Below are 164,671 nucleotides of genomic sequence, written 5' to 3'. Positions count from 1 at the left end.
AAGCGCGTGCCGCGCTCGGAGTCAACCAGGCGGATCGTGCCATCATGCGCTTTCAGCAGGGCCAGAACGATGCCGAGACCCATGCCGGTGCCGCCGCAATCGCGGCGCGTGGTGAAGAATGGCTCAAAGATGCGCGCCCGGTTGCTGGGCGAAATGCCGGCGCCCTCGTCGCTCACCGGGACAATGGCCTTGCCGTCCGCGGTCGCGACTGCGAGGAAGGCAAAAGCCTGTCCTCGTTGGGCTCAAGGTCGGCAACATCGACAGCGGGCGCCAAACCCACGCCAAGGGCGAGAAGGACGCGTGTGATGCTGTCGCGCAGCTTTTCCGGATGTTACGGCGGCTTCTAGCGGCTACCTCCACCAAAGGATTTGGCTTTTTCAAACGGGCGCGGCTCGTTCTTCGAGGGGCTTCCATGGGATGACGTCTCACAAATGCGTTCGAAAACTCCCATGCATGAAGCGTGCCGGAAAAGAAGCCTGCCCAAGCAATGAGTTCTCGAATTCCAGCTCGTCCGGAACCCGACATTGTCGGATAACCTACGGATGCGGGCAGATGGATGCTCGCGGCAGTGACCCTTCCACACCGCAGGCCGGGCAGGGTCAGGTCAGGCATCCACGGGCTGGCCCTCCGCGGCAGCATGGTAGGCCAGATATTTTCACTGTGTCGGAATACGGTCGGCCACGTGTTTGGCATCATGCCAGACGCCCCAGAAGAAGCTGGACCCTCTTTGCGACTGCCAAGGTAAACCCAGGAATTGAGCCGGGCTGGCTCGAGACGCCACGGTGGTGCCTTGGCCGGCCCTTCTCGTCGAAGGCGTCGACCTTCAGCCAGCTGTAGTCGACAGCAAAGCCTGTCGCCCAGACGATCGCCGCTATCCCGGCCTCGGCCAGGTCGAGCCCGCGGACCGGATTGGTCCCGCATTCGGATCCTGGTCGATCCATCCAGCAGCGACATCAAGCTTGCGTCGCCGCGGGCAATGTTTTTCGCCAGATCGGGCGCGAAGCTCATCACGCCGTCCTGGTACTTGCTTGCCATGCCGAGGAGCGTAAGCCCCTGCGCGGCCAGACGACCGAAGTCGATCGTCTCGCCGCCGCGCGCGCCGCTCACCGCGACCGTGACGTGTTCGGTGCCGGGTCCCGGGGTCTCGGCGTCCCACTTGCCGAGGACGCCCAGCCACAATTAGAAGTCGCGCCCGCGATAGGCCCGCGGCGGGCGATCGTGATGGGAATCTGGAAAGGTCCGGTCGCGGCGATGATGCTGTTGGCTTCGATCACGCCGTCCGACGTCTCGACGCGGAATCCGGGCCGCCCGACATTTCTTTCCCCGAGCTTGACCTCCACGCCGCAGCATCGCGCATTGATTTGCTTTGCATAAGCGACAAAATAGTCGGCGACCTCCTCCTTTGGAGGCAAAGTCATCGGGACCGGTCCCCGGAAACTCCATGCCCGGGAACCGGTCATACCAGGCCGGGCCATTGGCAACGAGGGAGTCCCACCGCTGCGAGCGCCAGCGTTCGGCAATCCGGCCGCGTTCAAAGATTAGGTGAGGCACCCCCGCACTTGCTCAGGTGCTCGCTCATAGCCACTCCCGCTTGGCCTCCGCCAACGACAAGCGTGTCCACTTTTCAAGAGTCATATCGTCCTTTTCTTCCTACCCAGTTTTCTGCGAATGCGGCGGCGGTCTGATTCGCGATTTACTGAATGGACCCAAATGCGAAAATGAGCATTTCCTGTGCCAAGGGTTAGCCTGTCCCCAATGCTCGGAGGGATTGCCGACGATGTGCAACGGGACGGGATGTCCCGGATCAGCACCATTGGAGAAAAGTGATCGAACGGATGTCTGAATTTTTTGCCGTTCCCGCTCAAATCCTTTGTTCCTGACGTCGGCGTGCGTTGCCGACGCCATTGTCTTCGGCGATCTCTACCCAAGCAGATCCCGTGGGGGCTTCGGGAAATTCGTCTCGGTCATTGGTTTGGTTGAAAGTAGGGGCCCTGCCGGGGAGGGGCACCGGCAGGGCGCGCCGCGCCTAAGTCGGGACCCGGGGCGACCTAACAGCGATGGAGGCTTTAGAGACGTCGACACGGCCGCACAGCAGCTGGGCGCACACACGACCGCGAATTGATCCTATCCCGATGCCGCCTCTCTCACCCCCGCCTCCTCTTCGGGCTAAGGCTTGAGTTTGATGACCGGCTCCATCACTGCGAAGACCGCGTCGTCCGGTAGGTGGCACTTGATATTATGGCTACCGGGCAGCTTTCGGATGGGCGGAACCTCGCGCTCACAAATTCCTCTGGGAACCAGATGCTTGCGCGGACAGCGCGTCTGGAAGGGGCAGCCGCTCGGCGGATCCATCGCCGAGGAAATGTCGCTTCGAGCACAATGTGTTTCTTGACGACACAGGTGTCGGCAATCGGGATCGCCGACAAAAGTGCATCGTATAAGGGTGGTAGGGCGGCGACAATATCTGTTCGACGATGTGGCCGAGATACGTGACCACCACACGGTCGGCGGTTTGGCATCTCGAATGTTCAGATGATTGGCCACCCAGTGGGGCCGCCAGCAGTGCCATGCGTACTGCTCGGCGGAAAGGCGAAGTGCAGGCGAGAACATTCATCGTGCAGATCAGAGCATAATGGCAATCGATTGGAGCGATGACTCGACGAGCGATATACGGAGCCGCTTCGTCGCGTGGTGGGCTGCATCTGGGAGAATTGAGATCAAAAAATTCCTCCTACAGCTGAAACGGTTTTTTAGCGGTCAACCAGCTTCCGAAACCTTCGGCAACGAGCGCGATGTTAGCTTGGGTTCCAGTGGCATCGACCGGATCGCCGATTGCGAAGGCGACAGCCAATCTTCGACCCGGGAAAGCGATCACGGATCCTGCGGCGAGAAGGCATGGGACGAACTCTCCGGTGACAATGGCCGCGACGAACCGCGCATTTTTGGGAGGGACAATGACAAGCTCTGCGGATCCGGCGCAGATGTTCTCTACGCTGGAAGCAGCAAGCACTATCTGACCGCGGGCGTTCACTCACGGCTCCAGGATCGGATGAGCGGCTTCGACCCGAGGTTCGGGTGGAAGCCGCACATCATCGTGCTCGTCGATATCGAACGAGATACCTTCATTTTTCATAGGGTGGGGTTCTACAGAGACGGTTTTGGCCCGAACTCCGTTGACAACGCCAGCGTAGTGTCCGGCTATCCGGCGAGCTGGTTTTACAACGGCAAGCCACGTAGGGCCTTTGCCTCGGGCGCGCCGGACAGCGGCGCACCACTGCGCACCGCAACCATGCCGGCCGTGGCCGGAGACCAGAAGGTTTTGCCCTCCTGCGAGATCATTATCTTTCCCTTTAAACGAGCGTGATTCCGAAGCGTGACAATCGGTCTCGACCATTAGAGGAGCTGATCAAAAGTCGTCTTTGGCTTCCAACCGTGTTTGGTGGCCGCCTTAGCAGCCCCCGCCAATCGGCAGGTCCACCTCGGCCGGACCGAAATAGCCGCTTGTATCCGGATCAGGGCCTGTTACTCCTGCGTTAGCGGCCTACCTCGTCAATGCCTTCCCCTTCCAGACGATCTCCCTCCCAACACGCCTGAAGGCAGCCTCGACAAAGCTGCGGACCGCATGCGTCCCGCGGTCGCGAGCACAATCGTCAGCTCGTGGTGCTGCAGGATGCGCCAGGAACGCGAGCGGTTAAGTTGAGTGGTGTACCCTAGGCATCAGAACTGGGAGGACTCCGTTCCACTTTCCGCCTTGCGCATGACTGGAGAGATTTCCGGCGGGCGTCTCCTCCCGAGCAATGCTTTTCATGTTCAATGATTGTTTCGATGGAGCGCATCTACGGTATGAATGCAGGCATCACCGTTGAGCTTCGAACAGCATCGGTGCGGCTCCGCAGCCGTCATCGAGCCAAAAACAGCGGCAATGTCGGCTTCTCAAAGATCCATCTCGTCACGCCGCCAAAGAGCCGCTCACGCAGCCGACGGTTGCCATAAGCGCCCATGACTATCATGTCGGCGGACGTGTCGATTGCGTGCTGCGCAAGCACCGTGGCCGCCGGTTTGCCGGCACTTGGCAACAGGTCAACCGACACCCGAGCACCGTGCCGAGTGAGATAGGCAGCGATGTCGGCTCCAGGCTTCGCGCCGTTCCCGTTATAGTTCGCCTTCGGATCGACCAGGGCAACACGAACTTCCTCAGCAGCGCATAAGACACCCAGCGCTTCCCGAACCGCACGGGACGCCTCGACTCGCGAATCCCAACCGACCAGGACGCGCCGTGGCCACAAGGTCGCCTCAGTGCCCTTCGGCACAACGAGCACCGGCCTTCCCGTATCGAACAAGCAGCCGTTGACAACAGGAGGTCCGAGATTCTCGTCATTGAGGAGACACGGTCCGATGATCGTGAGGTCGGCGCAGAGCGCCCGCTGTCGTGCCACTTCGCCCAGGCTTGCCGGATCGCAATAGTCGGTGTCAACGTCATAGGCGAGCGACATAGCTCTCAGCAGTCTCTGGATATCTTTGGAGCGTCTTTCCATTCTGGCCACGTCCTGTGTAAATCGATCGATTTGTCGAAACCGATCATTCAATCTGGCAATTGCCTGTCCACGTCCTCCAGGCCATTCGGGGACACCATCTCCGATCGACGGATACGACATAAGCAGCATCGGAGGCGGTATAACCAGTACGGAAAGGTGCGCGCCGACTTCGGCACACAAGCCGGCGGCAATTCTGACGTCCTGATCGGAATTGTCAGCGCCGGTCGCACAGAGTACGCTTTTAAAAGCCATTTGCCTGCTTCTCCTGAGTATTCGTTTAGGGGCGTTTCAGGCCGCAAGACCGGCTCACCGCGCGAGGGAAGGGAGTGGCACTACACCCGCATTTGATTTAGTCGTCCGGCTTCTCGAGCGAGTAGCCGGCCGACCTGACGGTGCGGATGACGCTGCTGGGCGAGGTCGCCTGCAGGGCCTTTCTGATCCGGCTCATGTGGACATCGATGGTGCGTTCACCGACATGGATATTATCCGGCCAGGCTGCACGTTTCAGTTCGTCCCTGGTGAAGACTCTGCCGGGAGTTTGAATCAGCAGCCGTAGCAGGTTGAACTGGATGGGCCCGAGATGGATATCGTGGCCATTGCCACGAACCCTATGGGCGTCGACCTTCATCTCGAGGTCGCCACAGCTGAGCCAGCCGCCGTTCTCGACCCCGTTGTGCCCCAGCTTCGCCCGCAGAGAGTCGAGCAGCTTGGCCGGCGCGAACGGCCGCACAAAGAACTCGTCAATGTCTGCCGTCAAGAGATCTAGGTGCTGGTTCTCGGCGCCGGGCGCGAATAGCGCAATGATAGGCACGCCGCTGGTTCGCGGCTCCCGTTTGAGCCGAGCGCAGACTGCGGCCCCTGTTGCGTAAGCTGGCCCGCAGTCCAGCACCACTGCGTGGAACTCCCGTTCGGCGACGGCTGCAAGTGCTTCATTCATGCCGCCTGCCAACGCACTGGTAAAGCCGTCCGCCTCCAGTATGTGGCTTAGGAACAGATAGAACTCGGCATCTTGCGAACAGATCAGGACGAGTGGCTTCATCGGTGCTACTCGAAGAGCTTCATCCGACTGGACGGCGTCGGCTGCGACGGCTGGCCATCGCGGCTGCTCAAGATTGTCATGGCCCCTGTGCTCGAAACCTGCTTCATCACGCACGCGCCACCTCGGGATAGGTCTCGATGGTGGCGATTGCGTCGCCGACCAGTTTCGTGCCAGCCTGAGCGAGCTTCCGGAACGTCTCGAAGCCGAACCGGTGGACGTCGCGCAGCGTCTTCGACAGAGCGACCAACCGCCCGGCCGTGAAAAGCACGCGCCCAAATCCTTCATGGCTCAGCTCCATCATCGGCGATGCCATCAGGCCGCAGCGCTCCTCGATCGCAAGCCCAACGGCGGTGTAAAACATATCAAGCCTCCACAGCACGTCCGGATCGGGATCGCCGATGATCGGAATTGCACGGCGCTGTTCCTTAGTGATGATGAACGCGGCCAGCAGCTCGGCGTCCGCTTTGCCTTCCCACGCCCCGTAGGAATCCTGAGCACGGACTAGCCGCACGAGGCATTTGAGGAACGGGCTGGCAAGCGCCACCTCGTCCTCAGCGACAGCAGGGCTAACCGCAGGGCCAGACATTTCGCCTTCTCCTCATTTCAGTCACTCGTCCTCGAAGGACGGTTTCTTCTCCGCGACACCTGCCTCAGCCAGCACTTTGCGGAGCCAAGGGGGAGGACACGTCCTGAGCATCATCTGCGTACGCAACAGCACCTCTTGGATACTCTGAGGCTGCCGCACCTTGATCGGATGGATCTTTGCCGAAACAAGCTTGGCTGCCGAAGGTCCGCCGATCGCCAGACAAAACAGGAGGTGGCAGCCCTTCAGCGCTTCCACCTTGGGTGCGATGCGGTCATACCCCTCGGTCCGATGTTTCCCCTTTTCGTCGGAGACGTCGTCGAAGACAACGGCTTCCACGAGGTTCCATTCCTCGCGCGTCACATCGTAGATGACAAAGCGCTTGGCGGACCCGAAATGTGCATTGAGCTCCTTCATGTCCTGGGTTGCGATTGCCACGCGCAAAGCGCCTGCTTGTCGTTCACGCATCGGACCTTGAACCTCGTCAGTGACGAGTGAGAGGCGACGAACGGGGCCCACCTGGCGTTTCCCGCTTGCGGAATGGATCAAGTTCCTCAGGCGTCGGCGCATGCCGGTCGGCTTGGAACATGTTGGCAACCTCGAAAACCAGATCACGGGTCCCTTGATAGAGGATTGAGAGCTTGTGCTGGCTGCCGAGCCGGTCGAAGACGGGGAAGCCGACTCGCATGAGCGGAATGCCAAGGCGCTGCGACGCCTGGCGTCCATGTGAATGGGTGACCAGAAGATCAGCGCCGCCGGCAAGCGTTTCCAAATCGCCGAGATCGCCGATCTGAATCGACTCCGCCGGTACCTTTTCCAGAATTTTCGACATATCGGTCGTCGTGACCGCCGCCGCGATTTCGGAGCCCATGTCCACGAAGAAGGTTGCGTATTGGTAGAGTTGGTCTGGTTCAGCAGCGATCGCAATTTTCTTGCCTCCGAAATGGAAATGTCCATCGAGCAACGCATCCTGCAATTGCGCCCGCCGACGGCACACGCCTGCCGGCACAGGCTCGCCAGAAATCGTGGACAGCAGGGAAACGAACTGATCGGCGCGCTTCAATCCGGTCAGCGACTCGAACAGCACGTAAGGGACGCCGCTCACCTTGTGCAGCACCTCGGCCGGCCGGCGCATATGCTCGCCGATGGCGATGCAGTGCTCGGCCGCGCCGAACTCACGGATGTGCTCGACGCTCGTACCGCCATAGGTGGTCGGAACCCAGTGGTCTGGTACAGTACCGTCAAGCGAGCCTGAGAGGTCCGGCAAAATCACCGGCTGCAGCCCAAAGCTTTCAACCATCTCGCGCAAATGCTCGATATCAGCCACGGTGAGGTTCCAGCCGGGCAGGATTGCGATCTTCTTTGACTGGCGCGCCCGCTCGCCAGGCCGCGTAATGCCTTCGATCATCGCGGTGACAGCCTTGGCCCAGCCCTCTTCGAGGGCGCCGCGGAAATCCGGCGTGTTGGCCAGCACGATCTCCGTACCCGCGAGTTCTTCCGCCCGTTTCAGCCTGATGTCCGCGATGTCGCCTGCGGAATCCTCGCCACGGGTTTCCACCAGGGCCGTCGTGCAGACGCCGATCAGCTTTGGCTTCGTGCGATTGTTGAGATTGAGGATCGCCTCTTCCAGATTGTCCGCCCCGCCGAGGATGGTCGCCACTTCATCCATCGCGGTGGTCTGTAGGGAGATCGTTTCCTTGAAATGCCGCACTAAGAGCACGAGCGCGAAGCTGGTGCAGCCTTGGCTGCCGTGGAGCAGCGGCATTGCGCCCTCAACCCCGAGAAAGGCCAGGGCGGCACCCAGCGGCTGTGACGATTTCAGTGGGTTGACCGAAGCTGATTTGGTCTGGGAAAAAATGCGGGTCATCGGATTTCCTCAACACCAGCCGAAATAGTCCGCGTTGTGCCGGCGAATTCCTGGACAGCGCGCATGGTCGCCGTGTCATTCTTGGTGCTCGGCAATTCGTCCTTCACATCGGGCTGGCACTCCCACGGGGCCCGCTCGCGCACCTGGCACCACATCGGGTTGTGAATGGCGAGGTCGATCTGGCGTACGAGTTCCACCATGCCGTCGTAACCGGCGTAAGGGTATTGGCGCTCCTGGTTGATGTCGAGCCAGGGCGTCTTGGCCTTAAGCGCGACGAATTGCGTGCGCCCGCCCGACAGCATGATATCGGCCTTGCCTTCTGAGAGCATGGCGTAAAGGTCGCGCGCTGCCATCTGCTCGAACACGTGGTTGTCGTCCTTTAGGATCTGTTTGATGCGCTCCTTGTCTTCGACCGTGGATTTCTTGACCGAGGTGCCGACGATCTCCAAGCCGATCTCCATCAGCGCATGGAGGACCGACCAGGACTTCACGCCACCCGTGTTGAGCAGCACGCGCTTGCCTTTGAGCCGCCGCCGGTAGGCCTTGAGCTTCTTCCATGCAACCGCCTCCTGCTCAGCGATCAGCGTCTCTGTGCGGTCGAGGATCTCCCGATCGGCGCCCTTCCTCACCAGCAGCTCAGCAATTTTGCGGAGGGCTTCCGAGGTGTCCGAGATCCCGTAGAAGGAGCCCTCGAAGAAAGGGATGTCCCAGCGCTTGTCCATCTTGCGGGCTAGATTGATGAGGGCCGTCGAGCACACCACCATAGCCGCCCGGGCGCGGTGCGCGGAAGCAACGTCGAGATAGCGCGCGTCGCCCGGAATGCAGGCGCGTACCCGGATCCCGAGCCGATCAAGGAGCGGCTTTATCAGCCAGAATTCGCCGGAAAGGTTGAATTCACCAAGGATGTTGATGTCGTACGGCCCGGCGTCGTCGGGTTCCACCGTGCCGATGACATGGTCGAGCAGCGCCTCGGCGGCGAGCTTGTTGCCGAGGTTCTTGGAGCCGGCCAATCCCGGCGCATTGATCGGAACCACGGCCAAGCCGAATTTTTCGGCGGCGCGTTTACAGACTGCCTCGATATCATCGCCGATGAGCGCCGTCACGCAGGTCGAATAGACAAAGACTGCCGGCGGCGCATACGCTTCCTTGATTTCGCGGATCGCCTTGAAGAGCTTCCGCTCGCCCTGCCCCATCACCACATCGAGTTCGGTAAGGTCGGTCGTGAAGCTTGTGCGCCACAAGGTTGGCCCAGACGAAGCAGCACCTCGGTTGTCCCAGGAATTGCCCTCGCAGGCGAGCGGCGCATGGACCAGGTGCGCAACGTCAGTGATCGGCTGCAGGACGATCTTGGCCCCGTCAAACGCGCAACCGCCCGCTGCCGCTCCTGGCGTCAGCGGCCTTGTGCAGCCCTCCTTGCGCGCCTTGGCGTCCTTTCCACGGTTCTTGTCGCAGGCAGGCTCGTCGAAAACGTCCTGGATCTTGGCACTGAGCGCGGTCATCGCGTTAAGCCCCAAAGCCAATTCGGCAACGAACCGCCTGGGCGAAAAGCCGGCCGTCTTTTAGCGGGTGAGGTCATAGGAATAGTCCGTCACGCCCGTCTGGCTCGTCTCGCGATCGAGCTTGTCGAAGATCTTGTCGAGGATCGTGGTCAGCACGCGTAATCCGCCCTGGTAGCCCATGAGCGCAAAGCGATGGTGGTGGTGCCGGTCGAATATCGGAAATGTCAGCCGGATCAGCGGCGTGCCGGTGTCGCGCTCCAGATACTTGCCATAGGAATTGCCGATCAGCAGGTCCACTGGCTCGGTGAAGAGCAGAGACCGCATAGCCCAAAGGTCCTTGCCCGCCCAGACCTGAGCGTCCTTGCCGAAGGGCGAGGATGCAAGCAGTTTCTTCAACTCGGCTTCCCACGCCGAGGTGCCGTTGGTGGCGAGGCAATGTGTCGGCTCGCCGCCCGTTTCCATGACGAAGCGGGCCATGGCGTACACGAAGTCCGGGTCGCCGTAGATCGCGTATTTCTTGCCGTGCAGCCAGGACTGGCTGTCCGCCATGGCATCAATCAGTCGGCCGCGCTCCAGCCGGATTGCCTCGGGGATTTCCTTCCCGGAAAGCGCCGAGATCTTCATCAGCAATTCGTCAGTCGCCTGGACGCCGAGCGGATAATGGAAGGAAGCCGTGGCCTGCCCAACTTGCCCGCAATAGTCCAGCGTTTTTCGGGTGTTGTAGTGCTGCAGCGAAAGCGTTGCCTCAGCGTCGAGTGCCCCCCTCACCTCATCAATCTTCGTGCCGCCGTCGTACATCCGGTATTCCCCGTCCGATGGTGTATCGAACTGGTCAGACGCGTCCTGGATGAAGGTGTAGGAAACACCCATTACATCGAGCAGACGTTTGAGTTCCCTGTTGTTGCCAACGCAGAAACCGTCGAAGCCCGGAATGACGTTGATGCTTCCCTTGGTTTCCGTACGCTGCTGGCCCTTCCAGAAGTGCTCCAGAATACCCTTGAGCATGCCGTCATAGCCGTCGACATGGCTACCAACGAAGGCTGGTGTGTGGGCAAAGGGCACGTCAAAGTCGAGCGGGACTGACTTTTCCTCTTTGGCGTTCTCGATGAAGCTGTGCAGGTCGTCGCCTATGACCTCCGCCATACATGTCGTCGACACTGCGATCATCTTGGGATCGTAAAGCTGGTAGGTGTTGGCGAGCCCGTCGACCAGGTTCTTCAGGCCGCCGAACACTGCCGCGTCCTCGGTCATCGAGGAGGAAACCGCCGAAGCAGGTTCCTTGAAATGGCGCGACAGGTGCGAGCGGTAATAGGCCACGCAGCCTTGGCTGCCGTGGACGAAGGACATGGTCCGCTCGAAGCCCGCGGCCGCGAACACCGCGCCGAGCGGCTGGCAGGCCTTGGCGGGATTTATTACCAGCGCTTCCCGGGCGAGGTTCTTTTCGCGGTATTCCCAGGTCTTGGTAAATTCGCCTTGATCGGTAACGATCTGATCCGGGTGCGGACATTCGAAATTCAGCTTCTTCTCGGCGAGCATTTGCCTGTATTCCGGCTCGCGGAACAGGGGAGCGTGGTCGAGAATCTTTTCGGCCGACTGCGGCATTGGTATTCCTCTTTTTAATCTGGCCGCGCATTCGGCAGCTCAGATAGATCGAGACGTTTCCGGTAATCCCGAGGCTCACAAGCTCGCGGGGTTCATGGTCTCTCTGGGGAGACTAGGCCAGGACAGGGCGTCTATTCGGCAGCTATCGCCCGCCCACTGGGCGGGCGTTCTTTCCAAGGGGCCTGGTAGAGATCCCAGACCGGATTGTTGATGGCAAGATCCACGTCACGCGCGAAAATGGCAAAGCCGTCATAGCCGTGATAAGGTCCCGAATAGTCCCAGGAGTGCATCTGACGGAACGGAATACCCATCTTCTGCACCGGGTATTTTTCCTTGATGCCAGAGCCCACGAGGTTGGGTCGAACTCCCTCGATGAACTTCTCCAACTCGTAGCCGGTAACGTCGTCATAGATCAGCGTGCCGTTCTTTACGTAATGACCGGTGCGCTGATAGTCATCGTTGTGGCCGAACTCGTAGCCAGTGCCGACGATCACCATGCCGAGGTCCTCGTAAGCTGTGATGACGTGGCGGGGGCGCAGGCCACCGACGTATAGCATGACGGTATTGCCTTCGAGACGCGGCCGGTACTTGGAGATGACGGCGTCAACAAGCGGTCTGTACTTGGCGATCACCTTCTCGGTTTTCTCCTCGATTTCCGGCCCGAAATGCTTGGCTATGCTGCGCAGAGAGGTCTCGATCTGGGACGGTCCGAAGAAATTGTACTCCATCCAGGCGACGCCATACTTTTCCTCCATATGCCGGCAGATGTAGTTCATCGAGCGGTAGCAGTGGATGAGATTGAGCTTGGCCTTTGGCGCGCGCTCAATCTCGGCCAGTGTTGCGTCGCCCGACCAGTTGCCGACCACGCGCAATCCTATCTCCTCAAGCAAGATGCGCGAGGCCCAGGCGTCGCCGCCAATATTGTAGTCTCCGATGACGTTAACATCGTAAGCACCGGCCTCGAACTCGACGTCCTTCTTGTCGAAGACCCAGTCGCGGATCGCGTCATTGGCGATGTGGTGGCCGAGTGATTGCGAGACGCCGCGGAAGCCCTCGCAGCGCACCGGCACGATAGTCTTTTCGTACTCCTTGGCTTTCTTGCGAGAAACTGCCTCGGTGTCATCACCAATGAGACCGATCGGGCATTCGGATTGCACGGTGATGCCGTTGTTCAGCGGAAACAGCATCTCGATCTCGTCGATGATCTGTTCCAGTTTCTTGTCACCGCCGAAGACAATGTCTTTCTCCTGGAAATCGGAGGTGAACTGCATTGTCCCGAAAGTGTCGATGCCCGTTGTGCCCACATAGTAATTGCGTCGCTGTGACCAGGAATATTGGCCGCAACCGACGGGGCCGTGCGAGATATGGACCATATCCTTGACTGGGCCCCAGACCACGCCCTTTGAGCCGGCATAGGCGCAGCCGCGTATTGTCATCACACCGGGGATGGACTTGATGTTCGATTTGACGTCGCATTCGGAAAGGATCTCACTTTCCCCGCCAGCCTCACCCCCGCTCTTTGCGATGCTGAGGTGTTTTTTGCGGCGCTTCGCCGCTTTGTCGGGATATTGCGATAGCACCTCCTCGATAAGCTTCGCATGGAGAGCACCATCATTCTCGTATTCCAGGCTCATGGGACCCCTTTCAAGGTGTCTGATGACGCCCCACCGATGAGGCGCCCGTTCTTTGCAAGACGCCCAACTCGAGAGGCGACCAATATCGGTCGTTACTGGGCGGCCGTCTTGGCCGCTTCCTTGGCCTGAAGCTCAGCAAGCATCTGCTCGTCGGTTTTCATGATGCCGAAGTCGAGCAGCATGTCCTCGAGCTCCTCCATGGTGATCGGCGTCGGGATGGTGCCCTGGCCAGAATTGGCATGGATCTTCTCGGCCAGCGCGCGGTACTCTCCGGCCTGCTTGGAATCCGGCGCATACTGGATAACTGACATCTTCCTGAGCTCGGCGTGCTGGACGATGTTGTCGCGCGGCACGAAGTGGATGAGCTTGGAATTGAGCCTGGAAGCCAGGGCTTCAGCGAGGTCGAGCTCACGGTCGGTTTGACGTTCGTTGCAGATCAGGCCTCCGAGCCGCACGCCCCCCGAATGGGCATATTTCAGGATGCCCTTGGCGATGTTGTTGGCGGCATAGAGCGCCATCATCTCCCCAGACATAACGATGTAGATTTCCTGCGCCTTGCCCTCGCGGATTGGCATCGCGAAGCCGCCGCAAACCACGTCGCCGAGCACATCATAGGAGACATAGTCGACATCGTCATAGGCGCCGTTCTCTTCGAGGAAGTTGATTGATGTGATGACGCCTCGGCCGGCGCAGCCAACACCCGGCTCCGGGCCGCCGGACTCCACGCACTTGATGCCTCTGTAGCCAATCTTGAGCACGTCCTGCAGCTCGAGATCTTCCACCGAACCTTCCTGCGCCGCCAGATGCAGGACAGTATCCTGAGCCTTCGAGTTCAGGATCAGGCGGGTGGAGTCGGCTTTGGGGTCGCAGCCGACGATGAGGATTCTCTGCCCGAGGTCGACCAGGGCGGCGAGTGTGTTTTGGGAGGTGGTGGACTTGCCGATGCCGCCCTTTCCGTAAAAGGCGATCTGACGCAGACCTGACATTATAGATTTCCTTCCTTCGTTCCATCCGTCGCGGCTGGCCGCAATATGAATGCCGATGGGCAGCTTTTGCAGCCTCACACCGAAAGGGTCTCAAGACTCGTGCCAAGTAGACTTGCTGATAACGAACAGGGATTTTTTCGTTTGTGTCCCGCGAGTTAGCCTGAGCTTCAACAAGTGTTTGCTGCCAGACAAGTGATTGTCGTAACAAGCCCTGTAGCGAACCCGACAATGCCCGACACAAGGCGTCAGCTTCGAGACCGACACCTGAAGAACTCGGGCCCTCGAGCTAGAGCCGACCTTCGGCTGCATACAGGCGGCGGCAAAGCGACGGGCTTGCGCGCCGCCGCCGCGGGACATCAGACGTGCGTGCCCGGTAGCTGGTTGCGCATGGCTGGTTCGAGACTGGCCCCCGCGAAGTCGGCATGGAACATGCCTGATGCGACGACTGCCGACGATCACATCCTGGTCCGGCTCGGAGAACCGGCACTGATATTGCACGCGGCGCTGTCACAACATGTCGGGCAGCGATGAACATTCCCTTCGTGCGACGCCGCCAGCAACGGCGTGCTCCATGAATGCGGGTCGCTGCAGCGAACCCATGTTGCAGTTGCACCCAAGCTGGCGAGCTTATTCATGACCGAATCCGCGACAGGCTTCATGGAGATTTTTCTGCACGGCCCAGAAAAGCCGGATCAACGATCTCGTCCCGCATGGGGCGCGGTCATATCGCTTGCCCTGGGCACCTTTGGGTTGGTGGCGGCAGAGCTTTTGCCTGCCAGCGTACTGACGCCGCTCGCGCATGATCTGCATGTCACAGAGGGTGCGGCTGGACAGACGATGACAGCGACGGCGATTGCTGCGGCGATCTCTGCGCCGACGATCGCCTTCATAACAAAGCGCCTGGACCGCAGGATCGTCCTGTGGGCGATGATGCTGCTTCAGATCCTGTCCAACGTTCTGGCGGGTGTCGCGTGGTCGCTGCCGGTTTTCCTAGCGGCACGCGTCGTGCTCGGCATTGCGCTTGGAGGCTTCTGGTCGATTTCGGCATCGCTGGCGATTCGGCTGGTTCCAAATCATCTCCTGCCGCGCGCCCTATCAATCATCCTCACCGGCGTTTCGGTCGCTATCGTTTGCGCGCCTCCAGTCGGCGCCTATGTAGGCGACATCTGGGGATGGCGAGCCACCTTTATGATCGCCGCAGCCGTCAATGGCGTTACATTGCTGGTGCAACTCGTAACCATTCCGACGTTGCCGCCGGTTGAAATGGCTGGACTCCGCGGTCTGCTGAATGTGATCAAGAAGCCAACTATCAGGGTCGCGCTTTTGGTCGTACTGCTGGTCGCTTCTGGGCACTTCGCCAGCTTCACCTATGTCCGGGCCTACCTCGAGGAGATTCCCGCCCTCCGAATCGAGACGATCTCATTGCTGTTGCTCGTTTCCGGCGTATGCGGCTTCTTCGGCAATTTAGCCGGCGCATTCCTGGCGAAACACAGCCTCAAGGCAGTCGCGGCGCTGCCGCCCCTGCTCATGGCGATAGCCGCTGTCTCATTGCTGATGCCTGGAGCATCGGCCTCCGCCTCGGCCATTGCGGTTGCTGTATGGAGCTTTGGCTTCGGTGCGGTGCCGGTGGGGGTACAGACTTGGATGGTGCTGCGCGCCGTTCCCGAGCAGGCCGAAAGCGCCGGTGTGCTGATGACATCAACGTTCCAGATTGCCATCGCAGCCGGCGCGATCTTCGGCGGTTTGCTTGTGAACAATGTCGGCGTCGCCAGTGTGTTTGCCTACAGCGCGGTTGCCACGTTCCTCGCAGCCCTCACGGTGTTCCTATTCGGCCCGAAACGCACAACCTAACCAACCTCTGACGGGAAAGACCTTCAGCTCAGCGCTCGCGATGCAGCCGCACCAGCCGCGCGGCGCGATCCCGCCCACGACTACTTTGTCGGTTCAGGCCTTCGTCTCGCCTAGATATGACCTGGGTCGCGGCTACCACCCGATGGGGCCTGGACCAGTGCCGGGCGCCTCGCCTCGCCGGTTTCACCGTTCGCGGCTACAGGAAGTGCATCAGCGTTCGCCCGGGCGGAGTTGGTCAGGTTACGCAGCCCGGGCGAGCGCGGGTCGCGCTAGGCAGCTGATGGATGACCAGGTGCCGTTCTTGAGGCGTAGCCTCGTCGATGTCCTGAGATTGCAAGGTGTCAGCGCTAGGGCTTCACCGTCGCGGATAACTATGTCCGACAGCCTCATGGCATGGACTCTTCCCACTGGCGGAGCCGACGAGCTTGGGAGATAGGGCGTAATCTGCTCTTCAATCATCGTTTGAAGGTCAGGCATCGTATGTTCAGCAACCGCGAGCTAGCGAGACGTCAAATCATCTCTTGCAACGCCGACGTTAGGGCGCAGCCGAGGGTCTCGCTCGAATTGCGGACGTCCCACCGACAAGATCATCGACCGCAATTTGCGTGCCCGGGTGGCGCTCCGTTTGCGTTGCGCCCCTTCCCGCTAACCAGCGGCGGCTTGGCGACGTTTCGGTCGGCCTTGCGACAATTCTAGTTCCGTTTCCGACACAGAGGTTTCGATGGACACGCACGGCGAAGCCAGTTGGAACGCCAAGCATGTCATGATCGTGGCCGAGCCAAATTCGATCCTCATCGACTCGGGATCATGGCGATTGCCGAAGAGCGGCCGCCATGAATTGCTGTCACAGGCGTGCGTTCGCGTCAGTCATGCCTCTGCCAACACCGCTACTAGGAGCGCACTGTGCCCCCTCGCTGCGGTGGTGCCCGCGGCTGCGCCGTGGGCATGGGCATAGCGCTGTGTGGTGTTTGCCAGCCGGCGGAAGCGCAAATATCCGCGCTACACACCGACGGCTATGGCGCGCATCCCGCGTGGCGAAAGACGTCGTCCGAAAGGGGAGTGCAGAAGCAGCTTCATTGCAAATGGCATGTCTCTTGCTGCTCGTGCTCAGAGCCCATTGAACACGATGAAAGCGGATACCGAACCATGGCTGGCACGCGAAGCTCTAAACGATCGGCGAAGGCGGCGGTGGTTGTCCTCGCTGAAGACTGCGCATCGCCCGGTTTGGAGATCCGAACATCTGGAGCCGGGCCGTTCCCATAGACCAGAAGGGGGAAAGAATCGGGAGCCGCGTAGGGCATTGTCTCGCGCCCTGGCCTGGCAGCACCCCAGCGCGGCAATCCGATAGCCTCAGTAAAATCCAGTGCGCCAGTTTCTTCAAAAGGAGCAAGTTGATGACCGGTCAAAAGAAGGTCCCATTCGTCACGTTTCTGACGCGTGTTCGCGATGATTCAATCCAGGGGCCAAATCCGTACCGTTGGGAAGAAAAAACATCCGACGACTACTTTGCCGGCAAACGCGTCATCCTGTTCTCCCTGCCTGGCGCTTTCACCCCGACCTGCTCGACCTACCAACTGCCCAATTTCGAAGATCTCTACGAGGATTTCAAGAAAGAAGGAGTTGACGCGATCTACTGCCTCTCGGTCAACGATGCCTTTGTCATGAACGCATGGGGAAAGTCCTTGGGGCTGCAGAAGGTCGAGCTGATCCCGGACGGGTCTGGCGAGTTCACGCGCAAAATGGGCATGCTGGTTGCCAAGGACAATCTGGGCTTCGGTATGCGCTCGTGGCGCTACGCGGCTCTGCTTAATAATGGCGTGGTGGAGCAGTGGTTTGAGGAGGAAGGTTTCTCCGACAACTGCGAGACCGACCCCTATGGCGTCTCATCCCCGCAGAACGTCCTTCAATCATTGAAGGACGCTGCGTGACCTTTTGCACATCGACCATGCGCAACTGCGTTTTGGACGACACTGTGTGCAGAGCGCAAAGCTCTGGAGGCGCGCGGCCCGTGAGGTCGTTCAGTGACGCGGCTTAGAAGCGTCGACCTGTGAGAGATCTAATTAGCCACCGCCAAGAGCTTCTTTGACAGGAATACCGAACCGACCATGAAATCGTCCTTCAGCCTACTTCAGAAACAGTCTCTTGCGGCATCGCCTCAACTCATCGAGTCGATTCGCCTGTTGCAGCTGACGCATGCCGAACTGCATCAGTTCGTGGACCAGGAGCTCGAGAAAAATCCGCTTCTGGAGCATGCGCCAAACGACGAAGGGTGGTCTGGCGAGGTTGAAGGACCGAACTGGGCAAGGTCCCCGGACCTGCCCAGGCAAGGGAAATCCCAGCTCAGCACGACGAACACCACGCCGGGCGAGCGTCCTGCCTACGAGGAGTTTGTCGCCTTAGCGGAAACGTTGCACGACCATGTCGCTCGTCAGATTTCCCTCACCGCCTTCACACCGCACGAGCGGCTGATTGCTCATCAGCTTGCCGGGCATCTGGATGACACTGGCTATCTTCGGGTAAGTCCTTCGGACTTGGCTGACACCCTAAACGTCGGGCTGGCCCATGTGGAACGGGTGCTGGGCGTCTTGCAGCACCTCGATCCACCGGGAATTTTCGCACGATCGCTCAGCGAATGTCTCGAGATACAGTTGCGCGAGCGAAACCGGTTCGACCCGGCGATGGCGGTTTTGGTTGCCAACCTTGAGATGCTTGCGCGACGCGATTTTCAGACATTGAAGCAGCGTTGCGGCGTCGATGAAGAAGATCTTCTCGACATGTTGCAGGAAATCCGTGCGCTTGACCCCAAGCCTGGAAACAGATTCCAGTCGGGAACGCCGGAATGCGTGATACCGGACGTATGGGTCCTGCGCTCGCCAGGAGGTGGATGGCAGATCGAACTTGATCCGAACACGCTGCCCAAGGTGCTGATCAACCAAAGCTATGTCGCGGAGGTTTCCTGCCGAGCCGCCAAAAAATCGAAAGACATGACATTTCTCAATGAATGCTTGCAAAACGCGAACTGGTTGATCCGCAGCCTCGATCAGCGCGCCAAGACGATCCTTAAGGTTGCCACCGAAATCGTGCGCCAGCAGGATGCCTTTCTGGAATATGGCGTCGCCCACCTACGGCCCCTCAATCTTAGGACGGTCGCTGACGCGATCAACATGCATGAGTCGACTGTAAGCCGGGTGACCTCGAACAAGTACATGGTTACCCCACGCGGCGTGTTCGAACTCAAGTATTTCTTCACTGTCGCGATCGCCTCCTGTGAAGGCGGTGACGCGCACTCCGCCGAAGCTGTCCGCCATCGGATCAAAGCGATGGTCGCCGAAGAATCGCTTGATAACATGCTTTCTGACGATGACATCGCTGACCGGCTCAAGGAATGCGGCATAGATCTCGCTCGCCGCACGGTCACCAAATATCGCGAGGCGATGAACATCCCCTCCTCCATACAGCGGCGCCGGGAAAAGCGCTTGTGGCGGGACGGCGATCAAGGCCTCAAGGCCTCGTGACCAAAAGCGGCCCCTAAATCAAATGTGACGCGTTCTTCACATTCGCCCTCCTCCGGGCCGAAGCAACCGTCGAAATCGCTACATTCCCGGCAATTGGGCGCAGTGCATAGCAAAAACCCTTCGGCCTCACAGAGTTTGCGGTAAAAGTACTTCTTCCATTTCATGTTTTGGGTATTGCCGGCTGCAAGCATCGGGAAATGGGTGGCAAGCAGGCGGTTGAGCTCGGCCCGATTGAGAAGACCAAGATCCTGCCACAGATGGTCATCGCGCATGGCGCGCCGGGCGACGATCTTAGCGAAGCGCGCGCTCGCCGGGTCGCTCGGCCGGGCATGCGCCAGCAGAAGGCCGCGCAGAAGTTCTTCCTCCATGCCCCGCTCAGGATCGCTGACGTCTTCCAAGGCTAAGGCCGCCATAGCGGTTGCGGACAAACCCAGGGGCAGGACCTCGCGCAGCTCGGCAAGGGACAGCCCTGTTGACTCCGTCGCTGTCGCTTCGCCAGCCTCGACCTCCTTGAGCGCACACGAGAGAACGCAGGCAAGAACATGCTCGTCGAACCCCCTCTCCGGCTCGATGCTGGTGGGCCATTGGCCGGCGCCGACACATGCGTCTTTCTGTGCGGACATGGTCCCGTTCTCCTGGTTTGTTTTCGCGATGCAGCGGCCCTGCCGAGAGCACATGGGTCCGACTACGGGCACCGCCGGCGCGGGCTCAACCCCAATACAGCGGGCCGCGGGTCGACCGCATGACCAAGCTGGCCTTCGAAGTCACCGCGCTAAACCATGACCCATAGCGTTGTTGATGGGGGGATGATCCGGTCTCCCCCAGTTCGGTCTGGCAGCATTGTCCCTGGTCGAAATCTCTCAACTGGGTCCGTAACGCGATTGGACAGTTTCAGGATCGATGAGGGGCTCTGCCAAGCTCCAGCAAATCGATACCACCGGCGTCCTCGGTGCGCTCACGGTTTCAGACCAGAGCGTTGCCGCTCTCACGCGGGGGTTCCTGCCGGCCCATCTTTCCCTTGCAGGTGGCGCGGTGGCGTTGGAAGTTTCACAGTCCGTAGTCATACTGATGCGGTCCCAAGGTTGTGATGGCACTGTCATGAGAAGCAATGCGGCGCTCCCCGAGCGCATAGACAGGATCGTCCGGATACGGTGCTCCAATCGGCTGTCGCGTGCCGAAGCGTTCTGCCTCCAGCACCGACGATGGGATCTGCTCCTCGAGCCAGTCATAGACAACGGTCCGTTCGGCAATCCGCCACTCCCCTGCCCTCTTTTGAAATAGATCGCAGTAGCGCCCGCTTAGCAGCATCTGGCGTATTTCTCCGTCTTTGTCCGGTCCGCGTTGCAGCGCGGTGAAATAGCTCTCGACTGCGGCCTCTGCCGGGTTGATGAATTCGACAAGGATGTTCGTGATCTGATGGATGTTGCGCGGTCCGGTCTTGAAGACGCCGAGCGCAAACCGGATGAAGCCCTCTGCCGAGCCGCAATAGGCCCCGTGATTGTCATGTGCATCTGGCCAGTAGGCGCTGCGCAGTGCCGCTTCATCGGCACGGTCTATCCCGCGGCAGTACCGATAGAGGCAGTCACGGATCGCCTCACGGTCGAGCAGTTCGACGATTTTCGCTTGGCCCGTCGGGTCTGCCGCAAATTCGGTGGTTCCGACGTGTTCCGGGACCTCTGTCTTCGGTTTGAGGGTGGCCTCCGAAGCGATTAGCGCAGCGGGTGGATCGTCGATTTCCAGCGCAAGTTCGGGGCAGGATCTCACCCCATCCGACGCAAGCAGTTGCTCCGCGTCCGCAACCTCGATGTCACCGGGGAGGATGTAACCCGCCTCATCCAGCTTAAAGACTGCCGGCGCTCGCGCCGCGCATTGCGCATGTCCCTGACATCTGGCTTGGTGAACGATGATGCGCAAGGCGACCTCCAACGTCTGTGCCCCAGCTCAGGCCGGGCTAGGTTTAGCCCCACTCCAGGATCAGATTTTCAATCCCGAACAGTTGGCCGCCGTGGGTGATGGGTGCTGTTCCCTCCTTGATTCGAAAGGGCGGCAGGCGCGCCAGCCACTCCTCCAGGCCAATGACAATTTCCCGGCGCGCGAGATGTGAACCAAGGCACCGGTGGGGACCATAGCCAAAGGCGGCGTGGCGGATGCCTTCTCGGGTCAGATCGACCGTGTTGGGAGATTCGAATTCCGCCGGGTCACGATTTGCAATCATCGTGGCGCAGGAAACGAAGTCCCCCTTGCGGATCGGCGCGCCTTCGAAGTCGATATCTTTCCGTGCGACGCGGATCAAATGAACGGTCGGAAAGGCACGCAGCAGTTCTTCGGCTGCGCGCACGATCCGGTCCGGTTCGTTTCGGAGCAATTCCTGATCTTCCATTTTTCGCGCGAGATAGGCCAAGTCAAAGCCTATGGCTGTAGCGACCGTGTCGAGGCCCGCCACCAAAACGAGCACGCCAATGCCACGGACCTCCTGGTCTGTCAGCCCGCGGCCCTCGACCTGCGCCTGCACAATGAAGCTCATGAAATCGTCGACGGGCTTGTTGCGGCGCATCGCCGCCAGCTCGTCTATGAACGCTACAATCGTCCGAGCCGCCGCCGGCCGTCTGACATCATCGCCATGGAGCAGATCTTTCGCCCAGGCAACAAACGTCTCAAGACGGTGCTCCGGCAGTCCGATGAAGCGAAGGAAGATGCTGACCGCGAAAGGAAAGGCGAAATCCTTCATGACATCACAGCTTGTTCCCGACGAGGCGATCCTCGTGATAAGCGCTATCGCTCGCTCGCGGATGGCGGGCTCCAGTTCCGTTACACGCTTCGGCGAAAAGAGCGGATTGAGCAATGAGCGAAAGACTGCATGGGAAGGGGGATCGAGTTCGAGCGGGATCGTCGGCCAGTCTTCGCCCAGTGCAGATGCGAAGACGTTGCGATGACTGGAAAAGTTTTCGGTCTCCTGCAGCACCCGGCGCTGATCTGCGGCGCGAGTGATGACCCAAGCACCCTGCCCGGTACGCGTGTTCCAGGGCGAATAAAAGATTCGCGGTCCGGCATGCACGCAAGCGATTGCTGCGTGGGGGTCGCCGTTGGGCGCCGGAGACATGCCTGGCGAGGAAAAAAGGCTGAAGTCGCCCACCATTTCCGGCGGGACATGATCTGGAACCGGGTTGGTCGCCATTTGGTTCTCCTGCGTTCAGGCGTTTACGCTCGGTTGAGATCGCAAGGCTGTTCGTCACCGCTGAGCTCCGCGCGCACTGCCGACATCGCCTCCGATGACAACGTCGAGCAAATTGCGTGCCGAATAAGCGCACCATTGGCGCTGCTCATATCTCCGTTGTAGCTGCCCTTCTGAGGCTAACCTTGGTACGAATTTCGACATTCATGACTGTTCCAGACACGACAAGGTTTTGCAGGAAAAAATGCTAGCGAGGAGCCGAGTGAAGAGGCTAAGTATCGAACGAGGTCACCTGCGAGAGAGGGTGTAGCTCGGCGGTAGCGAAGCCGCTCGCGAGCGCGCCCTCCACGAGCGCTGTAGCGAGCGAGCGGCTTTGCGGTCGTCATCGATACTTCGTCGGTAAGGTCGGGTTGCTGACCCAACTAATTCGAAGGACGATCGATGACCGGCGGCATGGTGAACCTGCGCGCTCGTGGAGAAGGCTCCGGATCCCGATCTCTTGCGCGAGATGATTTGTATGCGGTCGAGCGCCTGAGCGAGTCGGAGACGGGGCCGCGATCGGCCGCGCCTATGGCAAAAAGAGGGCCCCACGTCCGCCGGCGCCGAGGCCATCAGGGCGCCCGCAAATAGCTCACTGCGGAGATCGGCAGCCCCAATTCTTCTGCGTCAGGATCACATCGGCCTGACGATGGCGATCGCCTCGTGGGGGTATCTGCTGGTAGCCGGAGAAATCCTCGACCGCACTGGTCGCATCGGCAACCTGGCCGTTGACTGCTGTGTTGCTGCTCTTGGCAAGAATCTAGCCGCGGTGAGCCGATAGCGCGAACAGGATGCGCTAAGCGTTCTTTGATAATGCGGGCTGCTTTGGGGCGTGTTCAGCTTTGCATCCGTCTCGGACGCTAGCTTTTCGAGCTTGGCATGAGACGCCGAGGGCTCTTGCCGGCGAAGGATCATTCGAGATGCCTTTGTGGAGGCCGTCCTCTGGAAACTTGACGGAGGGACCAATCGACTTCACTTCGAGCAATTCCTCCCGCCCGCTGCCGTACATCTGGGATGTTGGACAATTGACCGACAACACACCCGTCTGGGCAGCTGACGCATTTGCCTGCATTGAGCAGCTTTACCGCGGAGTTCCGGTTGCGGCTCATGGCAACGGGATCAATGATGGCGATCCTCGCCAAGCGCGATGGCCCTCGGGAATGGCGTCTCCGATCGAGGTGATCCTCGGCGGGCCGCAAAAAGGCAGCTGTCCCCTCGTTGGCCTCGGCAGGCAAAGCGGTGGTCGGCAAAATCCAGAGTAGCGGCGCATGCCGAGCGAAACGGGAATCGATATGCATCGGTCTCACCTCAAGCGGCGGTTGAACGGGGAATGCGCGGCAGGTTCTCGGCCAGTAGCCGCCAGTCGTGGCGCTCGGGTTCGCCTTCCTTGCGCGTCCCGAAGAACTGGATGATCATCTTGCCGTTGGCGCCATAGGCTTCGAGTGACGTGACGTGACCGTCCCTGGTCGGCTTGCGCACGGCCCAAACCTCACGGATGTGGTGGGCCCTGAGATGCAGGTGGAAAGTCTCGTCGAGCACATTGATGCAAGGCCCGATCTGCTTGACCGACTTGATAGGACCGGAATGAATCTGGATGCAGCCACGATTGCCGACGAAGCACATGATCGGCATCTCGTCCTCGGCCGCACGATGGAACATGGCGCCAACGGCAGCATTGTCGAGCAGCCAGGCGTAATCCTGGCCGACCATGCGCACCGCCTGGCGGCGGCTGAGGTTCAGGGCCTTGAGCATGCCGAAGAACTGGTGCACGTCGGTCAGCCGGCTCCAGTGCTCCCGCAGGTCGTCGACTGTAGCGGCTTGGTCCGGAATCTTTGCGACATTTTCGGCTGACCTCCCCTTAACCCACACGATCGGCTCCTGGTTCGGGGATTGGAGCTCGTCTGTCAGTTTTTGATACGCATAGAGGTTGGAGGACGACCTCAGATGCACCTTGTGCACTGCCTCGCCTGCGGCGTCGAAGAATTGCAGGCTGCGGTGGATCTCCCCGCCATCGCGTGTCTCGACGGCAAAGCCGTGCGCCCACACGTTCGGGAAGATGCGCAAATCAATGTCCTTGCCGAGCACCATGGCGTGATGCTTTCCGGTGAACACCTTATCGTAGATGCCTATCTTCTCATGCACGGCACTGGCATTGCGGGTCAGCGCCATCACCTCGCCGACCGCCTCGAGACCGGTCAGCATATCATTAACGCGTGGCTGGATGCGCACCGTGCCAAAACCGCAATGTGCCGCGAAAAGCTCCGCTTCCGAAATGCCCAATTGGGCGGCGAGATCGCGGTCGCGGATTGTTGGGCTGTCTTCGCGTGCCCGCCGGATTCTCTCCGGCGAAGGTTGCTCGCGCTGGTGCATGTCTTGACCCCTGGTTGCGCATCCTGTCGGTGGGGCGTCTTCGCCCCGCCAAAAAAGAGCTCAAAAGTCGTGCCAATTGCTCGAAGCGCTCGGAAACCGACTTACATGCCAGTTCACAGGGAACTTGAGCTCATCCCCCTGTGGCGGTCTCGACAAATCCGACAATACCTGTCGATTGTCCGACACCTTCGCGGTAACAGCCGAACCAGAATCGTGGCCGCGTTGGCGATGTCGCACTGTCCGGAAACGGTTTTTCCCATTGGCACGGTCCATGCACGGTGATGCCCAAACCGTCACGCACTGAGGAGAAACGAGCGATGATTACGCTCACCGACAAGGCCGTTGCCGCCGTTAAAACCGCTCTTTCCGCCGCTAGTGAGCCGGCAGAAGGCTTTCGTATTAAGGTCGAGGCCGGCGGCTGCTCCGGCTTCAAATACTCGATGGGCCTGGAGAGCGTCCCGCACGAGGGCGACGCGATCATCGAGACAGATGGGATCAAGGTGTTCGTAGACGCCGGCACCCAGCCGCATGTAGCCGGCATGGCCGTCGACTTCGTCACGGGTCTCGAAACCTCCGGCTTTGTCTTCGACAATCCGAATGCGAGCGGGAAGTGCTCCTGCGGCAAGTCCTGTAGTTGATTGCCGAAGGAAGGAGAGAGGGCGCCTGAGGTGAGCTTATCGGTGCGATGGCGGCCCAATCTGCGCCAATCTGGGGGGCACCTGCACCGCTTCTGGATCGTCTCCGCCAGCAACGGCATGCGCAAGGCTCGATGCGACCGGGTTGCGCCTCACGTCATTCGATCCATTGAGGACCATAGCCCATGAAAGTTGTCTATCTCGACAACAACGCAACGACACGGGTCGATCCCGCGGTCGTTGAAGCGATGTTGCCGTTGCTTACGGATCAATTCGGCAACCCTTCGTCGGCGCACGGTTTTGGCGCCCTTGCCGGCGCCGCGTTGAGCAACGCGCGGCGTCAGTTGCAGGCGCTGATCGGCGCGGAGTTCGACGATGAGATCACCTTCACCTCGGGTGGAACGGAAAGCGACAATGCGGCCATTCTTTCGGCGCTCGAGGTGATGCCTGACCGAACAGAGATCGTGACTTCCGCTGTCGAACATCCGGCTGTGCTGACCCTCTGCGCTCATCTTGAGGAGGCGCGCCGCGCTAAGGTGCACAGGATCCCGGTGGACCGCCATGGCCGGCTGAACGTCGACGCTTACCGGGCCGTCCTCAACCCGAACGTGGCAATCGTCTCGATCATGTGGGCCAATAACGAGACTGGTACGATCTTCCCCGTCGCCAAGCTCGCCGAATTGGCCAAGGAAGTCGGCGCGCTTTTCCACACTGATGCCGTGCAGGCAGTCGGCAAGCTCCCGATGGACCTGAAATCAACCGCCATCGACATGCTGTCGCTCTCCAGCCATAAATTTCATGGACCAAAAGGGGTAGGCGCACTTTTCGTCAAGCGCGGCGTGCCGTTCCAGTCCCTGATCAAGGGGGGTCACCAAGAGAGCGAACGGCGCGCGGGCACCGAAAACACGCCCGGCATAGTCGGGCTCGGCATGGCCGCCGAACTCGCCTTGAAATTCATGGATGACGAGACCACGCGGATAAAGTGGCTCCGCGACCGGCTGGAGAACGGGCTTGTCCAGCGTGTCCCAAACAGCTTCGTCAACGGCGATCCCCTGGAGCGCTTGCCGAACACCGCAAACATGGCCTTCGAAGGTATTGAAGGTCATGGAATCCTGCATCTCCTCGACCGCGAGGGTATCGTCTGTTCCTCCGGGTCCGCCTGCACATCGGGCTGTGCGGAGCCAAGCCATGTGCTGAAGGCGATGAAAATGCCCCATGGGGCGGTCCGCTTCTCTTTCGCGCGTGACAACGGACAAGAAGAGGTGGACCGGGTGCTAGAGGTCTTGCCTTCAATTGTGGAGAAGCTGCGCGACGCCCACAGTTCCGGGTCGAATATACGGAGCGCCGAACGCCTTCAATGCGTACCAGGTCTCAGCGGCAGATGAACCGGCGTCCATTCATGAGCAGTCGGGTCTTTCTCAAGGATACTACCCTGCGCGAGGGCGAGCAGGCACCCGGCGTTGCCTTCACGGTGGCGGAAAGCTTGCGATCGAGATCGACGCAATTTGCGCCGTGGTCGCACGGAGTGTTCCGGTGCGGTTCACGGCAGGGCGCCGGATGACCCCACGGGATTTCCATGCATCGGTCGAGAGCGGCGTCAGCGCCCTCAATCTGTCCTTGCCTGCATCGGATATCCAGCTCGCCACCAAGCTCGGGCTAGTCCGGGAAGGACCGCTAAAGCTCATCGAGCATATGGTCGGGCGCGCGGCCGCCAGCGGCTTTTTCCTCGCCCTGGGCTCTGAGGATGCTTCACATACTAACAAGGACTATCTCGCCCGCCTTATTAAGACGGCGGCGCGCGCTGGCGAAAGCCGCCTCAGCCTGGCCGATAGTGTCAGCGCCCTCGATCCCTTTTCGACTTTCGAGCTTGTCACCCCGCTCGCAGCGAAGTCTCCCGTCGACCTCGAATTCCATGCCATAACGTTTTCGGCCTCGCTACCGCCAACACGGGTGGCGGCGATCCACGCCGGCGCGCGCCATGCCTCGGTCGTCCTTGGCGTCGGCGAGCGCGCGGGCAGCGCACGCGAAGAGGTGGCCGCCGCGATGGCTGTCCTTCAGGAGGCAGATATCGAAGTCGGCTTCACCGCATTGCCCCCTTGGCGGCCGAGGAGACGTCGGTCGGGAGGCCGAGCGCCAGGTCGAGGGCCAATCCGGAGACAGTCGAGCCCATCCCGCTCGGGCCCTGCGGGGCCGTTGCGTCAGCCCACCTCGCTCGCTTCCAAGCGGGGCCGGCTGCCTCCATGGAGATCGACCAGTTGTACCGCGCCACGTCCGGCCTCGGCACCGGAGGCAGTTGTGTCGACGAGGCGATTGCCGCGCTGGCTTAGCGCATTCGTTCATCAAACCGCGGCTTTCGAGGCTGCATGTCGAATGTGCGACCAACGCACTAGAACCGTTTCCGACAAAGGGAGAACGCAATGAGTTGTTCCGCTGACAGCAGTCCCATCGACGTCACCAACATCCTCACGCGACTGAAAGGCCTGTCGTCCGCGGAGGAGTTCTTCGCTGTCCTTGGCGTCTCGTATGATCCGAAGGTGCTCAATGTCTCACGGCTGCATATCCTCAAGCGTGTGGGCCAATACCTTGCCGAGGAAGATTTCTCCGGTCTGCCCGACCAGGTGATCGCCGCGCGCATGCGCGCCATGCTGGAACGCGCCTACGAGGAGTTCGCGCTTTCCTCCCCGCTCACGCACCGGGTTTTCAAGGTGCTCAAAGATCACAATCCGAACAAACCTCACGCGCCAGGCCGCACATTCGTTCCGTTCGACTCCGTCCTGAAGCGGTTCGGCGAATAAGCGCTACTAGTTGCGACGCGACAATGTCGACAAGCCAACAATTCGGGCACCGAAACCGGGGGCCTCAGAAAAGATCAATGCAATTTACAAGGAACAGACGTTCGCAAATCACTTGGCACGAATCATGCAAACATGAACTCGCACCGCCAGCCCGCATCGGGATAACAGCGTAGAGAACGCCAATGCATATCGTCGTCAGCATCAAGCAGGTGCCGGACTCGGCACAGATACGGGTCCATCCTGTGACGAACACCATTATGCGCCAGGGTGTGCCGACCATCATCAACCCTTACGACTTGTTCGCCCTCGAAGAAGCACTCAGGCTGCGCGACGCTTATGGCGGGGAGGTCACCGTGCTCACTATGGGTCCACCTATGGCCGAGGACTCCCTGCGCAAGGCGCTCGGCTACGGCGCCGATCGCGCGGTGCTTTTGACCGACCGCTATTTTGCCGGTTCTGACACGCTGGCCACCTCCTTTGCTCTTTCCCAGGCAATCGCGAAGATCGGCGAGACGTTCGGCACGCCGGACGTGGTCTTCACGGGCAAACAGACGATCGACGGCGACACCGCCCAAGTCGGGCCCGGCATCGCCAAGCGTCTCGATCTCCTTCAACTCACCTATGTCGCGAAAATCGCCTCCATTGATCTTGCTGCAGGCGAGATCACGGTCGAGCGCCGTTGCGAGGGCGGCACCCAGAAGCTGAAGAGCAGGCTGCCTTGCCTCATCACCATGCTGGAAGGCACAAACGAGATGCGCCGGGGCTCGATCGAAGACGCGCTTTGCGCCGCGCGCAGCCAGATTGTGAAATGGAGTGCGGCCGAGGCCGGCATCGAAGATCTCACCAAATGCGGCTTGCGTGGCTCGCCGACGGTCGTCAAACGCGTTTTCGCCCCTAGCGCCCGTTCGGAAAAGGCGGAGCAAATTGAGACCGCCGAAAAGACGCTGCGCGATACCGCAGACGAACTGATTGGTGCAATCTTCACCCGCCAGCCGGCGCTGGAACCGGAACTCGCCTTCGAGGGCGCGTGACGGCAAGGAGCAGACCATATGTCGAGCACGAACTCAGACACCCCTCGCCAGCCCGCCGGCCGTGCCGGGATGAAGAAGGAGCTTCTCGAGCGTTTCAGGGACTATCGGCACGTCTGGGTTTTCATCGAGCTCGAACGCGGCCAGGTCCACCCCGTATCCTTCGAGCTGCTTGGCGAGGGCCGCAAGCTGGCGGACAAACTTGGCGTCCAGCTCGCGGGTGCTGTGCTCGGACCCCCGGGAGAAGCCACCCAGAACGCAGTCGCCGAGGCCTTCGCCTATGGCGCCGACCTCGTCTACTTCGTCGAGGCGCCGGTGCTCGCCGACTATCGTAATGAGCCTTTCACCAAGGCGATGACCGATCTGGTTTCTACTTACAAACCCGAGATCCTGCTTCTCGGTGCAACCACGCTCGGCAGGGATCTCGCCGGTTCCGTCGCAACCACCTTGCTGACAGGGCTAACGGCCGACTGCACCGAACTTGACGTGGATGCTGACGGTTCGCTCGCCGCGACTCGCCCGACTTTTGGCGGTTCGTTGCTATGCACGATCTACACGCTCAATTACAGGCCGCAGATGGCGACGGTGCGACCGAGGGTCATGCCCATGCCGCAGCGGGCCGACAGAGCGATCGGGCGTGTCATCCCGCACAAGCTGTCGCTAGCCGAGAATGAAATCGTCACCAAGGTGCTAGGATTCCTTCCGGACAGCCAGTCGGGCAACGCCAATCTCGCCTATGCGGATGTGGTGGTTGCGGGAGGGCTCGGTCTCGGCGGAGCGGAGAACCTGCAGCTTGTGAAGAGTCTCGCGCGAGTGATAGGCGCCGAATTCGGCTGTTCGCGGCCGCTGGTCCAAAAGGGCTGGATGTCGGCCGATCGGCAGATCGGCCAAACAGGCAAGACAATCCGGCCGAAGCTTTACATAGCGGCCGGTATTTCCGGCGCCATCCAGCACCGCGTTGGAGTTGAGGGAGCCGATCTCATCGTGGCCATCAACACCGACCCGAACGCGCCGATTTTCGATTTCGCTCACCTCGGGATCGTCACCGATGCGGTCCGTTTCCTGCCCGCGCTGACCGAGGCCTTCACCCGGCGGCTGTCACCGCACAGTCGCGACAAGCTTGCGAGCTAAGGGAGATGGAAATGATCAACGAAGAGTTCGACGCCATTGTCATCGGGGCCGGCATGTCCGGGAACGCAGCTGCTCACACCATGGCAAGCGACGGCTTGAAGGTACTCCAGTTGGAGCGAGGTGAATACCCGGGCTCTAAGAACGTCCAGGGCGCCATCATGTACGCGAACATGCTGGAGAAGATCGTCCCGGATTTCCGGGATGATGCACCGCTCGAGCGGCATCTGGTTGAACAGCGGCTCTGGGTGATGGACGACACCTCCCACACCGGGATTCACTATCGGTCGGACGACTTCAACGAGGTGAAGCCCAACCGCTATACGATCATTCGTGCCCAGTTCGATAAATGGTTTTCGCGCAGGGTGCGCGAGGCCGGCGCGACGGTTCTGTGCGAGACGACGGTGACGGAACTCGTCCGTGACGCCAAGGGCAAGGTGATCGGCGTCCGCACGGATCGGGCCGGCGGAGCGATCTACGCGGACGTAGTTGTTCTTGCAGAAGGTGTCTGCGGGCTGCTTGGCACGCGGGGCGGTCTTCGCAAGATGCTGAAGCCGGAAGCGGTGGCGCTCGCAGTAAAGGAGATGCATTTCCTGCCCGAAGAGGTCATTGAGCAGCGGTTCGGGGTCAAAGGGAGTGAAGGCTGCGTGATCGAGGCAGTCGGCACGATATCCCACGGCATGGCCGGGCTCGGGTTCCTCTACACCAATAAGGAATCGATCTCACTGGGCATCGGCTGCCTCGTCTCGGATTTCGCCGCGAAGATGGAGAGCCCTTACGCCCTTCTCGACGCGCTAAAAAACCATCCTTCGATCCGGCCGCTGATCGCCGGTTCGGAGGTGAAAGAATACGCGGCGCATCTCATTCCCGAAGGTGGCTACAAGGCTATTCCGCAGCTCTTTGGCGACGGTTGGGTCGTTGTCGGCGATGCCGCGCAATTGAACAACGCCGTTCACCGCGAGGGTTCGAACCTCGCCATGACCTCCGGTCGCATTGCGGCTGAGGCTATCATCCAGGTGAAGAGACGCAACGATCCAATGACCAAACGGAACCTCGCCCTTTACCAGACGATGCTGGATAAATCCTTCGTAGTCAAAGACCTGCGGAAATACAAAGACATGCCAGCTTTACTCCACACTAACGCCTGCAATTTCTTCACGACCTACCCGCGGTTGATGTCGCAAGCCGCGCAAAACTTCATGCGTGTCGACGGCACGCCAAAGATCGAAAAGGAAAAGGCTACCACGGCAGCCTTCATCAAGGCGCGCTCGCGGTTGGGGCTGGTCAGCGACGCGATCCGGCTGGCATTGGCGTGGCGGTGAGGTACTGACGACATGACGAACCCAGGGACAGAATTACGTGTCGAAGACAAGCTTTACCAGAACCGCTATCTGGTGGACTCCGGCCGTCCGCATATAAATGTGCGACCGCACAAGCAACCAAGCGCGAATCTGCTCGCGCTGACACGCGTCTGTCCAGCGAAATGCTATGAGTTGAACGACAAAGGTCAAGTTGAAATCACCGCCGATGGCTGCATGGAGTGCGGCACCTGCCGCGTTTTGTGCGAGGCCAGCGGCGAGATCGAATGGAATTATCCGCGTGGTGGCTTCGGCGTCCTCTTCAAGTTCGGATGATCGGCTTTGGCACCGTTTCGGCGGGTGTGCACCTGTGTACTCCCGAACTCGCGACAAGGCGCAATCTTGCCGGCACCATCTCGCCAAATTGCGGAGCAAGTGAACTTCCTGAACTGATGAAAAGGCGCTTGGGAGGAGCACCCTGGACCACAACCGCTGAGGTGTTTCCATGGCTCACATACGGCCGGATGATCGGGTCAACGGAGTAGGACCTCGAGACACCTTCCGCAAACCCGCCAGTGATGGGATGTTCGAAGCAGATGACTGGCTCAAGGGAATCTACGAGGTGTCGAAGGCGCTGACGGCTCCCGCCCGGCTGGAGGTTACGCTGGCCAATGTCGCGAACACTCTCCCGTCGTTTGTGCAAATGCGTCACGGAGCAATCTTTGTCCTGGACTCTGAAGGTGAGCCGGAGATCGCCGCGAGTGCCGGCAGCGGCCCATCAGGCACTCACCCCATCATACCAAAGGCGGCAATAGATCAAATCGTCGCTACGGGCACGCGGCTCGTCATCGCGGACCTCAGCACGTCCGAGTTGTTTCAGGCGGAGCTTCAAACACGTCCTGGTGTCAGTTCCCTCCCAATGGCCTTTATCGGCGTCCCGGTTAAGGCTGAGGACAGGATCCTTGGGACGTTGTCGATCGTAAGAGACAGCGCAAACGGGTCCCGCTACGATGAGGACATCTGCTTCCTGACGATGGTGGCCAACCTCGTAGGCCGCACTATTCGCCTCCATCGCGGCTTGACTAGGGATCGTGAGCGGCGCGTCGATGAGAGCTGGACAGCGGAGAATTCGTCCGATGAGGACCGGACCGACCCCGTCCCGCATGCACCCGCCAAGATGGATGGGATCATCGGGGAGAGCCCCGCACTCAAGCAGGTGCTCGAAACCGTCTCCATTGTAGCAAGGACGAATTCCACCGTGCTCCTGAGGGGCGAGAGCGGCACCGGCAAGGAGTTTTTCGCGCAAGCCATACATAGGCTCTCGCGCCGGCGGAGGAAGTCTTTCGTCAAGTTAAACTGCGCCGCACTGTCGGAAAGCGTTCTGGAGTCGGAGCTGTTCGGACATGAAAAAGGCGCCTTCACAGGGGCAATTTCCCAGCGCGCCGGCCGTTTTGAATTGGCAAACGGGGGAACGCTGCTACTCGACGAAATCGGCGAGATTTCGCCTGCCTTCCAAGCCAAGCTGTTACGTGTCTTGCAGGAAGGCGAACTGGAGCGTGTTGGCGGTACCAAGACGCTGCAGGTCGACGTGCGACTTATATGCGCCACCAACAGGGATCTCGAGTCGGCTGTCGTAAACGGGGATTTCAGGGCCGACCTTTATTATCGCATCAATGTGGTGCCAATCATCCTGCCTCCGCTCCGAGAGCGACCGGGGGATATCCCTCGTCTTGCGAGCGCCTTCCTCGAACGATTCAACAAGGAGAACCATCTCGAACTCGCCTTCGCGCCGTCGGCGCTCGAGTTTATCTCGCAATGCTACTTCCCCGGTAACGTGCGAGAATTGGAGAACTGCGTGCAAAGGACGGCCACGCTAGCGCGCTCAAGGACAATCGCTCCATCGGATTTTGCGTGCAATAATAACCAATGCCTATCTTGGCTCCTGTGGAAAAAAGCTGATTCGCTCAGCGGCAATACCGGCAACCAGCGATTTCGAAGCAATTTAATGCCCGGCGGATTGCCGATGCCGTCCGGGCGCTTCGGCGCCCCGCAGGATAACGTGCGACCCCATACTGCCGACCCTGCAAACGATCCCGCTCTCCCTGCAATAGGCCCGCGCCTGACGGAACGCGATCGGCTGATCGGCGCGATGGAGAAGGTCGGCTGGGTTCAGGCCAAGGCCGCCCGTGTCCTCGGCGTCACGCCACGACAGGTCGGATACGCTTTGCGCCGACACGGTATTGAGGTGAAGAAATTCTAGCGTTCTCATGACGTGGAGAACGAGAACACTGCGCCAGCTACGCCAAATGTGTCGGAGCCCGGGCCAAAGCTGCGCGAGCGTGTGATGTTGTCACACCCCCTTCATCATCCGCCTTTGCCGGCGTCATGCCGATCGCAAAAAGAGTCACCCCACTCTCCTGAATCGGAACCATGCAGACCCAAGCGAGCAGTGGCAACTTCACCGCGGACGAGCTCGCCGTCGCCGAGAGGGAGCGACATCCTCGTCGGAAGACCGGTCGGGAGTTGTGCCGAGGGCGATCACGGCCGAGCGGTCGACGCGGGATTTCTATCTTGAACTGATGTCCGGCCGGGTCGTCTTCCTCACCTTCTAACATAGTCCTGTTAGAAGTCCGACAAAGCTATGTCGGAGCAGCTCCATGATGTCCGACGCGCAAAGCCAATTCGTGAACTAGCGCCACCTTTTCAGTTGGCATTGCTCTTGCGCTTCGAACCGCGACGTTAACCCGTAACGGAGCCCTTCAATGGCCGCACCGGTGATTTCAGTTGAGAGCCTGACCGGCGCGAGGTTCTCCGACCAGTTGCTGGTGAGCGCGAAGTCGGATGGCTGCGCATCTTCCTCCTGCGGGTCGTCGACAAGGCCGGACGATGTGGATCCGGCCATCTGGGACAAGATCAAGGATCACCCGTGCTTTTCAGAAGAGGCGCACCACTATTTTGCGCGCATGCACGTCGCCGTCGCGCCGGCCTGCAATGTCCAGTGCAACTACTGCAATCGCAAATATGACTGCGCCAACGAAAGCCGGCCCGGGGTTGTCTCGGAAAAGCTGACGCCCGATCAGGCAGTACGCAAGGTGATCGCAGTCGCCAACGAAGTGCCGCAGCTTTCCGTGCTTGGCATCGCCGGCCCCGGCGATGCCTGTTACGACTGGGAGAAGACGAAGGCAACGTTCGAACGGGTCGTCAGAGAAATCCCCGACGTCAGGCTCTGCGTCTCTACGAACGGGCTCGCGCTGCCGGACCACGTCGACGAGCTTGCCGACATGAATGTCGACCACGTGACGATCACGATCAACATGGTCGATCCGGAAGTCGGCGCAAAGATCTATCCCTGGATCTTTTACGACCATCGCCGCTACGTCGGCATCCAAGCCGCCAGAATTCTGCACGAGCGGCAGATGCTGGGATTGGAGATGCTCAGCGCGCGCGGCATCCTCACCAAAATCAATTCGGTGATGATCCCTGGAGTGAACGACCAGCACCTGATTGAGGTGAACAAGTGGGTCAAGCAGCGCGGCGCATTCCTGCACAACGTCATGCCTCTGATTTCCGACCCGGCGCACGGCACGCACTACGGACTGACCGGGCAGCGCGGTCCAAATGCAATGGAGATGAAGGCTCTTCAGGATCGGCTTGAAGGCGGCGCCAAGTTGATGCGTCACTGCCGGCAGTGCCGGGCAGATGCCGTCGGCCTGTTGGGTGAGGATCGTGGCCAGGAATTCACACTGGACCAGATTCCCGGCGAGCTCACCTACGATGCCGGCAAGCGCGAAGCCTATCGGGAGCTGGTCACGGACGAGCGCCGTGATCGCCTGGCAGCCAGGAGCGAAGCGATCGGAATGGTCAAGACAACGAGCTCCGGCAGGTCCCTCCTCGTTGCGGTGGCGACTAAGGGCGGCGGCCGCGTCAACGAACACTTCGGCCACGCCAAGGAATTCCAGGTGTATGAAGCGTCGCCGATAGGGATCAACTTTATCGGGCACCGCAAGGTTGAGCAGTATTGCCTCGGGGGTTGGGGCGAGAAGGCCACTCTCGACGGGGTCATCGCTGCGCTGGAAGGCGTAGACGTAGTGCTTTGCGTCAAAATTGGAGATTGCCCCAAGGATCAGCTCGCGACCGCCGGTATCCGAGCAACCGACGCTTACGGCCATGATTACATCGAAACGGCAATCAGCTCGATTTACGCCGCCGAGTCCGGCGTCCAGGCACTCGCCGCGACGGCCTGAACCCACCTCATTTACTCGAATCAGGAGTCAAAATGGCTTTCAAGATCATCGCATCCCAATGTACGCAATGCGGCGCCTGCGAATTCGAATGCCCATCGGGTGCGATCAAGTTCAAAGGCGAGAGCTACGTGGTCGATCTGCAGAAGTGCACCGAATGCGAGGGAGCTTTCGACACGCAGCAATGTGCTTCGGTGTGTCCTGTGCCGAAGACCTGCGTTCCTGCCTGAGTCCACTGGGTACCCACACAACTGGCTGCCCCGGGGAATGCCTGCGCGCCTCATCAATGACACTAGCCTCAGAGAACCAAGGAACCGCCATGCGGCCCGCACGCGAACAGGAGGTCGAAATCCGCAGACCCCCCCAATTTCAGCCGGGAGAGCGGGTCCGTGCCACTCGCCACATTAAGAATGACGGCACCTATCCTGGCAGGGAGATCGGCGAAAATCTCGTGCGCAAGGGCGAAGAGGGTTATGTGCGCGACATTGGCACGTTTCTACAGCAGTTCTTCATCTACGCGGTCGAATGGATCGACCGTGGGACGGTCGTCGGCATGCGAGCGCGTGAATTGACGAGCCTCGACAAAGCCGACGCTCCCTGCAGTGCCGAAGAAAACGCCAATAAAGGAACGGCCGCATGAAAGTAATGATCCGCAGGACTGAGGCCGGGTTGTCGGCGTATGTCCCGAAAAAGGATCTCGAGGAGCCGATTATCAAGTTCGAGAACCAGGACCTGTGGGGCGGGGTCGTAACGCTCAGGAACGGCTGGCGGCTCCTCCTTCCCGATCTTCCGCCGCATACGCGTCTGCCGATCACCGTCGAGGCAAGGAAGCTTTCCGACGGGGACTGATGCCGCCCGTCAATGAGAGGCGTCAAGAGGAAACGAGCATGAACACGATCCCCACCTCGGGCCACCTAGTCGTCGTCCGGGACAGTTTTGCCCGAAAGCTGCTTGAGCTGGCCAGACGAGCGTTAGTCTCCGATCAGGTGATCCCGTATCTCGGTCCGGGTCTCCTCCGGCTCAGCTCTGCTGAGCTGCCTGTACCGTGTACCCCCGAAGCCGTTGCCGAGGCACTCAACACGCGGGTGCCAGCCCCCTCGAAGATCCGCACCAATATGTGGTCGGTCGCGCAGTTCATCGAACAACGCCGGCATCGCCGCACACTTCAAGCTTGGATGACTGATATATTTGCCGGGCCGGCGGCGCCGAGCATCCTCCACGCCTGGCTCGCAAAACTCCCGCTCTCCCTCATCATCGACAGCTGGTACGAAGGCGCCATGCGCGCGGCGCTGGCAGAGGCCGGCCGAACCGACGTCGTCGAGATACAAGGCGTTACACGGGCGAACGAAGTTGGCGACATTTGGACCAGAACTTACGACTTGTCGGGAAGGGAACTCGAGGCTGGAGCAGCGACAAAGACGGTTCTCTATGCTCCACATGGCAGTATTAGGCCGGCCGCAAATTTCCTCATCGCCGATTCCGACTATGTCGAAGCCCTGACTGAAATCGATATCCAGACGCCTATCCCTGACGTGGTCAAGGAACGACGCGTCGACCGGGGCTTTTTCTTCGTCGGCTGCCGCTTCAATGATCAGATGCTGCGCACTTACGCCAGGCAGATCATGAAGCGCTCAGAAGGCCCCCGTTACGCGATAATGGACGGGCAAACGCTGACCAGAAACGAATCCCGTTTCCTTGCGGCAAGCGGAATCACGGTGATCGACATGCCAGCGAGCGAAGCCGTGGCGCAACTCGCCGGATCAGCATCTTGAGCCGATGGTGGCCAGGATCAACTTGGAGGGACGTCTTTGATGTGAGTCGACCGGCTCGCTTCCGAAGGCGCAAAATTCAGTCGGGAGCACTCGGTGGGCAGTGATGCTGTTGGCACGACCTCTCTCAAATCGTCCGCGCATGTAAAAGCGGCCGGGTGGGGCCGGGGCTTGAGCACGCTACTGCGCATTACGCGCATGAATTTGAGGCACCCGTGGCAGGTCGCGTTAGCTATCGGTTCGACGACGGTAGCCGTAATCCTGCAGTTGCTCATTCCCCAGCTTCTCGGCCGGGCTGTCGACCAGACCCAGGTAGCCATCGGGGGCGGTGTCACGGTGACGGCTGCAGAACAAGCCCTCTGGACTCCTGCTCTCCTGCTGCTCGGCGCGAGTACGCTACGCGGCCTCTTTACGATGGCGCAAAACTACTTTGCCGAAGCCGTCGGGCACCACGTCGCGTACGAACTGCGGCTTGCTTGTTACGACAAGGTCCAGCGCCTGAGCTTTTCCTTTCACGACCGGGTGCATTCAGGCGACCTGATCACCCTCGGCATCCTCGATCTCGACGGCGTGCGGATGTATTTTTCCACCGCCCTGGTTAGGTTCTTTCTGCTCACCATGCTGATCGGGATAGGCGCCTGCATGATGATCTCAACCGACCCGGTGCTCGGTTTGATCGCGCTGAGCTTCGTGCCTTTCGTAGCCTGGCGATCGTCGGTCACCCAGCTTAAGCTACGCGCCATCTGGCTCGACCTGCAGGAGCGGCTTTCCGTCCTGGGCCGCGTGATGGAAGAAAATCTCGCGGGCATCCGCGTTGTCCGGGCGTTTTCGGCACAGGATCATGAGATGGCGAAATTCGACATCGCCTCGACAAACGCGCTCGAACTCGCGCACGAGCAGGTTGACGTGTACGTGCCCAACACGTCGGCAATGACCCTCGCCTTCTTTGTCGCCATGGGGTTGGTCCTCTGGGTCGGTTGCGACAAACTCATCGCCGGCCAGATCAGCGTTGGAACGCTCACGACGTTCCTGACGTTCATGACGATCCTGCAAATGCCCGTCCGCCAGATCGGACTGATGGTCAACGGCTTTGCCCGCGCTTACACTTGCGGTTCGCGCCTCTTCAGTCTGCTCGACCAGGACATCACGATCGGGGATGCTTCCGGTGCAAGACCGCTCGAGATCGGTGAAGGAACTCTGCGCTTCGACAATGTCTCGTTTGCATATCCCGGCACCGGAAACCGCGTCATTCTAAAGAATATTACCTTCTGCGCCCGTAGGGGCGAGACGATCGCGATCGTGGGTCCGCCGGGTTCTGGCAAGTCGACAATTGCTCACCTGATCCCCCGCTTTTACGACGTCACTGGTGGCACCATCATGCTTGACGGGCAGGACATCCGCGGGGTCACCCTCGCATCGCTTCGCAAGGCGGTCGCGGTCGTACAGCAGGATGCATTCCTGTTCACAACCACGATCGAGAACAACATCGCTTATGGCGACCCCTGGGCGAAGGAACAGCCGATCGAGCGCGCTAGCGAATCCGCCCAATTGCACAATTACATTCTCGGCCTCCCTGCTGGCTACAAGACGGTCGTCGGCGAACGTGGCGCCTCTCTCTCGGGCGGCCAGCGTCAGCGTCTCACCATAGCTCGCACGATGATGTTGCGCCCATCAATCGTCGTTTTCGACGACTCAACGGCCGCGATCGACGCCGCCACAGAGCAGCGCATCCGCGCGGCGATACGGCGTTTCGCCAAGGATAGGGTGACGATCATCATCGCCCACCGGCTGAGTTCACTCAAGCACGCCGACCGGATTCTGTTTGTCGACAACGGCGAGATCGTGGAACGCGGCACCCATCAAGAGCTTTTGGCCAAGCTAGGACGGTATAAGGCCCTTTATGATCTTCAGTTGCGCCCGGGAGATGACATTGCGACCACGTTTGGAGGCGCGCCCTGATGGCCAAGCGGCACGCCAACGAACTCGAAATCGAACCGAATGATAGCGGTAGACGCCCTCCGCGCGCGGTCGTCGGGTCCCATCGCATCGAGGAGGAGATCTTTGGCCGGGCTTTCGACAAGAACATCATTCGCCGCATATGGGCCTTCGTTCGTCCCTACCGAGCCATGGCGGTCGTCTCGCTTGCCGCATTGCTGATTTTCACTGGCACGCAGCTTCTCATCCCGCTGATCATCCGCTACGCGATCGACCACGCCATAACTCCGGCAGGCGCTGATGCCTTCGCCCTGCTTGAGGCCGCCATCGCGTTTGCGCTTGCCATTCTGGTTAATTTCGGCGCCGCCTACGCGCAAGAAACCGTGGTAGGGAAAATGGCCGAGAACGTCCTCTTCGACATCCGCCGCGCCATGTTTGCCCATCTGCAGAAGGTATCGCTCTCCTTCATGGACAAAACCGAGGTAGGACGCCTGATGTCTCGCCTTCAGGGTGACGTCAACTCTATCCACGAATTTCTCGAAAACTCGATCTACTCCGTAGGCGACATTGCGCTTCTCTTCGGCATCATCTTCGTAATGCTGTCGGTCAACTTCAACCTCGGCTTTCTGACGCTCTCGGTCTTGCCGGCCCTGTTGATTATCCGCATCGTGTGGCTGCCGCGTGCCCGCGAGGCCTTCATGGCTGCACAAGAGACCAATTCAGTCGTCAACGGCGCTTTGGCCGAAGCGATTCAAGGCGTCCGAACCGTCCAGTCCATGGACCGCCAGTACGTCAACTTCGTATTGTATGACGACAAGGCACATGCCGACCTCACGACCCACCTGACCGCTGCCAAATATGCACAGGTCATGGTCCCGATCGTCGATGGCCTCACCGGCCTCGCCATGGCTGTCGTCATTGTGGTCGGCGGCTCCATGATCATGAATGGCCGCGTCGATGTGGGCGTATTGGTTGCCTACATATTCTATATCCAACGCTTCTTTGACCCAATTCGCTCACTTACTCTGCAATATTCCGTCATGCAGCGCGCAATGGCCTCTGGCAAGCGCCTGACCGATGTGCTCGACGTCAGGATCGAGGTCCAGGACAAACCGGATGCCAGGGTCCTTGCGCCCGAAATGGACGGCTCGGTCGAGTTCAGGAGCGTCACGTTCGGGTACGATCCCAAACAGCCGGTGCTGAAAAACGTCTCTTTCCGGGTTAATCCCGGCGAGACGGTCGCCTTGGTCGGGCCGACCGGCTCTGGTAAATCGAGCGCGATGGCCCTCGTCCACCGCTTCTATGATGTTCAGCAAGGCCAAGTGCTGGTTGGCGGACATGATGTGCGCGATCTCACCCAGGAATCGCTCGGCACTCAGATCGCTATGGTGCTGCAGGAGCCGTTTCTGTTCACCGGGACGGTTTTTGAAAATATCCGCTACCACAAGACGGAAGCCACGCGGGAGAAGGTGATCGAGGCCGCCAAGGTGGTCGGCGCCCACGACTTCATCATGAGACTTTCCGACAGGTATGAAACCCAACTCGGCGAACGCGGCGGCAACCTTTCTCTCGGCCAGCGCCAGCTTGTCAGTTTCGCCCGCGCTCTCGTCGCCGACGCCAAGATCCTTGTTCTTGACGAGGCCACCGCCAACATTGACAGCTACACGGAAATGCTCATCCAGAAAGCTCTCAGAAAACTCCTGGAAGGCCGCACCGGGCTTGTCATCGCCCACCGTCTCGCCACAATCCGTGGTGCCGATCGCATCATCGTGCTTCAGAACGGCCAGGTTATTGAGACCGGCAACCATGACAAACTGATGGCTATGGGCGGGCTCTATTCCAAACTCTACAATCTGAACTACTCGTCATTCGACGACATTCCCGAAGAGGAAGCCGATCCGACCGGACAAGCCGCCTCTCGTACCTGATGCTGTGTTCAACGACTCCGGTGTACAGATCGGCGACTGGCGGCCGACGGTCGCCTATCCTCCGAACGCCCTCAAGCTGTCCGGTACGGCGGAAGCGTGGGTACGCCTTCTCTTTCAGGATGATGACGGGAATACAGCCGAGGCGTTCGGGTGGTTGACAGCTCCCCCGGTGTGCGATCCGCAGTTTGAAAGCAGGATGGACTCCGCCCTCGGGACGGTACCGCAACTCCTCGAAACCGGGTTGCTGACGCCGGCGCGGCTGGCGCGGGTCGGTTTCGGCGAGAAGAGCCACTCGATTTACGAGGCGGTCAAGCTCCTGACGGGCCTCGACGGGCGGTCGAACGATCCTGTTCGTCGAAGCGTCCAGCAGCCAGCCTGGAGGGCCGGCTCGGCTCGCTGGAAGAAGCGTTGTAGAAGGTCGCTCCGCTTGGCCATCTGGCAAAAACGCTTCGGGACGCGGCGAAGCACGCCGAGGATTGGCTTGTGATCCACACGTATCGATCGTCCGGGAAGCGATCGCCGAGGCGCTTGAGCCTCTCAAGGACCTGCGCGGCCTCGTCGCGGCAGTAACGGCCAGTTCGATCTCGGCACTGTCCGGCCGGATGAAGTCCGTCCTTGACCGTATCCAATTCAGGGAGCGGCTTTCATTTGAGGTGCCGCTCTCAGCAAGAAATCGGTTCAGGTTTCCGGGAGCTTTGACCATGGCATCCGGATCGACGCCTCGACCGTCGCCAACAGCTCCTGGCTTCGCGCCATCCTCTGGGCTTTCACGCTGGCCATGCGATAGCCGAACGGACCTCTGACGAAAAGATTGCCTACGACCATTACGGGACATTCGCACCTACTGCGAAGACCTGCTGAAATTATGCTGCGCGCGGAAGAGCCAACCGTGTGCGACATGACAATCGGCGAACTGGCAAAGCTACTAAAAGAACGGCGCGATGCCAGCGGTGACGCCCACATTGAAGACCGCCTGCTGAATAACGATTATCAATCAGTGGCTTAGCCATACTTAACTCCACCTTAATCATAAATGGCGCGTTATTACCTGAATTGCGGGGTTACAATATTTATGGGCGAACGTCATCGGGAAGAGGTTCTAAATACAGTTCTCGCAGCCTGCTTGGGGCGACGCGGTGTTGACGCTGATCCTGAGACAATTCTTCAGAAGGGCCGATCCAGGCCAGATGTGATGGCAGTAATGCGCGGGCTGCGCTGCGCTGTCGAAGGCAAAGTAGCCGACACCTCGAACGCCGACCTTATTGTTCTTGCCCAGGCTAAAAGTCGTGTGGATCAAGGCGTTGCTCATCTAGCCATCGCGGTGGTTTATCCCACGTATATACGCACTGTTCAATTCAGCCGATTGCCCCAAGAGCTTGGCTCTGCATCCCTCAAATTTTCGGTACTCACAGATGCTGACAACGCAACGTGGCATCATGGGAGCGTCAATGAAATTCTTGCCGAGTTGCGACGCGCGCACGATGTGATAGTGCGCGACGACGTGCTGCAACAGGCAGTCGATACCCTGAACGTTGGGCTAGCTGAGGTATCTAGTGCTCTACTCGATAGCGGTGCGACGTGCGACCGCTTGATTAAGTTGCTCGGGATAGGGACCAAGGGGCATGCCGAAACTACAATTTGAGTATCGTCGACGCGAGACAACCGCAAAGCTCTCGGCATTGATGCTGGCCAACGCGTTCATATTTCAGGAGCAACTGTCCGCCCTTGAGGAGAAGGTTTTGCCAATCAGGGCATTCCTGCAAAGGCGTGACTTCATAGGCGATACGGCACAGCACTGGGAGATGATAATCAGTGAAATCAACTACGTGCCAATTTTTAAAGTGGCGCGTGAAATTCTGCTGTCCATGCCGTCAAATCAAGACAGCGACGCCGCCATAAGACACTTGGCAAATCGCGCGCTTGAAATTGTATCTAAAAAGGCAGCGTTGCGGCACGACTTGATGGGTCGAATCTATCATCTCTTGCTGCTTGAAGCAAAATATCTGGGAACCTATTACACGTCGGTTCCTGCCGCTACTCTTCTGCTGAAATTAACGTTGAGCATAGACAGATGGCACGACAAAGACTGGTCTGACCCGCAGACCTTGAGGCGATTTCGCATCGCGGACTTGGCCTGTGGCACCGGCACGCTGTTAATGGCAGCTAGCCAAGCGCTCACCGACAATTTCATCAAGTTTAGAATGAGCAAGGATGAGCAAGTTAACGATGAATCGCTTCGAGATCTACATAAGCTGATTATCGAAGAAATGTTGTATGGCTATGACGTATTGCCGTCCGCCGTCCACTTAACCGCATCGACGCTGGCGATGCTCGCTCCAGAAACTTGTTTTCGCAACATGCATCTATACTCCCTTCCAATGGGCAGAATGCAAACGGGTCAGGTCTACCTTGGAAGCATCGACTACATCTCGGCAGACACAATCCGAACCCAACTCGACCTCATGACGAGCGGTGGTGGTGCTGAGCAAGTTGGCAAGGAAACCTACCAATCTTCGGCACCGCTGCCGTCATTGGATTTATGCGTAATGAACCCGCCGTTCGTTCGCAGCGTTGGTGGGAATTTGCTCTTCGGATCACTCCCGGACGAACGTGGGGAAATGCAGGGAGAACTGGCGCGGCGCGTCAAGACCTCCAAACTGGCTGCATCGTCCACAGCCGGCCTGGGCAGTGTTTTCACGGCCGTCGCCGACAAACACCTGAAAGATGGCGGAAGGATCGCCTTAGTCCTGCCTGCGGCCCTAGCAACTGGCGTCGCATGGGAAAAGACGCGCGATTTGTTCCGACACGGCTATGTGCTTGAAACAGTCGTGGCAAGCCATGACCCTACTAGGTGGAATTTTTCGGAAAATACCGACTTGAGCGAGATACTGCTGATTGCGCGCAAGCGAAATGGGCAGTCGGAATCCGACCAGATGATGGGAGGCCACACAACTCATTTTATCAATTTGTGGCAGAATCCAAAGAACAGCGCTCATGCTCTCGCCTTGGGCGAGGAAATATTGCGTGGAGCGCCAGCGCCTGTCGGCACATCGGCGAAGCCGGTCCACGGCTTGTCTGAAATTATCATTGGGGCTCAGAAATACGGCGAGACTCTTGAAATCCCATGGGGCGATGTACGGCAAGGTCCGTGGATAGGATGTTCATTCGCTCAAACAAATCTCGTCCGGACAGCATGGATGCTTCGGCAGGGCTATCTTTATCGACCGGGTCGGAATGAGTCGGTTGAGGTTCCAATGCAAGCCCTTAGGAAAATTGCCTCTCTCGGCCCAGATCGCCGTGATATTGCCGATGGCTTTACTGTTTCTAACTCTCACACATCATTTCCGGCACTGATTGGCCACAGCGGCGAATTGATCCGCACAATTGAAACCCTGCCCAACAAGTGGCTCGCGCCGCGTATCTCCCCTGCCAAAGGAAGACCAGCGCGCGATATCGGCCTTCTGTGGCCTCGCGCTGGCACTGTGATGATAGCCGAGCGTTCCAGACTGAATACTCAAAGGGCGTTGGCTGTGCGCCTACCTGAGCGCGGGCTGTCGAATGTCTGGTGGCCAGTTAGGTTACACAGTGAAGATGAGCGTGCTGAGAAGGTCATTGCGATGTGGCTCAACTCAACACTTGGGCTTCTCACCTTGGTAGCACATCGAGTTCCGACGGAAGGCTCGTGGGTACAGTTCAAAAAACCCACTATTGAGAACCTTCCAATTTTGGATGTAAGGGCTCTTTCCGAGCGACAACTCGCACAGCTGGCCGGTTCTTACGAAAAACTCGCCTCAATGGATCTAAGAACTATCCCCAATATGGCGGATGATCCGGTCCGAAAGGCGGTGGATGAGGCTTTCTCCAAGGTTTTGGGATTGCCACACCTGGACAGCCTTCGCGCTGAATTAGCTGCCGAACCTGTCATCTGCAACAGGCCGCTCGGATTTGAAGTCACCGCGCCCGCCATCGAAGATCAACTGCAATTCGAACTTATCTGATATCACCTCGCGTTCCGCGGCGAATAGCCAGCCCATGCCCAGCTCGGATTGATTGACTGGCACCGCCTTTATGTCCTGTTTATTGGCTAAGGCAAGTTCGGGCTCAATGGCACATAGGCGCATTGCCGACAGGCAGTTTAGGGGCCGTTAGCGGACTGGCAGCTTCCAGATGCAGCTCTTTTGTTGAAGACATTCAGGTCGGTGTGGGCATCGTAGTGACATGACCATAGGCGGTCGTTGGTTATCCCCAACCAACACCAGGCCGAGCGTTGGCGAAGCCGATCCTGACGCTATCGCGTCAACGTGTCCGTTGCAGGGGCAACCGTACTCGGTGGCTTGCTCAGGAACGCGTGCAGCGCCTTCAACTTGGCCAGTAGCTCATGGAATGTGATGACGATTACGTCGCGCAGGTTGTTCCGATAAAGCTCGAAGCTTTTCTTCTCGTCGTCCGTGGCGGGTTCGCAGCCGGCGATCACGATGCAGGGCACGGCGTAGGTGAAGACATCGTATGCCTTCGACGCGACCTTCTTGTTATTAATCTCGTTCTGCAGTTGATGGCGCTGGTCGAGTATCTGGGTGACGGCGCCCACTAACTCCTGCGACGGCGCGTGCACACCGCCTCGATACGTTTTTCTCTCCAGCAACGTTGTCTTCGGCGTCTTGATCTCGATCAACGCCAAGTTGCCGAACAGACCGAGCTTGATCGCGTAATCAGCCAGCTTGCCGCCGGAACCGTCGAACTTGGTGCCTCCAACCGCGACTTGGTCGCCGAAGGCCAAAGCCGGTAAGTTGAAAGCTAACTGCAGGACGAAAGCATTGCCGTTAAAGAATTCCTGCCAATGACGCTCTTGTAGACCCGCCTGACCTAGCTTCTTCTCGAACAGCTCAATCAGCTCCTCAAGGGATACCAATTCGATCTCGCGACGTAGGTCCAGGAGCTCAGCCGGTTCTTTCTCCGCGAGCGTCTTGACCGACTTCTTCACGGTGCGGGCCGCATCCTTTGCCTCTGCTTCCACCGATCGAGATCTGCCGATCAGCGTCTCGGCAAGGATGTCAGCCACCGGCTTCGCAGTCCCGTCGCCGATCGGCAGCTCGAACTCCGGATCGAGCATCAGGTTGAGCGTGGCGTCTAGGTATTCACGCTTGGCCTTGTTCGCCAAGTCGAGGGACCGCCTGTGGGTGCGGTTAATGTCGCGGCGCAATCTTTTGAAGAGTGAGTACGACATCGAAAGCGTGTCGCCCTTGCGCGACACGCCTTTGTCTTCCGAAAACCGCAACGTCGTTACGCCGGACTGCCGCTCGGCTGACTCGACGATGAACCGCATATCAAAAGCCAGCCCGAAGCCCGCGAGTGGCTCGCGGATGATGCCGTTGGGCAGCTCCTCGTAGTAGAGGTAGTCCCCATCCTCCATCGCTACCATCGGTGAGACCACACCCTCCAAAATGAGGGTCTTGAGGTGTAGGTACTTGGGCTCCAAGAAATAGGCGCCGAAGGTGGTGCCGACCGGATAAGTCGTCAGAGTCCTAGTCGACTTCTTGTACCGAGCGAGGATAATCGGCTCAGTCGGCACCTCGAAGTCCGAGTTCGCCTTCATTGCCCTCTCCAATCCGTCGCCCGTCAGCTGCAGCTCAAGTCTGTAATCACCAAAGTCGAGCGGATGGTACGCGATGCGAAGGCCCTCGTCCGCTCGATCCGGACTCAGCTTCGGGATGATGGGTCCGATACTCATGACGGTTCCTTCGGCTTTTCTTGCAGGGGCAGCTTTTGACAGGGATGTCTTATCTGCCATATCTTGATGATTAAGAGTGCTATCGCTGATGCCGAGTGGATGGCCACCTTGGCGATGCGGGCGTCGATACGACGGAAGCCCTTCTCTTTGCCATGGGCGCCACCGACGTGTGTACGCAGCGAGCCGATGCTCTCGACGGACGTCACTAAACCTGAGAGCACAGCCTTCACGTCGTTCACGATCTCGGGCGCCGCACGTTCTCTTGTAGGGTTGAGCCCCAGTGGATCCCGCACCGCCCGGTGAAGGCTCGTGATGTCCTGCTTCGCAGGGAAGTAGATCTCCAACTCGACCAAGATGGACCGGCACACGCTCTCAACAACAGCGCAGGCTGCAGTGACCGCGATCTCCGGGTCGTCGGCGGCCGCACGAAGAGCTCGATCTAGATCCCGGCTCACGGTGTCGAAGTCGATACTCGGCGGCCATGTCCGACAGCTCGCCGGTCACCGGCGCGGTCACAAGAACCTCGACCAGTCGCATAGTGCGGCCCGCCGACGCGAGCTTCAAGCCGTCGTAGAAAAGGTGCTCGTTGAGGTAATCGACTTCGGCAGCGTGCCGCTCCGGCTCCTTGATGAAGTCGCGGGGATCTGCGGCGCTTTCGATGATCCGCTTGAGCACCTCTCCGTTGCCAGTGTCGATGAAAATGGCCCAACGGATCGCTGTCTTGGTGGCCGTCACCCTGCTCTCGGCTTTCACGTCGAAGGGTACACCGAAGCGTTTGAACAAGCCTTCCAGCCGCCAGCCCTGACGATACAGGCCAATCGATGACGCATAGCCACTTGCCGAGTCGCCAGAGATGATCTCCGCGAGCGCATCTACGGATTGCTTTGGAAGGTCGATTCGCACGCACGAATTCTACACCAGTTCAGCGCGAAGACTTATAGATGCCCAACTTGCGATGATGATTAGGGGCTTTGGCGAGAGTATGAATTTGAAAACTGGTAACGTCCCCTTTTGCACGTACAGCGGGATCGGCGGCAAGGTCGGCTTTCAGGAAGTTACGAGGTGGATCTCTTCGGCCGACATTGAGGCGCCCATTTCCGGGTCGGGCATGCAGACGACTATCCGAGGCTCCTCCAGTTCCTGCGCGACGTTGACAAGGGCTTCTGGCTTTCTGCACCAGCTACAACGATGCCGTTCCGGTTCTGCCGCAAGCGGACGATCCGGTGACCATGCACTTCATCGCGCTTGACCCCTTGCCGTGGGGTGAGATCGAGCCTGGCAAATGGGCACGTATCGGCCATGTCGATAAGTCGCCGGTGGCCGGCATCACTGTGGAAGTGTTGACACGGCCTTGGGCCGCGCGGACCAATCAGCCCGAATGCAAGCCCGGCCATCTCTACAACTTCGCGCTGATGGCGCATGACGGGCGAAAGTTTGACTATGGCAGGCTTCTCGAAACCACGCGCAGGCTCCATCCGAAAGTCGTCCATATCTGCCTCGACAATTTCGAGGACTCTCTGCGCTTGACGATCCCCGCCGTTCTGGGCTCAGCTGCCATTATCGCGATAGTCGAAGAGCTGCTCGAGCGAGCACGCACACATGTCAGCCGCTCGCGCAACCCGGTCGCGCCCGATGCGGACAGCATCGCTTCGGAGTGGCCCGAGTATGTGCTGGGGCCGAAAGATCCGTTGTCCTTCCTAGGGCCCGACATGCCCTGCAGCTTCTTCAGTGTCTAATCGTTCCTCAACGTCTCTGCTGGTGGTATAGCTATAGTCCCAGCTTGCTGAAGAATATCTCGAAGATGGTGATGGCATTGCTGGCCTGGTTTTCGCCGCGAAACGCGACGCGCCTGTTGAACACAGTTATGTCCGTACGGTCACTGTTCGCTTTGTTCAGCGGCTTGTCCGACGACACATACGATGATTCAAGCTCGTCGAGAATCCAGAGATTGTGCGCATCGTAGTCGAGGTCTTCCGAGTCCTTCTTACGCCGCATGATGATGTCCTGGACATCTCCTTCCGATTTGTGTTTGCCATCGCCGTCTATCTCCAACGACTTGGAAAACAGGTCGAGCACGCATTTGCGCATCGAGACATAGTGGATGAGATCGTCCTTGCTCGTCTCCGAAATGCTTTCCATCAGCTGCGTGATTTTCTCGCTTAGCTCGCTGGGATTGTCGGATTTCAGCACCGCAGCAACCTGACTCCGCGTAGCAATCTCTTTCTCGTATTTCTTCTTTTGAAGGTGCAATTCGATATCCTGATTGGATGGGCGCATGGGCAATGCGGTGAAATCTATTTTGTTCGCGAGCGTGCGGTGCCCAGGGCGCATCAGACGAAACATAGTCCGCGATGCGCGCCTCCTTGGGCGCTTTCGCTCTGCAATCTCCGACCCGACGGCGGACCGGGCTATCTCAGCGGCCTTCTGCTCAATATCGTTCTGCGAAATCCCACTGAGCAGATCCGCATCGGTCTGGAACCGAAACTCGCCCCGTTCCAGCGACACGTTGTCGTTGAGGTAGTCTCCGAACACATAGGCTTTGATGACGAAGTTTCGGCCTTTGGATACGTCCCCATCCGGACCCGGCTCGTAGAATTCTTCGCCGAACTCGGGAATCGGGATTGCAGCGGGTTGTCAGTCACCTCGCGGCGATGCGCGACAAGGCTGACTTTGCTCTTGGCCACCCTCGGTGAATAGAACTTGAAGACGCGAACATGAAACGTCTTTTCTTCGTCATTCGCCTTGAGCGAGAACGTCCCGTTCTCAACCTTCATTTCGACAATCTGGCTGCTGTCCTTGCCCAGATAGTCGTTGAGCGACAGCGTGCCGGAGGCGTCCTTCGCCTCGCGGACGACGGAAGGGCAGGCGCAATCTTTGTCAACAAAGTAGGGAAGAAGCCGCTCCACCACCACGCGGCTGATGGTTTCGAGCCGCTTGTCCGGAGACTTCACCGACTTAATGCCGGAAATCTCGATGACGGTTCCGGTTTCCTTTGCGGTCGACTCGGCGACTTTCTCGTCAACGATGATATCCTTGTCTAGGCCCATCCTGAACGAACGGTCTTGAAATTCGCTTACAGTCGTACCGCTATACCCCCGCCAGTCGCCTGTAGCCCTTTGCTGCCAAGGCTTCCTCAAAAAAGAAGAGGCTTTCGTCCCGGGCTGTTATCCCCAGTGCTACCCAGTTGGGTAGCAAAATGGTAGCAGCGCGTTCGCCCCTTGTTCACGCGTTGGTTTCCAAACGTTTCCTGGGACACTCGGCGAATCCACGCTACACGCGCGCGACATGGATTGACGCTCTTCACGAACCGGGCAAAGCTGCGTGTTGGGGGAGCAGCGCAATGAAATCCGTACGCTCTGGAGCCTTGTTGTTGTCGATTCTGGGCATCTGGCCAGGCAGCGTTAGCATTTCCGATGCGCGTACAATTGACAACGCGAACATTGAAACGGCCGCCGAGATGAATGTCGCTGAGAATATCTGCGATATCAACTTCGAAAGTGGTCTCGGCAGCTTGGTTCACTTCGTCATGCTTGCCGCCGCGGAGCTTCGGGTGAGCCTCGATGCCGCCGCTCAAATGGCGGACGTCCGATCGCGCGAAATAATGAAGTTCATTGTGTCGAACAATCGCACGGCAGAATTTTGTCGAAAGGCGAAGAGTGGTAAGCTGTAGCCATAGCTGGCGACATTGGGGGGTCAAATGAAATGGATGCTAGCCGCCTTTGCGGTGCTTGTTCCTTCCGTGGCTTCAGCCGACGCAGTCGATAGTGCCTATTTGCTTTGCAAGATTGTCGATTCCACCGGATTTTCAACTCAACCTTGTGACGTTTCGGGATGGGGCGGGACGGTAACGGCCTATTTGGATATGGACAGTTCGAACGCTCACCAGGCGTGCGAAGCGATGGCTGCGAAGATGAACTCGTTGGGTCGCCATTTTGAAGGTCGCCAGTGGACGCTTCAGATCAAGTCTCCCTGTAGTGGCGAGAACAGTATCGCTTACTGCAACCTGCCCCAATGACGCCATGAAGGCGATCGTAGCGAATCCTTTCGCGGTGGGTTTCCTCACGTTCATAGTCTCAAGGATTGGCCTGTCTCCCTTCGTGGGTGTTCGGGCGTGCAGCGATGGTTGGCATTCGATGTCGATTGGCCGCCGCGGCGCATGCTCCTGGCATGGTGGCGTGGGAGGGCTAGACCACGGCAATTGGGTCATGCCTGCCACGATCGCGCTAGGTGTGGCGGCCGGTGTTACGTGGAACGCCCTGAGATCGAAATGGGGCGGCACAGCAGACCCAATTGAGGAATGGAGGCCGCTGCACTTGCCGTCGCCCACCGAAGCGCCGCCCGCGCCTTCGAAAATGGACGAGGTTTCGAAATTAGGGGTGCAGTCTGTCTCTCAACAAGGCGCCTGGCTGCGGTGTCCAAAGTGCTCTGCGGGAATGAAGCTGCGAATGGCTCATCAAGGAAGATTTGCCGGCCGCCAGTTCTGGGGATGCAGCCGCTTCCCGTCCTGCAGCGAGATCGTGAACATCAGCCCGGCCGTTGCAACGACGGGGACTCCGCCAACTGCGGTGCCTGGCCCAGCGTCCACCGCCATCGCGCCAGAAGAAATGGCACGACTGCGGTAACAAACGCGACGAGCGACTGAGGAGTCTGCCGCCTACATTACGGCAGAGTTGGCCAAGGCGAAGGCGAGAACGTTTAGGCAGTTCAAAACCGGTCGGGAAATATCGACCCTATCACAAGCGTCACAGATGACAGTGCCTCCTGCCCCGCCCTGTGAATTGCGGGACGTCCATCATATCCGATGGCGAGGGGCGCGGCGTGAGCGCACGCTGAAGTTCGCGATTCGGACGCATGGAGGCGGAAATGACTGAGGACGATTTCACTGTTGGCGACGAAGTAGTCCACCGAACAGGTGGAAAGAAGATGATTTATACTGGCAAGGGTATGCTTGGTGAGGCCATTTGCGAATGGTTTGATGGGCTTAGAAGGCATCAGGAAACATTCGCATTCGTCGCATTGAAGAAATTCGAAGAGCCAGCAGCATCGGTTTTGGCTGGCAGTTCGACGCGCGTATAGCTCGGGCCTGACGTAACGTTGCCCCCGATGGAAATCGACAGGATCGACAAGGATGAACTGGAGCCGGACGGCAAGAAGAAGGCTGCCCGAGCAGCGATAAATGCTCTTGCGGGCTCAATTCCCTTCGTCGGAGGCTTGATCTCCGCTGGCGTCGGCTACTGGTCTGAACAAGAGCAGGAGCAAGTCACCAACATTCTGAGGCAATGGCTCCAGATGCTTGAGGACGAGCTTCGTGACAAGGGAAAGACGATCGCGGAAATTGTGGCGCGGTTGGACATGAAGGACGAAGCTATCAAGGAGCGCATAGAGTCTCCCGAATATCAGGCGCTGATGAAAAAGGCGTTCCGCAACTGGCCGTCGATCGACACAGAATTTAAGCGCGAGCGCATCCGGAATATCTTGGCGAACTCCGCTGCGGCCAACACCACTTCCGACGACGTCATTAAATTGTTCATCGACTGGATGGACCTATACTCAGATTTCCATTTTGAAGTCATCGGAGAAATCTATCGAAACCCAGGTATCACCCGGGGTGCAATGTGGGACAATTTGGATAAGCCAGATGTCAGGGAAGACTCGGCGGAAGCCGATCTTTTCAAAATGCTCATCCGAGATCTGACGCTCGGAAGCGTGATCCGCCAGCATCGCCCTACGGACTATGATGGCAATTTTCTCAGGAAACCAACTGCCAAGCGATCTGCGCCAGGTCATGCACCGCGAACGGCGAAGTCGGCATTTGACGAAGTCGAACCTTATGAGCTCACGGATCTAGGAAAGCAGTTTGTACACTACGCCATGAACGAGATAACGGCGAAAATTGAATTTCAGGAAACTGCTGAGCCCGTTAAGCCTGAATGACGCCCCTAACCCTAGCCGAGCGTTCTCGCGGCGCCTTCACCATTCGGCTGGCCCCGCTAGGGTTGTCCAGACTGGACGCTTCACTGCGAACGCTCGACTGCAAACGTTGCCGCGTCATCTCCTTCGCCGGCCTGGAGAAATTCAACGACAGCAGAAAGAAGTTCATGGCGAGCTCAATCGTGCCGCTTTCCGTCTCCAGCTCGAGGAGCCCTATCAACGGCTCTGCCGATAGCAGTGTGGTGTCGACGGCGATGAGCTTGGCGAATCCGGATTTGCTGGGATTGCGTTTCATGGTGCCTCCCTCGCGGATCTAACCTACAGGCAATCTGTTGATTGCGCGAGCAGCCGAAAACCAAAGATCAACGGCGGCGTTGCGCTTAATCGGATCGCGCAACCAGGAGCACCAGCATGAGCGAGCCGGAACAGGATTTTGCCGAGAAGTCCGCAAGCGCATTAGAGAGATCGCCGTAAACGATCGCGACGAACGGGCAGGGCTACAGTTAGTTCGCATGGCTATCGAAATGACATGTCCCGCCGGCGAGGAAGCTGTCTTGGGTCTCTATGGTCCCTTGCCGGTTCATGAGGGTGAAGCGCTGGCTAAGGCCATAATCGAAACCGTCGATCGGTTAAGTCGTCCAACCGAGGCTACTCCTCGTCACTGAAACCCAACAGCGTTGCATGACGTATGTGGCCGTGCTCGCCACGAAGATGCTTGACGCGCAGTTTCACCCCGGGTTTGACCCATTGCGTCGCCGGCCGCTTCTCATGGCCTTGGGCGGCGGTCCGGCGTGTTCCTGGACACGCTTCCACAGTCGGTCCCGTATGTCATGGCCCAACGTGATGAAGGCAGAACCGGCATAGTTCCCGGTGCCGGGCTCGGCCAAAAGTGCGAACGCCGCTTTGCCCCGCTCACGCTCGACGCCCAGCAGCTCGAATTCGTCGACGGTGAAGCTCTTTGTGTTCAGCCAGTTCGTCGTCGGGCCGCTACGATACTTGCTGCCGCGGCGCTTCGAAACGATCCCCTCGAGGCCGGCCTTGTCGACGAGATAGTACACCGCGTCACCATCGCCAGGCATCTCCTCGCTGAACTGGATGCGGCTGCCAGTCGGGATCAATCCATGCAGGATCTCGCGCCGCTCCTCGACAGCTAGATCGCGCAGATCCTGGCCGTTGAGGTGCAGCAGATCGAAGGCGCCGAGATAGAGATCATGCTGGCGCTGCGTGATCGCTCTGCGAAGTGCGGCAAAGTCTGGCAGGCCGGCTTCGTTGGTGACGATGGTCTCGCCCTCGATGATCGCGCTGCCGAGATCGAGTTCCTTCGCGGCTTCGACCAGGTCGCGATACTTGGCCGACCAGTCGAGGCCGGTTTTGGTGTAGATGCGGACGTCAGGTCCATTGATGACGATCTGGGAGCGGTAGCCGTCGAGCTTGATCTCGTGAATCCAGTCCTCGCCACCGGGCGGCTTGGCGACCAGCTTGGGCTCCATTGGAGGAATAAACGCCAGCCTGGCCCCACTCATGCAAACCCCACGCAACCATCCTATTCAATAAGATTTGAATGTTTAGGTTCCGCTAATAAAAAGCCCACCCCGGGGAACGGGACGCGGGCTGATCGGCCATCTGATCGCACAGCAATTGTCTGCGAGAACATGCTGCGAAGACCCAAACTTTATGTCTCAAGCCTTTGTTCCAAACGCAAAAAAGCCCGCCGCACCTTTCGGCACGGCGGGCAGATCAGTCGTTCACCAAGCACGAGGGGTGGGCGGGATGTGCCCGGATCGAATGAAATCCTATGCGCGCCGCCGGCGCCCGTCTACCAACCGGGAGTTGGACCGATTCCGCATGGCCGGCCTTCCAACGCCGCGGCTGGGCCTATTCAATCTTCTGCCGCCGCCGGGACATCGCCGCGAAGAGCATTGCCTCCCGGTTAAATGCGGCTGGTGTCAGAGTTTGGTGAAGTCGTACTCTCGCTAGTGGGGCGCGAGCAGCGTGGTCGCAATTCCGGTAAAGAACCCTCCAAACATTTTTACCATGTCTGATGCCGACTTTAACTTTGCCTGATTCTCCGGAGTGTCTTTGGTAACCCACAACACCCCAATTGATCCTAAAAAGGCGATCCCGATTCGATTACCATTAGCGCCAAATACGGGATCATCCAACCCAAGTCTGGCTTGGGCGGCGTCGCCGGGGCTGCTGCACTTTGGGCGAAAGCAGTACTCACAAATAAGCTTGAGACCTGCAGCCAGCGGCTAACCCAAAAATATATGGTTACTGCGAGACTGAGAACACCTAATATCGCTGCCATCAGGGTCATCAGAGAATAGCTGGCGTTGTGAACCTGAAGCTCAAACTGATCGCCGTATCTGATGTACCTCATATTTTCCTCGCGGTGCCGAGGCTCCATCTTGTAGATGTCAAAAAGGCATCCAACCGCGTGGCCATCCTTTCGTGACGCGCCTCCCTCCTTCGGACTTCTCGCCCTCCACTGCGATAGGAAATAAAACCCCCGATCGATACCAGCACCACCATCATGAAAAACGGCATCCAGCTCCATGGATTATTAGGGTCGCCCAGCACTTTTGTCCCCCGCTTCTGACATTAAAGTTTCACAGCTTAGAATGAGCTGCCGTTCGTATTGGTCGGAAGCTTCAAGGACCGTTTTTTTACCAACGAAAAAGAAGAAGAATCCTGCGTGGATTGCAGCGATGACTAAAACAGTGAAGACTTGGAGGAGAGAAGGGTCGTTTGGGACATTCATTTTTCGTGAGATGATGAGCAGACAGATACCCACCACCAATGAGTTGAGCGTCAGCGCAGGCCACTTCGCGCCGTACAAATTGCGGCGGAACCCATAGGTTTTGTTTTCCTCGAACAAGATTTTGAACCTCGCAGTGTCACGAGTTCTCTCTCGGAGCCAGTTTCCGCATCTCTCGTAGAAGCCATCCGCGCTGCGCGGATTGTCGAGCTCCATCTCGCCCGCAGGGCCTGGTTCGCCAAGCTGTTTTGCCAAGAAATTCCGATATCGGTCCTTCGTCTCGTTGGCAAATTGCGGGTCTCCGCGCCGAAGCAATGTGATAGTCGGGCGACCGCCTGTGGTTTTGAAAATCTCGCGTTCAGCCTTTTTGCCGAACCTGCGCGCTATGTCCGAGAAGCCGACAAAGATCACCGCGACCGAGACCGTCGTGATCGCCTGAGGCAAGCTGAAAGTGTTCCAAGTGACCGCGACAGTCGCAAGCGCTAATGCCGGAGCAATGGCCCAAATCGCCGGGAGAAGCCGCGCGCGGATACTATAGGCGTCGAGAAAACCCATCATCTGACCCCATCCGTCGTTATTCTTCGATCTCATCCGGATACGGCTCCTGGGTCGCTGGCCCCATATCCGCTCGATCAGGAGCATTGTAACCAGTTCGCACGTTACCGCCTTCGGTGGTGAGCACCCTCGCTCCGCGATGCTTCATCGCTCTTATCACTGCTTTTCGCGGGTGATCGGCGTCGGCCTTCGCCGAGCTGATAATTGCCGAGAACAGCTCCTGTCCTGCGGCTGGCATCTGCGCAAGGCGAGGCCCGAGCCACTGGTCAAGAATGGCAGTAGATAGGCCCCTGCGCGAACCGTGATGCGGCACCTGAAACTTGTCTATGCCCGGCAAAGTAAGTCCAGCGAATGGCGCGTAGATCGCTGCCTCTGCAAGCGAATCTTGGTTGCAGTCCCCTGTCAGCAAGTAAGTGAGGTTGGCGAACCTGGTGAATTGGACCACCGACATCCGGTTTTCGGCACTCACCGCTTCGGTTGAAAAGACCTCGTATCCCCATCCTCGCTTGACCAAATTAGTCGCTGCGCGCGCAACCTGACCGATCGACTCGAGCACGCTTCCGAGGCCAGACGTCATCGTTTGTTTGATCGCTGGTGATTTCTCGGACTCGACAACAAGATCAAGATATCTCGCCTTGGTCGGTGATAGGACACGAAAAATACCGACCTGCGCGCCCTGAAATGGCTCAAAGATTGGTATCCCGCGGCGAATGGCAATCTCTTCGAGCGCGGCGAGGTTTGAGAATTCGTCCTTCAATGCGCGCGCCAGGTTGTCTGCATTCGAGTACCGATTGAACCGGTGGACAATTTCGGCGGCATAGATCCACGGCCGTAGCATCCAAAGCGCCCCAACATTAAACTGTTCCAGGATGTGGCGAAGACCGCCGGCATGATCGCCGTCATTGTGGGTGCAGAGGACGTGGTGGATATAACCAGAGCCGTAATTGCCTCTTATGTGCTGCTCCAGTTTTTCTCCGGTGTCGACATACCCGCCGTCGACCACCTGGATAGTCACTTGTCCGTTGACGTAGTGTCGAATTGCAATCGCGTCGCCACTCTTCCGAGTTTCGACATCCAAAAATTCAATTTCGAGAAAATCCGGCATGGCCCACCCCTTTAATACAGCGGGCCACAATGCGCCCCTGTGGGGGGATTTGCTAATTGGACGCTGGGAATTCCACCGAATTATTCTATAAGAATCCAGCCATCTTCAGTCCAGCGGCAGCAACAACCGCCCGGCCAGCCATTTCTGCCAGCCGGCGGGCGGAACCCTTGCCCGGCGCCGCACTGATATCGATCGAGGGAACGTGCCGCAGATAGAGGTTCGGCACAGGCTCCATTGCCTCGCCATCCGGACCCGAGTCGATGCCCCTCGCCCCAACTTGCGCCGGTTGAAAGCGCGGCCGGCGACGTGGTCTGCGAGCCCGGCATGATATTTCTTCCGCAACGGTGTCGACTCAAGCACGACCTGGCGCTCTTCATCTGAAATCGGTCCAATCTGCCCGGCGGGCATGATCACCTTCACCTTTTCGACTTCGGTCGGCACATTGTCCTCGCCGACTACCGAGACCAGAGCCTCGCCAATCTTCAGCGTTGGCAGTTCCTCTCGAGTCTTGAAGCCCTTGCGCGGGCGAATTGTATCGGCAGCCGCTTGATCTTCTTCAGCGACTCCGCAGTGTGCGCGTTGCTCATCGAGCCGTCCCAAACGACATAAAGGCGCGGCAATCTACATCCCACCTTTCCAGCGCAACAGCCGCATGGCGTTGGCTGTCACCAGCACCGTCGCGCCTGTGTCGGCGAGAATGGCGGGCCACAGGCCGGTGATGCCGACTACGGTCGTCACCAGGAACACCGCCTTCAGCCCCAACGCCATGGTGATGTTCTGCTTGATGTTGGCCATGGTCGCCTGAGACAGTTTTATCATCGCCGCGACATCGCCGACGCGGCCATGCAGCACCGCCGCATCTGCCGTCTCCAGGGCGACATCGGTGCCGCCGCCCATGGCAATGCCGATGTCGGCCGCGGCGAGCGCCGGCGCATCGTTGATGCCGTCGCCGACCTTAGCGACCGTCAGCCCCTGCCCTTTCAACTCGCCGACAATGCGCTGCTTGTCTTCGGGCAGCAGTTCCGAGCGCACCTCGATATCGAGGTGCTTGCCGATTGCTGCCGCCGTGCGCTGGTTGTCGCCAGTCAGCATGACAGTCCTGATGCCAACATCGGTCAGCGCCTTCAGGCCGGCCTGCGCGTCCGGCCGAGGCTCGTCGCGCATGGCGATGAAACCGGCCAGCACATCGTTGATCAGCAGCACCGACACCGACTTGCCCTGGTCGTTGAGTTCGGCGATGCAGGCCGCCTGCTCGGCCGGCAGCGCGACCTTCTCGCCTCCAGCGATCGGCGAGCCCAGGAAGACGTTCTTACCGCCAATGCGACCGACGACGCCCTTGCCGCCGAGCGCCTTGGCCTCCGCCGCCGGCGGCACCGGCACGCGATCGGCCTTGGCCTTTCGCAGGATAGCCAGGGCAAGCGGATGGCTCGATCCGGTTTCGAGTGCAGCGGCCAGCGACAGCACCTCTTTTTCGCTGATCCCGATGGCCACGACATCCGTCACCACGGGCTTGCCTTCAGTCAGCGTCCCGGTCTTGTCCAAAGCCACGGCGGTGATCTTGCCCAAGCCTTCCAGCACCGCGCCGCCTTTCATTAAAAGACCACGCCTGGCGCCGGCCGAGAGCGAGGCGGCGATTGCCGCCGGCACCGATATGACGAGCGCGCAGGGGCAGCCGATGAGCAGCAGCGCCAGGCCTTTGTAGATCCATTCGTTCCAGTCGCCGCCGAAGGCCAGCGGCGGGACGACGGCCACCAGAGCCCCCACGGCGACGACGGCGGGCGTATACCAGCGTGAGAAATGGTCGATGAAGCGTTCCGTCGGCGCCTTACTTTCCTGGGCCTCCTCGACCAGCTTGACGATGCGGGCGATGGTGTTGTCGGACGCCGCAGCCGTGACGATGACGCGCAACACGCCGTCGCCATTGATGGTGCCGGCGAATACGTCCGCGTCGACGCCCTTGCGCACCGGCATGCTTTCCCCCGACACCGGCGATTCATCGATGGCGCTTTCGCCCTCGATGATCTTGCCGTCGGCTGGAATGCGATCGCCCGGCCGCACCAGAATGACGGCGCCAACCCCAAGGGCTTCGGCCGGAACTTCGCGCGTGGCGCCATTCTCCTCCAGGAATGCCGTCTTGGGCACCAGCGTGGTCAGCGCCTGGATGCTGGAGCGCGCCTTGCCGGCGGCCACGCCTTCCAGCAACTCGCCGACGAGGAACAGGAAGACCACGGTGGCGGCTTCCTCGCCGGCACCGATGATGACGGCGCCGATCGCGGCGATGGTCATCAGCATTTCGATGGTGAAGGGAATGCCGGCGAGCGCGGCCATCACAGCTCGCCGTGCAATCGGCACCAGTCCGATCAGCATGGCGGCAATGAAAAGCCAGACGCCGGTGGCCGGCCAGACATAGTGAATCGCAAAAGCTGCGGCCGATGCGGCGCCGCTGGCGATGCTCAGCCGGCCTTTGGCGCTGTTCCACCACGGCCCCGTGGCCGGCGTGTGGTCGTGGCCATGCAAGCCCTCCACGTCGTCGTGGTCATCTTTGGCTGTGCCGGCATGGTCGCGGCCAGCATGGTCGTGGCCAGCGTGGTCATGGCCGCCTTTGGTGCCGTGCCCGGCCGGTTTGGCGTTCTGTCCGGCTTCGCTCGTGAGCTGAGCCACAGAATAGCCGAGGCCCCTGACCTTCTTTTCGATCGCGGCGAGGTCGCTTTCGGCAGTGTGCCTGACGGTCATGGTGGCGGCAGTGACCGAGACGTTCACATCCCGGACTCCATGCATGCGGCGCACCGCGCCATCGATTTTCGTCGCGCAGCCGGCACAATCCATGCCTTCGACGCGATAACGGGTTTGTGGGGCGGTTGCAGCCATCGTCTCACTCCTTGAACCATTCCAGCGGCACGCTACATTCTCTAGCGACTAGAGGAGCAAGCGAAAAATCATGCGCAGTGTCCCGATTGGCGAAGCGGCACGACAGAGCGGCGTGAAAGTGCCGACCATCCGCTACTATGAGCATATCGGCCTGCTGCCCGCGCCGAACCGCAGCGAGGGAAATCGACGGCACTATGAAACCAGCGATTTGCGCCGGCTGGCGTTTATTCGCCATTCACGCGAGTTGGGGTTCGGCATCGAAGCCATCCGCACCCTGCTGACGTTGCAGGATAATCCCAGCCAGCCCTGCGCCACGGCCGATACCATAGCCCAGGCGCGGCTGGCCGACGTCGTTCAGCGGATACGCAGCCTCACGGCATTGAAGGCCGAACTTGAACTCATGGTCGAAGGCTGCCGGCACGGGAAGGTCGGCGAATGCCGGGTGATTGAGGTGCTGGCCGATCACAGCCAATGCGAACACGCCCGGCACTGACTGGACCCGATCTCGAACGATCTAATCATTCGTGAGCCGGCCTTTCCGCCACCATCCAGGTCATGAGGCGCGACTGCACGGCGAGGTGATGATTTTGACCACGGCTAAGCCACGAGCTGAAGTGCGGCTTGCACTCCGGCAATTGTCCGGAATCGGTAGCAGCGGCCCTCTATTCCTTTGCATCGGCGCGTCACAAGGACGTGATTTGCTTTGCCCATGTAACAAACCAGATGGGCCAGACCGAAGGTGATTTTGAGAAAGGCGGAGCGGCACCGCCGATGCGTTGGCCGTATCGCTTCGGTCGCCCGAAATGCCATGAACATTGCCGACACTTGAAGATAAAAGCACGCTGGGACCGCAACCGTTGCCCTGAAATTCTCAGCGAAATGTAGACGGACCCGTTTAAGTCGGACTTGGTGCCCAGGCTTTGCCCAGCGCGATCCTGAATTCATAGACCTTTGCTTAAAACTTCGCACGTGTCGCTGCGCGAGTAAGGTGGCAATAAATCTGTGCTGCGGTTTACCTGCGGTCATCCAGAATGTTCAGGGCGTAACGCGTGTGTCGCCGTTCGCCAGTTCTTGTCATCGCGCCCTTGGAAACGAGGTCTTGCAGATCTCTTGTCGCCGTCGCGCGCGATGCTTGAGTGATGGCGATGTAATTCTCGGCGCTGAGCCCTCCTTTGAACCCGTCGATGCCTTCGCGGAACATTCGGGCGATGACCTTTTCCTGCCGCTCGTTGAACTGGTTTCGGTAGCGTTCGTAAAACTTGGCTTTAGCTACGGAAAATTCGACGCGGACCAGCGTTACGCGTTGCGCTTGAAGGATCGTGTTGGCAAAGTAGAGCAGCCAATTTGTTACCGCGTTGCTCTTATTGCTGGCCTGCAGGTTGTCGAAGTAGGCCTTGCGGTGGCGTTCGATCGTGTATGCCAAAGCGATGAGACTTGGTTCACCCAGGCTTTGAGCAAGCGCCTTTTCGCAGAGGGCACGGCCTACGCGGCCGTTGCCATCCTCAAACGGGTGGATGCTCTCGAAATAAAGGTGCGCGATACCGGCTCGCGTCAACGCCGGGAGCGGCGTCTTACCTTTAGGCGCGGTATCGTTGAACCAAGCGGTGAAAGCATCCATTTCGGCTTTGACCCGCGCTGAGGGAGGTGCCTCGAAATGCACTTTGGGCTTATCCAGCCGATTGGAAACGATCTGCATAGCATCGGCATGCTGGCGGTAGTTGCCGATGGTCTCGATACGCCGTTCACCCGACATCACCATCTTATGCCAAGCGAAGAGCGTGCGATGCGAGAGGGTATCGGCAAAATGCCAATACACATCGACCATCATTTCAGCGATGCCGCGCTCGGCAGGTGGAATGCGCCTGGTCTCGCCGCCCAGCCCAAGTTGCTGGCGCAGGGATGATTGCAGACTCTCGCGGTTGAGGTACTCGCCTTCGATCGCTGACGTCTTCAAGGCCTCTTCGCTGATAAGGTCGATGCGGATCTGGTCGCGATCGTCGGCGCCGACATGACGAAAGATACCCAGGAACTCGCCCGATCGCAACAGGAACTCGCTTTCCAGCGGCTCCAATTTTTTTTTAGCGTAGGTAAAATGCGGCCAGTCAGCCTGCTCCCAATTCCATACCATGAGTTATAGCGCACCTTTCTATAACTCATAATATCTCAAATAATGAGCTATAGCAATCTTCTCTATGCCTCAGAACAACCGGGGCTTTGCCCAGGTACGCACAAGTTCGCCCTCTCTTGCGAAAACGAAATCGGGGCGATTTCTTAATCGGCAGGCCGGTCGCTCCAAGTATCCAGGGCCTCCACAAGCGTGCGCGCCCTCCACCCACACACCAAGCACTATATCGGCATCGTGCGCGGGACCGGGAAGGTGATGGTGCGCCGGAGAAATTCAACTCCGAAGGCGGAGCGCTCATTCCACGTCAGGTAACTCGAGCCATGATTTCAGATTGGATCTTCCTTGCGGTGTATAGCGAAGCGTCTAAGGACAGATTCCCAAATGCAAGTTGGCAAAGTAGATAATTAGCACCGGCCTCTTCGAGCTGATCAAGAAGAGCTTGTCGCGCGGAAGATGCCGTTCCCACCACGCACAATTCGCTTTCGATTGCTGCATCCAAGCTCAGCGGCAGATTTGGGGGCGTCTGGAGCGCATTGAGGTCGTAGAGGAACCTGAAGCTCTTGAGCCATCGTTCGTAAGCGGGTGCCGCGAGCGCATATGCATCTGTTTCCGATCGCGCGATCACGACCATGCGGAGCATTCCAAGAAATGGCCCTCGCTCGTCCGCGTCGGCACTGCGCACCCGGCAGGCTCGGAATGCATCTGTAATTCTGCGAACAGAAGAGGCAGGTCCAAGGCACGCGATATTGGCGCCACTTGAAGCGGCCCAGCTGGCCGACTCGGGTCTATTGGTGGCGATCCATGTCGGTGGATGGGGGCGCTGATAAGATCTCAGCGTCAAAGGGACGTCATTCAGCTCAAAATGGCGGCCGCGATAGGACAGCGTGTCGCCCTTCATCGCCTTGATAAGGATTTCGCTGGCTTCCGCATAGTGACCTGGCGCCGCCTCCGCAGCAATCCCGAAGTAACCCAGTTCGACTGGGAGAGAGCCGCGCCCTATACCCAGTTCGACCCTGCCACCACTCAACTGGTCCAGCATGCAGATCTCCTCGAACGCACGCAGCGGATGATAAAGGGCAAGGAGCATTACCATCGGGCCGACGCGGAGGTGCCGGGTGCGCTGGACGACGCTAGATAAGAACAGATTCGGCGATGGGCCCCTCCCGTGCGGAGTGCAGTGGTGCTCTGCCAGATGATATGCGTAGAAACCAAGGTGATCGCACGCCTCTGCCAAACTCAGGCGATCGGCGTATTGTCGGGCAATCTCGCAGCCATCCTCGTCCAGGTGGTCGAATATGCCGAAGGTCAGGCCCAGGGGGAAGGCATTCTTCACGCGATTTCTCCAACTCTTTGCAACAGTTCGAGGCTCGCAATGATGCAAGCAAATTCAAATTATCGGTGCGCTTAATGGCCGGGGAGCTATCGACTGGTTAAGGCAGAAGCAGAAGCAGCAGCCGCTGACGGCCGGCACAGCGGGATCGTTTTCTCCGCCCTTCCAGCTATCTCTCTGGCGGCCTCAAGGAATTCATCCATCTCGGTTTTCGTACCGATGCTGACGCGGATGTAATTTTCCAGCCCTGCATCCGGAAAGAAGGCGACGAGTATCTTTTGCGTTTCCAAGGCTGCTTGCCACCATGAGCCTTCCTGCCCCGGTGGCACACGCGCTAGCAGGAAATTTGCGTGAGAAGGTATTACGGAAAATCCGATTTTCGACAGTGCCACCGTCACCCGCTGTCTTTCATGCTTGATGTGCTTGTGGTTCTCGGCATAGGCGGCGCGGTGCCCAAGCACACTGATGCCAACCGCCTGACCGATCACATTCATGTTGAAGACGTTCTGGAGATCCCGCAGCCTGCCAATGACTTCGGGGTGGCCAAGTCCAAAACCGACGCGAATGCCGGCGGTGGCATAGCTTTTCGAGAATGTTCTCAAGATCAGGAGGTTTGGATAGCGATCGAGGAGATGCAGACCATTGTCCGGTGCAAAATCGACATAGGCCTCATCCAAGACAATCAGACGGTCTGATTGCGATACCAGGCGTTCAACATCGGCCACTGGAACAAACGTTCCGGTCGGATTGTTTGGGTTGGCCAGCAGAATGAACTTGGCATCTTTTGCCGGTCCCAAAAGCAAGTCTTCGACGGGCAAGGAATGATCTGCGCACCAACCGATTTCGAGAAATTGAGCGCCCTGCAAACGGGCAAGTTTGCGGTTGAACGAAAACCCCGGCGACATCATCGCCATTCTGTCTCCTGGAACCAGAAAAGCTCTGTAGATAAGCCCGAGCAGTTCAGACGATCCGTTTCCGGCGATCACCTGGTCCTTCGAGACGCCGTAGGCTTCCGACGCTGCTTGCCTCAAGCTGACGTTGTCGTCTTCTGGATATAGATATTGCCGTTCGAGAGCCGCCATCGCACTTTGCATTATGGCTGTCGGCAACGGAAACGGGTTCTCGTTCGTGTTTAGCTTGACGCAACAAGGATCTGGCGCCGGTTTGTCGGATAGCAGAACATCTAACTGTCTCGCTACTTGCGGAAGGGAAGAAAGCACAGTTTGCAGTTTTGCATCAGACATCAATTTTCTCCGTTTCGGTCTCAGTGCGTCCGGCACGAGCTGGTGATCAAGAAGGGCCTGGACCACCGACGATAGCGCTGCCGTCAGACCCAGGTGCACGGTGGGGCGACGACCGCGGGGGCAGCGCGGCCTGTGCGATCCGATCGGAATTGCAGGAGCACCGCATCACTCGTCTCAAGGGCGCCAAGGCACGAATGCTTCGTTGTCCCAGCTACTCGGCTCGGTGATTTGTTCAAAGACGTTTGATCTCGATGCCGTATTTCCTCAACACGTAGCCGATCTGGCGCGGCGTCAGTCCGAGCAGGCGTGCCGCCTTTGCCTGGACCCAGCCACATCTCTCCATCGCCTGGATGACACGTTCGGCATCGGCCTTTCTCGCAGAGTGGACTACCCCGACTAGGTCCAGCGGCGGCTGCCCTTCGGTCGCTGACGGCGGTGGGACGGCGGCAGAACTAACCCCAGCAGCCGGCGGTATGGCCCGAACCACTGGTAGCGGCCCGATCGGCGAAGGTTGCAGCGCGACTTTGCCAACTCTGCAATTATGCAGCGCCTCGGCGAAGCATTTGCCCTGGCAGCATGCAAAGTCGTCTTTCCCGATTGATGGCCCCGCCGCCAGAACCGCTGTCCGATGTACGCAGTTTTCCAGTTCGCGAATGTTGCCGGGAAAGTCACAGTTTATCAGTACTTCGATTGCGCTCGGATCGAACGTCAACATAAGGCCGTTCTCATCGTTGAAATTCTTGAGAAACTCAGCTGCAAGGAGCGGAATATCGCTGCGCCTTTCGCGTAGCGCCGGCACCAGCAAGGGAACAACACTGATGCGGTAGTAGAGGTCGGCACGGAACTCGTTTCTGGCAACTGCCTCTTCCAGGTTCTTGTTCGTGGCGGCAATGATACGGACGTCGACTTTAATGGTCTGGTTGCCCCCGACGCGCTCAAACTCCTGCTCCTGCAAAACGCGCAAGAGCTTTGCCTGGAACGAGGCCGAAATCTCGCCGATCTCGTCTAGGAACAATGTCCCCTTGTCGGCGAGCTCAAAGCGCCCCTTGCGCGAGTTGAACGCGCTTGTGAATGCACCCTTCTCATGGCCGAACAATTCGGATTCCAGCACAGTCTCGGGTAGCGCCGCGCAATTGAGCTTGATGAAGGGCCGCTTGGCGCGCGGGGACAACTCGTGGATAGCCTTGGCGACCAGCTCCTTCCCGGTACCGGATTCGCCTCGCAACAGAACCGCAATCTTGGCCTTGGCTACGAGCGCGACCTTCTCAAGCAGACCGCGCAACGCCAAACTGTCGCCAATCATCCCCTCCACGTGAGTGTTACGCTGCGGGGCCAGGCGCTTCTGCTTTGGCAGGGAGTCCTGCTTTGCCATCGGTTGCTCGCGGTCGCCCTCGAAAGAGCGATGCGACTTCACTGCCTGCCCTACCAGGTTGGCGATTAGCGGGAGCAGACAGAGGCTGTAATCGAGCCAAACTCTTGAGCCATGGCGCAGTACGTGGTCGATGGTCAGCGTGCCCACGACATTTGCATCGACGCGAATGGGAACGCCGATGAAGGACACTGGTATGTCGTCGGAAGCCCCGAGCACGTCCATGTCGGCGGCGGTGAAAGCCGGATGAGACGCAATGTTCTCGGTGGCCAGGGGCTTGTCCGTCGCCAAAACCTGGTCGATTGCATTCCGTGGCAGGTACGTCCGGCAGCGCTCGCTGCAGCTCTCGGTCCGGCCGGCGCCTGCGATGATTTCCAGTTCGCCATCACCGTCGAAAAGAGAGATAATGCCGTGCCTCATCTGCAGAAACGATCGCAGCAGGTCTACAACCTTGGCCAGCCTGACCTCGAGCCCGGAGGGGGCGGTGAGCGCTTTCGAAATTTCGTAGATGCCGGCAAGCGCGCTCGCGCGCGACGGCAGAATGGCGGGTTCCGAGTCATCCCTTTTGGTGTCGTGCAATGATGTGCAGCTTGACGAAGTCTGCTCAGCACTGTCTTCAGATTGGCGACCATTGTCCTGATCTGACATGTCATCCTCGATCTTGGGCCGCGACAGCAACGCCGCGCCATCTGGACCTGCGATGTCCCCCCGCGTAAACGCATCATCAGATGGCATCAGGGCCCGAGCCACCGATGGCCGGCAGCAACAAGAATGTCTTCGCACCGCGAGCCGCAGCATGATTGGCGCACTTGCTTGCGGGTGGGAGCCGCTTACCGGAACGCTTGAGACGTTGATGCGGGTCGTCGTGATGTGTCGGCGGGAGGACGCCAGAGTTCCGCAGGCGACATACTGCCTTGCATAAGATCACGTGTGGGTCACGGTTTTGGGCGTCGGTCAGGCCCTGACGAGGGGCAAGCCCGAAAGACGCCGGAGGCAAGGCTTGATGCATGGGCTTGGCTATCCTTACTGAACTGAGGCGCGGTTCAGGCTTCCGGAGCGCAACCACACGTTGCCCTACAGAGCGGGAATGAGGATGGCTAGTCAACCGAGCTTTCCTCGCATTTCTGAAAGGAAAGCAGGAGGACATGATAGAATTCCATCAACTGAGATTTGCCGACAGATCGATCTTGAACGGCAGAGTTACCCCGGCGTGTTCACGCATGCCCGGCGCGGTGAGCGTACGGAGGTCGACGCCTCCGGGATGCTGTCGGCGTTAGGGCGGCTGCGTCGGACACTACGGCCCGAAGTGTCGTCGAGCGGCCAAAGTGTTCGCGCTATGAAGCATCTTCTGAGTCGCACCGATGCGCGCCAGGTCCGGTGAATCATTCGGTCTTATCGACGACCCGTCGGGACGCCACGGCTGCAGCGGGAGCGCGGTAAGAGCCAGCCTCGTGTAGGGAATCCTCCACTTCCGTGCCCGGCCGGGTCGCAAATGCGACAAAGAAGCGAGCGAGCACAGCGGATGCCAGAGTTAGCGACTGGTGGCTGTCAGGCTAAAGCAATGGGTGCAAAGCTGGCGTTAGTGCGGGATTTCGCCCGAGATGACGGCAACAGTGCGGAAGCTCGCACAACCCACCCCTACTGAGGCTGCCTCACCGAGCGGAGGAATACGCGTATTTCGGCGCGGGCCCCACTTGGCACGACACTTGCTGTCGAAATGCCAGCAGCGCGTGACCGGAGCGCCGCGATGGGAGAAGCGCGGGAGGGAGGAGGCCCCCACCGCGACCCGGTCAGGGAGAGAAAAGCTGTTGGTTTCACCAATCCGAAGCGCGGGTCCTGCGCCCCGCAAGGCCTTCTACGCCCAGCCCTACATTCAGGTGCTTACCGCCATCGCACTCGGTGTCGCAGTTGGGTATTTCTACCCGGACGTCGGCGAGAGCCTGAAGCCGCTCGGCGATGCCTTCATCAAGCTCGTCAAGATGATCATCGCGCCGGTGATCTTTCTAACCGTGACGACCGGCATTGCCGGTATGAATGACCTCAAGAAGGTCGGCCGGGTCGCCGGCAAAGCAATGATCTATTTCCTCACCTTCTCGAGCCTCGCATTGATTGTCGGTCTCATTGTCGCAAATGTCGTTCAGCCGGGTGCCGGCCTGAATATCGATCCGGCGTCGCTCGATGCCCAGGCCGTGAAGGGCTATGCCGCCAAGGTCCACGAGCAGTCGGTGACCGGCTTCCTGATGAACATCATTCCCTCGACGATCGTTAGTGCCTTCGCGGAGGGCGACATCCTGCAGGTCCTGTTCTTCTCGGTTCTGTTTGGCATCGCTCTCGCGATGGTCGGCGACACGGGCAAGCCTGTGCTTTCTTTGCTTCAGGCGCTCCTCGCGCCGGTGTTCAAGCTGGTCGGCATTCTGATGAGGGCCGCGCCCGTCGGCGCTTTCGGCGCCATGGCCTTTACCATCGGCAAATATGGGATCGGTTCGGTGGCCAACCTCGCCATGCTGGTCGCGACGTTCTATTTCACCGCCTTCCTCTTCGTATTCGGGATTCTAGGCGCGGTCTGCCGATACAACGGCTTCTCGATCTTTTCTCTCGTGCGCTACATCAAGGAAGAGCTGCTGCTGGTCCTGGCAACGTCCTCCTCGGAGGCCGCACTGCCTTCGCTCATCGCGAAGATGGAGAACGCCGGCGCGAAGCGTTCCGTCGTGGGTCTCGTTATCCCGACTGGATATTCCTTTAATCTGGACGGCACCAATATCTACATGACGCTCGCCGCCCTCTTCATCGCCCAGGCAACGAACACGCACTTGTCGATTCCCGATCAGATATTCCTATTGCTTGTCGCGACGCTTTCCTCGAAAGGTGCCGCAGGTATAACAGGGGCCGGCTTTATCACCTTGGCTGCTACGCTCTCCGTAATACCAAGCGTTCCCGTTGCTGGGATGGCCCTCATCCTTGGCGTGGACCGCTTCATGTCCGAATGCCGAGCGCTGACGAACGTAATCGGCAATGCGGTGGCCTCGCTGGTTGTCGCCCGCTGGGAAGGCGAACTGGACGAAACGCGCATGAAAGCTGCCTTCTACGGGAGCTTGCCGAGAGATTAAACCGACCACGCGCCCCAGCAAGATTGCTGCAGCGCGACCAGCCAAGTCGCCGGCTCATCAGCCACCAAACAATCGGCTCGCCGGGTCTAAACAGCGGTTCGCGGGCCACAGATCAGAAGCATCAAATGCGGTGAGGACAAGAAACATGCACGCCCTATGGAAACGGACCGCAGACCGAGACGCGCCCGGGTGCGCCTGGAGCGCTGATCAATGTATAGGCCGTCGATCGGGGAGGATGCCGAAACCACTTTGCCGCCCCAATCCGTCGCCGGCACGCACCGGATGACGGAGCGCCAGCCGATCAAAATCGGAGCGACGGCAAAGCGCCCTACAATTGCCGATCTCGCCCGCGAAGCGGGGGTGAGCGTGGCAACGGTCGATCGGGTGCTGAACGCTCGCCTTCCGGTGCGGGAGGAGACCGCGCGTCGCGTCCACCACGCGGCCCACGCGATCGGCTATCATGCTGCGGGACTTATCAAACAGCGCATGGGAAAGGACCTGCCCCGCTACCGGCTGGGCTTCATCTTGAGGAAACCGGCCCAGCATTTCTACCAGGAGTTCGCGCGCGAGGTCGAGGCGTCGGTCAGTTCGGCCCACTGCTTCCACGGCATTCCGCTCATCGAATTCGCGCCGTCACATTTGCCTGGGGATCTGACGGCACTCCTTAAGGATCTTGGTAGCCGATGCCACGCGATCGCCATGGTGGCGCCAGATCACCCGAAGATCACGGCAGCAGTCGAGGAGCTCAAGGCGAAAGGCATCCCGGTCTTTTCGCTACTTTCTGACTTCGCCGCCGGCGTGCGCGAGGGCTACATAGGTCTCAACAACCGCAGCGTCGGTCGGACGGCAGCTTGGATGTTCTCCAAGGTCGCTAAACGGTCTGGCAAGGTGGCCGTGTTTGTCGGCAGCCACCGTTTCCAGGGTCATGAGCTGCGGGAAAGCGGGTTTCGTTCCTATTTCCGTGAGAACGAGCCAGCATTCGAGGTGCTGGATACGCTCGTCAATCTTGAGAAGCGACAGATCACCTACGAGGCGCTGCTGGATCTTATGCAGCGGGAACCTGAGCTCGTCGGCTTCTACATGGCCGGCGGTGGCATGGAGGGGGCTATCTCCGCGCTCCGGGAAGAGGGCAAAGGCCAGGATCTCGTCGCGATCGTGAATGAAATCACGCCGGAGTCGCGGGAGGCCCTCGCGGACGACATCATCACGATGGCGGTGGCGACGCCACTGCGCCGACTTTGCCAGGAGCTGATGTTGCTGATGGATCGCGCCATCAGGACCGGCACCGCGGAGACGCCGGGGCAGACATTTCTCCCGTTTGACATCTATCTGCCGGAAAACATCTGAAATGATGTGATCTATCGCCATGGCCGACATTCCTTTCATAAATGCCCGCGCAGTCCACTCCACTCGGGACAGTGTGCGCATTTCAAATGAAGTGTACGCTCTGCTCATTCAGATCGAGGCCGAAGCCGTGCTGGGGGATCTCCTCAATTCAATCACGTTAGATGAAGCTAAGCGTGAAGCTCTTACAAAGGAGCTTCGCCAGTTGTGGGAGCAGCGCTGCATTCGGCTGCATCCCTCACAAGCTGCTCGCGTCCGCCGATCGTTTGCTGGACGAAGCATAACGGGCCTACCAAAATGGCTCTTTCGCTTCATGCGGTGTTCCGAACAGGAGCGGTGCGTTGCCCAGAGTCGGACCGCTCACTAATGGTCGGGCGACGCCGAGGCCGGTCGGGGGCAGTTTTGGCGCCGTTTTACAGCAATGCTTGCTGATGGCTCAGCGAAGTCCCCCGTGATCGCCTGGCTGCCGGAGAGGCAACCAGGCGTGCGTCCTTCAGCATTCCCAAACCTCACCGTCGACATCACGGCCATGATCGGCCTTGAGAACGCGCCATCGATCGAACGCGAAAAGCGGGTTGGCAGGCCTTCAGGAGGAGGCGAACACAAGTGAAGCGGCTTGAAGCTCGGCGTGAAAGGGGAAACAACTTTTCCGGACATATCGTGAGCGTGGCAAACTCGCTCCCAAGAGGTATAGCGGCCCGGTGAAGGCTCGGGGAATTTATGCACTCCGCGGGCCACGAAAACGTCCTGCCCAGGGCAAGCCTATATTGGCTTTCCCGATTGCGCACGACGCCGCTGCGTGGCTCCGCAAAATTCACTCGGTCAGTACCGGGACGACCTTCCGACCAAGCGGCCGCCGCGGTACTCGTGAAAGAAGGGTCGCCCCAGCAACGACGGCGGCGACGAGTAGCTTCGGTCAGGCTCCGTTCTTGTCGAAGAAGCCTGTCATGCTCTGCCGCTGCCGGACGACGCTCGATGCGAGTTCGACTCGGCTCGTGCCCTCGCCTCTCCCCGCTCGCCAATTCTGCGCAGCTGTCCGTTCTTCGGCGCCAATCGATGTCGGTAATCAGCGGGCTAGCGTCGGTAGCACCGGCCTTCGGAGGTATGCCGTCCTGCACTGCCAGCGCAGACTGGATCGCAGCTCTTGAGCAGATCCTTTCAGTTCGGATGCCAGCCGTCGCTCTACCATCGAAAACACGGGAGATAGCTTTTGCATGCTGCAGGAATCCACCATCTCCTCGGTCCCGAGATGGCATTGCATACTTGCTCTTAGGTGCTCATAGGAACCGGTCTGTTCCGGGGTGTGCGTCGCCAGCGGGGCTTGCTCGGGCGGTCGGATGCATATAGCTCGGCTACAGAAGAAGCGGCCAGACCTTCATTCGTCGTCTGCCGCGACTTCCTGCATAATTCGTGTTCAACAAGGAACGACCTATGAGGCGGCAGTCCCGAGCATTCACGGTGGAGATCAGACAGAAGCGCAGTTCTCAAAAACGGAGTCGTTCGATCTGGAGCGATGTCGATCTTACCGCAGCAATGGCCGAGACAACAAGGGAACTCGAGGAGATGGAGTTGCCAAATGGTCGCCCTGTTGACTCAAGTGTTGTAGCGCTTGATGCTGAACACATGCACAAACCGCGAGCGGAGTATCTCATGGCAAATCCCCTGGACGCAGAATCAGTAACAACTGCAACGCAACCGGCAGCCAAAGTAGAGAGGCCTCAAAAGAAGAAAGCCCAACGGTCGCCGAGAGCGAAGGCTGAGCCCGGGCCGCCTGCTCGGAAGAATGCGCCCAATGCGGCGTCTCAGGCGGAGGAAGCACCAGCAGCGACCGTGCGGACCGGACGTAAGGTCTACTCTGAAAAGGAGCGCGCCCAGATGCTCGCCCTGATACAGAAGTCTATCAGTGGCGGCGCCTCCCACAAGAGCGCCGTAAAGCAGGCCGGCATTTCAGAACAGACCTACTACCAATGGAAGAAAGCTGCGCTGCCTGCATCGGTTGGTGACGATCTGAAGGACCTCGTCGCGCTTGAGGAAGAAAACAAACGACTGAAGAGCCTGCTCGCGGAACGCCTGCGCAAGGAGAACGCGGAACTGAAGAAGAAGCTGGGGTTTTAATAACGCTGAATCCCAGATCGGAGCGCCAGAATTCTTGTCCGACGCGCTATCCGAGAGCCCATAACTGCGGGTCTGGCACCGGCACTTCTGGTCGGATGAAGCGGGTCGTCGGTGAATCCCGGAGAGGCCGCCTAGGTGAAGCAGCTGCTGCGCGACCGCGGTCCTAGAAAAAGATCACCTCAGGACCACCTGCGATTGGCTTCGCGCACTCGCCCTTTGTCCGCCATCAGTTGCTCTTCGTCCGAAAATTCCGATAGTCCGTCGCCCTCAGCATCAGATCCAACCTTCGCCTTGCGGGCCCATCGAACTGCCGCGGCCGCCCAAGGCAGTCCAATGGCCAGTGTTGACAATGGTGATCCGGCAAGCATCTGCCTGCATGAGCGGGACATAGGAGCGATCTCGAATGACTACTCCGCTCAATTTGTCTACGCGCCTTAGACCGGCACTCGCGCCAGTAGCCCGTGTCGGATGAGATCGATGCTGGCGGCAAATGCGCCTGCAGAGTCATTCAATGCGTGGACTTCCTCGACGAGCTCAAGAGAAAAGGGACCCGTATAGCCGCCATCAAGTAGCGCCCGGATCTGGCTGCAATTGTCGGAACCTCCCAGGAGGCGATCCGGGTGAACCCACAAGGTTGGATCGTTTATGCCTGAAATGTGCACGAGACCGGTCAGATCGCAGAAGAAGGACGTCTCGCCGGCGAGTGTGTGGTGGAATGTATCGTGCACAAGCCGGAAGACGGACTGGCCATCAACCCAGGCAATAGCGTTAGCCGCTTCGGTCTTCGACCGAAGCGAGGAGGTCTGGAAGCCAAGCGGTTCGATGAGCCCAACCAGACCCCGTGACTGAAGTATCGGCTTGAGCGCCTTCAAGGCGACGCGGAGATTGCCATTGCGCTCGCCATTGGCGGACCACGAACCGTCGTTCACCGGCACCAGCATGAGCGCCTGGGCGCCACAGGCGGCCGCATAATCGGCGAGCTTGCTGGCCTCGGCCTTGCGGGCGGGAGTCCATTCGTTGAACCGCTGTAGGGCGTTGACTGAGATGATCGTGACGCCCGCTTCGGCAGCGGCAGACCGAACCTCCGCCGGCGGCTTGCCGCGCACAACAGCCTTACTGCAGGGATTATTCCGGATTTGCACGTCGGTCAGACCGAGATCGCGGGCGAGCGCGAAGAACGTCCTGACGTCAAGCCCGGGCGTCGCCATGTGGTCGAGAGCAAACCGAAGTGGCGCCTGGCGCACGGAGAGGCTTTCCTCCATGAAGGCGGCCGCCATTCTCGGCTGACTGGCTTCTGCCGTTTGTTGATTTACGAGGCCGAAATGATCGGCATAGGCAGGCGAATCAATCGAACTGACCCGCTCTTTATTCACACGATTGTGCTTCATTGTGAGCCGACTTTCACGCAGCGGATACTACCGCGCCTCTTGAGAACATTGATCTGCTAGGCGAAATGACCGAAGATCGATCGAGGCTATCCAGCTGCTTCCGCAGAGTAGGCGCCAACCCGGAAAGATGCTGAACCGATCCGGAGCCAAACTGATGTGGCAGGCTGCTTCTTCGTAGCGAGGCCGATGCCCAGCGCGATCATAGCGCGTCCCTTCCAGGTCGGCACAACCTTCCTGGTTTCCCGTTTGGCCGCATACCACGCCGGGTCACGTAAGCATCCGGCCCCATGAAGGTGGCCAAGCCATCGCTCAGCGGCGGAACACGGCACTGCGGATTGGCCTTCGCGAGCTGGCCGTAGATCACGCCGTGCTCGCCCTCGCTTTCATCAAGCAAGAGGGGCAGTGACGAGGCGAAAAGTCATTGGGCCGTGGCAGTGACGAAGTTCGCCAGCGGCGCTGCGCGGACGCTCGCTCGCAGGAAATCGATATCATCATCTCGGAAGGCTGGAGGGGTGTACATCGGGGGAACTCCTTGTGTGCATTGCAGGTCAGATACTTGCAATCTGGCCCTCTGGAAACAGCCAGTTCGTTGCAATTGAAGCCGTCCAGTTGGTGAAGTGGCATGGCGGGGGATCATCGGGCTAACAATTTGGCGGTCCAACAATGAGGCCCTCCGGCTTCTGCGCCCCCGACATCTCTTGGCTTCGCCCAACCGTCCGTGGCTCCGCCGTCGCCAGCGTACCGCTACCGATCGAGTTGCCGGCGATAAAGATAGAATCAGGGGCAGCCTTTCTGGCGGCCCTGATGGGGTGCTGTTGAAGACACCTACCCGGAGATGGCGCATCTCGTGCGGCTCGTTCAAGGGAGGAGGAGCGGCCAGTGCATTATGGCCCACGGTCACAAAGAGCGCATGCTGCTGCCGATCGAGCGGGGCACGGCGCCCGGTGCCGTGATGCCATGCTGTCGGCCGGCCTGCTTAGCCGACTGCGCTATGCATGTAGGTCGGGCGGCAGCAGGGCGTCGCTGCGGTGGCTGGCCGTTCCCGGGGCAGCACGCGATTACCCGACGTTGCAGATCCATCGGATTGTCGCCGAGACTGCAAAAGCGCCAACCCCGTAAAGGGGCCCGGCCGGCACACGCTGCGTCACAGCTTCGCCAAGCCTGGAGGCCGGCGCCGAAGTCGGAGTTACCCGGGTCCTGCTGGGGCTCGACCCGCAGATATGCTGCAGGCCAGTCAGCTCGAGAACTTAGCCTTTTCAAGGAGGCGGAGAGCTCGCCCGACGGGTGAGCGTGCGGCGACTCGATCGAGATCGCTCCGTGCTGCCCGGCCTGCCTATCAGGTCGCGTATGCAGGCCAGCTCAGCCTCGGCAGCTCAAGGTCATGTCGGCGATCGAGCACTGCCGCACGGCAGGTGTTACGCGGCCAACGGCAGATCGGGCACAACTGCCGTGGTCGTCACACACGTCGATGAGGCAGGCGGAAATGGATCGTGATCCGCATCCCCCTCGGCGGAGAGCGAGTCTCCCCAAGCATGGCAGATGTCTCGCAACCGCTTCGATCCGAATTAATCCGGCTTTCGCGACGAGATGTATGAAGGCTCGGAGTGCCAGGACTGAAGCTCGCCCCGGAGCGTCTGACGTCGAGATTGATCAAAGCAGCAACCCGAAGAGGTGCGCATCTTTGGACCGTGGCTACACTGGGTCGATTCGAATTATGAATGCGGTGCACCTTCCGCTGGCCTGTACGAAATGGCCAGAGGGGTTACCTCCTATCGACCTTCGCAGCCCCAGGAGACCCAGCTCGCAAAGGAACGCAGACTGCTTGGAGTGAACCGATTATCATCGGGGCGGGCACGTTCCTCAACCGACCCGCCTGTCGAGACTAGCGACCGAGGCTTTAGCGGTGGTGATTTCCTGCTTGTAGACCTTACACCCTGGTGCCAGCTCTCTCAGACCGCTCACGAGCATGTTAGCCGCCTGCTCGAGCGCCTTTTCCGGCATCGCTGCCAAGCTTTCCAAAATAAACCACATGCGGCCGCCCACCGTCTCCAACCGGGTGCGCGTGCTCTGCCGCCAATTCCAGCGGCGACATGTAGCTCCCAGATCGTCGCGCCAGATGACCTCCCCCTTGGAAGCGCTTTCGACGACCGCTTCCCCATTCAAAACAGTGTGGAAGGACTCCGTTCCTACGGCAATCGTCAGCCGCGGTTTGCCGACATATGCATCGAAATTTTCGCCGCCAATGGGTATTGAGAAACGCAGGCTCACTGCATTGTAGAGGTCAACGACAGGATTTATTGGTGGGATGCGGCCATCCTTCTCCACCCGTTTTTTCAATGCCTGCGCCGAGCACGGCGTCCGGTTTGGTTTCGCGCCGAACCGGACGTATGCCTCCGCCCAATTGGCCAAGTGCGCTTCTCCCCAGGCGGGTCCCCCCGCTCGGGCGAAATCGCAAGCCTCTCCCAACACGTCCCGAGCCATGACGCCTCGCGCACTGTCCTCTGCATCAACAAGAATGCTGATTGCGCGAAAGTCAGGTGCGATCTCTGCTATTTCTTCGTCGATCAGCGGAAAATCCAACAACGCTTCCTCCTTTAAGCCGGCCGCGATGGCGCCTCTGCTTCCACTGGATTTTAGAGTCTCCTCAAGAATTCCTTTCCCCAGGTCCCAGGGTCAGAGTACTGCCCGGACCCGGACTGGCCGACAGAGCCAGTCCTGGCAAGTCTTGCTGGTCTGCGATCACTGCCGGCGTGACTCCGGGGTCACGAGCCAGGCCCGTTCGCTGTCAGGGCGGGTATTGAGCATCTTGCCGAATCCTTGGCAAAGCTTTTTACCCGTTGGACAGCGCCAGTAAGGAGCCGAACGCCATTCTCGATCTGCCGAATCGTCAGGGCGGAATAGCCCATCACCAGTCCAATCCGGTCAGCACGGCCTTCATCTCGGATGTACAGCAATGAAATCGGATGGATGCCAACCCCGACCCGCCGCGCCTCTTCAACCAGGACGTCCTCCAGCGACCGAGAAAGATCCTTGAACCAGACGACGACATGCAGCCCTGCATCGGCCCCCTCGATGGCAATGCTGTCTGCGAACGCGCGTCGAAGGACGGCAAGCAGTGCCTCTCGCCGCTCGCCGTTAAGACGGCGGACGCGGCGGACATGGCTTTCATAACCACCGCTCTCGATGAGTGAGGCCAGGGCCTCCTGTTCCGCGACCGGAGAATGCCTGTCGAGAAGCTGCTTGGCCATCGCAAAGACATCTTGCAACTCGGCCGGAACCACCAGGTAGCCGATGCGCAGCATCGGCGACAGTGTCTTGGAGATCGTGCCAACATAGATTACGGAACTGCGGTCTTCCAGCTTGTGCAGCGGGGGCACCGGTCGAATGTCGTACCGGTACTCGCCATCGTAATCGTCCTCGATAATATAGGCGTCATTGCGCCGAGCCCATTCGAGGAGCTGATACCGCCGCGAAATCGACAAGACGGCGCCGAGCGGGAACTGGTGCGACGGGGTGACATAGGCCAGCCGCGCTGGGATCTCCTGCAGCAACTCGGTCTTCATGCCCTCGCTATCGACGGCGACAGCGACGGGCGTGGCTCCTGTGCTGGCAAAGACTTGGCGCGCCATTCTATAGCAGGGATCCTCGATCACGAAGCTGTCAGAAGGATCGAGCAGCAGGCGCGCGCACATATCGAGGCACTGCTGTGATCCGCTGACGACGAGGATCTGCTCGACCTGGCAGCTAAGCGCTCGGGCACGCCACAAATATCCCTGCAGCGCCTGGCGCAAGCGATGCGAGCCGCGTGGATCGTGATAGGCCAGCCTTCCGGGGCTTTGTGACATCGCCGCGTTCATCGCACGCTTCCACGTCAGCGCCGGGAAATCAGATGGGGCGAGGTCGCCATAACGAAAATCGACCTTGAGGCGGTTGGGGAGGTAATCGCGCCGTGGCGGACTGGCGCGCAGTCGCTCGCCGTAACAGGAAAGGTGGATCGGGCCAGTCCGTTTCGGCACCGCGCTGGTCTCTTTACTCCGGACTAGCGAAGATGCAACGCGAGGTCTTGCGCCTTGAATGACCTCGATGAAACCTTCGGCGACCAGCTGATCATAAGCCACGGTGACGGTGGTTCGCGACACACCGAGTTCATTTGCGAGGCCGCGTGACGACGGCAGCTGGCTGCCCGTTTCATAGATCCCACCCAGGATCTGCTCGCGAAGAGCTTCGCAGATCTGGCGCGCGCCGAGACCTTGCGAGCGAGCTGCCGACGCTTCAGGAGAAGGCTGGACCATTTCTTTCATCGCCAACTGGACGTTCCATCTGAGTTAGTGTGACGGCATTGTCCCCGAAATCAAGAGGGTTAAAGCCGATGACCAGCGCCGAAGATCAGCTTGAAGCCGAGGCAACATCAACGCCGTCCCGGAACGACGTCGGTCTCGCATTCGCCACCCGGGCCATCCATCATGGCTACGATCCGGCCGGCTTTTCCAATTCTGTTCAGACGCCGGTGTTTCTTACATCGACGTATGGATTTGAAAGCGTTGCAGCAAACGAAGCCGTCGCAGCGCTTGGCGGAAGGCTCTACGCACGCGAATACAACCCGACCACCGAGATCCTCGAAAAGCGGCTCGCCAATCTCGAAGGAGCCGAAGCTGGGCTGGTACTCGCCTCGGGGATCGCCGCCTTCGGCACGCTGATCCTTTCGCTGCTTTCGCAAGGTGACGAACTCATTGTCCACAAGACACTCTATTCAAATACGCTCGCCATGGTCGAGCAGGGGCTGCCGCAGTTTGGCATCAAGGTCGTTGCCGTCGACCTGTCGAATCCGAGCAATCTCAATGGCGCCATCACTGACAGGACCCGGCTCGTGTTCTTCGAGACGCCAATCAACCCGCTGAGCCGTATCCTCGACATCGCTGCCATTGCCGAACACGCCCATTCTCGCGGCGTGAAGGTCGCCGTCGACAGCACCTTCGCCTCGCCCGCCCTCCAGCGTCCGCTGGAACTCGGAGCCGACATCGTGATCCATTCGCTGACCAAGTACATCAATGGCCATGGCGATGCTCTGGGCGGTGTGATACTGGGCGATGCGAAAACACTGCACCTGCTGCGCGAAACTGGCCTGCGCTATCTCACCGGGGCAGCGCTCTCGCCCATGTCGGCGTTCCTGATTTTGCGCGGGTTGAAGACACTCACGTTGCGTATGGAGCGTCACAGTGTCTCTGGGCTTGCGGTCGCTCAGGCGCTTGAGGCGCACCCGGCTGTGGCTTGGGTTAGCTATCCATTTCTCGGCTCTCATCCCGACCATGAGATCGCGCGCAGACAGATGTCGCAAGGCTCGGGTATGTTGGCTCTCGGCCTCCAAACGGGGTTCGAGGGCGCGCGCCGTATGATGGACCGGCTCAAGCTGATCATCAGGGCGGTCAGCCTCGGCGACGCTGACAGTCTCATCTATCATCCGGCAAGCCTGACCCGCTCGCGCAAGTCAATCCGCAAGGACGCGCATTTGCCTGACGGAGTCGGCGACGACCTCATGCGTCTGTCGGTAGGGCTCGAAGACGCCGCCGATTTGATCGCGGATCTAGAGCAGGCGCTGGACGGGGTCTGATGCCCAACGCTTCACCCAATCTAACAACGGGAGCTTCAGCATGGCTTTCCTGAGCGGCCTTTCGGCCTTCCCAATTACGCCAAGCGACAGTGACGGCGGCGTCAATGTCCTGGCGCTTCGAAAGCTGATAGCGCGGCTTTGCGCAGCAAAGGTGGATTCCATCGGCCTGCTCGGTAGCACCGGCACCTACATGTATCTGTCGCGCGCGGCACGCCGCCGGGCGATTTGCGAGGCGCTGGACGAAACGCGTGGACGAGTCCCGCTCGTGGTGGGCGTGGGCGCTTTGCGCACCGATGAAGCGATACACTATGCAAGGGATGCGAAGGCCCTTGGCGCAGCCGCGGGGTTGCTCGCGGCTGTTTCCTACACCCCGCTCACTGACGACGAAGTTTTCGAGCATTTTTCGACAGTGGCGCGCGAAAGCGGCCTGCCGATCGTGATCTACGACAATCCTGCAAACACGCATTTTCGCTTCACGCCAGCGCTCATCGAGCGTCTGGGACAGCTGCCTGAGATCCTCGCTATCAAAAACTCAGTCGACAGGGGCGATGCTATCAAAGGCCAACTTGCGCACCAGAAAAAAATTGTGCCGAAAGGATTCTCGATCGGCTACAGCGGCGACTGGAATGCCACCGAGGCCCTGATCGCCGGCGCCGATACATGGTACAGCGTCCTCGGTGGCATCTTGCCCGATCCCTGCCTGAGGATGGTCAGAGCCGCTCAGCACGGCGACCACGCAGAAGCACACCGGATCGACGCCACCCTGGCCCCGGTTTGGGAGCTTTTTAAGACGTTCTCGAGCCTTCGCGTCGTCTACGCAATCGCCGAGCTCCTCGAAATCTGTTCCGCCGAGCCCCCACGGCCAATCAAGCCGCTTTCCGCTGCCGCGAAGGGCCAGCTCGCCGGCGTCCTGGACCGCCTCGGATCAGGTGTTGGATCGTAAGCCGCGCAACTTCATATTGCCGAGGGAGAAATGTACGCACCGACCCTTTCGATGACTAGCCGAGATGTTCTCCATAATCTGATCGGGAACAATGCGCGGCGTGCTGATCACGACGCCAATCACGTCCTCGTCAACGTGTTCGATTGGCAGAACGTCTTATCGGCGAGGGAGGTAGGCTTTCCGAGGCCGCCAACGCCTACATTTCTCCGGAAGAGTGTGCAGGCCAGACGACTTCCACTCGAAGCATCAAAGCCTTGATGACAGCATTCATTCGCTGCGCAGGATCTTTGCTTCAAGCGCGGCTGCCACAAAAGCCCTTCGAGCAGCAGGTGGATGGGCCTCACCACGCAATACCTGCAGACAAGCGTCCATCGCTACCCTCCGTTTCTCGGTCCGATGATGAAGGGCACGGATCAGGATAGCGGCCGCCTGGTTGACATCGAATACGATACGCTCAGAACTGTGGCGGCCAACCTGAACAACGACCGCCCTCTCAAATCTGTGCAAGCCGGTCATCTCTCCGCCCCCCAAGGCGATCATCCGTCAATAGGGCCCAGGGTCGTCTTCTTTGCCGAGCCGACACTGCATCTGTGAGCCGAGACAATGCCCTTTTGACCGACCCCGCGCTAGCCTCACACGCGCTTACCCGCTCTGTTCCGCTGCCGATCTGCAGGCGGGATCCATCGGTTGTCGGAGGTTGTTCCTCCAACATGACGGCGCGATTCAAAAAGCCGAATAGGCCCTTTGGGCGCTGCCCTCGCCATCGAAAATCTTGTCGATGACCTAAAGAGTAGCTTGATCAGGGAAGGCTCTCTTCTAGCGCGACAACCTTCGTGCTCAGCACGCGCGCTCGGTGCCGAGGGAGCGGCACCTCCCGTGGCGCGGGTGATGTGTGACCGTGCACATCCTTGCCCAGCGCTTGCGGTGGCGAGGCCTTCTACAGTGCCGCACAGCGATGCCTCGCAATTCTGGTGATTTTTGCGTGTCAGCCATTTTGTTCTAGATCACGCGGCAGACCTGATCATTCACCGCGCGGATGCCTCACATCCAAACAATCTAATTTACCGGTTCCTCATGATCCTGCATAGCGCGACAAAACCCACGGCTATGTTTTCCAGCCGTTTTCTGCGGTTGCTCTACGGTCACCTCGACAAGGATCTGCTATGCGCATTTGCGGTATCAAGCTGACTCACGACGGGGGAATTGCTGTCGTGGAAGACGGCAGATTACTCTTTTGCATCGAGATGGAGAAGCTCGACAATAACCTACGATACCAACATATCGAGCGGCTTGAGACGGTCGTCGCCGTTTTGACGGAAAACGGGCTTGCTCCGCGCGATATCGACCGGTTCGTTATTGACGGATGGGACGGTGAAATCCAGTCAGAATTCCAGGTTCTGAGTAACGGCTCCCCTATCACTCTCAACGGCGCGCCATATGTGGAGCGGGACGCCGAAGATCCCCTGACAGCCTATCAAGGTTCCGGTCTCATGCTCGACAGTGGGGTATGTTCTTATGAAAGCTACCCGCATGTTGTTGGGCACGTGGCTTCCGCATACTGCACCAGCTCATTCGCCAAAGCTGAGGAACCGGCATTTTGTCTGGTATGGGACGGCTGCATCTTTCCGCGGCTTTACTACGTCGAGCCAAGTGGAGTCCGATTTGTTGGGTGCCTGTTTCCGATGATAGGCCATGCCTATGCGGCCGTGGGCCAACATTTCGGTCCTTACAGGCGAGAACTGCGGACTGGCTGGAATCTCGGTATCGCCGGCAAGTTGATGGCCTATATTGCGCTCGGAGTGGTCCATGAACACATCGTGAATGTGTTTCAGGAGCTTTACGACGACCATTTTGCCTGGGATACGGACCTTGCTTTTGGCTACGGGAACAACAGCCACAGCGAAGACGCGTTACTCACGGCTGTGCACGACTTCTTCGATGCAAGCGCGTCGCGGCTAATCCCCGAAACGCCCGAGGACATACTTGCTTCGTTCCATGCCTTCGTGGAGCGTCTTCTCGTCCGGGGAATGACAAGGGCGCTGCGTGGGTACTCAGTCCCCAAAACCCGAAACCTGTGCATCGCCGGCGGATGCGGGCTGAACATCAAATGGAACAGCGCCCTTCGGGCGAGCGGTTTGTTCGACGCAGTCTGGGTGCCTCCGTTTCCAAACGACAGCGGATCGGCGATCGGTGCCGCTTGCTGTGCGCTGGCCGCCGACAAAGGTTTCGTGAATCTCGACTGGTCAGTCTACAGCGGGCCAAATGTGAGCCATGGCAAGGTTCCGCCTGGTTGGCAATCTGCTGCTTGCAGCCTGAAAGAACTTGCCGGCGTGCTCGCCGACAACAAGCCTGTGGTGTTCCTTGCAGGTCGCGCAGAGCTTGGTCCACGTGCTTTGGGAGGCAGAAGCATTCTGGCGGCCGCAACTTCGCCGGAAATGAAGGACCATCTCAACAAAATCAAAGTTCGAGAGCATTTCCGACCGGTAGCGCCAATATGCTTGGAGGATCGTGCACCTGAGATGTTCGATCCCGGCACGCCGGATCCTTACATGCTGTTCGATCACCGAACCCGTTCGGAGTGGAAAGAAAAAATCCCGGCGGTCGTCCATCTCGACGGGACTGCGCGCCTTCAGACAGTTTCGAGAACTTCTGAACACCCAATTGCAGAACTTCTGATAGAATATGAGAAACTCACGGGCATTTCGCTGCTCTGCAACACGAGTGCAAATCTCAATGGACGTGGTTTTTTTCCGGATGCGGCTGCCGCCTGTGAGTGGGGATGCGTAGACCACGTTTGGTGCGATGGGTTGCTGTTGACCAAGACAGGTGCAAGTCAATTCGAGGGCTGAGCGGCGGGCTGTAACGAACTTGAGTTACCGCGCTCTAGCGCTGCAATGGCCGGCAGCATCGCTGAGGGAGCCGGATACTGCGGGTGCGTGCGGTTACGGCTTTTGAAAGTGCCCTGATCTGACGAACGAATCTGATCGTCATGGCCGATAAAGCGCCGAGACTGTGCTGTTGAGCTGGCAAGCACGCGAATGCTTTTGCTTAGCGATGTGAATGGAGGGTTCGAACACCAGGGCCTGCACCGCCCTGCCGACCGGCACGCCATTCGTCTGCTGCGGTGGTGACAAGCTTGAGCGAATTAGCTGTTTGAGCTCCTTCTGCCAACGGAATCCCGCATTGCCTGCGCCTGCCGCGTTAATCCCTGGAAGCGTCCGCCTTGCCGTCCGCGACTTTGCTCAGCACCGAACCACTCCGCCATGGCGTCGGGCATGTGGCCGACCACGTTGACCCGACACCCTCCGTCAGTGTCAGCAAGTCGGAGTAGAGGTCCACATCCTCGAGCATGCTCCTTGCAGGACCCATACGTGCGAGATCGGTTGCAGCAACCCTATGCCGAAGAGCACAATTGCCAGCGCACGATTGGTGCCGTCGCGGGGTCGCTGCCGGTTCTTCTGACCGCCCGCGTCGTGCTCGGAATAGCGCTCGGAGGCTTCTGGTCGATGTCGGCAGCGTTGGCGATGCGGCTCGTTCCAGGTCACCTCCTGCGGCGCGCCATGTCGATCATCCGCACCGGCGTACCGTCGCTACCGTTTGTGCGGTTCAATCGGCGCCTATGTCGGCGACGTCTGGGGGGGGCGAAGCGCCTCCATGATCGCTGCAGTCTTCGGCGCGTTACACTGGTAGTGCAACTCATGACTTCTCCGAGGCTGCCTCCGATTGGAGCAGCCAGCTTCCGCAGTCTGCTGGATGTGGCCAAGAATCCGATAATCAAAGTCGCGATTTTGGTCGTCCTGCTGGTCGCTTCCGGGCACTTCGCCGGCTTCATCTGTATCCGCGCCTTCCTCGAGAATGTTCCCGCGCTCAATATCGAGACGATCTCGCTCGTGTTGCTCGCCTTTGGCATCGGCGGCTTCTTCGGCAATTTGGCCGGCGGATTCTTGGCCGAGCACAGCCTCCAGGCAGTCGCGGCCCTGCCGCCCCCTGCTCATAGCGATGGCCGCTGTCTCGCTGCTGATGTTGGGAGCATCGGCCTAGGCCTCGGCGATTGCGGTACCGTATGGGCCTTTGCCTTCGGCGCGGTGCCGGTGGGACTGCAGAATGCATGGTGCTGCGCGCCCCTCCCGAGCAGGCCGAAAACGCCGGTGGGCTGATGGCCGCAACGTTCCAAGTGGCCATCGCCGCCGGCGCGATTTTCGGCGGACTGCTGGTGGACGATGCCGGCGTTGCCAGTGCCTTTGCCTACAGCCCCGTTGCCTCGTTCCTCGCTGCCCTGACAGTGTTTGCTCGGACCGAAGCGCGAACCCTAGACCGCCTGACACAGGCCAGTGCAGCACGGGGAAAGATGCAATCGCATCAGCCGCGCGGTGCGATCCTGCTCACGATTTTTTGGCGGTTGCAGCCGTCGTCTCTGCGCGATCGCACCTTGTTGTCCGGTCGATTTCGACCAGCGGCGGCGAATGATGGTGCCGACGAGAGAACCTAAGAGTGCCGGACCGAAGCGGACCGCCTCGCCGTCGACCGCTCGCCTCGTACGGCTATTAATACAAGGGCGAACCCGTGCTTGATCCGTGTGAGGCGGCTTTCCATGCCTCCGGGGCGAAGCAGCTTTTGACTTGATTGCATTCCCGGCAATTGGGCGCGGTGCATAGGGGTAGACCTTCAGACTCGCAAAGCCTGCGGTAAAAGTACTTCTTCCACTTCATGTTTTTGGTGTTGCCGGCTACCAGCGTCGGAAAATCAGCACCACACTGTCATGCAAAAATCATCGAATTGGAGTCAGACCCAATTTTTTGCGTGCCGTTCGCCAGGAGCGCCCGCGGCTTCACATGCGGGATGCCTCCTGCAACATTATCTGCCGCATCCAGGTGCTTGCCGGATCACTGTTGTGAAGGGTGGGCCATTGGACGGCCTCAGTGAACGTGGGTAGTGGCAGGGGAAGTTCGACGATCCGCAGAGGGAAAGTCTTTTTGAAATGCTGAACCAGCCGGAAGGGCATGGTCGCTATACGATCTGTGCCTGAGACCATCGGCGGGATCATGCTAAAGGCCTGCACGATAATCTCGACACGTCTCTTGAGACCATGTTCAAGCAAAAACCGTTCCTCGATGGATGGCATCTGCGCACGGCCGACCCTGAACGCAATGTGCTTCATCGACACGTACCTCTCGAATGTAAGCTGCTGTGGCAGCTGCTTGTTCGTGGGGCAGCCTACGCACACGAATGTCTCGTCGAACAGCACCGCTCTTGGATGCGCGCTCGACATGAACAATTCCGGAAGAATCAGAAAATCGACGTCACCGCGCCGGAGAAGCTCATCGAGATCGTCGTCGAGCGGCAGCAATTCGAAGCTGACGGCGGGTGCTTCGCGTGCAACACGCTCCACGACCTTTTCAAAAAACACGAGTGTGGCGAAATCGGAAATCATGATCCGGAAGCGGCGATCGGATTGAGCCGGTTTAAACGGATCCCAAGAAATAATCGAGCACTGTATGTGCAAGAGTGCGCCGCGAACAGCGGGGGCGAGTGTTTCCGCACGCGAGGTTAGAACACGTTCGCGGCCGCTCATCGTAAACAGTTCATCGTTGAAATAATCGCGCAGCCGGCCGACGGCCGCGCTCATGGCCGGCTGACTTAGGTTGATGCTGCTTGCCGCCGCCGTGAGGTTGCGCTCGGTCAGCAGTGCGTCGAGCACAACGAGAAGGTTCAGATCAAGGCCTTTGAAACGCATGCCTCATCTGTCCGTAACGTGGTTGCTTGTCATCGCGACCATTGTGGGTGGCTAATTTATTGCAGGTTGAGATTTGAGCAGACTTGGGCGTGGCGGCGCTCCGACAAGGATCTGCGACACATATCCAAGGTCGCGCGCAATCTTGCGAATTGCCGTCGCCGTGACGACAATCGCCACTCCAACCACACTTGCGAACGCGATTCTGGTCGTGAGATTCCAGAGTTCTCCAAACTGTATCACATCCATGAGGCGAAACACGGCACCCTGGACCAGGTACAGCAGCAGCGTGCTCTGACCAAGCTCCACCGCGACATACTGAGCTACTCTAGTTGAATGGACAATTCTCCAGCACTGGAACATAAGCTGCATCGCTACTGCAGAAGCTGTTGCAGAGCCAGCGAACATCATAAACACTTGTTTAGCTGACTGTTCATCATGAATTAAAACAAGATTGTTGTAGACGTAAGTCTCCTTGCCCCACCCAAGGAAGCATAAGAAAGCTGTTATCGAAAATAAGACCAAGAAAAGCGATTTGTGGCGCCAGACGATATTTTTCTGCCATCCGATCGGCTGGGCAAACAAGAACCCCAAACAATAAAATGGGTAAGTGTATCTTAACGACGGGGTTATTGACAATGTGATGGGCGCCAATGCGACCCCAATTGCGGATGCGCTTATGATCCACATCGATAGTCGATTGAAAGTTGCAAAAAATCTAACTAGAACGAACGAAATAAACGCCGCCCATATGAACCAGTATGTTCCAATGACCTCCTTCGATAGGTCCAGCAATACACCAGTTAAACTCTTCGTTGGATAAATCATAGCGGACTTTAGTGCGAAAATAAACGCACACCAAAGAAACATTGGCAGTAGTAACTGCACTGCTCGATTACGGACCCCTTGAATGAACGTTTTTCGCAAAATTGCCCCAGAAGAAACATATCCACTTATCGCCATAAAGAGAGGCATATGAAACATGTATATCGTCTTATAATACGGAGACATCCAAAAATCGTCAGTGCCTCGATAAATTATATATTGTAATAGGTGCCCAATTATCACTAAAGTAATTAGTATACCTTTGGCGAAGTCAAGACTTAGGTCTCGGTCGTTTGTCTCTGCTGGGCGCGAGCCGCGTCCCTTCGCTCCGACTGTTATTTGATCAAGCATCAGACTCCAGCCCATCTGTTGCGGTTGCTACCGGCCGTTTCTGGGCACGGCGAGCACGCCAGTTTCGGTGAAAAGGATCGAATTTTACGCGGATCGCGGCGTGGTATCGAGGGCCGACTGGCTGCAACCGAGCGGACGAAATCCCAGTGCCTGATCGCAAACCTGGAGCGCAGTGGCGGTCGCGATCATGTGTGGCGACGCGATGGCCCGGCACTATGGTCGCCAGGACGTCTCTGCAGAACCTCTCAAGATGATTCCGCAGCGCGTGCCGAACCGTGCCAAAAGCGAATGGAATGCCAATCTGCTGCTGCACCGGACGCATGACGTGGATAGAATGGCTCATTCCGAGTCTCTCAAGATCCGGATGCACCCTGTACAATCCGAGTTCGCCTACCAAGAAATCAACCTCGCCAACCGTAGTGAACGGCGCAGCAGGTCCAAGTGAGCCGCTACGCCGTGCACATAGAGCCGATTGCGCGAACCTCCGGCCTTGCACCGGCCCAGCTACGACCGCCTGAAAGCCCCTGTCGGCCCATAGGCCTTTCGGAAGAAAGCGGAGAGCTCGACATGATCGGCTACTTGCAAGTCATTTCCCAGCACACGCTACAGAAGCCGTGGCGTGATCGGGTGCATGTCAGGTCCGGTCATCTATGCAGCGCCCTGGAAGTTTGGTAAAATCGATTGTTTAGATCGCGAGCATTCACGCTATGGATAAGTGAAAGCGATGCGCTTCAAAGGCCTTGATCTGAACCTTCTCGTCGTGCTCGACGCACTGCTGACCCAGCGCAACCTCACGGCGGCGGCAAGCAGCATCAACCTAAGTCAGCCGGCCATGAGCGCGGCCGTCGCCCGGCTGCGCGATTATTTCAACGATGAACTGTTTACGATGAGCGGCCGCGAACGTGTTCTAACCTCGCGTGCGGAAACACTCGCCCCCGCTGTTCGCGGCGCACTCTTGCACATACAGTGCTCGATTATTTCTTGGGATCCGTTTAAACCGGCTCAATCCGATCGCCGCTTCCGGATCATGATTTCCGATTTCGCCACACTCGTGTTTTTTGAAAAGGTCGTGGAGCGTGTTGCACGCGAAGCACCCGCCGTCAGCTTCGAATTGCTGCCGCTCGACGACGACCCCGATGAGCTTCTCCGGCGCGGTGACGTCGATTTTCTGATTTGTCCAGAATTGTTCATGTCGAGCGCGCATCCAAGAGCGGCGCTGTTCGACGACACGCTCGTGTGCGTAGGCTGCCCCACGAACAAGCAGCTGCCGCAGCAGCTTACATTCGAGAGATACATGTCGATGAGGCACGTTGCGGCCAAGTTCGGGCGGAAGCCCTCCGTCGAGGAGCGTTTTTTTCTTGAGCATGGCCTGAAGAGACGTGTCGAGGTTATCGTGCAGGCCTTCAGCATGATCCCGCCGATGGTCTCAGGCACAGCTCGTATATCGACCATGCCCTTCCGGCTGGTTGAGCATTTCAAAAAGACTTTCCCGCTGCGGATCATCGAACTTCCGCTGCCGCTTCCCGCATTTACCGAGGCCCTCCAATGGCCCGCCCTTCACAACAGTGATGCGGCAAGCGTCTGGATGCGAGAGATATTGTTACAGGAGGCGTCGAGAATGAGTTCTCCGCGGGACGCCAAAAAGGGTCGCAAGCCCTGATTGACTACCGCGTCTCACACCGGCACTCGTGTCAACAGGCGTGTCGAACGAGATGATAGTCGCGGAAAGAGCGCCGGCGAGATCGTCCAGCGGGTGGGCTGCGTCGACAAACGGTGCGAATGAGAAGGGGCCCGCATAACCGCCATCAAGCAGCGCCCGGATCTGGCTGCCATTGTCGGAACCGAATAGGACGCGATCCGGGTAGATCCAGTGGATTGGATCGTTCACTCTTGAAATGTGCACGAGACCGGTCAGGTCGCAGGAGAAGAACGTCTCCCCGGCGAGCGTGTGATGAAACGTGTCGTGCACGAGGCGGAAGACGGACTGGCCATCAATGGCGGCAATGGCCTTAGCCGCTTCGTTTTTCGATCGAAGCGAGCAGGTCTGGAAGCCCAGCGGCTCGATGAGACCGATCAGGCCGCGCGACTGGAGGATCGGCTTGAGCGCCTTCAAGGCAAAGCGGAGATCGCCCCGGCGCTCGCCATTGGCGGGCCACGAGCCGTCGTTGACCGGCACCGGCATGAGCGTCTTGGCTCCGCAGGCCGCCGCATAATCGGCGAGCTTGCTCGCCTCGGCCCTGCGGGCGGGAGTCACTCGTTGAAGCGCTGCAAGGCATTGATGGAAAAATCCCAACGCCTGCTTCAGCGGCGGCAGACCGGACGTCCGCGCCTGCTGAGACATCGCCTGAATCGGTGTAATGACCGAAGCTGGCTCGCAGCCATCCATCTGCTTCAAGCTAACCCGCCGACCCGGAGAGATGCCCAACCAGATCGGATGCAAAATTCAGGCAGCAGGGTGCTTCGCCAGAGCGAGGCCGACGCCCAGCGCGATCATAGCGCCGCCCGACGCCTCCCTCAGGCGGCGGATCAACCTGGGACGCGCTGTCGCGCCGTCTTGAATGCCGCTGGCCACGAAGGCAACCACGATGTCGGCGAGCGTGTTGAGCGCAATCGACACGGAGCCAAGCACCACGAATTGCAGAGCTACGTGCCCTGCGCTCGGGTTCACGAACTGCGGAAGGAAGGCTAGAAAAAAGGCTGCCGTCTTCGGGTTGAGAGCCTCGACCAGCACCCCTTCACGAAACGCCCGCCGGGGTCCGACTGAACGCACCGGGGCGCCATCATCGCCAGTCGCTCGGCGCGCGGCTTGAAAGGTGCGAAAGCCTAGCCAGACGAGGTAGACCGCGCCGAACAGCTTCAATGCGGAGAACAGTTCCGAGCTCTCGAGCACGATCGCGGAAACACCTAGGCTTGCTGCGAGGACGTGGATCATGCCCCCCAACCCCGTGCCGAAGCTGGAAGCGATACCCTCCGGACGACCGCCGGCGAGCGTGCGCGCGGCAACATAGAAGATGCCCGGACCGGGCGTGATGGCGAGCACGGAGGCCGCGGCGAGGTACAGGGCGAATGGGGCCAGTTCTGGCATCATGGGTCGATTCCGACAAAGTTCATGATTATTTTGCGATGAGAGCGGCGAGCTCGCGGTCAGATGCCCGCTCGCTCGCCGCAAGGCCCGCGGCCACGCCATCGCGGTCGGCCGCGTTCCGGTTCTGACTCAGTTTGCGCTTGCCCTCCAGCCTCGTGATCGGCATGCGCAGGCCGACGATTCCGCGGAGTTGCGCCTGTACAAAATCCGGCGGTGCGTCCGACACCGCCCAAGGCGAGGCGCGCTCGCCCTCGTGGTGGTCGGTCAGACGATTCACGACGTCCAGCAGTCTTCCCGCATGCTCGAAGAACTCGACCGGACCATAGGCGTGGACGGCGATGTAATTCCAGGTCGGGACGACCTTCCCGGTTTCCCGCTTGGTCGCATACCATGCCGGCGTCACATAAGCGTCCGGCCCCATGAAGATGGCCAAGCCGTCGCCCAGCGGCGGAACATGGCACTGGGGATTGGCCTTCGCTAGGTGCCCGTAGATCACGCCGTGCTCGCCCTCGCTCTCATCAAGGAAGAGGGGCAGTGGCGTTGCGAGCGGCCCTTCCGCCGTGACTGTAACGAAGTTCGCCAGCACCGCCGCGCGGATGGTCGCGCGCAGGGACTCCTTGTCGTCGTCGCGGAAAGCGGGAGGGATGTACATGGCGAAGCTCCTTGCGTTACCAGTCAGATACCGGCACTCTGGCCTGCAGGAAACAGCCAGTCAGAAGCTATCGACGTGGTCCAGTTTGTGAAAGATGGCATCGCACCCGATCATCGTGACGATCGAGGAGCAGATCCACAGCGGGGTGTGCGAGTCGGAGAACCCCTGGTCCTTCGCAGCCGAGGGGTCGGGCATATCCCGGCAATGGCGACTAGTTTGCCAAACCTTGTGGACGCAGCCCGCGATCCCGGAGACCATATTGAAAGAATCGTCGAAGAGGTTCCGGCGACGCCAGGCAATGCCGAGAGGCTGCGCGGGTCCTCATTGTAGCAGGTGACAACAAACGTCTACGCTTAGTCAACGGGTCGGAGCCGACAGTTCGTCCGATGTCGGCGAAGCCTGTAAGCCTTCATAAGCGAGACCCAAGGCACTGGCTGGGAAAGCAGGTCCATAGGATCTCGCATTTCAGTGATGTTCTGGAAGCGGGCGAATTTCATATCCGCAGGCATCTAATGCCGGAATCAGATTGGATAGCGCCATAACGGTCTGGTTGCGCAGACCGGCTTGAGTGCTCCGTCTCGACTCGTCGGGAGGACAACCGTCGTGCAAGAGCACGATTGCGCCGGGCCGGACCGAGGCGAGCACAGCATCGACGATCGCATCGGTGCCGGGCCGCGACCAATCTTTTGGGTCTATCGACCAATGAAGGGCCGCCAGCCCGGCGATCTCTGACGCAGTGAACACTTCTTCGCTCCAGGCGCCGTATGGCGCGCGAATGTAGCGGATCGAGGCCTGGGGGCATGCTACCATGATGGCACGGTTCGCCTCAAATACCTCACGTTGGACGTCGCCCAAGCCGCATTTGGACAGATCCGGATGAGACATCGTGTGGTTGCCCACCTCATGCCCTTCTGCGATCATTCGCTGGATGAGGTCCGGGTGCTCTGCGGCGTAGGCACCAATCACGAAGAAAGTCGCTGGCACCCGATTTTGCGCCAGCACATCGAGTATCTGTGGTGTGAAGAATGGATCGGGACCGTCGTCAAACGTCAGATAAACGCTCCGACGGCCGGTTCCATCAGCGCATTCACTCTGCACCTCCCATCCGTCATCAAGATGTTTCATAGCTCCGGATCCTTCCGGTCAATTGTTGCATCGGTCGGCCATTCGCTCATCGGCCGCGCAATCGGGCATAATCACGAGGAGCACGTCCTCCACGCGAGGCGGCATGTCGAGATCCAGCACTTCTGAGTGGGACCGCACGCGAACATCGATACATCGTGGCCGGGCCGTCTCTGCAGAACGTCTCAAATTACCAGCGCATAGCTTTTCATTGCAGGGTCAGTCCCCCCGATAGGGTTTTCGGAAGAACTCGGAGAGTCCGATATGATCGGCTACTTGCAACTGGTTCTCCCGGCACAACCTCCACCGTCCTTGGGAGCGCATGGGAAACCTCGACTTGTTGATCCTTGGGGTAGGCGCCTACGCTAGTTGGGGGCTTGTGGCGAAGCCGACGCGATGCAGCTTGCGCGATCACCGACGTACCTGGTCGAAAAGGGGATCGGCTCGCTCAATGTTCGGCGCAGACCAGAATGCACACACCAGAAAAATGCTCCTCGGAGCCAACCGCATACATCGACAATCTCCCTAGCCTGCATCCTTGAATTCTTCCTATGCAATGTCCTGTCCGATAGTCAAAATCGAATGTTTCGATGACAAGCATCCATGTTGCGGATAGATGAGACAATGGCCCTTGATGTGAAGCTCCTCGTCGGCTCCACGCACTGCTGACCGAGCGCAACGGCACGGTGGCGGCAAGCCGGATCAGCTAATTCAGCCGGCCATGAGCGCGGCCGTCGCCCAACTGCTTTCAACCATGACCTGTTTACGATGAGCGGTCGCGAATGTTCTAACCCCGCGTGCGGAACCGTCGACGTCTCAGAGTTGAGCGACGACGTCGCGCAGCATCTCGACGCCTTTTTCGATCTGCCGGATGCTCAAGGCGGAATAGCCCATGACAAGCCCGGCGCGGTCGGCTTCGCCTGCTCCCGGCTGCCGATGATAAAGCGGCGAAATCGGGTGCAGCCCCAGACCGGCATGTCGGGCGGCTTCGACCAACGCTGTTTCACGCAATCGCGGCAGGTCGTTGAACCATATGACGACGTGCAGTCCAGCGTCGGCCCCTTGGACGGCGATCCGATCTCGGAAAATCCGCTTCAGGTTGGAAATACCTCCCGGCGCTCGCCGTTAAGGCGGCGCACGCGGCGCACATGCCTTTCATAGCCGCCGCTCTCGAACAGAGAGGCCAATGACGCCTGCTCCGCCACCGGAGAATGCTGGTCGGCAAACTGCTTGGCGGTTTCGAAAACCTGCTGCAATTCCGCCGGGATGACGAGATAGCCGATGCGCAGCATCGGCGAGAGCGTCTTGGAGATGGTGCCGAGGTAGATGACGGCCCCATGATCCTCTAGGCTGTGCAGCGGGGGAACGGGGCTGATATCGTAGCGATATTCGCTGTCGTAGTCGTCCTCGATGACGTAGGCGCCCTGGTCGCGCGCCCATTCCAGGAGCTGATGCCGCCGCGCGACCGGCATGATGCCGCCGAGCGGAAACTGATGCGACGGCGTCGCATAGGCCAGCCGGGCCGCGACCCCCGCCAGTTGCTCCGTCTGCATGCCGTGCTCGTCAACCTCGACGGGAACGGGCGTGGCCCCTGTGCCGGCAAAGACCTGGCGCGCCATCCTGTAGCAGGGGTCCTCGATGACGAAGCGGTCCCCTAGGTCGAGCAGCAGGCGCGCGCAGAGATCGAGCCCCTGCTGCGAACCATTGACGATGACGATCTGCTCAGGGTCGCAGCGCATAGTACGGGCGCGCCAGAGTAGCCCTGAAGCGCCTGGCGCAGCCGGCGCGAACCGCACGGATCGTCATAGGCTAGCCGTGCCGGCCGCTGCGCCATCGCCGCGTTCATCGTGCGCTTCCAAACCGAGGCTGGGGAATCTGAGGCCGCCAGGACGCCATACCGGAAATCTACCTTCAGCGTGTTCGGCAGGTGATCCCGCCACCGCGGATTCCCACGCAGCCGTTCGCCATAGTCAGACAAGTGACCCGGGCCGCCCCGTTTTGGGGGATTAGCGGCCCATTCCGATCAGGCGATTGCCCGAGAGCAGATGTCGGGCATCGCCAACGCTAACCCCTGCGTGACCTTGACCAACAGACCCTCGGTTTCCTGAAGATGGCGTCGTCGAAATCTGCACCGGCGTCGTATTGCCGTAAATCAAGGATGCCAACAACAGGGCCGGATGATTGGAGGCCGAAGCATCAAGCCGCATAAAGACAAGATCGTCGCCCCACCAACGCATTTTGCCAAAAGCAGCTCAACGACGAACATGCCGGCTTGGCGCGCCGAAGGGCCGCCGCCTTTCCCGCAAGCGGCCCAGCCCGCTCGCCACCGGGGTCAACCCACGCCAATCTATCCCCCAACGCTCGTCCCATCCGCTATGCGCAACACCAAGCTGATGTCGCAGGGACGGTCACCGACCCGGTACGCCGTCGAGAAACGACGAACTCGTGCTGTCTTGAGCCACCGGTAAGCAAATCCATTGCTGATCCGCGTCTGCAATAAGCGTTAGCTGGAGCGAACATGCATGCTCGCGGCAGACGCAATCATCAGGACCCTTGCCTCGGTCAATTGGATTGGAGACCATCATATGAAGGTGCAGACCGGTGTTTGGGCAGCTGTTATCGGTCGTCCAGACTTTGGCATCAGTTTTGGTGGACGCGAGCAGCTTGCGAGGGATGCATCCGAACGTGGCGCTGCTCCCACAATCCTCGCAGCTCTCCTGTGAGAGCCTCGCGCTGGCCCTGATCCAGCGTAATTGTGTCGAGGAGATCCGCGAGCACGGCTTCGCCTTCGATCCGCGTCAGCAGATCGAACAAGTCATGTGAAATACGCGCACAGTCACGGTGATCCGTTCGGATTTCGCAGACGGTCTCGTGGCGATCCTGCGCCGTGTATGCGCGGACTTTATGCAGGGATACATAGGGCGGCAATGAAACAGCGAGCGCAGTCCAATCCTGCAGCGTTGCGGCCCGTTTTTTGACGAGGTACGGCCCGACCACAAGTCCATCCAGCTCTGTCGTCAGGAACGTGGCAATCGAGTCTGCAACTGAATCCACGATCGGCTCGGCATTGTTGTTAAAGGACGTATTGAGCAGAATTGGGATGCCTGTCCGCTGCTTGAAGGCATTGATGACGTCCCAGTAGGCCGGACTGGCCTTGCGCGATACTGTTTGCAGCCGAGCCGTACCGTCGACATGCGTGATGGCGCCGAGCAAATCACGCTTGGAATCGCGCACACGAACTACGAAATTCATGAAGGGAAATTCGCACGCACTGCCCGGGAGGTCGAAAAATTCGCGCGCATCCTCCTCCAAAACTGATGGGGCGAACGGGCGATATCCTTCCCGCTTCTTGACCATAGCGTTGATCCGGTCCTTGTTTGAAGCGGGCCTGGGGTCGGCAAGAATGCTGCGATTTCCGAGCGCTCGCGGCCCGAACTCGGAACGACCTTGCACCCAGCCGATCACGGCGCCACCGACCATCCACTCGGCTGCCCTATCCGCCACCTCCTCAGTGCGTTCAAACTCCAGGTGCCCCGCCCATGCCTTTAGTTCCTCTTCGACAGCGTGATCGCTCGCGAGTTCCGGCCCCCAATAGACCTCCTGCAATCGCCTACGCGGCGCTGGGCGGCCCAACTCATTAGACACGATTAGCGCGGCGCCTAAGGCGCATCCAGCGTCATGCGATGCGGGCTGCACGAAGATGTCTTCGAAAAGTCCTGAATAGAGCAGCTTGCCGTTCATGGAGCAATTGTGCGCAACTCCGCCGGCCAGGCACAACCGCGTCATCCCGGTGGCCTCACGATAATGGCGAAGAATGTGAAACACGATGCGTTCGAGCGCTTCCTGTAACGACGCACTCACATCCATATGCTGCTGAGTGAATGGCATTCCCTTTTGCCGAACCTGAATGCTGCGGAGCAAAGTCGGACCGATGCGGTCCAGGTGGACGCGATACTCGCCGTTTGCAGAGAGTTCATAGAATTTCTCGAAAAGCTCGCGATAGGGAACGGGATCGCCGTAGGGGGCAAGCCCCATTACCTTGTATTCATCGAACAAGCCGTAGCCGAGATACCGGATCGTCTCGAGATAAAATTGCCCGAGAGAATTGTTCTCCGGGAAAGTCGCAAGTTGCGTAATTTCAGTACCAGATCCTACCGCCACAAGGCCCGACAGGAAATCACCAGAGCCATCAATCGCGAAAATCAGACTTTGCTCGAAGCCCGACATTGCAAAAGCACTCACGGCGTGCGCCTGATGATGACTTACAAATGAGATACGCGAAGCGTCGAGCTCGGTACCGAACTCCTGCGCCAACAGCCTCTGCATCAACAGTTTAGCGTCCAACGGAATGGAGGCGTCCGGCTGGGAAGCTAGCATGTTTTCGAGCATGGCGTTGCTATAGGCTTCGGTAGCGTAGAAAGCCACACGATCGATTTCGCTGAGCTGAACCCCAGCGGCTGAAAGACAGTATTGAGCCGCACTAATTGGGAGCTTGTTGGAATGTTTGATCCGATTGAGGCGCTCCTCTTCTACCGCCGCAATGACCTGTCCGTCCCGGACGAGCACCGCAGCGCCATCGTGCATGAATGTGTTTGAAATCTGAAATCTGTTTTCATAGACTTTGTCCAATCCGCCGTTCAATCCTAGACACAGCATCTCGCTCTCCATTTGTCGTACAGGAATATTAAATTGGCTTGTCTCAAGGCCGTTTGATCAGAAACACAGGCCGCGTTGTCGTTCGCGCCACGAACGCCAGTCAAACATGATCGGCCTCAAAGAAATTCTCTTCCGCCGGGATCAACATGACATCCTGTGATCGAGGTGCCGGGCCTTACATAGCGTTGTGGGATTGAATCGACGCCAGCCAAAACCCTTCGCGGCACACGCTGGCGATGTCGTTTTTATTTGCGTCCATAGCGCATTGCTTATCTCCTTCTCTTTCGCGTCAGCGCATCAGTCGGCGGCGCAACAGCGCCATCGAGAGGAAGAATGGCAACAGCGCGTACAGGCCGAGCACACCGATGTGCAGGGCGATGCCGCTGATCGGGCGATCAAGCATAACCGGACGAATGAGGTCGATCGCATGTGACAGCGGCATGCATCGCGCTATCTTCTGAAAGGCGTCAGGCAGCTGATTCAATGGGAAAACGGCACCGGACAGGAACAGCATAGGTGTGAGGACAAGCGTCTGGTAAAACACGAAGTAATCGTAGCTGGGCGAAAGCGCGGTGACGACCATCGCAAGGCTCGCAAACACGCACCCAGTGAGAGCAATGATTGGCAGCGCATAGAGGACGGACGGCCAGGCTGCATAACCCAACGTTGCGGTGACAATGGTGATTGCCGTACCGGCCAAGAAGGCCTTGGTGGCTGCCCACGCCAGTTCACCCAGAACGATGTCGCCGAGGGTAACGTGCGTGTACAGCATTGCTTCCCAAGTGCGCTGAGAGTGCATGCGAGCGAAAGCCGCGTACAATGTTTCGAGGGTAGAGGCGGTCATCGCACTTACCGCGACCATGCCGGCCGCCAAAAAGGCGATATATGACGCACCGTCGACGCGGCCGACCATTATGCCGAGGCCGGTGCCGAGTCCGAAAAGGTAGATTATAGGATCGGCAAGGTTACCGAGAATCGTCACGAGTGAGACTTTCTTCCATGCCAGATAGTTCCGGCGCCACACCGCAACCCAGTTCCACGCATTGGACGGCAGCGCCGCCGCAAAATCTTCAATCATCGTTCACTCCTCTATCTCGCGCCCGGTCAGCCGCAAGAAAACATCCTCGAGATTGGCTGGACGCAAAAGAAGGCGCAGACCTGCTCGCCCCTGCAGTTGCGTGCGCACCTGCTCAGGGTCGGGCGCGTAGCAATAAAGGGTTTCGCCGCTCACCTCGATGCGCTGGGAATGTGGCTTGACCAGCGAAAGCAACTCGTGCGGATCGCCGCCGTAAATCTCCATGACCTGGCATCCGATATGCTCGTCGATCAGCGCCTGCGGGCGGCCTTCGGCGATATTGCGACCCCTTTCGAGCACGCACAGCCGATCGCATAATCGCTCAGCCTCTTCCATGAAATGCGTCGTCAGGATAATCGTCTTGCCGCGTGCCAACAGGGCGCGCAGCCGCTCCCAGATCAGGTGGCGCGCGTGCGGATCGAGGCCGGTGGTCGGCTCGTCCATCACAATGAGCTGGGGGTCGTTGATCAACGCCCGCGCCATCGTCAGGCATCGCTTCATGCCGCCGGACAGTTCCGAGACGCGCGCATCCGCCTTGCGCTCGAGGCGAGCGAACTCGAGAAGCGACGGGATGACCGCTTCGCTCTCGCGTGTGCTCATGCCGAAGTAGCGTCCGAACACCAGCAAGTTCTCGCGTACGGTGAATTCCTGGTCAAGATTGTCGAATTGCGGGACCACGCCAATGCCCCTGCGTGCCAGCCGAGCGCGCGCCGGCACTGGCACGCCGAGCACCGTGATCGCGCCCGCGTCAGGGCATGTCATGCCGAGGAGCATACGCGCAATCGTGCTTTTGCCCGCCCCGTTTGGTCCGAGGAGGCCGAAACACTCTCCCGACGCAACGGAGAACGACAGTTCGTCGACAACGACCTTGTTCCCATACGACTTGGTTACGCCGGCAAAATCGACTGCCACGGTCGACAGAGAGTCAGGCACGGAGCTTTTCGCGCTTGTCTGCCCGTGAAACTCCCGTTCGATCGGACCAGTCTCGATCCGCCGCAAATCCTCTGGGTCCAACTTCCGACTCAACATTTGATCTTCCTGGTCCTGGCTCAAAACTCTTCCACCTGCGATCACGTGACTATTGCTGTTCGCTGTAAGCTGCGTCAGATGCCACCAAGGCGGGCTTTGGAAGGGCGCCGCCGATGTCTGTCACAGTGGCGGCCGAGCTTCGCGACAACCAATCGCTATTGCTCAATGTACACAGCGCGTATGCTTTCAATGGGAGCAAGAGAAAGATGTTGATGAGTGTGTGGAGCGAGAATCCGAGAAATCGAAGTTGGCGCGCACGAAACGCTGCCACGCTGCAGCGAACTATAGTCATGACCGCGATCGTCAGGCATGCCGTCCAGGGCACAGTACCTGTCGTTATGAATTGCGCGAGCCCAGCCAGGAGCGACAAAGAGAGCAATAATGGGCCAAGATTCTGCCCAATCACGTCCAATGTGAGGTAAATATTAAGGCCGCGCAGCAGTTGGAGCGCCAGCAACGTGTCCCGGAACGTGCTCCGGGCCCAGCGAAGCTGTTGGCGCAGATAGGGACCCATGCTGCTGGGAACGACTGTTGCCGCGACGGCCTCCGGGACATACTCTGTTCGAAAGCCTGCTTTCAGCATCAGGATCGTAAGGTGGCGGTCCTCACCGAAGTCGCTCGGCTTCCCTCGAAAGCGCTGCGTCTCGTATTGATCCAGGAGCGAAACAAGCGCGGATCGCCGGTACATGGCACACGGACCGCAGCAACACATGACGGCACCGAACCGAGCCTGCGCTGCCCGCTCTTCGTTGCAGGCGAGCCAGTATTCCATGTCAATCAACCGCGTCAGCCAAGTTTCACTGCGATTGCTAGCCGCCAACTGGCCCATGGCGGCGCCAATCGCTTGATCTTGCATCTTTAGCGCAAGCCTCGTGACGACGTCCGGCGCGAGTATCGTGTCCGAATCTACATTGAGCACCAAATCTCCGCACGAGCGGCGAACCGCCGCAATCTGTGCCTTGCGCTTTCCGACATTCTTTGGGAGCGCAATGAAGTTGAACCTCGGGTCGCGCGCGTATTCCTCGTGTATACCTACGAGGGCATCGTGGTTTCCAGAACCGTCATCAACAACATAGACCTGCAGTTTTCCGGCGTAGTCCTGACTTGCAATGGAAGCCAGGCAGTCCGAGAGGGTGCGAGGAGCCTCGTTGTAGCACGGGATAATGACATCGACGCTCGGCCAAGGCTCACAGCCGGCGGGTTCGCCCGAGGTCGGCGGTACGTTTGTAGGCAGGGTATAAAACACCTGCGCGGTCTTATAGACGGTCGACAGCAGCGCATAAGAGCAGACTGCAACAATACTGGCTGGGGCAAAGAGGTTCATGAGATCTCAGATTTTTCTGTGAATTTGAGGAAGCGAGCGGATAACAAATCCGAGGTCATAGCTCTGGACCGTTCCGATCGATCAAAGTGCCGGCCGGCCACTCGCTCATCGAGCGTCCAATTGGGAGCACCATGAGGAGTACGTCGTCGTCGACTCGCGTCGTGGAAGGCAGATCGGGGTACACGTCCGGGAGGGTTGAACGCACGCGAACGCCCGTCAGAATGTTCGCCAAGCCTTTGCGGCAGAACCTCCCAACATGGTTCCGGAGCGCTTGCCGAACCGTGCCGAAAGCGAATGGAACGCTAAGCTGCTGCAGCACTGGGTACATGACGCTAATCGAATGGGCGATTCCCAGCCCCTCAAGATCCGGACGCACCCCGTATAGACCGAGTTCAGCGACCAGCAGATCAACGTCGCCAACTTTGATGTATCGGCGCAGCAGGCCCAAGTGAGCGGCTACCCCGTGCACATCATAGCCGATTGCGCGGACCTCCGGCCTTGCACCGGCCCAACTTCGACCGCCTTCGAATTGCATTCCATTGAAGGCTCCGGTCGGTTCATAGGTCTTCCGGAAGAACTCAGAGAGTTCGAGGTGATCGGAAAGCTGCAACTCATTTTCCCAGCACAACCTCCACTGCACGTCATTGCGCATGCGAAGACTTCCTCTTTTTGGGTTCTTTTGTGCACCTCACGCGGTAGAGCAGCGGCGGTGCATGTCATGTGGGGGTCTATGAACGACCCGCCCAGATTGGTAAAATTGATTGTTTAGATCGAGAGCATCCACGCTATGGATGCTAAAACCATGCGTTTCAAAGGCCTTGATCTGAACCTTCTGGTCGTGCTCGATTGGCCCCGATAGCGGCGACGCACCGATGGCAGCTGTTGGTGACACAACCTGCCTCAAGAGCGGCCGCCAGCGGCGTGGCTGCGCCTCGTGCCGAAGCAGCGATCAAGTGGAGGATGGGCCCGATAGGCGTCAGCAAACGCGGCGAGCGTTGACGCACGATCGCGCAGCTCTGGATCGCCGGCGGCAAACAGGTTCCGCGAAGCTCTGGCTCGACAAGTTGCGGCAAGACGGCATGCCAATCGTGCGATGGTCGCACTCGCCAACAGGAATCGTCTGGTCAATGCTCTCGAGTGTTGCCTGTCAACCGGACTGTCGGTGAAAGCACCTGGAGAGCGGGAAGGAGGGCGCACCCGGATGGCGCTACTTCGAACGAATTGTTTGAGGTTTTGGCCGACTGGAACACCCAGCTTGAGCACCTGAGGCCTGAAATGCGCGAAGGAGCTGGCCCCTAAGTTTTCATTCCGTGCGAGGGATCAAAGATCGCCGCACACAGAAGAGGCAGCCTAAGGAGCGTCAGCACTTGCGCCGGCCGAAGGGCCGGGACGCGGGACTGGCTGCAACGACGAGATCGGTTAAAAGGGCAGCCGGTAGGAGTGTCAGCATAGCGCCGCCGAAGGCGGGAAACGGGACCGACGGCCCCCGACGAGGAGTGCCGCTTTCCCGGCTAGGGATCGTCACCCACCTGGGCCGAAACACCTTTGAGGTTCGGTGGCGGCAGTCATAGAGCCCGTCCCGCATAGGGGGCCATGCAAAATAAGGACTTCGCTCCATCTGGGTATTTATCGGTCATTTATTGGGTAAAGCCGTTTCTTGATTTTTTGGGTATTTCAAAGGGGCTTGGCGGGCCTTGGCACGCTCGCGCCAGAGCGCCTATCGGCTTTGCGCCGTGTTGCGACCATCGAGAGCATTGGCTCTTCTACTGAAACAGGTTCAGCAACATGTCACCGAACTGACATGCGCCGTCATGAACACAGTCACGCATATGGGCTGGCAATTTCCAGGTTCGCCAGGCCCCGGGAATCCCATCTTCGAAAAGTAGCCAAAGCCTTGTGGTATGCGCAGACCTCGATGAGAGGGAGGGAGAGATCCGCTTATGCGTGTACCGGTGGCAAGACGCCGGCGGCATCTAATCCGCGCAGGCTTGGTCAGGGCTCCAAGGGGCTCGAAGGCCCTTTGGTTCGTCTTCATGTGCGAAATCATGATGCGGGGCCAAGGCGGCATACGCCTTGGCTGCGATCCAACGGCAATCACGTTGGTCTGGGCGGGGCCTTGGGAGGGGCAGGAATGCCCCGCCTCCAAGCGCGATGAAACGGCGGACGTTTCGATGGTGTGATGAGGCTCGATGCCGACAGAACCGCAAGGCCGGAAGGGTGCACGGGAAACGCGACAGCGGATTTCCCTGCCAAGGTTGCGATACTACACCGCACATCCTTGCAATGCGCCTTACGCAAAATGGCAGAGGTGGGGGAACGGTCACCCCGTCGCTGCCGACCCTGATGTGTGGAGCGGAAACGCTTCGGCCGACGTCTGGGGGCCGTTGAGGTGGAAGTCCGCGAAACCCCCTCGAGGCTCGCGGCCCTGAACATCGAGCCCCATGAAGACGCCGGATATACCTAAGCAGAAGTGACCATCGCCCGGACCCGGCTAACTTGTCGCAATCGGGCGCTCTTATACGTCCACATATAGGATCAGCTTGACACCACAGAAGCGCACAGTGTCTCCAAATCAACTTCGACAATTCGTTTCATCAGAAAGCGGAAATCGGCTTTCGGAAGCGGGCCAGCAGGCAGTCTTCATTGATCGACGCGCCCCGGCACTCGATGCACTCGATCTCGGTCAACGATTCGTTCAGCATGGCGATAGTGGTCTCTGCACCAGCAGCGTGCCCCCAGCGTTGGCAATTGGCGTCACGTGCCGACCCGAAAACCAGGTGCCCGCCTGGCGCAAGCAGGCCTACCAGGTTGCGGACTGCTGCGCGGATCTGAACGAGGTCTCCTACGTAGTAAAGAACTTCCGCCACGACGATCAGGTCGAACAGCTCATCACTCGAAAATTGTTGAACATCGGAGATTATCCACCTGATGTGCGGCGGCTCCTTCATGCGTAAACGTGCTCGCGTAATCGCTGGCTCGACGACATCGATCACAGTGAGCCGCTGGCAAATGGGGGCTAGCCGTTCCGTAAAAGCGCCAGCAGCGCACCCGACTTCGAGCCCATTTGCGACAGGACCTTGCGCAAGTGACAACCGGAGAATTTGCGTGTGGCGCTCCCGCTCGAACGGGTTGCCATCGAGCCGCCATGGATCGTCTGCGGCCATTTCTCGATTCAGCAGTTCATGATCGATTTTATGGGTCAAATTCCCACCTCGCTAAGGCAGCAATCACCGGCGCTGCAAATGCCGTCAGATGTCGCTAGCGTCGGGGACCCGGGCACACCAATCTGAGAAGCGGGGCCGCTTCCTGCACCGGGCAGACCTGCGGGCCGAGGCACTTGATTTCGGTCACGCTCCTAATAGGGTCCGCAGGATTGGCAAAATTGATTGTTTGGATGATAACCATCCACGCCGTAAACACATCGAAGGCGGAATTGGGCGTGGCTGGGACCACGTCTGGGTGGCGCCGGCCGACAAATTTCTCACATCGAACCAAACTCGCCAGCCTGTTACGACGCCAGCACGCTGACGATGATGCTATGATGACTGCGGTTCACCGCCTCAGCATGGCCGCAATGCCATGACGGACAAAGGGAAGATGCTGGCCGAAGCGCAGCCCCACATGTCTTGCAAGCCGTGCCGCCGGGTGCTCGCTTGAGTAGAGTCCGACGAGAATATTCGTAGCATGGTAGAGCGGCGCCGCCGACAGGCGCAGTCGGCTTTCATATCTGTGGAGCATGTCGGGATCGGCAATGTCGCGACGGTCGCGCCATGCTGTCAGGATACCACGGGCGAGTTGCCTCTGGCCGCCGAGGCCGATGTTGAAGCCATGCGCGGTCACCGGGTGCATGCCAATGGCAGCGTCGCCTATCAATGCGGCGCTCGGCGCCCGGAACATGTGGGCCCAGGTGGTGACCAACGGATAGATATGGCGGCTGCTTGCCAAGCTCATGTTGCCGAGGCGCCCTCGACAGCGCTTCGTCAACTCCATCAGGAACAACTCGTCGTCGAGGGCAAGCAGTCCGTCGGCCTCGTTTGAGGGCAAAGTCAAAAGCAGCGACGACATGCCTCGCGCGAGGGGCAACATCGCTATCGTCTGATGGTGGTCGAACCATTCGATCGCGATCTGGTGGTGGGGGCGCTCGTGCCACACCCGGCAAATCAGCATTGAGCTGCCAAGCCGATTGATATCGGCGCCGATGCCGAGCAGATCGCGGGTGGCGGACAAACGCGAATCGGCGGCAACAAGAAGCCGAGCGGTCAGCTGCCTGCCATTGGAGAGCGTTACGACTGCTCCCTGATGGCTGTTTGTTGCACGCGCGACCGAGTGGCCGCACAGCAGCCGGGCATGGCCCTGCAAGCGGATGATCTTGAAAAGGGCATCGCGGATCCGGCAATTCGGAACCAGAACGCCCAGTGGTTCCGTGGATCCGTCGGGGGAATCGAAACACAGCGCAAAAGGACTCGATCCGTTGAGGACGCGTGCGCCTTGAAGCGGTGACTTGTCCGAAGCGGGGATAACATCCCAGGCGCCGAGCTCGCGAAGGATTCCAGCCGAGGCGTGGGTGAGCGCGATCTCGCGACCGTCGAAAGCCGCACTTGCCAGTGTTTGCAGGGACTGCCCTTCGACAACCGCCAGTTTGAGCTCGCTGTGGGCAAGCGATGCGGCGAAGGAAAGTCCGACCGGCCCGGCGCCAACGACAATGATGTCGAAGCTGTCGTCAAAGCCGGCCATCAGCGTGCCGCCAGCGCGTTGGCTATCTTCGTGAGACGTTGCTGGAGTCGAGCCGCATGTCGCGCATCGATTGCGCTGCGATCCAGTGCCCGCCGCATCGCCTCAAGCGGGTTTCTCACGTCGGTTCCTGGCCGGTGAATCGTCATTTGCCCGCCGTATGGTCTGGATTGTCAAGACGTTGGGAGCGACGATCAGGCTGTCGGTCAGCACATGCGTTTTCCCTTGAAGGACTGTCGATCAAACCACGCCGACGAGGACATGGCCTTGATCTGGGTCAGTCGAGGCGGGACCGGCGTCAGATGACCTCGATCCAATCCAGTCGTGTGCCAGCTGACCCCATGACGACGCAATGGCACCAGCTAAGGGGAACCAGGCGCGTCTGGTCTGGGAAGGGTGTTTCAGGACTTTTGCGATATCAGCGAATGACCGGCTCGCCATGGAAGCGCCGGCGCGAGGGCAGCGACACGCCGAAGCCGACTTCCATCATCAGCAGTGGCGTGCGCGAAGGCACGGTGTATATGGAGCCAAACGGATCTTCGACGAAGCCAAGCCGGCTTCGCCGGTCAGCGTGATCGGGCTGTCATCGCCTCGTTTTCGCATCAGCCAGCATTCCAGCGGCAGGCAAGCGGGGCGGCGGCACTCGAAAGAGCCGCCGCCCGGCTTGGCACCTATTCGCGGACGAACAGCGGCTGGACCCCGGCCCATTGATCGACCGTGCGCCCAGTCGATGCTCAGATTGGTTGCCGACCGCTTCGACCACGGCGCTGCCGGCCTCGAGCGTCTCGGCCATGACAAGACGTCGTCGTCGCAAAGTGCGAGCAAACGGGCGAAGACGGTGGCGAGGGCAAAGGCGTCGCCATTGCCGCCGGCTATCGCTCCCTCCTCGTCCGGCGCGGAGCAGGGCAAGAACCTCGCGCCGTTTTTCGGCGAATGCGGCTTCGGCCTTGCAAGCTGCGAGGCTTGCCGCCACGCTTCATTGGCGGTGCGCTGCGGCTCGCGGCGAACCTGCCACAGGCCCGGACCTGTGATGGCATGCGCCACCATCAGGCGCAGTGCGACACCCGGATGGTCGAGCATGGCGGTACGCACGGCACCGTAGCGATGCAGATCGACATAGTTCTGCATCGGCCCGGTGAGTTCCGGTCGCGACGGCTTGGCGGGGGTTTCTTCGTGCTCGCCGCCCTCGCCTTGCGCGCGGGCGCGGCGGGCCTCCTTGCGCGACAGCCAGCCCTCGTGGCACTCGACCGCGCCGCGATGCGAGTCTGATATGAAGACTTGCCGCCCCTTCTTCCTCAGCGTCTTTTTGTGGTCCCATGACTGGAAATGCTGCCCCGGTTCCAGCACGGCCACCTCGGGCCAGCCGGCTTCCAGACAGGCGTCGCGCTTGGCGGCGATCGCCTCGTTCTGCTTTTGCCAGAACAGGTCGGCATCGGCGAAATAGCTGTTCTCGCGAACAGGTCGCAGACGATCAGGCCCGGATGATCCTCGACGGCAAACAGCGCCACCTCTGAGGAAATCGACTGGCCGCCGAACAGCCATTGTTTCGACTGGTCGCCGCGCGGCGCGTATTGCTCCGGATCGGCATAAACCGCCAGCCAATCCTTCTGCTTCGCCTTGGAGGCCATGTCGGATGACGTGCCGTCTTGGCGTCGATTTCCTCGCGCCGATAGGCCTCCCCTATTTTCGGCAAAAGGTCGCCGAGCGCCAGAATGCGTTTGACCAGAAGTTCGGTGATGCCGAAAGTGGCGGCGATGTCGGCAACGCTGCGGCCCTCCTTGATCAGCCGCGAAAACGTCTCCCGCTGCGACACCTCGTCGGGATCGAGGCGGACGAAGTTTTCGATCAGCGAGGCCTCGAGCGCATCGGCGTCGTCGCCGTCTTCCATGATGGCGCAGGGCAAGGCATCGCCCTCGCCGCGCTCGTCGGCGAGCGACTTCGCGGCGAAATAGCGTCGCCGTCCGGCGACGATCTCGAAGCTTTCCGGCGAGCCGTTGGGCCGCACCAGAAGCGGCACGAGGACGCTGCGCGCGCGGACGGACGGAAGGATGTCGGCGATATCCGGTGCGCGTCTTGCGTCGCGCAAAGTTGAGGGCGGAAATGTTCAGTCAGTCGAGCGGAATATGGGCAAGCTGCATGGTCTTTCTCCTTCGTTTGGGGTGCGATTGTCCCCGCCGGGAATGGCCGAAGGCCGATGCGGCGGGGACGGTTTTGCGCCTTATCGGCGCTCTTGCTCCGCCGTGTTCGGCGGAAGCTTGATGGGCGTTGCCGAGGGCCTCTGCTGCCTGTCGCAGCAGCCGCTCGGCTTCGGTGATGTGGCCGGCGCTGCACGCCGCTTGGGCGTAAACGGAGAGCGGAAAGCGCGCCTTGAACCAGAGGTCGCGCTCGATGCCGAGGCCAAGCCGCCCCTGGGCGCTTGCAAGCTCGGCAAGGCTGACGCTGCCGAGTTCAGGGGAAGCCGAAGCCGAGGTCGCAAAGGCCGAACATTGTGTCGCCGTCGGCGTCGAGTTCGGTGAGAAGCCAGGTTGCTGGCCCGGTCGGATCGAACAGTTTTACCACCGGGACATGGTCGGTCTCGATGTCGGTTGCGCCATTGGCGAGCAGCTGGGCGCGCAGTTCGTCGGTGATCAAGATCATGGGAAAACTCCTCTCAAATCAGGTCGAGTTGATTTCTGGCGGCGTCATCGAACAGCCCGATATCGAGCGGCTTCTGCGCGGCGCGTGGGCCAAAAGGGCAAGGCGGTTGCGCGTGGTGACCGGCCGGACACGGGAATGAGCGTCTGCTCGCCTTGCGGGGTCGGTTCGGTCTGCAGGGTGTCGGGATCGGGCGCGCTCATGCCGCGATCTCGTCTTGTTGCGCGGCTTCGGCCTCGGCGTTAAAGCCAAGAAGAAAGTCGGCGGCTTTCGAGGCATGGCTGGCCGCGCGGAAAATGGCGCGATTGTCCTCGCACAGCACCGTCAGCCATGAGCCGATGTAATCGGAATGGCGCACGGTCGGCTCGATGCCGAGACTGCTGCAGATGAAGGCTGCGGCGATCTCGGCAACCAGTTCCTCGCGCGCATAGGTCCTGGAGCCGAACGAGCCTGTCAGATCGCGCCCGAGTCGCGTCGGGTGGCCGGTCCAGTGGCCAAGCTCGTGAAAGCAGGTCCGGTAGTAGTCGATCTGGTGGAAGAAAGCCGGCTGCGGCGGCACCTGGATGGTGTCGCTGGCGGGCATGTAGAAAGCGCGATCGCCACCTATACGGAAATCCGCGCCGCTTCCTCGAATAAGCGCCTCGGCCTGTGGGATGATCTCGCGTTCGGGCAGCGGTTCGGCGTTGCCGTAAAGGTGCTCGGGCAGGCCGTCGCACTGCGCGACGTTGAAGACGGTGAAGCGCTTCAAATACGGCACCGTCTGCGGCTCGTCGCCGTCTGTCTTGGCGCGCTCCTTCTCGTTTTTGGGGACAAAGCGGTCGGCATGCACTATTGTTGTGCCGCGCTCGCCCTTCCTGACATTGCCGCCAGGGGAAAGCGCCTGCCGGAAGGTCAGCCTGTTCTGGCCGGGATAGCTGCGCTCGATGACGGCGCCCCACAGGATCAGGATATTGATGCCGGAATAGCGGCGCCCGGTGGCGGCATTCCTCGGCAGGCCGAGGTCGGCCTTTGAGCTGCCCCATGGCTTGACCCATGGCACGGTGCCGCGCTCCAGTTCGGCAATGATGCGGTCCGTGATCTCCTGATAAAGGCTGGCGCCCGGGCGCCCGCCCTTGCCCGCGCCAGCCTCGCGGCTGCCGGAATGCTTGTTGTTTGCACGCATTGTCTGGTCCTCCGTTCGCCAATTGCGCCCTCCCCCGGAAGCGGGGTGGGCGGCGAAAACGACCGGAAAGGCCCGCCGTCGGAGGCGGACCGCATCCGAAGGACCGGAACGAAGAGGAGGACCCGAAGCGAAGCGAAGGGTTGCGGGATGCCGCGGCGGGCCTAGAAGGGAGTGCCGCCCACCCCGCGCCGCCGGGAAAGGCCAACAGACAAACCGCGTCGGCCGACAGGCCGGCGACCGTCAGCAGCCGACAGGCTGCCCCGCCAGGGGGCGAAGCCGGATGGCCGAGACCGCCTGAGCCTGTCGAAGAAAAAGTGGGCTCGGTTCACGAGCACCCGGCACGCGCCGTCAGGCGCGCGGGCGCCGTCAAAGCTTAGGCCAAATTGCCGCTTCCCGCGGATGCGTGGATGCCATGCCTTGCGCTGCGGTTATTAGGTCGCAGGGCTCAACGCTCGGTGCCCCCGCCAGGCGTGCGGGCGAGAAAGGCGCTGAACAGGAATTCTCGTTCCAGGAACGGTCGTTCCTGTTCCATAACGCGGTCGGCAGGTCGACAGGGGCCCGTCGCTCGAGGTCCTATGCGAAGTGCGGTTACACATCCTGACGCAGCCAACCGCCGTTTTGAAGAGAAAGCCGGGATGCCTGCGTGCCAGCCGCTGATGCGCCATCTGAAACTCCCCGACCTGTTCGGCGCTGTCGACCGCATGCCGACGCTTGGCACGTTGTTGGGGAGCGAAAGTTCGAGGGTCTTTAATCCATCCACCGGCGAAGTGTTGGCAGAGCTACCCGACATGGCCGCTGAGACGCGCACGGCGATCGACAAGGCTTATACGGCGCAGGCTGGATGGGCGGCGTTGACCGCCCGGGATCGCCGGGACTCGCTCTGGCGCTGGCATCAATTGATCATCGACCACGCCGACGACCTCGCTGCATCCTCACAGCTGAGATGGGCAAGCCGCTTGCCGAAGCCAAGTCGGAAGTCTCGCATGCGGCGGCATATCTGCAATGGTATGCCGAAGAGGCCAACCGCATCTATGGCGAGACGATCTTCCCGCCCTCGACTGACCGGGGCATGCTGGTGGTCAAGCAGCCAATCGGCGTTGTTGGCACGATCACGCCATGGAATTTCCCGGCTTCAATGGTGGTGCGCAAGATCTCACCGGCTCTGGCGGCGGGCTGCACTGTGATATTGAAACCTGCCGCACAGACGCCGCTTGTTGCAGGCGCAATGTGCGCGGCCGGCTTTCCCGAAGGCGTCGTCAACCTGATCTTTGCTTGCAAAGGCGATGCCGTCGGCCGCACACTGATCAACCGATGAACTTGATCCACAGGCGCTTGAACCATGCGACGATGGCCTTGAGCCCTTCGGCTGGGCGCCGCGCTTGAGAAGGCGGTCATAGGCACGGCCGGCTTCGATCTGCTCGCGAGACATCTTGCCGGCCCAATGGATCGATGATGACTGCCTGCAGGTACTGCGCTGGATGTATGACCGGCGCGACCTTTCCGAAGTGCGGCCCGACCTCGCCCAATGGCTGGCCAAGTGGGAGACGCGCTGCCCCAAGCTGTGCCAGTGGGTGGAGGACAACATCGAGGAGACGCTCACCTTCAACCGGCTGCCACGCCAGCATCACAAGCGCCTGAAGAGCACCAAGATCCTGGAGCGGCTCAATCAGGAGATCAAGCGGCGCATCCATGTGGTGCGCATCTTTCCCAGCGCTGAGAGCTGTCTGCGGCTCGTCCGCGCGCTCGCCGTCGAAACACACGAAAACTGGCTGGAGGCCATGCGAATCTCAACATGGAGCACCTGGCCGAGAACAAGAAGGAGATGCTGCGCAAGCTGGAGCAGCCCAAGGCCGCCTGACGGCGGCGGGCGGGCTGGGCGCATGCGTTACTTGAAGACGCCGCGCCTGACCCGCCAACACCGGCGACCGTGATCGCAAATTTGCAGAAGACTCTGGACAGAACTCCCAAACTGCATCAAAAATAGTCAGAGCTAGATTATGGAAGCCGATTGAGATGGAGGAGGAGGGGTTACAAGCCTTTGTGCAGTTCTCCCAAACTTTTCGATATCGAAGGGCTTACCTGCGTCCCGTTTAGCCATCGATTCCGATCGTTTTAGCTTCATCTCACGACGGGAATAGGCGCAGAGAGGTCTGGCCCTGGTGCAGAAATTACTGCCGGTACCACCGAAGTGAAGGGGTCGAACTACTTTGTCTAGCGCCAAATTGCTGACGGAACGTCCGGCGCCCATTGTTGCTGCATGCCTCGATTCTTGGGGCGGTCTGGATGACGCCATCCACCATCTCACTCCAAAGGGCAGTGGAATCTGGAACGATGTCGCTTTTGTCCGCAAGACATCCTTCACGCCGGATTGGCATATAATCTTTAACTCTCCTTCTGTTTTTGGACTTCCTGTTGATATCGAGGCGAGCCCGAACAGGACAATTTTTGCGATCGGCGAACCGCCGACGAAAGCTCATCGCGCCCTCCATCTAGGGCAGGGGGAAAATACCATCGTTTTGACGTCTGACGCAGAGTTGGTAGCCCAGCAGAATGCAGGGCGTCGGTTCGTCTTGTCTCCACCTATCACTCGGTCTTGGTCTGTAAGAAAGTCATATGACCAACTTCTGGTCAGCGAAGTCGTTGACAAGCCGCGTCGGCTCTCATGGATTACCAGCAACATCGCCCTGCTTAAAGGACATCGATATCGGCTGGCGTTTTTGGAGCGGCTGAGAGAGGAGATCGAGTTCGACCTGTTCGGCCGAGGTTTTCACCTGATTGGAGATAAATGGGACGCACTTGCACCTTACCGCTACAGTATAGCTTTCGAGAATACTAGAGCTGATTACTATTTTACAGAGAAGCTTATGGACTGCTTCGTTGCTGAAACAATGCCGATCTATTACGGCAGCCCGGCAATCACGAGGTTCTTTCCGCCGGATTCAATGGTTCTGATTGATCCAGAGGACAAGAACGTAATTCAAAAGATCCGAGAAATAATCAACTCGGACCTCTGGAAGGAACGTCGCGGTGCAATACGAGAGGCGAAGCGGTTGGTACTTGAGAAGTACAATATATTTGCTTATCTCGCGGGCTTCATCGAAAGCGTTCAGGACAAGCCTTTGCCGCCTAAAGTTATGCACATCGGTACGCCCGAGGTCGATTTTGGGGTAGACGAATGAACTGCAAGGTTTCGCTTCGCGCGCCCGGCGGTTGGTGATCTGGCAGGGGTCCGTACGGAACACTCGGCGGAGAATGCCTCGAGCATCTTCGATTAACACAGGGTCGGTTTGGGAATGACGCGAAGATCCTGTCTGATTCACTGTCCCCGTGATTTACGAGGATGTGATGATGATGAGGAGCCCAAGGGCGGACCTTCGTGGGCGCGTGATTGCGGCCATTGAAGTCGGGATTCGACGCGGGAGGCGACGCGTCGCATCCGGATCGGTATTTCGATGGCCGGGAGTTGGTATCGCCGCTATCGCGAGACCGGCCAGATGGAAGCGCGCAAGCAGGGCCAGCCGTCGCGTTCGAAGCTCGATGCGCATGAGGCCTTTATTCTTGGCCTCATCGAGGACGCGCCGGACATCACGCTTGCTGAGATCGGGGAGCGCCTTGCCGCCGAGCGTGGCGTGCGGGCAGCGTCGTCCACGGTCCGGCTGTACCTCGACCGGCGCGGCATCACGTTTCAAAACAAGACGGCGCACGCCGCCGAACAGCAGCGCCCCAATGTCCTGCGCCGCCGCAGAACCTGGTTCGATGGCCAGCTCGATCTCGACCCCGAGAGGCTGATTTCCGTCCATGAGACCGCAGCATCCACAAAGATGGCGCGGTTGCGTGGCCGCAGCCTGCGCGGCGAACGATGCCGGGCGGCCGTTCCTCACGGCCATTGGAAGACTACCACCTTCACGGCCGGCCTGCGGCTGGGCGGCATGGCGGCGCCAATGCTGCTCGATGGCCCTATCAATGGTTGTGCCTTCCTCGCCTACGCCCAGCAGGTCCGCGCACCCGAGCTTCGCCCCGGCGACATCGTGGTCATGGACAACCTGCCCGCCCACAATATCAGCGGCGCGCGCGAGGTGATCGAGAAGGTTGGCGCGGCTCCTGTTCCTGCCGCCATACTCGCCCGACTTCAACCCGATCGAGATGGCTTTCTCGAAGCTCAAGGCTCTCCTGAGAAAGGCTGCAACCCGAACCATCGACGAACGTCGGTCGTGGCCAACTGCCTCGCAGCTTTCACGGCCGAGGAATGCAGGCACTATTTCGAGGCAGACGGCTATGACCCGGAATAAGTCGAGTCTGCTCTAGCTGCGCAAGCGGGCCGAGACGGGCGCACGACAATCGTATGCCACCGGGCTGCTGCTGATCAGGCGAACTGGGGAAGGCCGGGAACGGAATTGAGGACCTCGTCCACGAGTTCGTCGCCGGCATGTTCCTTGGCGAAGGCGATCGTCTCGTTAGCAAGGCCGGCGATATTTCCCAGGCTGAGACCCTCGTTCATCAATTGCTGGCCGAAACCCACCACGCCGCCTCCGGCGAGGACGCTGCCGCTCTCTGCGTCCTCACCATCATGCTTCGCCACTAATTCCGAAGCTCCGGGAATGGCCTCGATCATGCGCGCAGCGGGACCGTCGGCTGCCTCGCGTTGCAGGAAACCCAGCATCATGCCAACGGCCTTGTCTGCGAGAGCCGGGTCGACGCCGACATTGGTGGCGATGCGTGATACGAATTCTTCCAAGGCAGGGCACCTTTCGTTTTATTGAGGTCAGAATGATTAGCTATGTTTGTCCCGCTCAAATGGTTGAGCGCAGCGCCAGTCTACGCCTCCGCAGTCTTACGCAAAAACCTCTCAGGTATTGGTCCACCCTCTTGGCTACTTCCATGGACTTCACGTCTACAAGGCGCTGAAACGGCACCGCAGCAATGATGGTGGTTACAAGTACAATGACGACAGTGCTACTAGCCGCAATGGCATGCCCCCATTGGATAGTCCAGAGATAGACAAAGCACCCGAGGGAACAAAGGACAGGGAAATGAAGAAGGTAGACCGAGAACGACAATCGACCTAGGAGTGGGAAAAAGTATGACGAGAAGGCTCGCTGAAGCGATGGAAGCGCGAGAACGCTAGCGACAAGGAAGGCTGCACCGACGCAGTGCATTGCGTCCTTCAGGGGATTAAAGTCGATTGGGGAGAGTTTGATGATCGGCTCATACAAGATGGCGTTTGAGAAGCCGCCAAGATAGATGGCAGCAAGAAAGATTACGATCTTAGCTTCGTGAGGCCATTTCGCTGGAGAAACGCGAGTCAGGAGGACGCCGACCCCGAACGACAAGGCGAAGGGCAGGTAAGCTATATGGACCGCAAAAGAGAGAGCCGCGGCAAAAACTGTGACGAGGGCGAAGGTGAACCACCTCGCAGCGAAGGCGAACATGAAGGCTAAGTATGAACCCACGAGCTCAATGGACATCGTCCAGAGTGGTGAATTGAGTTTGTTCTTACCGAGAAATAAGGACTCATATAGGGCCTCCTGGGCGATGGTCGCGGCCGTAATTGAGCTAGGGTAATACCAGGTCAGCCAGACCGAGCCCGTGAGTGGGGCAACTTCAAGATTTCTCATCAGCCCCATGGCAAAAATGGTACCGGCAAAAACGATTGAAGCTGCGATTGGAATGCCGAGGCGGGGTATCCGTCGGATTGCTCTGGATACAAGCACCGACGCATTTCCAGTGTCAGCAAAAGACTTGGTAAGGACGAAGCCGCTTAGAACGAAGAATACACAAACCGCAAAGCTTCCGTTGATAAGCATGCTGAATGGGGGGAGAGTTAGAAGCTGAGCAGGCCATCCGATTTCTGGCCACGCTGCTTGCGCCAACGGGTACATGGTTTTGAATATCCCTGGCTCGACAGCGAAGAGGGCGTGAGACAAGAGGACGCCAACTGCAGCCAGCCCCCTCAACCCCTCTAAAGCAATAAAACGCCCAGATCCGGCCTGCCCCGCCGCCATTCCGTTCATGGATACTCTGCCCCTTATGATGCGCCGGTTTCGCCTTGGTCTTCCTACAAAGTCCACGCTCGTGAACGTGAGCTGGAAAGCACGGGACATTGGCTTTCCTGTACGGCGCTATGCAGCATCATGACGGATGGGTAAACTTGATTGTTTGGATATAATGCATCCATGGGATGGATATGCGGGCCATGCCCACCGGCGACAGCCGGTCCTGGATCTGACACTCGGCCTGATCGTCCGAGAGACAGTAGAGCGCCTGCAGCACCATGATCTTCAACATCATCACCGTATCAAAGGGCGGCCGTCCGCCCTTGGCGCCATCCGCTCGATGAGCATCGTATCTTCGTCGAGTGGGCCAAGCCCCGGGCCGGCGCAAAGGTGAAACGCGCGCAAAGGCGCTCCTTCGATCGCCGACGGCGACATGCGGCTCCGAATCTGATCGACCGGTTGCTGGCAATGACGGCTCCGCTGGTCTCTCGTTCCACCCAGCAGGACCGCAACCGTCTGTTCCTGGTGAAGAGCGAGAAGAAGGACGCGGTGACGCTTATTGCCGAGGCGACCTTATCGCACGCCCTGAAGCCGTTCATCAAACGCTCCAATGCCCGGATCGCCGTCTGGAACAAGGCCGCACCCGAGCGGGCCCGGCAGCTCGCCCAGCAGCGATGGCTTCCAGGTTCTGCAGATCGAAGTGCGGCGCCTGGGCACCGAGAACGCCGCTCTGCTGAAGCGTATCCTCGAAGCCGAAACGGAGGTCGATCGCCAGAGGCGTCACAATGCCCGCCTCGTCGCAGAACGCGAGGAAGTCCAAAGCCAAAACGCTGATGCAAAAGGCCCCGACGGCCCTAACCTGCGAAAATGGCCAACTATCGACCATTCGGCTGTAGCATTAATATGGTTCCGCTTCCGTTCCGTCACATTGTGCGGCAGGTTGCTTTGAGCCAGCCTATAGCAAACTCTGAGTCTAGATTATCCGACAGAGCCGAGGGCCGACTTCCTCGAACCCGTTCCGCAGATAGAAATCGAGCGTGCGCTTCCATTTTGGTTGCCCGGGCGCTCCAACCTCAAGTCGCTTCCAACCACGAGCACGGCTTTCCTGCGAGGCGACCTCAAGCAGATGAGGGGCAATCCCTTTGGAGCGCTTGTCGGTTCGAACATACAGCTCCGAAATGTAGCCGAACTTGCCTCCTGCATAGATCGCCGTGCATTCATTCAGCACCATGATGCCGACCGGCTCGTCATCTGCACTTGCGATCACAGCGACCACGCCGGCGTCGGCAAGCACTGTCTCCGCGCTTTGTCTCACGACGTCGGGCGTGGGCGCTTTCCCGCCAGAGAGTTCATCGAGTAGCGCGTGACTGAAACGGCCGACCGTCTCTGCGTCCGTTGCGTTGGCGCGGCGAGTAGATATGAAAGGAATATTTTCTCCTGGTAGTGATCAAAATCCCGATTCATGCTGCCATCCGCGCAGGTCCGACTCATTCTTTTAAGTAACTCGGACTAATGAACAGCATTTTTCGTAAAAGATATGATAATGCCAATCGAGCCAAGCCAAGCTCACCGCATAGGCGGTCGCCTGCCACTGCCATCCCAGAGCATCAGGATGATCGCGCTGCGCGACAGCTTGGCGAGCTGCAGACGCGAGCGACTGGTTCAGGGCAAGCCGCTTCGCCATCAACGAGACCCGCTGCAGCAGGGTTGTAAATGCCCGCACCATGGCGCCGCAAATCCGCGCTTGTGGCGCCATGACGTTGAGGCGAGTGAGTTCGGCGCTAACAACGCCGACTGAATCCGATCGGAAGGGTGCCCGACCGCGCCGAAAAGGCGCGATCTTGGATGGCGACGCGATCGCCTGCGGATAAGCGCGAGTTGACCGTCGACGTCCGCCATTTCCGTTTGCACCGCCTTGGACAAGGACTGCCCCGGGGCATGATGCGGGCCTGGTTGGCGTCCGTGTCGAGGCCAGGTTCGTAGGCAGCGGCTCCCGTGAGGTTGAGCAGTTCTAACTCGTGGCTTGAGCTGACGACGCTCACGCACAGCCGTTCCAGGTGCGCCCCGTTGTGCGGCCTCCCATTGGCTTGGCCAAGCTTCTGGGTGATCCTCTGCATCGCCGGTGGCAGAGAGGTCCGGTTTGCAACGTTAGCACAGGCCAATATTGCGGCCCCCTCTGGGCATGTATGCGTCCCTGTTTGGCCTGACTGAGCCAGCTTGCACCCGGTCGGACATGCAGTCCAACCAGGATGCGCGCATCCACGTCAAGCCCCATGAAGGCGGAGAAAATCCTCGTAGGTCGCTTGCAACCCGGCGCCAAGGGACGTTTTGGCTTTCCAGCCAAGGTTACGCAAGCGCGTTACGTCCAGTAACTTGCGCGGAGTACCATCTGGCTTCGTCGTGTCGAATACCAAATCGCCCTTCCAGCAGACCGCCGCCTTGACGAGTTCCGCCACCTCGCGAATTGTGACGTCCTCGCCAACGCCAACATTAATCAGGGGCGCAGTGTCGGGGGCAGTTAAGGCGTCAAAATCTGAATCTGGCAGGCCAAGCAGGAACGCAATGGCATCGCCTACATCCGACGAATACATAAACTCTCGCCGAGGGTTTCCGGATCCCCAGACCTCCACCGAGGAATCGCCGTTCATTTTAGCTTGATGAAACCGGCGTATCAGAGCGGGCAGAACGTGGCAATTTTCGGGGTGATAATTATCGCCGGGACCATATAAGCTGGTCGGCATCAACGCGAGATAGCGCGCCTTGTACTGCCGGTTGAAAGACCAGCATGATTCGACACCTGCGATTTTTGCCAAAGCGTAAGGACGATTAGTCGCTTCAAGCGGACCGGTGAGAAGGTATTCCTCCCGTATCGGCTGCGGACAGTCGCGTGGATAGATACACGAGGAGCCAAGAAAAATCATCCGTTCGACGCCGGAAGCGTGAGCGGCATCAAAAACACTGACTTGAATCGCGAGGTTGTTATGAAGGAAATCGACAGGGGAGCTAGCGTTCGCCAGTATACCACCAACCTTTGCGGCGCACATTACGACGTAATCAGGCCGCCGCGACATGAAGAACCTGCGCGTCTCGCTCCGGTCAAATAGATCCAGTTGGTCGTGAGTACGTGTTATTATCTCATAGGAACCTAAAGCCTCGAGGGCTCTCATTGTGGCGGATCCAACAAGGCCGCGATGGCCTGCCACATAGACTTTCTTCATCTTTTTGTTTTCCATTGATAAGGCTCTGGACGTTCCTTAAGAAGACCACAATGTCACTGACAACAAGCCAGCATGGCGCCACCATTATCAGCATAACTCTCGTGGACTGTGTGAATAATAACCCTGCTTCATCAGCACTGCGTCACGCTCTGCCATGCGCAAATCTTCCCGAACCATCTCCCTAACCAATTCGATGAAGGAGATTTTGGGCGCCCACCCAAGTTTTTCTTTGGCCTTGCGGGCATCGCCGAGAAGTGTCTCGACTTCTGCAGGACGAAAATAACGGGGATCTACTTTTACGATCAGAGCTCCCGTCTTTGCATCGTACCCCTCTTCGTCGACCCCTTCCCCAACCCAACGAACATCGATGCCGAGTTCAGCGGCCGCGACGGTGACGAATTCGCGCACCGAATGTTGCTCACCGCTAGCAATAACAAAGTCTTCAGGTTGCTCCTGCTGCAGCATCAACCACTGCATCTGGACGTAGTCTCGAGCGTGCCCCCAATCGCGAAGCGCATTAAGGTTGCCCAGGAATAGAGTCCGCTGCATTCCAAGCTTAACCCGAGCCAGGGCACGCGTGATTTTGCGCGTTACAAATGTTTCACCGCGCGCGGGTGACTCATGATTAAATAAAATACCGTTACATGCATACAAATTGTAAGCTTCTCGATAATTTACGGTGATCCAGTGAGCATACAATTTGGCAACAGCGTAGGGTGATCGGGGGTAGAACGGTGTCGTCTCGGTCTGTGGCGTTTCCCGCACCAGCCCGTAGAGCTCAGACGTCGAGGCTTGGTAGTAGCGCGTATGCTCGACGAGCCCCAGGATCCGAATTGCCTCGAGGATACGCAGCGCACCCAAGGCATCGGAGTTCGCGGTGTATTCAGGTTCTTCAAAGGAGACTGCAACGTGGCTCTGAGCTGCCAAATTGTAAATTTCGTCCGGCTGAACCAGTTGAATGACGCGCGTAAGGCTGGACGAATCTGTCAAGTCCCCGTGGTGAAGTGTAAGATCAACGCCAGTTTCATGAGGGTCATGATAGAGATGGTCTATACGGCCCGTATTAAAAAGAGACGATCGTCTCTTTATCCCGTGCACAGAATAGCCCTTTTCTAAAAGCAATTCTGCGAGGTAAGAACCATCTTGGCCCGTGACCCCGGTGATTAAAGCGACTTTTCTCTTTGACAAGCTTGAATCCTTTTGATTTTGACGCGCCCAAGAAAATGCTCGCCTGCGGCGGGATTGCGTGGCGAAAAATGGGGCGCATTGGCAGGGCGAACGGAGCCTCTGCGCGAAGGCTAGGGAGAGTTCGAGCGTGCTGCCAACCCTTTCATGGAGCCGGGGAACGTTCGAAAGAGTTATCAATCAAGATCAAACGACGCGGGTCATTCAAATCGAATTCGACAATTCGTGGCACGAAGAGGCGGGCATAGCGTGTGAAGGCGCTAGTCGGAGGAAAGCGAATTACAGTGTCGCATCTACCGAGGAGATACATCTCAACGAGAGCGGAAAAACCCCCGTCGGTGCCCAGTGCTGCACTGTGTAAGGGGCCGGCCTGATCCGCTTGGAAGCGTTTTGGGACGGTGAAAAGTTCGGGAAATACGCCCGACAAGTGATCAACAACCTGGGCGCTGTCTGTACACAAGAACACCCTTACAGGCCTTGGATGCGGTTGCGCTTTGGCCATACGAATGGCAGTGCATACCTGCTCTAAGGCAACCTTTGGATCAGCCCAGTAAGGTGCGTGATCCATAATACCTTCGCCGTTGCCGTGGCGGACATGGACTCCAATTATGCTGTGCCCGTCAAAATGTTCCTGGTAGAGCGCTTCAATCCGATCTTCAATTTCGACCCTCGGTCTGATGCTCCGAAATACCGTTCGCTCGGCTTGCTCATCGCAGCGCCACATCAAGCAAGCATCACACACTACCGTGTTGGCTTCACAATCATCTTGGGCCTGGAAAAGATCGTTAAGCTCGTCACGTTCTTGGAAAATCTGTTCATCCGGACGGTACACGCAGTCGATGGATGGCTTGTTCCACCACGACGGGAAGAAGGGACCGGGGAATGAGACGTGGTTGATCTCGTCATCGCAAATGACCCGTACACCACCGATCTCTTCAATTGGCTTGAAGAAAGCCGGAAAGGCATTCGCAAACGGGTTGTCGAGGTAACAAGAGCCGCGCCAATCTATTGCTAAAGCCCGTCCCGTCCGATGTGCGTAGTCCCATGCCGACGCGAGAGACCACAGGCAATCACCGAAACCCGTGCGCCGTCGAGAAACAACGAACCGATCCATCCTTGAGCCATCAACAAGCATCTAAATTGCCTCTTTCCAGAACACCACAAGCCTCAGCTTTGCTGCTGTCTTTGAGGCAAGCGCCTGCGCAATTCGGGGAAGCTTGTCGTGCTGCGCCAATGCGATGTAGCTTGCGTCGATCGCGGAAGTGCCTGGCCGCGATGGACGCGCGCCTGGGCGGGTCTTCGGCGCAGACCAGAGAATGCTCTTCGGAGCCAACGCAAACATCAACCACTTCCCTAAGCCTTACATCCTTGAATTCTTTCTATGCAACGTGCCGTACCATCGGTAAAATCGTCTGTTTCGATGAAACGCATCCACGTCATGGATAGCTAGTGACATGGGTTCCAGGGCGTTGACCTGAACCCTCTCGTTGTGCGTCACAGCTAATCCCAGCGGAACCTTACGGCGGCAGCACGCAGCATGACCCACGTCAGCCGGCCATGAGCGCGGCCGCGACGACGACATCCGAACGGAGCCGTTGACATGACTTCACTTGCACCACTTCCTCAGATCATCATGGAGGCCATCGTGCGCCGTGACCTGCTGGAAGACCTGGGCAGAGCTGGCGATATCACGAGCGATGCAATTATCGCCGCCGATTGCAAAGCCAAGCTTTCGCTTAACGCGCGCCAAGCGGGCAAGGCTACGGCCGCGTTTGTCGAAGCGATATGCGGTCAGGCGCCAATCACCGCTTCGCGCTCGACGACGCGGTGCTCATCAAGGACGACCACATCGCCATTGCCGCGACATCCCCACCGCAATCGAGCGGGCGCGTAGCGTCATAGGTCACATACAAGATCGAGGTAGAGGTGGACAGGCTGGACCAGTTGGAGATAGCCCTTACAGTGGGCGTCGACGCCGTGCTCCTCGACAACATGTCGGTCGAGGAGCTTGCGCAGGCTGTGGCTATGTCGGGCGCCGCGCGATCACCGAGGCCTTGGGCCGAGTAACGCGGGCGAGCGCCCCGGCAACTGCGGCGACCGGCGTGGACCTCATATCGATTGGCTGGCTTACCCACAGCGCGCCCATTCTCGACATCGGTCTCGCGCTTGGCGCCGGCGCCATCACCCGGCACTTCAAGATGTTCATAGCTCCGGACCGTTCCGAACGATCAGGGTGCCGGATGGCCACTCGCTCATCGAGCGTCCAATCGGCACAACCACTACGAGCACGTCCTCCACGCGCGTGGGCGGCAGGTCGAGATACACATCTGCGAGAGTGGACCGCACGCGAACGCCCGACACAATCGCCGCCAGGCCGTCTCTGCAGAACCTTTCCATATGGTTCCGCATCGCGTGCCGAACGGTGCCGAAAGCGAATGGAACCCCAAGCTGCTGCAATACTGGATATACAACGCGCATTGAATGACTGATCCCTTGTCCCTCAAGATCCGGACGCACCCCGTACAACCCCAGGTCGGCCACTAGGAGCTCGACCTCGTCAACCTTGATGAAGCGGCGTAGTATGCCGATATGAGCCGCTACGCCGTGCGCGTCGTAGCTGATTGCGCGGAGTTCCGGCCTCGCACCGGCCCAGCTACGGCCGTCTTCGAATGGCTCTGAGTTGAAGGCCCCAGTCGGTCCGTAGGTCTTTCGGAAAAACTCGGAGAGTTCGACATGATCGGCCTGTTGCAACTCATTTTCCCAGCACAACCTCCACCGCACGTCAGAGCACATGGAAAACCTCATCTTTGTTGCTATTTTGTTGGGGAAGCGCCTAGCAGGGGGACGCTTGTCGAATCGAGCCGGCTCGATGTAGCTGGCGCACCGAAGAAACTAGCCGCAATGAACATGCGACCCCGTTGTGTTCCGAGCACACCGGAAGGCGCACACCAGAACAATACTGCTCTGAACCAATGCAAAAATTCGATAACTAGCTATGGCTTACATCTTTGGAATCTTACTATGCGACGTTCTGCGGCATTGGCAAAATCGTTTCTTTGGATTAATGCATCCACGCTATGGATAGGAAAAGACATGCGGTTCAAAGAACTTGATCTAAATCTCCGCCCACGGCGGCCTTGATCAGGAGGCTTCGACCCGGCCAGTTGCCCGACCGACCCGCTCGTCAGTTGCCAGACCAACCGACTGCTATGGGTGCGAACCTTCCCCCACTGTTGATAGCCGTCATCGGGCCGCACTGAACTTTTCACGCTAAATCATCGCCATGCCGCCATTGACGTGAATGGTCTGGCCGGTGACATAGGCGGCTTCGTTGGAAGCGAGGTAAGCGACGGCGGAGGCAACTTCGGCGCTGGTGCCCATGCGCCGTGTCGGAATCGCCGCCATGATCGCCTCTTTCTGCTTGTCGTTGAGTTTGTCGGTCATCGCCGATTCGATGAAGCCGGGGGCGACGCAGTTGACGGTGATGTTGCGCGTGGCGATCTCCTGCGCCAGCGACTTGGAAAAGCCGATCATGCCGGCCTTGGAGGCGCAGTAGTTGGTTTGGCCGGGATTGCCGGTGACGCCAACCACAGAGGTGATGTTGATGATGCGGCCATGCCGGCGCCGCATCATCGGATGGGTGAGTTCGCGGGTCAGCCGGAACACGGCGGTCAGATTGACCTCGAGCACCGAATCCCAGTCGGCGTCCGACATGCGCACAAACAGCCCGTCCTTGGTAATGCCAGCATTGTTGACGAGAATGTCGACGCCTTCGAGATCGGCCTCGACCTTCTGGCCGAGCGCCTTGACCTCTTCGCGATTGGAAAGGTTCGCCGGGAACAGCTTGACCCGGTCGCCGAGCTCGGCCGCCAGCGTTTCCAGCTTCTCGACGCGGGTGCCGTGCAGGCCGACGACAGCGCCCTGCGCATGCAGCACCCTGGCAATCGCCTCGCCGATGCCTCCCGATGCGCCTGTGACGAGCGTCTTGCGGCCGGTCAGATCGAACATTTATCGATTCCCTTTCTAAGGACCGGCTTCGCACGGGAGCGGTCACTGGCGGCCCTGCGCCTTCCAGACATTATCGGGTACAGCTTTGGACAGGCCCTCGAGCCGAACTCGAAGGGCCTCGCTAAACCTTCCGGGTAGCGGTACGTCCAAGTCGCTTCAACCGTTGAGAATTTTGAAAAAACGGACCCCGGCTCGTCCAGCTTCCGCTGCCACTTGGCGCATTCCCCGAGGCGGTCCAAGGCGACGTCCTTTACAATCGTGATCCGGCCATACGAGAGATAGAGTTACTGGAGGCATCTCGAATGGCTTCTACACCTGCTTGAACGCCAGAACTGCGTTCATGCCGCCCATGGCGAAGGCGTTGCTCAGTGCCACGCGCACCTTGCGCTCGCGCGCCCCATTGGGCGTGACGTCGAGATCGCAATCGGGGTCCGGCTCGCGATAATTGGCGGTCGGCGGCACGACGCCCTCCTGGATCGCCATCACGGAGGCGATCATTTCAAGTGCGCTCGCTGCGCCGAGGCAATGCGCGTGCATGGACTTGGTGGACGAGACAGACATCGAATAGGCATAGTCTCCGAAGACGCGCTTGATTGCCGCCGTCTCGGTCTGATCGTTGGCCTTGGTGCCGGTGCCATGGGCGTTAAGGTAGTCCACGTCCTCGGCATTCAGCCCGGCGTCGGCAAGGCAAGCGCGCATCGCGGCCTCCGGCCCCTCGATAGACGGCGCGACGATGTGGAAGGCATCGCCGGAAAGGCCGATCCCTGCGATCTCGGCAAGCATTGTGGCACCGCGCGCCGCGGCATGCTCATAGCTTTCCAGCACGGCCATGCCCGCACCCTCGCCTATCACCACTCCCTTCCTGTCGGCGGAGAAGGGCCGGCAAGTATCCGGAGCGAGCGCGCGCATTGCTTCCCATGCCTTCATCTGAAGGCATACGAGCGGCGCTTCGGCGCCCCCGGCAAGCATCACGTCGGCCCGGCCGAGCCTGATCTGATCCGCCGCCGAAGCGATCGCATGGTTGGCTGATGCGCATGCGGAGGCGATGGCAAAGACCGGGCCGCGCAGGCCGAGGCTCATGCTGACCTGGCTGGCAGCGGCGCTCGGCAACCCCCTTGGTGCAGTGTAAATGCCAGCACGCTTCGCGCCGCCCAAAAGGAGGGCGCGGTAGGTGTCTTCAACCGTTCCCCAGCCCCAGCCGCAGACACCCACTGTCGCGCCGAAGCGATTCGGATTTCCCTGATCGCAGGAAAGTCCAGCGTGTTGCATGGCTTCGCGCGCTGCAAGCACAGCGAGCAAGCCGACGCGGTCCATGGAGACGAGCTGGTTGCGGCCGATGTCGTGCTCGGGCAGTTCCTTGATCTCGGTACCGACAATGCCCTTCATCTCATGAAGCTCGGAACTGACCATCGGGCGGATGGCGGAGCGGCCTTCGCGCATCTCTTTCCAGATGGAGGCGGCGTTGTTGCCTAGGCCGCAAAGTCCGCCCATCCCAGTAATGACGACTCGCCTGTCCAATCAGACCTCCTTCGCGAGCAAACCGCGGACGGCTTCCACCATGTCGCCGACATTCTTGAGATTCGACCAGGCGTCGGCCGCGTTCATGTCTATCTTGATGTCGTAGGCCTGCTCCACATCCCAGAGGAGATCCGCCAGACCCAGCGAATCGACTCCGAGCGAGGTCAGTTCCGTGGCAGTCGTTATTTCGCCGATGATGGACACACTCTTTCCCTGGCCGCTCTCCGATTCGAGGCGGTTCTTGATCGTGGCAATGATTTCCGTTGCGAGTTGATCAGCCATTCTGTTCCTTTCCATAGCAATGCCTTTTGACGTGGGTGCGGCGTCATACCTCTGCCAGTCACGTCGCGAAAATCGTCCTGACCAGGCTTGTGCCACTCACCAACAGCAATCGGATTAAAGAGACCTGATGAGTTCCGGTTGGTCTGCGGCGTAGGCATCCAACTGCAACTCATTCGGATTAAAGAGACCTGATGAGTTCAGTTGGTCTGCGGCGTAGGCATCCAACTGCAACTCATTTTCCAGGGGCAACTTCCATCGCACGTCTGAGCTCATGGAAATTTCACCTTTCGGGCTCTTTTTTCGCAGTCGTCACACGATAAGGGTAGCGGGCGATCAGGGCGTGTGAGGTGCTGTCAATGCGAGATTCCGGACGATTGATAAAATCGTTTGTTTCAATGAGAGCATCCACCCTGTGGATAGAGATACATTTCAATGAACGGGCAAGCCTCTGGTTGCGGGAGATAATGCTACAGGAGACATCCCGCATGGCTCCACGCAAGAGCTCGGCACGTCTCGGGCGCTGGTAGATGCTCAGCGCCTCACACTCGCTCTCTACGGTGCGACGAAGCGCCCTGGCGGTCGCGGAAGGCACAAAGGTTACCGATTCGCAGGGTGGATTCATCCTGTGGGTCGAGCTTCCGAACACCATCGATTCGCTCGACACTTTCAGGGCTGCATCGCGGCGGCGGCATGGGTGGTATGGGTTTCTAAGGTCTGCGCCTCTCACCAATCTCAAAGGGCGGCAGCAATGCCGCCCCCTTTTTTGGAACGGAGCCGGTCGGAAAAGGTTTGGGGCTTGGTCATCGGTGGTTCCTTCGAATCAGGTTGTGTCAGCAACCCAACGCTACCGAAGAACATCGATGACTGCCGCTACGCCGCTCGCTCGCTACAGCGCTGTTGAGGGCGCGCTCGCGAGCGGCTTCGCTACCGCCGACCTACACCACGCGGTGGGACACGACCTTAAGGTCGGCTAGAGGGCTGGCTGACCATGGCGTTAATATATTTCGGCATTATGAAATTTTAGACATTCCAGTAACAAATAAACTTAACATTCTTTCGCTTGAGTTTTGGGGCTTGTTATTCAATTAACTAGGGCGCCCGAACCCGGCAAGATCAAGCGGGTTAGTCGAAATCCAATTTTGCTGCTGTTGAGGGATGAGACGCTCCGCATTTTGCGCGAAGCTGCAAATGATTTTGTAGCTTTATTACATAATGGTTCTTTATGGAGTTGTGTGCATGCGCGTAAAAAACGATCATTGCGATGTGATCGGTGTGTCGGTCGCTCCCACGCAACTTAATAGTCTGTCTGCTGCGATTCTGCAGCAGGGGGGGATGGCGCGCGTGTCGCTGCCAGGCGATGTGGTGACCTGGGCGGCAGGCGGTCACCAGACGCTCAGGCGGATGTTTTCCGACCAGCGTTTCAACAGGGACTGGCGACAGTGGCGGGCGCTGCAGGACGGCGAGATTCCCGAGGATCATCCGCTGATCGGGATGTGCAAAGTGGACAACATGGTCACGGCGCATGGCGCCGATCACCGGCGCTTGCGCGGCCTGCTGTCCAGCAGCTTCGCGCCCAGTCGTATCGCCTTGCTGGCGCCACGGATCGAACAATGCGTCGATCGACTCCTGGCCGAGATGGCGCAGCGCGGCGGCAGTGCCGATCTGATGTGCGAGTTCGCCGTTCCGCTGCCCACCAACGTGATCGCCGAACTGTTCGGTTTGCCGGACGAACAGCGCGAGGAGATTGTCGCGCTCACCTACAGCCTGGCCAACACCTCCGCCACAGCCGCAGAGGTGCGACAGACGCGGCAGCGCATCCCGGAGTTCTTCCGTCGCCTGATCGCGCTCAAGCGGGGCCAGCTCGGCGACGATCTGGCTTCGGCCCTGATCGTCGCGCGCGACAACGGCGAGCTCGTTTCCGACACCGAGCTCATCGACATGCTATTTATGGTGCTCTCCGCAGGCTTCGTGACCACCACCGGCGTCATCGGCAATGGCGTGCTGGCATTGCTGACGCATCCGCAGCAACTGCACCTGGTGCGCAGCGGCCAAGTTCCGTGGTCACAGGCGATCGAGGAGATCCTGCGCTGGGGCAGCGCAGTGGCCAATCTGCCGTTCCGCTATGCCACCCAGGACGTGGAGATCGACGGATGCATGGTCCGCCGCGGCGACGCCGTCCTGATGGCGTTCCATGCGGCGAACCGGGACGAAAAGGCCTTCGGTCCCGGCGCCGACAGGTTCGATGTCACCCGGCGGCACAACCCGCACCTGTCGTTCGGCGAGGGGCCGCATTCCTGCCTGGGCGCTGAGCTGGCGCGCCTGGAATTGCGCTGCGCCTTCCCCGCGCTGTTCGGGCGGCTGGAGGATCTGGCGCTGACCATCGCCGCGGAGGACGTCGTCTACATGCCCTCTTACGTCATTCGCTGCCCGCAGCGCCTGCCGGTCACCTTCCGCCCGTCCATCGCTTAGAGAGTGAAGTGCCACCATGTCCGAACAACCCTTGCCGACGCTGCCGATGTGGCGCGTCGATCACATCGAGCCCTCGCCCGAGATGTTGGCGCTATGCGCCAATGGTCCGATCCACCGCGTGCGGTTCCCGTCCGGGCACGAAGGCTGGTGGGTGACAGGCTACGACGAGGCCAAGGCGGTGCTGTCCGACGCGGCATTCCGGCCCGCGGGAATGCCGCCGGCGGCATTCACCCCGGATTCGGTGATTCTCGGTTCGCCGGGGTGGCTGGTCTCGCACGAGGGGGGCGAGCATGCCCGGTTACGCACGATAGTGGCGCCGGCCTTCAGCAACCGCAGGGTGAAGCTGCTCGCGCAGCAGGTCGAGGCGATCGCCGCGCAGTTGTTCGAGACGCTGGCGGCCCAGCCCCAGCCCGCCGACCTGCGGCGCCACCTCTCCTTTCCGCTTCCAGCCATGGTCATCAGCGCGCTGATGGGCGTGCTCTACGAGGATCACGCCTTTTTCGCCGGCCTGTCCGACGAGGTGATGACGCACCAGCATGAAAGCGGCCCGCGCACCGCGTCGCGCCTGGCCTGGGAAGAACTGCGCGCCTACATTCGCGGCAAGATGCGGGACAAGCGCCAGGATCCGGGCGACAACCTGCTGACGGATCTGCTCGCAGCGGTCGACCAAGGCAAGGCAACCGAGGAAGAGGCGATCGGCCTGGCGGCGGGCATACTGGTGGCGGGGCACGAGAGCACTGTCGCGCAGATCGAATTCGGCCTGCTGGCTATGTTCCGCCATCCGCAACAGCGCGAACGCCTGGTCGGCGAACCGTCCCTGGTGGACAAGGCGGTGGAGGAAATCCTGCGCATGTACCCGCCGGGCGCGGGCTGGGACGGCATCATGCGCTATCCGAGGACCGACGTGACCATCGCGGGCGTGCATATTCCCGCGGAGAGCAAGGTGCTGGTCGGCCTGCCGGCGACGTCGTTCGATCCGCGCCATTTCGACGACCCGGAAATCTTCGACGTCGGACGCGACGAAAACCCGCACCTGGCGTTCTCCTACGGGCCGCACAACTGTACCGGCGCGGCGCTGGCCAGGCTGGAACTCAAGGTGGTGTTCGGTTCGATCTTCCAGCGCTTTCCCGCGCTACGCCTAGCCGTGTCGCCCGAAGAACTGAAGTTGCGCAAGGAGATCATCACTGGCGGGTTCGAGGAGTTCCCGGTGCTCTGGTGACGCGCGGACGCTGCCTGGATCGGGATCTTCTCCGCAATTTGCCGGCGCGCCTGGGTGCGCACCGGTCAGATCAGCCAGCCAACAGGTAACCAGGATGGACGTGCAAGAAACCACGGCAGCATGCCGGGACGCTTTCGCTGAACTGGCGTCGCCAGCGTGCATCCACGACCCGTATCCGTTCATGCGGTGGTTGCGCGAGCACGATCCGGTGCATCGCGCGGCGTCGGGCCTCTTTCTGTTGAGCCGCCATGCCGACATTTACTGGGCGCTCAAGGCCACGGGCGATGCGTTTCGGGGACCGGCGCCGGGCGAACTGGCGCGCTATTTCCCGCGTGCGGCGACCAGCCTGTCACTCAATCTGCTGGCATCCACGCTAGCGATGAAGGACCCCCCGACGCATACGCGTCTGCGCCGGCTGATCTCGCGCGATTTCACCATGCGCCAGATCGACGACCTGCGGGCGAGCATCGCGCGCATCGTCGCAGCGCGCCTGGACGGCATGGCGCCCGCGCTGGAGCGCGGGGAGGCGGTGGACCTGCATCGGGAATTCGCGCTGGCCTTGCCCATGCTGGTCTTCGCCGAACTGTTCGGCATGCCCCAGGACGACGTGTTCGGGCTCGCCGCCGGCATCGGCACCATTCTGGAAGGCCTGAGTCCGCACGCCAGCGATCCCCAGCTCGCCGCCTCGGACGAGGCCAGCGCCAAGGTGCAGGCCTACTTCGGCGACCTCATACAGCGCAGGCGCACCGATCCCCGCCACGACATCGTGTCGATGCTGGTCGGCGCACACGACGACGATACCGACACGCTGTCGGATGCGGAGTTGATCAGCATGCTGTGGGGCATGCTGCTGGGCGGCTTCGCCACCACTGCTGCGAGCATCGACCATGCGGTCCTGGCGATGCTGGCGTATCCCGAACAGCGACACTGGCTGCAGGGGGACGCCGTGGGGGTGAAGGCATTCGTGGAAGAAGTCCTGCGCTGCGATGCGCCCGCCATGTTCAGCTCCATTCCGCGTATAGCCCAGCGCGACATTGAACTGGGCGGCGTGGTGATTCCGAAGAACGCGGACGTGCGCGTGCTGATCGCGGCCGGCAATCGCGACCCGGACGCCTTCGCCGATCCCGACCGCTTCGATCCCGCGCGGTTCTACGGCACCAGTCCTGGCATGTCGAGCGACGGGAAGATCATGCTGAGCTTCGGCCACGGCATCCACTTCTGCCTCGGTGCGCAACTGGCCCGGGTGCAGTTGGCCGAGAGCCTGCCGCGGATCCACGCGCGCTTCCCAACGCTGGCATTGGCCGAGCAGCCGACCCGGGAGCCCTCCGCGTTCCTTAGGACGTTCCGCGCGCTGCCGGTGCGGCTGCATGCGCAGGGGGGGTGAGATGCGCGTCGTGGTCGACCAGGATCTGTGCGGAACCACCGGGCAGTGCGTGCTGACGCTGCCGGGCACCTTTCGCCAGCGCGAACCGGACGGCGTGGCCGAAGTGTGTGTGGCGACGGTCCCGCAGGCGCTGCACGCCGCCGTGCGGCTCGCGGCCAGCCAGTGCCCGGTCGCCGCCATTCGGGTCATTGAAACCGACGCTGGCGATGACGAGCGCGCCAGCGCCGACCCTACGCCTTTTCCGGCGGAGGCCGAGCGGCTTGCCGCGGAAGACCACCGCAATGCAGGAGGACACGATGGGACGGTTTGAAGGCAAGGTGGCCGTTGTGACCGGCGCCGGCGCCGGCATTGGCAAGGCATGCGCCCTCGCCATCGCGCGCGAGGGCGGCAGAGTGGTGGTGGCCGACATTGATGGCTCGGCGGCCATCGCCTGCACCGTGCAGATCGCGGCTGAAGCGCGCCACGCGCTGGCACTGGCCATGGACATCTCCGATGCGCAGGCGGTGGCAGCGCTGTTCGAGACGGCGGAGCGGCACTTCGGTGGGGTCGACCTGCTGGTGAACAACGCGAGCGCCATGCATCTGACCCCGCGCGACAGGGCGATCCTCGACCTGGACCTGGCGGTCTGGGATCAGACCATGGCGACCAATCTGCGCGGCACGCTGCTCTGCTGCCGGCAGGCCATCCCACGGATGATCGCCCGCGGTGGTGGCGCGATCGTCAACATGTCGTCGTGCCAGGGGCTCAGCGGTGACACCGCGCAGACGTCCTACGCCGCGTCGAAGGCGGCGATGAACATGCTGTCGGCCTCGCTCGCCACCCAGTACGGTCATGCGCAGATCCGCTGCAACGCGGTTGCGCCGGGTCTCATCATGACCGAGCGTCTACTCGCCAAGCTGGACGAGTGCATGCGACGGCATCTGCGCCGGCACCAGCTCCTGCCGCGCGCCGGGCGCCCCGAGGACGTGGCCGGGCTGGTGGCGTTCCTGCTCTCCGACGATGCTGCGTTCATCACCGGCCAGGTCGTGTGCATCGACGGCGGCATGCTCGCGCATGTGCCGACCTACGCCGACGGTGGCAACAGCCGCACCGCGCGGCCTGCCGGTGCCGAAGCGGCCGCGGCACCGCGCTGCTGATGGACATGCTGCTCAACCCGCTGAACCGTCGGCACCGGCTGCGGTACGACATCCCGGTCGTGCCCGGCGCTTTCCCTCTGGTCGGGCATCTTCCCGCCATCGTCTGCGACCTGCCGCGCCTGCTGCGGCGCGCGGAACGGACGCTGGGCAGCCACTTCTGGCTTGATTTCGGCCCTGCCGGACACCTGATGACCTGCGTGGATCCAGACGCGTTCGCACTACTCCGGCACAAGGACGTGTCCTCGGCGCTGATCGAAGAGATCGCGCCCGAATTGCTTGGCGGAACGTTGGTCGCCCAGGACGGCGTCGCGCACCGGCAGGCGCGCGATGCGATCAAGGCGGCGTTCCTGCCCAAGGGGCTGACCCAGGCCGGCATCGGCGACCTGTTCGCGCCCATCATCCTGGCGCGGGTTCAGGCGTGGCGCGACCGCGGCGACGTAACCATCCTGCGCGAAACCGGCGATCTGACGCTCAAGCTCATCTTCAGCCTCATGGGAATCCCCGCGAACGACCTGCCGGGATGGCATCGCAAGTACCGGCAACTGCTGCAGTTGATCGTCGCGCCCCCGATCGACCTGCCCGGATTGCCCTTGCGGCGTGGCCGCGCCGCCCGCGACTGGATCGACGTGCAGTTGCACCAGTTCGTCCGCGACGCGCGCGCGCATGCCGCGCGAACGGGGTTGATCAACGACATGGTGAGCGCCTTCGATCGCAGCGATGATGCGCTCTCCGATGACGTCCTGGTCGCCAATATCCGCCTGCTGCTGCTTGGCGGTCACGACACCACCGCCTCGACGATGGCCTGGATGGTGATCGAGCTGGCGCGGCAGCCTGTGCTGTGGGACGCCCTGGTCGAGGAGGCGCAACGCGTGGGCGCGGTGCCGACCCGACACGCGGACCTGGCGCAGTGTCCGGTCGCCGAGGCGCTGTTCCGCGAGACGCTGCGCGTGCATCCGGCGACTACGCTCCTGCCGCGTCGCGCGCTGCAGGAATTGCAACTCGGCCAACGGCGCATTCCCGCCGGCACCCATCTGTGCATCCCGCTGCTGCATTTCTCGACCTCGGCGCTGCTGCACGAGGGGCCTGATCAGTTCCGCCTGGCGCGGTGGCTGCAACGCACGGAGCCGATTCGGCCGGTGGACATGCTGCAGTTCGGTACCGGGCCACACGTCTGCATCGGCTACCACCTGGTATGGCTGGAACTGGTGCAGTTCTCCATCGCCTTGGCGCTGACCATGCACAAGGCCGGGGTGCGGCCGCGGTTGCTGAGCGGCGTCGAAAAAGGCCGGCGCTATTACCCGACCGCACATCCGTCCATGACAATCCGCATCGGATTCTCATGAGCTGGCATCGCACGCCCCGTGTGGCGAGGCAGCGGCGCCGACGCGCGGCATTGCTGCACTCGGCGCGCTCGCTCGGTGCGACGCCGGCAACACCGCGGCGGCTCGCCGCTCGCCGTGGCGGTCTCCTGTCAGGTACAAGGACATGAACGACATGCAGACCGGTTCCACGCTACACGACGACCGAACTGGCGTTTCCGCGCTCGGCGGATTGGGCGCGCAAGCGCACGGCGCATCCGGCAGGCTGCTGCCGGAGATCTGGATGCAGGACGGCGCAAAGCGGGTCGAACAGGCGCTGGCGCGTCTCCTCTGCGCCGAAGACGACGGTGAGACCGAGCTGATGGCGGCGATGCGATACGCCACCTTGCATGGCGGAAAGCGCACCCGCGCCTTGCTCTGTCTGGCTGCCGGCGCACTGGCCGACACGCCGGCGCACATGCTCGACGACGTCGGCGCCGCCATCGAGATGATGCACGCCTGTACCCTGGTCCACGACGACCTGCCCGCGATGGACGATGACGTGCTTCGCCGCGGCCTTCCGACCGTGCACGTCAAGTTCGGCGAAGCCACTGCGATCCTGGTCGGCGATGCGCTGCAGGCGCACGCCTTCCTGACCCTGGCGAGCCTGGATGCGCCGGGCCACAACCGTATCGCGCTCGTGCGCGAACTGGCGCAGGCGGTGTCCGCCGAGGGTGCCGCAGGCGGGCAGGCCATGGATCTGTCGCTGGTCGGAAAGCACGTCGAGCTGGACAGGATCGTGGCGATGCACCGGATGAAGAGCGGAGCGCTAGTGCGCGCGTCCGTTCGCATGGGCGCGCTAGGCGCCATCTCGGAGGATGCCGCGCACGCTGCGCTGTACTGTGCGCTCGATCGCTACAGCGCCTGTTTCGGCCTGGCGCTGCAGGTGGTCGACGACATTCTCGACGCGACAGTCGATACCGCGACGCTGGGCAAGACCGCCGGCAAGGACGCGGCGGCGCATAAGCCGACCTGCGCGTCGATCATGGGGCTGCAGGCAGCGCGCCAGTTCGCGCTGGATCTGTTGCGCGACGCCGGGGAGGCCATCGCCCCGCTGGGGCCGCGTGCGGAACGATTGGCGCAGATGCTGCAGCGGGCCAACGCGTATCTGTTCAAGCACGCGCCCTGCGCATGAGCGCGCCCGTCCGCATGGAGCCGCCCTGTGCCGCTGCGATCGGCTGGCGGCAGCGGTGCATGCTGCACTGTGTTCCGAGGCGGCGGCGCCGATCGCAGCGGTTGCCCAGCACGGCCGCGGCGCACGCGGCGCCTGCGCGCAAGCCTATGCGGCGGACCGGCGCCGGCATCGGGGCGCGTCGCCGCGCCGGAGCAGGGCGGCCGTCCGGCGCTGCCGTGCGCCGGGCCGCAACCGGCCTGTGGCGACGAGCGCGGCGTCTGCTTGTCCTGGTTCTCGTCGACCGTCTGCAGAAGGAACATCCCGCGTGAACGCGCTGTCCGAACAGATCCTTTACGAATTGCGCCACCTGCTGAGCGAGATGAGCGACGGTGGCAGCGTCGGTCCGTCCGTCTACGACACGGCGCGAGCTCTGCAGTTCCACGGCACCGTCACCGGTCGGCAGGACGCATACGCGTGGCTCCTCGCGCAGCAACAGGCCGATGGCGGATGGGGAAGCGCGGACTTCCCGCTGTTCCGCCATGCGCCCACGTGGGCGGCGTTGATCGCATTGCAGCGTGCCGATCCTCTTCCCGGCGCTGCCGACGCAGTCCAGGCTGCAACCCGGTTCCTCGAGCGCCAGCCCGATCCCTACGCGCAAGCGGTGCCGGAAGACGCGCCGATCGGCGCGGAGCTGATCCTGCCGCAGTTGTGCGTCGAGGCCGCATCCTTGCTCGGCGGCGTGGCGTTTCCGCGCCACCCGGCGCTGTTGCCATTGCGGCAAGCGTGCCTGGTCAAGCTGGGGGCGGCGGCGACGTTGCCGAGCGGCCATCCGTTGCTGCACTCCTGGGAAGCCTGGGGGACGTCGCCGACCACCGCATGCCCGGATGACGACGGCAGCATCGGCATCAGTCCGGCGGCCACCGCCGCGTGGCGTGCGCACGCCGTGACACAGGGGAGCATGCCGCAGGTCGGGCGCGCCGACGCGTATCTGCAGGCGGCATCGCGGGCGACGCGCAGCGGCATCGAAGGTGTCGTGCCCAACGTCTGGCCGATCAATGTGTTCGAGCCATGCTGGTCGCTGTACACCCTGCATCTGGCCGGGCTGTTCGCGCATCCCGCGCTCGCCGAGGCGGTGCGCGTGATCGTCGCGCAGCTCGACGCCCGCCTGGGCGTGCGCGGTCTGGGCCCGGCCTTGCACTTCGCGGCCGATGCGGACGACACCGCCGTTGCGTTGTGCGTCCTGCGCCTTGCAGGCCGCGACCCGGCGGTCGATGCGTTGCGCCATTTCGAAATCGGCGAGCTGTTCGTCACCTTCCCCGGCGAGCGCAATGCCTCGGTGTCGACCAACATCCATGCCCTGCATGCGTTGCGACTGTTGGGAAAGCCCGCCGCCGGGACCAGCGCCTACGTCGAGGCCAATCGCAACCCGCACGGTCTATGGGACAACGAGAAATGGCACGTTTCGTGGCTGTATCCCACCGCGCATGCGGTCGCTGCGCTGGCGCAAGGCAACCCCCAGTGGCGCGACGAGCGCGCGCTGGCGGCGCTGCTGCAGGCGCAACGCGACGGCGGCGGCTGGGGCACCGGTCGCGCGTCCACATTCGAGGAAACCGCCTATGCGCTGTTCGCGTTGCACGTGATGGACGGGAGCGAAGAGCCGACAGGGCGCCGGCGCATCGCGCAGGCGGTGGCGCGTGCGCTGGAGTGGATGCTCGCCCGCCATTCGGCGCATGCACTGCCGCAGACGCCGCTGTGGATCGGCAAGGAACTGTATTGCCCCACCCGGGTCGTGCGCGTGGCCGAACTTGCCGGGTTGTTGCTGGCGCTTCGTTGGGGGCGGCGCGTCCTGGCCGTGGGACCAGGAGCGACGCCATGATCCAGACCGAACGCGCGCTGCAGCAGGTGCTGGAGTGGGGGCGTTCCCTGACCGGGTTCGCCGACGAGCATGCCGAGGAAGCGGTCAGGGGCGGCCAGTACATCCTGCAGCGTATCCAACCGAGCCTGCGCGACACCAGCGCCCGCACCGGCCGCGATCCGCAGGACGAAACGCTGATCGTGGCGTTCTATCGCGAACTGGCGCTGCTGTTCTGGCTCGACGATTGCAACGACCTTGGCCTGATCGCGCCGGAGCAGCTCGCCGCGGTGGAGCAGGCGCTGGGGCGGGGCGTACCGTGCGTGCTCCCCGGATTCGAGGGCTGCGCTGTGCTGCGCGCTTCGCTGGCCGCGCTCGCCTACGATCGTCGCGACTATGCTCAGCTTCTCGACGATACCCAGTGCTACTGCGCGGCGCTGCACGCCGGACCCGCGCAGGCGGCAGGGGCGGAACGCTGGTCCTACGCCGAGTACCTGCACAACGGCATCGATTCGATCGCCTACGCGAACGTGTTCTGTTGCCTGTCGTTGCTGTGGGGGCTGGACATGGCGACCTTGCGCGCGCGTCCGGCGTTTCGCCAGGTCCTGCGGCTCATCTCCGCGATAGGGCGCCTGCAGAACGATCTGCATGGACGCGACAAGGACAGGTCGGCCGGCGAGGCCGACAACGCGGCGATCCTGCTGCTGCAGCGCTATCCGGCTATGCCTGTGGTGGAGTTCCTCAACGACGAGCTGGCCGGCCATACGCGCATGCTGCACCGGGTGATGGCGCAAGAACGCTTTCCCGCGCCGTGGGGACGGTTGATTGAGGCCATGGCGGCCATCCGCGCGCAGTACTACCAGACCTCGACCAGCCGCTACCACAGCGACGCTGCGGGGGAGGCCAGCGTGCGCCGGCCTGAACGCGCGGGAGACGGCGGCGTGCGCGCGCTGCCGTCGGTCCGATCCGACGCAACGCCGTCGCCCGATGCGACGGATGGAGCGAGCATGAGCGACACCGCCCTGAGCCGGCGCAAGGACGACCATCTGGACATCGTGCTGGATCGGCGAACGGCGCCGGCCACGGTCGCCGCCGGCTGGGAGTACATCCGTTTCGAACACTGCGCATTGCCCGAGTTGGACTTGACGCAGATCGACCTGCGCGCCTCGCTGCTGGGCAAGACCATTCGCGCGCCGCTGCTGATCAGCTCCATGACCGGCGGCATGCCACGCGCCGAGGCCGTCAACCGACATCTGAGCGAGGCAGCGCAAGCCTTGGGGATCGCCATGTGCGTCGGTTCGCAGCGCGTGAGCCTGCAATCCCGCAACTCACAGGGGCTGACGCGCGCGCTGCGCCGCCTGGCGCCAGACATTCCCTTGCTGGCCAATATCGGCGCCGCGCAACTGCGCGAGGCCGACGGCCTGGACCTAGCGCGCCGGGCGGTAGATGCGCTGGAGGCCGATGGACTCATCGTCCATCTCAATCCGCTGCAGGAAGCGGTACAGCCGGAGGGCGACCGCGACTGGGGAGGCGTCCTGGCGCAGATCGCTCGCGCCGCGCGCAGCGTGGGCGTGCCGATCGTGGCCAAGGAAGTGGGGTCGGGCCTGTCCGCCTCGGTGGCCTGTGCGCTCGTCGAGGCGGGCGTGGCGGTGATCGATGTCGCCGGCGCCGGCGGCACCAGTTGGGCCGCGGTGGAGGGCGAGCGCGCCCGCGATGCCGCCGACCGTGCAGTGGCAATGGCGTTCGCCGATTGGGGGATTCCGACCCCGGCCAGCGTGCAGGCGGTACGTCGGGCGCTGCCAACGGTGAAGCTGATCGCGTCGGGCGGGATCCGCGACGGCGTCGACGTGGCCAAGGCCATCCACCTGGGCGCGGACATCGCCGGGCAGGCGGCCGGCGTGCTGCGCGCGGCGACGGTGTCCACCGAGGCGGTTGTCGCGCATTTCGAGATCGTCATCCGCCAGTTGGCCGTCGCCTGCTTCTGCACCGGCTCGGCTGATCTGGCGGCATTGCGTCAGGCGCGCTTGTTGCCCTCGGCGCATCTGCCCGCCGGTTGATGCCGGCGTCGCCCGCACGTGGCGGCGGGCGCGCCTAGCAGGCTGCTGAAATGCCTACGCCAAACATAGACTACTGATCCACCTTGGCGAAGCGGTTCGATGCGCGGGAGCGATGTGTTCATGGAGCAGTGTTCACGATGAAGCGGTTGGAGGATTTCGTTCCAGCCGATCATCTAATGCCCGATCCGGCTGATGGTCAATGAAGCGCTGGTGCGGCTAGACCAGACGCGAGGAATGACAGAAACTCTCCGTAGGACTTCGACAGGTTCAGGCCATTGAAGCTCGTTATTGAGTACCAACCAGGCGGTGCCGGAATTGATTGCGGATATGGTCGTTGAAAAAGCGGCCTTTGGCGAAGGCGGCTTTGAACGCGGCGAAGGTCTCCGGCGGCACGTTCTCAAACTCGTACCGTTTGCCGCTGGCGACGAACCACACCGAAAGGACTTTGCGCTTCGGATCGTATTCCGTTTGCGTATCGAGGTGGATGGCATGACGCAGCTCGAGCAAAAGTCTTCAACGATCGCAGAGCCTGTCACGTTCCTTCGTGGTGTTGGTCCCGAGCAGCGCACGAGGATTTGCTCCGGGCCACCTAACGCATCGCGGCATCGCAAACGCGGCAGGCACGGTCTTCCGGGTCTCTCTTTCTACGCCGGCAGCGAACTTCGAACTTCCAAATCACTTCGACCCCTTTGGCTTGGCGCTGTTGAATAGCCAATCGACCCTCATGCATACTCAGCAGATGAAAACCCGAGTGCGCGCGTAGATCTCCGGGGCAATCAAGGGCGCAAAGGACATAGCAAAGCCGCAAGATTTGAATCGGATTAAATAGGACGTGCTCTAGCGGGCCAAGGACATCATGATTACGGGGCGACCTGCCAACCTCGCACCGTGATATAGCTTGTCCACTGTCGCAATCCCGACAGAATGGTTTCGTCGCTAACAAACGGAACCAGCCGCGCAAAGCCAACCTGTTGCAATAACAACGGCTTTTTAGCTGGCATGGCTCTTGCTGCTTGAGCTGTAGCGTGCGCTCCGGCACGGAGCCGCTTCCAGCGGATCTCACGACCATTGCGCACATGTAGGCCAAAGGACTTTTCGATAGCGAGGTCAGGTGACGATGAGTAATCGTCCCGTTCACCGAGTTCATTGGACCTGAGTTATGGAGGAGGTCATACAATGAGCAAGGCGATTTCGTTCGGGGCGGAAGTCTTGCCGGTGACGGCGTCATCGACGACCCTTCGCGAGCTCATTTTTTCCAACGACCTCACATTTTTGATGGAAGCGCATGACGGGCTTTCGGCTGCGATTGCCGAGCGTGCCGGCTTTCGCGGGCTCTGGGCCTCTGGTCTTTCCATAGCCTCGGCGCTCGGCTATCGCGACGCCAACGAAGCGAGTTGGACCCAAGTCGTCGACGTCGTCGAGCGCATAGTCGATGCGACGGACATCCCTGTTCTTGTCGATGGTGACAGCGGCTTCGGAAATTTCAACAATGCTCGCTTGGTCGCGCGGAAGCTTGAGCAACGCGGGGCCAGCGGCATGTGCCTTGAAGACAAGGGCTTTCCGAAGATGAATTCCTTTGTCGGGGATCGGCATCCGCTTGCTGACATCGACGAATTCTGCGGCCGGCTCAAAGCCGTGAAAGACACGACGGGACCGGATTTCGTCGTCGTCGCGCGGATCGAGGCGCTGATCGCGGGTCACGGTCTCGATGAGGCGCTGGTTCGGGCCGAGGCTTATGCAGAAGCCGGCCCCGACGCAATCCTCATACACTCCGGCAAGGCCGTCGCAGACGAGGTCCTGACCTTCGCCAAGGAATGGAACAACAAGCTGCCGATCATCATCGTCCCCACCAAATACTACAAGACGCCGGCCTGGGTTTTTCGTGATGCCGGCATTTCGACCGTCATCTGGGCTAACCATTCGATGCGGGCGGCGATCGCTGGCATGCGAGATATCTGCGGCCGCATCTGGTCGGAAGAAAGCATCGCCGGGATAGAAGACCAGGTTGCCGGCCTCGATGAGCTGTTCAGCCTGATCGGCTACGACGAACTGGCTCAGGCGGAACAACAGTATCTGCCGAAGCGGACAGCACAGCCACAGGTACCGAAAGAACCTTAAACTTTGTTGTGGAGGGCGGCACATGCTTGCGGAACGAATGAGCTTATTGGGTTCAAGCGGCACGGCAGCAGCGCGCGCTGCAGCAAACGCGGCCGCGCATGCCGGTAGGGAGATTTTCGACTTCACCGCCGGTGAAATCTGGAGCGATCTGGCTCCGACAATCCGTGATGGTGCGATCAAAGCCATCAACAGAGGTGTCAACCGTTATACTGACACAATCGGCGTTGTGGAGTTGCGCGAGGCGCTGGCAATGAAGATTTCGCGCGAGACCGGACAGCTATGGGAGGCCGAGGAGGTGGCGGTTACCGCCGGTGCCAAGCAGGCCTTGTTCAATGCTGCCATGGTACTGCTCAATCCGGGTGATGAGGTCATCATCCCGGCTCCCTACTGGACAACCTTCCCGGCCCAGATACGGATTGCTGGCGGCACGCCGATTTTTGTGGACACCCGCTCCAGCGACTACATTCCGCGCATCAACGCTATCAAGGCTGCCGTTACTGAACGAACTCGAGCGATCGTTGTCAACACACCGAACAACCCGTCGGGCGCCGTCTACGATATCCAAACGCTGGTTGGTATCGCCGAGCTCGCAATCAGTCGCAATCTGTGGATCATTTTCGACGAATGCTACGGCGACTTTGTGCATGGGCTTCACACCCACCACCCTATCGTCTCGGTCGTCCCCGAGGCCAGGTCGCGAACCCTGATCGCCAACGCCTTCAGCAAGTCGCTGGCCTTGACCGGTTGGCGCATCGGCTATCTGGCGGGTCCAAATCATGTGATTAATGCCGTCAAAGCCTTGCAATGCCATACGACCTCCAATCCCAATGTGATCGCCCAGTACGCCGTGCTGGAGCATCTGCAGCGAGAAGATGGGGGCTACCGGGGCAAGCTGCGTTTTCAACTGGCAAGCGCTAGGCAGGTTGGTCTCCAGGTGCTTTCCTCGCTAACGCGGATACCGGTGCCCAAGGCCCAGGGCGGTTTCTATTTCTACCTCGACCTTTCAGATCTGCTGCGCACGATAGCCGGAAATGGTGCCACAGCGACCGCCGACGACATCGTAAACATGCTCCTTTCTGAAGCCGGCGTGGCGGCCGTATCTGGCACCGCCTTCGGTGATCCCTTTGGTCTCCGCCTCTGTTATGGGGCTCAGCCTGAGAAACTAGAGACCGGCCTCAAACGGCTCGTCGAAGTCCTCAACGCTTGGGAATGACGCGGCGCGCAAAAAAAGGGGAATGAAATGACTGTCAGTGCTCCCAAAAAAGCCGTCATTCTCGCCGCCGGATTCGGCTCTCGATTGCGTCCGCTGACCGATTTGCGCCCTAAGCCGCTGGTGGAAGTAAACGGCACACCGATCCTCCACAACGCCCTGCAAAATCTTGAGGCGGTCGGCGTTGAAGACGTGACTATTGTCGTCGGCTATCGCAAGGATGCTATCCAATATGCCTGCGGTAGCCATTTCGGTGGACTTCAGATTAACTATATCGAGTCTTCCGTCTTCGATTGCACGGGCAGTGCTTATTCTCTTTGGTTGGCGCGCGAAGCGCTGCTATCCGGCGATTGCTATCTGCTCGAGGGCGACGTCTTCTTTGAGACGGATGCGCTCCGCTCTCTGATGATTGGCGATGCGGCAAACGTTGCCGCAGTCGCGCCATTCGATCCTTTGATGGAAGGGTCGGCAGTCGTTTTGTCGGACCACGGTTTCATCTCCGAAGTCCGATTGAAGCAGACGGCGGCAAACCTCGTCTCCGGCGCTCCAACCCTCTTCAAGACAATAAATCTGATCCGCTTTTCAGGTTCGGATCTCCGGGCAATGATCGTCCCGTCACTCGACGACCTGATCGGTTCTGGTGCGACCAAAGCCTATACCGAAGAGCTTTTAGCCCACTTGATCGGCGCACGAGGCCTTAAGCTCGCGGCCGCACGCTGCGACCATTTGCGATGGTACGAAATCGACAGTACCGAAGACCTGCGCATCGCGGAAAGGCTCTTCGCTCCGGTTTCACAGACACTTTTCAGCCAGTGAACGACCCAGCGGTGCACAGTCGAATGGTCGACGTTCAGGCCGCGTTTGGCCATCATCTCTTCCAGATCGCGCAGTCTGAGATTGTGGGCCAGATACCAGCGCACGCACAGCAAGATCAATGATCGGCCGAAATGACGGCCTTTGAACATAGCAAGCGCGCTTCCTGAAAAGAGAGGCCTTCGTCCAGCGTTTTTCCGAGGACATCGACGTTACCGTGTTCCGCAACGATCTCGACGAGGCTGCCTCCGTCGAAGAGCTTGAGGGACTGTCGAACAAGAAGCGCCGCGCCAAGCTCGACGCCATCCGGGACGCCTGCCGTGCGTATATCACAGGCCCGCTGCGAGACTTCCTCACCGCTCAACTTGCCGACATTACAAACGGCGCGGGTGGAGCTCGACGAAGCCGATGCCGATGGTCAGACCCTGCTGCTCTGGTATCCCGAGGTCGAGCCGCGTGATGGCGCCTATGTGCGACCGGCCATACGCCTCGAGTCCGGGGCGAAATGGCGCTCGATCCCAATCGCCCCACCTGACCGGTTTTTGTCCTGCTGGCCGATGGCGACGCTGGGACTGTGGTCGTATTCGCTCTATCTGTGGCAGCAGCCGTTCTACAAATTCGTCTACTCACACGGCAGTGCGCCGCTGCTGATGCTGGCCGGGGCGTTCGCTTGCGCTTTGTGCAGCTATTACATCGTCGAAAAGCCGGGCCCGTGGCTGGCTGAACCGCAACTGGTAGGGCTGTCGCCTCAGCCGGTGATCTGCCTGGTATAGTAGCGGACCGCCTTCTTGCCGCCGTGGATCACCGCGTCGCCGACCTCGACGAAGCCGAGCGCTGCGTGAAAGGCATCTGAAGCCGGATTGGGCGGGTCGGCATTCACCTCGCAGGTGACGATGGTCTGGCCGGCACGCAATGCATGGTTGAACAGATCCTCATAGAGCCGCCGGGCATGGCCGCGGCCACGCGCTTCTCCTGCAACCACGACGCGGTCGACATGGACGAAGCGCGGACAGCGCTCCCGGAACCACAGGAAGTTCGGGCTGTCGTAGCGGGCGTCGTGGTCGAAGGTCATGATGAAGGCTTCGAGCGCGCCGATGCGGCGCGCATAGAACGCTTCGCCGAGCAGGAAGGACAGGCGTTCCGGCTCAAGCCACGACAACTCGGTCGCGTGCTCGTTATTGAAGGCGAGGACGGCGGGCTCGTTCTGCGGCGAGACTTTTTCGATCGGCAACCGTGCTTGCGTCAACGTTTGCTTCCTTCGGGGTCATGCTCGCGCCGCCGCAATCGTCGCCGCCACCAGCACCGCGTCGGTCACCGTGTTGCGGTACTCGCCAGCATCCTCCAGCGCTAGCTGCTCCGCGCCGGCGCGGTGGAATTGGGTGCTCGCGCAACGCTCCCTGGCGATCTCAAGCATGTTCTCCGACGGGTCGATGCCCACAATTTCCGCGCCCATCGCCATAAGGAAGGCGGCGTAGTTTCCGGTCCCACAGCCGACATCAAGAAGACGTGCCTTTGTACTCAACTCCAGTTGTTGAGCCAGTATTGCACCAACTTGCGGATCGGCTCGCGGGTCTTATCATAAACGTTTGCGATTGGATCGTACTTTGCTGCGGCGTGATTCAGGGAAGAGATTGCCATCGTGTTTTCTCCGTTTTTTTTAAACAGTCCGACGACCGCTTTTCGGTGGGCGAGCGGCTTGAGGACTCGCGAGGGGCGATCGGGGCCAATCCGATGGGAGGAAATCGAATTCGGCTTTAATATCCGACGTTGCCACGGAACGCGACCAGTCGACGATTTCAGCCATGTATGGGACTTCAATCCCCAAGCGTCCGGCGATTTTCACCCAGAGGGCGAGGCTAAATGAGATATCCTCGACGAAAGCACGTGAGCCAGTATCGAAGTGATAGCCGCCATCCCGGATAGCAGTAAGTGGCACCTTGCCCTGATAGGCGCGATTCGTGCGCAGAGCGGTGAAAAGCGTGCGTGCGTCGTCAATCATCGGCCCAAACGACGAGACGATTTCGTCGTATTGTGACCGGCTTGAATCAATAGAAACACTTAGATGTGAGCTCGCAGCCTGAAGCAACTGCTGTCGCTCTAAGTCAAGGCGAGCGATAAAATACGCTCCGAGTTCCGAAATCTCGCTCCACCAGAAGCGGGGTGCGTCGAACAACAGATCAGAATGCTGAGAATATGGCCCAATCAATCCATAGATGGCCCCACCATGTAATATGGGGTTACCAGGCGCTAATGTTAATTCGATAAAGCTATCAACGACGCGGATCGGGCGATCGAAGAGGGCACTAAGAGTCGAAATGAGCCAAGGCACATCGGATTGTTCGGTGCCTTTTCCAATGGCAATCTCGAGGCGTTCACGCTGTCCTCCAAGCCTTACGGATTGCCCCAGCACAACGTCTCGAGCGGTCCAAGGAACACCGCTCATTCCCCATGGAATAGAATTGTCCCGCCGTGGACGAAGTGACTGACAAAGCCAATCAAACCCACCATTCGCCGGAATGGCCCCGAGAAATACGGGCCGGTCATCAGCTATGAATTGATGGATAACCTGAAGCAATCCGGGTCGAATGTGAGCGGGCACGGTAAGTATCACGACGTCGGCGTTGTACACCACCTCTCCTACGCACGCGGAAATCAATGCCGGCCGACCGTAGACCAATTCCTCATTCAGTTGCTGAACGGCGATGCCTTTGGAAGGCATGGCTCGACCGATTTCTGACGCTTTTGTGGATAGAAGAGAGACGGATACGCCAGGTTTTTGCGAAAGCATGGCCGCACATGCGTGGCCAATAGCCCCGCCGCCGCAAACGGCGATCTGCAGTGCTGTCATGGCTTGGCCTCCGGTTCGTTGGCTTGGTCCAGCACTCGACGCCAATTGAGACCCATGATCTGCTCGATCACGACGCTCGGATGGCCGCGTTCGACGAAGCGGGCGCGAAGAGCGGGAAGCGATGTGATTGACGATATTCCTTCGGGGTAGGAGGTAATACCGAAACTAGCGACGTCACCAAAAATATCCGGCCTGAGCGCTCTCCAGCGAGACGTCGAGGGGAGTTTCAGACTTTCCGAGTCCGACCGTTCGACAAAATCGAGCCCCAGCCCCACGTGGTTGGGCCCGACGCTCGAAAGTAGAAATTCAATATGTGAAACAAGATCATTGATACCTGGATTTTGGGCAGCGACGATCTTTGGCAACGCCGCAACGCCAATCACACCCTTTCTTTTCGCAATGGTCTTAATGCACTCATCTTTTACGTTCCTCGGATTGGGAACGAGCGAAAAAGCGTTTGAGTGCGTGCAAACGGGGACACGCGCGAGAGCCGCCGCAGCGAGCCTTGTCGCACGGCTGCAATGAGATATATCAATTGCAAGGGGGAGCTCATTCGCTGCGTGAATGATATCTGCGCCTAGAAACGTCAACCCTCCGTCGAGCTTCTCGCCGCACCCATCTCCTAGCAAGTTCCGTGAGGTATAGACTAAGCCAAAGAAGCGCAATCCTAAGCGAGCCAAGGTCCGCGAGCGATGGGTCTGATCTACGGTATGACCGTCCAGGAAAGATGCGCCTTGGCTACCAAGCACCACCGCAAGTTTGTTGGCCTTTTGAGCTAAATATATGTCCGACGAATTCGTCGCGTGCATGAGAAGTGGACTCCGGTCAATCGCTGTCAAGGCGCGGTCCAAGTTGCGAATTGAGCTTTCCCAGTCGTGCTCTAGAATAATTGACACTTTGTTGCTGTCATACCTGACCGCAAGTAGCTCTATGCTACATCGTTTCTTAGCAGCAAATCAATCGAAAGGGGTATCGAATATAATTGATGAAATACTGAGCTCTATTTCGGCGACTTTCGCGATTTTGTCGGTGTCCTTGTCCATTTTCTTTATCTCCCAGGAGAATCACCGAGAAAAGGCCGGTGGGAGTGCACCAAGGATCAACAGAAGAGCCGCGAAAATTATGTTGAGTGGCAGTACCACGCGGTAGCCGGCGCCCTGGAGTTTCGGAAAGGGAAACGCTGAAAGCTGTAGAATAAGGATCGTTGCCAGCAATAGTGCCCATATGCTCCCGAAGTCAGCAAAGCCCGTAAAGCTGCAAAAAAAGAACAATGTTGAGCATATCGGCACAGTATACGTGATGGGAAACCCCACAACGTGGGTATATTTGTAGCTAATCGCGTTGAAATAACTGAGCCGAATTGCTCCAGTTACAATAGTTATAACTGTGAGGGGTGCTCCCCATCGCCAGTCGGGCGCGGTGACCAGAAGCAGAACGGCGGGCGCGATGCAAGCCCCGAGAATGTCCGTGTAGGAGTCGAACTGTTTACCGAAGTCAGCACATTCCGCGCGGCGTTTCGGCGTACGCCGGGCAACTATGCCGTCTACATGATCAATGAACAGCGCGAAGTTTAGTAAGCTGAGCCCGAAGGCATATTGGTGTGCCAAAAAAAGTGGAATTGCAGCTGCCGAGAGAAAGAGTCCGACCAGCGTCAGCACGTTGGCGGGATCAGAAAGTACGCGAAACATTGACGGTTCTCCCAATTAGGCCGCGCAAAGGTAGTCCGCTGCGGTTGAAAGGATGGTTGCGATTTGATTGCGGAGCTCATCCTTGAGGGGTGCGAGTTGTTGATTGTTCTCAAGGACAAATGACAAGAATCGATCACCGTACATTGTAACGTACCGATCTGTATTGTCGCTGAACGATGTGAGGACAGGAATCGAGGATAGCTCGATGATTACCCGAGGTTCCAGTTCGGTAATCCACCGTTCCAAAATGGCGCGGTACTCGTCGGGTACCTCGGTTGTCGCGATCACGACGGCCGAACCAGGAGCTGTTTTGTTCTCGAGATCATTGATGCGAGCGTAGGTTATCGTGGGATCTGACAGCTTTAGTTTTTTCTTCAGATTTCTAGGGTTCCTGGTGACCAACGTCCGACACGGGAATCGCGGACCTAGTTCACGCACAATCAGCTCGCGCCCCAACAATCCAGCCCCGACTATATAAAGATCCGACGGGCACTCGTTCGCTTGATAGCTATCCTCGATTATTTTCCGAACGATCGCGTCATAATTGAGCGGGGCGACGAAGTGCCGTCGGACCCGAGCCGCTCTACCTACGTCGATGGCAAGCAGCGCAAGAGAGTAGATGGGGTTGTTGGCAGGCAGATTGGAGAGTGCACCTTCGATTTGGTGACTGATGTAGTTTTCGCCAAGGATTTGGGAGTGAAGTCCTGCAGAAAGCTCGGCCAGCCGTTGCGTGATCGAAGCTGCGCCGGAAATCTCGATAAACTGCTCCGTTGGAAAGATCGAAGAACTAAAGCGGTCTGCGACAGGGCGCGGACCATAGAGTTCTACCCTTAGGCAGGTTGTAAGAAGGAACAATCCCTGTCTTCCCAATTCCGGCCCGAGGTGCTTGATTGACGCAGAGCGGGCTGCCATCTCGTATGGCGTACTGGAACCATGCTCAGCGTATCTCCCAATAATGTCTTCCATGTCAGTCCTCGGATATTGGCGGTGGAGCGGTGTCAGGTAGCGCAATGCATCTACTTCGAAGGGAACGCCGCCTTCAGGGAGGTTGCAGTCTCGGGAAGGCAACGAGCGCTAGCCGGAGTGAATAGGCGCTGCCAGTAATTAGTTCGCGAAGGGTTGTCGATGAGGTCGTCATCGGCACGACTTTGGCACGCGCTGGGAATACAATCGCCTTATTCATTGCGCGGGCCTCCTTCAACTCAAATACGTACAGTCGCGGCAAAACTCATGTAGTTTGTTGGACATATTTATTCTGCCTATCGAAGGAATATTCGCAATTTATGCCATAATTTATCAATATATTGCCAGCGGTCTTCGCATGGTCGCGAAGAGGACGACGATGTTCGGTAGGCCGGCGGCCATTAGTATGTTTCGGAAGGCATCTGATGCAGTCCTAGCATGTCGGCTCCTCCTTCGCCCACTCCATCCTATTACCCGCGGCACTAATGCCGGTTGGCCAGCTTCCGCCGCCTCCGAACCAATCAAAACTCGTGCCAGTCGGGCGGTTGCAGTTAATAATGATTGCTTTCCGGTTGGTTAGCCTTCTGACAGAGCATTAGCCAAACAAGGCTGTGGCGCGGACCTGACAAAGGCGACATGCAATGGCAATCACTCCATGAGTTCCGTCAGCGTCGCCGAGCGCCACGTTCCCCACACATAGTCGATGTCCGTCCGTGTCGCATGTGGATAGAAGGCGGCCAATACCGACGGCTCGACGAGCTAACCTGACGATTCGGTAAAGACGACAACACCGTACTGCTCGGTGGCGACGGAGCGGGCCCATCGGAGGCAAGTCTTCAGCAGGCAACGGATAGCGGTGGCGGCGGCGTTCCGCATATCGCAACCGCGTGGTTCTTTGAGCCTCCGAGTCCCTCTCCGCCTCTCGTCGTCGCTTCCTTTCCTCGGGTTCGCTACGTTTGGCAGCCTCTTCGATTGTCGGCCATCGGCGCCGCAGGTCCTCATAGAACCGAAACGGTACGCGCCACGCCCGCAGTTCATCGTCCCAACTTGACCCAGGGAATGCCATGGAGTTTCCGAAGTACGGTCTTCGAATAGGGTGTCCGAATGCGCAGGTCGTCGGCAATCTCGAGATAGGGACTAAACGCCCCTTGCTATCGGCGTGGATCGCCAGCAACTCGGCCTCACGCGCCAGCCAGCGGTGAACCCGGCGGGCTGCCGTCTTGCCTGGTACAAACCAGCTCCTGCGTTCGACGCTCCACCTCGCTCGCGGAAATGCCTCCCGAAATCGCTCAACAGTCATTCGGTCATAAGGAAAGTTCGCCAAGGCACCGGCGTGTCTTGGTTCTGCAGCGCAGGCTGATGCTTGGATTCCTCCACGGTCGTGCCGTCAATAGTGTTGGATTCGCAGAGAAGCGTCCCGCCGGGCCTAATGGTTCACTCGCGAGTCACAACGCGACTGGCCGAGCTGTCGCCCGGCAGCGGGCAAGCATTTACCTGCCTTCGACGGAGTTAAGGCAAGAGTCTTGAAAACTTCCGCACCTTGAACGGTACACGCCTAGGTCAGGCGAATAGGGAGAAGGCGCCGGTCATGGCCATGGTGCAGCGGCCGACCGACGTCACGCCCGGCGCTCCGGCCGGTGACGCACGTGCCGCGGTCGTGACGGGTCTTTCGTTGCATGCGGCCGAACGTGCGATTGAAACACAGATCGAAACCACGCGCATTTGATGAGTGATGAGGCGAAGGCATTCATGGCCATAGGCGAGAGTTTGCCAAGCATGAGACCGTGAAGCGTTCCAGCAACGAATATGTTCGCGACACTGTTCACGTCAATTCGGTGGAGGGTTTCAATTCCCGGGTCCGGCGGACGATCGCCGGAGTCTTTCACCAGATCAGCCCGCAACATGCCGACTTGTATTTCCATGAAATCGGCTTTTCTGGTCCCAGCGCGTCGTGTCTGGAAGCGCCGTTCGGAAAACTCGGCACGGCCGGGAAATCATGCGAACTCTCTGGTCACGGGTCCCGCCAGCGCTGCAACTGCCAACTGTCTTTCGCGCCGCCACGGGACGTCAGATGCGCCGAAGCCCCGATGGCGGCATCACCGTCAAATCGGCCGTAGCTGTCTTTGGTTGATAAAGGCCGCGTGTCTGCGGGAACAGTTCTTGTTCCGATCCCTACTCCATTCCAGCTGCTGTGATGGAGCTCTTGACCTGGGCCTTCGACTACAGTCAGTCCTCATTGTTCCGATCGGCGTTTGCCGCTAACGCCTGAAGAAGCTGGCTTGTGTTGTCGATTGAGAACTGAACCCGCTCACTTGCCCAGACTGACTCCGAATACGCGATCGGCACCCCTTTCATGTCGACGTCGACCTTGTTCAGGACGACAATCGGATGCGATTTGGGCTGGACCAGGAGTCGCGCTTCCTCACCTGTCGGCATGCGAACCATGATATTGGTCTTGAGACGGATATAGTCGGCTATGCCGTAGTCCTCCGCCAGCACCTGGGTTGCACCGCGGTGACCGCGGCGTGCCTTGCCGATTCCGGGGAACCGCCTCACTGGGTAATAGATATTGGAGAAGCTGATGACTTCGTCATCCGCGTAGCCTTGGCGGAGGACTCTGTACACGCGCTCGCTCGACGGGAGACGCAAGGCTTCACTCACTTGTGGAGGCGCGGCAATCTCCTCTTCGCGAAGCGTCCGCCCGAAGGGTTCGCGACCTTGTTCGAGCAGATTCTGGGAAAACCGCGTGCGCTCTGACAAACGATAGCTGAGCCGGCTGGTGTCCTGGAGAAAGGTTCCCCGACCATGCTCAACCCGCACGAGCCCCCGGTTTTCCAGCTGAGAAATCGCCCTCCGCACACTATGACGCCCCACTCCAAAGCGCCGCATGAGCTCAGCCTCTGTGGGCAATTGCATTTCGGCGGAAAATCGCCCCGCCTCAATGTCTGCCGCTAACTCCTGCTCAACTATCTGCCATTGGCCGCGCGTCAGCTTGCTCTCCATTCTCGCTTCCATTCACGTCTTATGTCATCGGGCTGATACAACATATGTCCATATTATCCGCCTGACTGGAAAAGTCATTCGAATTCCAAGCTTCGCCGACACCTCATGGCGCTTCGAAGCCAAAGCCGAGTATCATACTTGTCACATGGCTGACACCTCCAGGCGATATTTCTTCATTCGGATGATAATGCATAACATCCGAATGAAGAACGATATGCTCACAGGAGGCGAATGCAGATGAACTTCAATCGTCGTAATCTTCTGGGTGCCATTGTGGGCACGCTGACTCTTTCCATGGCTGGAACCTGTGCATTTGCGCAAGATGGTTGGGACGGCGTCGAACAGCTGAATATCGGCGTCATCCCAAGCGAGAGCGATGGCGCGCTGATGGAGCGCTTCGGGGTACTTGCAACCTATCTCGAAGGGAAGCTCGGCGTGCCGGTGCGCATTCGCCAGGCCACCGACTACGCGGGCGTCATCGAAGCCCTGCGCAGTGGTCAGATCGAATTTGCCCGTTTCGGGCCGGCATCCTATGCGCAAGCGTGGCGCGTTACGAACGGCACCGTGGAGCCGCTCATCAAAGAAGTGAATGTCGACGGCAATTTTGGCTACCATTCGACCATTGTCGTGAATGCGGATAGCCCCTACCGGACAATCGATGACCTGCAAGGTAAGGTCGTTGCTTTTGCGGACCCGAATTCCACCTCCGGATATCTCGCTGCGTCCTTTTTCCTAACGGAGGAAGGCAAGGATCCAAACACGTTCTTCAAGGAGACGATATTTGCCGGCGGCCATGAGCAAGGGATTCTTGCAATGCTCAACGGCACCGTCGATGCGGCAATCACAGGCTGGACTGCGGAAGACGTTCATAAATGCAACGAGATGTCCGGCAAGGGAATGATCGAGGAAGGCGCGTGCCGATTTATCTGGAAGTCGCCGATCCTGCCGAACAGTCTCTGGGCCGCGCATGGCGATATTCCCGATTCTCTCAAAAACGCGTTTTCGGAGGCGATGATCGAACTCAGAACCGCCGCGCCGGATATCTGGAAAGAGTTCACCGACAATGACCCGCTCGGTGGCTATGTGAAGGCGGACCACGCGGATTACGAACCGATCATCCGCATGATCGAGGCGAATCAGCGCAATCGCCGCTCGAATTGACCGGCAACCCGGTTGGCCACCCGTGATCGAGGTTGACGTGTCTGCCCTGCACTCACGCGCTGTCGCTGATTTTGAACGCCTCCGAACCGAGCGGAGGCGTTCTGATCGATGGAGAATGTTCGCCGGCACTGCGCTCTTTGCTTGTGCGATAGCGGGTGCGGCGGTCGTTGGAGAAATCGACCTCGACAAGCTTGCGAGCGGATTTCCAGCTTTCTTCGACTACGTTGCACGAACGCTGCCTGCCATCAGTATTTCGAGCCCGGCAAACGACATTGCCGACTGGTATTGGAATCTGGGCACTTGGCTGAAGCTTATCCTCGACACCGCCCTGATTGCTTTTCTCGGAACCTTGACGGGCGTTGTCGGAGCGACCCTCCTGTGTTTCTTCGCCGCTCGCAATCTCACCCCTTCGCCTACGGTCGCATTCGTGTCGCGGCGCATGCTTGAAATCATGCGCACAATCCCCGATCTCGTATATGCGCTGATTTTCGTTTTCTCCTTCGGCCTTGGCCCGCTGCCGGGCGTCCTCGCGCTTTCCCTGCATTCGGCTGGCGCTCTCGGAAAGCTCTTTTGCGAGGCATGCGAGAACATCAGTCAGCGACCACTGGAGGGCGTGCGGGCATCAGGCGGCAATTGGTTGCACGTGGTACGCTTCGGCGTTCTGCCGCAGGTCCTGCCGAATTTTGCAAGCTACGCCCTGCTGCGATTCGAGATTAACATCCGCGCGGCTTCAGTTCTCGGGCTGGTCGGCGCCGGCGGCATCGGCCAGGAACTCTATTTTGCAATCCGGCAGTTCATCTACACCGACATCAGCGCCATCGTCCTGCTCATCATCGCAACGGTCGTTGCGACCGACATTCTCTGCGAAGCGGTCCGCACGCGTCTGATCGGAAGAGGCCTCTCCCATGGCTGATGCACTTGACGTCAAAGCGAGGATGCTTCGTTCGCGCTATCCGGAGGCTTTCGTCCCCCCGCTTTCCGCACGTCTTCTGACTTGGCTGGGGTTGGGTGCGCTGAGTGCTCTTGTCATTTTCAGCGTCATCTATCTAGGCCTCTCCGCAACGCAATTCTGGGATGGTCTTGGAAAGCTCGGCTTCCTGCTCGGTGCATTCCTCCCACCAAGTCATGGCGGGAACCTCGGGACATTCCTCCACGCTGCGTTGGAGACGCTTGCCATGGCCTTCCTTGGTACGCTCCTGGCGGCCATAGCGGCAGTTCCACTTGGCTTTCTCGGCGCACGCAACGTCGTCGCCAACCGTTTGCTGCATTTCATGACGCGGCGGGGGTTCGATATCTTTCGCGGCGTCGATGTCCTGATATGGGCGCTGCTTTTTGTCAGCGCCGTGGGACTCGGGCCGTTCGCGGGAATTCTGGCAATCGCCGCCAGCGATCTTGGAACACTGTCGAAGCTGTTTTCCGAAGCGATCGAGAACGCCAACCGGAGGCCAATCGAAGGCGCGCTTTCCTCCGGCGCAAACCGGCTGCAGGTCGCCCGCTACGGTATTCTCCCACAGGTTCTACCGGTCTTCGTCAGCAACGCCCTTTACTTCTTCGAATCGAACACGCGTTCGGCGTCGATCCTTGGCATTGTCGGGGCCGGAGGGATCGGCCTTCAACTCTCAGACCGCATTCGTGTGAACGAATGGGGACAGGTCAGCTTCATTCTCATCATCATCGTGCTTCTTGTTGCGATCATCGACAGGCTCTCGCGCTCCATCCGGACGCGGCTGACGACCGGGACGCCATCGTCAGAGGCCCCACAAGGCGGAGTATCCAATGTTGGAAATTAGCAATCTCTCGAAACAATTCGGCTCCACAACCGCGCTCAAGCAGGTGTCGATCTCGATCCCGAAAGGACAGATGGTGGGCGTGATCGGCCGCTCTGGGGCCGGCAAGTCGACGCTTCTGCGGCTCGTCAACCGGCTTGAAACGGCCACAAGCGGCAGTGTCCGGTTCAAGGGTCGCGAGGTCACAACGTTGCATGGAAAAGAGCTGAACGCATGGCGCTGCACCTGCGCCATGATCTTCCAGCAGTTCAACCTCATCGACCGTATGGACGTTATCACCAACGTGCTGGTCGGCCGTCTCAATCATTCTGCCTTGTTGCCGACGCTGATAAAAGCCTTTCCCGCCTCGGATCGTGCTCGTGCGATAGAGGTGCTGCACGACCTGAACATGGCGGAATACGCCCTGCAACGGGCCGAAACGCTGTCCGGCGGCCAGCAGCAGCGCGTTGCCATCGCCCGTGCCCTTGTTCAGGAACCGGACATCATACTGGCCGACGAACCGGTTGCATCGCTTGATCCGCAAAATTCGCGCGCGGTGATGGAGTCTCTTCGAAGGATAAATACCGATTCCGGCATTACGGTCGTGTGCAACCTCCATGCGCTCGATCTGGCGGAGGAGTTCTGCGATCGTATCATCGGCCTGTCGCGCGGACAGGTTGTTTTCGACGAGCTTTCCGGAAAACTTCAGAAGTCTGCAATCGCCGCTGTCTATGAAGCGGGCGCCGCGATAGAGCGGGAAGTCATCCGCGTTCCTGAAATGCAGGTGGCATGAGCACTGACGGCTTCGATCCCGTCGGCGATGCCGCCGGGCTGAAACCGAAGCGCGTCCAATTGTTGGCATAGCTCGAATACAGGCTCTCGCCGATCTCGAAGCCGATGTTGAAATCGGGAACATCTCAACCGTGCCCGACCAACCACGATTGTCATTCCTTTGTCATGGAAGCAGGGTAGCAAAAGTCATCCGAATAAGTATAAGAGATATCCGGTTGTCTATGAACTTGGAAAGGCATCACACATGACGGAAGGCGACGTCGATGGCTCCTCCGACAGACAGATAGGACGGTTCAGCCATCGCGAATCTCTGGACATCCTGGCGCGCTCGGACGCTCAGAACGTGAAGCGGATCGCCGAAGATCTGCTTCCTCGCTTAGGCAAGATTGATGTTCGGTCGAACCGTACGGGCCTGGCAATGCTGCCATATGGCGATACCGTTCAAGGCACGACCTTTCATGTCGGCGAGGTGCTGGTCGCCGAGGCCCACATCAAGTTGTCGGAAAGCGGAATTGAAGGGTATGGCGCGACACTCGGCTACGACCTGCAGCGCGCCATGGCGATTGCGACCGTGGACGCGGCAATCGCCGCGCGGATCGATGCTGCGGCTATTCTCGATTTTCTCGAGGTAGAGGCCCGCCGACTGTCGGTTGCGGATGACAAGCGGCTCCGCAAGGTCGAGGCAACGCGCGTGCACATGGAAACGTTCTGATGACGCTCACCACCTTTCAGCCGTCCACCGAAGACACGCAGGCAAACGCCACTTTCGAGGCGATGATGTGGGCCATGGCACAGCCTGGAACGGTTCAACGTCTGGTCTCGGAAAGGGTGGAGGTTCTCGCGACGACCATACTCGACGCCGAGACGCAGTTTTTTGCGTCGGACCCAGACCTCTCGGGCGCACTCTTGACGACGCGCGCGCGTCCCGCCCCCGTCGATCAGGCGGACTATCTTTTCGTCTCGCTGGGAACGGAAACAGATGTTCGAAAGGCAGCCGCTGCGCATCGGGGCGCATTTCTTTATCCCGATTCGTCGGCAACGCTGATTGTGCCCGCCCGATTCGGCGAAGGCCAGGCGCTGACCCTCATGGGCCCGGGGATCGATGGTCGGATGGATATCAGCATCGCGGGCATCGATGCGACCTTTTGGGAAGAACGCGCGATCAGCCCCTATCCACTGGGTTGGGACGTCTACCTCGTCGACGGAGCCCGCCTGATCGCCATCCCACGCTCCACTGCAATCGAGGTGAATTGATGGCCTATGTTGCCACACGCGGCGGCGAACACGCGATCGAGCAGGCCGAGCGCCTGTACCGGGAGGAACTGGGGCCCATCACTCGAGAGCGAGTCGACGCGATCCGGGCTATGCTTCCCTACCTGGTCGACAGGCTCATGGGCGAAGCCTCGCTTTACGAGCCTGATCTTGCTGCCCTTGCCCTGGCCCAGTCGGGCGGTGATCTCTATGAAGCCATCCTCCTTCTGCGGGCCTATCGCACGACGCAGCCGCGTCTGTTCATCGCGGAACCGGTCCGCCAGGAGGATCTCTTCACTGTCCGACGCATATCCGCCGCCTTCAAGGATATTCCGGGCGGGCAGATTCTCGGACCGACTCTCGATTATTCCCATCGTCTGCTGAAGATCGAGGCACTCACAGGGGAGGAGGTCGCGAGCGAGGCCGTCACTCCGGCGCCAACACCTGCGCCGTCGAACCAGCCATCGCTTGCGCGATGGCAGAAGCAGCAGGGTTTGATAGCCACTTCAAGCGAAAAGGACGTTCCGCTTGAGGACATTCCCGATCTGACGCGGGAGCCGCTCCTGTTCCCGGCTGCTCGCGCCCACAAGCTGCAAAGTCTGGCCCGTGCGGATACGGGCGGAATGCTTGCCATCGGTTATTCTTCGATGCGGGGCTACGGCCCCACGCACCCGACGGTAAACGAGCTTCGGCTGGCAGAAGCCGACGTGTGCATAAGACACCCGAGCGGAACGCTGTTCAGTGCCGGCCGCGTGCGAGTGAGCCAGGCGGAAATTGTCTCGAAAGACACCTCACGAAACGACGAGCTGGATCTCGGCTTTTGCGCGACCTTCGGTTGGAATGAAGTCAAGGTGATCGCCGGTGCCACACTCGACCATGCTTCGAAGCAGGAAGGCTCGCATCCCGCCTTGAGCGAAGAATTCGTTCTTTATCATACGGAGCCGGTCGAAAGCTCCGGCTTCTGCATCCATTTCAAGCTGCCGCACTATGTGACCTTCCAAAGCAGCCTTGATGCGCTGCGACGGAGAAAGGCCGACAGGGCTCAGACCGGTGACGACGGAAAGGCCGATGCGCCGGGTGCCCCCGAGGCCGAAGAGGTGTTGTCATGACGCTTGCTTCCATGACCAGCCCGTGGCGCGCCTTCAATTACGGCTTTCTCGACGAATCCGCCAAACGGGAGGTTCGTCGGCGTATTCTCAAGGCCATTGCCGTTCCGGGTTATCAGGTCCCTTACGCCAGCCGCGAGGTTCCCATTGCCCGCGGATGGGGCACCGGCGGCCTGCAGGTGACGCTGACGCTTCTCAAGCCGGCATCGGTCATCAAGGTGATTGACCAGGGGGCTGACGACTCGGTGAATGCCAGCAACATTCGAAGGTTTCTGCAGCGCGTTGGCTCAGCCCGCCAAACGCGGGACACGCTGGAGGCAACCCTCATCCAGTCCCGCCACCGAATCCCCGAAGAAAAGCTCCGGGGCGATCAGATCCTCATCCTGCAGGTACCCGATCCGGAGCCTTTGCGCAGTGTCGAACCCGATATCTCCATCGCGCGCCAGATGCACGGTGACGCCGAGTACGGTTTGATCTGGCTGAAACTCTACGAGCAACTGGTCCGCTCCGGGCGGATTATGCAGGGGGCGAGCTATCCGAGCCTGGTCAACGGGCGTCACGTGATAAGTCCATCGCCGATCCCGCGCTGGGATGTGCCGAAGCTTCACAAGGCGGCGCATTTGACACTCCTGTCAGCGGGGCGGGAAAAGAGGGTCTACGCTGTCCCGCCATACACGAATGTCGAACCGCTCGTGTTCAACGACGTGCCCTACAGGATCGAGGACCACGCAGACAAGACCTGCTTCAGGACGGGACTTTCCGGTTTCTTCATGAACGAGTTGCCGCAGGATGACGGCTCGTCGCGCTTCGAGCTTTCCGACAGCAATTTCGGCGCCAAGCATTTCGCAAAGGCCGAGGGCGAGGAACAACCGATCGGCCAAACCTACTATCGAGATGGGAGGATCGTCCGATGACCCGCCAGTTGAATTCACTGGCGGCCTTCGAGCGCCAGGCGCCGCAATTGATGGCCGACGAGCCGATTCTGAGCATGCGGCGGGTGGAGAAGCGGTACGCGGACGTGCAGGCCCTCTCAGGCGTGGATGTGACCGTCTATCCGGGCGAGGTGTTCGGCATAGTGGGCGAGTCCGGCTCGGGCAAATCAACTCTGCTGAGAATGATGAACCTCGAGGACACCCCGGATCAAGGTCATTATACCCTTGCCCCACTGGCTAACGATCGCAACCTCTTCGATCTCAATCGCTTCGAACGGCGCATGCTGCGGGCGCGTCACATTGGCATCGTCTACCAGAATCCCAATCTCGGGTTGCTCATGCGGCATACGAGCAGTGGCAATGTCGCCGAGCGCCTGCTTATCGCGGGTGAGCGCAGTTTTGAGGCGTTGCGCCGTCGTGCCCGGACGTCCCTCCAAGCCTCAGAGTTTCCGCTGGAAAGGATGGATGCGCCGCCGCTTGAACTGTCCGGCGGCATGCAACAGCGCGTGCAGTTGGCCAAGGCAATCGCCCTTGAGCCCGTACTTCTCCTCTTGGATGAGCCCACGACCGGTCTTGATGTCAGCGTCCAGGCACTGGTGCTCGACACGCTAAAAAGGCTGCAACGAGAGCGGCGCATCACAATGGTGATCGTCAGTCATGATCTTGGAGTGATCAGGGCAATGGCAGATCGTGTGATGGTGATGCGCCGAGGCGCGGTCGTCGAGGTGGGGCTGGCAGACCAGATTTTTCAGGATCCACAGCATGAATACACCCAGCAACTCGTGCATGCAAAGCTCTGAGGCCGACAGATGAACATTCATGGAGCCATCGCGGAAACCACGCCGCCCATCCTTGCGGTACAGGGCCTCGGCAAGCATTTCGAGATGCATCACTTGAAGCGCAGCCTTCCCGCGTTCTCCAATATCAGCTTTGAACTGCGCGCCGGTGAATTCCTGCTGCTCAGCGGTGAAAACGGCGCCGGCAAGTCGACTCTGCTGCGCACGCTCTATCGTTCCTATCTGCCATGTTCGGGCCGCGCGTTCTTTCATACGCGGGGAGGCACGATCGATCTTGTCCGCGCCGCCGATGTGGACATCGCGTTCTTGCGCCGCCGCGACATCGGTTTTGTCACCCAATTCCTGCAGGCGCGACCCCGCGTATCTGCCGAGGAACTGGTGGCAGAGCCGCTCCGCGCGTCAGTGACGGCGCATGCAGAAGCAATCGACGAGGCACGACGCTGGCTCACGACATTTGGAATCAAGAGTGATCTCTGGGCTGCCTATCCATCTACGTTCTCAGGAGGAGAGCAGCAAAAGGTCAATCTGGCGCGGGCCTTGATCCAACCGCAGCGGCTCCTCCTCCTGGATGAACCGACCGCTTCGCTCGACCGCGAGGCGAGGCACGCGCTCGTGACGCGTCTCGCTGCCCTGAAATCGTCAGGCGTGGCGATGATTGGCGTTTTCCACCATCCCGAAGATGTGGGTAATCTCGTCGATCGTGAGCTTCATCTCCAGCCTGTCCAACCAAGGGTATCCCATGTGGCTGAGTGATTTCCAACTCGTCTTGCCCGATCGCATAGTTCCTCGAGGCTCTCTGCGCATTGAAGATGCGTTCATTGCAGATATTGTCGAGACACCGGTCGCCAACGCAACGATTGCCGGACGCGGACGTATGCTCCTGCCAGGGTTCATCGATATTCATGGCGACATGGTGGAGCGCGAAATCGAGCCGCGGCCGAACGTGCGCATGCCACTCGAAATGAGTATCTTCGAGCTCGACAAGAAGCTTGCAGCCTGCGGCATCACAACGGCTTTCGCGGCACTCTCCCTCAACCCGCTGTCCTCCGCGGGCTACGTCCGGTCGATCGAACATACCAAGCAGACGATTGAGGCGATCGGGCACCTGCGCGACACCCTACTCGTGGACCATAAAATCCATGCCCGCTTGGAGGTGACGTTTCCGGAGTGGGCGAGCGCCGTCGAAGCACTGATGCACGATGGCCATCTCGATTTGATTTCGCTCACGGACCACACACCGGGCCAAGGGCAGTATCGCGACATCGACAAGTATGCAGCCCTCCTGGCGAAGGCTCGGAAGATATCCGAGCAAGAGGCAAGGACTGTCATACAGGAACGAATGGCCCGCGTATCCGCCAATCCGTACGCCTCCGAGCCGGTCGTCGCTCTGACGAAACTGGCGCAGCGGCGCGGGATACCCATCGCTTCTCATGACGACGACACGGCAGAAAAGGTGACGCTCGTGCGTAGCCTGGGTGTGCAGATCAGTGAGTTTCCAGTCACGCTTGAAGCGGCTCGGGAAGCGCGCCGGTTTGGTCTTTCGACGGCAATGGGTTCTCCAAACGCCTTGCGGGGCATGTCCTATTCCGGCAATCTTTCCGCACGCGAACTCTACAGGCAGGGTATGCTCGACATCCTCGCCAGCGACTATCATCCATCGGCCATGCTGCAATCGGTGTTTGCCATGGCGGAAATCGGCGATAGCGGCTTGACCGGAGCCGTTGCTCTTATCACACGCAATCCAGCCCAAGCTTGCGGTTTGGCTGATCGCGGGGCTTTGAAGCTCGGAATGCGAGCCGATCTCGTGATTGCCGAAACTGAGCCTCATGTCCGGTTGCGCGCTACGTTCCGCGACGGGAATCTCATCTACTCTGATGGAGTGATAATGCATGAAGAAAATTACCTGCAGCGAAGAAGAGAGAAGGCCATTCCTGATGCGAGTGTGGCTTAGGAAGACATAATAATTTAATTGCGTGCTCGCCATTATCTCATCCGCGGAGTTATCGCATTACCCATCTTCGTCGCGGGCCTTCCTCTGTCTATAGACGGGCATAAGCGCGGAGCTCGCCGCTGCATAGATCGAGGGGTTCGGCAGCGGAGTTTGCGAGTCGTCCGTGAAGAAAGCGATTTCGCGTCAACCTTGAAAGTGATCTGCGTTGGAGCGCTTTGTCCCAACTGAGGGGGCGGGGTTCAGGCTGATCGCGGCCGGAGTGGTGGGCGTTGGGGCGGTTGTGAGCATTGCCAGGAACAAGGCACACAAAGGCCTCAGCCAGTTGAGCAGGAGGCTGAAGTTGTAGCCGACGGCGGCAAGCACAGCGTTGTTGGCATCGCCCTGTGAGAAGGCCGGAAAGTTGCGTAGCGGGTTGTAGGAGATTTGCGACAAAGCCTTATTCGACCCGGATTGCCGGCCATGACAACGCGGATCGCCACTGCAACGTCGGCGTCAACTCGTCCGCTCGGCCGAGGCGCGCGGCGCCACTGGCGCGACGTCGTCGATGAGTTGCGGCCACACAAGCAATCGATCTGGCAGAGTTGGTCGATTGCCCAAAGGTGTTCCGTCACCTGAAGGCCTGTGGGCTATCCACGGGCATCGTATGGCGCCTCAGGTAAGCGAGCGCCTGTCGGAGGCAAACGCCAAGGGCCACGTCGGAAATGCTCGCTACGCCGGTCGACTGATGCCCAGTCGCCTCATTTCCCGATAGACAGTCGATCGGCCGAGACCCAATGCCTGCGCTATACGTGGCCGTTGCACGGGCGAAACGGAAACGCTTTGCGAACTCTCGATCTGGGGAACTACAAGGGCAAATCGTGACCCTGAGTTGCCCTTCATATTTCGCTGCCTTATAGCTGCCATTCATGGCAAACAGTACGATTGACTCAAACGAAATTGACTGAACGAAGATCCTTCACGCCTTGATTGAAGATTGGCAGTTTTGCGTGCAAAGACGACGTCGGAGTCGTCCAAGAACCCAGCTGTGGCTATCGCCAAAATTTAGCCCGCTACCGACAATACGGGCTAAGTTTTAGCGAGATGGATGGCCGGTTGAAGAATAAGAAGCTGGAGAAGCGAGCGCGCCGTAAGCCCCATCAAGCAGCACTCCTGGTCGACGAACCTGGAGTTGGCTGCCCTACTGGAATCTATAGCGCCTGAACTGGCTTGTTTCTGAACGCTAGGATAAAACATGCTCAATTACCAGGCTCACCCGCATCGCTCTCAACGAGGCGCTCCGGCGAGCGCGAAAGCGTCGGCCTTCCGCTGAACTGGCGGAACTGAATCATGGAGGCTCGGTGGTTCTGTCGCAAACGGAATGGCAGCCATATCTGGCACGAAGCCCTCTCTTTTTCGGGGAGCGCGCTTGTTATGTTCAAAGACTGTCATTTCGACCGATCAGTGATCTTGCTGTGCGTGCGCTGGTATCTGGCCTACAACCTCAGCCTGCGCGATCTGGAAGAGATGATGGCCGAACGCGGCCTGAACGTCGACCATTCGACTGTGCACCGCTGGGTCGTTCACTTGTCGCCCCAGCTTCTGGAGCGCTTCAACGGGCGCAAGCGCGCCGTCACCGGCAAGTGGCACATGGACGAGACATACATCAAGATACGCGGCCAACGAATGTATCTATCGTGCCGTCGACGGCGTCGGCGACACGGTCGAGTTCTTCTTCAGCGAACACCGCGACCTGTCGGCAGCCAAGCGCTTCTTCCGGAAGGCCCTGGAGCGCCACGGCAGACCGGATCGCATCGTCATCGACGGCAGCCCGACCAATCATGAGGCGATCATTTCCTGCAACGCCGAACACTTCTGCGGAATCGATCGCGACCAGCGCTGAAGCCGATCCGCATCCGCAAGAGCAAGTACCTCAACAATCGGATCAGGACCATCGGCGCATCAAGCGCCGCACGTCTAGGCAGCGGTCTTGATCTCGGCCATGACGCCGACGATGTCGTTCACCACCGTCTCGACCAGCTTCTGGTCGTCGCCCTCGGCCATAACCCGAATCAGGGGCTCGGTGCCGGAAGGCCGGATCACTAGGCGGCCGGACTTGCCGAGCCGGTTGCGGGCATCCTCGATCGCGGCCTTGACGGGTGCTGTCTCCAGGGGCTCGCCGCCGGAAAAGCGCACATTCTTCATGAGCTGCGGCACCGGCTCGAACTTTTTGCAGATCTCGCTGACCGGCTTGTTCTGGCGCTTGATGCAGGCCAGCACCTGCAGCGCCGAGACCAGCCCGTCGCCGGTGGTGGAGAAATCAGACAGCACGATATGGCCGGACTGCTCGCCGCCGACATTCAGCCCATGCGCGCGCATGTGCTCGACCACGTAACGGTCGCCGACCTGGGTTCGGTGAAGTTGCAGGCCGGCTTCACCGAGGAAGCGTTCGAGGCCAAGATTGGACATGACGGTGGCGACGACGCCGCCGCCTGCCAGGCGGCCGCTCTGATACCAGGATTCGGCGATCAGCGCCATGATCTGGTCGCCGTCGACGACAGCGCCGTTCTCGTCGACGATGACCACGCGGTCGGCGTCGCCATCGAGCGCTATGCCGATGTCGGCGCGCACTTCATGAACCTTCTTGGAGAGGCCCACCGGGTGCGTCGAACCGCATTCCTCGTTGATGTTGAAGCCGTTCGGCTCGTTGTTGATGGTGATGACCTCGGCGCCGAGTTCCCAAAGCGCTGCCGGCGCCACCTTGTAGGCGGCGCCGTTGGCGCAATCGACCACGATGCGCAGGCCCGCCAGCGACATGGACCGCGGCAGAGTGCGCTTGGCGAATTCGATATAGCGGTCGTGCACGCCGTCCACGCGCTTGGCGCGCCCGAGCCCATCCGCGTCGGCCAGCGAAATGTCGACATCCTGGTCGAGCAGCGCCTCGATGCGCATTTCGATCTCGTCCGACAGCTTGTAGCCGTCGGGGCCGAACAGCTTGATACCGTTATCGTAATAGGGGTTGTGCGAGGCCGAGATCATCACGCCGATATCGGCGCGCAGCGACCGCGCCAGCATGGCGACCGCCGGCGTCGGAATCGGCCCCAGCAGGAACACATCCATGCCGGCGGCACAGAAGCCCGCGACCAGCGCGTTCTCGATCATATAGCCCGACAGCCGCGTATCCTTGCCGAGCACGACGCGATGGCGATGGTGGCCGCGCTGGAACGACAGGCCGGCAGCCATGCCGACCTTCATCGCAACCTCGGCGGTCATCGGAAATTTGTTGGCCCCTCCCCGGATCCCGTCCGTTCCGAAATATCGTCTCGTCATCTTACTCGACGTGCCCATATATGATTCACCCAAGTGTCGCCTCGTGGACATTCCCACAGGCAGCCAGTGTCCGAGTGACTGGCCGCTTGCCACTCCGCATCTTCTTTGCAGGATACCATGATTGTCAGGACGAAAGGTGTCCTTAGCTCACAATCTGGGGTGAGGACAAGAGCTGTACAAAATCTTGCGCTAAGCCCGAACGGATCGTGAAGCTCATGCGGCTCGCCGGGCGGGGGTCGGTAGCCTAAGGGTTCGAAAGCCTTCGGGCATCTGATGCTCGGTGTCCCAGGTGTAGATGCCTGTCAGGTTGATATGTTGCCAACTCAGCGGCGAGATATGCTTCAACAGCGTATCTGGAATGTTTCGCCCTGGCCTGCCGGCCATCTCCCCCGCAAGGAGGGAGATTGGCAGCTTCGCCTCTGCGCCCATCTCTGCAACATTGATGATTGGCGAAAGCATTAGTGAGATATAAATGCCGGTGCTGCCGAGCAGGCTGATGGAATCGACCTCAGCCGCGATCAGCCGGCTGACCAGTTTCCGTAGCACGTCAACGTCGACCCGGCCGGAACGATCGGCGGGGGTGATCGGAAAAGCATACAGGCCGTTCGCGAAAAATTATGGTTCAATTCCTCGATCGGTGGGGACGAAACCCGGCCAGTAGTGGCCGTCAGGCGTCGGCCGCTTGCCGAAGATGGCCTGACCGACGCGCACGACAGTGGCGCCTTCCTCGATGGCTTCCTCGAAGTCTCCGCTCATACCCATGGAGAGCCCGGTCAGCGCGGCGTTGTGCTTCACGGCTTTGTCCCGCAGCCGGCGCAGCAGAATGAAG

138 protein-coding genes and 22 pseudogenes are annotated in these 164,671 nt (G+C 59.7%); 76 read left to right on the top strand and 84 right to left on the bottom strand.

Translation table 11 applies throughout. The annotated features are described in order from the left end of the window. From AC0L2B_RS11675 to AC0L2B_RS11665, 3 pseudogenes are all read right to left on the bottom strand, one after another. Positions 1 to 206: pseudogene (locus AC0L2B_RS11675) on the bottom strand (ATP-binding protein); the annotation flags it as partial. Between the two features lie 449 nt (positions 207 to 655). Continuing rightward, positions 656 to 1,579, bottom strand: a pseudogene (locus AC0L2B_RS11670) (NAD(P)/FAD-dependent oxidoreductase). Between the two features lie 587 nt (positions 1,580 to 2,166). Beyond that, positions 2,167 to 2,509 (bottom strand): annotated as a pseudogene (locus tag AC0L2B_RS11665) (oligopeptide/dipeptide ABC transporter ATP-binding protein); the annotation flags it as partial. Positions 2,510 to 2,632: 123 nt separating this feature from the next. Between AC0L2B_RS11665 and AC0L2B_RS11660 the strand changes: the two are divergent. Further along, complete coding sequence (locus tag AC0L2B_RS11660; protein ID WP_473745456.1) at positions 2,633 to 3,364, top strand: hypothetical protein; 732 nt, start codon at positions 2,633 to 2,635, stop codon at positions 3,362 to 3,364. A gap of 535 nt (positions 3,365 to 3,899) precedes the next feature. Here AC0L2B_RS11660 and AC0L2B_RS11655 read toward each other — a convergent pair. The 9 genes from AC0L2B_RS11655 to nifH all read right to left on the bottom strand — a co-directional run bounded on the left by AC0L2B_RS11655 (position 3,900) and on the right by nifH (position 13,745). Beyond that, a complete protein-coding gene (locus tag AC0L2B_RS11655) occupies positions 3,900 to 4,787 on the bottom strand; it encodes a universal stress protein (protein ID WP_473745455.1) in 888 nt (295 codons plus the stop codon). Between the two features lie 97 nt (positions 4,788 to 4,884). Beyond that, positions 4,885 to 5,574 (bottom strand): response regulator transcription factor, encoded by a 690-nt coding sequence (locus AC0L2B_RS11650; protein ID WP_473745453.1) that lies wholly within the window; start codon positions 5,572 to 5,574, stop codon positions 4,885 to 4,887. Positions 5,575 to 5,680: 106 nt separating this feature from the next. Continuing rightward, positions 5,681 to 6,160, bottom strand: a complete 480-nt coding sequence (locus AC0L2B_RS11645; protein ID WP_473745452.1) for a NifX-associated nitrogen fixation protein — start codon at positions 6,158 to 6,160, stop codon at positions 5,681 to 5,683. Between the two features lie 21 nt (positions 6,161 to 6,181). Next, the gene (gene nifX / locus AC0L2B_RS11640; protein ID WP_473745466.1) at positions 6,182 to 6,676 is read right to left on the bottom strand and encodes a nitrogen fixation protein NifX; all 495 of its coding nucleotides are present in this window, start codon (positions 6,674 to 6,676) and stop codon (positions 6,182 to 6,184) included. Further along, positions 6,642 to 8,024 carry a nitrogenase iron-molybdenum cofactor biosynthesis protein NifN gene (gene nifN, locus AC0L2B_RS11635; protein WP_473745451.1) on the bottom strand — a complete coding sequence of 461 codons (1,383 nt, stop codon included), beginning with the start codon at positions 8,022 to 8,024 and terminating at the stop codon, positions 6,642 to 6,644. The genes nifX and nifN overlap by 35 nt, the downstream gene beginning before the upstream one ends. Next, on the bottom strand, positions 8,021 to 9,523 hold the full coding sequence (gene nifE / locus AC0L2B_RS11630; RefSeq protein WP_473480579.1) for a nitrogenase iron-molybdenum cofactor biosynthesis protein NifE: 1,503 nt from the start codon (positions 9,521 to 9,523) through the stop codon (positions 8,021 to 8,023). Before nifE ends, nifN begins: the two co-directional genes overlap by 4 nt. A 60-nt stretch (positions 9,524 to 9,583) precedes the next feature. Beyond that, positions 9,584 to 11,125, bottom strand: a complete 1,542-nt coding sequence (gene nifK / locus AC0L2B_RS11625) for a nitrogenase molybdenum-iron protein subunit beta (RefSeq protein WP_473745450.1) — start codon at positions 11,123 to 11,125, stop codon at positions 9,584 to 9,586. 131 nt (positions 11,126 to 11,256) lie between these two features. Beyond that, the gene (gene nifD / locus AC0L2B_RS11620) at positions 11,257 to 12,759 is read right to left on the bottom strand and encodes a nitrogenase molybdenum-iron protein alpha chain (protein WP_473646289.1); all 1,503 of its coding nucleotides are present in this window, start codon (positions 12,757 to 12,759) and stop codon (positions 11,257 to 11,259) included. A gap of 92 nt (positions 12,760 to 12,851) precedes the next feature. Next, a complete protein-coding gene (gene nifH, locus AC0L2B_RS11615) occupies positions 12,852 to 13,745 on the bottom strand; it encodes a nitrogenase iron protein (RefSeq protein WP_404926324.1) in 894 nt (297 codons plus the stop codon). Positions 13,746 to 14,378: 633 nt separating this feature from the next. Between nifH and AC0L2B_RS11610 the strand changes: the two genes are divergently transcribed. The 3 genes from AC0L2B_RS11610 (at position 14,379) to rpoN (ending at position 19,111) form a co-directional block, all read left to right on the top strand. Beyond that, positions 14,379 to 15,596: an MFS transporter gene (locus AC0L2B_RS11610; RefSeq protein WP_473480585.1), complete on the top strand. Its 1,218-nt coding sequence runs from the start codon at positions 14,379 to 14,381 to the stop codon at positions 15,594 to 15,596. Positions 15,597 to 16,990: 1,394 nt separating this feature from the next. Further along, positions 16,991 to 17,524, top strand: a complete 534-nt coding sequence (locus AC0L2B_RS11605; protein WP_065010713.1) for a peroxiredoxin — start codon at positions 16,991 to 16,993, stop codon at positions 17,522 to 17,524. A gap of 177 nt (positions 17,525 to 17,701) precedes the next feature. Beyond that, the gene (gene rpoN, locus AC0L2B_RS11600) at positions 17,702 to 19,111 is read left to right on the top strand and encodes an RNA polymerase factor sigma-54 (protein WP_473480587.1); all 1,410 of its coding nucleotides are present in this window, start codon (positions 17,702 to 17,704) and stop codon (positions 19,109 to 19,111) included. On the opposite strand, the gene AC0L2B_RS11595 is transcribed toward rpoN, so the two are convergent. From AC0L2B_RS11595 to AC0L2B_RS11575, 5 genes and pseudogenes are all read right to left on the bottom strand, one after another. Beyond that, positions 19,090 to 19,734: a nitrogen fixation protein NifQ gene (locus AC0L2B_RS11595; protein WP_473488630.1), complete on the bottom strand. Its 645-nt coding sequence runs from the start codon at positions 19,732 to 19,734 to the stop codon at positions 19,090 to 19,092. The two genes, rpoN and AC0L2B_RS11595, sit on opposite strands and share 22 nt — an antisense overlap. Before the next feature lie 424 nt (positions 19,735 to 20,158). Then, positions 20,159 to 20,728 carry a nuclear transport factor 2 family protein gene (locus AC0L2B_RS11590; RefSeq protein ID WP_473745465.1) on the bottom strand — a complete coding sequence of 190 codons (570 nt, stop codon included), beginning with the start codon at positions 20,726 to 20,728 and terminating at the stop codon, positions 20,159 to 20,161. A gap of 126 nt (positions 20,729 to 20,854) precedes the next feature. Further along, positions 20,855 to 21,025, bottom strand: a pseudogene (locus AC0L2B_RS11585) (ferredoxin); the annotation flags it as partial. Positions 21,026 to 21,068: 43 nt separating this feature from the next. Further along, on the bottom strand, positions 21,069 to 22,286 hold the full coding sequence (locus AC0L2B_RS11580) for a cytochrome P450 (RefSeq protein WP_473745449.1): 1,218 nt from the start codon (positions 22,284 to 22,286) through the stop codon (positions 21,069 to 21,071). Between the two features lie 1,344 nt (positions 22,287 to 23,630). Beyond that, positions 23,631 to 24,692 (bottom strand): hemin-degrading factor, encoded by a 1,062-nt coding sequence (locus AC0L2B_RS11575; RefSeq protein WP_473745448.1) that lies wholly within the window; start codon positions 24,690 to 24,692, stop codon positions 23,631 to 23,633. 317 nt (positions 24,693 to 25,009) lie between these two features. Between AC0L2B_RS11575 and AC0L2B_RS11570 the strand changes: the two genes are divergently transcribed. The 9 genes from AC0L2B_RS11570 to nifA (AC0L2B_RS11530) all read left to right on the top strand — a co-directional run bounded on the left by AC0L2B_RS11570 (position 25,010) and on the right by nifA (AC0L2B_RS11530) (position 33,836). After that, entirely contained in the window at positions 25,010 to 25,330 is a 321-nt protein-coding gene (locus AC0L2B_RS11570; protein ID WP_473535571.1) for a HesB/IscA family protein, read from the top strand. Positions 25,331 to 25,512: 182 nt separating this feature from the next. Beyond that, positions 25,513 to 26,712, top strand: coding sequence for a cysteine desulfurase NifS (gene nifS, locus AC0L2B_RS11565; protein WP_473745447.1), 1,200 nt, complete (start codon positions 25,513 to 25,515; stop codon positions 26,710 to 26,712). A gap of 172 nt (positions 26,713 to 26,884) precedes the next feature. Next, positions 26,885 to 27,748, top strand: a complete 864-nt coding sequence (locus AC0L2B_RS11560) for a beta/alpha barrel domain-containing protein (RefSeq protein ID WP_473745464.1) — start codon at positions 26,885 to 26,887, stop codon at positions 27,746 to 27,748. Further along, positions 27,745 to 28,122: a nitrogenase stabilizing/protective protein NifW gene (gene nifW, locus AC0L2B_RS11555; protein WP_473745446.1), complete on the top strand. Its 378-nt coding sequence runs from the start codon at positions 27,745 to 27,747 to the stop codon at positions 28,120 to 28,122. The genes AC0L2B_RS11560 and nifW overlap by 4 nt, the downstream gene beginning before the upstream one ends. Positions 28,123 to 28,304: 182 nt before the next feature. Further along, positions 28,305 to 29,153 carry an electron transfer flavoprotein subunit beta/FixA family protein gene (locus AC0L2B_RS11550; protein WP_473524416.1) on the top strand — a complete coding sequence of 283 codons (849 nt, stop codon included), beginning with the start codon at positions 28,305 to 28,307 and terminating at the stop codon, positions 29,151 to 29,153. 18 nt (positions 29,154 to 29,171) lie between these two features. Beyond that, positions 29,172 to 30,281: an electron transfer flavoprotein subunit alpha/FixB family protein gene (locus AC0L2B_RS11545; protein WP_473745445.1), complete on the top strand. Its 1,110-nt coding sequence runs from the start codon at positions 29,172 to 29,174 to the stop codon at positions 30,279 to 30,281. 11 nt (positions 30,282 to 30,292) lie between these two features. Continuing rightward, complete coding sequence (locus tag AC0L2B_RS11540; RefSeq protein ID WP_473488620.1) at positions 30,293 to 31,600, top strand: FAD-binding protein; 1,308 nt, start codon at positions 30,293 to 30,295, stop codon at positions 31,598 to 31,600. A 12-nt stretch (positions 31,601 to 31,612) separates the two neighbouring features. Further along, entirely contained in the window at positions 31,613 to 31,912 is a 300-nt protein-coding gene (locus AC0L2B_RS11535) for a ferredoxin family protein (RefSeq protein ID WP_473745444.1), read from the top strand. Between the two features lie 169 nt (positions 31,913 to 32,081). Continuing rightward, a complete protein-coding gene (nifA, locus tag AC0L2B_RS11530; protein ID WP_473745443.1) occupies positions 32,082 to 33,836 on the top strand; it encodes a nif-specific transcriptional activator NifA in 1,755 nt (584 codons plus the stop codon). A 429-nt stretch (positions 33,837 to 34,265) separates the two neighbouring features. Here the strand turns inward: nifA (AC0L2B_RS11530) and AC0L2B_RS11525 are convergent, their stop codons facing one another. Continuing rightward, a complete protein-coding gene (locus AC0L2B_RS11525; RefSeq protein WP_473745470.1) occupies positions 34,266 to 34,478 on the bottom strand; it encodes a hypothetical protein in 213 nt (70 codons plus the stop codon). Here AC0L2B_RS11525 and nifB point away from each other — a divergent pair. The 11 genes from nifB to AC0L2B_RS11470 all read left to right on the top strand — a co-directional run bounded on the left by nifB (position 34,402) and on the right by AC0L2B_RS11470 (position 45,447). Then, a complete protein-coding gene (gene nifB / locus AC0L2B_RS11520) occupies positions 34,402 to 35,820 on the top strand; it encodes a nitrogenase cofactor biosynthesis protein NifB (protein ID WP_473745463.1) in 1,419 nt (472 codons plus the stop codon). The genes AC0L2B_RS11525 and nifB overlap by 77 nt on opposite strands. 32 nt (positions 35,821 to 35,852) lie before the next feature. After that, positions 35,853 to 36,047 carry a 4Fe-4S binding protein gene (locus AC0L2B_RS11515; protein WP_473745441.1) on the top strand — a complete coding sequence of 65 codons (195 nt, stop codon included), beginning with the start codon at positions 35,853 to 35,855 and terminating at the stop codon, positions 36,045 to 36,047. An 89-nt stretch (positions 36,048 to 36,136) separates the two neighbouring features. Continuing rightward, complete coding sequence (locus AC0L2B_RS11510) at positions 36,137 to 36,457, top strand: nitrogen fixation protein NifZ (protein WP_473547903.1); 321 nt, start codon at positions 36,137 to 36,139, stop codon at positions 36,455 to 36,457. Further along, on the top strand, positions 36,454 to 36,666 hold the full coding sequence (gene nifT / locus AC0L2B_RS11505; RefSeq protein WP_040594248.1) for a putative nitrogen fixation protein NifT: 213 nt from the start codon (positions 36,454 to 36,456) through the stop codon (positions 36,664 to 36,666). The genes AC0L2B_RS11510 and nifT overlap by 4 nt, the downstream gene beginning before the upstream one ends. A 38-nt stretch (positions 36,667 to 36,704) precedes the next feature. Next, positions 36,705 to 37,589, top strand: coding sequence for an SIR2 family NAD-dependent protein deacylase (locus AC0L2B_RS11500; RefSeq protein WP_473745440.1), 885 nt, complete (start codon positions 36,705 to 36,707; stop codon positions 37,587 to 37,589). A gap of 93 nt (positions 37,590 to 37,682) precedes the next feature. Next, on the top strand, positions 37,683 to 39,545 hold the full coding sequence (locus AC0L2B_RS11495; protein ID WP_473745439.1) for an ABC transporter ATP-binding protein: 1,863 nt from the start codon (positions 37,683 to 37,685) through the stop codon (positions 39,543 to 39,545). Then, positions 39,545 to 41,449, top strand: coding sequence for an ABC transporter ATP-binding protein (locus AC0L2B_RS11490; protein WP_473745437.1), 1,905 nt, complete (start codon positions 39,545 to 39,547; stop codon positions 41,447 to 41,449). The genes AC0L2B_RS11495 and AC0L2B_RS11490 overlap by 1 nt, the downstream gene beginning before the upstream one ends. 4 nt (positions 41,450 to 41,453) lie before the next feature. Next, complete coding sequence (locus AC0L2B_RS11485; protein WP_473745436.1) at positions 41,454 to 41,936, top strand: hypothetical protein; 483 nt, start codon at positions 41,454 to 41,456, stop codon at positions 41,934 to 41,936. 378 nt (positions 41,937 to 42,314) lie between these two features. Continuing rightward, a complete protein-coding gene (locus AC0L2B_RS11480) occupies positions 42,315 to 42,455 on the top strand; it encodes a hypothetical protein (protein WP_473745435.1) in 141 nt (46 codons plus the stop codon). A 186-nt stretch (positions 42,456 to 42,641) separates the two neighbouring features. Continuing rightward, positions 42,642 to 43,091 carry a hypothetical protein gene (locus AC0L2B_RS11475; RefSeq protein WP_473745433.1) on the top strand — a complete coding sequence of 150 codons (450 nt, stop codon included), beginning with the start codon at positions 42,642 to 42,644 and terminating at the stop codon, positions 43,089 to 43,091. Beyond that, positions 43,072 to 45,447, top strand: coding sequence for a DNA methyltransferase family protein (locus AC0L2B_RS11470; RefSeq protein ID WP_473745432.1), 2,376 nt, complete (start codon positions 43,072 to 43,074; stop codon positions 45,445 to 45,447). Before AC0L2B_RS11475 ends, AC0L2B_RS11470 begins: the two co-directional genes overlap by 20 nt. 290 nt (positions 45,448 to 45,737) lie before the next feature. Here AC0L2B_RS11470 and AC0L2B_RS11465 read toward each other — a convergent pair whose 3' ends face one another. The 3 genes from AC0L2B_RS11465 to AC0L2B_RS11455 are packed head-to-tail and all read right to left on the bottom strand — an operon-like array spanning position 45,738 to position 48,080. Next, positions 45,738 to 47,177, bottom strand: coding sequence for a Shedu immune nuclease family protein (locus AC0L2B_RS11465; RefSeq protein ID WP_473745431.1), 1,440 nt, complete (start codon positions 47,175 to 47,177; stop codon positions 45,738 to 45,740). Continuing rightward, positions 47,174 to 47,530 carry an abortive infection family protein gene (locus AC0L2B_RS11460; protein WP_473745429.1) on the bottom strand — a complete coding sequence of 119 codons (357 nt, stop codon included), beginning with the start codon at positions 47,528 to 47,530 and terminating at the stop codon, positions 47,174 to 47,176. Before AC0L2B_RS11460 ends, AC0L2B_RS11465 begins: the two co-directional genes overlap by 4 nt. A 19-nt stretch (positions 47,531 to 47,549) precedes the next feature. Continuing rightward, positions 47,550 to 48,080: a hypothetical protein gene (locus tag AC0L2B_RS11455; protein WP_473745427.1), complete on the bottom strand. Its 531-nt coding sequence runs from the start codon at positions 48,078 to 48,080 to the stop codon at positions 47,550 to 47,552. Positions 48,081 to 48,400: 320 nt separating this feature from the next. Between AC0L2B_RS11455 and AC0L2B_RS11450 the strand changes: the two genes are divergently transcribed. Beyond that, positions 48,401 to 48,913, top strand: a complete 513-nt coding sequence (locus AC0L2B_RS11450) for a hypothetical protein (RefSeq protein ID WP_473511940.1) — start codon at positions 48,401 to 48,403, stop codon at positions 48,911 to 48,913. Positions 48,914 to 48,944: 31 nt separating this feature from the next. On the opposite strand, the gene AC0L2B_RS11445 is transcribed toward AC0L2B_RS11450, so the two are convergent. Together AC0L2B_RS11445 and AC0L2B_RS11440 are read right to left on the bottom strand one after the other, a co-directional pair. Beyond that, entirely contained in the window at positions 48,945 to 49,520 is a 576-nt protein-coding gene (locus AC0L2B_RS11445; RefSeq protein ID WP_473745425.1) for a hypothetical protein, read from the bottom strand. A 65-nt stretch (positions 49,521 to 49,585) separates the two neighbouring features. Continuing rightward, positions 49,586 to 50,224, bottom strand: a complete 639-nt coding sequence (locus tag AC0L2B_RS11440; protein ID WP_473745423.1) for a hypothetical protein — start codon at positions 50,222 to 50,224, stop codon at positions 49,586 to 49,588. 293 nt (positions 50,225 to 50,517) lie between these two features. Here AC0L2B_RS11440 and AC0L2B_RS11435 point away from each other — a divergent pair, with 293 nt between their 5' ends. The 4 genes from AC0L2B_RS11435 to AC0L2B_RS11420 all read left to right on the top strand — a co-directional run bounded on the left by AC0L2B_RS11435 (position 50,518) and on the right by AC0L2B_RS11420 (position 53,111). Then, entirely contained in the window at positions 50,518 to 50,847 is a 330-nt protein-coding gene (locus AC0L2B_RS11435) for a hypothetical protein (RefSeq protein ID WP_473745421.1), read from the top strand. A 27-nt stretch (positions 50,848 to 50,874) separates the two neighbouring features. After that, a complete protein-coding gene (locus AC0L2B_RS11430; RefSeq protein WP_473745420.1) occupies positions 50,875 to 51,192 on the top strand; it encodes a hypothetical protein in 318 nt (105 codons plus the stop codon). Between the two features lie 848 nt (positions 51,193 to 52,040). Further along, a complete protein-coding gene (locus tag AC0L2B_RS11425) occupies positions 52,041 to 52,253 on the top strand; it encodes a DUF2158 domain-containing protein (RefSeq protein ID WP_473511949.1) in 213 nt (70 codons plus the stop codon). A gap of 27 nt (positions 52,254 to 52,280) precedes the next feature. Continuing rightward, positions 52,281 to 53,111: a hypothetical protein gene (locus AC0L2B_RS11420; RefSeq protein ID WP_473745419.1), complete on the top strand. Its 831-nt coding sequence runs from the start codon at positions 52,281 to 52,283 to the stop codon at positions 53,109 to 53,111. Here the strand turns inward: AC0L2B_RS11420 and AC0L2B_RS11415 are convergent. The 6 genes from AC0L2B_RS11415 to AC0L2B_RS11390 form a co-directional block, all read right to left on the bottom strand. Then, positions 53,098 to 53,403, bottom strand: coding sequence for a hypothetical protein (locus AC0L2B_RS11415; protein WP_473511952.1), 306 nt, complete (start codon positions 53,401 to 53,403; stop codon positions 53,098 to 53,100). The two genes, AC0L2B_RS11420 and AC0L2B_RS11415, sit on opposite strands and share 14 nt — an antisense overlap. 433 nt (positions 53,404 to 53,836) lie before the next feature. After that, positions 53,837 to 54,598 carry an ATP-dependent DNA ligase gene (locus tag AC0L2B_RS11410; protein WP_473745418.1) on the bottom strand — a complete coding sequence of 254 codons (762 nt, stop codon included), beginning with the start codon at positions 54,596 to 54,598 and terminating at the stop codon, positions 53,837 to 53,839. Positions 54,599 to 55,671: 1,073 nt separating this feature from the next. Beyond that, positions 55,672 to 56,424 carry a hypothetical protein gene (locus AC0L2B_RS11405; protein WP_473511957.1) on the bottom strand — a complete coding sequence of 251 codons (753 nt, stop codon included), beginning with the start codon at positions 56,422 to 56,424 and terminating at the stop codon, positions 55,672 to 55,674. Between the two features lie 16 nt (positions 56,425 to 56,440). Further along, positions 56,441 to 57,526, bottom strand: a complete 1,086-nt coding sequence (locus tag AC0L2B_RS11400) for a ComEC/Rec2 family competence protein (protein ID WP_473745416.1) — start codon at positions 57,524 to 57,526, stop codon at positions 56,441 to 56,443. 105 nt (positions 57,527 to 57,631) lie between these two features. Continuing rightward, the gene (locus tag AC0L2B_RS11395; protein ID WP_473745415.1) at positions 57,632 to 58,126 is read right to left on the bottom strand and encodes a helicase HerA-like domain-containing protein; all 495 of its coding nucleotides are present in this window, start codon (positions 58,124 to 58,126) and stop codon (positions 57,632 to 57,634) included. A gap of 21 nt (positions 58,127 to 58,147) precedes the next feature. Further along, positions 58,148 to 60,394, bottom strand: a complete 2,247-nt coding sequence (locus tag AC0L2B_RS11390) for a heavy metal translocating P-type ATPase (protein WP_473745414.1) — start codon at positions 60,392 to 60,394, stop codon at positions 58,148 to 58,150. Between the two features lie 70 nt (positions 60,395 to 60,464). Between AC0L2B_RS11390 and AC0L2B_RS11385 the strand changes: the two genes are divergently transcribed. Both AC0L2B_RS11385 and AC0L2B_RS11380 read left to right on the top strand, forming a co-directional pair. Next, positions 60,465 to 60,887 (top strand): MerR family transcriptional regulator, encoded by a 423-nt coding sequence (locus AC0L2B_RS11385; RefSeq protein ID WP_473533036.1) that lies wholly within the window; start codon positions 60,465 to 60,467, stop codon positions 60,885 to 60,887. Between the two features lie 128 nt (positions 60,888 to 61,015). Further along, positions 61,016 to 61,279 (top strand): hypothetical protein, encoded by a 264-nt coding sequence (locus AC0L2B_RS11380; protein ID WP_473745413.1) that lies wholly within the window; start codon positions 61,016 to 61,018, stop codon positions 61,277 to 61,279. Between the two features lie 127 nt (positions 61,280 to 61,406). On the opposite strand, the gene AC0L2B_RS11375 is transcribed toward AC0L2B_RS11380, so the two are convergent. The 4 genes from AC0L2B_RS11375 to nifA (AC0L2B_RS11360) form a co-directional block, all read right to left on the bottom strand. After that, positions 61,407 to 62,522: a Fic family protein gene (locus AC0L2B_RS11375; protein ID WP_473745412.1), complete on the bottom strand. Its 1,116-nt coding sequence runs from the start codon at positions 62,520 to 62,522 to the stop codon at positions 61,407 to 61,409. 301 nt (positions 62,523 to 62,823) lie between these two features. Next, positions 62,824 to 63,852, bottom strand: coding sequence for an LLM class flavin-dependent oxidoreductase (locus tag AC0L2B_RS11370; RefSeq protein WP_473745411.1), 1,029 nt, complete (start codon positions 63,850 to 63,852; stop codon positions 62,824 to 62,826). A gap of 86 nt (positions 63,853 to 63,938) precedes the next feature. Continuing rightward, positions 63,939 to 65,093, bottom strand: a complete 1,155-nt coding sequence (hisC, locus tag AC0L2B_RS11365) for a histidinol-phosphate transaminase (protein WP_473745410.1) — start codon at positions 65,091 to 65,093, stop codon at positions 63,939 to 63,941. A gap of 232 nt (positions 65,094 to 65,325) precedes the next feature. Then, positions 65,326 to 67,110, bottom strand: a complete 1,785-nt coding sequence (gene nifA, locus AC0L2B_RS11360) for a nif-specific transcriptional activator NifA (protein ID WP_473745461.1) — start codon at positions 67,108 to 67,110, stop codon at positions 65,326 to 65,328. A 1,160-nt stretch (positions 67,111 to 68,270) separates the two neighbouring features. Between nifA (AC0L2B_RS11360) and AC0L2B_RS11355 the strand changes: the two genes are divergently transcribed. The 3 genes from AC0L2B_RS11355 (at position 68,271) to AC0L2B_RS11345 (ending at position 73,028) form a co-directional block, all read left to right on the top strand. Further along, positions 68,271 to 69,569, top strand: a complete 1,299-nt coding sequence (locus tag AC0L2B_RS11355; protein ID WP_473745460.1) for a dicarboxylate/amino acid:cation symporter — start codon at positions 68,271 to 68,273, stop codon at positions 69,567 to 69,569. A gap of 282 nt (positions 69,570 to 69,851) precedes the next feature. Beyond that, positions 69,852 to 70,916, top strand: a complete 1,065-nt coding sequence (locus tag AC0L2B_RS11350; RefSeq protein ID WP_065011499.1) for a LacI family DNA-binding transcriptional regulator — start codon at positions 69,852 to 69,854, stop codon at positions 70,914 to 70,916. A gap of 1,428 nt (positions 70,917 to 72,344) precedes the next feature. Next, positions 72,345 to 73,028: a transposase gene (locus AC0L2B_RS11345; protein WP_473745409.1), complete on the top strand. Its 684-nt coding sequence runs from the start codon at positions 72,345 to 72,347 to the stop codon at positions 73,026 to 73,028. A gap of 434 nt (positions 73,029 to 73,462) precedes the next feature. On the opposite strand, the gene AC0L2B_RS11340 is transcribed toward AC0L2B_RS11345, so the two are convergent. The 4 genes and pseudogenes from AC0L2B_RS11340 to pdxR (AC0L2B_RS11325) all read right to left on the bottom strand — a co-directional run bounded on the left by AC0L2B_RS11340 (position 73,463) and on the right by pdxR (AC0L2B_RS11325) (position 78,717). Then, positions 73,463 to 74,305 carry a TIM barrel protein gene (locus AC0L2B_RS11340; protein WP_065011503.1) on the bottom strand — a complete coding sequence of 281 codons (843 nt, stop codon included), beginning with the start codon at positions 74,303 to 74,305 and terminating at the stop codon, positions 73,463 to 73,465. A 299-nt stretch (positions 74,306 to 74,604) separates the two neighbouring features. Further along, positions 74,605 to 74,936 (bottom strand): annotated as a pseudogene (locus AC0L2B_RS11335) (FMN-binding negative transcriptional regulator); the annotation flags it as partial. 1,340 nt (positions 74,937 to 76,276) lie between these two features. Then, complete coding sequence (locus AC0L2B_RS11330; protein ID WP_473745408.1) at positions 76,277 to 76,999, bottom strand: B3/B4 domain-containing protein; 723 nt, start codon at positions 76,997 to 76,999, stop codon at positions 76,277 to 76,279. A 179-nt stretch (positions 77,000 to 77,178) separates the two neighbouring features. Then, positions 77,179 to 78,717 (bottom strand): MocR-like pyridoxine biosynthesis transcription factor PdxR, encoded by a 1,539-nt coding sequence (pdxR, locus tag AC0L2B_RS11325; protein WP_065011497.1) that lies wholly within the window; start codon positions 78,715 to 78,717, stop codon positions 77,179 to 77,181. Between the two features lie 68 nt (positions 78,718 to 78,785). On the opposite strand from pdxR (AC0L2B_RS11325), the gene AC0L2B_RS11320 reads away from it, so the two are divergent. Together AC0L2B_RS11320 and AC0L2B_RS11315 are read left to right on the top strand one after the other, a co-directional pair. After that, positions 78,786 to 80,024: a trans-sulfuration enzyme family protein gene (locus AC0L2B_RS11320; RefSeq protein WP_473496081.1), complete on the top strand. Its 1,239-nt coding sequence runs from the start codon at positions 78,786 to 78,788 to the stop codon at positions 80,022 to 80,024. A 40-nt stretch (positions 80,025 to 80,064) separates the two neighbouring features. Beyond that, a complete protein-coding gene (locus AC0L2B_RS11315) occupies positions 80,065 to 80,967 on the top strand; it encodes a dihydrodipicolinate synthase family protein (protein ID WP_473745406.1) in 903 nt (300 codons plus the stop codon). A gap of 267 nt (positions 80,968 to 81,234) precedes the next feature. Here AC0L2B_RS11315 and AC0L2B_RS11310 read toward each other — a convergent pair whose 3' ends face one another. Further along, entirely contained in the window at positions 81,235 to 81,483 is a 249-nt protein-coding gene (locus AC0L2B_RS11310; protein ID WP_473745405.1) for a DUF982 domain-containing protein, read from the bottom strand. A gap of 647 nt (positions 81,484 to 82,130) precedes the next feature. Here AC0L2B_RS11310 and nodU point away from each other — a divergent pair. From nodU to AC0L2B_RS11295, 3 genes are all read left to right on the top strand, one after another. Continuing rightward, on the top strand, positions 82,131 to 83,816 hold the full coding sequence (gene nodU, locus AC0L2B_RS11305) for a nodulation protein NodU (RefSeq protein WP_065011495.1): 1,686 nt from the start codon (positions 82,131 to 82,133) through the stop codon (positions 83,814 to 83,816). Between the two features lie 534 nt (positions 83,817 to 84,350). After that, a complete protein-coding gene (locus AC0L2B_RS11300) occupies positions 84,351 to 85,124 on the top strand; it encodes an MFS transporter (RefSeq protein ID WP_473745404.1) in 774 nt (257 codons plus the stop codon). Next, positions 85,076 to 85,456 carry a hypothetical protein gene (locus AC0L2B_RS11295; protein WP_473745403.1) on the top strand — a complete coding sequence of 127 codons (381 nt, stop codon included), beginning with the start codon at positions 85,076 to 85,078 and terminating at the stop codon, positions 85,454 to 85,456. The genes AC0L2B_RS11300 and AC0L2B_RS11295 overlap by 49 nt, the downstream gene beginning before the upstream one ends. On the opposite strand, the pseudogene AC0L2B_RS11290 reads toward AC0L2B_RS11295, so the two are convergent. From AC0L2B_RS11290 to AC0L2B_RS11275, 4 genes and pseudogenes are all read right to left on the bottom strand, one after another. Then, positions 85,453 to 85,709: pseudogene (locus AC0L2B_RS11290) on the bottom strand (nitrogen fixation protein NifQ); the annotation flags it as partial. The gene AC0L2B_RS11295 and the pseudogene AC0L2B_RS11290 overlap by 4 nt on opposite strands. Before the next feature lie 86 nt (positions 85,710 to 85,795). Continuing rightward, positions 85,796 to 86,701 (bottom strand): LysR family transcriptional regulator, encoded by a 906-nt coding sequence (locus AC0L2B_RS11285; RefSeq protein WP_095780353.1) that lies wholly within the window; start codon positions 86,699 to 86,701, stop codon positions 85,796 to 85,798. 51 nt (positions 86,702 to 86,752) lie between these two features. Then, positions 86,753 to 87,874 carry a nodulation factor fucose acetyltransferase NolL gene (gene nolL, locus AC0L2B_RS11280; RefSeq protein ID WP_473745402.1) on the bottom strand — a complete coding sequence of 374 codons (1,122 nt, stop codon included), beginning with the start codon at positions 87,872 to 87,874 and terminating at the stop codon, positions 86,753 to 86,755. After that, positions 87,867 to 88,474, bottom strand: a pseudogene (locus AC0L2B_RS11275) (NodA family N-acyltransferase). Before AC0L2B_RS11275 ends, nolL begins: the two are co-directional and overlap by 8 nt. 124 nt (positions 88,475 to 88,598) lie before the next feature. Between AC0L2B_RS11275 and AC0L2B_RS11270 the strand changes: the two are divergent. Beyond that, entirely contained in the window at positions 88,599 to 89,534 is a 936-nt protein-coding gene (locus AC0L2B_RS11270; RefSeq protein WP_473547929.1) for a LysR family transcriptional regulator, read from the top strand. Here the strand turns inward: AC0L2B_RS11270 and AC0L2B_RS11265 are convergent. The 16 genes and pseudogenes from AC0L2B_RS11265 to AC0L2B_RS11190 form a co-directional block, all read right to left on the bottom strand. Beyond that, positions 89,475 to 90,260, bottom strand: coding sequence for a TIM barrel protein (locus AC0L2B_RS11265; protein ID WP_473745459.1), 786 nt, complete (start codon positions 90,258 to 90,260; stop codon positions 89,475 to 89,477). The genes AC0L2B_RS11270 and AC0L2B_RS11265 overlap by 60 nt on opposite strands. A gap of 57 nt (positions 90,261 to 90,317) precedes the next feature. Next, the gene (locus tag AC0L2B_RS11260; RefSeq protein WP_473512043.1) at positions 90,318 to 90,959 is read right to left on the bottom strand and encodes a LysE family translocator; all 642 of its coding nucleotides are present in this window, start codon (positions 90,957 to 90,959) and stop codon (positions 90,318 to 90,320) included. A 28-nt stretch (positions 90,960 to 90,987) separates the two neighbouring features. After that, positions 90,988 to 91,611 (bottom strand): FMN-binding negative transcriptional regulator, encoded by a 624-nt coding sequence (locus AC0L2B_RS11255; protein ID WP_473745401.1) that lies wholly within the window; start codon positions 91,609 to 91,611, stop codon positions 90,988 to 90,990. A 465-nt stretch (positions 91,612 to 92,076) separates the two neighbouring features. Continuing rightward, a complete protein-coding gene (gene nodB, locus AC0L2B_RS11250; protein WP_065010656.1) occupies positions 92,077 to 92,736 on the bottom strand; it encodes a chitooligosaccharide deacetylase NodB in 660 nt (219 codons plus the stop codon). Positions 92,737 to 92,952: 216 nt separating this feature from the next. Then, positions 92,953 to 93,057: a hypothetical protein gene (locus AC0L2B_RS11245; protein WP_082982601.1), complete on the bottom strand. Its 105-nt coding sequence runs from the start codon at positions 93,055 to 93,057 to the stop codon at positions 92,953 to 92,955. Between the two features lie 492 nt (positions 93,058 to 93,549). Next, positions 93,550 to 94,735: pseudogene (pdxR, locus tag AC0L2B_RS11240) on the bottom strand (MocR-like pyridoxine biosynthesis transcription factor PdxR); the annotation flags it as partial. 638 nt (positions 94,736 to 95,373) lie between these two features. Continuing rightward, positions 95,374 to 97,389 (bottom strand): carbamoyltransferase family protein, encoded by a 2,016-nt coding sequence (locus AC0L2B_RS11235; RefSeq protein WP_473512044.1) that lies wholly within the window; start codon positions 97,387 to 97,389, stop codon positions 95,374 to 95,376. 289 nt (positions 97,390 to 97,678) lie between these two features. Continuing rightward, positions 97,679 to 98,467 (bottom strand): ABC transporter permease, encoded by a 789-nt coding sequence (locus AC0L2B_RS11230; RefSeq protein ID WP_473745400.1) that lies wholly within the window; start codon positions 98,465 to 98,467, stop codon positions 97,679 to 97,681. A gap of 3 nt (positions 98,468 to 98,470) precedes the next feature. Beyond that, positions 98,471 to 99,493, bottom strand: coding sequence for a nodulation factor ABC transporter ATP-binding protein NodI (gene nodI, locus AC0L2B_RS11225; protein WP_082982602.1), 1,023 nt, complete (start codon positions 99,491 to 99,493; stop codon positions 98,471 to 98,473). Positions 99,494 to 99,542: 49 nt separating this feature from the next. After that, positions 99,543 to 100,817 (bottom strand): chitooligosaccharide synthase NodC, encoded by a 1,275-nt coding sequence (gene nodC, locus AC0L2B_RS11220; protein WP_065010658.1) that lies wholly within the window; start codon positions 100,815 to 100,817, stop codon positions 99,543 to 99,545. A gap of 55 nt (positions 100,818 to 100,872) precedes the next feature. Then, positions 100,873 to 101,469, bottom strand: a complete 597-nt coding sequence (locus tag AC0L2B_RS11215) for a NodA family N-acyltransferase (RefSeq protein WP_065010659.1) — start codon at positions 101,467 to 101,469, stop codon at positions 100,873 to 100,875. Between the two features lie 1,942 nt (positions 101,470 to 103,411). Then, entirely contained in the window at positions 103,412 to 104,020 is a 609-nt protein-coding gene (gene nodS, locus AC0L2B_RS11210) for a nodulation methyltransferase NodS (RefSeq protein WP_095780356.1), read from the bottom strand. A gap of 349 nt (positions 104,021 to 104,369) precedes the next feature. Then, complete coding sequence (ubiM, locus tag AC0L2B_RS11205) at positions 104,370 to 105,551, bottom strand: 5-demethoxyubiquinol-8 5-hydroxylase UbiM (RefSeq protein ID WP_473745399.1); 1,182 nt, start codon at positions 105,549 to 105,551, stop codon at positions 104,370 to 104,372. A 486-nt stretch (positions 105,552 to 106,037) separates the two neighbouring features. After that, on the bottom strand, positions 106,038 to 107,090 hold the full coding sequence (locus tag AC0L2B_RS11200; protein ID WP_473745469.1) for a hypothetical protein: 1,053 nt from the start codon (positions 107,088 to 107,090) through the stop codon (positions 106,038 to 106,040). Continuing rightward, on the bottom strand, positions 107,020 to 107,634 hold the full coding sequence (locus AC0L2B_RS11195; RefSeq protein WP_473745398.1) for a ParB/RepB/Spo0J family partition protein: 615 nt from the start codon (positions 107,632 to 107,634) through the stop codon (positions 107,020 to 107,022). The genes AC0L2B_RS11200 and AC0L2B_RS11195 overlap by 71 nt, the downstream gene beginning before the upstream one ends. A gap of 132 nt (positions 107,635 to 107,766) precedes the next feature. Next, positions 107,767 to 108,185 (bottom strand): annotated as a pseudogene (locus AC0L2B_RS11190) (DUF2958 domain-containing protein). On the opposite strand from AC0L2B_RS11190, the gene AC0L2B_RS11185 reads away from it, so the two are divergent. Continuing rightward, the gene (locus AC0L2B_RS11185; protein WP_473547935.1) at positions 108,184 to 108,324 is read left to right on the top strand and encodes a hypothetical protein; all 141 of its coding nucleotides are present in this window, start codon (positions 108,184 to 108,186) and stop codon (positions 108,322 to 108,324) included. The pseudogene AC0L2B_RS11190 and the gene AC0L2B_RS11185 overlap by 2 nt on opposite strands. A gap of 57 nt (positions 108,325 to 108,381) precedes the next feature. On the opposite strand, the gene AC0L2B_RS11180 is transcribed toward AC0L2B_RS11185, so the two are convergent. Beyond that, positions 108,382 to 109,344, bottom strand: a complete 963-nt coding sequence (locus AC0L2B_RS11180; protein WP_473745397.1) for an ArdC family protein — start codon at positions 109,342 to 109,344, stop codon at positions 108,382 to 108,384. Positions 109,345 to 109,751: 407 nt separating this feature from the next. Here AC0L2B_RS11180 and AC0L2B_RS11175 point away from each other — a divergent pair. From AC0L2B_RS11175 to AC0L2B_RS11160, 4 genes and pseudogenes are all read left to right on the top strand, one after another. Next, positions 109,752 to 110,659, top strand: a pseudogene (locus tag AC0L2B_RS11175) (aldehyde dehydrogenase family protein). A 136-nt stretch (positions 110,660 to 110,795) separates the two neighbouring features. Then, positions 110,796 to 111,202 (top strand): annotated as a pseudogene (locus AC0L2B_RS11170) (transposase); the annotation flags it as partial. 349 nt (positions 111,203 to 111,551) lie between these two features. After that, the gene (locus AC0L2B_RS11165) at positions 111,552 to 112,523 is read left to right on the top strand and encodes a glycosyltransferase family 10 domain-containing protein (protein ID WP_473745396.1); all 972 of its coding nucleotides are present in this window, start codon (positions 111,552 to 111,554) and stop codon (positions 112,521 to 112,523) included. 169 nt (positions 112,524 to 112,692) lie between these two features. Continuing rightward, positions 112,693 to 113,633 (top strand): annotated as a pseudogene (locus tag AC0L2B_RS11160) (IS630 family transposase). A 74-nt stretch (positions 113,634 to 113,707) separates the two neighbouring features. Here the strand turns inward: AC0L2B_RS11160 and AC0L2B_RS11155 are convergent. From AC0L2B_RS11155 to AC0L2B_RS11120, 8 genes and pseudogenes are all read right to left on the bottom strand, one after another. Further along, positions 113,708 to 114,079 carry a hypothetical protein gene (locus tag AC0L2B_RS11155; RefSeq protein WP_065010667.1) on the bottom strand — a complete coding sequence of 124 codons (372 nt, stop codon included), beginning with the start codon at positions 114,077 to 114,079 and terminating at the stop codon, positions 113,708 to 113,710. 55 nt (positions 114,080 to 114,134) lie between these two features. Continuing rightward, a complete protein-coding gene (locus AC0L2B_RS11150; RefSeq protein WP_473533048.1) occupies positions 114,135 to 115,445 on the bottom strand; it encodes an acyltransferase family protein in 1,311 nt (436 codons plus the stop codon). Positions 115,446 to 115,548: 103 nt separating this feature from the next. Then, positions 115,549 to 115,662: pseudogene (locus AC0L2B_RS11145) on the bottom strand (transposase); the annotation flags it as partial. A gap of 648 nt (positions 115,663 to 116,310) precedes the next feature. Beyond that, entirely contained in the window at positions 116,311 to 116,631 is a 321-nt protein-coding gene (locus AC0L2B_RS11140; protein ID WP_245430168.1) for a GNAT family N-acetyltransferase, read from the bottom strand. A 201-nt stretch (positions 116,632 to 116,832) separates the two neighbouring features. Continuing rightward, positions 116,833 to 117,063, bottom strand: coding sequence for a hypothetical protein (locus AC0L2B_RS11135; protein ID WP_473745394.1), 231 nt, complete (start codon positions 117,061 to 117,063; stop codon positions 116,833 to 116,835). 538 nt (positions 117,064 to 117,601) lie between these two features. Further along, complete coding sequence (locus tag AC0L2B_RS11130) at positions 117,602 to 118,570, bottom strand: GDP-L-fucose synthase family protein (protein ID WP_065010672.1); 969 nt, start codon at positions 118,568 to 118,570, stop codon at positions 117,602 to 117,604. 72 nt (positions 118,571 to 118,642) lie between these two features. Continuing rightward, the gene (gmd, locus tag AC0L2B_RS11125; RefSeq protein WP_473511989.1) at positions 118,643 to 119,743 is read right to left on the bottom strand and encodes a GDP-mannose 4,6-dehydratase; all 1,101 of its coding nucleotides are present in this window, start codon (positions 119,741 to 119,743) and stop codon (positions 118,643 to 118,645) included. Positions 119,744 to 119,885: 142 nt separating this feature from the next. Further along, positions 119,886 to 120,875, bottom strand: coding sequence for a nodulation protein NodZ (locus AC0L2B_RS11120; protein WP_473745393.1), 990 nt, complete (start codon positions 120,873 to 120,875; stop codon positions 119,886 to 119,888). A 465-nt stretch (positions 120,876 to 121,340) separates the two neighbouring features. On the opposite strand from AC0L2B_RS11120, the gene AC0L2B_RS11115 reads away from it, so the two are divergent. The 3 genes and pseudogenes from AC0L2B_RS11115 to AC0L2B_RS11105 form a co-directional block, all read left to right on the top strand. Beyond that, positions 121,341 to 121,634, top strand: a complete 294-nt coding sequence (locus AC0L2B_RS11115; protein WP_473745468.1) for a hypothetical protein — start codon at positions 121,341 to 121,343, stop codon at positions 121,632 to 121,634. Continuing rightward, positions 121,526 to 121,807, top strand: a pseudogene (locus tag AC0L2B_RS11110) (hypothetical protein). Before AC0L2B_RS11115 ends, AC0L2B_RS11110 begins: the two are co-directional and overlap by 109 nt. After that, a pseudogene (locus tag AC0L2B_RS11105) lies at positions 121,795 to 121,842 on the top strand (hypothetical protein); the annotation flags it as partial. The pseudogenes AC0L2B_RS11110 and AC0L2B_RS11105, both read left to right, overlap by 13 nt. Positions 121,843 to 121,942: 100 nt before the next feature. Here AC0L2B_RS11105 and AC0L2B_RS11100 read toward each other — a convergent pair. The 4 genes from AC0L2B_RS11100 to AC0L2B_RS11085 all read right to left on the bottom strand — a co-directional run bounded on the left by AC0L2B_RS11100 (position 121,943) and on the right by AC0L2B_RS11085 (position 125,548). Beyond that, a complete protein-coding gene (locus AC0L2B_RS11100) occupies positions 121,943 to 122,533 on the bottom strand; it encodes a NodA family N-acyltransferase (protein WP_065010676.1) in 591 nt (196 codons plus the stop codon). Between the two features lie 477 nt (positions 122,534 to 123,010). Further along, positions 123,011 to 123,748 (bottom strand): 3-oxoacyl-[acyl-carrier-protein] reductase, encoded by a 738-nt coding sequence (gene fabG / locus AC0L2B_RS11095; RefSeq protein WP_473617354.1) that lies wholly within the window; start codon positions 123,746 to 123,748, stop codon positions 123,011 to 123,013. A gap of 309 nt (positions 123,749 to 124,057) precedes the next feature. Further along, positions 124,058 to 125,266 carry a beta-ketoacyl-[acyl-carrier-protein] synthase family protein gene (locus tag AC0L2B_RS11090; protein ID WP_065008437.1) on the bottom strand — a complete coding sequence of 403 codons (1,209 nt, stop codon included), beginning with the start codon at positions 125,264 to 125,266 and terminating at the stop codon, positions 124,058 to 124,060. Then, complete coding sequence (locus tag AC0L2B_RS11085) at positions 125,267 to 125,548, bottom strand: acyl carrier protein (protein ID WP_065008438.1); 282 nt, start codon at positions 125,546 to 125,548, stop codon at positions 125,267 to 125,269. It lies immediately after the preceding gene. Between the two features lie 1,236 nt (positions 125,549 to 126,784). Here AC0L2B_RS11085 and AC0L2B_RS11080 point away from each other — a divergent pair. From AC0L2B_RS11080 to fni, 10 genes and pseudogenes are all read left to right on the top strand, one after another. Continuing rightward, positions 126,785 to 128,017 carry a cytochrome P450 family protein gene (locus AC0L2B_RS11080; protein WP_473745392.1) on the top strand — a complete coding sequence of 411 codons (1,233 nt, stop codon included), beginning with the start codon at positions 126,785 to 126,787 and terminating at the stop codon, positions 128,015 to 128,017. 16 nt (positions 128,018 to 128,033) lie between these two features. Then, the gene (locus AC0L2B_RS11075) at positions 128,034 to 129,236 is read left to right on the top strand and encodes a cytochrome P450 (RefSeq protein ID WP_473745390.1); all 1,203 of its coding nucleotides are present in this window, start codon (positions 128,034 to 128,036) and stop codon (positions 129,234 to 129,236) included. A gap of 94 nt (positions 129,237 to 129,330) precedes the next feature. Then, positions 129,331 to 130,620, top strand: a complete 1,290-nt coding sequence (locus AC0L2B_RS11070) for a cytochrome P450 (RefSeq protein ID WP_473745389.1) — start codon at positions 129,331 to 129,333, stop codon at positions 130,618 to 130,620. Position 130,621: 1 nt separating this feature from the next. Next, positions 130,622 to 130,930: a ferredoxin gene (locus AC0L2B_RS11065; RefSeq protein ID WP_473745458.1), complete on the top strand. Its 309-nt coding sequence runs from the start codon at positions 130,622 to 130,624 to the stop codon at positions 130,928 to 130,930. After that, positions 130,917 to 131,756: an SDR family oxidoreductase gene (locus AC0L2B_RS11060; protein WP_473498260.1), complete on the top strand. Its 840-nt coding sequence runs from the start codon at positions 130,917 to 130,919 to the stop codon at positions 131,754 to 131,756. Before AC0L2B_RS11065 ends, AC0L2B_RS11060 begins: the two co-directional genes overlap by 14 nt. Next, positions 131,756 to 133,099 (top strand): cytochrome P450, encoded by a 1,344-nt coding sequence (locus tag AC0L2B_RS11055; protein WP_473745388.1) that lies wholly within the window; start codon positions 131,756 to 131,758, stop codon positions 133,097 to 133,099. Before AC0L2B_RS11060 ends, AC0L2B_RS11055 begins: the two co-directional genes overlap by 1 nt. A 151-nt stretch (positions 133,100 to 133,250) precedes the next feature. Further along, the gene (locus tag AC0L2B_RS11050; protein WP_473745457.1) at positions 133,251 to 134,249 is read left to right on the top strand and encodes a polyprenyl synthetase family protein; all 999 of its coding nucleotides are present in this window, start codon (positions 133,251 to 133,253) and stop codon (positions 134,247 to 134,249) included. Positions 134,250 to 134,553: 304 nt separating this feature from the next. Beyond that, the gene (locus tag AC0L2B_RS11045; RefSeq protein WP_473745386.1) at positions 134,554 to 136,104 is read left to right on the top strand and encodes a hypothetical protein; all 1,551 of its coding nucleotides are present in this window, start codon (positions 134,554 to 134,556) and stop codon (positions 136,102 to 136,104) included. Further along, positions 136,101 to 137,002, top strand: a pseudogene (locus AC0L2B_RS11040) (terpene synthase family protein). The gene AC0L2B_RS11045 and the pseudogene AC0L2B_RS11040 overlap by 4 nt, the downstream one beginning before the upstream one ends. A gap of 85 nt (positions 137,003 to 137,087) precedes the next feature. Continuing rightward, complete coding sequence (gene fni, locus AC0L2B_RS11035) at positions 137,088 to 138,137, top strand: type 2 isopentenyl-diphosphate Delta-isomerase (protein WP_473745385.1); 1,050 nt, start codon at positions 137,088 to 137,090, stop codon at positions 138,135 to 138,137. Between the two features lie 285 nt (positions 138,138 to 138,422). On the opposite strand, the gene AC0L2B_RS11030 is transcribed toward fni, so the two are convergent. Then, positions 138,423 to 138,644, bottom strand: a complete 222-nt coding sequence (locus AC0L2B_RS11030; RefSeq protein ID WP_473745384.1) for a KTSC domain-containing protein — start codon at positions 138,642 to 138,644, stop codon at positions 138,423 to 138,425. A 669-nt stretch (positions 138,645 to 139,313) separates the two neighbouring features. Here AC0L2B_RS11030 and aepX point away from each other — a divergent pair. The 3 genes from aepX to AC0L2B_RS11015 are packed head-to-tail and all read left to right on the top strand — an operon-like array spanning position 139,314 to position 142,281. Next, the gene (gene aepX, locus AC0L2B_RS11025; protein ID WP_473745383.1) at positions 139,314 to 140,255 is read left to right on the top strand and encodes a phosphoenolpyruvate mutase; all 942 of its coding nucleotides are present in this window, start codon (positions 139,314 to 139,316) and stop codon (positions 140,253 to 140,255) included. A gap of 22 nt (positions 140,256 to 140,277) precedes the next feature. Next, a complete protein-coding gene (locus AC0L2B_RS11020; RefSeq protein ID WP_473745382.1) occupies positions 140,278 to 141,468 on the top strand; it encodes a pyridoxal phosphate-dependent aminotransferase in 1,191 nt (396 codons plus the stop codon). A gap of 27 nt (positions 141,469 to 141,495) precedes the next feature. Continuing rightward, on the top strand, positions 141,496 to 142,281 hold the full coding sequence (locus AC0L2B_RS11015; RefSeq protein WP_473745381.1) for a phosphocholine cytidylyltransferase family protein: 786 nt from the start codon (positions 141,496 to 141,498) through the stop codon (positions 142,279 to 142,281). Here AC0L2B_RS11015 and AC0L2B_RS11010 read toward each other — a convergent pair. Next, positions 142,281 to 142,430, bottom strand: a pseudogene (locus tag AC0L2B_RS11010) (IS6 family transposase); the annotation flags it as partial. The gene AC0L2B_RS11015 and the pseudogene AC0L2B_RS11010 overlap by 1 nt on opposite strands. Before the next feature lie 65 nt (positions 142,431 to 142,495). Here AC0L2B_RS11010 and AC0L2B_RS11005 point away from each other — a divergent pair. Beyond that, positions 142,496 to 142,738, top strand: a complete 243-nt coding sequence (locus AC0L2B_RS11005; protein WP_473745380.1) for a hypothetical protein — start codon at positions 142,496 to 142,498, stop codon at positions 142,736 to 142,738. Further along, a complete protein-coding gene (locus tag AC0L2B_RS11000) occupies positions 142,668 to 143,051 on the top strand; it encodes a hypothetical protein (RefSeq protein WP_473745379.1) in 384 nt (127 codons plus the stop codon). The genes AC0L2B_RS11005 and AC0L2B_RS11000 overlap by 71 nt, the downstream gene beginning before the upstream one ends. Here AC0L2B_RS11000 and AC0L2B_RS10995 read toward each other — a convergent pair. The 6 genes from AC0L2B_RS10995 to AC0L2B_RS10970 all read right to left on the bottom strand — a co-directional run bounded on the left by AC0L2B_RS10995 (position 143,027) and on the right by AC0L2B_RS10970 (position 147,780). Continuing rightward, positions 143,027 to 143,524: a GNAT family N-acetyltransferase gene (locus tag AC0L2B_RS10995; protein WP_473745378.1), complete on the bottom strand. Its 498-nt coding sequence runs from the start codon at positions 143,522 to 143,524 to the stop codon at positions 143,027 to 143,029. The genes AC0L2B_RS11000 and AC0L2B_RS10995 overlap by 25 nt on opposite strands. Before the next feature lie 18 nt (positions 143,525 to 143,542). Continuing rightward, positions 143,543 to 143,800 carry a class I SAM-dependent methyltransferase gene (locus tag AC0L2B_RS10990; RefSeq protein WP_473745377.1) on the bottom strand — a complete coding sequence of 86 codons (258 nt, stop codon included), beginning with the start codon at positions 143,798 to 143,800 and terminating at the stop codon, positions 143,543 to 143,545. Between the two features lie 135 nt (positions 143,801 to 143,935). Next, positions 143,936 to 145,126 carry an NAD/NADP octopine/nopaline dehydrogenase family protein gene (locus AC0L2B_RS10985; protein WP_473745376.1) on the bottom strand — a complete coding sequence of 397 codons (1,191 nt, stop codon included), beginning with the start codon at positions 145,124 to 145,126 and terminating at the stop codon, positions 143,936 to 143,938. After that, positions 145,123 to 146,022 (bottom strand): membrane dipeptidase, encoded by a 900-nt coding sequence (locus tag AC0L2B_RS10980; RefSeq protein WP_473745375.1) that lies wholly within the window; start codon positions 146,020 to 146,022, stop codon positions 145,123 to 145,125. The genes AC0L2B_RS10985 and AC0L2B_RS10980 overlap by 4 nt, the downstream gene beginning before the upstream one ends. Positions 146,023 to 146,190: 168 nt before the next feature. After that, positions 146,191 to 146,814: a CDP-alcohol phosphatidyltransferase family protein gene (locus AC0L2B_RS10975; protein ID WP_473745374.1), complete on the bottom strand. Its 624-nt coding sequence runs from the start codon at positions 146,812 to 146,814 to the stop codon at positions 146,191 to 146,193. A 15-nt stretch (positions 146,815 to 146,829) separates the two neighbouring features. Then, entirely contained in the window at positions 146,830 to 147,780 is a 951-nt protein-coding gene (locus AC0L2B_RS10970; protein WP_473745373.1) for a Rossmann-fold NAD(P)-binding domain-containing protein, read from the bottom strand. Positions 147,781 to 149,350: 1,570 nt separating this feature from the next. On the opposite strand from AC0L2B_RS10970, the pseudogene AC0L2B_RS10965 reads away from it, so the two are divergent. Beyond that, positions 149,351 to 149,908 (top strand): annotated as a pseudogene (locus AC0L2B_RS10965) (IS1595 family transposase); the annotation flags it as partial. A 95-nt stretch (positions 149,909 to 150,003) separates the two neighbouring features. Here the strand turns inward: AC0L2B_RS10965 and phnF are convergent. Continuing rightward, positions 150,004 to 150,780, bottom strand: a complete 777-nt coding sequence (gene phnF, locus AC0L2B_RS10960) for a phosphonate metabolism transcriptional regulator PhnF (protein ID WP_473745372.1) — start codon at positions 150,778 to 150,780, stop codon at positions 150,004 to 150,006. Between the two features lie 231 nt (positions 150,781 to 151,011). Here phnF and phnD point away from each other — a divergent pair, with 231 nt between their 5' ends. From phnD to AC0L2B_RS10905, 11 genes are all read left to right on the top strand, one after another. Beyond that, positions 151,012 to 151,941 (top strand): phosphonate ABC transporter substrate-binding protein, encoded by a 930-nt coding sequence (phnD, locus tag AC0L2B_RS10955; protein ID WP_473745371.1) that lies wholly within the window; start codon positions 151,012 to 151,014, stop codon positions 151,939 to 151,941. A 22-nt stretch (positions 151,942 to 151,963) separates the two neighbouring features. Next, the gene (gene phnE / locus AC0L2B_RS10950) at positions 151,964 to 152,854 is read left to right on the top strand and encodes a phosphonate ABC transporter, permease protein PhnE (RefSeq protein ID WP_473745370.1); all 891 of its coding nucleotides are present in this window, start codon (positions 151,964 to 151,966) and stop codon (positions 152,852 to 152,854) included. Then, complete coding sequence (gene phnE, locus AC0L2B_RS10945; protein WP_473745369.1) at positions 152,847 to 153,731, top strand: phosphonate ABC transporter, permease protein PhnE; 885 nt, start codon at positions 152,847 to 152,849, stop codon at positions 153,729 to 153,731. The genes phnE (AC0L2B_RS10950) and phnE (AC0L2B_RS10945) overlap by 8 nt, the downstream gene beginning before the upstream one ends. Next, positions 153,718 to 154,500 carry a phosphonate ABC transporter ATP-binding protein gene (phnC, locus tag AC0L2B_RS10940; RefSeq protein ID WP_473745368.1) on the top strand — a complete coding sequence of 261 codons (783 nt, stop codon included), beginning with the start codon at positions 153,718 to 153,720 and terminating at the stop codon, positions 154,498 to 154,500. The genes phnE (AC0L2B_RS10945) and phnC overlap by 14 nt, the downstream gene beginning before the upstream one ends. A 243-nt stretch (positions 154,501 to 154,743) precedes the next feature. After that, positions 154,744 to 155,211 carry a phosphonate C-P lyase system protein PhnG gene (locus AC0L2B_RS10935; protein ID WP_473745367.1) on the top strand — a complete coding sequence of 156 codons (468 nt, stop codon included), beginning with the start codon at positions 154,744 to 154,746 and terminating at the stop codon, positions 155,209 to 155,211. Continuing rightward, positions 155,211 to 155,753, top strand: a complete 543-nt coding sequence (gene phnH / locus AC0L2B_RS10930; RefSeq protein WP_473745366.1) for a phosphonate C-P lyase system protein PhnH — start codon at positions 155,211 to 155,213, stop codon at positions 155,751 to 155,753. Before AC0L2B_RS10935 ends, phnH begins: the two co-directional genes overlap by 1 nt. Further along, entirely contained in the window at positions 155,753 to 156,859 is a 1,107-nt protein-coding gene (locus AC0L2B_RS10925; RefSeq protein ID WP_473745365.1) for a carbon-phosphorus lyase complex subunit PhnI, read from the top strand. The genes phnH and AC0L2B_RS10925 overlap by 1 nt, the downstream gene beginning before the upstream one ends. After that, positions 156,856 to 157,770, top strand: coding sequence for an alpha-D-ribose 1-methylphosphonate 5-phosphate C-P-lyase PhnJ (locus AC0L2B_RS10920; protein ID WP_473745363.1), 915 nt, complete (start codon positions 156,856 to 156,858; stop codon positions 157,768 to 157,770). The genes AC0L2B_RS10925 and AC0L2B_RS10920 overlap by 4 nt, the downstream gene beginning before the upstream one ends. Continuing rightward, complete coding sequence (locus AC0L2B_RS10915; RefSeq protein WP_473745362.1) at positions 157,767 to 158,588, top strand: ATP-binding cassette domain-containing protein; 822 nt, start codon at positions 157,767 to 157,769, stop codon at positions 158,586 to 158,588. The genes AC0L2B_RS10920 and AC0L2B_RS10915 overlap by 4 nt, the downstream gene beginning before the upstream one ends. Positions 158,589 to 158,597: 9 nt before the next feature. After that, positions 158,598 to 159,338, top strand: a complete 741-nt coding sequence (locus AC0L2B_RS10910; protein WP_473745361.1) for a phosphonate C-P lyase system protein PhnL — start codon at positions 158,598 to 158,600, stop codon at positions 159,336 to 159,338. Beyond that, positions 159,241 to 160,536, top strand: coding sequence for an alpha-D-ribose 1-methylphosphonate 5-triphosphate diphosphatase (locus AC0L2B_RS10905; protein ID WP_473745360.1), 1,296 nt, complete (start codon positions 159,241 to 159,243; stop codon positions 160,534 to 160,536). Before AC0L2B_RS10910 ends, AC0L2B_RS10905 begins: the two co-directional genes overlap by 98 nt. A 183-nt stretch (positions 160,537 to 160,719) precedes the next feature. Here AC0L2B_RS10905 and AC0L2B_RS10900 read toward each other — a convergent pair. Further along, a pseudogene (locus tag AC0L2B_RS10900) lies at positions 160,720 to 160,923 on the bottom strand (hypothetical protein); the annotation flags it as partial. A 1,023-nt stretch (positions 160,924 to 161,946) separates the two neighbouring features. Here AC0L2B_RS10900 and AC0L2B_RS10895 point away from each other — a divergent pair. Next, positions 161,947 to 162,485 (top strand): annotated as a pseudogene (locus tag AC0L2B_RS10895) (IS6 family transposase); the annotation flags it as partial. A 4-nt stretch (positions 162,486 to 162,489) separates the two neighbouring features. Here the strand turns inward: AC0L2B_RS10895 and glmM are convergent. From glmM to AC0L2B_RS10880, 3 genes and pseudogenes are all read right to left on the bottom strand, one after another. Further along, positions 162,490 to 163,842 carry a phosphoglucosamine mutase gene (gene glmM, locus AC0L2B_RS10890; RefSeq protein ID WP_473745359.1) on the bottom strand — a complete coding sequence of 451 codons (1,353 nt, stop codon included), beginning with the start codon at positions 163,840 to 163,842 and terminating at the stop codon, positions 162,490 to 162,492. A 477-nt stretch (positions 163,843 to 164,319) separates the two neighbouring features. Beyond that, positions 164,320 to 164,388: pseudogene (locus AC0L2B_RS10885) on the bottom strand (hypothetical protein); the annotation flags it as partial. A 69-nt stretch (positions 164,389 to 164,457) separates the two neighbouring features. Next, positions 164,458 to 164,671, bottom strand: a pseudogene (locus AC0L2B_RS10880) (YggS family pyridoxal phosphate-dependent enzyme); the annotation flags it as partial.

The sequence above is a fragment of the Mesorhizobium sp. WSM4815 genome (genome assembly GCF_055811575.1).
The sequence above is the reverse complement of the archived record's forward strand: the minus strand, read 5'-3'. Positions and strand labels throughout refer to the sequence as shown.

Coding starts and splice junctions, on each gene's coding strand:
- AC0L2B_RS11660 (WP_473745456.1), top strand. CDS start 2,633: ATGGCAATCGATTGGAGCGATGACTCGACGAGCGATATACGGAGCCGC.
- AC0L2B_RS11655 (WP_473745455.1), bottom strand. CDS start 4,787: ATGGCTTTTAAAAGCGTACTCTGTGCGACCGGCGCTGACAATTCCGAT.
- AC0L2B_RS11650 (WP_473745453.1), bottom strand. CDS start 5,574: ATGAAGCCACTCGTCCTGATCTGTTCGCAAGATGCCGAGTTCTATCTG.
- AC0L2B_RS11645 (WP_473745452.1), bottom strand. CDS start 6,160: ATGTCTGGCCCTGCGGTTAGCCCTGCTGTCGCTGAGGACGAGGTGGCG.
- nifN (WP_473745451.1), bottom strand. CDS start 8,024: ATGACCCGCATTTTTTCCCAGACCAAATCAGCTTCGGTCAACCCACTG.
- nifE (WP_473480579.1), bottom strand. CDS start 9,523: ATGACCGCGCTCAGTGCCAAGATCCAGGACGTTTTCGACGAGCCTGCC.
- nifK (WP_473745450.1), bottom strand. CDS start 11,125: ATGCCGCAGTCGGCCGAAAAGATTCTCGACCACGCTCCCCTGTTCCGC.
- nifD (WP_473646289.1), bottom strand. CDS start 12,759: ATGAGCCTGGAATACGAGAATGATGGTGCTCTCCATGCGAAGCTTATC.
- nifH (WP_404926324.1), bottom strand. CDS start 13,745: ATGTCAGGTCTGCGTCAGATCGCCTTTTACGGAAAGGGCGGCATCGGC.
- AC0L2B_RS11610 (WP_473480585.1), top strand. CDS start 14,379: ATGACCGAATCCGCGACAGGCTTCATGGAGATTTTTCTGCACGGCCCA.
- AC0L2B_RS11605 (WP_065010713.1), top strand. CDS start 16,991: ATGACCGGTCAAAAGAAGGTCCCATTCGTCACGTTTCTGACGCGTGTT.
- rpoN (WP_473480587.1), top strand. CDS start 17,702: ATGAAATCGTCCTTCAGCCTACTTCAGAAACAGTCTCTTGCGGCATCG.
- AC0L2B_RS11595 (WP_473488630.1), bottom strand. CDS start 19,734: ATGTCCGCACAGAAAGACGCATGTGTCGGCGCCGGCCAATGGCCCACC.
- AC0L2B_RS11580 (WP_473745449.1), bottom strand. CDS start 22,286: ATGGCGACCAACCCGGTTCCAGATCATGTCCCGCCGGAAATGGTGGGC.
- AC0L2B_RS11575 (WP_473745448.1), bottom strand. CDS start 24,692: ATGCACCAGCGCGAGCAACCTTCGCCGGAGAGAATCCGGCGGGCACGC.
- AC0L2B_RS11570 (WP_473535571.1), top strand. CDS start 25,010: ATGATTACGCTCACCGACAAGGCCGTTGCCGCCGTTAAAACCGCTCTT.
- nifS (WP_473745447.1), top strand. CDS start 25,513: ATGAAAGTTGTCTATCTCGACAACAACGCAACGACACGGGTCGATCCC.
- AC0L2B_RS11560 (WP_473745464.1), top strand. CDS start 26,885: ATGACCCCACGGGATTTCCATGCATCGGTCGAGAGCGGCGTCAGCGCC.
- nifW (WP_473745446.1), top strand. CDS start 27,745: ATGAGTTGTTCCGCTGACAGCAGTCCCATCGACGTCACCAACATCCTC.
- AC0L2B_RS11550 (WP_473524416.1), top strand. CDS start 28,305: ATGCATATCGTCGTCAGCATCAAGCAGGTGCCGGACTCGGCACAGATA.
- AC0L2B_RS11545 (WP_473745445.1), top strand. CDS start 29,172: ATGTCGAGCACGAACTCAGACACCCCTCGCCAGCCCGCCGGCCGTGCC.
- AC0L2B_RS11540 (WP_473488620.1), top strand. CDS start 30,293: ATGATCAACGAAGAGTTCGACGCCATTGTCATCGGGGCCGGCATGTCC.
- AC0L2B_RS11535 (WP_473745444.1), top strand. CDS start 31,613: ATGACGAACCCAGGGACAGAATTACGTGTCGAAGACAAGCTTTACCAG.
- nifA (WP_473745443.1), top strand. CDS start 32,082: ATGGCTCACATACGGCCGGATGATCGGGTCAACGGAGTAGGACCTCGA.
- AC0L2B_RS11525 (WP_473745470.1), bottom strand. CDS start 34,478: ATGGCCGGATCCACATCGTCCGGCCTTGTCGACGACCCGCAGGAGGAA.
- AC0L2B_RS11515 (WP_473745441.1), top strand. CDS start 35,853: ATGGCTTTCAAGATCATCGCATCCCAATGTACGCAATGCGGCGCCTGC.
- AC0L2B_RS11510 (WP_473547903.1), top strand. CDS start 36,137: ATGCGGCCCGCACGCGAACAGGAGGTCGAAATCCGCAGACCCCCCCAA.
- nifT (WP_040594248.1), top strand. CDS start 36,454: ATGAAAGTAATGATCCGCAGGACTGAGGCCGGGTTGTCGGCGTATGTC.
- AC0L2B_RS11500 (WP_473745440.1), top strand. CDS start 36,705: ATGAACACGATCCCCACCTCGGGCCACCTAGTCGTCGTCCGGGACAGT.
- AC0L2B_RS11490 (WP_473745437.1), top strand. CDS start 39,545: ATGGCCAAGCGGCACGCCAACGAACTCGAAATCGAACCGAATGATAGC.
- AC0L2B_RS11480 (WP_473745435.1), top strand. CDS start 42,315: ATGCTGCGCGCGGAAGAGCCAACCGTGTGCGACATGACAATCGGCGAA.
- AC0L2B_RS11475 (WP_473745433.1), top strand. CDS start 42,642: ATGGCAGTAATGCGCGGGCTGCGCTGCGCTGTCGAAGGCAAAGTAGCC.
- AC0L2B_RS11470 (WP_473745432.1), top strand. CDS start 43,072: ATGCCGAAACTACAATTTGAGTATCGTCGACGCGAGACAACCGCAAAG.
- AC0L2B_RS11465 (WP_473745431.1), bottom strand. CDS start 47,177: ATGAGTATCGGACCCATCATCCCGAAGCTGAGTCCGGATCGAGCGGAC.
- AC0L2B_RS11445 (WP_473745425.1), bottom strand. CDS start 49,520: ATGTTTCGTCTGATGCGCCCTGGGCACCGCACGCTCGCGAACAAAATA.
- AC0L2B_RS11440 (WP_473745423.1), bottom strand. CDS start 50,224: ATGGGCCTAGACAAGGATATCATCGTTGACGAGAAAGTCGCCGAGTCG.
- AC0L2B_RS11435 (WP_473745421.1), top strand. CDS start 50,518: ATGAAATCCGTACGCTCTGGAGCCTTGTTGTTGTCGATTCTGGGCATC.
- AC0L2B_RS11430 (WP_473745420.1), top strand. CDS start 50,875: ATGAAATGGATGCTAGCCGCCTTTGCGGTGCTTGTTCCTTCCGTGGCT.
- AC0L2B_RS11425 (WP_473511949.1), top strand. CDS start 52,041: ATGACTGAGGACGATTTCACTGTTGGCGACGAAGTAGTCCACCGAACA.
- AC0L2B_RS11420 (WP_473745419.1), top strand. CDS start 52,281: ATGGAAATCGACAGGATCGACAAGGATGAACTGGAGCCGGACGGCAAG.
- AC0L2B_RS11415 (WP_473511952.1), bottom strand. CDS start 53,403: ATGAAACGCAATCCCAGCAAATCCGGATTCGCCAAGCTCATCGCCGTC.
- AC0L2B_RS11410 (WP_473745418.1), bottom strand. CDS start 54,598: ATGGAGCCCAAGCTGGTCGCCAAGCCGCCCGGTGGCGAGGACTGGATT.
- AC0L2B_RS11405 (WP_473511957.1), bottom strand. CDS start 56,424: ATGATGGGTTTTCTCGACGCCTATAGTATCCGCGCGCGGCTTCTCCCG.
- AC0L2B_RS11400 (WP_473745416.1), bottom strand. CDS start 57,526: ATGCCGGATTTTCTCGAAATTGAATTTTTGGATGTCGAAACTCGGAAG.
- AC0L2B_RS11390 (WP_473745414.1), bottom strand. CDS start 60,394: ATGGCTGCAACCGCCCCACAAACCCGTTATCGCGTCGAAGGCATGGAT.
- AC0L2B_RS11385 (WP_473533036.1), top strand. CDS start 60,465: ATGCGCAGTGTCCCGATTGGCGAAGCGGCACGACAGAGCGGCGTGAAA.
- AC0L2B_RS11375 (WP_473745412.1), bottom strand. CDS start 62,522: ATGGTATGGAATTGGGAGCAGGCTGACTGGCCGCATTTTACCTACGCT.
- hisC (WP_473745410.1), bottom strand. CDS start 65,093: ATGTCTGATGCAAAACTGCAAACTGTGCTTTCTTCCCTTCCGCAAGTA.
- nifA (WP_473745461.1), bottom strand. CDS start 67,110: ATGTCAGATCAGGACAATGGTCGCCAATCTGAAGACAGTGCTGAGCAG.
- AC0L2B_RS11350 (WP_065011499.1), top strand. CDS start 69,852: ATGACGGAGCGCCAGCCGATCAAAATCGGAGCGACGGCAAAGCGCCCT.
- AC0L2B_RS11345 (WP_473745409.1), top strand. CDS start 72,345: ATGAGGCGGCAGTCCCGAGCATTCACGGTGGAGATCAGACAGAAGCGC.
- AC0L2B_RS11340 (WP_065011503.1), bottom strand. CDS start 74,305: ATGGCGGCCGCCTTCATGGAGGAAAGCCTCTCCGTGCGCCAGGCGCCA.
- pdxR (WP_065011497.1), bottom strand. CDS start 78,717: ATGAAAGAAATGGTCCAGCCTTCTCCTGAAGCGTCGGCAGCTCGCTCG.
- AC0L2B_RS11320 (WP_473496081.1), top strand. CDS start 78,786: ATGACCAGCGCCGAAGATCAGCTTGAAGCCGAGGCAACATCAACGCCG.
- AC0L2B_RS11315 (WP_473745406.1), top strand. CDS start 80,065: ATGGCTTTCCTGAGCGGCCTTTCGGCCTTCCCAATTACGCCAAGCGAC.
- AC0L2B_RS11310 (WP_473745405.1), bottom strand. CDS start 81,483: ATGACCGGCTTGCACAGATTTGAGAGGGCGGTCGTTGTTCAGGTTGGC.
- nodU (WP_065011495.1), top strand. CDS start 82,131: ATGCGCATTTGCGGTATCAAGCTGACTCACGACGGGGGAATTGCTGTC.
- AC0L2B_RS11295 (WP_473745403.1), top strand. CDS start 85,076: ATGGTGCTGCGCGCCCCTCCCGAGCAGGCCGAAAACGCCGGTGGGCTG.
- AC0L2B_RS11285 (WP_095780353.1), bottom strand. CDS start 86,701: ATGCGTTTCAAAGGCCTTGATCTGAACCTTCTCGTTGTGCTCGACGCA.
- nolL (WP_473745402.1), bottom strand. CDS start 87,874: ATGCTTGATCAAATAACAGTCGGAGCGAAGGGACGCGGCTCGCGCCCA.
- AC0L2B_RS11270 (WP_473547929.1), top strand. CDS start 88,599: ATGCGCTTCAAAGGCCTTGATCTGAACCTTCTCGTCGTGCTCGACGCA.
- AC0L2B_RS11265 (WP_473745459.1), bottom strand. CDS start 90,260: ATGGATGGCTGCGAGCCAGCTTCGGTCATTACACCGATTCAGGCGATG.
- AC0L2B_RS11260 (WP_473512043.1), bottom strand. CDS start 90,959: ATGCCAGAACTGGCCCCATTCGCCCTGTACCTCGCCGCGGCCTCCGTG.
- AC0L2B_RS11255 (WP_473745401.1), bottom strand. CDS start 91,611: ATGTACATCCCTCCCGCTTTCCGCGACGACGACAAGGAGTCCCTGCGC.
- nodB (WP_065010656.1), bottom strand. CDS start 92,736: ATGAAACATCTTGATGACGGATGGGAGGTGCAGAGTGAATGCGCTGAT.
- AC0L2B_RS11245 (WP_082982601.1), bottom strand. CDS start 93,057: ATGCGCTCCCAAGGACGGTGGAGGTTGTGCCGGGAGAACCAGTTGCAA.
- AC0L2B_RS11235 (WP_473512044.1), bottom strand. CDS start 97,389: ATGCTGTGTCTAGGATTGAACGGCGGATTGGACAAAGTCTATGAAAAC.
- AC0L2B_RS11230 (WP_473745400.1), bottom strand. CDS start 98,467: ATGATTGAAGATTTTGCGGCGGCGCTGCCGTCCAATGCGTGGAACTGG.
- nodI (WP_082982602.1), bottom strand. CDS start 99,493: ATGTTGAGTCGGAAGTTGGACCCAGAGGATTTGCGGCGGATCGAGACT.
- nodC (WP_065010658.1), bottom strand. CDS start 100,817: ATGAACCTCTTTGCCCCAGCCAGTATTGTTGCAGTCTGCTCTTATGCG.
- AC0L2B_RS11215 (WP_065010659.1), bottom strand. CDS start 101,469: ATGCGCAATGACGTGCAGTGGAGGTTGTGCTGGGAAAATGAGTTGCAG.
- ubiM (WP_473745399.1), bottom strand. CDS start 105,551: ATGGCCGGCTTTGACGACAGCTTCGACATCATTGTCGTTGGCGCCGGG.
- AC0L2B_RS11200 (WP_473745469.1), bottom strand. CDS start 107,090: ATGGCTGTTCGGCGGCCAGTCGATTTCCTCAGAGGTGGCGCTGTTTGC.
- AC0L2B_RS11185 (WP_473547935.1), top strand. CDS start 108,184: ATGGGAAAACTCCTCTCAAATCAGGTCGAGTTGATTTCTGGCGGCGTC.
- AC0L2B_RS11180 (WP_473745397.1), bottom strand. CDS start 109,344: ATGCGTGCAAACAACAAGCATTCCGGCAGCCGCGAGGCTGGCGCGGGC.
- AC0L2B_RS11150 (WP_473533048.1), bottom strand. CDS start 115,445: ATGTCCCGTGCTTTCCAGCTCACGTTCACGAGCGTGGACTTTGTAGGA.
- AC0L2B_RS11135 (WP_473745394.1), bottom strand. CDS start 117,063: ATGGTGCGGGCATTTACAACCCTGCTGCAGCGGGTCTCGTTGATGGCG.
- AC0L2B_RS11130 (WP_065010672.1), bottom strand. CDS start 118,570: ATGGAAAACAAAAAGATGAAGAAAGTCTATGTGGCAGGCCATCGCGGC.
- AC0L2B_RS11120 (WP_473745393.1), bottom strand. CDS start 120,875: ATGCTTGTTGATGGCTCAAGGATGGATCGGTTCGTTGTTTCTCGACGG.
- AC0L2B_RS11115 (WP_473745468.1), top strand. CDS start 121,341: ATGACTTCACTTGCACCACTTCCTCAGATCATCATGGAGGCCATCGTG.
- AC0L2B_RS11100 (WP_065010676.1), bottom strand. CDS start 122,533: ATGTGCTCTGACGTGCGGTGGAGGTTGTGCTGGGAAAATGAGTTGCAA.
- fabG (WP_473617354.1), bottom strand. CDS start 123,748: ATGTTCGATCTGACCGGCCGCAAGACGCTCGTCACAGGCGCATCGGGA.
- AC0L2B_RS11085 (WP_065008438.1), bottom strand. CDS start 125,548: ATGGCTGATCAACTCGCAACGGAAATCATTGCCACGATCAAGAACCGC.
- AC0L2B_RS11080 (WP_473745392.1), top strand. CDS start 126,785: ATGCGCGTAAAAAACGATCATTGCGATGTGATCGGTGTGTCGGTCGCT.
- AC0L2B_RS11075 (WP_473745390.1), top strand. CDS start 128,034: ATGTCCGAACAACCCTTGCCGACGCTGCCGATGTGGCGCGTCGATCAC.
- AC0L2B_RS11070 (WP_473745389.1), top strand. CDS start 129,331: ATGGACGTGCAAGAAACCACGGCAGCATGCCGGGACGCTTTCGCTGAA.
- AC0L2B_RS11065 (WP_473745458.1), top strand. CDS start 130,622: ATGCGCGTCGTGGTCGACCAGGATCTGTGCGGAACCACCGGGCAGTGC.
- AC0L2B_RS11060 (WP_473498260.1), top strand. CDS start 130,917: ATGGGACGGTTTGAAGGCAAGGTGGCCGTTGTGACCGGCGCCGGCGCC.
- AC0L2B_RS11055 (WP_473745388.1), top strand. CDS start 131,756: ATGGACATGCTGCTCAACCCGCTGAACCGTCGGCACCGGCTGCGGTAC.
- AC0L2B_RS11050 (WP_473745457.1), top strand. CDS start 133,251: ATGCAGACCGGTTCCACGCTACACGACGACCGAACTGGCGTTTCCGCG.
- fni (WP_473745385.1), top strand. CDS start 137,088: ATGAGCGACACCGCCCTGAGCCGGCGCAAGGACGACCATCTGGACATC.
- aepX (WP_473745383.1), top strand. CDS start 139,314: ATGAGCAAGGCGATTTCGTTCGGGGCGGAAGTCTTGCCGGTGACGGCG.
- AC0L2B_RS11020 (WP_473745382.1), top strand. CDS start 140,278: ATGCTTGCGGAACGAATGAGCTTATTGGGTTCAAGCGGCACGGCAGCA.
- AC0L2B_RS11015 (WP_473745381.1), top strand. CDS start 141,496: ATGACTGTCAGTGCTCCCAAAAAAGCCGTCATTCTCGCCGCCGGATTC.
- AC0L2B_RS10985 (WP_473745376.1), bottom strand. CDS start 145,126: ATGACAGCACTGCAGATCGCCGTTTGCGGCGGCGGGGCTATTGGCCAC.
- AC0L2B_RS10975 (WP_473745374.1), bottom strand. CDS start 146,814: ATGTTTCGCGTACTTTCTGATCCCGCCAACGTGCTGACGCTGGTCGGA.
- AC0L2B_RS10970 (WP_473745373.1), bottom strand. CDS start 147,780: ATGGAAGACATTATTGGGAGATACGCTGAGCATGGTTCCAGTACGCCA.
- phnF (WP_473745372.1), bottom strand. CDS start 150,780: ATGGAGAGCAAGCTGACGCGCGGCCAATGGCAGATAGTTGAGCAGGAG.
- phnD (WP_473745371.1), top strand. CDS start 151,012: ATGCAGATGAACTTCAATCGTCGTAATCTTCTGGGTGCCATTGTGGGC.
- phnE (WP_473745369.1), top strand. CDS start 152,847: ATGGCTGATGCACTTGACGTCAAAGCGAGGATGCTTCGTTCGCGCTAT.
- phnC (WP_473745368.1), top strand. CDS start 153,718: ATGTTGGAAATTAGCAATCTCTCGAAACAATTCGGCTCCACAACCGCG.
- AC0L2B_RS10935 (WP_473745367.1), top strand. CDS start 154,744: ATGACGGAAGGCGACGTCGATGGCTCCTCCGACAGACAGATAGGACGG.
- phnH (WP_473745366.1), top strand. CDS start 155,211: ATGACGCTCACCACCTTTCAGCCGTCCACCGAAGACACGCAGGCAAAC.
- AC0L2B_RS10925 (WP_473745365.1), top strand. CDS start 155,753: ATGGCCTATGTTGCCACACGCGGCGGCGAACACGCGATCGAGCAGGCC.
- AC0L2B_RS10920 (WP_473745363.1), top strand. CDS start 156,856: ATGACGCTTGCTTCCATGACCAGCCCGTGGCGCGCCTTCAATTACGGC.
- AC0L2B_RS10915 (WP_473745362.1), top strand. CDS start 157,767: ATGACCCGCCAGTTGAATTCACTGGCGGCCTTCGAGCGCCAGGCGCCG.
- AC0L2B_RS10910 (WP_473745361.1), top strand. CDS start 158,598: ATGAACATTCATGGAGCCATCGCGGAAACCACGCCGCCCATCCTTGCG.
- glmM (WP_473745359.1), bottom strand. CDS start 163,842: ATGACGAGACGATATTTCGGAACGGACGGGATCCGGGGAGGGGCCAAC.